Here is a 187,149-nt window from a genome sequence, read left to right as displayed (position 1 = left end):
CGGCATGCGCTGTCACCGGCCCCACCAAGAACCCACTAACCCGACACAAGATCCATATTTATGCCTCTGAGTCATAAGGGCGATCGGCGCATCGCCCGCCACCCGCGTGCTGGTCGCGTGCGGCTCGTCGTGGGTGGTGTGGTCTTGTCGCGCTGGTCGCGTGCGGCTCGTCGTGGGTGGTGTGGTCTTGTCGCGCGCTGGTCGCGTGCGGCTCGTCGTGGGTGGTGTGGTCTTGTCGCGCTGGTCGCGTGCGGCTCGTCGTGGGTGGTGTGGTCTTGTCGCGCGCTGGTCGCGTGCGGCTCGTCGTTGCGTGGTGGGGTCTTGTCGCGCTGGTCGCGTGCGGCTCGTCGTGCGTGGTGCGGCTCCGTCGCCCGCCGGTCGCCTGGGGTCCGTCGCTCGAGGCCCGTCGCCCCAGTGCGCGGCGGTGGTGCGGCACGGCACGCGGGCGCCGTAGCGCGACGCTTAGGTTTCCGAGGCGTGACGGGCGTGACGCGGCGGCTGTGCGGGGGCGTGAACGCCGCTCAGGTGGTCAGTGCTGCCGCTACGGTCCGGCGGTTGGCGAGCAGCCAGCCCTGCCAGCGGCGTACCCCGTCGACCGCGCCCGCGGCACGCAGCCGGCGCATGCCGGGCTCGTCGCGGTCGGCGCCGGCGTCGATGCCGCGCCAGGTGTCCTCGATTTGCTCGAGCATCACGTCCAGCAGTTCGGCGCGGGGGAGTGCCGCCGGGTCCGGTTCGACGGCCGTCGCGTCGTAGGCGTCGCAGAGGACGCGGCAGCGCCGGCCCAGCTCGGCCGGGTCGGCGCCCTCGCCCAACGCGGCCCAGTGCCAGGCGGCGAAGGCGACATCGGAGATCCGGCGGCCGGGTGCGGCCAGGTCCCAGTCGAGGAAGGCCACCGGCAGCGGCCCGGCGGGGGAGTCCCGGTACACCGTGTTCTTCGGCGAGAGGTCGCGGTGGCAGACCGTCTCCGCCTCGCCGGCCAGCGGAGTGCCCGCGCAGGCATCGTGCAGCCGCCGGATCAGCTCCGCCAACCGGATGAGGGCCGGATCGGCAAAGAACGCAGGATCCTCCCGGTCGCGCCAGGGGACCCGGCCGTCGAGGTGGCTGAGCACCTGCCGGCCGAGGGCGTCGATGCCCAGGTGGTCAGGCGCCAGGTCCGCGCCCACCTCGGCCAGGTGCCGCAGCAGCGCGGCCACGAAGTCCAGGTTGGCCGGAGGGGTACGCCGGACCGTGTCGCCGACCCGGACCACCTCGGCGATGAAGCCACCGGCCAGCCGCACCTCGGCGGCCGACGCGTCGTCGATCGGTGCGGGCACGGTCATCAGCCCGGCATGGACCGGCGCCGCCGCTCGGCACGCCACCACTGCTGGATCAGCACCAGGCTGGCGATCAGGCCGAGGCTGGCGGGGGCGGCGGCGTACCAGTTGACGTGGCCGGGCGAGCTGACCGCGGCGCCGATGGCGGCGTAGCCGAAGGCGGTCGGCGCGGAGGCGATCACGCTGCCGGCCAAGAAGGGCAGCACCCGGGCGCCGGTGGTGCCGTAGCCGTAGCTGATCAGCCCGAAACCGGCGATCGGCAGCAACCGGACGGTGATCACGCCGAGCACACTCTGCCGGGCGAACCAGCCGTCGAGGCGGGCCAGCCGTCCACGGACCCGCTCGGCGACGAACTCCCGGCCGAGCAGCCGGCCCACCGTGAAGCCGATCGCCGCCGCCACCAAGGCGGCACCGAGGGCGTACGCGGCGCCCTCGAGGGGGCCGAAGATCGCGCCGGAGGCCAGCGTGATGAAGGTCCGGGGGACCAGCGCGACCAGCAGCAGCGCGCCGCCGAGGATGGCGGCCACCGGGGCGAGGTCGCCCAGCCGGTCGGCCAGCTGCGGCAACCGCGAGGGGTCCGGGCGGGGGACCAGGAGCAGCAGCACCCCGCAGCCGACGATCAGCAGCACCAGCAGGGCGAACCGGGCGGCCGACGGCTGCCGGAGCAGCCGCCGGACGGCGGGGATCATGCCCGGGCGGCGGCCACCGCGGCGCGGCGCTCGCTGCGGAGCCGGTCGGACCAGGTGTCGTCCAGCGGCGGGAGCTGGTGCGCACCGGTGGCCCATCGCAGCAGCAGGTCGGCCAGCGCCGGGTTGCGGGCCAGCGCCGGCCCGTGCGAGTAGGTGCCGAGCAGCTTGCCGCGCCAGGCCCCCTCGGTCGCGCCGTCGTTGCCCACTCCCGCGCTGACCCGGGCCAGCGGAGACACCTCGGGGCCGAGGTGGGTACGGCCGCCGTGGTTCTCGAAGCCGGTCAGCGCGGGCAGGCCCAGCCGGGGGTCGATCTCGCCGGCCAGCTCGCCGACGGCCCGGCTCTCGCCCCGGTCGGAGCGCAGGTCGAGCAGCTCCAGGCCACGGCACTGCACGCCCTTGGCGAAGAAGGAGGTGCCGAGCAACTGGTAACCGGCGCAGACGCCGAAGACCACCGAACCCTGGGCGACCGCGCGGTGCAGGCCGCCGTCGGCGAGCAGCCGCTGCGCGCCGAGCGCCTGCGGGCCGTCCTCGCCGCCGCCGATCAGGTAGATGTCGGCGGTGGCGGGCAGCCGCTGGTCGGAGCGGACCTCCAGCACCTCGACCGGCATGCCGCGCTGCCGGGCCCGCCGGGCCAGGATCAGTGCGTTGCCCCGGTCGCCGTACGTGGAGAGCAGGTCGGGGTAGATCCAGACGATGCGCAGGCTCTCAGTTGACACGGTCCAACTCCGCTCGGATGTCCTGGAACGCGGTGTAGTTCGCGATGACCTCGAGCCGCCCCGGTGGCACCGCGCGGATCGCGTCGGTGAACGTGCGGACGTGCTGGAACGGCACGTCGTTGACGTCCAGCCGGACCGCCAGGTCGTACGCGCGGTCGCCGGTGATCAGCACCTGCCGGCCGCGCAGCGGGGCGAAGTCGACGTCGAAGAGCCAGGAGGTGTCCAGCCCGTCGGGGTCGCGGGCGTTGATGGAGAGCAGGGTCGGCGCCAGGTCGGCCATGTCGAAGGCCTCCAGCCAGCTCGCCGGGTTCTTCGCCAGCAGCAGCCGGATGTTGCGTCCGTCCTTGTCCACCTGGGCGTAGCGGCCGGCCACCGAGGTGACGCTGCCCAGCCGGGACACCGCGTCGACCGGGCGGACGCCGAACTCGGCGGCCACGGCCAGCGCGGTCGCCGCGTTGCCGAGGTTGACCTTGCCGGGTAGCTGGAGGGCGACCTTGTGCCAGGCGCCGGTGGGGTCGAGCACGCCGTCGTCCTCGACGACCCACTGCGGCTCCGGGCGGCGCAGCGGGCAGCCGGTGCACCACCACTGCTCGCCGGAGCGCTGGATGGTGGAGCCGCACTCGGGGCACACCCAGGAGTCGTCGTGCCAGCGCTGGCCGGCGCTGAACCAGGTCACGTGCGGCGGGTTGAGGCCGCGGGCCGGGTCGGCCGGCGGGGTGGCGGCCCAGACCACCATCGGGTCGTCGGCGTTGGCGACCACCCGTACATCGGTGTGCCGGACCAGCGCCGCGCGCCAGAGCTGCGCCATCATGGCGACCTCCTTGGCCCGGTCGAGCTGGTCGCGGGAGAGGTTCAGCAGCGCGACCACGTGCGGCTCGGTCGCCTCCAGCACCTGCGCGAGGTAGTGCTCGTCGACCTCCAGCACCGCGTACGGGGTGCTGCCGGCCTTGGCCAGCGCCGAGGTGTGCCCGGTGGGCATGTTGGCGCCGAAGGAGTTGGTGGCGACCCGCCCCAGGACGCCGACCGCGGCGGCGCTGAGCCGGGTGGTGGTCGTCTTGCCGTTGGTGCCGGAGACCAGCGCGATGGCCCGTCCGGCCGACAGGTGTGCCAGCAGGTCAGGGTCGATCTTGAGGCCGATCCACCCGCCGATCACCGAACCGTCGCCACGGCCGGCGGCCCGGGAGAGCGCCGCGGCGGTCCGTGACACGGAGCTGGCGACCTTGGCCCGTAGGGGCATTTTCGCGTCCGTCACCCGAGCGAGGTTACCGGACCGCCCACCCCGCCAGATCGCCGCCGACGGTGAACCGTTCGGCCGGGGTGGACGGGTGGCCGGTCGGATCCGGCTCCACCGGACGGAGTCGATCTATGTCGGAAAGCGGACCACGCCGTGGGGGCGGCGCGGCCCTCCACTCCGCTCCACCCCTTGTGACGTGCTCTTTTGCTCCGGCACCGGGCGCGCCACGCGGGTGATTCTGGTTGCAGGTGGAGGGAAGTGGAGTAGAGTGGGGCCCAATGGTGAGGCCGGGAGGGCCCACCGGCCCGGGGGGTCAGCGGCGCCGCGAACGCCGCTAAAGGGCGAGGGGGTATGGGCCGTGTTTCTCGGCACCCACACTCCGCGCCTGGACGACAAAGGCCGGTTGATCCTTCCGGCGAAGTTTCGGGATGAGCTGGCGGGGGGTGTCGTGGTCACCAAAGGGCAGGATCGCTGTCTCTACGTCTTCCCGACACCCGAGTTCCAACGAATCGCGGAGCAGTTGCGCGCGCAACCGATGACGCACAAGGCGGCCCGGGCCTACAGCCGGGTCTTCTTCGCCAGCGCGCACGACGAGGTGCCGGACAAGCAGGGCCGGGTGACCATCCCGGCCCACCTGCGGGAATACGCCGCTCTCGACCGGGACCTGGTGGTGATCGGAGCGAGCACGCGGGTGGAGATCTGGGACAAGGTCGCCTGGGAGACCTACCTCGCCGAGAGCGAAGACGACTTCGCCGACATCGAGGAGGGGGTGCTGCCCGGCGGTCTGTAGGGCGGAACGGCGCCCGACGTACTGCGAGATCTCCAGCCGCTTTCGAGTTCCTGGCATCCCTTCCCCGGTGCCAGGCGCACGATCCAGTCATCGGGCGGATGTCCGGCGGCGGGCGGGAGCGGATGGGGATCTGGCGGTACGACGGCGGCGCCGTACGCGACAGGCGCACGACACGAAAAGGACGTTCAACCAGTGGGGGTCAACATGGGGGAGCTACGCGGCACGCACGTGCCGGTGCTGCTTGAGCGGTGCCTCGAGCTGCTGGCCCCCGCGCTGGGTCGGGGCGGCCGGACGGTGTACGTCGACGCGACGCTCGGCCTGGCCGGGCACGCGGAGGCCGTGCTCGAGGCCCATCCGGAGACGGTCCTGATCGGGCTGGACCGGGACACCGAGGCGCTCGCCCACGCGCGCGCCCGGCTGGCCCGTTTCGCCGACCGGATCCACCTCGAGCACGCCGTCTACGACGAGCTGCCCGAGGTGCTCGACCGGCTGGGTTATCCGGGCATCGACGGGATCCTGTTCGACCTGGGGGTCTCGTCGCTGCAGCTGGACGCGCCCGACCGCGGGTTCGCGTACGCGCAGGACGCACCGTTGGACATGCGGATGGACCAGACCCGGGGGGTGACCGCCGAGGAGGTGGTCAACACCTATCCGCACCCGGACCTGGCCCGGGTGTTGCGGGTCTACGGCGAGGAGAAGTTCGCCGGCCGGATCGCCTCGGCGATCATCCGGGAGCGCGAGCGCGCCCGGATCACCTCGTCCGCGCGGCTGGCGGAGCTGGTTCGGGATTCCATTCCGGCACCAGCCAGACGAACGGGCGGACACCCGGCAAAGAGAACGTTTCAGGCTTTACGGATCGAGGTAAACAAGGAGCTGGCAGCGCTGGAGGCAGCGCTGCCAGCCGCACTCGACGCACTGACCGTGGGCGGCCGCATGGTGGTCCTGTCCTACCACTCGCTGGAGGACCGGCTCACCAAGGTGGCGCTCGCGGATCGGGTCCGCAGCAAGGGCCCGATCGACCTCCCGGTCGAACTGCCCGGTACCGGTCCGACGTTCCGGCTGCTCAGCCGGGGCGCGGAACTGCCCGGGGAGAAGGAGGTCGCCGCGAACCCGCGCGCCGCTTCGGTGCGGCTGCGGGCCGCGGAACGACTCGACCCGAACGCGGCAGAGCAGGGGCGGACCGACCGCGAACGGTCCCGCCGACGGGTGAAGGGGATGCACCAGCCGGGGACGGGGTCGTCCGGATCTGTGGAGGATCCGGAGGCGCCGGAGGGCGGCAGAGGGACGGACGCGAAGGGGGAGGGGACATGAACGTTGACAAGCGCGACCGCCGGGACAGCACCGGTGGCGGGCAGCGCGCACCGCGGTCGGGGGGCCGGACCGCGGCGGAGCGGGCCCCGCGCGTGGGGAACGGTACGCCACGCATCGATCGGGTGCAGCGGCAGGGGGAGACTCGCGCCCGGGGGGCGCGCGAGTTCCCGACCCAGGGCAGCGCCGCGCTGCAGCCGGTCGAGCGGGCCGGCGGCGCTGGCACCCGTGCGCCCCGGCTGCGGGTGGCTCCGCCGCCGCCGGTGTCGGTGCCCCGGGCGCCGTTCGCGGCGCTGATCGTGGTGCTGGTGGTCGGTGGGGTGCTGGGCATCCTGGCGGTCAACACCAAGATCAATGAGAATGCCTTCCGGCTGGAGAAGCTGCAGCAGCAGCAGGCCCGGCTGGACCAGCAGAAGCAGCAGCTGGACAAGCAGATCGCCAAGGCCGAGGCGCCGGGCAACCTGACCGCCGAGGCGCGCCGACTGGGCCTGGTCGACGCCGGGGAGCTGGCGTACATCCGGCTCCCGGACGGAAAGACCATCGGCGTGCCGCAGCCGGCCACCGGCCAGCCGTCGGTGACCAGCCAGCAGGGCGCGGGAGGCTGACCGTGCCACCGAGGTCGGACGAACCGCGCCGGGATCCCACGGGGTCCCGGCGCGGCTCGTCCCGGGACAGCGCAGCCGACCCGCGTGCGGGCCAGCCGGGATCGCGGCGCGGCTCCTCGCGGCAGACCGGAGCCGACCCGCGTGCGGGTGAGCCGGGAACGCGGCGCGGCTCCTCGCGCCAGGCCGGCGCCGGGCTCGACGCGCCTCCGGGCGATCCCGGTGTGGGCGGCATCTCCGGCGCCCGCGCGTACACCCCTCGGGGAAGGACCATCCGGGAGGAGCGGGACGCGGCGCCCCGCGGCGCCGAGCAGCGGCGTACCCCGCGCAGCACCCGTTCCGGCGACCCGTTCCGGCCCGCGCTCCAGGTGCTCGACGGTGGCCGTGCCGGCGCCTCCCGGGCCGCCCGGCGGGACGCCCCGGCGGCCGGCCGTGGCGGCGTCGTCCGCACGGTCGCGCCGCGCGGCCCGGCCGGTGACGAGCCGCCGCCGCGCCGCCGGACCACGCCCCGCGCGCCGCGCCGGACGGACCGACCGGCGGCCCGCCGGCCGTCCCGGAAGCCGCCCCGGCCCCCGAAGCTGGCCGACCCGCGGCTGCGGCTGCGGCTGGGCACCGCGCTCACCCTGGCGCTCTTCGCCGCCATCGGCATCCGACTGGTCTTCCTCCAGGCGGTCGACACCCCGGCCTACGCTGGCGGCGGGGTCGCCGACCGGACCCGCACGGTGGAGCTGCCCGCGCCGCGCGGCGCGATCTACGACCGCACCGGCGCCCCGCTGGCCCACAGCGTCGAGGCGCGGTACGTCTTCGCCGACCCGACCATGATCGAGGACCGGGCCGCCACCGCGAAGGCGCTCTCCCCGCTGCTCGGCGTCCCGGTCTCCAAGCTCACCGACCTGATGGCGCCGCGCAAGTTGGAGAACGGCAACCAGTCCCGGTTCGAGTACCTGGCCCGGGGGGTGGAGATCCCCACCGCCAAGCAGGTGCTGGCGCTGGAGCTGCCCGGCATCGGGGTGCACCGTGACGAGCGTCGGGAGGTCCCCGGCGGCGACCTGGCCGCCAACCTGATCGGCTTCACCAGTGACGACATGGTCGGCCTGGAGGGCCTGGAGGCCCGCTACAACCAACAGCTCGCCGGTCAGGACGGCAAGCGGGTGTACGAGGCCGGCCTCGGCGACCTCGCCGCGCCGATCCCGGGCGGCTACAGCAAGACCACCCCGGCCAAGCCGGGCAGCTCCATGAAGCTCACCATCGACCGGGACCTGCAGTTCCACACCCAGCAGGTGCTGAGCACGGCGATGAAGCCGCACAAGGGCAGCACCGCCGCCGCGATCATTCTCGACGTGCCGACCGGTGAGGTGCTGACCCAGGCCAGCAACCCGACCTACGACGCCGCGAAGCCCATCCCGAGCGACCCGGTCGCCCGGGAGGACGTCGCGACCAGCTTCGTGGTCGACCCCGGCTCGGTGCACAAGGCGATCACCTACGGCGCCGCCCTGCAGGAGGGGGTGATCACCAAGGACACGGCGTTCCCGGTCGCGAACAGCATCAAGATGGGCGACACCTGGTTCTCCGACACCCACCCGGCCAACGGCCGGGAGATGAGCGTTTCCGGGATGCTCGCCTACTCCTCCAACGTCGGCACCATCACCATCGCCGACTGGCTCGGCCGGGACCGGCTGATCGACTACCAGAAGCGCTTCGGCCTCGGCCAGCCCACCGGCGAGGGGATGCCCGGTGAGGCCAGCGGACGGCTGCTGCCACCCGACGAGTGGAGCGGATCGTCGTACGGGTCGGTGCCGATCGGGCACAGCGTCGACGCCACCCCGCTGCAGATGGCCGCCGCGTACAACGCCATCGCCAACAACGGCACGTACGTCCAGCCGCATCTGGTCAAGGAGATGATCGGCCCGGACGGCCGGACCATCCCCGGCCCGGCCCCGGTCACCCGGTCGGTGCTCAGCCCGCAGAACGCGGCGGCGCTGCGCACCATGCTGGAGGCGGTCACCACGGTCAAGGACGCCACCGGCACGGCCGCGGCGATCCCCGGCTACCGGGTCGCCGGCAAGACCGGCACCGGTTGGCGCCTGGTCGACGGCGTGAAGCAGCGCGGCGAGGTGGCCTCCTTCATCGGCATGGCCCCGGCGGAGAAGCCGCGGTACGTGATCGCCGTGTTCGCGTACACCCCGGAGGGAGGTGGGGGCGGTGCCATCGCCGCGCCGGCGTTCCGCGACATCATGGAGTTCACGCTGCGTCACGATCGGGTACCGCCGTCCGCCGGTGGGTCGGCGCCCAAGTTCGTGGTCTATCCGCGCTGAGCAGGGCCGGCGGGACATCATCGGTGAGTGCCGACGAACCACCGGGGCGGCTGTGCGGCCGGAACCGGGCGACCGGGTAGGGTCTGACGCCGTGCCCGGCAATCCACGTCCACAGACCGTGACCGGAGTCCGGCTCGGTGATCTCGCCGCCCGGCTCGCCGTCGACCTTCCCGCGGACGCAGCCGAGGTGGTGGTCAGCGGAGCGACCCACGCCAGCCAGGAGGTCCGCCCCGGCGACCTGTACGCGGCGCTGCCCGGCGCCCGCCGGCACGGCGCGGAGTTCGCCGCCGGTGCCGCCGAGGCCGGCGCGGTGGCCCTGCTGACCGACCCGGCCGGCGCCGAGTTGGCGGCGGGGACCGGGCTGCCCACGCTGGTGGTGCCCGACCCCCGCGCGGTGCTCGGCGAGGTGGCCTCGGCCGTCTACGGTGACCCGACCGAGGGCCTCACGGTGATCGGGGTGACCGGCACCGCGGGCAAGACCTCCACGGCCTACCTGGTCGAGTCGGGGCTGCGCGCCGCCGGGCACACCACCGGCCTGATCGGCACCGTGGAGACCCGGCTCGGCGACCTGGTGATCGACAGCGTGCGGACCACCCCCGAGGCGACCGACCTGCACGCCATGCTGGCCACCGCCCGTGAGCGCGGGGTCACGGCCGTGGTCATGGAGGTGTCCAGCCACGCGCTGGCCATGGGCCGGGTGGGCGGGGTCCGGTTCGCGGTCGGCGGCTACACCAACTTCGGCTCCGACCACCTCGACTTCCACGCCGACAGCGCCGACTACTTCGCCGCGAAGGCGCAGCTCTTCGACGGCCGCTGCGCGGTCGAGGTGCTCAACCACGACGATCCGGCGCTCAAGCCGCTCTACAAGCCGGCCACCGTCAGCTACTCCGCCGCCGGCGACTCCAGCGCCACCTGGTGGGCCGACGGTGTCGACGGCGAGGGGTACGCGCAGCGGTTCACCGCGCACGGCCCGGACGGGCTGGTCCTGCCGGCCGGCGTCGCGCTGCCCGGACGGCACAACGTGGCCAACGCGCTGCTCGCGATCGCCATGCTCGTCGCGGTCGGGGTCGATCCGGCGACCGCTGCCTCCGGGGTGGCGGCCTGCGGCGGCGTGCCCGGGCGGTTGGAGCTGGTCGACACCGCCGGTCCGGTACGCGGCGTGGTCGACTACGCGCACAAGCCGGACGCGATCGTGGCCGCCCTGGCCGCGCTGCGTGAGCTGAGCGCCGGCCGCCTGATCTGCGTGATCGGCGCCGGCGGTGACCGGGACCGGGGCAAGCGGCCGGTGATGGGCGCCGCCGCGGCGGAGGGGGCCGACGTGGTACTGGTGACCGACGACAACCCGCGCACCGAGGACCCGGCGGAGATCCGCGCCGAGGTGCTCGCCGGCGCGTACCGGGCCGGCACGGCCGCCCGGATCGTCGAGGTGCCCGGCCGGCGGGCCGCGATCGACGAGGCGGTCCGGCTGGCCGGGCCGGGCGACGTGATCGCGCTGCTCGGCAAGGGGCACGAACGCGGCCAGGAGGTGGCCGGCGAGGTGCACCCGTTCGACGACCGCACCGAGCTGGCCGACGCGCTGCGGGCCCGCTTCGGGGACCTGGCGGGCCAGCGATGATCCCGCTGAGCCTGGTCGAGGTGGCCGCGGCCGCGGACGGCCGACTGGTGGCCGCCGACCCGGACGCCACCGTCACCGCGACGGTCGAGTTCGACTCGCGCAAGGTACGCCCCGGCGCGCTCTTCGTCGCCTTCCCGGGCGAGAAGGTCGACGGGCACGACTACGCGGCGACGGCCGTGGAGGCCGGCGCGGTGGCGGTGCTGGGCACCCGCGAGGTGCCCGGGGTGCCGATGGTGCTGGTCGCCGACGCGTTGACCGCGATGGGCCGGCTGGCCCGCGCCGTGGTGGACCGGCTGCCGGGGCTGACCGTGATCGGGCTGACCGGCTCGTCGGGCAAGACCACCACCAAGGACCTGATCGCGCAGCTCACCGCCCGACTCGGGACCACGGTGGCGCCGCCCGGCTCGTTCAACAACGAGCTGGGGCACCCGTACACCGCGTTGCAGGCCGGGCCGGACACCCGCTACCTGGTGATGGAGAAGGGCGCCCGCGGCGTGGGCCACGTCCGCTACCTGTGCGACGTGGTGCCGCCGCGGATCTCGGTCGTGCTCAACGTGGGCGTGGCGCACATCGGCGAGTTCGGCTCGAAGGAGACCATCGCGCTGGCCAAGGGCGAACTGGTCGAGGCGCTGCCGCCGGACGGGCTGGCGGTCCTCAACGCCGACGACCCGCTGGTAGACGCCATGGCCACCCGTACCACCGCCCGGGTGGTCCGCTACGGCGAGGCCGAGCCCGCCGACGTGCGGGCGGTCGACGTGCGCCTGGACGACCGGGACCGGGCCGCTTACACCCTGGTCACGCCGGAGGGCACCGCCCCGGTGCGGCTGGGGCTGACCGGGCGGCACCAGGTATCCAACACCCTGGCCGCCGCGGCGGTCGCCCGCGAGCTGGGCATGCCGCTGGCCGAGCTGGCCACGGCACTGAGCGAGCTGGGGTTGGTCTCCACGCGCCGGATGGACGTCTTCGACCGGCCCGACGGGGTGACCGTGATCGACGACTCGTACAACGCCAACCCGGCGTCGATGGCCGTCGCCCTGCGGGCGCTGGCCGGCCTCGGCCGGGACCGGCGTACGGTCGCGGTGCTGGGTTACATGGCCGAGCTGGGTCCCTTCGAGCGGGACGGGCACGAAGAGGTCGGCCGGCTCGCGGCCGAGCTGGGCGTGGACCGGCTGCTCGTGGTGGGCGAGCCGGCGGCGCCGATCCACGACGGCGCTACGTCAGTAGGTAACTGGGGAGGAGAGTCGGTGCTGCTCACCGATCAGGCGGCTGCCGTCGAGGTGCTGCGGGGCGAACTACGGCCGGGCGATGTCGTCCTGGTCAAGGGCTCCCGGTACCGGACCTGGGAGGTGGCCGACGCGCTGCGCGGCGCCGATGGCAGCGGTGGCGCCGGGAGCGCGGGGAGTGAGCTTGCGAGCCCCGCGGTCACGACCGAGGGTGGCGCGGCATGAGGGCCGTCATCGTCGCCATCGGGGTGGCCTTCCTCGTCTCGCTGCTCTGCACCCCGATCGCGATCAAGGTGTTCACCCGCCTGAAGGCCGGCCAGCCGATCCGGGCCGAGGGCCCGATCATGCACCAGGGCAAGAAGGGCACCCCCACCATGGGTGGGGTGGTCTTCATCCTGGCCACGGTCATCGCCTACGTGGCCGGGCACCTGGCACTGACCAGCCTGCCGGACGCGCAGATCGCCCAGGTCGAGCCGACCATCACCGCGCTGGTGCTGCTGGGCCTGATGGTGTTCTCCGGCGCGGTGGGCTTCATCGACGACTTCCTCAAGGTGCGCAAGCGCAACAGCGCCGGGCTCAACAAGCGCGGCAAGCTGTTCGGCCAGATCCTGGTCGGCGCGGTGTTCGGGGTGGTCGCGCTGTACTTCCCGAGCAGCATGACGGACGCCAGCGGCGCGGCCACCAACACCGAGACGGTGGGCAGCACCACGCTGAGCTTCATCCGGGACATCGACGCCCTGGAGGTCAGCAAGATCGGCGCGGTGATCATCTTCATCTTCGTGGTGATGGCCGCGACGAACGGGGTCAACCTCACCGACGGCCTGGACGGCCTGGCCACCGGCGCCTCGGTGATGGTCCTCGCCGCGTACGCGCTGATCGCCTTCTGGCAGTACCGGCACTGGTGCGCCGACCCGAGCTACGCCGACCACCAGTCGTACTGCTACACGGTGCGCGACCCGCTGGAGATCGCGTTGATCGCGGGAGCGGCGGCCGGTGCCTGCGTCGGCTTCCTCTGGTGGAACACCTCACCGGCGCGGATCTTCATGGGTGACACCGGGGCGCTGGGCCTGGGTGGCCTGATCGCCGGTATGGCGATGTCCACCCGCACCATCCTGCTGCTGCCGATCATCGGCGGGCTCTTCGTGATCATCACGATGTCCGTGGTCATCCAGATCATCTCGTTCCGCACCACCGGGAAACGGGTCTTCCGGATGTCGCCGCTGCAGCACCACTTCGAGCTCGCGGGCTGGAGTGAGGTCAACATCGTGGTCCGGTTCTGGATCATCGCCGGCATCGGGGTGGCCATCGCCTTGGGCCTGTTCTACAGCGAGTTCCTCGCCAACGTGACCTGACCGGCGCCAGCCGGCCGCCCACGGCCCCCGGTCCCGCCCTCGGCGGCGGCCCGGGGGCCGTGGCGTGTCCGCCCGACACGCCGGCTGAGCCGGTGGGCGGGGCCGGGGGCCGCACAGCGGTGATGATGTCCCGGTGGGGGAGGAAACAGGCACCGAGGACAGGACAGCAGACCGGCCACGGCGGTCACCGGCGGGTGGCCCGCGGGGCACCGTGCCGCGCGGGCCGGACGAACCGGGCGGGCCGCCACCGCGCGCCCCGGACCCGGCGGCGTCCCGCGAGCCGGACCCGGCCGCCGCGGCGACCCTGCGGGGGCTGGACGCCGCCGGCGGCCTGGCCGCGCTGCGCGGCCTGCTGGACCGGCCGCTGGCGTCCTACTACCTGCTGCTGTCCAGCGCCGGCCTGCTGCTGCTGATCGGGCTGACCATGGTCTACTCCGCGACCAGCATCAAGGACTACGCCGAGGACGGCGACGCTTCCGCGTCGGTGATCAAACAAGCGCTCTTCGCCGGGATCGGCATCGTGGCGTTCTGGGCCTGCCAGCGGCTGCCCGCCCGCACCTACCGGGCGCTGGGCCGGCCGCTGCTGATCACCGCGGTGGGGCTGCTGCTGGTGCTCAACCTGCTGCTCGCCTACGCCCGGCTGACCCACCAGGAGTCGGCCCGGATCGGGCCGATCGAGGCGAAGCTGCTCTGGCTGTTCATCGGCGGGATCCAGGTGCAGCCCTCCGAGCTGGCCAAGTTCGCGCTGGTGCTGTGGGGCGCCCACGTGATCGCCCGCAAGGGCGCCGCGCTGGGCTGGTGGCGGGAGCTGGCCACCCCGCTCTTTCCGGTGATCGGCCTGCTCTTCGTCCTGGTCGGCTACAACGACGTCGGCACCATGCTCTGCCTGCTCGCCCTGGTGGTCGGCCTGCTCTGGGCCGCCGGAGTGCGGATGCGGGTCTTCGGCGCGCTGTCGGTCGCCGGACTGATCGGGATCGGCCTGCTCGTCGCGGTGGCCTCGCTGGGCGCCGGCTCCGGTGAGAGCGGCGAGGAGAACTACCGCTTCGCCCGGCTGGTCTCGTTCATCAACCCGCCCGACCCGGAGAAGTGCAAGCTCGACGGCTGCCTCCAGCTCTACCAGGGCCGGCTGGCCATCGAGCACGGCGGCTGGTTCGGCGTCGGGCTGGGCAAGAGCAGCCTCAAGTGGGACTGGCTGCCCGAGGCGCACAACGACTTCATCTTCGCGATCATCGCCGAGGAGTTGGGCGTGATCGGCTGCGCGGTGGTGCTCACGCTGTTCGCGGTGCTCGCGTACACCGGGCTGCGCATCGCCCGGCGGGTCGACGACCCGTTCCGCCGGCTCGCCGCCGCCGCGGTGACCACCTGGCTGGTCAGCCAGGCCGTGATCAACATCGGCGGGGTCGTCGGGCTCCTCCCGATCACCGGGCTACCGCTGCCGTTCATCTCCGACGGCGGAAGTGCCCTGGTCGTGACGCTGGCGGCGATCGGGATGCTGGCATCCTTCGCCCGCGCCGAACCCGATGCGGCCAGAGCACTGCATGCCCGTCCGCCGGCCCGGTGGGTCCGACTACTCTGGGCCCCGTTGCCGCCGCTTCCCGGCCGGCGTCGCCGGCCGGCGACGCCGCCGCCGGCTGGCCGAGGGTCCGTGCCCCGGTCCCGCGAGTGGCGCCACGACGACCAGGCCGTTCCGCGCGGCGCCCGGCAGGGCCGGAGCCGCACCGGGACGGCGAGCGAGAGGAGACGCTGATGGGTCCGCTGCGTTCGGTGGTGCTCGCGGGAGGTGGCACCGGGGGACACGTCTACCCGCTGCTCGCCTTCGCCGACTGCCTGCGCCGACACGACCCGGGCGTCCGGATCACCTGCCTCGGCACACCCAAGGGCATGGAGAACGAGCTGATCCCGCCCCAGGGCTACGACCTGCGGCAGATCCCGGCGTACCAGCTGCCCCGGTCGGTCAACATGAACCTGGTCCGTACCCCGGGCCGGATGTGGACCGCGGCGCGCGCGGCGGGCAAGGTGATCGACGAGGTGCAGGCCGACGTGGTGGTCGGCTTCGGCGGGTACGTCTCGGTGCCGGCCTACCTGGCCGCCTGGCGCCGGGAGCTGCCCACCGTGATCCACGAGGTGAACGTGCCGCCGGGGGTCGCCAACCGGCTGGGCATGAAGTTCACCAAGAACGTCGCGGTCGGCTTCCCGCACCAGCCGAGCCAGGCCGAGTCGCTGCGCGACGCCACCGTGGTCGGTGTGCCGCTGCGCCGCAGCATCGCCGGTCTGGACCGGTTCGCGCTGCGCAACGCCGCCCGGGCCCACTTCGGGCTCCGCCCGGACCTGCCGGTGCTCTTCGTCGCCGGCGGCTCGTCGGGCGCCCGCTCGATCAACCTCGCCGTCTCCGGCGCGGCCAAGGAGCTGGCCCGCAACGGCGTACAGGTGCTGCACGTGATGGGCGCCCGCAACGAGCCGGTGCCGATCCCCACCGACCTGCCGGTGCCGTACGTGACGCTGCCGTACCTGTCGGAGATGGAGCTGGGCTACGCGGCCGCGGATCTGCTGCTGGGCCGGGGTGGGGCGATGACCTGCGCCGAGGTGGCCGCCATCGGGCTGCCCACCATCTACGTGCCGTACCCGCACAGCAACCAGGAGCAGAAGCGCAACGCGCTGCCCGTGGTGGAGGCCGGCGGTGGGCTGCTGGTCGACGACGCGGAGCTGACCCCGGGCTGGCTGGAGCGCACCGTGATCCCGCTGATCCGCGACCCGCACCGGTTGCACGCGATGGGTACCGCGGCCGCCGCGTACGGGCGGCGCGACGGCGACGAGGCGCTGCGCGCCTTCGTTCTGGAGGCGGTGGCCCGATGACCGCGCAGTTCACCCCGGCCGGCACGCTCACCGCCGAGGACCTGGGCACCATCCACCTGATCGGCGTCGGCGGGGTCGGCATGAGCGGCCTGGCCCGGCTCTTCCTCACCCGGGGCATCCCGACCTCCGGCAGCGAGCTGCGCGAGTGGCCGTCGTTGGCCGGGCTGCGGGCGCTGGGCGGGACGATCCACATGACCCACGAGGCGACCAACCTCGACGGCGTGGACACGGTCGTCTACTCCTCGGCCATCCCGCAGGACCACCTGGAGCTGGTCGAGGCCCGCCGGCGCGGCCTGCGGGTGCTGCACCGCTCCGAGGCCCTGGCGGCGGCGATGACCGGCCGCCGCGCGGTCGCGGTGGCCGGCACCCACGGCAAGACCACCACCACCTCGATGGTGACCATGGTGCTCCAGCAGGCCGGCGCGGACCCGTCATTCGTGATCGGCGGGGAGATCTCCGAGGTCGGCTCGGGCGCGCACCACGGCACCGGCGAGTACTTCGTGGTCGAGGCGGACGAGAGCGACCGCTCGTTCCTCATCTACCGCCCGTACGTCTCGATCATCACGAACGTCGAGGCGGACCACCTGAACACCTACGGCGACTACGCGACGCTGGAGGCGGCGTTCGTCGAGTTCGCCCGGCTCACCGACCCGGACGGGTTCATCATCACCTGCGCCGACGACCCGGGCGGCCGGCGGCTGGCCGAGACGCTGCGAGCCGAGGGACGCCGGGTGTACACCTACGGCGAGGCGGCGGACGCCGACCTGCGGCTGACCGAGATGTCCTCCTCGGCCCGGGGGGTGCGCTACCTGGCCGCCATCGACGGCCGGTCGCTGGGCGAGTTCCGGCTTCCGGTGCCGGGGCGGCACATGGGCCTCAACAGCGCCTCCGCGGTGCTGGCCGCGTACCTGCTGGAGCTGCCGATGGTGGCCGCGGAGACCGCGCTGGCGGTCTTCCCCGGCGTGCGACGGCGCTTCGAGCGCAAGGGCGTCGCGGACGGCGTGCTGGTCTACGACGAGTATGCCTACCACCCGACGTCGATGACCCTGGCGAACCAGACGCTGCGCGAGGTGGCCGGCGAGGGTCGGCTGATCGTCGTCTTCCAGCCCTACCGGCTCTACCGCACCCGCGACCTGCAGGCGGAGATCGCCGAGGCACTGGCCATCGCCGACGAGCTGGTGCTGCTGGAGGTCTTCGGGCCGGGCGAGCTGCGTCAGCCCGGCGAGGGCGCGGCGGCGCTGATCGAGGCGGTGCCGCTGCCGGCCGAGCACAAGGTCTTCGTCGACTCGTGGGAGGACGCGCCGGTCGAGGTGGCCCGCCGGGCCCGACCCGGCGACGTGGTGGTGACGATGGGCGCCCCGCCGATCTCGCTGATGGGTGACGAACTGCTCGCGGCCCTGGCGGCCCGCGCCGGCGGCACGGCTGACACGGCGGCCGTGGTCGGCTCTGCGGTGCCCGACGGCGCGACGGCCGGCGCGGAGAGCGTGGTCGGCTCCGCGGTGCCCGACGGCGCCACGGCCGGTGGTGACGGGGCGGCTCTCGGTGGCGCCGCCGCACCCGATGGTGCGGCGCCGACGGCCGGATGAGTCCCGGCCCGGCCCGGGGGCGGACCAGCGCCGCGGACGGCGGCGCCCCCCGGCGCGGCCTTGCCCGCCGCTGGCAGCTGGTCCGGGCGGGCAGCGACGCGGTGCCGCCGTCGACGCGCCGGTTCATGGCCCGTGCCCGGCAGCGCCGGATGCGCGCCGCGCTGCCCTGGGCGGTCGCCGCCGGGGTGCTGGCGCTGGCCGGGCTGGTGGCCTGGACCGTGCTGAGCACCGGCCTGTTCGGGGTCCGCGAGGTGCGGGTGGAGGGCGCCGAGCTGGTGACCGCGGTGCAGGTGCGGGACGCGGTCGGGGTGGCCGACGGCGTCCCGCTGGCCCGCGTGGACCTGGCCGCCGCCGCGCGGCGGATCGGCGCGCTGGCGCCGGTCGAGAAGGCCACGGTGTCGCGGGACTGGCCCGGGGCGTTGGTCGTCCGGGTGACCGAGCGGACGCCGGTGGCGGCGGTGCCGCAGGGTGCGGCGTTCGTCCTGGTCGACCGGGCCGGGGTGGCGTTCCAGACGGTGCCCCGGCAGCCCGCCGAGCTGCCGCTGGTGCGGGTGGGCCAGCCGGCGGCCGACGACCCGGGCACCCGGGCCGCGCTGGACGTGCTCGCCGCGCTCACTCCGCAACTGCGCGCGGCGCTGGTCGACGTCACGGTGGAGGGGCTGGCCCGGATCAGCCTGCGACTGAGCGGGGACCGGACGGTCGTCTGGGGTGACGCGACCCGGGGTAGGGACAAGGCCCGGGTGGCGACCGCGCTGCTCGACGAGGACACCGATCGGATCGACGTGAGCGCGCCGGACGTGGTGACCTTCCGCTGAACGGCGGCCAGGAACGGCTGATCGGCTGCCCGGAAGGTGACCCGTCGCGCTCCGGGCGGCGACACGCCGGTGGGGTCCTTGGCTCATCGGGCGGCGGCGCTTACGTTGCCCCGAAGAGGATCAGTGGTTGACATAACTGTAAGCCTCTAGTAGAGGGTGAGGGTTCAGCCCTGATCCTCGCTGGTGACAGCTGTCGTCGACCGCTGGTCTGGCCACGCCCTACCCGGTCGGCCGAAGCCAATCTCGAAGGGAAAGGACCGGAGATGACACCTCCGCACAACTACCTGGCGGTCATCAAGGTCGTCGGCATCGGGGGTGGCGGCGTCAACGCCGTCAACCGGATGATCGAGGTTGGGCTCAAGGGCGTCGAGTTCATCGCGATCAACACCGACGCGCAGGCGCTGTTGATGAGCGACGCCGACGTCAAGCTCGACGTCGGCCGCGAGCTGACCCGCGGCCTGGGCGCCGGCGCCAACCCCGACGTCGGCAAGAACGCCGCCGAGGACCACCGCGACGAGATCGAGGAGGTGCTCAAGGGCGCCGACATGGTCTTCGTGACCTGCGGCGAGGGCGGCGGCACCGGCACCGGCGGCGCGCCCGTGGTGGCGAACATCGCCCGCAAGCTCGGCGCGCTGACCATCGGCGTGGTGACCCGGCCGTTCTCCTTCGAGGGCAAGCGCCGCCAGGTGCAGGCCGAGTCCGGAATAGACGAACTGCGCAACCAGTGCGACACCCTGATCGTCATCCCGAACGACCGGCTGCTCGCGCTGGGCGACCGCAACATCAGCATGATGGACGCCTTCCGCACCGCCGACCAGGTGCTGCTCTCCGGTGTGCAGGGCATCACCGACCTGATCACCACCCCGGGTCTGATCAACCTGGACTTCGCCGACGTGAAGAGCGTGATGAGCGGCGCCGGCAGCGCGCTGATGGGCATCGGCAGCGCCCGCGGTGAGAACCGCGCGGTGGAGGCGGCCGAGGCGGCCATCTCCAGCCCGCTGCTGGAGCAGAGCATGGACGGCGCACGCGGCGTGCTGCTCTCCATCGCCGGCGGCTCCGACCTGGGCCTGTTCGAGATCAACGACGCGGCCCAGTTGGTCACCGACGCGGCCCACCCGGACGCGAACATCATCTTCGGTGCGGTCATCGACGACGCCCTCGGCGACGAGGTGCGGGTGACCGTGATCGCGGCGGGCTTCGACGGGGGTGCGCCGGCGTACAAGGCGGCCGAGCCGACGCGTAAGACCAACACGAACCAGCCGGCGCCGCAGAGCACCCCGGTTCCGCCGCCGGCCACGTCGCCGGCCCCGACCCAGTCGCCGCGCCGCGTGCTCTTCGACGACGTGGACGTGCCCGACTTCCTCAAGAACGGGTCCTGAGCACCGCCGATGACCGACAGCTCAGCCACGGTACGACCGGACCGCCGGGCCGAACTCGCCGCCGGCCTGGCCCGGGTCCGGGCCCGGATCGCCGACGCGTGTGCCGACGCCGGCCGGGACCGCGCCGAGGTCACCATGATCGCGGTGACCAAGACCTACCCGGCCGGCGACGTGTTGGCGCTGGCCGGGCTCGGGGTGACCGACATGGGGGAGAACCGCGACCAGGAGGCGGCCGGCAAGGCCGCCGAGGTGGCCGCGGCCGGGGTGCGTCCACGCTGGCACTTCATCGGCCAGTTGCAGCGCAACAAGGCCCGCTCGGTGGTCCGGTACGCCGACGTGGTGCACTCGGTGGACAGTGTCCGGCTGGCCCGGGCACTGGGCAACGCGGCGGCGGACCGGGACGAGCCGCTGGCGGCCCTGGTCCAGGTGAGCATCGACGCCGACCCGGCCCGGGGCGGCGCGCTGCCCGGCTCGGCCGACCCGGACGTCGGGTTGGACCCGGTGGCCGAGGCGGTGGCGGGCGCGCCGGGGCTGCGCCTGGCCGGCCTGATGGCGGTGGCGCCACTGGGCTGGCCGCCGGAGCGGGCCTTCGGTCGACTGGCCGAGCTGGCCGAGGGATTCCGCGCAGTCCATCCCGGAGCGACGGCTCTCTCGGCCGGAATGAGCGGCGACCTGGAAATCGCGATCAGATATGGCGCGACACATGTCCGCGTAGGTAGCGCGTTGCTCGGAATGCGTCCCACGCTGCGGTAGCCTGACCGCGAGAGAAGCAAATTACATCAGTGTTGTTTCAGGGACGGCGTCCTCGTGTTCGGGGGCGTGGCGCGGGACGCGAATCGCGCGCCAGGGGATTGCCGTTTCGGTCCGATGGGCACGTTGTCCACTCGCGACGAGCGACACGGCACGGGGGCGCGTGCCGCATGGCGGACGGAAGGGCGCGGGATGGGTGCACTGCGCAAGGCGGGGGTCTGGCTCGGTCTGGTCGAAGAGGACGACGAGCGGGCCTACGACGACGGTGGCTACGACAAGGGTGGCTACCGCGACTCGCGGTACCGGCAGAGCCGGTACTCCGAGGAGTTCGCTGACGAGGACGACGACGAGACCGAGGAGCCGCCGGCGCCACGGTCGCGGGTGGGCGAGCGGGGGCGGCTCTCCGAGCGGGCCACCGGCCGCGGCGCCGAGAGCGACCGGGGCGACGTGGAGCGGGCGGAGCGGGCCGAACGGTCCAGCGTGCGCTCGATCACGCGGTCCGGGTCCGGCGAGACCTCCGGCGCGCTGACCTACCACACCCGGGACAACCTCGCCCTGGCGCCGCAGGCGCCGCCGCGCGAGCGGGCGGTGGCTCCCGAGGAGGAGCAGCGCTACCAGATCACCACCCTGCACCCGACGACCTACCGCGAGGCGCGCACCATCGGTGAGCACTTCCGCGACGGGGTTCCGGTGATCATCAACCTCACCGAGATGGACGAGGCCGACGCCCGCCGTCTGGTGGACTTCGCTGCCGGGCTGGCGTTCGGGCTGCGCGGTACGATCGAGCGCGTGACCAATCGGGTGTTCCTGCTCTCACCGGCCAACGTCCAGGTCACCGCGGAGGACAAGGCCAAGATCGCTGAGGGCGGCTTTTTCAGTCTGAGTTGACCCCCGCCCGAGCCGAGGGACGTCGCCTGTCGTGTTGTCGATCCTGCTGCAAGTGCTGTACCTGATCCTGTATGTCTTCCTGCTCCTTCTTCTGTCCCGGTTTGTCCTGAGCGCCGTCCTGCAGTACGGGCGACGGTGGCAACCGGGGCGAGGGGCATCGGCGGGATTGGAATCCGTGTGGAGCGTCACTGATCCCCCTCTCAGCGCGTTGAGGCGTGTGATCCCTCCGCTGCGAATTGGTACCGTGAGCATCGACCTGGCCTCCCTTGTGCTCCTGGTTATCCTGTTCGTGCTGATGGAGTTCGTGTTAGAGCCGTCGATCATCAGGACCGCCTGATGACCGACTCGCTATCGCGGCCGCAACTGACCCGAGGAGTTTCGATGCCGCTGACCCCGGCCGACGTCCACAACGTCGCCTTCAAAAAGCCGCCGATCGGCAAGCGGGGGTATGACGAGGAGGAGGTCGACGCCTTCCTTGACGAGGTCGAGCGCGAGCTCGCCCGTCTCATCGAGGAGAACAACGAGCTGCGCGCCCAGGTGGAGCGCGGCGGCCGTGGCGGCGCCCCCGCGGGCCCCGGCGGCGACGCCCGACTCGCGGCGGAGCTCAACGACGTCAAGGCCCAGCTCGACCGGGTGCAGCGCGACAAGGCGGCGGCCGAGCAGGCCGCCCGCGCGATGCAGGCCGAGCTGGAGCAGGTCCGCACCACCGGTGGCCCGGCCGTCGGCGCCGGCGCCGACGGTGAGCAGCAGGCGCTGCGGGTGCTGATGATGGCCCAGCGCACCGCCGACGACCACGTGTCCGACGCCCGCCGCGAGGCCGACCAGCTGCTGTCCGAGGCCCGTAGCAAGGCTGAGGAGGTCACCCGCGAGGCGCGCGCGAAGGCTGACGCCCTGGAGCGGGACGCCCGCCAGCGGCACCAGGAGGCCATGGGCGGCCTGGACGCCAAGCGCACCGCGCTGCAGAAGCACATCGAGGAGCTCAAGCAGTTCGAGCGCGAGTACCGCACCCGGCTCAAGGCCTACCTCGAGAGCCAGCTGCGCGACCTCGACGGCCGCGGCCAGGGCCTGGAGGCGGAGATGACCCGCTCCGAGGCCGGTCGGGTCGCCGGCGGCAACGGGCTGGCCACGGCCGGTCTCGCCGGGTCCTACGGCGGCGGGCGCTCCGGCGCCCTCGAAGCCGGACGCTGAGCACCGGCCGGCGACCACTGTCCGCAAGACCGATGGTGACGGTCGCCGGCTCCGCCTGGACGGTACGACGCGGCGGGGGTGAGCCGTGATAGTCGCAAGTCTCCTGCTCATCCTCGTCGCGGTGGTCCTGCTGGTGCTCGGCCTGGCCGGTGGTTCCAGCCTGATGTTGATCGTCTCCATCGCGGCCAGCCTGCTGGCCGCCGTGGCGTTGGTGGTGGGCGCCCGCCAGGCGGCCGCCAACCGCGCCGCGGCGGAGCCCGGCCGCGCCGCGGCGGAGCCCGGCCGCACCGGGGCGCGCGGCCCCGGCGGCATCCGGACGGCCGGCCCGACCAGCCCCGGTGTCCCGTACGGGCCGCCGCTGGTCGAGCCGGAGGTTCCGGTCCAGCACGTGCCCACGACGGTCGGTACCGGCGGCACCGGGTGGCGGCAACCGCCCGAGCCGCCGGCCGACCCGGCAGGGCCCCTCCCCGACCCGCCGCCGTTCGCCGGTCCGACTCCGGACGCCGCCGTCGCGGCGGACGACGACGAGCCGGCCGCGCAGCCGATCACCCCCGCCGAGGCGGCCCGGGTGGCCCGTCTGCCCGACCCCGTGCAGGTGGTGGACGGCCGGCCCCGCTACCACCTCGCCAGCTGCCCGTACCTGCTGGTCCGGGCGCACGAGGCGCTGTCCGTCGCCGAGGCCGTCGAGCTCGGCTTCACCCCGTGCGCTCTCTGCGCGCCGGCCACCGCCCTGCTCGCCGACGCCCGGCCGATCTGAAACGCCGCCCGGTGCCCGCGCAGGACACGCTCACCGTGGCGGTACGCGTGAAGCCCGGCGCCTCCCGGGACCGGGTGGGTGGCCGTTTCGACGGGCCGCACGGCGCAGCCCTGGTGATCGCCGTACACGCCCCGGCGGTGGACGGTCGGGCGACCGAGGCCGCCCGGAGGGCCCTGGCCGGTGCGCTGGGAGTCCGCCCGTCGACGGTGACGTTGCGAGCTGGCGCGGCCAGCCGGGACAAGCTCTTCCTCGTCGAGCGGCCCGGCCCGGAGCTGCCCGGGGTGCTGCGCCGGCTGCGCGACGGATCCGGCGAGTGAGGAACGCCCGGGCCAGGCAGTCGTGACGCCCGGTCTGGATGTCGCGCTGCTGCTGGGAGCGGCCGTGCTGCTCGTGGCGGTCGGAGCGGTCCGACTCTCCACCCGACTCGGCGTGCCGAGCCTCCTGGTCTACCTGGCGCTGGGCGTGGGCATTGGCGAGGCCGGGCTGGGCATCCACTTCGACGACGTCGAGCTGACCCGTACCCTCGGCTTCTGCGCGCTCATCGTGATCATCGCGGAGGGCGGGTTGACCGCCCGGTGGAGCACACTGCGCCCGGTGCTGGGTCTGGCCGCCGCGCTCTCGACGGTCGGCGTGGTGGTCAGCATCGCGTTGGTCGGCGTCGCCGTGCACCTGCTGCTCGGGCTGGACTGGCGGCTGGCACTGCTCTACGGCGCCGTGTTGTCGTCCACCGACGCCGCGGCGGTCTTCGCGACGCTGCGGCGCATGCGCCTGCCGCCCCGGCTGGTGGCCACCCTGGAGGCCGAGTCGGGCATGAACGACGCCCCGGTGGTGCTGCTGGTGGTGCTGCTGTCGCACCAGGGCTGGTCCCATCCGTGGTGGTACGAGGCCGGGCTGGTCGGCTACGAGCTGGCCGTCGGCGCGGCGGTCGGCGCCGCCGCCGGGATCGCCGGCACGTGGGCGCTGCGTCGGGCCGCGCTGCCTTCGGCGGGGCTGTACCCGATCGCCGCGGTCGGGATCACCGTGCTGGCGTACGCCGGCGGCGCGGTGCTGCACGCGTCGGGTTTCCTCGCCGTCTACGTCGCCGGGGTCCTGCTCGGCAATGCCCGGCTGCCGCACCGGCAGCCCATCCTCGGCTTCGCCGACGGGCTGGCCTGGCTGGCCCAGATCGGCCTCTTCGTGCTGCTCGGGCTGCTGGCCTCGCCGGGCCGCCTGGACGCGGCGGTGCTGCCGGCGGTGGTCGCCGGGCTGGCCCTGGTGCTGCTGGCCCGGCCGCTGTCGGTGGCCGTGTCGGCGGTGCCGTTCCGGGTGGGCCTGCGGGAGCAGGCGTTCCTGTCCTGGGCGGGGCTGCGCGGGGCGGTGCCGATCGTGCTGGCGACCATTCCCCTCTCGGAGCGGGTGCCGGGCGCGGAGCGGCTCTTCGACGCGGTCTTCGTGCTGGTGGTGATCTTCACGCTGGTGCAGACCGGGACGCTGGGCCCGCTCGCCCGTCGGCTGCGGGTGACCGCACCCGCCGAGGCCGCCGAGATCCACGTGGAGACCGCTCCGCTGGAGCGGATGCGCGCCGATCTGCTCCAGTTGGCGGTGCCGCCGGGCTCCCGGCTGGCCGGGGTGCACGTCGACGAGTTGCGGCTGCCGCTGGGCGCCTCGGTGACCCTGGTGCTGCGCGACGGCGTGGGGTTCGTGCCGAGTCCGGGCACCCGGCTGAAGACCGGGGACAGCCTGTTGATCGTGGCCACCGGCGGGGTGCGGGACGCCGCCGAGCGCCGCCTGCGGGCGGTCAGCCGGCGTGGTCGGCTGGCCCGCTGGTTTGGTGAGTACGGCGATGAGTCCGACGGCTGATCTGCTAGCGTTCGTTTTGCCCCAGTTAGGCAGGGCTAGGGGTCGATTGACGGTGCGACGGTGCGGCACGTTGTCGGACGCCTGTACGTTCCGTATTCTTGCCAACCTCCGGAGTGCGCGGCCCATGTCGCCGTGCGCCCGTTTTCGTACGTGGGGGGCACCCAGGTCGGTGCCTCCTGTTCCAGGCGCCGCGGACCACCGCGGTTCCGCGGCCGAGGGAGCGACGATGGCGAAGCCAGCCGACACCAGGACCGCCGGCCGTAAGCCGGTGGCCAAGGCCACCCGCAGCGCGGCGGAGACCGAGAAGATCCGGGCGGCACTGGCGGCACGGCGGGACGAGCTGCGCGCCGAGTACGATCAGACGCTGAGCGAGATTACCGAGCTGCAGCGCGATCGGCTGACCGACTCGGCCGGGGACGACCAGGCCGACACCGGCACCAAGACGTTCGAGCGGGAGCAGGAGATCTCTCTCGCCAACAGCATCCTGGAACGGATCACGCAGGTCGAGCGCGCGTTGGAGCGGCTGGACGAGGGTGGTTACGGCTGGTGCGAGCGGTGCGGCAATCCGATCCCGGTCGAGCGCCTCGCCGCCTTCCCGTCGGCCACGCTCTGCGTGACGTGCAAGCAGCTGGAGGAGCGGCGCTGAGGTCCGCTCCCCGGCGGGCGAAGGGGCGGTGAGCGATCACCGCCGAGACTGTCGATGGGGAGCGCATGACCGCAGCACCGTCCGCCGGACCTGGCCGCACCGAGCCGGGTGACGGCAAGCCTCGGCGCAGGGCCGTCGCCATCCTCGCCGGTGTGGCCCTGGCCGCTCTGCTGGCCGACCTGGTCACCAAGCACCTCGCGCTGGCCGCGCTGACCGGCCGGGAGCCGGTGAAGCTGCTCGGCGGTGCGATCTACCTGAGCCTGACCCGCAACAGCGGGGCCGCCTGGAGCATCGGCGCGGACCACACGTGGGTCTTTCCGCTGATCACCATCGGCGTGGTCGGGTGGATCGTGTGGATGGCACTGCGCCTGCGCTCGCTGCCCTGGGCGGTCTGCCTCGGTCTGGTGCTGGGCGGCGCGCTCGGCAACCTCACCGACCGCATCTTCCGTGCGCCCAGTCCCTTCCACGGGCACGTGGTCGACATGATCAGCCTGTTCGACCCGTACGGCCAGGTCTGGCCGGTGTTCAACCTGGCCGACAGCTCGCTGGTCTGCGGCGTGCTGCTGGCCGTGGCGCTGGAGTTGACCGGCCGCCAGCGCGACGGGCGCCGGGTCGGGCGTGACGGCGACCCGGCCGACGCGTCCGCCACCCGCGACGCCGACCAGAAGGAGCGGGCATGACCTCCGCGTTCGCCGCCGGCGGCGACCACCGCTCGCTGCCCGTGCCCGACGGCCTCGACGGCATGCGGCTGGACCAGGCGGTGTCCCGGCTGTTCGGGCTCTCCCGCACCGCCGCCGCGGCCCTGGTCGACGCCGGGGACGCGCTGGTCGACGGCACCGCCCGGCCCAACTCCCACAAGGTCAAGGCCGGGTCCTGGCTGGAGGTCACGCTGCCCGCGCCGGTCGCCCCGCCGACCGTGGTGCCGCAGGCGGTTCCCGGTCTGCGGGTGGTCTACGCCGACGACGACATCGTGGTCGTGGACAAGCCGGTCGGGGTGGCCGCGCATCCCAGCCCCGGCTGGACCGGCCCGACCGTGATCGGCGGCCTGGCCGGCATCGGGCACCGCATCTCCACCAGCGGCGCCGCCGAGCGGCAGGGCGTGGTGCACCGGCTCGACGTGGGCACCACCGGCATCATGGTGGTGGCCAAGAGCGAGCAGGCGTACACCGCGCTGAAGCGGGCCTTCAAGTACCGCGAGGTGGACAAGGGCTACCACGCGGTGGTGCAGGGGCACCTGGACCCGCTGCGCGGCACGGTCGACGCGCCGATCGACCGGCACCCCACCCACGACTACCGCTGGGCCGTGGTGTCCGGGGGCAAGCCGAGCATCACCCACTACGACACCCTCGAGGCGTTCCCGGCGGCGAGCCTGGTCGACGTCCGGCTGGAGACCGGCCGGACCCACCAGATCCGGGTGCACTTCTCGACCCTGCGGCACCCCTGTGTGGGCGACCTCACCTACGGCGCCGATCCCACCCTCTCGGCCCGGCTCGGGCTGGCCAGGCAGTGGCTGCACGCCCGCGAGTTGAGCTTCCTGCACCCCCGAACGGGGGACGAGGTCCGGTTCGTCAGCGACTACCCTGACGACCTGGAACGCGCGCTGCAGATCCTGCGTGACTGAGCGGCGACCGCCCGACACCGATCCGACGAGGGGATCCCGCCCGTGCGCGCCGGCGACCTGCTGCGGCAGCTGGACCAACGGCTACTGCCGCCGCTGACCAGGGCCGTGACCCGGCTGGGGCACCGCTCGGCGCGGTCCGGGGTGCTCACCGGTGCCGCACTGTTCTCCACGGCGGCGGTGCTGCTCGCCTCGGTCTGGGCCACCACCGACCAGCCGGTCGGCGACCGGACCGTGGGCGAGGTGACCCGCGTCGGCGTCGTCGACGGCGACTCGGTGCCCGGTTACGTACGCTCGGCCGCGGCCGACCTGGCGGCGCTGCCCACCGCCGCCCCGGCCACCGGAGCCGGCACCTACGCGCTGGTCTCGCTGGACGCGTACCTGCCGCCACGGCAGGTGGCCGCGGTGCTGGGCGACGTGCCGGTCTCGGCCGTCTTCGGGCGGGTGCCGCTGCCCGGCCGGCAGACCGAGATCGTCCGGATCCCGGCGCTGCGCGTCCCGGACGACGTGGTCGCCGGGATGGCGGAGGTGGCCACCCGCAAGGACGCCGAGGCGACCGACTACCGGTCCCGCGCCGCCGCCGTGACCGGCGTCGACGCCGAGCAGCGGGAGCTGCGCCAGGTGTACGCCAGCGGCGCCGAGGTGGCGGCGGCCGAGGCGGCCGCGTACCGCACCGGCTGCGCCTGCGTGTACGCGGCGGTGGTCCGGGCCGCGCCGGAGGTGCTGCGTACCGTGGCCGCCCGGCCCGACGTGCGGGCGGTCGACCCCGCCCCCGAGGTGTACCGGCTGGAACGGACGGTCTTCACGCCCCCACTGCCCGAGCAGCGCGACGTGGTGCTGCCGCCGACGGATACCGGGCTGGGCGTCGAGCCGACCCCGCAGGGGCGGGCCGAGACGCCCCCCGCCCCGCAGAGGCCGACGCCGACGGTGGGCGAATCGTCGGAACCCGCACCGGTCGTAACGATTCCGTCACCCGATCCCTCGGCGCCGGAGCCCACCGAGGGCGCCACGCCGACCGCCGCGACCTCCCCGGACACCAGCGGCGCGCCGCCGGTGGCGCCGGCCCCGTCCTGATCCGCGCCGGGTGGTGTCGGTGCTCCGGTGTGGTCCGAATAGGGTTTCCTTCGTAGCCTGTCAGACGGAGATCGATGGCGCTGGGAGGGCGGGCCGTGGAGGGCAGTGAGACCGGCTGGGGTCGGCCGGCCGAACCAGCACCGCGGTGGCGGGCGTTGCTCGACCGTGCCCGGCTCGGCGGCCGGACGACGGAGCAGCCCGAGCCCGACCGGCAGGCCGAGGAGCCAGCCCCGGAGCCGCTGCCGCGGCGGGCCGCCCCGAACGGCTATTCCGGGCGGGCGTCCGCGACCGCGCGTCCCGCCGACCTGCCCTACGGCACGGATCCCGGCTACCGGGCCGAGGCGAGCTACCGGGTGGATCCGGCCTACCGGGCCGAGCCCACGTACCGGCCCGAGCCGAGCTACCAGGCCGAGCCGTCCTACCCGGTTGAACCGTCCTACCAGGCCGGCCAGACCTACCGGCCGGAGCCGACGTACCGCGCCGAGCCGGTGTACCGGTCCGAGCCGCCACCGCCGGTGCCGGCGCCGCGCCGCCCCGAGCCCGAGCCGGCACGCCGGGCCGAGCCGGTCGAGTCGCGGTACGCGCTGCTGGACAACGGCTACCGGCACGGTACGGCGCCGGTGGAGTCCCGTTACGCGCTGCTGGAGAACGGCTACCAGCCGGAGACCGGCTACCCGGCGCCGGTGGCCGTGCCGCCGCCCGCACCCCTGCCCGCGCCGCCGGTGGCCGCGGCCCCGGCGATGATCGAGCGGGGCTACCCGGCCCGGGTCGAGTGGCGGCCCCAGGCCGCCGACCAGGAGCTGGAGCGGGCCTCCGGAGTGCTCCGCCGCGACCTCGGCACGCCCCGGGTGCTCGCCTTCGCCAACCCCAAGGGCGGGGTGCACAAGACCACCGCCACGGTGCTCGCCGCGGCGACCGTGGGCAGCGTGCGCGGGCAGGGTGTGCTCGCCTGGGACGACAACGAGTTGCGCGGCACCCTCGGTCTGCGCGCCGGCAGTGCGCGGCACGCCCGCACCATCCGGCACCTGATCTCGGACCTGGCCCAGATCGAGATCCTCGAGGGGGCGACCCTGCTGGAACGGCTCGACGACTACCTGCGGCACGCCTCCGACGGCTCGTACGACGTGCTCGCCGGCGAGGAGAGCCCCCGCTTCGCCCAGCGGCTGGACCAGTTCACCGTCCGGCGGGTGCTGGAGCTGCTCCGGCGTACCCACGACGTGGTCTGCGTGGACACCGGCAACAACGTGGAGAGCGCCAACTGGCGCACCGTCATGCACGCCGCCGACCAGTTGGTGGTCACCACCGTGCCCCGCGAGGACGCGGCGTTCAGCGCGGACTGGATGCTCGACCTGCTGCACGAGGAGGGCATGGGCGAGCTGGCCGACAACGCGGTCACCCTGATTTCGTGCCCGACCCCGGGCCGCTCCGAGCTGCAGGCCGACCTGGAGCGGCACTTCGCCACCCGTACGCGGGCGGTGGCCGTGGTGCCGTACGACCCGGCGCTGGAGACCGGCTCGTCGATCGAGTACCACCAGCTCCAGCCGGAAACCCGGCAGGCCTGGCTGCGTGCGGCGGCGATGATGGTGGAGCCGTTCGCCCGGTGAGCTGGTCTGCCGCCACCGGCGCCCCGGCCCGCCAGCGCGCCTGAGAGGATCATCGGGTGAGCCCGGACACCCCCGACCCTGAACGGCCCGTCGACGAGCCCGACCGGCCGACGGACTCCCCGTCCTGGACGACCCACGGGAGCGCGCCGGAGTCGGGCGCCGATGAGCCCCGTCGGCCACTGCGCGCCGCGGCGGCCGGGGTGGGTGTCGTGCTCGCGCTGGCGCTGCTCGGGGCGCCGCTCGGTCTGCTCTGGGCCGCCCTCGCGCCGGACACCCCGGTGCTCAAGACCGCCGAGGGCGCCATCTACGCCCAGCCGCAGCCGGAGCAGCCCATCGCCGCCGACGGGTGGTTCAGCGTGCTCGGGCTTGCCTTCGGGGTGCTCGCCGCGCTGGTCCTGTGGTTCCTGCTGCGCCGGCTGCGCGGGCCGGTCGGGCTGGTCGCCGCGGTGCTGGGCGCGCTCGCCGCCGCGCCGGTGGCGTGGCAGGTGGGACGGCGGGTCGGCCTGGCCACCTTCGACCGGCTGCTGACCAGCGCCCCGGAGGGCCGGGCCTTCACCAAGCCGGCCGACCTGCGCGCGGGCGGGGTGGACTGGCTGCTCGGTGTGCTGCCGGTGCCGCACGGCAACCTGCTGCTGCCGGCGTTCGGCGCCGCGGTCACGTACACCCTGCTGGCCGGCTGGTCGCGCTGGCCGTCGCTGCGCCCCGAGCCGGAGCCCGACCCGGCCGCGTTCAGTTGGGCGTCGGTGGGGACGCCAGCTCCGCCAGCGGCACCGGAACCGCCCGCACCTGGCGCAGCAGAGCCGCCTCGCGGTTGAGCAGCCGCAGCTCGGCGCGCAGCCGCGCGGCGGTGTCGTCGATCGCCAGCAGCCGCTGCCGGTCGTCCACGGTCAGCGCCGCGGTCGCCGCGACCAGGTGCGAGAGCACCGTCGGATCCTCCGGCAGCTGCTCGGAGATCTCCTCCGGATCGGACCGGATCAGCCCCAGGTACTGCCGGAACACCGCGATCACCCGGGCGGCGAGCAGGTCGGAGACCTCGTCCGGGCCGGCCGGCTCGGGCAGCCACTCGACCTGCGCGGTCAGGTACGGCGTGCTCTGCTCGTCGACGTCGGCGATGCGGAACCGGCGCCGACCCACCGTCACGATGTCGTAGCCGCCGTCGGGCAGCTCGGTCACCTGGCGCAGCTCGGCGGTGCAGCCCACCTCGTGCAGCGTGACGTCGCCGCCGCCCGGGGTCGGCCGGGTGCCGGGCCCGGCCGGGGCGACCTCCCAGCCGGTCTGGATGGCCACCACCCCGAACTCGCGCGGGGCGTTCTCGGGCAGGTCGACCAGATGCCGGACCAGGGCTCGGTAGCGCTCCTCGAAGATGTGCAGCGGTAGCACCAACCCGGGAAAGAGCACCGTCGCGAGCGGAAACACCGGCAGCCGTGCGGTCACGTGATCGAGCCTAGCCCGATCCGAGCGCGCCGGCGTGGCCCGGCTCACCGTCTCGTCGTACGGGCAGCGCGGGTGGGCTCCGGGCCGGCCGCCTAGACTCGCAAGGGTGCTGAATCGGATCGACCTGCGCAATGGTCTCGGTGACCCGCGCCGCCTGCTGCCCCGTGCCCAGCTCGACGTGTCGGTGGCCGTCGAGCGGATCCGGCCGCTCGTGGAGGCGGTCCGGAAGCATGGTTACCCGGCCATCCGCGAGGCCAGTGAGCGCTTCGACGGCATCTCGCCGGAGGTGCTGCGGGTGCCGGTCGAGGCGATCGCCGAGGCCGAGGGGGTGCTCGACCCCGACGTGCGCGCCGCGCTGCTGGAGTCGATCGCCCGCGCCCGGCGGGTGCACGCCGACCAGCGGCGCACGGACCACACCACCCAGGTGGTGCCGGGCGGCACGGTGACCGAGCGCTGGCTGCCGGTCGACCGGGTCGGCCTGTACGTCCCCGGCGGGCTGGCCATGTACCCGTCGACCGTGGTGATGAACGTGGTCCCGGCCCAGGCCGCCGGGGTTCGCTCGCTGGTCGTGGTGAGCCCGCCGCAGAAGGACAACGGGGGCCTGCCCGACGCGCGGGTGCTCGCCGCCTGCGCGCTGCTCGGCGTCGACGAGGTGTACGCCGTGGGCGGTGCCCAGGCGGTGGCGATGCTGGCGTACGGCGCGGCGGTCGACCCCGAGGGCCGTGCGCACTGCGACCCGGTGGACCTGATCACCGGGCCGGGCAACATCTGGGTGACCGCCGCCAAGCGGCTGCTGCGCGGCGTGGTGGGCATCGACGCCGAGGCCGGCCCCACCGAGATCGCCATCCTGGCCGACGACACGGCCGACCCGGCGCACGTCGCCGCCGACCTGATCAGCCAGGCCGAGCACGACCCCCTCGCCGCGAGCGTGCTGGTCACCCCGTCGGTGGCCCTGGTCGAGGCGGTCGAGCGGGAGCTGGCCCGGCAGGTGCCGGCCACCAAGCACGCCGAGCGGGTCACCACCGCGCTGACCGGCGAGCAGAGCGGCGTGGTGCTCGTCGACGACCTCGAGGCCGGGTTGCGGGTGGTCGACGCGTACGCCGCCGAGCACCTGGAGATCCAGACGGTCGACGCGCGGGAGTGGGCGCTGCGGGTGCGCAACGCCGGGGCGATCTTCGTCGGCGCCTGGTCGCCGGTGTCGCTCGGCGACTACTGCGCCGGCTCCAACCACGTGCTGCCCACCGGCGGCTGCGCGCGGCACTCCTCGGGGCTGTCCGTGCAGTCGTTCCTGCGCGGGGTGCACCTCATCGAGTACACCGAGGACGCGCTGCGCGAGGTGGCCCCGCACGTGGTCACCCTGGCCACCGTCGAGGACCTGCCCGCGCACGGCCAGGCGGTCCGCGCCCGCTTCCCGGGAGGCCCGGCGTGACCACGCTGGACGACCTGCCGATCCGCGACGACCTGCGCGGGCTGTCGCCGTACGGGGCGCCGCAACTGGACGTGCCGGTGCGGCTGAACACCAACGAGAACTCCCACCCGGTGCCGGAGGCGGTGGCCGACGCGATCGGCAAGGCCCTGGCGGCCGAGCTGCGCGAGCTCAACCGCTACCCGGATCGGGACGCCGTGGCGCTCCGCGCCGACCTGGCCGGCTACCTCGGGCACGGGCTCACCGTCGAGCAGGTGTGGGCGGCCAACGGCTCCAACGAGGTCCAGCAGCAGTTGCTCCAGGCGTTCGGCGGCCCGGGTCGCAGCGCGCTCGGCTTCGTGCCGGCGTACTCGATGCACCCGCTGCTGGCACTGGGCACCGGCACCCGGTGGATCCCGGCCCGGCGCGGCGTCGACTTCGGGCTGACCGCCGACGAGGCGGTGGCCCAGGTCCGCCAGCACCGGCCCGACGTGGTCTTCCTCTGCTCGCCGAACAACCCCACCGGCACCGCGTTGGACCCGGCGGTGGTCGCCGCGGTGCTGGACGACGCGCCCGGCATGGTGGTGGTCGACGAGGCGTACGCCGAGTTCGCCCGCCCCGGCACGGTCAGTGCCCTGGCCGTGCTGCCCGGGCACCCGCGGCTGGTGGTGACCCGGACGATGAGCAAGGCGTTCGGCTTCGCCGGTGGTCGGCTGGGCTACCTGGCCGCCGATCCGGCGGTGGTGCAGGCGGTGCAACTGGTTCGGCTGCCGTACCATCTCTCCTCGCTGACCCAGGCCGCCGCCCGCGCGGCACTGGCCCACCGCGACGCCCTGCTCGGTACGGTGAGCGCCATCATGGCGCAGCGCGACCGGATCGTGGCGACGCTGCGCGAGCGCGGTCACCGGGTGGCCGACAGCGACGCCAACTTCGTGCTCTTCCGCGTCGACGGCGATCAGGCCGTGGCCTGGCGCTCGCTGCTGGAGCAGGGGGTGCTGGTCCGCGACGTGGGCCTGCCCGGCTGGCTGCGGGTCACCGCCGGCACCGCGACCGAGACCGACGCTTTTCTTGCTGCGATGGAGAGACTGTGATGAGTCGGACCGCCCGGGTGGAGCGGATCACCAAGGAGACCAAGGTCCTCGTCGAGATCGACCTCGACGGCACCGGCGCCGGCGAGATCAGCACCGGCGTGGGCTTCTACGACCACATGCTCAACCAGATCGCGCGGCACGGCGGCTACGACCTGACCGTGCGGACCGTCGGCGATCTGGAGATCGACGCGCACCACACGATGGAGGACACCGCCCTCGCCCTGGGCGCCGCCTTCGACCAGGCGCTGGGCGACAAGGCCGGCATCCGGCGGTACGGCTCGGCGACGGTGCCGATGGACGAGGTGCTGGTCCGGGCGGCGGTGGACCTGTCCGGCCGCCCGTACGTGGTGCACGACGAGCCGGCGCTGGCGCCGTACATCGGGCCGGTCTATCCGACCAGCATGACCCGGCACATCTGGGAGTCGTTCGGTCAGGCGGCCCGGATCACCCTGCACGTGGACGTGCTGCGGGCCGCCCGTCCGGGCGGGCACCCGGACGCGCACCACGTGGTGGAGGCGCAGTTCAAGGCGGTCTCCCGGGCGCTGCGCGAGGCCACCGCGATCGACCCGCGGGCGGCCGGCGCGATCCCGAGCACGAAGGGTGCGCTCTGATGAGCGCGAGGAGTGCAGCGGAGCGGAGCCCCGCAGCCGCGAATGGTTGGGGGCACTGATGGGGGCCGCGTTGCCGACACTGGTGCTGATCCTGGCCGGCGTGCTGGTGGGTGGGGCGTGGTCGCTGCACCGGCAGGGCGCGCCGAGGGGCGCGGTGCTGGTCACCGCCCTGCTCGCGGTGCTCGCCACCGTCGCCGGGGTGCTCTGGTTGATTCCGGGGCAGAACGCGTGAGCACGGGACGGGTGACGACATGAGCGACGTGGTGGTGCTCGACTACGGCTCGGGCAATCTGCGCTCGGCCGAGCGGGCGCTCGCGGCGGCCGGCGCGGACGTCCGGGTGACCGACGACCTGTCCGCCGCGGCGGACGCCGACGGTCTGGTGGTGCCGGGTGTGGGCGCGTTCGCCGCCTGCATGGCCGGCATCGAGGCGCTCGGCGCCGGCCCGGTGATCGCCGAGCGGGTCGCCGCGGGCCGGCCGGTGCTGGGCATCTGCGTGGGGATGCAGGTGCTCTTCGAGCACGGCGACGAGCACGGCGTGGTCACCAAGGGCCTTGGGCTGCTGCCCGGCGGGGTGACCCGGCTGCCCGCGACGCGGCTGCCGCACATGGGCTGGAACACGGTGCGCCCGGCGCCCGGTTCGGTGCTCTTCGCCGGCCTGCCGGCGCAGAGCCGGTTCTACTTCGTGCACTCCTACGGGGTCGTGGAGCCGGCCGCATTGGGCGCCACCGGTGCGCTGGTGACGACGGCGCACCACGAGGGGGACTTCGTGGCGGCCGTGGAGCGGGGCTCGCTGCACGCCGCGCAGTTCCACCCGGAGAAGTCCGCCGACACCGGCGCCGCGTTGCTGCGCAACTGGCTCGGCACGCTGCCCGACCGTGACTGAGCCCGGCCGGCACCCGGTGGCCGGCTCGGGGGGTCCGCGGTGAGCCGCGAGCGGGCACGCCGCCGGGCCGAACGCGAGGCGGAGCTGGCCCGCACCCGGGCGGCCCGGCAGCGTCAGGTCGCCCGCCGGCAGCGCCGCCGGGCGTTGGTGCGCCGGTTGACGCCCCGGCTGACCCGAGGCCGGTCGGGCCGGCTGGCCCGGCACACCCGCGGGGAGCGGGCCGGGATCGTGCTGCTCACCGTGGCGGCGCTGATCCTGATCTGGACGTTCGTGGACAATTTGGCGCTGCGGATCGCGCTTGTCGTGTTGTTGCTGCTCGTACTGCCGGCGATCGTGGTGATCGCCCTGGACCGTCGTACCTGATCGAGGAGAAGACCTTGAGCCTCACCCTGTTACCCGCCGTGGACGTCGCCGACGGCCGGGCCGTCCGGCTCGTGCAGGGCGCCGCCGGCAGCGAGAGCATCTACGGCGAGCCGCTGGACGCGGCGCTGGCCTGGCAGCGCGACGGCGCCGAGTGGATTCACCTGGTCGACCTGGACGCGGCCTTCGGCCGGGGCACCAACGCGCACCTGCTCGCCGAGGTGGTGCGGCAGCTCGACGTGAAGGTGGAGCTCTCCGGCGGGATCCGGGACGACGAGTCGCTGCGCGCCGCGCTGGGCACCGGCGCGGCCCGGGTGAACATCGGCACCGCCGCGCTGGAGGACCCGGTCTGGTGCGACCGGGTCGTGGGGGAGTACGGCGACCGGGTCGCGATCGGGCTGGACGTGCGCGGCCGTACCCTCTCCGCGCGTGGCTGGACCCGCGACGGCGGCGACCTGTACGAGGTGCTGGAGCGGCTGGACAAGGCGGGCGCCACCCGGTACGTGGTCACGGACATCACCAAGGACGGCACGATGCGCGGGCCGAACCTGGACCTGCTGCGTGAGGTGTGCGCGCGCACCGACGCGCCGGTGATCGCCTCCGGCGGGGTGTCCACGCTGGACGACCTGCGCGCGTTGGCGACGCTGGAGCCGATCGGGGTGGAGGGCGTGATCGCGGGCAAGGCGCTCTACGCGGGCGCGTTCACGGTGGCCGAGGCGCTGCGGGCGCTGGCCGAGGCGTGAGCGAGCAAAGCGGCGACGTGAGCGGGCCGGCCGTCGTCCGGCTCGGCTCGGGTGGCCCGTGGGAGCAGCTGTACGGCTACTCGCGGGTGGTCCGGGCCGGCGCGTTCGCCTGGACGGCGGGTTGCACGTCGACCGTGGACGGTCGGGTCGCGCACGTCGGCGACGCCGCGGCGCAGACCGCCCAGGCGTTGCGGATCGGGTTGGACGCGCTGGCCGAGGTGGGTGCGGAGCCAGGCGACGTGGTGCGCACCCGGATGTACGTGACCGACCGGGTGTACGCCGACGAGGTGGGCCGGGCGCACAACGCGGTGTTCGGCGCGGTCCGTCCGGCGGCGACGCTGGTGGTGGTGGCCGGTCTGCTGGACCCGGAGCACCTGGTCGAGGTGGAACTGGAGGCGTACCTGAGCGACGGCTGAGCCGGCTCGGGTGATTCCCGTCACGGCCGCACCACGGTCACATGAGTTGTGCGCAATTGAATTGCGGGCTACGGTTCAGCGGTGACCGATGACCTGGTGCTGCGCCGGCAGGTGTGCTTCGCGCTCTATGCCGCGTCGCGCGCCCTGACCGACGTCTACCGGCCGATCCTCGATGAGTTCGGGCTGACCTACCCGCAGTACCTGGTGCTGCTGGTGCTCTGGGAGCGCCCCGACGACGCCCCCACGGTCTCCGAGCTCGGCGCCGAGCTGCGGCTGGACTCCGGCACGCTCTCCCCGCTGCTCAAGCGGCTGGAGGGGGCGGGGCTGGTCGTCCGGCGCCGATCGGCGTCCGACGAGCGGCGGGTCGAGGTGGGCCTCACCGAGCAGGGCCGGGCCCTGCGGCAGCAGGTGGACGACGTGCCGCTGCGGATCGCCCGGGCCACCGGCCTCGGAGCGGCCGACCTGGTCGCGCTGCGCGACACGCTCACCCGGGTCACCGACACCATCCACCGACAGAAGGAGCAGTGACCGCCATGCAGGTGCTCTACACCGCGTCCGCCACGGCCAGCGGCGACGGCCGGGACGGCCGTGTGCAGACCTCCGACGACACCTTCGCGCTCGACCTCGCGGTGCCGAAGGAGATGGGCGGCGCCGGCGGCGGGGCCAACCCCGAGCAGCTCTTCGCGGCCGGCTACGCGGCCTGCTTCCACGGCGCGCTGCGGCTGGTGGCCCGCCGGGCCAAGGCCGACGTGACCGGCTCGGTCGTCGAGGCCGAGGTCGGCATCGGCCCGAACGGCAGCGGCGGCTTCGGCCTCACCGCGAAGCTGGTCGTCGACCTGCCCGCCGTGCCGCGGGAGACCGCCGAGCAGCTGGTCGAGCAGGCGCACCAGGTCTGCCCGTACTCCAACGCCACCCGCGGCAACATCGACGTGGCCCTGAGCGTCCGCGAGGCCCTGGCGGCGTGACGCCCGGACCCCCGACCGCGGACGAGAGGACGGACACCCATGACCCGCAACCGTGAGATCCACCTGGCCAGCCGCCCCCAGGGCTGGCCCACCGAGGAGAACTTCCGCCTCGTCGAGACCGACGTTCCCACGCCCGGCCCGGGCCAGATCGTGGTCCGCAACCAGTACATGTCGGTCGACCCGTACATGCGCGGGCGGATGAACGACGTCAAGTCGTACGTGCCGCCGTTCGCGCTCGACGCGCCGCTGGACGGCGGGGCGGTCGGTGAGGTGGTGGCGAGCGAGGCCGAGGGCGTCGCCGTCGGCGACACCGTGCTGCACGGCCTCGGCTGGCGCGAGTACGCGCTGCTCGACGCCAAGGCCGCCCGCCGGGTCGACCCGGCCCTGGCCCCGGTCAGCGCGTACCTCAGCGTGCTCGGCATGACCGGGCTGACCGCGTACGCCGGGCTGCTCGAGGTGGCCGCCATGAAGCCCGGCGAGACGGTCTTCGTCTCCGCCGCCGCCGGGGCGGTGGGCAGCCTGGTCGGCCAGATCGCCAAGCTCAAGGGCGCCGGGCACGTGGTCGGCAGCGCCGGATCGGCGGCGAAGGTGGAGCGGCTCAAGGCGCTCGGCTTCGACGCCGCGTTCGACTACCACGACGGGCCGGTCCGCGACTCGCTGAAGGCGGCCGCCCCGAACGGCGTCGACGTCTACTTCGACAACGTCGGCGGCGACCACCTCGAGGCCGCCATCTCGGCGATGAACCTGCACGGCCGGGCCGCCATCTGCGGCATGATCGCGCAGTACAACGACACCGAGCCGCCGGCCGCGCCGCGCAACCTCGCGCTGGTCATCGGAAAGCGGCTCACCCTGCGCGGCTTCCTGGTCGGTGACCACGGCAACCTGCGCGAGGCGTTCGTCTCCGACGTCGCCGGCTGGCTGCGCGAGGGCCGGCTCTCCTACGACGAGACGGTCGTCGACGGCATCGACAACGCCCCGGCGGCGTTCCTCGGTCTGCTGCGTGGCGAGAACCTGGGCAAGATGCTCGTCCGCGTGTAAGGAAGGGCACCTTGTTAACGCCTGCGGTATAGGAAGGGCCCCTTCCTAACACTGACGGCACGACTGCACGTGGTGGCCGGCCCCACAGGTCGGCCGCCGCGTCGCGCCGGAAGGATAGGCTCGCGGCATGACGGTGGCGGTACGGGTGATCCCCTGTCTCGACGTGGACGCCGGCCGGGTGGTCAAGGGGGTCAACTTCCTCGACCTGCGCGACGCGGGCGACCCGGTGGAGCTGGCCGCGGCGTACGACCGGGCCGGGGCGGACGAGCTGACCTTCCTGGACGTGACCGCCTCGTCCAGTGATCGGGGCACCATGCTCGACGTGGTGCGCCGCACCGCCGAGTCGGTGTTCATCCCGCTGACCGTGGGCGGCGGCGTCCGACAGGTCGCCGACGTGGACACCCTGCTCCGCGCCGGCGCGGACAAGGTCGGGGTGAACACCGCCGCGATCGCCCGTCCCGAGCTGATCGCCGAGATCGCCGACCGGTTCGGCCGGCAGGTGCTGGTGCTCTCCCTCGACGTACGCCGATCCCCGGACGGTGGTACGCCCAGCGGCTTCGAGGTCACCACGCACGGTGGCCGGCGCGGCACGGGGCTGGACGCGGTGCAGTGGGCCCGTCGGGGCGCCGAGCTGGGCGCGGGGGAGATCCTGCTCAACTCGATGGACGCCGACGGCACCAAGGCCGGCTTCGACCTGGAGCTGATCCGGGCGGTGCGGGCGGTGGTGGACGTTCCGGTGGTGGCCAGCGGGGGCGCCGGCGAGGTGGCGCACTTCCCGCCGGCGATCAACGCGGGCGCCGACGCCGTGCTCGCCGCCAGCGTCTTCCACTTCGGTGAGCTGACCGTCGCCGAGGTCAAGGACGCGTTGCGCCGCACCGGCCACCCGGTGCGCTGACCCTGAGGTCAGTGCGCGCCGCTGTGCCCCTCGGGTGAGCGCCGCGGTGTGGGGATGGAGCGGACCACGTACTCCTGGACGGCCGCCGCGTGGTCGGCCTCGTCCAGACTCCACTCGGCGCTGGCCGGCGCGTGCCGGCGGCTCAGTACGCCCTGCACGGTGTCCACAGTGGTCGCCAGGCCGGCGCTCGGGCGGGTGCGCCACAGCCGCTCACCCTCGGCGGTGATCCGGAACCAGCCGTCGACGACGCTGACCAGCCCGGCACCGACCAGCCGCCGGACCGCGGCCTCCACCTCGTGCCGCTGCGGGATCGCCTGGTTGAGGTGATCGGCGGTGGAGAGCACGTCGGCCAGACGCACGCCCTCCGGTCGACGACTGGCCGCGGCCCGCCGATGCCGTCCGGCGCCGCTCGCGATGACCAGCGACACGAAGATCCAGGCGTCGGTCCAGCGCCAACCGTTCTCCCCCATGCAGAGATGATGCCGTCGCGCGTCCCGGAAGGGAACACCCACCCGCCATCCCGGCCGCGCACACCACCGGGGCGTGGTGGACGGTGGACGGTCGGTGAGCGCTCAGCCCGCCGGGACGGGTGCGACCGGGCCCGGTGTGGCGGCCTCGGGCTCGTCCACCGCGAACATCGGGATGAACAGCTGCGCGAGCGGGCCGATGCCCAGCGCGTACGCCACGGTGCCGACGCCGACGGTGCCGCCGAGCAGCCACCCCAGCGCCAGCACGGTGACCTCGATGACCGTGCGGACCAGCCGGACCGACCAGCGCGGCCGGCGGGCCACGAAACCGGTCATCAGCCCGTCGCGCGGGCCGGGGCCCAGCCGGGCGCCGAGGTAGAGGCCGGTCGCCGCGCCGTTGGCGACGATCCCGGTGACCAGCAGTGCGATCCGTACGCCGAGCGGCCCGCCGGCCGGCAGCAGGGCCAGCGTCGCGTCCACCACGAGGCCGATCACCACCACGTTGCTGACCGTGCCGAGGCCGGGCCGCTGCCGCAGCGGTATCCAGAGCAGCAGGACGAGGGCGCCGACCGCGATGGTCACCGTGCCGAAGGAGAGCCCGGTGCGCTCGGACAACCCCTGGTGGAACACGTCCCACGGGTCGAGGCCCAGGTGGGAGCGGATCATCAGGGCCATGCTGACCCCGTACAGGGTGAGCCCGACGTAGAGCTGGGACAACCGTCGCACCGGCCGGTGCCGGAGATTGCCAATCACTGCCATGCGTGCCACTCTAGGAGCCAATCTGCGGCTCGAAAGAGCCAATATCGCGGGAGTGGCCATGTCGAGTCAGGTGCGGGGTGTCCAACTGGCCCGTCTCCTCGGCCAGTGGCATGCCCTGCCCGGTCGCCGGCGGAGCCCGGACTACGCCGCGCTGGCCGGTGCCGTACGCGGGCTGCTCGCCGACGGTCGGCTGCCGCTGGGCGTCCGTCTGCCGGCCGAGCGGGAGCTGGCCGAGGCGCTGCGGATCAGCCGGACCACGGTCACCGCCGCGTACCGGCAACTGCGCGAGACCGGGCACCTGGCCAGCCGTCGCGGCGCCGGCAGCTGGACCATGCTGCCCGGCAACCACCGGATGGCCAGCACGGGCCTCTGGATCCCGCAGGACGACCGGGACATGATCGACCTCGGCGTGGCCGCGTTGGCCGCTCCGCCGCAGCTTCTGGGCGCCGCGCGGGCCGCGGCCGAGGACCTGCCCCGCTACCTGGGCGGCGCCGGCTACCACCCGACGGGCATCGTCGAGTTGCGCGAGGCGGTCGCCGGCGCGTACACCGACCGGGGCCTGCCCACCTCCGCCGACCAGATCATGATCACCAGCGGCACCCAGCACGCCCTGGACCTGGTGCTGCGGCTCGCGCTCGCGCCCGGCGGCAGCGTGCTGGTCGAGTCGCCGACCTACCCCAACGCGATCGCCGCGCTCACCGCCCGGCGGGCCCGGATCGCCACCCACGGCCTGGCCACCGACGGCCCGGGCTGGGAGTCCGACCTGCTGCTCGGCAGCCTGCGGCAGACCCGGCCCAAGCTGGCGTACCTGATCCCGGACTTCCAGAACCCGACCGGTCACCTGATGTCCGCGCAGCTGCGCGAACGGGTGGTGGCCGCGGCGCACGCCGCCGGCACCGACCTGGTGGTCGACGAGTCCTTCGTGGACCTGGCGCTGGACGGCACCGAGGTGCCCCCGCCGACCGCCACCTTCGACCGGCACTCCCGGGTGGTCTCCATCGGCGGGATGAGCAAGCCCTACTGGGGTGGGCTGCGGATCGGCTGGGTGCGCGCCTCCGCCCCGCAGGTGCAGCGGCTGGCTGCCGTCCGGGTCGGCATGGACATGGCCAGCCCGGTGCTGGACCAGCTCCTCGCGGTGCGCCTGCTCGCCGACGGTCCGGCCATCGTCGCGGCGCGCCGGGCCCAGCTCACGGCCCAGCGCGACGCGCTGCTCGACGCGCTGGCGCACCGGCTGCCGGACTGGCGGGTCACCGTGCCGCACGGCGGGGTCACCCTCTGGGCCGAGCTGGACGGGCCAATCTCCAGCGCGCTGGCCCGGGCCGCCGAGGAGGTCGGCGTCCGACTGGCACCCGGTCCCCGGTTCGGGCTGGACGGCACCCTGGAGCGCTTCCTGCGGCTGCCCTTCACCCTGCCCGCCGCCGACCTGGTCGAGGCGGTCGGCCGGATCGCCGCGGTCCGCTACGACCTGGACCGCACCGGTGGGCAGCGCTGGCGGGAGCCCACCGTCATCGCCTGACCCCCGCCGTCCAGCGGTGTGCGGCCCCACGTACGCCGACCGCCCCGCAACGGACGCTCCCAGCCCTCGGCCTCGCCGGGCGTCGCATGCGGCCGCGCCGGGCCGCGCCGGGCCGCGCCGGGCCGCGCCGGGCCGCGCCGGGCCGCGCCCTCCTCTGCGCCGACTATGACTCTGGGTCATCTTTATGACCCTGAGTCATAGCGCTCGATCGGGTGACGCCCTGTCCGCCACGCCGAGCGGCGGGGATCCTGCCAGCGTCGATCGGGGGACGGCGGCGTCGGCGCCCTCAACGTCACCACGCTGACCGCCGCGCCGCCGCCGGTGGTCCCGCACCCGGGCGGGCGCGGGACCACCGGTGCTCGGGTCAGATCTCGGCGAGGGTGCCGGCGTACATCTTGTCGATCTCGCCGGCGAAGTTGCTCTCCACGCCACGCCGCTTGATCTTCAGCGACGGGGTGATCTCGCCGTCCTCGATGGTCAGGTCGCGCGGCAGGATGGTCACCTTCTTGATCGTCTCCCAGCGGTTGAGCTTGGCGTTGAGCTGGGCGACGTATTCCTCGACCATGGCCTGCGCCTCGGGTGACGCGACCACGGCGGTGTAGTCACGGCCCTCCAGCGGGCCGCCGGCGACCCACCCGCGGATCGCGTCCGGGTCGAGCGTGACCAGCATGGTGCAGTAGTTGCGGGCCTGCCCGATCACGATCGCCTGCGAGGTGTACGGGCAGAGCGCCTTGAACATCCCCTCGATGTGCGACGGCGCGATGTACTTGCCGCCCGAGGTCTTGACCAGGTCCTTCTTCCGGTCCGTGATCCGCAGGTAGCCGTCGTCGTCCAGGCTGCCGATGTCGCCGGTGCGGAAGAACCCGTCCTCGGTGAACGCCGCGGCGGTCTCCTCGGGCAGGTTGTGGTAGCCGCGCATCACCGGCCGGCCGCGGACCAGGATCTCGCCGTCGGTGTCGATCCGGCACTCCAGGTCACCCATCGCGCGACCGACCGTGCCGATGCGCAGCCCGTCGGGCGGGTTGACGAAGTTGCCGGCGCTGGTCTCGGTCAGGCCGTAGCCCTCGGAGATCGGCAGGTTGGCGGCGGCGAAGAAGGTGGCGATCTCCGGGCTGAGCGGCGCGGCGCCGGAGACCAGCACCCGCATCCGGCCGCCGAGGCGGGCCTGGAGCTTGCTGAACACCAGCTTCTCGGCCAACCCGTAGCGCAGCCTCAACCCGGCGGGGACCGGCTTGCCGGCCTGCTCCAGGGCGACCTTCTCCTTGCCGACCCGGACGCCCCAGGCGAAGATCTTCGCCTTGGCGCCGCCGGCGTCCTGCGCCGTGGTGACCGCCTTGTTGTAGACCTTCTCGAACACCCGGGGCGCGCCGCACATCAGCGTCGGCTTGATCACGGCGAGCAGCTCGACCAGCTTCTCCACCCGCCCGTCGACGTAGGTGGGCAGGCCGACGTGGGTCGCTCCGCAGAGCAGGGTCTTGCCGAACGAGTGCGACAGCGGCAGCCACAGGTACTGCAGGTCGTCGTTGCGCAGCAGCCCGACCTCCGCCTGCGCCACCGCCTCCCAGCACCAGCCGCCGTGCAACAGCTCGACGCCCTTGGGCCGACCGGTGGTGCCGGAGGTGTAGATCAGCGTGGCCAGGTGCTCGGGGCCGATGCCGGCCACGATCATGTCGATCAGGTCGGGCTCGGCGGCGAGCGCGCGGCGCCCCCGTTCCTCCAACTCGGCGAGGGTGAGCTGGGGGACCGCGGCGGTCGCGTCCGCCTCGCCGTCGAAAAGGATCACGTGGGTCAGCGCCGGCAGGTCGGCTCCGGCGATCTTGGCGGCCTGGGCCGGGTTCTCGGCGAACAGCACCCGGGAACCGGAGTCGGCGATGATGTAGGTCGCGTCCTCCGGCTCGGTGGTCGGGTAGACGGTGGTGGTCGCGCCGGCGGCGCACATGATGCCGAAGTCGGCGACGACCCAGTCGAGCCGGGTGTTGGCGAGGATCGCCACCGGGTCCTCCAGGCCCACGCCGAGGCCACGCAGGCCGGCGGCGACCGCCTTGGCACGGTGTCCGACCTGGTCCCAGGTCAACCAGACCGGCCCCGAGTCGTCGGGCGCCGGGTGGGCGAAGGCGTGCCGGTCGGGGGAGGCCGCCACGCGCTTGAGGAACATGTCCGGGATGGAACGGTACGGTACATCGAGAGCCATCGCTGTAGCCGCCTTCGGGGGTGGTGGCGTGACGGTCGTCACGTCAAGGTGGTTACCGAAGAGTATTGCCTGCCACCGGGCCTCGGCTAGTCCCGGTGATCGTCCGGCCGTCCCGTCCCACCAGCCGGTACGGCCGGATCAGGCGTACCGGGCGGCCACCAGCGACCAGTCGTAGGTCGCCCGGACCCAGTTGCGCCGGGCGGCCAGGGCCGGACGCAGCCGCTCGTCCCCGCTGTCCAGCAGCTCGGCCTCCGCCACGAGGTACGCCGCCAGCGCCCGGTTGAACCGCTCCGCCGCGGCCCGCAGCGCGTCCGCCTCGTCGGCGCCGGCCTCCCGGGCGATCACCGTTACCAGGTTGTGCCCGTCCGGGTCGGACCGGCTCTCCTTGCCGTAGGAGAAGAGGTCGTTGCACCAGCAGACCAGGTCCACGGTCAGCCGGTCCAGGGTGAGCAGTGCCGGGTGGGCGCGCCGACCCGCGCCGGGCAGTCCGTCCGACGCGAGGTCGGTCAGCGTGAGACTCGGATGCACCCCGCCGGTGTGCCGGCGCATCTGCACGTACTCCGCCACCTGCGGCACCCGGTGGTGCTCCCGGTTGGCCGCCTCCCAGAGCAGCGCCAGCAGGTACCGCTGGACCTGGCTGACGAACCGCAGCAGCAGCGCCGGGCGGTCGTGGGCCCGGGTGCGGGCGCACAGGTCGTGCAGCGCGTGACCGAGCGGCCCCGCCGCGATGGGCGGCGGGCCGTCCGGGTCGCCGTGCCGGTCCAGCACGTCGAGGAGGGCGCCGACGGTCGGGGCCAGCCGGGTCGGGGCGGCGCCGAGACCGTCCTCGTCGCAGGCGTCGTCCATCACGAAGAGCCAGGTGATGAAGTCGGTGAGCAGCCGCAGCCGGTCCACCGAACCGTCCGGACAGGCTCGGCCGGCCAGCCCGGCGGCGTCCGCCCGGAGCAGTCGCTGGCCGGTATCGATCAGGCCGAAGGACCGCGCCCACTCGACACTCTCGCCCGCGACCTGGTCCGTGCTGTCGTGGCGCCGGCCGGGAAAGGGCGGTTCCCGCAGCGCCGAGACCGCGAAGAGACGCATTGGTCTGCCCCCACTCGTGCCGCCGACCGCCGAGCGGCGCGGTGAAGCGTACGGGAGCAGGGATCGGTGTCAGTCACTGGGTCTGGGCCGTGTCACCGCGCGAGCGTGACCGTTTCCGCGCAGAGCGTCACATGCCCAGGCTGGCGCCGCGCAGCCGCTGCGCCGCCGCCGCCGGCCCGTCCAACTGGACCCGGGCCACCCGCTGCCGACCGGAGAGGAACAGCGTCAACTCGGCCGGGGAGCCCACCACCCGTAGCGGCTCGCCGCCGCGGCCGACCGAGATCTCGCCGTGCCCGGGGGCCTGCACGTAGAGGTCGGCGGGGAAGCGGCGCAGCGCCAGCCGGGCCAGGGGCGCGGCGCGCCGCCAGAGCGCCGCCTGCAGGCCGCCCGGCAGATCGCGCGGCTGCCAGCCGGAGCGGGCCCGCCGCACATCCTCGTGGTGGATGTAGAACTCCATGGTGTTGACCAGTTCGTCGGTCAACCGGTTGCTCACCGGGCTCCACACCGGCGGTCGGCGGACCTGCGCCACCAGATCGGGGTACGGGCGGGCGGCCAGGCGGAGGCGGACGCGCTCGGCGTACCCCCGCAGCACCGGCAGCACGATCCCTCCGGCGGCGTCCGGGCGGCGCTCCCGCACCACCAGGTGTGCGGCCAGGTCCCTGGTCGCCCACCCCTCGTTGATCGTCGGCGCGTCCGGCCCGAGGGCCAACAGGAGATCGGCCAGCGCCTCGCGCTCGGCTCGGGCGTACCGCGGCATGGCCCGATCGTAGGCCCGGCCGGCCGCCGCCGCGCGCCCGTGGACCCAGGTCGACGGCACCGCCCCGGCTACCGACCGGTAGGTGACGGTGGACATATCCGGTCGGGGTCGGCGCGGGTGGTCCTGACCGGTAAGGATGAGGGAGATAATTGCGGCTTACGGCGGGGGAGAGCGTGGCGAGCAGGACAAGTCGGGACGTGCTGGGTCGGGGGCTGGTCGTCCTCGGCCGGGCGATCCGGGAACAGCCACGGATCTTCGCGGTCGCGGTGGGCGGCAGTGTGCTGTTCGGCTCGATGGTCATCGTCAGCGCGTACGTGGTGGGCGGGGTCGTCGGCGAGGTGGTGGTCCCGGCCATCGCCCGTGGCGAGGTGGCCACCGGCACGCTGGCGCTGGCGGCGGTCGCGTTGTTCGGGATCAGCGTGCTGCGGGTGGTCGGCATCTTCGGCCGCCGGCTCGGCGCCGGCTACATGCAGTACCGCCTTCAGGCCGCCTACCGCCGCCGGGTCACCCGCCGCTACCTCGACCTGCCGCTGTCCTGGCACCACCGCAACTCCACCGGCACCCTGCTGTCCAATGCCAACTCCGACGTCGAGGCGGCCTGGTATCCGATCGCGCCGCTGCCCTTCGCGGTCGGCACCCTGGTGATGCTGGTCGGCGCGATCGTCTCGCTGTTCGCCACCGACTGGGCCCTCGCGCTGGTCGGCCTCGCGGTCTTTCCCGCGCTGTTCGCGCTCAACGTGGTCTACTCCCGACGGATGGCGCCGCGGCAGGCCCGGGCGCAGCGGTTGCGCGCCGAGGTCAGCGGGATCGCCCACGAGAGCTTCGACGGCGCCCTGGTGGTCAAGACGATGGGCCGCGAGGCCCAGGAAACCACCCGGTTCGCCGACCGCGCCGGTGAGCTGCGTGACGCCCTCATCGCGGTCGGCCGGCTGCGCGGTGTCTTCGACCCGCTGCTGGAGACGCTGCCCAGCCTCGGCACCCTGGCCGTGCTGGTGGTCGGGGCGTTCCGGCTGCGGCAGGGCGCCATCAGCGTCACCGAGCTGGTCAGCGTGGCCTTCCTCTTCACCGTGCTGGCCTTCCCGGTCCGCGCGATCGGCTGGGTGCTGGCCGAGCTGCCGCGCAGCGTCGCCGGCTGGGACCGGGTGCGCCGGGTGCTCGACGCCACCGGCGAGATGCCGTACGGGCGGCGGGTGCTCGACCCGGCCACGTCCGGCCCGGCCACGCTCACCTTCGACGACGTGCACTTCTCCTACCCGCCCGCGGAGGCGCACCAGCCCGGCGCGAAGGTGCTCGGCGAGGTCGGGTTCACCGTGCCGGCCGGACGGACGGTGGCCCTGGTCGGGCCGACCGGCGCCGGCAAGTCCACGATCGCCTCGCTGGCGGTGCGCCTGGTCGACCCGGACTCCGGCACGGTCAGCCTGGACGGGGTGGACGTGCGGGAGCTGACCGCCGCGTCGCTGGCCGGCACGGTCGCGCTGGTCGCCCAGGTGCCGTTCGTCTTCGACGACACGGTCCGGGCCAACATCAGCCTGGACCGGCCGGGCATCCAGGACGAGGACGTCTGGGCGGCGCTGCGGCTGGCCGAGGCGGACGGGTTCGTCGCCGCGCTGCCGGACGGGCTGGACACCATGGTCGGCGAGCGGGGCACCTCGCTCTCCGGCGGGCAGCGGCAGCGGCTCACCCTGGCCCGTGCGCTGGCCGGCCGGCCGCGCCTGCTGGTGCTCGACGACGCCACGAGCGCGGTGGACCCCCGGGTGGAGGCGGCCATCCTGGCCGGGCTGCGCTCGTCGGGCGCCGAGCCCGGGGTGCCGGCCGCGTCGATCCTGGTGGTGGCGTACCGCCGGGCCACCATCGCGCTGGCCGACGAGGTCATCTACGTCGAGCAGGGGCGGGTGATCGCCCGGGGCACCCACACCGAGCTGCTGGCCGCCGTGCCCGGTTACGTCGACCTGGTCACCGCCTACGAGCAGGCCGAGGTCGACCGCGAGCAGGAGCATCCGTACGACGAGGTCACACCGCTGCCCTCGGGCCTGGAAGTGGATGGGGTGGACCGGTGAGCGAGACGGCGATCACGAGCAGGCAGGATTCGGCGGAGTCGACCGAGACGACCTGGCAGACGCTGCGCCGGGGGCTGTCGCTCTCGCCCGAGCTGCGGGTCGGGCTGGCCGGCACGCTGGGCCTGGCGCTGATCTACATGGTCGGGCGGGTCGCCGTGCCGGTCGCCGTCCAGCAGGGCATCGACCACGGCATCCTGGGCGGCCTGAAGCTGGACGTGGTCTGGTCGGTGGTGGCGGTGACCGCCGCCATCCTCACCGTCACCACGCTCTGCGGCTACCTGATGATGCGGCGGCTGTTCACGGTCAGCGAGACGGCGCTGGCCAACGTGCGCACCCGGGCGTTCCGGCACGTGCACGACCTGTCCATGCTGCACCAGCAGTCCGAGCGACGCGGGTCGCTGGTCTCCCGGGTGACCAGCGACGTCGACCAGATCACCCAGTTCCTCCAGTGGGGCGGGGTGATCCTGCTGGTCAACCTCGGCCAGCTGGTGGTCACCACGATCGTCATGCTGGCGTACTCCTGGCAGTTGACCCTGGTGGTGCTCGCCGCCTTCCTGCCCGCGGTGTTCGTGATCCGGCAGCTGCAACGCCGCCTCGGCGGGGCGTACGCGACGGTGCGGCAGCGCACCGGCACCCTGCTCGGCGCGATCGGCGAGAGCGTGGTGGGCGCGCCGGTGATCCGGGCGTACGGCATCGCCGGGCGTACCGCGCGGCGCCTGGACGACGCCATCGACGGCCAGCGCCTCGCGCAGCAGCGGGCGATCCGGATCAGCATCGTCGGCAGCTCGGTGGGGGAGCTGGCCGCCGGGCTGGCGCTGGCCGGCGTGGTGGTGCTGGGGGTCACCCTGGGCGTGGACGGCACGCTGTCGATCGGCCAGCTGACCGCGTTCCTGTTCCTGGTCACGCTCTTCATCCAGCCGGTGCAGATCGCCACCGAGGTACTCAACGAGGCGCAGAACGCGATCGCCGGCTGGCGCCGGGTGCTGGACGTGCTGGACGTCGCCCCGGACGTCGCCGACCCGGGGGAGCAGGGGCGGGAGCTGCCGGGCGGGCCGCTGGACATCCGGTTCGCCGGGGTGCGCTTCGCCTATCCGGGCGGGCCGCCGGTGCTGCACGACATCGAGCTGGAGATCCCGGCGAAGAGCCGGGTGGCGGTGGTCGGCGAGACCGGCAGCGGCAAGACCACCTTCGCCAAGCTGCTGACCCGGCTGATGGACCCGTCGGCGGGCGCGGTGCTGCTCTCCGGGGTGCCGTTGGACGAGGTCCGGTTCGACTCGCTGCGCTCCCGGGTGGTGATGGTGCCGCAGGACGGGTTCCTGTTCGACGCCACCGTCGGGGAGAACGTCCGGTTCGCCCGGCCGGACCTGACCGACGCGCAGCTCACCGCGGCCTTCACCGAGCTGGGCCTGGCCGACTGGCTGGACGGGCTGCCCGCCGGACTGGACACTCCGGTCGGCGAGCGCGGCGAGGCGCTGAGCGTGGGGGAGCGGCAGCTGGTCGCGCTGGCCCGGGCGTACGTGGCCGACCCCGACCTGCTGGTGCTGGACGAGGCGACCAGCGCGGTCGATCCGGCCACCGAGGTGCGGCTGCAACGCACCCTGGACGCGGTGACCCGGGGCCGGACGACGCTGGCGATCGCGCACCGGCTCTCCACCGCGCAGGCCGCCGACGAGGTGATCGTGGTGGACCGGGGCCGGATCGTGCAGCGGGGCCCGCACGACGAGCTGGTCCGCGACGCCGACTCGGTCTACGGCCTGCTCTACGCCTCGTGGTTGGAGCAGACCCGGTAACCGGCTCGCGGTGGACGCCGCAGGCCAGGTGCTCTACGCTCCGGGTTAGGCAAGCCTAACCTCCGAAGGAGGTCGCGCCATGCGGCCCAGCCCCGCCGAGATCGTCCGTACCCTGCTCGCCGGCCGGCTGCCCGGTCTCGTCCACCTCGCGCACCGGCCCGGGCCGCACCACGCCCGGCACGTCACCGACCCGGAGGGGCGGGTCCTGCTGCTGGTGCCGGTGGTCAGCGACCTGGCCGCCGCGCTGCGGCCGGCGGCCGGAGCCACCGACGTCGCGGTGGTGCTCGACGTGCTCGACCTGCCGCCCGCGGCCGGCGCGCCCGGCCTGGGCCGGGCCTGGGTCTCCGGTTGGGCGGCCGAGCTGGTCGGCGACGAGGCCCGCCGCGCGGCGGTGGACTTCGCCGGGGTGGAGCCCACCGGTGACCTGCTCGACCTGGGCACCCGGTTCGGGCTGTTCCGCTTCGAGCCGGTCGAGGTCCGCTGGGAGCGGGCCGGCGTCGTACACCGGATCGACCCCGTGGAGTACGCCGAGGCCGAGCCGGATCCGGTGCACCCGATCGAGGCGCAGCTGCTGGCCGGGCTCACCGACCCCGGCACCGCACCGCTCACCGCCTACCTGCGCCGGCAGCTCGGGCTGACCGAGCAGGCCCCGGACGGCCCGCCCCGGGTGGTCCGCATCGACCGCTACGGGATGGTGGTCGCCCTCGGCCGCCCCGGCGCCCGACGTCGGGTCCGGTTGGCCTTTCCGCACCCGGTGGCCGATCCGGCGGAGCTGGCCCGGCTGCTGCCCCCGCTGCCCCGACTGGCGGGCGTCCACCCGCCGCGGTGACCCGGGCTACTCGGGCAGCGGCCCGGTGAGGTAGCGCTGCACGGTCGGCCCGATCATCGCGACCAGCAGCTCCGGGTCGGCGGAGGCGACCGGCTCCAGCCGGATCACGTACCGCATCAGCCCCAGGCCGCCCAGCTGGGTGGCCACCAGCGAGCCGCGCAGCGGCAGCTCGGCCCGGTCGACGTCGAGCTGGTCGAGCACCCGGCGCAACACCTGGGTGGTGAGGAACTCGCGCATCAGCCGGGCCGTCCACTCGTTGCTCACCGCCGAGCGCAGCAGCGCCACCCCGGCGGCGCCGGCCGGGGAGTCCCAGACGCCGAGGAAGGTCCGCACCAGCCGCTCGCCGATGCCGTCCAGCGGGCCGGCGAGCACCTTCGGGACCAGCTCACCCGGGTCGACCGGCGAGTTCATCGCGGCCAGGAAGAGCTGGTCCTTGCTGCCGAAGTAGTGGTGCACCAGGGCCGGGTCGACGCCCGCGGTGGCGGCGATGGCCCGGATCGAGGCGGAATCGAAGCCGCGTTCGGCGAACGCCGTCCGCGCCGCGTCGAGGATCGCCTCACGGGTGTCCGGATTGCCGGGTCGCCGGCCGGTCCGCCGCGTCATCGCCGCCCTTCGTTCGTCTGACCTGGCGTCGCCGCGGCTCCTCGCCCCGGCGACGCGCCGTGGGCGGTCAGCCGCTGCGCCGCCGCAGGGTGGCCGCGGCGAGCACCAGCGCCAGCACCACCGCGCCGGCGACCACCGCCACGTCCCGCCACATCGTGCCGGTCGGCTCGGCGTGCGCGCCGACCTCCTGCAACGCCTCGATGGCGTACGACAGGGGGAAGGCGTCGCTGACCGCCTGCAGCCAGCCGGCCATCTCGTCGCGGGCCACGAAGAGCCCGCAGAGCAGCAGTTGGGGGACGACCACGACCGGCAGGAACTGTACTGCCTGGAACTCGGTGCGGGCGAAGGCACTGCAGAAGAGCCCGAGGGCGACGCCGAGCACCGCGTCGAGCACCGCGATCCCGATCACCAGCCCTCGGTTGCCGGCGGTGTCCAGGTCGAAGATCCAGTACGCCACCCCGGCGGCGACCGCGGCCTGCACGGCGGCGGCCAGGCCGAACGCGATGCCGTAGCCGAAGAGCAGATCCAGCTTGCCCAGCGGGGTGGTGAGCAGGCGTTCCAGCGTGCCGGTGGTGCGTTCCCGCAGCATGGCGATGCTGGTCACCAGGAACATGATCACGAAGGGGAAGATGCCGAGCATCACCAGGGCGATCCGGTCGAAGGCCGACGGCTGCCCGGGTGGGATGGGCTGGTCGGCGTACATGAAGTAGACCAGGGTCAGCAGGGCCGCCGGCACCACCACCAGCAGCGCGATGGTGCGCCGGTCGTGCCGGAGCTGGCGCAGGATGCGGCCGGTGGTAGCCGCCAGGATCCGCGGGTTCATGCCCTGCCTCCGGTTCGCGACTGCGGGGCCGCGCCAGGCCCGTGCTCGCCGGCCCGGATCAGCCGGAGGAACGCCTCGTCGAGATCGTCCACGCCGGCCGACGCGCGGATCGCGGCCGGGCTGTCGTCAGCGATCAGCCCCCCCTCGCGGATCAGCAGCAACCGGTCGCAGCGGGCCGCCTCGTCCATCACGTGGCTGGACACCAGCAGGGTGGTGCCGGCCGCGGCCATCGCGTGGAACCGGGCCCACAGGTCCGCCCGCAGCACCGGGTCCTGACCGACGGTCGGCTCGTCGAGGACGACCAGCTCCGGGTCGCCGACCAGGGCGCAGGCCAGCGAGGCGCGGCTGCGCTGGCCGCCGGAGAGGGTGCCGACCAGTTGGGTCGCCGCGCCGGCCAGCCCCACGTCGGCGATCGCCCGGTCGGCCTCGGTGTGGCCCCGGCCGTACAGGGCGGCGAAGTAGCGGGCGTTCTCCCGGACCGTCAGGTCGGCGTAGACGCTCGGCGCCTGGGTGAGGTAGCCCACCCTGTGCCGCAGCGCCGGTGATCCGGCCGGGCGGCCCAGCACGGTCACCGAGCCGGCGGTGACCACCTGCACCCCGACCACCGCACGCATGAACGTCGTCTTGCCGCTGCCGCTGGGGCCGAGCAGCCCGGTGACCGCGCCGCGCGGGATGGCGCAGCTGATGCCGTGCAGCACCCGCCGTCCGCCCCGGTCCACGACGAGGTCGCGGACCGCTATCGCGTCGTCCATCCCGCACCTCCGAAGAACTCATCGTCTGTTGAACTCAACGGTAGATGAGATACCCGCCTCCGGGCAACGGTTGACTTCGAGCACACTCGAACTGGAAACCTGAACGGCGTGGACGTGGACGTCAGCACCAGGGAGAACACCCTCACCGTCGGTGAGGCGGCCGAGCGCGTCGGCCTGAGCACCTACACGCTGCGCTGGTACGAGCAGGAGGGGCTGGTCGCCCCGGTGGGACGGGACTCCGCCGGTCGCCGTCGGTACACCACCGGCGACGTGAACTGGCTGCTCCTGCTCACCCGGCTGCGCCGCACCGGGATGCCGGTGCGCGACATGCGCCGCTACGCCGAGCTGGCCCGGCAGGGCGACCGGACCCTCGGCGCGCGCCGGGCGCTGTTCGAGGCGCACCGCGCCCGCGTCCTGCGCCGGATGGCCGAGCTGGAGGAGGACCTCACCGTGCTCAACTACAAGATCGACATCTACCGCCGCGCAGAGGAGGAGACCCGATGATCCGTCGCCGGATGGGTGCCACCGGTCCGGAGGTCTCCGCGATCGGCCTCGGCTGCATGGGAATGAGCTTCGCCTACGGCGGTGGTGACGACGCCGAGTCAACCCGCACCCTGCATCGCGCCCTCGACCTGGGCGTCGACCACCTGGACACCGCCGACATGTACGGCCACGGCGCCAACGAGGAGCTGCTCGGCCCGGTGGTGCGTGCCCGCCGGGACGAGGTCTTCCTGGCCACCAAGTTCGGCAACCGCACCACCGGCGCGGGCTTCGGCGGCACCGGCACCCCCGGCGCGTACGTGGACAGCAGCGCCGCCTGGGCGCGCGAGGCGTGCGACGCCTCGCTGCGCCGGCTGGGCGTGGACACCATCGACCTGTACTACCTGCACCGTCGCAACCCCGACACTCCGATCGAGGAGACCGTCGGGGCGATGGCCGAGCTGGTCCAGGCCGGCAAGGTGCGGCTGATCGGCCTGTCCGAGGTGAGCCCGGCGACCCTGCGCGCCGCGCACGCGGTGCACCCGGTCACCGCGGTGCAGCTCGAATACTCGCTGTTCAGCCGGGACGTCGAGGGCGAGATGCTGGCCACCTGCCGGGAGCTGGGCGTCGCGCTGGTGGCGTACTCGCCGGTGGGTCGGGGGCTGCTCACCGGCGCGATCACCAGCCGGGATCAGCTGGCCGCCGACGACTGGCGCCGTGGGGCGCCGCGCTTCGCCGAGGCCAACCTGGACGCCAACCTGGCCCTCGTCGACGAGGTGCGGGCCGTCGCCGCCCAGCTGGGCGCCACCCCGGCGCAGATCGCGCTGGCCTGGCTGCTCGCCCAGGGCGAGGACATCCTGCCGATCCCGGGCACCAAACGGGTGCGCTGGCTGGAGGAGAACGCCGCCGCCGCCGACCTCGAGCTCGCCCCGGAGCAGCTCGCCCGGCTCGGTGCCGCCGTGCCGCCCGGCGCCGCCGCGGGAGAAAGGTACCCGGAGGCAGCAATGCGATTCGTCGGGCAGTAAACGTCCTACCGGACAGCGGGTCCGGCAACGGGCATTGCGCACCGATCGGGCGTACGGCACGATGGCGCGGTGGGTCACGCTCCGTTACCGGACAGCGGGTTTCTCGACGACTGGGCTGCCCGGTTGCGGCAGGCCGCCGATCGCCCGGTCGTCGGCATCCTGCTGCGCGGCAGCCATGCCCGCCGGGCCGCCACCGCGCACAGCGACGTCGACCTCGACGTGCTGGTCGGCGGTTCCCCGTACGCCACCCGGCGGGCGTACCTCGCCGAGTCCGCCGGCCGGCTCACCCACGTCTCGGTGGCCGCCCGGGACGTCCACTCCTGGGTGCACCGCCTCGGTGAGCCGGCCGACTGGGCGTTCGGGCTGCCGGTCAGCGCCCCGGCCCGGCTGCTCTGGGCGGACCCGCACTGGCGGTCCCGGATCGACCTGCCGGTGCTCTGCCAGCCCGCCGAGCAGCCCCGGCTGGAGGAACTGATCGCCACGCTGGGTAAGGCCGCCGCCGCCCGGGCCGGGGACGACCACCTCGGGGTCCGGCTCGCCGTGGCCGACCTGGCCCGGCTGTGCCCGTCGGTGCTGCGCCCGGCCAACCCGTCGGTGCGGGTGGTCTCCCGCCGGGCGGCCTTCGTGGCGGCCCTGGACCTGCCGGTCGCCCCGCCCGGCTACCGCGACGACATGCTGCTCTGCCTCGGGCTGCGCCCGGGCGCCACCGGGCAACTCTGGGCCGCGGCCGTCCGGCTGGTCGCCGGCACGCTGCCGCTGAGCCGCCCGTACGCCGAGGAGATCGCGGAGGCGGCCGGCGCGGACCTGGCCGCCGCCCTGGTCGACGGCCGGCTCGACCGGTACGTGGCCCAGTTGGCCCGGCCCGCCGGCCTCCCGCCGCGGCCTCGGCGGGAGGCGTCGCCGGTGCTCGCGCCCCGTGCGGGACAATGGGTCACTGTGCCCGTACCTGACGCGCCGGTGACCGGCGTCCCCAGCGATCCGAGCGGCCCCGCGGCGCCTGCGTCGGCCCGTCCGTCCCGGCTCGACCCGGCCATCGCGGCCCGGCTGCGGCGCGACCCCGACGGCCTGGTCGCCGCCGTGGTGCGCGCGCACGACTCCGGCGAGGTGCTGATGGTCGCCTGGATGGACGACGAGGCGCTGCACCGCACCCTCACCACCGGCCGGGCCACGTACTGGTCGCGCAGCCGGCGCGAGTACTGGGTCAAGGGCGCCACCTCCGGGCACCACCAGTACGTCCGCTCCGTCGCACTGGACTGCGACGGGGACGCGCTGCTGGTCAGCGTCGAGCAGGTGGGCGCCGCCTGCCACACCGGGCACCGGACGTGCTTCTTCACCGAGCTGCCGGTGACGGGCACGGAGGCCCTCTCATGACCGACGGCGCGGTGAGCCCGGACGCGGCCACCTTCACCGAGCTGGCCGCCTCCTGGCGGGTGGTGCCGGTCACCCGGCGGCTGCTGGCCGACGCGGAGACCCCGGTCGGGGTCTACCGCAAGTTGGCTGGCGGACCGGGCACGTTCCTGCTGGAGTCCGCCGAGCAGGGCGTCGGCTCGGCCGGGATGGCCTGGTCGCGGTACTCGTTCATCGGCGTGCGCAGCAGCGCCACCCTGGTCGAGCGGGACGGCGCCGCGGCGTGGCTCGGGCAGCCACCGGCCGGGGTCCCGACCGACGGCGACCCGGTGCGGGCGTTGCGGGAGACCGTCGCCGCGCTGGCCGGCCCGACCGGGCAGCCGGGCAGCGGGATGCCGCCGTTGACCGGGGGCATGGTCGGCTACCTCGGTTACGACCTGGTCCGCCGCTTCGAGCGGCTGCCGGAGCTGACCGAGGACGACCTGGGCGTACCGGAGCTCGGCATGATGCTCGCGACCGACCTGGTGGTGCTCGACCACTACGACGGCTCGGCGATCCTGGTCGCCAACGCCGTCCTGCCCCCGCTGGACACCCCGGACCGCGACGCGCAGGTCGCCGCCGCGTACCACCACGCGGTGGGGCGGCTGGACGCGATGACCACCGCGCTGTCCCGGCCGATCCCGCCGATGATCTCCACCGTCGAGCGTCCGCCGGCCGGTGAGGTGCTGTGCCGCACCCCCGACGGGGGCTACCCGAAGGCGGTCGAGGCGGCCAAGGAGGCGATCCGGGCCGGCGAGTGCTTCCAGATCGTGCTCTCCCAGCGCTTCGAGCGGTCCTCCCACGCCGACCCGCTGGACGTCTACCGGGTGCTGCGCACCAGCAACCCCAGCCCGTACATGTACCTGCTGCGCTTCGACGGGTTCGACATCGTCGGCTCGTCGCCGGAGGCGCACCTGAAGGTCTCCACCGGCGCGGACGGGCAGCGCCGGGCGCTGCTGCACCCGATCGCCGGCACCCGGCCGCGCGGCGGCACCCCGGCCGCCGACGCCGGGCTCGCCGCCGAGCTGCTCGCCGACCCGAAGGAGCGCGCCGAGCACGTGATGCTCGTCGACCTGGGCCGCAACGACCTGGGTCGGGTCTGCCGGCCGGGCACGGTGGAGGTGCCCGAGTTCGCGACCATCGAGCGGTACAGCCACGTGATGCACATCGTCTCGACGGTGACCGGCACGCTGCGCGACGACCGGACCGCGTTCGACGCCCTCGCGGCGACCTTCCCGGCCGGCACGCTCTCCGGCGCGCCGAAGGTGCGCGCCATGGAGATCATCGAGGAGTTGGAGCCGGTTCGCCGCTGCGTCTACGGCGGCACGGTCGGCTACTTCGGCTTCGGCGGGGACCTGGACATGGCGATCGCCATCCGGACCGCGCTGATCCGCGACGGCCGCGCGTACGTGCAGGCCGGGGCGGGGGTGGTCGCCGACTCGGACCCGGCCGCCGAGGACCAGGAGACCCGCAACAAGGCCGCTGCCGTGCTGGCCGCGATCGCCGCCGCCGAGACGCTGCGGCCAGCCCGATGAGCGGCGCGAGCGAGCCCGTCGAGCCGGTCACCCCGACGGACGCGCGGCCCGTGACCGGTCGGCGGGAGCTGACGTACGCCGTCCTGCTCTGCCTGGCCGGCGCCGGGCTGGCGCTGTGGGCCGCGACCCGGGGTTGGACGGTCGAACTGACCGCGCGTCCGGCTCCGCTGCCGCCGGTACGCGAGGCTCGTACCGGCGCCGCCCTGCTGCCGTGGCTGCCGGCGCTGGCCCTGGTCGCGCTGGCCGGCGGGGGTGCGGTGCTGGCCACGCGGGGCCGGCTGCGGCGGCTGCTCGGCGCGCTGCTCGCGGTGCTGGGCCTGGCCGTGGCGGCCGGGGGTGGCTACGGGCTGGTCGCCGGATTCGACGGCGCGGTGAGCCGGCAGTGGCCGGCGTTCTGCCTGCTCGGAGGGCTGCTGGCCGCGGCCGGTGGCGGGTGGACGGCGCTGCGCGGCGCCGGCTGGCCGGCGATGGGTGCCCGCTACGAGCGGCCGGCGCGAACCGCGACGCCGAGCGCGACGCCGGCCCGGCCGGCCGATCCGATGGCCGGGCGGCGCACCACCGAGGCGTGGGACGCGCTGGACCGGGGCGAGGACCCGACGGTCAGCTGACCGGCTGGCGTTCTCGCTGCTGCTGGCGGCGGGCGGCGGCCCGGGCGGCGGCCAGCTCGGCCACCAACCGGTCCAGTTCGGCCCGTCGGTCGGCGCGGGCGCGGTCGGCGCAGACCGCCTCCCAGGCGTTGCCGCGGGCGGTACGCATCCGCCCCTCGCCGACCACGGCGCGCTCCAGCGCGTGCACCACGTCGACGGCGAGCGACGCAACGGTCCGCGAGATGGTGGTCAGTCCGATGCTCGGTTGTGGCTCGGGAGTGCTCATGGTCACCTCGCGCGAGGAGTTGGCGACGGTTGGCGGGCGTGTCGTCGAGTCTGCCCGACGACGATGCTGGCCGGTTCACGTTTCGCCGCGGTGACCAGCCGGTCAACTGTCGCGTCGGGTCCCTGACCAGGGACAGAGCCGTTGGTCCTTGAGCTTGCTCACAGCATCGACCGGGGTCGTTCGAAGCGGGCCCGGGGGTCATCGCGGTGGCATGATCGGGGGAGCGGTCGGCCCTGGCCGTGCGGCGCGGCTCCAGCCGTGCGACGGTGGTCGATGCAGGAGGTGGCGCTGCGTGACATCCCCTTCACGGCAAGTCGGCCATTATGCCGCAGCCCTTTTGGTGAGCAGCGCCATACCCCCGGCACCCGGCGTCGGCCGGCAGCCCCTAGCATCGGCCCATGACACCCGGAGAGGGGAGTCCGTTGGTGACTGCTGAGCATGCGCACGCGGAGGGGGACGAGGCCGGTTCGGCGGCGTCCGCAAGCGTGCTCGACGAGATCCTGGCCGGCGTGCGTGAGGACGTCGCCCGGCGGCAGGAACAGGTTCCGCTGGAGCGGATCCGCGAGCTGGCCGCCGCGGCGCCACCGCCGCTGGACGCGTACGCGGCGCTGCGCAAGCCCGGCGTCGCCGTGATCGCCGAGGTGAAGCGCTCGTCGCCGTCCAAGGGCCGGTTGGCGGAGATCGCCGACCCGGCCGACCTGGCCGGGGACTACGCCGCCGGTGGCGCGCGGGCGATCAGCGTGCTGACCGAGGGGCGCTGGTTCGGCGGCTCGCTGGACGACCTGGCCGCCGTCCGGGCCGCGGTCACCGTGCCGGTGCTGCGCAAGGACTTCGTGGTCTCCAGCTACCAGGTGCACGAGGCGCGGGCACACGGCGCCGACCTGGTCCTGCTGATCGTCGCGGCCCTGGAGCAGAACGTCCTGATGGGTCTGCTGGAGCGGATCGAGTCGCTGGGCATGACCGCGCTGGTCGAGGTGCACGACGAGGAGGAGGCCGACCGGGCCCTGGAGGCCGGCGCGCAGGTGATCGGGGTCAACGCCCGTGACCTGCGTACCCTTCAGGTTGACCGGTCCGTCTTCGAGCGGATCGCGCCCGGCCTGCCGAGCAGCGTCGTCAAGATCGCCGAGTCCGGCGTGCGCGGGCCGCACGACCTGATCCGGTACGCCTCGGCCGGCGCGGACGCGGTCCTGGTCGGCGAGGGACTGGTCACCCAGAAGAGCCCCCGGGAAGCGGTCGCCGAGCTGGTCAACGCCGGCAACCACCCGGCCACGCCCCGGCCGGTGCGCTGACCAGCGCGCCGGTGTGACGTCCCACCGAGAGGATTCGCGATGAGCGCCGACGCGCTGGCCCCCACGGCCGGTTCGCAGCCCGACGCCGCCGGCCACTTCGGCCGCTTCGGCGGCCGGTTCGTCCCCGAGGCCCTGGTGGCCGCGCTGGACGAGCTGGACGGGGCGTGGCGCACCGCGATGGCCGACGAGTCCTTCCGGGCCGAGTTCGGCGCGCTGCTGCGCGACTACGCCGGCACCCCGTCGCTGCTCTACGAGGCCCGGCGGTTCTCCGCGAAGGTGGGCGGGCGAGTGCTGCTCAAGCGGGAGGACCTCAACCACACCGGCGCGCACAAGGTGCGCAACGTGCTCGGCCAGGCGCTGCTCACCAAGCGGATGGGCAAGACCCGGGTGATCGCGGAGACCGGGGCCGGCCAGCACGGTGTGGCCACCGCTACCGCCGCCGCCCTGTTCGACCTCGAGTGCGTGGTCTACATGGGCGAGGTGGACACCGAGCGGCAGGCGCTCAACGTGGCCCGGATGCGGATGCTCGGCGCCACCGTCGTGCCGGTCACCAACGGCTCGCGCACGCTCAAGGACGCGATGAACGAGGCGATGCGCGACTGGGTGGCCAACGTCGAGCAGACGCACTACCTGATCGGCACCGCCGCTGGGCCGCACCCGTTCCCGGCGATGGTCCGCGACTTCGTCCGCGGCATCGGCGACGAGGCCCGGCAGCAGTGCCTGGACCTCACCGGCGGGCTGCCGGACGCCGTCACCGCCTGCGTCGGCGGCGGCTCCAACGCGCTGGGCATCTTCCACGCCTTCGTCGGCGACCCCGACGTGCGGCTGTACGGCTTCGAGGCTGGCGGCGACGGGGTGGCCACCGGCCGGCACGCGGCCAGCATCACCGGGGGTTCCTCCGGCGTGCTGCACGGCACCCGCACCTACGTGCTCCAGGACGCCGACGGGCAGACGATGGAGTCGCACTCGATCTCCGCCGGGCTGGACTACCCGGGCGTCGGGCCCGAGCACGCCTGGCTGCACGACACCGGCCGGGCCACCTACCTCCCGGTCACCGACGACGAGGCGATGGCCGCGTTCGAGCTGCTCTGCCGCACCGAGGGGATCATCCCGGCGATCGAGAGCGCGCACGCGCTGGCCGGCACGGTTGCGCTGGCCCCGAAGCTCGCCGCGGAGCTGGGCCGGGAGCCCACCATCGTGGTCAACCTCTCCGGCCGGGGCGACAAGGACGTGCACACGGCCGGCGACTACTTCGGCATCCTCGACAAGGAGCAGTGAGATGAGCCGGATCGGGGTGGCGTTCGACAAGGCCCGGGCCGACGGGCGGGCGCTGCTGGTCGGCTGCATGCCGGCCGGGTTCCCGACCGTCGAGGGCAGCATCGCGGCGATGACCGCGATGGTCGAGGCCGGGGTCGACGTGATCGAGGTGGAGATCCCGTACTCCGACCCGGTGATGGACGGGCCGGTCATCCAGCGGGCCAGCGACATCGCGCTCGCCGGCGGCGTACGCACCGCGGACACGTTGCGCATCGTCGAGGCGGTCGCGGCCACCGGCGCCCCGGTGGTCACCATGACCTACTGGAACCCGGTCGAGCGCTATGGCGTGGACGCGTTCGCCCGTGACCTCGCCGCCGCCGGCGGCACCGGCCTGATCACCCCGGATCTCATCCCCGACGAGGCCGACGAGTGGCTGGCCGCCTCGGACGCGCACGGGCTGGACCGCACGTTCCTGGTCTCCCCGTCGTCCACCGACGCCCGGCTGGCCATGACGGTCGCCCACTGCCGCGGCTTCGTCTACGCCACCGCGGTCATGGGCGTCACCGGTGCCCGGGCGAGCACCTCCGAGGCCGCACCGACGCTGGTCTCCCGCGTGCGGGCGGTCACCGACCTGCCGGTCGGCGTCGGTCTGGGCGTCGGCACCGGCCCGCAGGCCGGCACGGTCGCCGGGTACGCCGACGGCGTGATCGTGGGTAGCGCCCTGGTCCGCTGCGTGCTCGACGCGCCCACCGAGGCCGACGGGCTGGCCGCGCTGCGCGCGCTCTCCGCCGAACTGGCCGAGGGCGTCCGCACCCCCACCCGCTGACCCGCGCTTCTTAAAGCCGGGATGCTGTGGTGCGGCAGGGCGCCCGCTTGGCGCCGGTGTCTCTCTCGACGGCTATGACTGTGTGTCATATGTATGCCACACAGTCATAGCCGTCGCGCGGAAGGTGCCCGCCGGGCCGGGCGGGGAGGGTGCCGCACGCTGCGGCTGCGTGCAGGCCGGCGTCGGTCACGGATGCAGTGAGCGGTCGATGTCCGTATCGCCACGTTGTTCCGGAGGCTGCGCCGTTGCTGGCGGTGCGTCGCGGTCGAACGGCGCGTGGCGCAGCACACCGCGATGGCCGGCCACCGCGTCGGCGACGGCGGCCCTGGTGAGCGGGGTGACCGCCGCGGGCAGGTCGGCGGGGGCGTGCCAGGAGAGCCGGCAGCCCGCCGACGGGTCGGCCGTCGGCCGGACGCCGCTGACGCGGGCTCGGAAGACGTGCACCAGCACGTCCGGCAGCGGCCCGGCGTGCCCGGCGGGAGCGACCGCACCGGCGCCCGCGAGCTGGTAGAGCCCGACCAGGTCGACCAGCTCGATCTCCCAGCCGGTCTCGGCGCGGATGTCGCGCAGCGCGGCCCGTACCGGGCTCTCCGTCGGGCGCAGCCGCCCGCCGGGCAGCGCGTAGCGCCGCTCGCCCCGACCCTGCCGGCACAGCAGCACCCGGCCGGCGTCGTCGGAGACGACCGCGGCGACCGCCCAGGTGAGCGCGCTCATGGACAAAGAGCCTACGGCGGCGCAAACCAGAAGTCACCGGGGTACGCGCACCGACGGCCCGGGGTGCCGCCGCGAGGGTGCGCAGCGGTAGCGTGTGCACCCGTGACCCTCGCCTCGCTGTCGCCCCAGGCGGCCCTGCCCAGTCCCAGCACCGCGGTCTGGCAGCTCGGGCCGGTGCCGATCCGGGCGTACGCGCTGTGCATCATCCTCGGCATCGTGCTGGCCTGCGTGGTGACCGAGCACCGGCTGCGCCGGCGCGGCGTGGCGCCCGGCGCGGTGCTCGACATCGCGGTCTGGGCGGTGCCCGCCGGCATCATCGGCGCCCGCGTCTACCACGTGATCACCTCGCCGGAGAAGTACTTCGGCGCCGGCGGTGACCCGGTCAAGGCGTTCGCCATCTGGGAGGGCGGTCTGGGCATCTGGGGCGCGGTCGCCGGCGGCGCGATCGGCGCCTGGATCGCCGCCCGCCAGTTGGGCATCCCGCTCGGTGTGGTCGCCGACGCGCTCGCTCCCGGGCTGCCGCTGGCCCAGGCGGTCGGCCGGTTCGGCAACTGGTTCAACAACGAGCTGTTCGGCGGCCGCACCACGCTGCCGTGGGGCCTGGAGATCCACCGGATGGACCCGGACAATCCGGGGCACGCGCTGCGCGACGACGCCGGCCAGCCCATCCTCGAACCGGGCCTCTACCACCCGACCTTCGCCTACGAGGCGCTGTGGAACGTGGGCGTCGCCGCCCTGGTCCTGCTGCTCGACCGCAAGCTGCGCCTCGGTCGGGGGCGGGCGTTCGCGCTGTACGTGATGGGCTACACCGCGGGCCGGTTCTGGATCGAGCTGATGCGTACCGACGAGGCGAACACCATCCTCGGCGTACGGCTCAACGTCTGGACCGCCGCGTTGGTGTTCCTCGGCGCGCTGATCTACTTCGTCCGGGTCCGCGGCCCCCGGGAGTACCTGATCCCGCTTGGCGCCGCCGCGACACCGGCCCCGACCACCAGCTCCGACCTGTCCCAGGTCGACCTCTCCGAGTCCGAGGCCGGGGCGCGGACCGCCGCCCCCGAGGGCTACCGCGTGGTCAGCGAGGAGCAGTACCGGGCGTACCGGGAGACCGGCGCGGTGCCACCCGAGCCGGCCGACGACGAGGCCGGGCCGGGCGGCGACGAGCCGCAGGCGGACGCGATGGCCGAGCGCACCGCTGCCGGCCCGTCCGCCGACCGGGTCGACGGCGACCCGGAGGGCGCCGACGACGGGCGCGACGACCGGGCCGGTGCCGGCGGCTCGCGCCCCGCCGACCGGGACAGCTGAGCGGGGGCGGCACCGATGCGTAGCGCGGTGGTGGTCGGCGCCGGGGTCGGTGGCCTCGCGGTGGCCGGCGCGCTGGCCCGCTCGGGCTGGCAGGTCACCCTGCTGGAACGGACGGAACGGGTCCGGCCGGAGCCGACCGCGGTGGTGCTCTGGCCCAACGGCGTCCGCGCGTTGCAGGCGCTGGGCCTCGGTGCGGGTCTCGCGGCGATAGCCACTCCGCTGCCCGACGGCGGGGTACGCCGCCCGGACGGGCACTGGCTGGTGCAGCCCCGTCCCGTTCCGGCCGACCGGATGCCCGTGGTCGTGCACCGCGAGGACCTGCACGACGCGCTGATCGCAGGGCTCGGTGATCGGGTCGAGTTGCGTACCGGGGTGACCGTTCGGCACGTCCGGGTCGAGCCGGGGCAGCGCCCGGCGGTGCACGACGGCCGGCACACCATCGAGGCCGACCTGGTGGTCGCCGCCGACGGCACGGACAGCGGCATCCGCCGTCAACTGGCACCGGAGTCCGGGGTGATCAGCTCCGGCTGCGCCGCCTGGCGGGCGGTCATCCCCTGGTACCGGGCCCCTCGGCTCCCCGCCGACCAGCCCGTCGCCGGCGAGGTGCTCGGCGCCGGATACCGCTTCGTGGCCGCGTCGTTGGGTGAGCGCGGCTCGTCGGGCGGCTCCAGCCGGGGCGGCATCTACTGGGTGGCCACCGCCGCCGGAGCGCCCCGCCCCGAGCCGCCGGAGACCCAGCTCGCCCTGCTGCGTCGCTGGTACGCCGGGTGGCCGGCGCCGATCGGCGCGCTGCTCGACGCCACCGACCCGACCGACCTGGTCCAGCAGGAGGTCCGCGAGCTGCGTCCGCTGCCCCGCGCGTACGGCTTCCCGGCCGGGCCGGGCGGCGTGGTGCTGCTCGGCGACGCGGCGCACGCCATGCCGCCGCACCTCGGTCAGGGCGCCTGCCTCGCCTTCGAGGACGCCGCCACGCTCGCCTCGCTGCTGCGCGAGGCGCGGCTGCCCGACGCCGTGCAGGCGTACGACCGGGTGCGCCGACCCCGCGCGGCCACGGTGGTACGGCAGACCCGGCGGATGTCCGCGGTGCTGCAGGCCCGGGGTCGCCTGGCGCTGCGGGCCCGGGACGCCGCACTCGGCACGATCAACTCTCGGCTGCTCTCCAGCGCCGCCGCCTCCGCCGCCCAGTGGCGCCCACCGGCCTGACGTCCCGCGACGGCGTGGCGGTCAGGGAATGAGGGCGGCGGGCTCGGCGATGCAGGCGGTCCCGATCCGGCGGAAGCCCACCCGCAGGTAGACCCGGGCGATGTCCTCGCTGCCGGCCGAGAGGAACACCAGGTCGGTGCCGGCGGCGCGCAGCTCGTGGGCGAGGGTCGCGGTGAGCGCGGCGCCCAGTCCGCGCCGCCGGGCGACCGGCAGGGTGGCCACGCCGGCGATCTCGGCGACGTCACCGACCCGCATGGCCATGCCGCTGGCCAGCGCGCCGTCGGTCGGCGTGCCGGCCAGCGCGGAGATGCGCCGGCCATCGGCGATGCGGTCCCGCTCCTCGTCCAGCGCGGCCTGGTCCAGCTCACCGACCGCGGCGTCGCGCTCGGCCGGCCCGGCGTCTCCGCGCGCCGTGCCGGCGGCGGCGAACGCCACGGCGGCGACGGCCCGGCGGGCGGCCACGTCCGCGGCGAAGTCGGGCGCGTCGGGGTCCAGCACCCGCACCGGTACGTCGCAGAGCGTCGCCGGGTCGGGCAGGGCGGCCGGGTCGAGCACCATCAGCGGCGCCTCCAGCACGGCCAGCCCCGCCGAGCGGGCCACCGCCAGCAGTTCAGGGCTGGTCTCGTGCACCCACTCGAAGGCCTCCGGCAGGCCCAGCTCGCGCTGCCGCTCCCGGGCGGCGGCGATGTCGGCCAGCGACGCGGGCGCGGTGGCGTCGAGTCGGGGCCGGGCGTAGAACGGCCAACCGGCGCCCTCGCGGACGAAGAGCACGAGACCGCCGTACTCCTCGGCGCGGGCCCCGTCCCGGGGCACCGAGTCGTAAAAGCGTTCCAACCGGGCGAAGACGTCCTTGTGCAGCGGATCCACCGCGCGAGACTACACGTCCCAGACTCTGGACGGTGTGATCAATCTTGAGTGGCCTTGCGCCCCGCGCCCTAACGTAGACTCAATAGACCCAACGGGCCGACGTCGTCCCCACCATGATCCAACCTGAGTGACGACAGGAGGCCCGGTGGCTCAGCCGTACCCGCACAAGTCACAGCCGTACCCGCACAGCCCGCAGCCGTCCCCGACGCCCGGCCCGCAGCCGCCCGCCCAGGGCCTCTACGACCCGGCGCAGGAGCACGACGCCTGCGGCGTGGCCTTCGTCGCGGACCTGCACGGCCGGCGTTCGCACTCGGTCGTCGCCAACGGGCTCGGCGCGCTCTGCCGGCTGGACCATCGCGGTGCCCGGGGCGCGGAGCCCAACACCGGCGACGGCGCGGGCATCATGATCCAGGTGCCGGACGCGTTCCTGCGCGCGGTGGCCGACGTGGCGCTGCCGCCGGCTGGCGAGTACGCCACCGGCCTGGTCTTCCTCCCCGACGACGACGCCGCCGAGGCCCGCGCCCGGCGGGTGGTCGAGAAGTACGCGCTGGTCGAGGGCGCCGAGGTGCTCGGCTGGCGGGACGTGCCCGTCGACCCGACCGGGCTCGGCGAGACCGCCCTGGCGGCGATGCCCCGGGTCCGGCAGCTCTTCCTCGCCGCGCACCGGTTGACCGACTCGCCGAACGGGCCGGCCGGGTCCGCGCTGCGCGGCATCGACCTGGACCGTGTGGCGTTCTGCCTGCGCAAGCAGGCCGAACGGGAGAGCGCCGAGCGGGGCGTGCCGGCGTACTTCCCGTCGCTGTCCAGCCGCACGATGGTCTACAAGGGCATGCTGACGCCTGACCAGTTGCCCGCGTACTACCCGGACCTGCGCGACGAGCGGGTGCAGAGCGCGATCGCGCTGGTGCACTCCCGGTTCTCCACCAACACGTTCCCGTCCTGGCCGCTGGCGCACCCGTACCGGTTCATCGCGCACAACGGCGAGATCAACACCATCCGGGGCAACCGCAACTGGATGCAGGCCCGCGAGGCGCTCCTGCGCTCGCCGCACCTGCCGGGCAACATCCGTCGGGTCTTCCCGGTCTGCACCCCGGGCGCGTCCGATTCGGCGAACTTCGACGAGGTGCTGGAACTGCTGCACCTGGCCGGGCGGAGCCTGCCGCACGCGGTGCTCATGATGATCCCGGAGGCCTGGGAGAACGACCCGGCCATGGCCGCCGACAAGCGGGCCTTCTACCGTTTCCACGCCAGCCTCATGGAGCCGTGGGACGGGCCGGCGTCGGTGGCCTTCACCGACGGCGAGATCGTCGGCGCGGTGCTGGACCGCAACGGGCTGCGCCCGGGGCGCTGGTGGCGCACCGACGACGGGCTCGTCGTGCTCGGCTCCGAGGCGGGCGTGCTCGACCTGGACCCGGCCCGGGTCATCGCCAAGGGGCGGCTCCAGCCGGGCAAGATGTTCCTCGTCGACACGGCCGCCGGGCGGATCGTGCACGACGAGGAGATCAAGTCCGAGCTGGCCGCCGAGCTGCCGTACGACGAGTGGCTGCACGCCGGGCTGATCCAGCTCGACGACCTGCCCGCTCGCGAACACACCGTCTACACCCACGACTCGGTGCGCCGCCGCCAGCAGACCTTCGGCTACACCGAGGAGGAGCTGAAGATCCTGCTCGCGCCGATGGCCCGGGTCGGCGCGGAGCCGATCGGGTCGATGGGCACGGACACCCCGATCGCGCCGCTGTCCACCCGGCCGCGGCTGCTCTACGACTACTTCCACCAGCTCTTCGCCCAGGTCACCAACCCGCCGCTGGACGCGATCCGGGAGGAGCTGGTGACCAGCCTGGCCTCGACGATCGGGCCGGAGGGCAACCTGCTCGCCCCGAACGCGGCGAGCTGCCGGCAGATCGTGCTGCCGTACCCGGTGATCGACAACGACGAGCTGGCGAAGATCCTCTCCATCGACGAGGACGGCGACCTGCCCGGCTTCAAGGCGGTCCGGGTCTCCGGCCTGTACCGGCTGCGCGAGGGCGCCGCCGGGATCAAGGCCCGGCTGACCGAGATCTGCCGGCACGTCTCCGAGGCGATCGAGGACGGCGTACGGATCCTGGTCCTCTCCGACCGGGACTCCAACGCCGACCTGGCGCCGATCCCGTCGCTGCTGCTCACCGCCGCCGTGCACCAGCACCTGGTCCGCGAGCAGACCCGTACCCAGGTGGCGTTGATCGTCGAGTCCGGCGACTGCCGCGAGGTGCACCACGCAGCGGTGCTGATCGGCTACGGCGCGGCCGCGGTCAACCCGTACCTGGCCTTCGAGTCGGTGGAGGACATGATCTCCACCGGCGCCCTGGTCGGCATCGAGCCCGCCGCCGCGGTGCGCAACTACGTCAAGGCGCTCGGCAAGGGCGTCCTGAAGATCATGTCCAAGATGGGCATCTCGACGGTGTCGTCGTACTGCGGTGCGCAGGTCTTCGAGGCCGTCGGCCTGGACACCCGCCTCGTCGAGCGCTACTTCCGGGGCACCCCGAGCCGGATCGGCGGCGTCGGGCTGGCCGGCATCCACGCCGAGGTGGCCGCCCGGCACGCGCTGGCCTGGCCGCCGGCCGGCGCTCCCACCTCGGACCGGCTGGAGGTCGGCGGCGAGTACCAGTGGCGCCGCGAGGGCGAGCTGCACCTGTTCAACCCGGAGACGGTCTTCCTGCTCCAGCACGCGACCCGCAGCCGGCAGTACGACGTCTTCCGGCAGTACACCGCCAAGGTCGACGAGCTGGCCGCGCGGGCCGGCTCGCTGCGCGGGCTGTTCACCCTGCGCACCGGCCTGCGTCCGGCGGTGCCGATCGAGGAGGTCGAGCCGGCCACCGGGATCGTCAAGCGGTTCGCCACCGGCGCCATGTCGTACGGGTCGATCTCGGCGGAGGCGCACGAGACCCTGGCGATCGCGATGAACCGTCTCGGCGGCAAGTCGAACACCGGTGAGGGCGGCGAGGACGTCGACCGGCTGCACGACCCGGCCCGCCGCTCCGCGGTCAAGCAGATCGCCAGCGGCCGGTTCGGCGTGACCAGCGAATACCTGGTCAACGCCGACGACCTCCAGATCAAGATGGCCCAGGGCGCCAAGCCCGGCGAGGGCGGTCAGCTGCCCGGCAACAAGGTCTGGCCGTGGATCGCCCGGACCCGGCACGCCACCCCGGGCGTCGGCCTGATCTCCCCGCCGCCGCACCACGACATCTACTCCATCGAGGACCTCGCCCAGCTCGTGCACGACCTGAAGTGCGTCAACCCGGCCGCCCGGGTGCACGTCAAGCTGGTCAGCGAGGTCGGAGTGGGCACCGTCGCGGCCGGGGTCGCCAAGCTCAAGGCGGACGTCATCCTGATCTCCGGCCACGACGGCGGCACCGGGGCGTCCCCGCTCAACTCGCTCAAGCACGCCGGCACCCCCTGGGAGCTGGGCCTGGCCGAGGCGCAGCAGACCCTGCTGCTCAACAAGCTGCGTGACCGGGTCACCGTGCAGGTCGACGGCCAGCTCAAGACCGGCCGGGACGTGCTGATCGCGGCCCTGCTCGGTGCCGAGGAGTTCGGCTTCGCCACGGCGCCGCTGATCGTCGCCGGCTGCGTGATGATGCGGGTCTGCCACCTGGACACCTGCCCGGTCGGCATCGCCACCCAGAACCCGGTGCTGCGGGAGCGGTTCACCGGCACCCCGGAGTTCGTGGAGAACTTCTTCCTCTTCCTCGCCGAGGAGGTCCGCGGGTACCTGGCCGAGCTGGGCTTCCGTTCCATCGAGGAGGCGATCGGGCAGAGTGAGCTGCTGGACGTTGCCCCGGCGGTGGCGCACTGGAAGGCGTCCGGCCTCGACCTGGCGCCCGTCCTGCACCTGCCGGAGCTGCCCGCCGGCGCCGCCCGCCGCGGCGTACGGGCCCAGGACCACGGGCTGGAGCACGCCCTCGACAACCAGCTCATCGCGCTCGCCGGGCCGGCCCTGACCGACGGCGCGCCGGTGCGGGTCGAGGTGGCCGTGCGCAACGAGCACCGCAGCGTCGGCGCCATGCTCGGCGGCGAGGTGACCCGCCGCTTCGGCGGCACCGGCCTGCCGGACGACACCATCGAGTTCGTGCTGCACGGCACCGCCGGGCAGTCCTTCGGCGCGTTCCTGCCGCGCGGGGTGACCCTGCGGCTGCACGGCGACGCCAACGACTACGTCGGCAAGGGCCTCTCCGGCGGACGGATCATCGTCCGCCCGGACGCCGCCGCGCCGTTCCTGGACGCCGACGCCGAGCCGGGCCAGCGGGCCGAGGACCAGATCATCGCGGGCAACACCATCCTGTACGGGGCCACCGGCGGCGAGGTCTTCCTGCGCGGCCGGGTGGGGGAGCGGTTCGCGGTGCGCAACTCCGGCGCGGTCGCGGTCGTCGAGGGCGTCGGCGACCACGGCTGCGAGTACATGACCGGCGGGACGGTGGTGGTGCTCGGCGCGACCGGCCGTAACTTCGCCGCCGGGATGTCCGGCGGCACCGCCTTCGTGCACCGGCTGGACCGGCAGCGGGTGAACGCCGAGCTGGTCGATCTGGCGCCGCTGGGCGAGACCGAGCAGGCGCTGCTGCACGAGCTGGTCCAACGGCACGTCGCCGAGACCGGGTCGGCGGTCGCCGAGGAGCTGCTCAAGCGCTGGCCGGAGGCGGTGACGGAGTTCACCGCCGTGGTGCCCCGCGACTACCGCCGGGTGCTGGAGATCATGCGGGCCGCCGAAGCCGCCGGCCGCGACGTCGACGATGCGGTGATGAGCGCACTGGCGCCAGCCGCGCCGGTGCCGCCCGCCCCGCGTGTGGCTGCCCAGGAGGTGGCTCGTGCCTGACCCGAACGGTTTCCTGCGCTACGACCGGCGGTTGCCGGCCCGCCGGCCGGTGCCGGTGCGGATCAGCGACTGGCGCGAGGTGTACCCGCCGGCCGGCGAGGAGCTCGTCCGCGAACAGGCGACGCGCTGCATGGACTGCGGCATCCCGTTCTGCCACGACGGCTGCCCGCTGGGCAACCGCATCCCGGACTGGAACGACCTGGTCCGCACCGGCAACTGGGGCGCGGCGGTGGAGTCGCTGCACGCCACCAACAACTTCCCCGAGTTCACCGGCCGGCTCTGCCCGGCGCCCTGCGAGGCGGCCTGCGTGCTGAGCATCGCCGGCGGGCAGCCGGTGACCATCAAGCAGGTCGAGGTGGAGATCGCCGACGCCGCGGCGGCGCGCGGGCTCACCCCCCGCCCGGTGCCGGCTCCGTCCGGGCGCTCGGTCGCCGTGGTCGGCTCCGGGCCGGCCGGCCTGGCCGCCGCCCAGCAGTTGGCCCGCGCCGGTCACGCGGTGACGGTGTACGAGCGCGACGACGCGATCGGCGGGCTGCTGCGCTACGGCATCCCCGACTTCAAGCTGGAGAAGCGGCACATCGACCTGCGGCTGGCCCAGCTCGCCGCCGAGGGGGTGCGCTTCCGCACCGGGGTGAACGTCGGGGTGGACGTCACCGCCGAGCAGTTGCGTGCCGAGCACGACGCGGTGCTGCTGGCCTGCGGCGCGTTGCAGGGCCGGGACACCCCGGACACGCCGGGGCGGGCGCTGCGGGGCGTACACCAGGCGATGGCGCACCTGGTCGCGGCGAATCGCGCGGTCGCCGCCGCGACCACCGACCAGCCCGGCGGCGCGACCACCGGCGCGGGCCGGGCGGCCCGAGCGGCGCTGCCGGACGGCACCCCGATCGACGCGGCCGGCAAGCACGTGGTGATCATCGGCGGTGGTGACACCGCCGCCGACTGCCTCGGCGTGGCACACCGGCAGGGCGCGGCCGGCGTCCACCAGCTCGACCTGTACCCGCAGCCCCCGCAGGAGCGCGACGAGGCTCGCGACCCGTGGCCGACCTGGCCGTGGATCCTGCGCAGCTACCCGGCGCACGAGGAGGGCGGCGAGCGGGTCTTCGCCGTGGCCGTGCAGGAGTTCGTCGACGACGGCACCGGGCAGGTGCGGGCGGTGCGGATCGCCGAGGTGACGGTGGAGAAGCGCGACGGCCGGCGGGTGGTCACCGTGCTGCCCGGCTCGGAGCGCGAGCTACCGGCGGACCTGGTGCTGCTGGCGATCGGCTTCGAGGGCACCGAGGAGCAGCCGTTGCTGGCCCAGTTCGGGGTGACCCGCAGCGCCCGGGGCGCGGTGGACGCCCGCGCCGACTGGCAGACCAATGCCGACGGGGTGTTCGTCGCCGGCGACATGCACCGGGGCGCCTCGCTGATCGTCTGGGCCATCGCCGAGGGTCGGGCCGCGGCCGCCGCCATCCACAGCTACCTCGGCGGTGCCGGCACGCTGCCGGCGCCGGTCGACCCGGCCGCGCAGCCGCTCGCCGCCCGCTGACCCGCCGAGCGGCGGCCGGGAGGCGTTGTTCGAGGGCGACCGGCCGGTGCGGTGCGAAACTGCCGCGCCGGTCGGTCGTTCGCCGAACGTCCCGCTCCGCGTCCGGTAGCGCCGACCTGGGGCGTGACCTGCGTCAACCCGGTCGGGTGGACCGGTGAGACCAGTCACGGAATATGGGCAAATCCGGCAGTCCTCGTGAGACTTGTGCGCTGCCGACGCACTCCACGATCGGCTCATCATTCGCCGATCGGACGGGGACATTCGCCGTGGCCATGGGTGCTACGTTCGCCGCGCTGCGCCACCGGAACTACCGGATCTGGGCAACCGCCGGGTTCGTCTCCGTCATCGGGACCTGGATGCAGGTCCTCGGGGTCAACTGGTACGTGCTGAAGGAGACCGGCTCCGCGACGTCCATGGGCGTCGCCGTGCTGCTCCAGGCGGTCCCCACGCTGCTGCTCAGCGTCTGGGGCGGCGCGCTGGCCGACCGGCTCCCCGCCCGACCGCTGCTGATCACCGCCCAGGCGGCCCACGCGGCGCTGGCCGCCGGGTTGGCGGCGGTCGCTCTGACCGGTGTCGGCGGCCTGCCGCTGATCTACGCGATCTCCCTGGTCACCGGCGCCGTCTCGGCCATCGAGGGCCCGGTGATGGGCCGCTGGGCCTCGACGCTGGTGGACCGGGAGACGCTCGGCAACGCGTTGGCGCTCGGCTCGCTGACCAACTCCGCCGGCCGCATCCTCGGCATGAGCGCCGGCGCCGTCGTGGTGGCCGCCGTCGGCCCCGCACTGCTCTTCGGCATCAACGCGGTGAGCTTCGTCGCCGTGGTGCTGGCGCTGTTCGCCGTACGGCCGGGGGACCTGCACGGTCACAGCGTGGCGGCGACGGACGATGGCCCGACCTCGACGAGCATCCGGGCCGGCTTCCACTACCTGCGTCGGCAGCCGACGCTGCTGCTCGCGCTCGCCCTGTCGTTCGTGCTCGGCAGCCTCGGCCGCAACTACCAGGTGACGATGGCGGCGATGAGCGACGGGCCGCTGCACGCCGGGGCGTCGGGCTACGGCCTCCTGTCGACCGTGTTCGCGGTCGGGACGGTGGTGGGTGCGCTCGTCGCGGCCCGCCGGCCTGAGCTGGGTTACCGGACCCTGATCGCCGCCGGCCTGCTGGCCAGCGGCCTGCAGGTCGTCGCGGGCCTCGCACCGGGCACCTGGAGCTTCGCCGCGGTGATCCTGCCGATCGCCGCCGCCGCCGTGGTCATCGACACCACCGTGGGGACCCGCGCCCAACTCGACACCGACGGTGCGATGCGCGGCCGGGTGCTCGCGGCGCTCGCGGTCACCGGCTCGGTCTCCGCCGCGGTCGGCGCGCCGCTGCTCGGCTGGCTCGCCGAGTACGCCGGGCCCCGGCAGACGCTGGTCCTGGCCGGCTCGCTAGCGGCCGTCGCCACCACCGTGGCGGCGGTGGCCTTCGACCGCCAGAGCGGTTGCCAGGGGAGGCGCACTGTCGCCCTGGCGCTTTCCGCGCCGTCGTTCCATCGTCCGGTGGGGCGGGTCGCCCGGACGGCGGCCCGCATCGTCCGGCCGGCCGGGACGGTGCTTGCCGATGCGGGGCCGGCCGGGGGCGTGCTTGCCGATGACCGGCCAGTGTCGCGGTCGGTGCCCTCGGTCCGGGTCCGGCCGAGCTGGCCGGCCCGAGGGTGTCCCGCCTGCGCGCCGCCGACCGTCCGCCACCGCCGCCGACCGGCCCAGCCGACGCGCGACGGTCGGCACGACGCCGGGTGCGTCCGGGCGACCTGACCGCCCCGCCCACGCCGGTGCGTTGAGACAGCGGTCACGCGGGGCGCCCGGGCGACGGGACGAACGGGTACGAAGATCATCGTTACGCTGCGGTCATGGACATCGAGGAGCGGCTACGGCGGACCCGCCGGTGGCTGTGGATCGTGCTGATCGGGCTCTTCCTCAGCGGGGTGACCGCGTTCCCGCTGGAGATCGAGGTGCGCTGGTTGCTGCGGGCGCTGGACCCGCTCGCCGGCACCCTGCCGGCGCTGGTCGACTGGATCGAACGGGTCCACACCGGTCTCGTCGCGGCCGGCGCGGACTACCCGTTCCTGCTGTACGGCACCGACTGGCTGGCCTTCGCACACCTGGTGCTCGCGGTGGCGTTCTGGGGGCCGCTGCGCGACCCGGTGCGCAACGTGTGGGTGGTGCAGGTCGGCATGATCGCCTGCGCCGGAATCGTGCCGCTGGCTCTGATCTGCGGGCCGATCCGGGACATCCCCTGGTTCTGGACGCTGATCGACCTCTCGTTCGCCGTCGGGGCCTTCCCGCCGCTCTGGTTCGCCTACCGCCACATCCGTGCCGTCGAGGCGAGCACGGCGCAGACGGCGGGTGCCCCGCCGACGCCGGTGGGCGGGGCGCCGACACCAGCGTCCTGAGCCGGCGGGCGGTGGCTGCCGGGAAGGTGGCGGCTGCGGGAAGGTGGAGGTCTGCTTCCCGGGGATTGGCCGTGCCGCCGGCGCTGGTCTGGCCCGGAGGGCCGTGGCCGGCCTGGACGGCTGAAGGCCCGCCGCCTGGCGGCGGCGGGCCTTCAACGGCTGCACGGTCCTAGTGCGTCAGCAGGCGGTGGGCCTCACGGATCTTGGTCCAGGACTTCGGCTCGGCCGGCGGTGCCGCCTTGCGGGCGGCCGCGGCCACGTCGGGCCGGCCGGCGGTGAAGAGCCAGGTGGTGAAGAGCTCGTCCAGCTCCAACCCGGAGATCCGCTCGGCCAGGGCCTGGAACTGTTCGATGGTGCCGTTGCCGTACCCGTGCTCGGCGGTCCAGGCCGGCAGGATCTCGAAGAACGCGTCGTCGCCGACGGCCAGCCGGAGCTGGTGCAGCGCCATCGCGCCCCGGTCGTAGACGGCGTCGTCGAAGACCCGGTCGGCGCCCGGGTCACCGGGCAGCACCTGCCAGAACTCCGAGTCGGCCGGGTAGCTGGCGTAGGTGAAGTCGAACACCTCCTGGGCGGTGCCCTCGCCCTGCTCCTCCGACCAGAGCCACTCGGCGTACGAGGCGAAGCCCTCGTTGAGCCAGATGTTGCGCCAGCCGGCGACCGAGACCGAGTCACCGAACCACTGGTGTGCGTTCTCGTGCACCACCACGTAGGTGTTGGCGCCGCGGCGCCAGAAGCCCGGGCCGTACACCGGTCGGGTCTGCGTCTCCAGCGCGAAGCCGATGCCGTCGACGGGCCCGGCCACGCCGCCCTGGGCCTCGAACGGGTAGGGGCCGAAGATCCCGCTCTCCCAGTCGACGATCTCCGCCGTCCGCTCGATGCTGGCCCGGGCCGCCGGACCCAGCGCGCCCAGGGAGGCGCTGTACGCGTTGACGACCGGCTGGCCGTTGGGCGCGGTGTCGGTGACGATGTCGTACTGGCCGATGGCCATGAAGGCCAGGTAGGTGGCGGTGGGGGAGGTGGTCCGCCAGCTCCACCGGGTGCGGTTGCCGGGCTCGGCCAGCGGCGCCCGGGGCTGCACACCGTTGCTGATCACCTCGACGCCGGTGGGCACCGAGACGGAGACGTCGAAGGTGGCTTTGTCCAGTGGGTGGTCGTTGCTGGGGAACCACCACCAGGCCGACTCGGGTTCGTTGACCGCCAGCGCGCCGTCGTCGGTGCGCGTCCAGCCGGTGTACCCGCCGACCAGGGTCTCCGACGGGATGCCGGCGTAGCGCACCACGATGGTGAGCTGCTGACCGCGGGTCACCGTGCGGGCCGGGGTGACCACCAGCTCGTGTACGCCTGCCGTGGCGGTGCCGGCCGTCCAGCCGTTGACCCGTACCGACTCGACGTCGAGCAGGAAGTCCAGGTTGAACCGGGACAGGTCCTGGGTGGCGGTGGCCAGGATGGTGGTGGTGCCGGTGAGCCGGTCGGTCGCCGGGTCGTAGCGCAGCCGGACGTCGTAGTGCGAGACGTCGTAGCCGCCGTTGCCGTAGTCGGGGAAGTAGCTGTCGCCGAGGCCGGGCGCGCCGGGTTGCGGCGCGAGCGTGACCGTCGGGCGGCCCCAGCCAGCCGGAGCGGCGTGGCCGGGTGCGCCGGACAGAACGGTTCCGGCGCTGGTGAGGGTCAGGGCGGCGATGGCCGCCGTGAGGACTCGTCGCACGAGGTGGACTCCCTCCATCGGGGTGTTCGCACCGTCAACCTAATCGACGTTTGTGAACATCGCTGGCCTGCCGCACGGTGTCGTCGCGCTATTCCTTTGATCTATATGTTTCGATAGCATTACCGACTAGTAACAAGTAGCCACACCCCTGGCCACGCGCGCGGTCGCAGGATCCCACCACCCCTGTCCTGTGGAGGTCCGTCATGCCCCACCGCCCGCTGGCCCGCGCCCTCGCCGCGCTGGTCGCCCTGCTCACCGCCACCCTCGGCGCGCTGCTCGTCCCCGGCACCGCGCAGGCAGCCACCGTCAACTACGTCGCGCTCGGCGACTCGTACTCCTCCGGTGTCGGCGCCGGCCCGTACGACTGGTCCGGCTGTCTGCGCAGCCAGAAGTCCTACGCCCCGCTCTGGGCCGCGGCGCATGGCGTGACCAGCTTCAGCTTCCCCGCCTGCGGCGGCGCGGTCACCGCCGACGTGATCAACGACCAGGTGAACGCGCTGAGCACCGGCACCACCATGGTCACCATCACCATCGGCGGCAACGACGCCGGCTTCGCCGACGTCATCACCAGTTGCCGGTTCGGCAGCACCTCGTCCTGCACCAACGCCGTCAACGGTGCCAAGGCCTTCGCCACTTCCACACTGCCCGGCCGCCTCGACGCCACCTACGCCGCCATCCGCGACCGGGCCCCGAACGCCCGGCTCATCGTCCTCGGCTACCCGCGACTGTTCGAGACGACCTCCTGCGGGTGGCTGGCGATGAGCACCTACAAGCGCACCATCCTCAACGAGGCCGCCGACGTGCTCGCCTCGGTCACCTCCGCCCGCGCCGCCGCGGCCGGCGCCACCTTCGCCGACACCCGACCCACCTTCGCCGGCCACGGCGTCTGCGCCGCCGACCCGTGGATCCGCGACGTCAGCGGCGTCATCGAGGCGTACCACCCAGACGCCGACGGCTACCGCTACGGCTACCTGCCCGCGCTGAACGCCGTCACCGGCTGACCTGACCCACGCGTCAGCGCCCGCACCCGTCGATCTCGCCGATCGACGGGTGCGGGCCGGCGGACCTACTCCTGACGGCGGCGCCAGATACGGGTCATGCCGAGGATCACCAGGCCGGCCGGTAGGGCCGCGACCATCAGTCCCCGCCACGACTCCAGCCAGAGCCGCAGTGCCAGCCGGCGATCGGGGGCCGCGGTGACCGCGTACTGCTGGCCTGTCGACTCCGGTTGGAGTCGACAGGCGAACGCGTGCGTGCCGGCGGTCGGGACGGTGAAGGTGGACGTCCGGCTCCACAGGGTGTCGTCCGTGGCCACCTCCGTCCAAGCGAGTGCGATCGCGGGCTCGTGGACCGGCACCGGCCGCGAATCCGGACCGGTCACCTGGCACAGGTCGCCCGCCGGGCCGCTGACCGGCCGGGTGGCCCAGATCGCGTAGAGGCCCGGGGTGAGGTCGACGGTGAACGCGTCGTAGTAGGTGCCGGGGACGCGCAGCCGTAGCGGCGTCGGCTCGGCGCGCGGCGAGACGGCACGTTGGACGGCCGGTACGGCGGTCAGCAGGCCGACGACGCCGACGAGGGTGAGCGCGCTGCCCAGCACCACTGCCAGCCGTCTCGCCATGGAGGCAGGGTAGGCGATCGGTGCTGTTCCGGGCCGGGCGTCGTCCGTTAGGGTCGGTGGCGGATCGGACGGCGCGGCTTGGGGGGAACCGGTGAGCAGGCTCGCGTCGGCGTACGGACAGGCGGTCGCCGCGCACCGGGCGGCCCGGGCGCACCTGGAAGTCGCCCGGCAGGCTCTCGGCGCGGCGCCGGCGCCCACCGCACCGGCCGACACCCCCGAGCTGGTGGCCCGGCTGGCCCGGCTCGGCGGCGCGCTCGCCACCCCGACGCCCGGCGCGACCGCGCTCACCGACGCGCCCACCGCGGTCCGGATCGGCGAGGCGTCCACTCCCGACGGTGGCTTTCCGGTGCTGGTACCCCTCGGCGGTGGCCACCACCTGGCGCTCGACGGCGACGCCCGCGATCCCCGGGTCGCCGCGCTGCTGCGGGCGCTGGTGCTGCGGCTGGTCGCCACCGCGCCGGCCGGGCAGGTCCGGGTCGCCGGCATCGACACCGCCGCGCTCGGCGCCACCTTCGGGCCGCTGCGTCCGCTGCTCGACGCCGGGGTGCTCGACCCGCCGGCGACCGGCGAGGCCGAGGTGTCCGCGCTGCTGGACGCCGCCGAGCGCCACGCCCGTGCCTCCCAGCACGCCGAGCCCGGGGCCCGGCACCTGCTGCTGATGGTCGTCACGGCCGCCCCGCCGCCGCGCGAGCTGGCCCGGCTCGCCGCGCTCACCCACGCCGGCCCGGCCGCCGCCGTCTGCGTGCTGCTGGCCGGGCACCCGTCCCGGCTGCCCGGAGAGATCCCGCCGCCACTCGGCGGCACCACCGCCGTGCGCCTGACCGAGCGGTACGCCCACGTGGGCGACCCGCCCGGCGCCCCGTTCAGCGCCGACGGCAGCGGCCTGGCCGCGCCGGTACTGCTCGACGGCGACCCGCCGCCCGCCTCGGTCCGCGCCCTCGCCGAACACCTCGGCGCCGCCACCCGCCGCACCGACACCATGAACTTCGCCGAGCTGCTGCCCGAGCGGCGCTGGGCCGAGTCGGCCGGCAACGGCCTGCGTACCGTGATCGGCCGGGCCGGGCGTGCCGAGGTGACGGTCGCCTTCGACACCGCGATGACGGTCGCCTTCGACGACGCCACCCCGCACTGGCTGGTGGGCGGGCGTACCGGCGCCGGCAAGACGGTCTTCCTGCTCGACGTCCTCTACGGTCTCGCGGCCCGCTACTCCCCGGCCGAGCTCCAGCTCTACCTGCTCGACTTCAAGGAGGGCGTGAGCTTCACCGAGTTCGTGCCCACCGGACGGGACCCGTCCTGGCTGCCGCACGCCCGCGCAGTCGGCATCGAGTCCGACCGGGAGTATGGCCTCGCCGTGCTGCGCGAGCTGCGGCGCGAGGTGCAGCGCCGAGCCGCCGGGCTCAAGCGGCACGGCGTCACCAAGCTCGCCGACCTGCCCCGGGACGCCCCGCTGCCCCGGATCGTGGCGGTGATCGACGAGTTCCACGTGCTGCTCGCCGGCAACGACGCGTTGGCCCGCGAGTCGGTCGACCTGCTGGAGGAACTGGCCCGCAAGGGCCGCTCGTACGGCGTGCACCTGGTGCTGGCCAGTCAGAGCATGACCGGCATCGAGGCGCTCTACGGTCGGGCCGAGGCGATCTTCGGGCAGTTCGCGCTGCGGGTGGCGCTGCCCGGTGGCGGCGGCGTGCTCGACCCGCTCAACACCTCCGCCGCGGCCCTGCCGGTCGGGTCGGCCGTGGTCAACACCGCCGCCGGGGCGGTCGGCGCGGACACCGTGGTCCGCTTCCCGGACGCGCACGCCGCCGCCGCCGACCTGGCCCGACTGCGCCACGAGCTGTGGCAGGCCCGCCCGGCGGGTGCACGCCCACCGGCGGTCTTCCGGGGGTACGAGACGGCGCGGATCGAGGACGACCCCACCTTCGCCGGGATACTTCCCGGTGGCCGACGTCCGCTGGCACTGGTCGGTCGGAACGTCGACGTGCACGGCAGCACCGCGCTGTTCCTGATGGACTCCACCCCCGGCCGGCACCTGGCCGTGGTGGGCACCGCACCGGCCGGCGCCGACGTGCTGCGCGCCGCGACGCTGAGCCTGGCCCGCCAACACGCCGCCGGTGACGCCCGGTTCCTGGTGGCCTCGCTGGTCACCGCCGCCGACCCGGTCGCCGAGGAGACCACCGCCGCGCTGCACGCGGGCGGACACCCGGTGGACCTGCTGGACCTGTCCGGGCTGCGCGACCGGATCCTCGCGCTGGCTGACGCATCCGACCCGGCCCTGCCCCCGGCGGGGCCGGGCGCGAGCCCCACACCGGATGTCGCGTCCGATCCCGCTGCCGGCTCTGTGCCGGCCGCTGCGTCCGTGCCCGCCGCCGAGGCCGGCGTGGTCGGTGCCGGGCGCACCTATCTGGTGGTGTTCGGGATGGACGCTGCCGCGCCGGTGCTCGGCGCGGTCGACCCGGTCACCTTCCGCTCCGGGCTGGACGACCTGCGCACCCTGCTGCGTCAGGGCCCCGGGCGCGGAGTGCACCTGCTGGGCTGGTGGCGTGGGCTGCGCCGACTCGCCGACGACCTCGGCGGCACGCAGAACCGCGACGACGTGGCCTGCCTGGTCGCGCTGAACGTGCCCGGCTCCGAACTGGCGCTGCACCTCGGCGTGCACGACCTCGCCTACACGCCCCGGCCCGACCGGGCGCTGCTGGTGGACCGGCACGACCAGCGCACCCGGCTGATCGTGCCGTTCGCCCGCGACGGGCACGAGCCGGACGGGGAGCGGTGACGGTGTCCTTCGAGGAGTACGCGGCACTGGCCCGGCAACTCGCCGAGCAGCGGCGCACCGGCGAGCGGAGCGCCGCGGCCGAGTCCGAACGTCGCCGGGACCTGCACGCCGCCGCCGACTACCTGCACCACCGGCTGACCGCCCAGGGGCACCGCCTCGACCAGCTCGGCCAGGCGATCGGCACCGACCTGTCTAGGCCGACCGCCCCGGCGGATTCCTCTGCGCCGGCCGGTTTCGCTGCGTCGGCCGGTTCCGCTGCGCCTACCGGTTGGTCGGCGTCGACCGGTCCATCGGCGCCGACAGGCCCATCGACCGTCGCCCCGGGCGCACCGACGGGCCATTCGACCGCCGCCCCGGGCACACCGTTCGCGCCGCAGGGGAACGGCTTCGGCAGTGGCGGGGCCGCCCCGCACACCGGTGCCGATTTGGGGGAGGGCGGATCCGCCGGCGCAGCCGGCGCGGCGCAGCCGGGGCGGTCGGGGGTCGGGGCGTACCCCGAGTTGCCGGTGGGACAGTCGCAGCTGGCGCTGCCGACGGCGAGCGCCGCGGTGCCGGCGCCGCGCGTGCCGGAGGTCGACCCGGCGGTGGAGGTGGAGCTGGCGCGGCGCTACGCCGACGAGGCGGATCGGCACGGGCAGCAGGCCGAGCTGCTGGCCCAGCGCCCGGCGCTACTGCCGACGTGGTCACCGCTGGCCCGGGCGGTCGCCGTCTACGCCGCCTGCGGGGCGGCCGCGGCGGTGCTCATGCTGGCCCTGGTGCTCGCCTCCGGCGTCGGCATCGTCGACGGCTTCACCCTCGGCGCGTGGATGTGCGCCGGGCTGCCCGCGCTGGCGTTCTTCGGCGGTTACCTGGTGCTCGGCCGATGGGGGAGGCCCGCCATGGTCGCCGGCACCCCGCCCCGTTACCTGCCCCTCGGGTTCCTGATCTGCTTCCTGCTGGTTCCCCTGGCCTACTGCGGCTACCTGCTGCTGTTCCGCGCGCTGCGCTGACGGTGGGGGTGTCCGTGTCTGCTGATCTGGCGTCCGGCTTGCGGTTCGCTGCGCAGCCGGTCGTCAGCGTGTTCGTGCCGAGCACTCCGGCCAGCCCGCCAGACTTCGCGGTCGGCGGCGCCGCGCCGACCGAGGTGCAGACGTACACCCTCGAGCGGGACGATCCGTACGCCTGCGTCACCGAATACGACCTGGTCTTCGACGAACTGCCATCCGGCCTGCACAGCTACCTGGCCCGGTGCCTGCGGGTGGCGTGTGCCGCGGGCGACACCGTGGTCTGGCTCGGCTCGAGGGTTCGTTCCACTTCGACGACATCCTCACCGAGGCGATCGCGCCCCAGGTGTACGGCGTGTGCGTACCCGGCAGTGCGCCCGTCGTGGCCCCGGATCTGGAGACCCTCAGAACGCCGGCCTGGCGATCGGTCGTCACGTCACACCGAAGCCGGCTCTAGAGCGCTGCCCGAGCCGCCTGTCCCTTGCGGATCTTGGAAGAAAACCGCCCCTCCAGGGGCGGAAATCCTCCAAGATGCATTGCGAACGGGGTCACGAGTGAGCCAGCGGGCGGTCGCGGACGGTGCGGAGATCTCGTACGCTCCCTTGTGGTCTCCGCCGTTGCGGCGGTGGAGGCGGTGGCCGACCACGGGGAGGATGCGCGTGAGCGCAGCACAGATCATCGCGAGGTTGGCTGCTGCGTCGCAGAAGCTGGACGAGGCGAGGGCCAAGACGGCAGCGGCGGCGCAGGACGCGGCCGAGGCGCGGGCGCTGGTCGCCGGGGCACTGGAGGGCGTGGCCGCCGGCCCGCTGATCGGTATGATCGACGCCTACCGGCAGGCGCTCACCCAGGCGTCGCAGGGTGGCGAGCCGGCCAAGCAGCACGTCCAGGAGACGATCGCCAAGGTTCGAGCGCTGGGCAACTGAGCACCGTTGGTGGCAGCATGACCCACCCTGCAGCCGCGCGAACGGAATTCTGAAGCGCCTGCTCACGGATCAGGCGGGTTCGACGATCACCACGGGGATCTCGCGCTCGGTGTCCTTCTGGTAGCGGGCGTACGTCGGCAAGACTCCCGTCACCACCGGCCACAGCCGGTCCCGCTCCTCGGCCGTCGCGGTCCGCGCCCGCCCGGCGAAACGCACCGCTCCGACCTGCACCTCCACCTCTGGGTCGTCGCGCAGGTTCAGGTATCAGGCCGGGTGCTTGGCCGCGCCTCCGTTGGACGCCACCAGCAGGTAGCTCTCGCCGTCGCGGCCGTAGATCAGCGCGGTGCGCCGCAGCGCGCCCGACCGGCGGCCCCGGGTGGTGAGCAGTAGCGCCGGGTAGCCGTGGAAAGTGCCGCCGTCGGCGCCGTCACTGGCCACATACCGCCGCACGTGGCTGGCGACCCAACCGACCGGGCTGTCCTGGATGGTCTCGTGCTGCTCCTGACCGGTCACGGCATCGCCTCCTCGTCGGAGCCTAGCGGCGGGGTCCGAACTGCCGGAAGACGGCATCGGCAGGCAGGCCGCGGGCTACGTTGAGGTCGGCCGCCAGTCTTGTCGGGGAGGAGTCGTCGTGTCCAGCAACGCGTACGAGGCCGGGCGCATCGGCCTGCTTCTCATTGACACGGTCAACGAGATTTTCGCTGAGAACGGCAAGGCATACCCGATCTTCAAGGACGAGTTCGACCGGATCGGCACGTTCGCCAACCTCAAGCGGCTTCTCGCCGGAGTGCGGGATCAGGGAATTCCGGTCTTCTTCTCTCCCATGGCCTACACCGAGAGCGACTACACCACCTGGAGGCATCTGTCCGGCATCCACCGCGAGATGTACGACAACCGCCTTTTCGAGGCCGGAAGTTGGGGTGCGGACTTCCATCCGGAGCTGTCACCCCGGCCGAACGAGGTGGTCATCGAACCACACAAGAACATCGACGTCATGGCCAACACCGACCTGGACGTCCAGCTACGGCAGCACAATGTCGAGTATCTGGCGATCGGCGGCATGATCGGGACGATGTGCGTCGAGTCGACCGCGCGCAGCGCGATGGAGCGCGGTTACCACGTCACGACGTTAACCGACGCCACCGCCGCTCAGGGCGGCAGGGCGGCGTACGACGAAATGGTCGCGCGGTATCCGATGATCTCGCACGCGACGCTCTCCGTGGATGAATTCCTGACCGCGACTCGCGCGGCGAAAAGCCAGCTCTGACCGTGCGCGAGCCGGGCTGGCCGGCACGACACCGGATCAGCCGCGTGAGCGGGGCCGGCAGCACTTCTTGTACTTGCTGCCGGAGCCGCACCAGCATGCGTCGTTGCGGCCGGGTGGCCACGGCGTGGGCGCGGCCTCACTGAGAGCGTCGGCGTAGTCGTCCAGGGTGTCCGGGTCGGTGGGGTCGCCACCCTCCTGCTCGGCGAAGGTCGCCAGTCCGGCGACGGAGCCGGCGACCACACCCAGGTCGGTGGCGCCCTGCTCGGCGGCCGTCACCAGCGCCTGCTCGACCTGGGCGCGGTGCTCGTCCCAGCCGGGCGGGTAGGTGTCGCCGAGCGCGGGCCAGCGCACCAGCAGGGCGTCGTACTCCGGTCGTGGCCAGAAGAGCAGCGTCGCGGGGCTGTCCGCCAGCGAGTTGAGCACGCGCCCGGCCGCGGCGTCCAGCCGGTCGGCGAGGTGGTCGTAGTGGTCGTGTGGCAGGCCCATCTCCTCGCGCAGCTCGTGCCGGCGCTGCGCCAGGCCGTAGACCATGGCCGCCGCCTCGTCCTGTGCGTCCTCGGACCCGTGCTGCTTCCGCTCCAGGATGGCGTCGAGGGCCCCGGTGATCCACTCCAGCGCCGTCTCGGCGCGGCCGGCGTGCGCCAGCTCGTCGACGAGGTGCGTGGCATCCGGGTCGCTTTCCAGCCGCGGGCGCAGCGCGGTCAGCTCGGCCAGCCCCTCCTCGTCACGGCCAAGCCGGAGCAGCAGGCCACCACGCATGGACCGGGCGCGCACGTCGTGCTGCGGTTGCTCGGCGATCGCGCGGGTGGCCAGCGCGAGCGCGTCGGCCAGGTCACCGGCCTGTTCCAGGATCCTGGCGGCGAGCAGCAGGGCGTGGCCGGTGTCGTCCGGGTCGGCGATGCGTCCCTCGTCGACGGCGCGGACCACGTCGGCGGCCAGCGACGCCGGATCCGGAGAGCCCGTCGCCAGTTCTTCGATCTCGGCGAGGCGGGCGGCGGTCAGCAGGTCGGTCGACGGCATGGGCGCATCCTGGGAACAGCAGAGGTGGGAATTGGCCAGCGTACTCCGGGCTGGGCTTCGAAAGGGCCGCGGGCGCGCGGGTCGCGCAGCCGCCCGGCAGCGGCGAACCGGCTGCCGGGCGGGGGACGGATCAGCCCTTCAGCTCGGCGGCCAGGGTGGCGCGCAGGGGCGTGGTCGGGCGGCCGATCAGCGTGGCGAGGGTGCCGGGGGTGTCGGCGAGCCATCCGTCGGCGATGCGGGCGTCGAAGCCGGCGAACATCGTGGCGACCGGCTCGGGCAGGCCGGCGGCGAGCAGCACCTCGGTGTGCCGCTCGTTGGGGAGATCCTGGTAGGTGACCGGCGTACCGGAGATCTCGGTGAGGATCGCGGCCAGCTCGGGCATGCTCCAGGCGGTGTCGCCGGACAGCTCGTACACCGTGTTGTCGTGGTTGTCGCCGGTGAGGACGGCGGCCGCCGCGGCGGCGTAGTCGGCGCGGGCGGCGGAGGCGACGCGCCCGTCGCCGGCGCTACCGATCAGCGTCCCGGTCGCGACGGCCTGCTGGGCGGACGGTACGTAGTTCTCGTGGTACCAGCCGTTGCGCAGAAGGCTGAACGGCAGGCCGCTGCCGCGCAGGTACTCCTCGGTCGCTCTGTGGTCGGGCCCCAGCGAGATCGGAGTGGCGTCCGCGTGCAGGATGCTGGTGTACGCCAGCAGCTCGGCGCCAGCCTGCCGGGCGGCGTCGACAGCAGCCTGGTGCTGAGGCACCCGGCGGCCGATCTCGTTGCCGGAGATCAGCAGCACCTTGCGCGCGCCCTCGAACGCGGCGCGCAGCGTCTCAGGCCGGTCGTAGTCGGCCTCGCGGACCTGCACGCCCCGGGCCGCCAGGTCGGCCGCCTTCTCCGGAGCACGCACGGCCGCCACCACCTGGTCGGCGGGGACGGTCCGGAGCAGTTCCTCGATGGTGAGCCGGCCGAGCTGGCCGGTGGCGCCGGTGACGACGTACATGGTGGTTCCTCCCGATGGATGCCGCTATCACTTCAACCGTTAAGTGAAACGTAGGTCGGGTTACTTCAAGCTGCAAGTCATCTGTCGGTTGGATCACTTCACGCGTCAAGTTATGCTCCCAGCATGGACGACGCGCGGGAGCCACGTTGGCTGGACGACGAAGAGCGGGAGACCTGGTTCGCGCTGGGCAGTCTGCTGCTGCGCCTGCCCGGGGCGCTGGACGCGCAACTGCGGCGCGACGCCGGGATCGGCTACTTCGAGTACCAGGTGTTGGCCCGGCTGTCGATGGTCCCGGAGCGCACGCTGCGGATGAGTGCGCTGGCCGTGGTCGCCGAGGGTTCGCTGTCCCGGCTGTCGCAGGTCGTCACCCGGCTGGAAGGGCGCGGCTGGGTCCGCCGCACCCCGGACCCGACCGACGGCCGCTACACCCTGGCCACCCTCACCGATGAGGGCTGGGACAAGGTCGTCAGCAGCGCGCCGGAGCACGTGGAGACGGTCCGCCGGCTGGTCTACGACCCGCTGACCAGGGCCCAGGTTCGGCAATTGGGCGAAATCGGCCGCCGGGTCGGGCGTGCCATCGACGCGGACGAGCCGGGCTCCGACCGCCGACCCGACCGATCCGCCACCTGACGAACGAAACGGGGCAGGCAGCGTGAGCTGCCTGCCCCGTTCCGGTCCGGGCGCCGGTCGGTCACCGGGTCGACGGAATGGTGGCGAACTCGCCGGCTAGCTCCGACTCCAGGACCGTCGCGGCGGACGGCCGGCGACCGGCCGCCGCCCGCCGGGCGGACGGGACGGCCAGGGCCGCGATCGCGGCGGCCAGGGCGATGACCGTGAGGACGAGAAAGCCCTCCGTGAAGCCGGCCTCCCGGGGCAGGCCACTGGCCTGGGGGTGGGCGGTGATCACGCCGCTGACCACGGCTGCGCCGATCGCGCCGCCGATGGTACGGATGTTGGCGTTCATGCCGGTCGCCACGCCGGTCTGGCTGGCCGGCACGCTGCCCACGATGAGGTTGGCCATCGAGGCGAACGCCAGCCCGATGGCGAGGCCGACCAGGCCACCGGCGATGACGATCTCCCAGCGGGTGTCGTGCGCGACGGTCAGCAGGGCGGCGGCGACCACGTTGATGCCGGCGCCGGTGGCGAGCTGGGCCTTTGCCGGGAAGCGCGACTCCAGCCGGCCGGCGAGGATGCCGGCCACGAACATGGCGACCACCATCGGCAGCATGAGCAGTCCGGCCTGGGTGATGCTCGCGCCGAAGCCGTACCCCGCGGCCGTCGGGATCTGCATGAACTGGGGAAGGAACGCGAACAGCGAGAACATCGACCCGCCGTAGAGCAGGGCGACCAGGTTCGTGGTCCAGACCCCGGGCAGGCGCATCATTCGCATGTCGATCAGCGGGTTGGCGGAGCGCAGCTCGGCGACGAGCCAGCCGACGAGCAGCACCGCGGCGAGCGCCAGCAGGCCGAGGACGCGGCCGGAGGTCCAGCCCCAGACCGTGCCCTGGCTGATCGGCAGCAGCAGCGCCACCAGCCAGCCGGAGAGCAGCAGGGTGGCTCGCCAGTCGATGCGTCCGGGGTTGCGCACCGGCGACTCGGGCACGAACAGGTACGCGGCCACGGCGGTCAGCCCCACGACGACCATCGGGATCCAGAACAGCCACCGGTAGTCCAGCGCGCTGACGATCGGGCCGGCGAGCACGATGCCCAGGCCGCCGCCGACGGCGACGATGGCCGAGATGGCGCCCACGGCCGAGGTCACCCGGGCCGCGGGGAACTCGTCACGGATGATGCCGAACGACAGCGGGAAGACCGCGCCGCCGATGCCCTGCACGACGCGCGCCACGATGAGCATGCCGATGTTCGGCGCGACGGCGGCCAGCAGGCAGCCGAGGGCGAGCGCGGCGAGGGAGACGACCAGCATCCGCTCCTTGCCGACCATGTCGCCGACCCGGCCGAGGATCGGTGTGAAGATCGACGCGGAGAGCAGGTAGGCGGTCAGCACCCAGGTCACGGTGTTCTGAGAGGTGTGCAGGTCGTGCTGGATGGTCGGCAGCACCGGGTTGATCAGCGACTGGAGCATCGCGAAGAACCCGGCGCCCGCCGCCAGCACGGTGAAGGTGAGCCGACGCGAGCCGCGTCGGGAGGTCACTGCCACGAGAGAAGACTCCAAGGATCGGTACGGGAACAGGGGGCGACGGTCGGAGGTCGCCGAGCGGTGGGAAGCGGCCGGAGGTTCGGGTACGCTATCCGGAGGCAGGGCTCCGGACAGTTCCGGAGGAGTGCCTCCACTAAGTTAGCGGAGGGGTGCCTCCGGATGCAACCAAGGTGAGGTGACGTACGCCATGACCAGCGCGGGGCACGCACCCGAGGTCTTCGCCCGGCGGCCCAAACGGGCCGACGCCCGGCGTAACTACGACGCGCTGATCGCGGCCGCCCGGGAGTCGTTCGCCGAGAACGGCGCGTCGGCCTCGCTGGAGGAGGTGGCCCGCCGCGCCGGCGTGGGCATCGGCACGCTCTACCGCAACTTCTCCAACCGACGGGAGCTGTTCGAGGCGGTCTACGTCGAGGAGGTCCGGGCGCTGAGCCGGTCCGCCGCCGACCTGGCCGAGCTGCCCCCGTGGGACGCGTTCGTCGCCTGGCTGCACCACTTCGTCGCATACGTCGCCACCAAGCGGGCGTTGGCCGAGGAGTTGCTGCGCGACTCGGAGGTCTTCCGTAGCTGCCGCACCGAGATCTACACGGCAGGGGAGCCGCTGCTGCAGCGTGCCCAGACGGCCGGGGCGGTCCGCGCGGACGTCAGCTTCGACGACGTGGTCCGGCTGCTCAGTGGCCTCACCATGGCCCAGTTCATCGACTCGGAACAGCGCGACCGGGTGCTCGGCGTGGCCCTGGACGGCCTGCGTCCCGCAGCCGGGGCGCGCTGACCGCTCCGCTGCCCCCGCGGATGACCGCTCGGCCGCCGTGCCGCCGCGGATGATCGCTCGGCCGCGCTGACCGCTCCGCCGCCAGTGGTCGCTCGGCCGGGCTGAGCGGCGGGCCGCGCGCCTCAGCGGTCGACCAGCAGCAGCCAGTCGTCGTCGAGCCGCTCGACCGTGGTGCCCACCGGCCAGGCGTGCGCGGCGGCGGCCGCCGCCCGGGCCTGGTCGACCTGCGGCGGCTGGGTCAGCCGCGCGCCGTCGAAGCTCGCCGCCCCGTGGAACCGGGCCCGGCCGAAGTTGGCCGGCCCCTCGAAGCGCGCCTGCTCGAACCACGCCTCCCCGCCGAACACCGTCCAGCGGAACTGGGTCAGGTCGGCGAACCGGGCAGCGCGGAAGCCGGCGTACCCGGTGAACTCGGTGCGTTCCATGGACAGGCCGCCGAGGAAGGTGGCCTCGCCGAAGGTGGTGGTGTCGCCGAAGCGGGTGGCGTCGAAGCTGGCCGGCTGGTGGAAGGTCGCCCGGTGGAACGACGTCCGGCCGTCGAAGACCGCCCGCCGGCAGAGCAGTTCGCCGCCGATCTCCGCGCGGTCGAAGCTGACCCGGCCGGTGAACGTCGCGCCGTCGAGGACGATCTCCGCGTCGCCGGTGAGGTCGTCGAGGACCGCGTCGGCGAAGGACGCCCCGAGGGCCAGCCGGCCCCGCGCCGTGGCGCCCGCGAAGCTGGTGACGCCGGTGAACACCGCCCCGGTGAAGTCCGCGTCGACCAGGGTGCAGCCGGCGGCGTCGAAGTCGACCAGCAGCGCGCCGGTCAGGTCCAGCCGGGCCTGCGGCCAGTGCGTCGGATCGTCCGCGCGCAGGTGGAGGGTGAGCACCCGCTGCGCGGTGCGCCGGACCTCCGTCTCGCGCGGGTCGTCGACCGGCGCCGGCATCCGCAGGTACGCGCAGAGCACCGCGACGATCGTCGGCCGCTGCGCCGGGTTGTCCTGGCCCAGCCGCTCGAGGGCGTGCACGCCGCCCAGCCGGACCGCCGCGCCATCGTTGCCGAGCAGCTCGACGGCCCGGGTGTAGAGCTCGGTCAGGCGCCGCTCGGCGGCGTCGTGCTCGGCCGCCCCGGCCTGGCGTTCCTGGTGCCGCTGGGCCGCCTCGGTCACCGACTCGGCGTGTGCCTGCACGCGGTCGCGGTGGGCCTGGTCCCGGGTGGCGACCGCCTCCTGGTGTCGCTGCGCCCGCTCGGTGATCCACTGCCGCCGCGCGGCGAGCAGCAGCGCCAGCCCGCCGCCGGTGCCGGCCACCACGGTCAGGCCGGTGCGGATGGCGTCGACGCGTAGCGTCGCCCGGGTGTCCGGCTGGGTGGCCCGGTCGGCCTCGGTGAGCAGCAGGTCCAGCACCAGCCAGCCGAGCGCCGCGGCGAGCAGCAGGCCGAGAAGGACCAGCCACCACGGCATCACCCGCAGGCGCTCGTCGGTGGGTTCGTCGGCAGGCACGGCCACCAGCATGCCATCCACCGCGCCGGGCGCCGGCCCATCGAGCGTCCGCTGTGGAGTGAGGTCCGATATGCGGAATTACGCCGGGGGCGGAACAACGGGTTACCGGCGCGTAACAAGTCATTGACGTTTCTAAATTGTTGCGGGCATCATCGTCGCACGGTCGACCGGACACCCCCACCCACCAGCCCGGTTCGCCGGGTGCCTCCCCCCGGAGGTGCAGCCATGCTGCTCCGAAAGACCGTCCTCGTCCTCGTCCTCACCACCGCCGCCGCCCTGCTCGCCCCCGCCACGACGGCGAGCGCGGCACCCGAGCGCGCCACCCCGACAGCGGTCGTCACCGCTGCGGCCGCCAACCCGGTCATCGTCGTCGGGGGGCTCAGCGGGGTCGCCGTCGCGTACGAGCCGATCGCCGCCCGCCTGCGGGGGGACGGCTACCGGGTCTTCATCTACCAGCTGCCCGGGCTGGGCCTCGGTGACATCCCCGCCTCCGCCCGCGCCCTCGCCGGCTACGTCGAGCGGGTCCGCGCCAGCACCGGCGCGGCCACCGTGGACGTGGTCGCCCACTCCGAGGGCGGCCTGGTGTCCCGCTACTACCTCAAGCGGCTCGGCGGCACCGGCGCGGTCGGCCGGTACGTCAGCCTCGGCTCACCGCAGTACGGCACGTACGTGGCGAACATCGTGGCGTTCCTGGGGGTGGGCACCTGCGCCGGCATCGTCGCCTGTCAGCAGATGACGATCGGTTCGGCGTTCCTCGCCGACCTCAACGCCGGCGACGACACCCCCGGCGCGGTGCGCTACACCACGGTGCGGACGCTGCAGGACGAGCTGGTCCGGCCGACCGGGAACGCCGTGCTCAGCGACGGGGCCACCAACGTGCTGATCCAGGCGTACTGCCCGCTGCGGGTGGTCGGGCACCTCGGCCTGGTGCTGGACGGCACCGCGTACACCATCGTCCGAGGCGCCCTGGTCGACGGCCCGGTCCGGCCGAACTGCCTCGCGCTCTGACCCGGGCCACCGGCGCGGCCCGTGCGCGCTGGTCCGGTCGCCCCGCCGGCCGGCGCCCACCGCCGGGCCGGGTGTCCTCGGCGACACCCGGCCCCCGCGGTGCTCAGGCCGCCTTGGCCAGGGCCTCGTACTCGTCGTCGGTGAGCCGCACCTCGGCCGCCGCGACGTTCTCCTCCAGGTGCGCCACCGAGGACGTACCGGGAATGGGCAGCATCACCGGCGACCGGCGCAACAGCCAGGCCAGCGCGAGCTGCGCGGGCGTCGCTTCGTGCCCGGCGGCGATCGTGTCCAGCGGACCGCCCGGTCGGGCCAGCTCGCCGGTGGCGATCGGGAACCAGGGGATGAACGCCAGGCCGTTGCGCTCGCAGTACTCCAGCACGTCCTCCGCGCTGCGGTTGGCCAGGTTGTAGAGGTTCTGCACCGAGGCGATCGTGGCGATCTCGCGGGCCTCCTCGATCTGGGCGACGGTCACCTCCGAGAGCCCGATGTGCCGGATCTTGCCCTCCTGCCGCAGCAGCGCCAGCTCGCCGAGCTGGTCGGCGAGCGGCACCTGCGGGTCGATCCGGTGCAGCTGGTAGAGCGGGATGCTGTCCAGGCCGAGGTGGCGCAGGCTCAGCTCGCACTGCTGGCGCAGGTACTCGGGGCGGCCCACCGGGCGCCAGTCGCCCGGGCCGGAGCGGGTGAACCCGCCCTTGGTCGCGATGACCAGGTCGTCGGCGTACGGGTGCAGGGCCTCGCGGATCAGCAGCTCCGAGACGAACGGGCCGTACGAGTCGGCGGTGTCGATGAACGTCACCCCCAGCTCGACCGCGCGGCGCAGCACCCGGACCGCCTCGGCCGGGTCCTTCGGGTCGCCCCACACGCCGGGCCCGGTGAGCTGCATAGCGCCGTACCCGAGCCGATCGACGGTGAGGTCCCCGCCGATCCGGTAGCTGCCGGAGGCCTTCGCGGGCTGCTTGCTGACGTCGGAAGTCATGCGGATCCCCAATCGTGTCGTCGTGGCGGTGGAGCGCGTCCGCCACCTCCCGGTGATGGTCCCCCCGCGCCGGGCGGTCGTACCGCCGAACTGCCGAGTGTGGGCGGCGACACGGCGCCTGCCCGACCGGGCCCGATTCGGGTCGCTGTTCTGCTGGCGCGCGTTGTGTCCGCTCTGCTACGCATGATCCCAGTCGGTGTGGCCGGCCCCGGGGAGGCGCGATGTGGCGACGGTTCAGGTCCGACCCGGTGGACCGGCTGCGGGAGCGGCTCGAACGCTTCTGCGCCACCGACGACCGTCGGCTGGTGTTCGACTCGGACGCGATCCGCGACGGCGCGGCGGTGATCGACCTGCTCGCCGCCAACGACCCGGCGGGGCCGCTGTCCGAGCGGGTCGCCGAGGGTGTCTTCCATCTCGCCTGCCTGCACTGGTACCGCTACCAACTGCTGCCGCCCGGTGCGGACGCCGACGAGCTCCACCAGGCCGTCCAGCTCACCGAGTTCCTGCTGCGCTACGCCCCGCAGCGGGTGCCGCCGTCGATGCTGACGATGCTGCACACGCACCGGCCGCCGCCGGGCGGCAGCACCCGCATCCCCGGTGCCCGGACCCCCGCCGGCCCGACCCCCGCCGGCCGGCGTACCCCCGGGTCGGACCACGACGCGGCGGGTGAGCGGTACGTCGAGGCGGTCATGCTGATGGCCGCCGCGGAGACCGACCGCGACTACCGGGTGGCCGACCGCGCCGAGGCGCTGTTGCGGCAGGCGCTGGCCGACACCCCGCCCGGCTCCCCGGAGCGGCCGCACTACCTGTCCGCCCTCGGCCGGGTGCACCGCGACCAGTACCTGCACCTACGTCGGCCCGGCGCCCTGCGGCCCGCGATCGAGGCGCACCGGGAGAGCCTGGAGTCCACCCCGCCCGGCGACCCGGAGCGCCCGGTGCGGCTGTTCCATCTCGGCAACGCGCTGGGCGACCGGTACGAGCTGGACGGCGACCCGGCGGCGCTGGACGAGTCGATCACGCTGCTGCGCGAGGCGTCCCGGGCCGCCGGCGTCAGCGCCTCCGTCCGCGCCATGGCGCAGACCAACCTGGGCCAGCGGCTGCGCGAGCGGTGGCGGTTGCGCGGCCGGCCAGCCGACCTCGACGAGGCGGTCGGGGCGCTGGGCGCGGCCCGCTCCGGCGGCGACCCGCGCATGGCCGCGCTGCACGGCACGATGCTCTCCGAACGGTTCCTGCGCGACCGCGCGCCGGCCGACCGGGACGCCGGGATCGAGGCGTACCGCTCGGCGCTGGCCGGGTTCGGCGGGCTCGACCCGGAGCTGGCCGGCGTCGCACGGGTCGGGCTGGCCGCCCTGCTCGGCGACCGGCACGAGGCCAGCGCGGACCCCGCAGACCTGAACGCGACGATCGAGGCGTACCGCGTGGCGGTCGCCGCCGGCCCGCAAGACGACGACGAGCTGCGGCGGCTTCTCGCCACGACGTTGATCAGCCGGTACGAGCGGCTGCGGCGCGCCGACGACCTCACCGAGGCGGTCGGGCTGCTGCGGGCGGGGCTCGCCGCCGCCCAGCCGACCGGACGGGCGCGCTGGCTCGCCGACCTCGGCTACGCGCTCGGGCAGGGGCATCGGGAGGTGGGCGGCGTACGCGCGCTGCGGGAGGCCCGCGAGGTGCTCGTCGAGGCGGAGCGGTCGCTGCCCGGTGACGACCCGCTGCGCGCGCACGTGTCGAACAACCTGGGCAACACCCTGCGCGAGCTGGCCGACCAGGCGGGGGAGCCGGCCCTGCTGGAGCCGGCCGCCGTGGCGCTGCGGGCCGCGGTGGCCGCCGCCGCACCGGACGCGCCGCAGCGGCACGCGTACCGTTCCAACCTGGGCCTGGTGTTGCAGGGCCTGTTCGCCGCGACCCAGGACCTGGCCACCCTGACCGAGGCCATCGAGGTGCTCCGGCAGGTGGCCGAGGGCACCCCGTCCGGACACCCGGACCGGTTGCTCGGGCTGACCAACTACGGGTCCGCGTTGAACCGCCGGGTCGAGCTGGCCGTCGACGGTGCGCTGCCCGCCGGCGGCGCACCCGCCGACGAGGTCGCGGCCGGCGTCGCCCACGACGCCGAGACCGCGGTGGCCGCCCTGCGCGAGGCCGCCGAGCTGGCCGAGCGGGAGGCCGACGAGACCGCGTACGCGCAGGCCGTCGGGACCCTCGCCGTCGCACACCTGCTCACCCATCGGCTGCGGGGTGACCGGGCGCCGCTCGACGAGGCGATCCGGCTGTTCCGTGAGCTGGGCGAGCGGTTGCCGGCGGCCAGCGCCGAGCGGCACCGGATCAGCACCAATCTCGGCAACGCGCTGCTGCTGCGCTTCCGGGCCGACCCCGACAGCACGGACGCCGTGGAGATGCTGACCGCCTACCGGGCGGCGGTCGACGCGCTCGCCCCCGAGCACCCCGCCCGCACCATGTGCCTGAGCAACCTCGCCACCGCCCTGGAGGCGGTGGCGGCACCGGATCGGGACGCGTCGGCCGCCGACGTACCCGCCGAGTTGGCCGAGGCGACGCAGGCCCTGCGCGCGGCGGCCGCGGTGGAGTCCGCTCCGTCGCTGCTGCGGGCGGTGGCGGCCCGCCGGTACGCCGGCCACGCCGCCGCCGCGGGCGACCTGCCGGCCGCGCTCGACGGGTACGCCACCGCGATCGAGCTGATCGACCTGGTGGCCTGGCACGGCATGGACCCGGGCGACCAGGGCCGCCTGCTCGGGCGGTTCCCCGGCCTGGCCAGTGACGCTGCGGCGGTCGCGATCGCCCTCGACCGGCCGCGACGCGCGGTCGAGCTGCTCGAGTACGGCCGCGGCGTGCTGCTCACCCGGGCACACGACGCCGGTGCCGACCTGGCCGCCCTGCGTGCCCGGGCGCCGGAGCTGGCGACCCGGCTCGCCGACCTCCAGGCCGCCCTCGACGGCTTCACCGCTCCACCCCTCGACGCCGGCACCGCTCCACCCCTCGACGCCGGCACCGCATCGCCCCTCGACGCCGGCACCGCACCGCCCTCGGCCGGCGCGGAGCGGCGGTACGACCTCGCGGCGCGTCGCCGTGAGCTCCTGGCCGAGATCCGGGCACTGCGCGGCCTCGCCGACTTCCTCCGCCCGCCGCCGTTCGACGACCTCGCCCGGGCCGCCGCCGGTGGCCCGGTGGTGCTGGTGAACGTGGCCGCCCGGCGCTGCGACGCGCTGGTCGTGGCCGACGGTGAGGTGACCGTGGTGCCGCTGCCCGGCCTGACCCTGGCCGAGCTGGTGACCCGCGTGGCCGCCTTCCTGAGCGCGATCGAGGTGCTCACCGGCACGGCGGAGGGCTCGGGGAGGCAGGCGCAGCGGCGCCGGTCCGCGGCCCGGTCCGTGCTGCGGCAGACCCTGGACTGGCTGTGGCGGGTGATCGCCGCGCCGGTGCTCGACACCATCGGCCCGACCCGGCCCGCCAGCGCGTCCGGCCCGGACGGCTCGTCCCCGGAAGCGGCCGGGCCCCGGCTGTGGTGGTGCCCGACCGGGCTGCTCACGCTGCTACCGCTGCACGCGGCCGGCCCGCTCGCCGGAGGCGACGGGGTGCTGGACCGGGTGGTGCCCTCGTACACGGCCTCGCTGCGGGCACTCGCGCACGCCCGGCGGGGGGTCCCGGCGCGGCCGGAGCCCGTCGGGTCGGCGCTGGTCGTCGGCATGCCGCACACGCCCGGCCTGGCCGACCTGCCCGGAGTCGTCCGGGAGGAGGAGATCGTGCGCCGGCACCTGCCGCGCGTCCGCTCACTCACCGGTCCGGCGGCCACCCCGGCGGCCGTGCTCGCCGCGCTGCCCCACCAGCCGGTCGCCCACCTGTCCTGTCACGGCACGCAGGACCTGGCCGCCCCGGCCTGGGGACGGCTCGCGCTGGCCGGCGGGCCACTGCACGTGCGGGACCTGTGGCGACCCGCCGGCACCCCGGCCGCGCTGGCCGTGCTCTCCGCGTGCGAGACGGTACGGGGCGGGGCGGCCCTGCCCGACGAGGCGCTCACCCTCGGCACCGCGTTCCAGCTCGCCGGGTTCCGGCACGTCATCGGGGCGCTCTGGTCCATCTCGGACAGTCTCACCGTCGAGCTCTGCGCCGACCTCTACGCCGGCCTCTCGGTGCCCGGCGGGATCGAGCCGGACCGGGCGGCGGCGGCCCTGCACCGGGCGGTCCGCCGGCTCCGCGAGAACCTGCCCACGCTGCCCGACGCCTGGGCCGGGTACGCCCACCTCGGCCCCTGATCCACCCACCGGGCCCGGCGGCCCTGGTCAGCCGGCGGCGGGGGCGTACGAGGTCACCCCGACCGTCTGCCGGTCAGGCCGACCAGCGGTCAGCCGGCGGCGGGGGCGTACCAGGTCACCCCGACGGCGGCGACCAGCAACGCGGTGCAGAGCAGCACCAGCCCCACGCCGGTACGCAGTGCCCGGACCGCGGCGAGGGCCTCCTGGTGGTCGCCGAGCGGGGCCGGCGCGACGGCGGCCACCGGGGTCACCGACAGCGGGCCGTGGGCCGCGCGCAGCAGCGTCAGCGCGCCACCCACCCCGGCGCCCAGCGCGGCGAGCAGCAGCACCCCGACCAGCGGCCCCCAGCCGGGCGCCAGGGTGGTGACGTCGGAGCGGCCCCGGATCAGGCTGAAGCCGACCAGCGCGACCAGCAGCCCACCGAGGCCGTTGCGCCAGGCCAGCGCGGCGGCGCGGATCCGCTGCAACTCGCCGCGCAGCAGCCCGGCCAGGTGCTGCGCCCGGCGCAGGTCGGCCACCGTGGCGGGTGGACCGGGCTGGAGCCGGATCACGCCTCGACCTCCAGCCGCAGCGTCCAGTAGGCACCGCAGCCGAGCAGCCCCTCCGGGCGGGACGGATGCTCCGCCTCGCACTCGCAGAGCACCGTGTGGTGGCCCGGCTCCCCGGCCGGAGCCGCGGGTTGCTCCGCCCGCCGGTACAGCTCGTCCACCAATGTGCTGGTCGTCGGATGGTGGCAGCGCGGGCACAGTCCGCTGAGCAGCACCGCCGACCCGAACTCCTGCGCCGTGAAGCCCGCCGCGGCCCGCTCGGCGTACGCCTCGTCGGTGACCTCCGCGTATGGCAGCGGACCCGCCACCGGACCGTTCCCGCCCACCCGAGACCTCCCGCCGCCGTACCGGACCGTCCACGGTAGCCGGCGACGGCGCCGGGGTCAGCCGACGTGTCGGATCACCACCAGGGCCTGGTCGTCCTCGGAGCCGGCGAGCCCGGCCATCACCGCGTCGGCGATCGCACCCACCGGCTCGTCGCGCACCGACTCGATCACCTCGTGCAGCGCGGCCACCCCCGCGTCGTACGGCTGGTTGCGCCGCTCCACCAGCCCGTCGGTGTACGCGATCAGCAGGTCACCCGGGCAGAACGGCGCCGTGGCGACGGTCATCGGCTCGCGCACCATGCCCAACGGCAGCGAGTGCGTGGTGTGCACCGGCTCGGGCGGTCGACCCGGACGGACCAGCACCGGATGCGGATGCCCGGCCCGGGCCACGTCGACCCGCTCGGCGGCTGGGTCGACGGTCATCGCCAGGCAGGTGCCGAGGAAGGCCGTGCCGAGCAGGTCGGTGAGCCGGGGAAAGACCTCGCCCAGCGGCACGCCCAGCCGGATCAGGGTGTTCACCATCGTGCGGAGCTGCGCCATGTCGGCCGCCGCCTCCACCCGGTGCCCGACCACGTCACCGACCACCACGGCGAGCCGGTCACCGTCCAGCAGGACCAGGTCGTGCCAGTCGCCGCCCAGGTGCAGGCCGCTCATGGCCGGCGCGTACCGGGTGGCCACCGCCAGCGACGCCGGGACGCTGCGCGCCGACGTGCGCAGCCGCCCCGCCAGGCGGGTGACCAGGTTGTGCTCGGCGGCGGCCAGCCGGGTCCGCTCCAGCGTCTGCTCGCACAGGTCGGCGATGGTGTCCAGCAGGGCCAGGTCGCCGTCGCGCAGCGCTCGTTCCCGTCGCCACCCGAAGCCCAGCGCGGCGATCGGTTGGCGCTGGGCGTCCAGCAGCGGCAGCGCGACCGTGGTCACCAGGCCGTGCGCGCCGACCGGGTCGGGTAGGCCGGGGAACCGTCGGGCGAACTCGGCCCGGTCGTGGATCACGATCCGCTCGCCGGTGCGTAGCGCCCGGGCGATCGGCCGGGGGTCGTCGATGGTCAGGTCCTCGAAGGTGGCGGCCAGGGACGAGGGGACGTCGGCGTGCCAGAGTCGGACCCGCCGTCCCTCCTCGCGGATGGCCAGGCCCGGCAGCACCGCGCCGAGCGCGACCGGCGCGGCGGTCAGGATGACGCCGATCGCCTCCCTGGTCGACCGGGTCACGCTCAGCCGCGCGGCGAAGTCCGCCATCGCCTGCGCCGAGTCGCCCAGTTCGGCGCGTTGCAGGGCCTGGCTGCACAACCCGGCCACGGTCTCCAGCAGGTTGACCAGACCCTCGTCGTCGCCCACCGGCCGGTCCCAGCGCACCTCCAGTGCGCCCAGCGCCCCGCCGTCGCCGTGCCGCAGCGGCACGCTGAGCCCCGTCGTCGTGCCATCCGTCCCGGTCACCGGCACCGCCACGTTGTCGCGCATCGCCCGGCTCAGCGGTTCGTCCGCGTCGGGGCCTGCCGCGCCCGGCTTGGCGTGGGTCAGGTCCGGGACGCCGGCCAGCGGATCGACCAGGGCGACGCGGACGCTGGCACCGTCGACGACCGCCGGGGCGGTCCGCACCACCGCGTCGACGACCGCCGCGCGGCCCCGCGCGGTGCTCAACGCGCCGGCCAGCCGGGACAGCGCCTCCGCCTGGCGCAGCGCCCGCTGCCGGTCGCTGACGTCGCGGGCGACCGTCGCCACGAACGCGGTGGTGTCCCCGCTGTCGCTGGTGGTCACCGGGAAGGTCTGATGGTCCACATCGAACGGCGGGCCCCCGTGCAGCGGCACCAGCCGGCTCTCCGCCCGGTGGTGTCCGATCCGCAGCGCGGCCGGGATCAACTCCTGCCGCCACACGTCGGGCACCTCCGGCGCGGCGACGTCGACCAGCCGCAGCTCCGCCACGTCGGCGTCGTCGTCCAGGCCGATCAGCGTCCGCCCGGCCGGGTTGAGGTAGACCGCCCGACCGTCCGGGGTGGCCACCGCGATGAGGTCACCGGAGCGTTCCACCAGCGCCTGGAACAGCCGCAGCTCCGCCTGGGTGGCCCGTTCGGCGGTCAGGTCGGTGGCGTACGCCAGCCAGCGCAACGGCTCGCGCTCCAGCGCGACCACCCCGATCAGCACGGGCACCCGGTGCCCGTCGCGGTGCCGGTACTCCTTGGCGTACGCGCGGGCCCGCCCCGCCGTGGCCAGCTCCGTCAGCGCCCGCTCGTCGGCGACCTCCCAGCCCGGCGGGGTGAGCTCCCGCCAGTCCAGCCGCCCCTCGGCCACGTCGCAGGCGGTGTACCCGAGCATGGTCAGGAAGGCGTCGTTGGCCTCGGTGACGCGGTTCTCCTCGCCACCGAAGACGGCCAGCACGTCGGTCGCCGCCAGCCGCTCGTAGCGGGCCCGCTGCTCGCCCAGCGCGTCCAGCAGCCGGCTACGTTCGCTGACGTCGACGACGGTGCAGCCGAGCCCGACCAGCTCGCCGGTGCTGGCGATGCGGATGGGGAAGTGGCTCAGCACCAGGTGCTGCCGCCGGTCCGGCGCCTCGACCTCCAGCTCCACCCCGACGATCGGGCCGCGGTCGAGCGCCTGGCGCATCAGCTCCTCGATCCGGCCGGCGTGCGCCCCCAGCACCTCGGTGGGACGCCGCCCGAGGTGGGCCTCGGCGGGCAGCCGGTCCAGCGCCGCCAACGCCGGGTTGACCTGCAGGTAGCGCAGCTCGGTGTCGACCAGGCCGAAGCCGACCGGGGAGGCGGCCAGCAGCGCCTCGCTGATCGCCGCGCTGCGCCGGGCGGTCGACTCGGCGGTCACCCGGTCGTGCGTGTCGTAGATGGTGCCGATCCACTCGGTGATGTCGCCGGTGCCGTCCCGCAGGCCGGCGGCGCGCAGCGCCACGTGCCGGTAGCCGTGGCTCGGGGCGTGCCAGAGCCGGGCCTCCACCTCGAACAGCGCGGCGTCGGCGGTCCGGACGGCCCGCCAGGCGGCCACCACCCGCCGGCGGTCGCCCGGGTGCAGCGCCGCCGACCAGCCGCTGCGCGCGTAGCGCGGCCACCGCTGCCCGGTGTACGCCTCCCAGGACCGCTGCGGTGCGTCGATCAACCCGTTCGCGTCGCCGGTCCACACCACTGCGGTGGACGCCTCGACGAGGGTGCGGAACCGCCGGTCGGCCCGCCGCCGGTCGGCCGGTGCGGGCTCGGGTCGATCGCCGGCCCCGCCCTCGGTGGTGCCGGTGACCGTGGTGAACACCCCGCCAGGGCGGCCAGATTCGTCCATGACCGGGCCGTGCGAGAGGTCGACGTGGCGCTCCCGCCCGGAGCCGTCGGGGTCGAGCGGCAGCCGCTGGTCGGCGGAGGAGCGGACAGCGGCTCCGGCCAGCACTCCGTCGAGCACCGGGCCGAGGACGTCCCACACCTGCGGCCACGCCTGCGCGCCCGGGCGGCCCAGCGCGTCCGGGTCGGCCTTCCCGAGGATCGGCCGACCGGCGTCGTTGTAGATCAGCACCCGCTGCGGGCCCCACCACAGCAGCACGGGTGAGGGGGAGTGCAGGCAGAGGCTCACGGCGGTGCGCAGACTCTGCGGCCAGGAGTGCGGCGGACCCAGGGGCGTGCCCGACCAGTCGTGCCCGGCGACGCGGGCACCCATCTGACCACCGGCGGCGAACACCGCCCGCCACCGGGAGCCGTCCGCCGGTGCGGCGGCGGACGGGGAGTCGGTCACCCTGGGACCTCCGCTCGGCGCCGCAGACTCGTGCCCATCAGTCGGACCGTACCAGCGCCGGACACCGTCGACCTCGGTCGATCTTGCGGTCCCCGTGCCACGCGGCGTGAGGGAGCGGCGCGGGGGCCCGGCCGGCCCAGTTGCCCGGAGCGTCCGTTGCGGCCGCGCCGGGCGTGCGACGCTGGGCCGGTGCCGCCGACACCGGCCCGGACGTCCGGGCCGGCGCGTCCCGGCCGGACGGCGGAGGGATCACCCATGGCGGGAGTGCCGCAGGTCGACTTCGCGCTCGACACGTACGAGTGCATCGTCCTCTACCCCGGCGCGGCCGCGCGGGCCCTGCCCGCCGAGACCGTGCAGCGGCTCCAGGCGGAGCACGCCGAGCACATCCAGGCGTTGCAGCGTCGCGGCATCATCCTGGTCTCCGGCTCGGTGGACGGGCCGGCCCGCAATCCCGACCCGCCGATCGGCTTCGGCCTGGCCCGCACCGGCTCCGTGGAGGACGTACGCAGCGTGCTGGAGGCCGACCCGGCGGTGCAGGCCGGGCTCTACCGGGTGGACGTGCTGACCTTCCTCTGCCCGGCCGGTTCGCTGGAGTTCCCGCTGGTCAAGACGCAGAGCTGAGCGCGGCCCATCGGCTGCTGTCGTCATGGTGACGGTGCCCGCCCGGCCGCCGGTGCTACGGTCGCGCCCAGCGAGGACCGCCGTCGGGGCGCACCCGGCGCCACCGGCCGGCCCCGGTCGAGGAGTCGCCATGACCTCCGCCGCCCTTCCCGACGTCCCGTCGGCCACCAGCCCGGACATCTCCGTCGCCACCGCCCGGCTGCGTGTCCTGCTCGGCGACCGGCTCTGGCAGCCCGACGACCCGGACTTCACCGCCGCCACCCGGCTCTGGAACGCCGCCGTGGACACCGCTCCCGCGCTCGTCGCGCACTGCCTGGACGCCGAGGAGGTGGCCGGCGCGGTCCGCATCGCCACCGCCTGCCACCTGCCGCTGTCGGTCCGCTCCGGCGGGCACGACTGGGCCGGCCGGGCGCTGCGCGACGGCGGCCTGGTGCTCGACCTGACCGGCCTGCGGGCCGTACGGGTGGACCCGGACGCGGCCACCGTCACCGTGGCCGGTGGCGCGAGCGCCGCCGACGTGCTGGCCGCCACCGCCGCGTACGGCCTGGTGGTGCCCACCGGCGTGGTCCGCGACGTCGGCATGGCCGGGCTCACCCTCGCCGGCGGGTACGGCCCGCTCTGCGGCCGGTTCGGGCTGGCCCTGGACAACCTGCTCGGCGCCGAGGTGGTGCTCGCCAACGGCCGCCGGGTCACCGCCGACGCGGACCACGACGCCGAGCTGTACTGGGCGTTGCGTGGCGGCGGCGGCAACCTGGGTGTGGTCACCGAGCTGCGCTACCGGGCGCACCGGCTGCCGGCGGTGCTGGCCGGGATGATCATGTTCGCGCTGGCCGAGGCGCCCGCCGTGCTGCGCGGCTACCGTGCGCTGCTCACCGAGGCCCCGGACGAGCTGACCGTGATGGCCGGCTTCCTGCCCGGCCCGGCCGGCGAGCCGGTGGTCTTCGTCTGCCCGTTCTACAGCGGCCCGGACCTGGACGCCGGGCTGCCGTGGATGCGGCGCCTCCGCGGGCTCGGCACCCCACTGGTCGACCAGGTGGGCCCCCTGCCGTACGCGGATGCGCTGCGGATGTTCGACGGCGGAATGGCCGACGGCAACCACTACCTGCTCCGCACCCGCTGGCTGCCGGAACTCACCGACGGCGCGCTGGACGCACTGGTCGCCGCCGCCCGGGAGATCAGCTCGCCGTTCTCCGCACTGGCCCTGCACCACTTCCACGGTACGGCCAGCCGGGTTCGGCCCGGCGACACCGCGTTCGCGCTGCGCGCCGACCACCTGCTCGCCGAGGTGATCGCGGTCTGGGCGCCCACCGGGTCGCCCGGGGCGCACCGGCAGTGGGCCGAGCGGACCTCGGCGGCCCTGGCCCCGCACGCCCTGCCCGGCGGTTACCCCAACCTGCTCGCCCCCGAGGAGACCGAGCGGGTCCGGCTGGCCTACGGCGCCAACTGGGAGCGGCTGCGCCGGGCCAAGCACCGCTACGACCCGCGCCACGTGCTCTCCGCCGTGCCCACCCTGCCGCCGTCGACGCACCCCGGCTGACCGGTCGAACGGGAGCACCCGCCGGGTCGGCGGCCGTGGAGGCGTACGATTCCCGGCGCGCGGTCGCCGTTGCCCGCTGCCACAACGTTCCGGTGCGGTTCCGCCCGCCGGCCACGCGCGTACCGCGCGTCGTTGGACAATTGTTCCGCTGTCCGCAAGGGGTCGGCCCGCAGTCCGACCTGAAGGAGAGATTAGCCTGATGGGCGTGACACGCCGTGTGAAGATCGTCTGCACTCTTGGTCCCGCGACCTCCTCTCCGGAGCGCATCCGGGGTCTCGTCGAGGCCGGCATGAACGTGGCGCGACTCAACTTCAGCCACGGCAGCCACGCCGACCACGAGGCGGTCTACCGGCTGGTCCGGGAGGCGTCCGAGGCCGCCGGCCGTCCGGTGGCGGTCCTGGCCGACCTGCAGGGGCCCAAGATCCGCCTCGGCAAGTTCGCCGACGGCCCGCACGAGTGGCGCACCGGCGACTCGGTGGTGATCACCGGCGACGACATCCTGGGCACCAAGGACCGGGTCTCCTGCACCTATCGCAAGCTGCCGCAGGAGGTCAAGCCCGGTGACCGGCTGCTGATCGACGACGGCCGCGTCGCCGTCGAGGTCAGCGACGTCACCGGCAACGACATCCGCGTCCTGGTCACCGAGGGCGGCCCGGTCTCCAACAACAAGGGCATCTCGCTGCCAAACGTCGCGGTGAGCGTGCCGGCGATGTCGGACAAGGACGCCGAGGACCTCCGCTTCGCCCTCGGGCTCGGGGTCGACCTGGTGGCGCTCTCCTTCGTCCGCTCCGCCGACGACATCAAGCTCGTGCACGGCATCATGGCCGAGGAGGGCGTGCACCGCCCGGTGCTGGCCAAGGTCGAGAAGCCGGAGGCGGTGGACCACCTCGAGGCCATCGTGCTGGCCTTCGACGGCGTGATGGTGGCCCGTGGCGACCTGGGCGTGGAATTGCCGCTGGACCAGGTCCCGCTGGTGCAGAAGCGGGCCGTGCAGCTGTGCCGGGAGAACGCCAAGCCAGTCATCGTGGCCACCCAGATGCTCGACTCGATGATCGAGAATTCCCGCCCCACCCGCGCCGAGGCCTCCGACGTGGCCAACGCGGTGCTCGACGGCGCGGACGCGGTCATGCTCTCCGGCGAGACCAGCGTCGGCAAGTACCCGGTGCTGACCGTCAGCACCATGGCCAAGATCGTGACGACCACCGAGGGCGGCTCGATCGGTGTGCCGCGGCTGCAGCACGACCCGCGTACCCACGGTGGCGCGCTCACCGTCGCCGCCTCCTCGATCGCCCGAGCCATCGGCGCCAAGGCGCTGGTCGCCTTCTCGCAGACCGGTGACACCGTGCGGCGGCTGTCCCGGCTGCACTGCGACCTGCCGCTGCTGGCGTTCACCCCGGTCCCCGAGGTGCGCAGCCAGCTCGCCCTCTCCTGGGGCGTGGAGACCTTCCTGATGCCGTTCGTCGAGCACACCGACGACATGTTCCGCCAGGTCGACCAGGCGCTGCTCGGGCTCAACCGGGCCAACCCGGGCGACTACGTGGTGATCGTGGCGGGCAGCCCGCCCGGCACCCCCGGCTCGACCAACACCCTGCGCGTGCACCAGCTCGGTTCGCTGGTCGACGCGGCGTCGGCGCGGGCGCTGCAGTGAGCGACGGTCGAGTCGCGGTCGGCCAGGCCGCGGTGGACCAGCTGCTGGAGGTGCTCGACCTCGAGTCGACCGGTGAGATGTCCTTCCGGGGGATGAGCCCCCCGGTCGGTCCGCAGCGGGTGTACGGCGGCCAGGTCGCCGGCCAGGCCCTGGTCGCCGCCGGCCGCACGGTCGACCCGGAGCGGTTCGTGCACTCGCTGCACGGCTACTTCGTCCGCCCCGGCGACCCGCACGAGCCGATCGAGTACCAGGTCGAGAACGTCCGTGACGGTCGCTCCTTCTCGGTGCGCCGCTCGGTCGCCCTGCAGCACGACAAGCCGATCTTCTTCATGTCGGCGTCGTTCCAGCGCGCCGAGGAGGGGCTGGACCACCAGGCACCGGCCCCGCTGGACGTGCCCGGGCCGGAGGACGTCCCGACGATGACCGACCGGCTCTCCCGCTATCCGGAGCGGCTCGGCATCTGGGGTCAGATCCCGCGCCCGATCGACGTGCGCTACGTCGGCGAGCCGGGCTGGGTGCGCCCCGGTGACCGGCCCGCCGACCCGCACCAGCGGGTCTGGATGCGCATCGACGGCAAGCTGCCGGACGACCCGCTGCTGCACGCCTGCGCGCTCACCTACGCCTCGGACCTGACCCTGCTGGACTCGGTGCTCTCGGTGCACGGCGAGGTCTGGGGGCCCGGCGGGGTGGTCGGCGCCAGCCTCGACCACGCGCTGTGGTTCCACCGGCCGTTCCGCGCCGACGAGTGGTTCCTCTACGACTGCTGGAGCCCGTCCGCCTCCGGTGCCCGCGGGCTGGCCACCGGTCGGATGTTCACCACCGACGGCCAGCAGATCGCCAGCGCCGTGCAGGAAGGCCTGCTGCGTCGCGTCGGCGCCTGAACCCGTCGGTTCGTCCCCGCCCGGCACGCACCTGAGCGCACGGTGCGTACCGGGCGGGAACGACCGTCCAGCGGGTGGCGAGCGCGTCAGGGCTGATGGATGGCCTCGCCGGCGATCTCGATCTGCACGCTCTTTCCCACCAGAACCCCGCCACTTTCGAGCGCGACATTCCAGAGCAGCCCGTAGTCCTCACGGTTGATTTCCGCGGTCGCGCTGAATCCGAAGATGTTCTGGCCGTACGGATCGCGGCGGGCGCCACCGAAATTCACCTGGAGGTCGACCGCCCGGGTGATTCCTCTCACCGTCAGCTCACCGCTGAGGGTGAAACGTCCAGACGCCGCGCCGGAAGGCGGCGTGAGATTGTGACTTCGGCCTCGTCCACCCGGCCGGTGATTCCGCAACCGGGCCCAGTAGAAAATCGGGTCCTCGTTGCCCTGCCAACTGATACCCGTGCTTCGATATTCGAGGGTGGGATAGCGCTCCACGTCGAGGAAGTCGGCACTCTTGAGGTGCGTGTCCCGGTCGGCGCTTCCGGTGGTGATGCTCGCGGCCTGGATGGTCGCGGTCACCGAGGAGAGCAGCGGGTCCTCCGCCACGCGGATTTCCGCGGTCGCCTCGGCGAATTCGCCGCGTACCGGGCTCACCATCATGTGTCGAGACAGGAAACCGACCCGCTTGTGCGCCTGATCGAGACGATAGGTGCCAGCGACCGGGATGGTCATGCCATCCCAGGTGCGTGTTGCGATATCGGTCATCGTGTCGCCCTCCCCCCGGCGCAGGACCCGGGTGTTTATCAATGTGCTGATGGAGCCCGCGTAAAAGCGTCACGCAGTTGTGCTTCGCGCCCAGCATAGGGACGTCGCGGATCGGCTTTCCGGGGCGCACCGACCGGTGGATCATGATGCATGTCACCCGCCCTCGAATGCCCGGCGCGATCGGCACGAGCAGCGCGGGTTCCGGTCGATCCGTGGCCGAGCCGGCCGAGGGTCGCCCGTCCGGGCGGCCGACCAGAGGGCTAGCCTTGCCGGCATGCGCCTTTCCGCCCGGGTCGACTACGCCCTTCGCGCGGCCGCCGAGCTGGCCGCGACGGCCAGCGGTCCCGGGCGGGGCCGACCGGTCACGGCCGATCAGATCGCCCGGGCGCAGGAGATCCCGCCGAAGTTCCTGGAGAGCATCCTGCTCCAGCTGCGCCGCGGCGGCGTCGTGCACGCCCAGCGCGGCCCGGAGGGCGGCTACTGGCTGGCCCGGCCGGCCGACGAGATCTCCCTCGCCGAGGTGATCCGGGTGATCGACGGGCCGCTCGCGAACGTGCGTGGGCAGCGGCCGGAGCAGCTCGGCTACCACGGCGCGGCCCGCGCCCTGCAGGAGGTCTGGATCGCCCTGCGGGCCAGTGAGCGGGAGATCCTGGAGCAGGTCACGGTGGCCGACGTGGCCGCCGGCACCCTGCCCGGGCGCGTCACCGAGCTGGCGGCCGACCCGCGCGCCTGGATCTGAGCACCGGCGTCCCACCCACCGACAGGGACTTGACCCGGACCTCCGCGTGCCGCATTGTCGACCAAGTCGATAGGACATGCCGTAAAGTCGGGGGGCGCTCGTGCGCAAGCTGCTGGTCCTCGCTCTCGTCGGCCTCGCCGCGCAGCTCGTCGACGGCTCGCTCGGCATGGCGTACGGGCTGACGTCGTCCACCCTGCTGCTGGTCGCCGGGGTCGCCCCGGCCACCGCGTCGGCCTCGGTGCACCTGGCGGAGATCGGCACCACGCTCGCCGCCGGCGTGGCGCACTGGCGCTTCGGCAACGTCGACTGGCGGGTGGTGGCCCGGATCGCCGTGCCCGGCGCCATCGGCGCCTTCGCCGGCGCCACTGTGCTGAGCGCCATCTCCACCGCATCGGCCGCGCCCTGGATGGCCGGCATCCTGTTCACCCTCGGCGCGTACCTGCTGGTGCGCTTCTCCCGTCCGCTGCGCGCCAACCCGGGCGCGGGCCGGTTGCGGGGCAGGTTCCTCAGCCCGCTCGGCCTGGTCGCCGGCTTCGTCGACGCCACCGGCGGCGGAGGCTGGGGCCCGGTCGCCACCCCGGCGCTGCTCGTCTCCGGCCGGCTGGAGCCGCGCAAGGTCATCGGCTCGGTGGACACCGCCGAGTTCATGGTGGCCGGCGCGGCCAGCGTCGGCTTCCTGATCGGGCTGGGCACCGAGGGTTTCCTGCTGCCCACCGTCGCCGCGCTGCTCATCGGCGGCCTGATCGCCGCCCCGCTGGCCGCCTGGCTGGTGCGGATCGTGCCGGCCCAGTTGCTGGGCGCGGCCATCGGCGGCGTGATCGTGCTGACCAACGCCCGCACCCTCATCCGCGCCGCCGAACTGGACGGTCCCGCCCGCCCGACGCTCTACCTCCTGCTGGTGGTCGGCTGGCTGGCCGCGCTGGTGCTCGCCGTGCGCGCGCTGCGCCGCACCCGCCGGGCCCGCGCCGCCGCCGCCGCGCCGATTGCCGCGCCGTCGCCGACCGTCGTCGAGCCGCCGGCTGCTCCGGTCCCGACCTCGGCCGCACCGCGCCCGGCCGCCGACACCGCGCGGGTCGGCCTGACCGCCGCCGGTACGCCGGCCGTCCGCTGACCCGTCGGCTGAGTGCCGGCGGGCACACCCGGCGGGGGTGGGGTGCGGGCCGACGCTCTCGGGTGCCAGACTTCGAGGCCCGGGCGACCCGCGAGCACGTGCGGATCGGTCCCGACCGCCATAGGCCATGAGCCGGGAGGGAACGCATCATGGGTGACCAGCCCGAGCCGGAGCCGCGCGCCGTGACCGCGGCGATCGACCCTGCCGTTCCACCGAGCGGCCCCGGCTGCGTCGAGTGCGAATCCTCCGACGGGTGGTGGTTCCACCTGCGCCGCTGCGCGGCCTGCGGCCACGTCGGCTGCTGCGACTCCTCGCCGAGCCAGCACGCGACCGCTCACGCAGCCGCGACGGGTCACGCCGTCATTCAGAGCTTCGAACCCGGCGAGTCGTGGTTCTGGGACTACTCCAACGACCAGTTCTACGACGAGGGGCCGGAGCTGGCCAAGCCGCACTCGCACCCTCTCGACCAGCCCGCCCCCGGCCCCCGGGGCCGGGTACCGGAGGACTGGCAGACCCGGCTGCACTGACGCGACCGGCCGGCCCGGTCGACACCTCCGGCGGCCGTGCCCGGCAACGAGGGTCGGGGGTCACCGTGGTCACGCGACGGCGACGTGGGGATCTTCAACATCGCCACGTCGCCTGAGTTCCGTGGCCGTGGATCCGCCCGCCTGCTCACCGAGCAGATCATGCGCGGTGTGTTCGCGGCCGGGGCACGATGGCGCTGATGCTGTGACACCCTGAAGCGGTGGGCGACGACCGCATCGACCGGACCCGCGAACCGTCGCCGCCCTGGCCCCGGCTGCGGGTGGCGGAGTGGGCCGACACCAGGGACACACTGCACATGTGGACCCAGATCGTCGGGAAGATCCGGATGGCGCACACGCCGACGATCAACCACTGGTGGCACGTCACGCTCCACCTCAGTGCCCGCGGGTTGACCACGTCGGCGGTGCCGTATCGGGACGGGGCGTTCGACATCGAGTTCGACTTCCTCGACCATCGGCTGTACCTGCGCACCAGCGACGGCCGGTCCCGGAGCGTGGCGCTGGAGCCCAAGCCGGTCGCGGCGTTCTACCGGGAGACCATGGACGCGCTGGCCGGGCTGGGCGTACAGACGCGGATCCATGCCGTCCCCAACGAGGTCGAGCCAGCCATCCCGTTCGCCGAGGACCAGGTGCACACGTCGTACGACGGGGCGGCGGCGCAGTTGTTCTGGCGGCAGCTGCTGCAGGCCGAGCGGGTCATCGGGCGGTTCCGGTCCGAGTTCGTCGGCAAGACCAGTCCGGTGCACTTCTTCTGGGGCGCGATGGACCTGGCGTACACCCGGTTCTCCGGCCGGGCCGCTCCGCCGCACCCGGGTGGCGCGCCGAACTGCCCGTCGTGGGTGATGCGCGAGGGCTACTCGCACGAGCTGGCCAGCTGCGGCTTCTGGCCGGGCGGCGGTGCGGAGGGCGCCTTCTACGCGTACGCGTACCCGGAGCCGCCCGGATACGCCGAACGGCGCGTCCGCCCGGACGCCGCCTCCTACGACGTCGGCAGCGGTGAGTTCCTGCTCCCGTACGAGGCGGTGGCCGGCTCGCCGGACCCGGACGCGGTCCTCGCCGAGTTTCTCCGGTCCACCTATGAGGCCGCCGCCGACCTCGGAGGCTGGGACCGGCGAGCTCTCGAGGCCGGCCCGCGCGGCGGCTAGTGCCTCGATCGATCAGCGGCGCCGGGTTGCCCTGCGCGGTCAGCCGGCCAGCAGCTTGTCGGCGGCGTCGGCGAGCAGGGTCCACGCCTCGTCCACGTGCCGCGCGGAGGTCTGCGGTGAGCCGACCGCGAGCCGCAGCACGTACCGGCCGTCCACCCGGGTGTGCGTCAGGTGCACCCGGCCGGACGCGTTGACCCGGGCCAGCAGCTCCGCGTTGGCCTCGTCGTCGGCGCGCAGCCGGAAGCAGACCAGCGAGAACGGGTGCGCCGCGGCCAGTTCGAACCGGTCGTCGGCACGGACCCGGTCGGCGAACCGGGCCGCCAGGGCCACCCCGGAGCGGATGTGCGCCCGCAGCCCCTCGACGCCGTACCAGCGCAGCACGAACCAGAGCTTCAGCGCCCGGAACCGCCGGCCCAGCGGCACCTGCCAGTCCCGGTAGTCCAGCACCGCGCCGGACTCGCTCGCCGCGTTGCGCAGGAACTCCGGCAGAACGGTCAGCGCCTCGATCAGCTCGCCCCGGTCGGCCACCCAGAACGCGTCGCAGTCGAAGCCGGTGAGCAGCCACTTGTGCGGGTCGAAGCAGTAGGAGTCGGCGTACTCCAGGCCCGCGTGCGACCAGCGCAGCTCCGGGCAGACGGCGGCGGCGCCCGCGTACGCGGCGTCGACGTGCAACCAGATCCCGTACTCGGCGCAGATCGCCCCGATCTCCGGCAGCGGATCCACCGCGGTGGTGGAGGTGGTGCCGATGGTGGCCACCACGATCGCGGGCACGTCCCCGCCCGCCCGGTCCGCCTCGATCGCGGAGCGCAACGCCGCCGGGCGCAGCGCCTGGGTCTGCGGGTCCACCTCGACCGGGCGGATCCCGTCCGTGCCCAGCCCGGCGATCCGCACCGCCTTCTCGATCGAGGAGTGCCCGTGCACCGAGGTGTACGCGCGGTAGCGCCGGTCGACGCCCACGTCGCGCCAGCGTCCCCCGCTGGCCCGGTGCAGCGCGGCGAGGGTGGCCACCAGGGTCGCCGAGGACGCGGAGTCCTGGATGACCCCACCGCCGGTGCCGGTCGAACGGAACCGCCGCGGCAGGTCCAGCAGCTGCGCCAGCCAGTCCATCAGCACCGTCTCCAGCTCGGTGCAGGCCGGGCTGGTGGCCCAGAGCATGCCCTGCACGCCGAGGCCGGAGCTGACCAGGTCGCCCAGGACGCTCGGACCGGAGGTGTTGGCCGGGAAGTAGCCGAAGAAGCCCGGGTGCTGCCAGTGGGTCAGCCCGGGCACGACGATCGCGTCCAGGTCGGCCAGGACCGCGTCGACCGGCTCACCTGCGGTGGGCGGCCCGGCCGGCAGGGCGGCGGCCACCGTGCCCGGCGGGTCGGCCGTCGTGACCGGCCGCTGCTCCAGCGTGGCCCAGTAGTCGGCGATCCAGTCGACGACGGCGTGGCCGGCGCGGCGGAATTCGTCGGGGTCCATGTGCGGTGCGCTCACCCGGATCAGTTGATCAGGCGGCGGACGGCGAGGCAAGACCCCGAGGGCGGTCTCCGGTGGACCCGTCCGGGGTGGCAGGCACCGGGCCGTAGCCGCGGAAACGCACAGCTCCGGCCCGGTGCGCCACACCGCGACATTCCCGACCCGTCCCGACCGGGAATGTCGTACCACCACCGGCACCAACATTAGGCACCCTCAGGGTCGCGGGGGTGACGCCGACGTGAAGATCGTGTTTCAGGCCTCCCGGCGCAGGCCGCCCGCCACCGTCTCGGCGATCAGCTCGTACGAGCGCACCCGGTCCTCGACGTCGTAGACCAGCGTGGTCAGCATCAGCTCGTCCGCGCCGGTGCGCTCCAGCAGGTCGGTCAACTGCCGGCGTACCGTCTCGGGCGAGCCCATCGCCTGACCGTCGCGGCGCTGCTCGACGAACTCCCGCTCGATCTCGGTGTACGGGTACGCCGCCGCCTCCTCGGGCGTCGCCAGGGGCTCCGGCTTGCCGGAGCGCAGTCGCAGGAACGACAGCGCGCTCGGCCCGGCCAGCCACTGCGCCCGCTCGTCGGTCTCGGCGCAGACGGCGTTGACCGCCACCATCGCGTACGGCTTGTCCAGCCACTGCGAGGGCCGGAAGTGCTGCCGGTACAGCGCCAGCGCCGGCAGGGTGTTGGCCGAGCTGAAGTGGTGCGCGAAGGAGAACGGCAGACCGAGCAGGCCGGCCAGTTGCGCGCTGAAGCCGCTGGAGCCGAGCAGCCAGATCGCCGGCTGCTCACCCCGGCCCGGGGTGGCGATGATCGGCCCCGGCCGCTCACCGCTGAAGTAGTTCATCAGGTCGGCCAGCTCGCGCGGGAAGCCCTCGGCCGAGAGCCCCTCCATCGTCCGGCGCAGCGCCAGCGCGGTCACCTGGTCGGTGCCCGGCGCCCGGCCGATGCCCAGGTCGATCCGGCCCGGGTGCAGCGCCTCCAGGGTGCCGAACTGTTCGGCCACCACCAGCGGCGCGTGGTTGGGCAGCATCACCCCACCCGAGCCCAGCCGGATCGTCGAGGTGGCCGCGGCCAGGTGGGCGAGCAGCACCGCGGGGGCGGAGCTGGCGATCGCCGGCATGTTGTGGTGCTCGGCCACCCAGAACCGGTGGTAGCCCAGCTCCTCGGTGCGGCGGGCCAGCTCGGTGGTGGCCCGCAGCGCCGCGCCAGCGGTGGTGCCCGCAGCGACCGGGGCAAGATCAAGGACAGACAGCGGTACGGAGATCACACCCAGCGGCAACTCCACCGCCTGCGCATTCATTCCGAAGGAAGGGCCCCCTGTTAACGCCTCCGGTTGTACAGGGGGCCCTTGCTAACACCTGGCCGCCGGTGGCTCAGCCCATGCCGCGGGCCTGCTCGAAGATCAGGCTGGTCTGGGTGTGCTGCACCGCCGGGTCCACCGCCAGGTGGTCCAGCACGAAGTCGCGCAGCGCGTCGCCGGATGCGGCCCGCACGTGCAGCACGTAGTCCTCCGCGCCCGCCACGTGGAACACCGACACCACCCCGGGCAGCCGCACCGACCGGGCCCGGAACGCGTCCACCGCCGCCCGCTCGTGCGCGGTCAGCCGCACCGACACGAGCGCCTGCAACGGCAGGCCGATGGCCGCCGGGTCCACCTCGGCGTGGAAGCCGCGGATCGCGCCGGACTCGCGCAGCACCCGGGTGCGGGTCAGACACGTCGACGGTGCCACCCCGACCCGCTCGGCGAGGGCGTTGTTGGGCAGCCGGCCGTCCGCGGCCAACTCGGTCAGGATCGCGCGGTCCACGTCGTCAAGGGCGGTGGACGGCCGCACATCGTTCGGCGAAGGGGGCATGACGCCATCCTCACCCGAATCCTTCAGCGGATCCAGTGCAAGCGGCAGAATTTCGTTCGAAGCTATTGCCCAATGTCGCCCTGATGTTCGACGCTTCCGCCATGACGACGGTGGACACCCGGGCCGTACACGCCGGCCGCGACGACCTGCGAGCGCTCGGCGTGCACGTACCGCCGATCGACCTGTCCACCACCAACCCGCTGCCCTCGGTCGACGCCGGCGGTGACGCCTACCAGCTGCTCGCCACCGGCGGCACCCTCCCGGCCGGCGACAGCGCCGTCTACCAGCGGCTCTGGAACCCGACCGTGGCCCGCTTCGAGACCGCCCTCGCCGACCTGGAGGGCACCGCGCAGGCCGTCGCCTTCGCCAGCGGCATGGCCGCGCTCACCGCCACGCTGCTCGCCGCCGGCCGGGACGGCCGCCGGCACGTGGTCGCCGTCCGGCCGCTCTACGGCGGCACCGACCACGTGCTCGCCACCGGGCTGCTCGGCACCACCGTCACCTGGGCCCGCCCCGACGAGGTCGCCGCCGCCCTGCGCCCCGACACCGCGCTGGTCATCGTCGAGACGCCCGCCAACCCCACCCTCGACCTGGTGGACATCGCCGCCCTCGCCGACGCCGCCGGGGACGTACCGCTGCTGGTCGACAACACCGTCGCCACCCCCGTACTCCAGCAACCGGCCCGGCACGGCGCCGCGCTCGTCCTGCACAGCGCCACCAAGAGCATCGGCGGGCACGGCGACGTGCTCGCCGGCGTGGTCGCCTGCGACGCCGACTGGGCCGCCCGGCTGCGCCAGGTCCGCGCGGTCACCGGCGCGATCCTGCACCCGCTCGGCGGCTACCTGCTGCACCGCGGCCTGCAGACCCTGCCGGTGCGGGTACGCGCCCAGCAGGCCACCGCCGAGAAGCTCGCCGGCTGGCTCACCGACCACCCCGCCGTGCACCGCGTCCACCACCCCTCGGTGCACGACCCGGCCGCGCTGGTCGGCCGGCAGATGGCCGGCCCCGGCAGCCTGCTCGCCATCGAGGTGCACGGCGGCGCGTCCGCGGCCGCCGCGGTCGCCGGCGCCTGCGAGCTGATCACCCACGCGGTGTCGCTCGGCGGCGTGGACACCCTGATCCAGCACCCCGCCTCGCTCACCCACCGTCCGGTCGAGGGCGAGGCGAAACCGGCCGGAGGGCTGCTGCGCCTCTCGGTCGGGCTGGAGGACCCGGAGGACCTGCGCGCCGACCTCGCCCGCGCGCTCGCCGTCCTCGGCTGACGGTCCGCCCGACCGGACGGAAGACGCGAATGCCGTCGTGGACGGTCAGGACTTCGGACCGACGTGCCGGTCGAGCGCGGCGACCGCCTCCCGTCGGGCGACGGACAGCGAGTTGCGCCGGTTCATCCGCCAGGCGATGTCGAGCAGATCGAGCGCCCACTGGCAGAGCCGCATGATGTCGCTCGACTCGTTGACGAACATGTAGCGCGGGTAGACGTACTCCTTGCCGCGGACGGTGACCCGGTTGGCGAACCGGCAGCCATCGGAGTGGAACAGGCCACGCAGGAAGTCGCCGGGGTGGCACCGGACAATGTCCTGCTGCCAGTCGGCGAGCACGATCGAGCGCTCATGCTTCTTGCCGGGGCCATGCTGAAGTAGCAGGCAGGGCCAGTGCTTGCCGTAGCTCTGCACGCTGACGCAGCCCGGCTGCTGGACGCGCTGCACCTTCGTGGCTAGCACCCCGCGCATGGCGGCGTCGCACGCCTCGATCAGCCCGGGCCAGGTGCTGGCGCAGGCGATGCGGAGCACCGGCACCCGTGTCGAGGTGACCAGGTGCCCGTCGCCCAGATACAGACCGAGCAGGTAGGCGTACGCCGATGGATCTGTCGGATTGTCGACGTCCTTGCGGCAACGGAAACAGCGCAGAGCCGTGACCTGGACGAGCGGTTCGGGGCGGTCCCGACACCAGTGCCAGACGGTGCGGTAGGACAGCCCCACGCGTCGGGCGACGTCGGCGATGCTGGCCCCGGACAGGTGGAGCCGCCGAGCGCGAGCGCGGATATCTGGGGGATGCACGGCGCCATCATCGAACGCCCGTACGACAATTTTGGTGTCCCCGGTGGGATTCGAACCCACACTGTCGGAGGTTTGAGCTCCGTTTCTCTACCGGTTGGAATACGGGGACGCCCGGGCCGAATGCTCTGGCGGCCTCCCATAGGTTACCCACTACGCTAAGGACGGCGACACCCGGCTGGGCGGGTGTCGGGTAATGACTGGTGGGGGTAGGGCTGGTGGCCGAGACGCCGACGGATGCCGAGCGCAGGCGGGTGCTGATCGCCGAGGACGAGGCGCTCATCCGGCTGGACCTCGCCGAGATGCTGGTGGAAGAGGGCTACGAGGTGGTGGGGGAGGCCGGCGACGGCGAGACCGCCGTCCGGCTCGCCGAGGAGCTGAAGCCCGACCTGGTCATCCTCGACATCAAGATGCCGATCATGGACGGGCTGGCCGCCGCCGAGCGGATCGCGGGCGCCCGGATCGCCCCGGTGATCATCCTGACCGCGTTCAGCCAGCGCGACCTGGTGGAGCGGGCCCGGGCGGCCGGCGCGATGGCGTACCTGGTGAAGCCGTTCCAGAAGAGCGACCTGGTCCCGGCCGTCGAGATCGCGCTCTCCCGCTACTCGGAGATCGCCGCCCTGGAGGCGGAGGTCGCCGGGCTGACCGACCGCCTGGAGATCCGCAAGACGGTGGAGCGGGCCAAGGGCGCGCTGATGACCACGTACGGCATGACCGAGCCGCAGGCGTTCAAGTGGATCCAGCGCACGGCGATGGACCACCGGTTGACCATGAAGGAGGTCGCCGAGCGGATCCTCGCGGAGACCGCTGGCGGCGAGGTGGCGCAGCCGACCGGCTGAGCGTGAGCGGGGTTCCATGGATGCGATGCCGTCGATAGCATCGCGGGATGGCCCTCCGGCGCGCTGTCGCGGTGCTCGGCATAGTCGCCGTACTGACGAGCGGCTGTTCCTGGCTGCCCGACCGGGACGACCCTTCGCCGCAGCCACTCCGCCCGGTCTGGACGGAGGTGGCGCTGCCGACGCCGCCCGGCCCGGCTGGTCGTCTCATGGTGCGGGACGCGGCGGTCTGCGCCGACCGGTGGTACGTGGTCGGCGCGGTGGGTGACGCCACGGGCGTGGTCACCCGGCCGGCGGCGTGGACCAGCCTGGACGGCACCTCGTGGACGGCGATGGCGCTCACGCCGATCAGCTACTACGGGCGCCAGAACGTGCTCTACTCGGTGGCCTGCCGCTCCGGTCGGATCGCGGTGCTCGGCGCCAAGCGCGGTGGCGCACACGCCAATCCCCGCACGAGCAGCTGGCAGCACCTGCCGGACGGGACGCTGACCGAGGTGCGGGCGCCGTACGACCTGTACGGCGGGTCGCAGGCGGTGGACGTGGCCCGGATGGTGTCGGGTGCCCGCGGTTGGTTGATCACCGGCAACCGCACCAGCGGTGCGGCGGTCTGGCGGTCACCGGACGCCGCCCGGTTCCAGATCGTCGAGGGCGCCCCGCAGCTCGCCTCGGACGGTGCCGGCGAGACGTGGAACTTCGACGCCGTCGAGACGGAGTCCGGCTGGCTGGCGGTGGGCGGTGTCATCCCGCCGGGGCGGGTGGACCGCGACCCGCTGGCGTGGCGGTCCGACGACGGGGTGACCTGGCAGCGGGTGCCCGTGCCGGGTGGCCCGGAGTACGACGAGTTGCAGCGGGTGGTGCTGCTGCAGGGCCGCCCGGTGGCGGTCGGGCTGCGCGGTCGGGCGTTCGGTGCCTGGCGGGCCGACGGCGGTTCCGCGGGGCAGTGGCGGGCGGCGGGGGGCTTCGGCCGGGGCCAGACCGAGGGGATCCCGGGTGTTCGGGGGCTCACGGTCGCCGGGGACGGGTTGTTCGCCGCGACGACCGACGGGTCCGGCCACGCGCTGTGGCGCTCCACCGATGCGGGGGAGAGTTGGCGGCCGGTGGCGGCACCGGTGCCGGCGCCGAGCGGTGCGGAGCGGGCGGCGACGATCGTCGGCACGCCCGACCAGCTGCTCGTCCTGATCGATGACGCTCGTGCGGGCCGGGTCTTCCGCGCCGATGCCAATGTGCCCTGAGTTGTCGGTGTGACGGACGAGGGATCATCGAGGCTTCTGTTCGTAACGGTTTGGCAAGCCTGGCCCTCAGGCCTTCCGAAGCCGTTTACCGCTCAAGTACGCTCCGCCATCACGAGCCGTAACGCGGTGTGCCGATTCTCACCGGGCGGTGGCAGTGGACGGCTTCTCTTGGCCGGCCACCCGGTGCCGGCACACTTGCGATCTGGAGGAGGTCAGGAAGCCGTGAGGCGTAATTTCGTACGGGCGCTGGGCGCTGTGGGGCTGGCGGCGAGCCTGTTCGCCGCCGCCGGTTGCCAGGATTCGGGCAGTGGCGGCAACGAGGCCGGCGGTAACGGTAAGTGCGGTGGCAAGGTCGCCATCTTCGGCGCCTTCACCGGCCCGAACGCCGGTCTGGTGACGCCGTCGCTGAACGGCGCGAAGCTGGCCTTCGAGCAGTTCAGCGCCAAGAACCCCGACTGCAAGGTCGAGCTGAAGGAGTACGACACCACCGGCGACGCGACGCAGGCCACGCCTGTGGCGAACCAGCTCGCCCAGGACCAGTCCGTCGTGGCGGTCATCGGTGGTCACTTCTCGGCGGAGTCCAAGGCGACCATGCCGATCTACGAGGGTGCCGGCCTGGTGATGGTGAGCCCCTCGGCCACCGCCACCGAGCTGACCGCGACCGGCAACAAGGCGTTCCACCGGGTCGTCGGCAACGACGGCACCCAGGGAGCGGCGGCCGTCGCCTACATGAAGAACCTGCTCAAGCCGACCAAGGTCTTCGCGATCGACGACGGCACGCCGTACGGCTCGGGCATCATCGCCGAGGTCAAGAAGGGCCTCGGCCCGGTGGTGGTCAACAGCGACAAGGTGCAGACCGACCAGACGAACTTCGACGCCACCATCTCGAAGATCAAGTCGTCCGGCGCGGACGCGATCGCCTACGCCGGTTACACCAACGAGGCGGCGCCGCTGCTCAAGCAGGCGCGTGCCGCGGGCATCACGGCCAAGTTCGTCGGCTTCGACGGCCTCTACGACCCGAACTTCCCGGCGGGTGCGGGTGCGGGCGCTGAGGGCGCGATCGTGACCTGCCCGTGTCTGCCGGCCACCGAGGCGGGTGGCACCTTCTCCGCCGACTACGAGAAGAAGTTCGGCGCGGCGCCGGGCTCCTACGGTGCCGAGGGCTTCGACGGGGCGAACGTGCTGCTCGACGGCTTCAAGGCCGGCAAGAGCACGCGCAAGGACATGATGGACTGGGTGAACTCCTACGACAAGCAGGGTGTCTCCAAGTACATCAAGTTCGACGAGACCGGTGACGTGGACAAGTCCAAGGTCGTCATCTGGGCGTACGAGGTCAAGGGCGGCCAGATCGTGCCTCAGCAGGAGATCAAGCTCAGCTGAACTGGAATCCGCGGTGCGGCCGGGAGCCAACTGGCTCCCGGCCGCACTCGGTAAATGAGGAGATTTCGTGAACTTCGATGAACTCTTCGGGCATCTGGGTCAGCACACCGTCGACGGTTTGGCGAAGGGTTCCATCTACGCCCTCGTCGCGCTCGGCTACACGCTGGTCTACGGGGTACTGAAGCTGATCAACTTCGCCCACTCCGAGGTGTTCATGGTGGGCACCTTCACCGTCCTCGGTGTGTGGAGCCTGTTGGGCGCCACGGACAATCCGGCGCTGGGCACCGTGGTGCTGCTCCTGGTGGCCGGCCTGCTGGGCGCGGCAGTCGCGTCCGGTCTGACCGCGGTCGCTGTGGAGCGGATCGCGTATCGCCGGCTACGCCGGCTCAACGCTCCTCCGCTGATCTTCCTGATCACCGCAATCGGCCTGTCGCTGGTGATGTCCGAGGCGTTCGGACTCTGGCAGGGCCGCCTCGTCGTCGGCGCTCCGAACGTGTTCCAGCGGGAGGTGCTGTTCTCCGTCGGTGGCACCGAGGTGACGAACATCCAGCTCCTGACCGTCTTCGCCGCGGTGTTGATGATGGTCGGGCTCGACGTGTTCATCAATCGCACCCGGTACGGCCGGGGCGTGCGGGCGGTCGCGCAGAACCCGGACACGGCGGCGCTGATGGGTGTCAACAAGGACCGGGTGATCGCGCTCATCTTCCTGCTCGGTGGCCTGCTCGCCGGCGCCGCGGCGCTGCTGTGGGTGGTCCGCTACGGCAACACCCGGTTCAACGTCGGCTTCATCCTGGGCCTGAAGGCGTTCACCGCCGCCGTACTCGGCGGCATCGGCAACCTGCGCGGAGCCCTGCTCGGTGGCCTCCTGCTCGGCGTCGTCGAGGTCTATGCGGCGACGCTCACCCAGTCCAACTGGGAGGACGTCGCGGCGTTCATCGTGCTGGTGATCGTCCTGCTGTTCCGCCCGACCGGCCTGCTCGGCGAGTCTCTGGGGAGGGCACGCGCATGACCACGATGACCAAGAGCCCGACCGGCGGGCTGCGGAGGCTCACCGGCGACATCGGTAACCGCTTCCGGGCGCTGCCGAAATGGCAGCGCGGGCTCACCTTCGCCGCGTTCGTGGCGTTTCTCTACTACCTGCCGCTGCTCGGCATTCCAGGCCTGACCTGGCTGCGCACCGACTACGCGGCCAACGGCAACAACTGGGCCGGCGTGCTCTTCGTCTGCGCGGTCTACGTCCTCATCGCCATCGGCCTCAACGTGGTGATCGGCCTGGCCGGTCTGCTGGACCTCGGCTATGTCGGCTTCTTCGCCGTCGGCGCGTACAGCGTGGGTCTGTTCGGCTCGACCCAGTCGCCGGTGGTCAAGGGGCTGCAGGAGCGCTTCGACCTGCCGCAGGGCTGGGCGGTGACCTGGGCGATCTGCATCCCGCTCGCGATCGCCCTGGCGATGATCTCCGGTGTGCTGCTGGGCTGGCCGACCCTGCGTCTGCGCGGCGACTACCTGGCGATCGTCACCCTGGGCTTCGGCGAGATCATCCGGATCGTGTTCCGCAACGTCACGTGGTCCGGCGGGCCGCAGGGCATCGCCGCGATCCCGGGCCCGGAAGGGCCCGCGTCGGGGGACAACCGCATCTTCGGTCTGATCGACGCCAAACCCTGGTACTGGCTGGCGTTGACCGTCGTCCTTCTCCTGGTGTTCCTGGTGCGGCGGCTGGAGAACAGCCGGGTCGGCCGGGCGTGGCTGGCGGTCCGTGAGGACGAGGACGCGGCTGCGGTGATGGGCGTTTACCCCTTCAAGTTCAAGCTCTGGGCGTTCGCCATCGGCGCCGCGCTCGGTGGGATCTCCGGTGCGCTCTTCGCCAGCCGGCAGGGCTTCATCGAGCCCAACCAGTTCAACGCGCAGCTGTCCATCCTGTTCGTCGCGATGGTGGTGGTCGGCGGCGCCGGCAACATGGCCGGCGTGGCGTTGGGTGCCTTCCTGCTGGCGTACCTGCCGGAGCGTTTCCGGGACTTCGCCGAGTGGCGGTTCCTGGTCTTCGGCATGGCGCTCGTGCTGGTGATGCTGCTGCGTCCGCAGGGGCTCATCCCGAGCCGGCGACGTGAGCGTGAACTCAAGGACCGTGCCGAGGAGGTGCCGGCCAATGCCTGACACGAATCCGGACCTGACGCCTGAGGACCAGGCGAACCTGGACGAGGTCCGGGCGAGCGGTCCGATCCCACGACAGCGGGAGGTGCTGCTCGACGTCGACCAGGTGACCCTGCGCTTCGGCGGTGTGGTGGCCCTCAACGACGTCAGCTTCAGCCTCTACCGCGGCGAGATCCTCGGTCTGATCGGGCCGAACGGTGCCGGTAAGACCACGTGCTTCAACGTGATGACGGGCGTCTACCGCCCGACCTCCGGTGCGGTGCGCTTCGCCGGCGAGAAGGTGACCGGCCGTAAGCCGCACCAGATCAACCGGATGGGCATCGCCCGGACGTTCCAGAACATCCGTCTCTTCCCGGAGATGACGGCGCTGGAGAACGTCATGGTCGGCACCGACTCCCAGCACCACACGAGTGTGGTGGGCGCGCTGTTCCGGCTCTACCGCAAGCGCCCCAAGCCCGAGGAGTTGCCCACGGTTGACTCGACCAACGGCCTGGTGCGCTCCTGGCAGCAGGTGCGCCGCAGCTGCGCGAAGGTGTTCGGCATCTCGCGGCACACGTTGGAGGAGCGGGCCGGCGAGCGTAAGGCGCTCGAGCTGCTGAAGTTCGTCGGCATCGTGGGACGGGCCAACGAGCTGGCCCGCAACCTGCCGTACGGCGACCAGCGTCGGCTGGAGATCGCCCGGGCGTTGGCCACCGAACCGCAGCTGCTCTGCCTGGACGAGCCGGCGGCGGGCTTCAACCCGGCCGAGAAGGAGGAGCTGCTCCAGCTCATCCGCCGCATCCGCGACCTGGGCTACACGGTCCTGCTCATCGAGCACGACATGCGCCTGGTCATGGGCGTCACCGACCGGATCGTGGTGCTCGAATTCGGCAAGAAGATCGCGGAGGGTTCACCGGCGGAGGTCCGGGACAACCCGAAGGTGATCGCGGCGTACCTGGGGGAGCCCGCAGATGCTGCTTGAGATCGAGAACCTGACCCTGGCGTACGGGCGGATCGAGGCCCTGCACGCCGTCAGTCTGCACGTCGAAGAGGGCGAGGTGGTGGCGCTCATCGGTGCCAACGGCGCCGGCAAGACCACCACCATGCGCGGCATCTCGGGCCTGCTTCCGGCTTCGTCCGGGACGATCCGGTTCAACGGTGAGGACATCACCGGCCTGCGCGCCGACCTTCGGGTGGTGCGCGGCATCTGCCAGTCGCCCGAGGGCCGGGGCATCTTCCCCGGCATGACGGTGCTGGAGAACCTGGACATGGGCGCGTACACCCGACGGGACTCCGCTGGCATCGCCGCCGACCTGGACCGGGTCCTGACCCTCTTCCCGCGGCTGGCCGAGCGGCGCAAGCAGGCCGGCGGCACGCTGTCCGGCGGTGAGCAGCAGATGCTCGCGGTCGGGCGGGCGTTGATGAGCAGGCCGAAGCTGCTGTTGCTCGACGAGCCGTCGATGGGCCTGGCCCCGATGGTGATCCAGCAGATCTTCGACATCATCACCGAGATCAACCAACAGGGCACCACGGTCCTGCTGGTCGAGCAGAACGCTCAGCAGGCGCTGTCGCGGGCCCACCGGGGTTACGTGCTGGAGACCGGCCGGATCGTCAAGGAGGGCTCCGGCCAGGACCTCCTCATCGACCCGGCGGTGAAGGAGGCGTACCTCGGCGTCGCCTGAACGGGTGGTGCCACGACCGTCCCGGCGGTCGTGGCACCCGCCCGGCGGCACCGTCGCGCCGTGACACCCGGCGGCTGACCACGCCGATTACCCGGTCGGCGGGCAGGTAGCCCCACATGCGCGAGTCGAGGCTGTCCTGCCGGTTGTCGCCGACCAACACGAGCGCACCCGCCGGCACGATCGTGCCGGCGACGAGGACCGAGTCGGCGCCGAGGTCCGGCGTGACGTCGCCGGGTCCGGCCACCACCCGTTTGACCAGGTACGCGTCCGGTCGCTCGGGAACACCTGCCGCGTCGTGGAAGCAGGGGCCGGGTCGTCGGACCAGCACCACGGTGCCGACCGCCGCGACTGCCGGAGCTGGCCGACGGACCAGCACACGGTCGCCGGGAAGCAGGGTCGGGCTCATCGACGGCCCCTCGACGGTGACGGCCAACCAGCGGGCCCTGCTGCGCCACACCGCCAGCACCGCGGCGCCGGCCAGGGTCATCGTTCCGATCACCCACCACATCGGTGTCCCTCCTCAGCCATGCTCACCGGTCGGACCGGCGACGAGGTCGGCGTGGCTGTCGCGGTATCCCGCAGCCTGCAGCCGGAAGAGCCGGGCGTACGCGCCGCCGGTGGCCAGCAGGCCGTGGTGGTCCCCGTCCTCCACGATCTGTCCCCCGCTGAGGACGACGACGCGGTCGGCAAGCCGCAGGGCGCTGAGCCGGTGCGAGATGAGCACCGCCGTCCGGCCCCGTCCGAGGGTGCGGATCCGGTCATGGATGTCGTGTTCCGCCTGCGCGTCCAGCCCCGCACTGGGCTCGTCGAGGACGAGCAGGTCGCGGTGGCCCCGCAGCAGGGCCCGTGCCAGCGCGAGCCGCTGCCACTGGCCACCGGAGAGCAGCACCCCGGTGCCGGGGTCCGCCCGGTCGCTCTCGTCGACGAACAGGCGGGTCAGCGGAGTTTCGTAGCCGAGCGGAAGGGCGTCCAGGGTGTCGTGGATGCCGGCCTGCCGCGCCGCCGCGACCAGCTCGTCCCGATGGTCCAGCACCGCGGTGTCACCGACGCCGATGTTCTCCGCCGCGGTCAGGTCGTAGCACATGAAGTCCTGGAAGAGGGCGGTGATGCGACGGCGCAGTCCGACGACGTCCAGGTCGCGCAGGTCGACGCCATCCCAGTACACCGCACCCCGGTCGGGGTCGTAGAAGCGGACGAGCAGCTTCACCAGCGTGCTCTTGCCGGCTCCGTTGAGACCGACCAGCCCGACCGTCTCGCCCGCCCGGAGGGTCAGGTTCACTCCGCGCAGGATCCACGGTTGGTCCGGCGCGTACCGGAACCAGACGTCACGGAACTCGATGCCGGTGCGGAGTGGGGTGGTGGGTCGAGCCGGAGCGGCGGTCGCCGGGTCGGGGCCGACCGTCGTCACCTCCTGATAGTGGGCGAACATCAGCGCGCCGTGGTGAGCGGCGGCGAGCCGGCTGATCGTCGCGCCGGCCGCACCCTGCACGGCGGCCACTGCGGCGATGAACACCGCCACGTCACCGATGCTGAGCTGGCCGGTACGCGCCGCCAGCACGGCCCAGACCAGACCGGCGCCGGCGGCCAGCGCACTCATCCCGGCGAGGAGGAGCTGAGCGACCAGTTGACGGATCTCCACCCGTCGGTGCGCGGTGTTGATCGCGCGTAGCTCGGCCAGCATCCGTCGATGGAACAGACCAGCCAGGCCGAACAGCCGCACCTCCTTGGCCGCGTCGAGGCCGGTGAGCAGGTCGGCGTAGAACTGCTGGCGGCGTGCGGCCGGGCTCACCTGCCACAGCATCCGGGCGCGCCGCTGGGACAGGGACAGCTCGGTGCGGGCGATCGGCACCGTGGACAGGGCGACGAGCACCACCATCCAGGGATTGAGCCCGGCGAGCACCAGGGCGAAGCCGACGACGGTGATGGTGCTGCGGGCGATCTCCAGGACGGCATCGGCCACCAGTACCGGACCGCCCCGGCTGGCCTCCTCGGCGAGCCGGAGCCGGTCGCGGAAGGTGGGGTTCTCCAACTCGCGCAGGCCGATCAGTCGGTTCGCGGCGGTGTAGAGGCGACTCTGCGCCACCACCGTCACGGCCCGCTCCCAGTTGGCGTCCAGGTAGCGGGAGAGGTGCGGCAGAACGGCCACGCCCACACCGGCGGCGGCGAGGCCCAGGGCCAGGGCGACGAAGGTGCCTCGCGACGGTCCGGCGGGCAGGGCCAGGTGGTCCAGGACCAGCTTGGTCAGTACGCCGAGCGCCAGCGGGGCGACCCCGCCGGCCACCGCGAGCAGTATCTGACCGGCCGCCACACCGGGAGCGGCCTGTACGGCGAGGCGGAGCGCGGCCAGGGCGGGGCGGAGCATCCCTGGACGCTCCGGTCCCGCGGTCCTCACGCTGCGGTCAGCCGGGGCAGCCGGTCGAGGCCGACCCCGCTGTCCCGGACACTGCCGTCGTCGTCGAGCAGACACCACGCCGGAAAGGCCTCGATGCGGAACGCCGAGGTGATCGGGCCCTGATCGGTCTCGACCACCACCCTGGACACCGGCGTCAGGTCACGGACGAACGCGTCGACCTGCGGGCCGTCCCCGTTGACGACCGCGAGGATGCGCGGTCGGCCGCCCGGGGTGGCGGCCGCCTGCCGGACGAAGGTCGGTAGCTGCTCCACGCACGCGCCGCAGCCGGTGGAGAAGAACCCGATCAGTGCGGGCGGTTCGGCCGTACTGTCGACCGCTGATCCGTCCAGGTCGAGCGCCCGGAACGGATCGGGCCGCTCACCCACGCCCGGCACCGACCCGGCGAAGTCCGGGCCGTCGGAGTGGGCGGACGGCGGGGGCAGCTCCCGCAGCCGTCGGATCACCGCGAAGGTCAGCAGCAGGTTGACGATGGCGATCACGCCGACCAGCAGGAGACCGGCCACGACGTAGGTCATTGCGATCCTCATTCCGGTGGTTTGGGCCGTGCCCGGCTGGGCTGGCGTTGGGGAGAAGGAGAGCCGTCAGGTCGTCCAACCGGGACACGGTGATCCCGATCAGGACTCCGGCTACGACGGACAGGGCGGCGGGCACCACCGGCGCGACCGGCGGGCGCGATGCGAGGCCGACTGCTCCGACCGCCGCCAGCAGGGTGAGCGAGACGTCTCGGACCAGGTGACGGCGACCGACCAGGTCGCCGGTGCCGAAACAGTGGCACCGTGCCGGTCGGCCGCTGATGAGCACGGAGGCGGTGCCCGCGGTGAAACCGGCCAGCAGCGCCGTGGTGGCGAGCAGGGCCGGCAGTGCGTACCGGGGAGTGGCCAGCGCGCCGGCGAGCAGCAACTCCGCCACCGGCACCGCCACCGCGACGAGACCCCGAAGTCGTACCGGCAGGAGCGGGTAGCCCTCCAGCGAATGGCGGAACTGTCGATACTCGCGGCGACTGCGGAGCTTGCCCGCCGCCGCCAGGAGAAGGACGCTGGCCAGTACCGCCCGGATCCCGAGGATCAGCAGACTCATCGCGGTCACTCCCGGCTCGTTGGTCTGGTCCGTGGCCGGGCCGGACGGCGTCCGGCCCGGCCACGGGTGTTCAGCAGGAGCCAGAAACCCGGCACGGATAGCACGATCCGCTGTACAGGCAGCAGTTCTGGCTGTACTTGAGGCCACCGGAGCAGTAGCAGAACTTGTACTGCAACGGCCCGCAGGGCTCGGCTCTTGCGGTGATCCGCGGAACCAACAGGTTCAGCATCCGGTCACCCATGGCGCTGACGAGTCCCCTCATGGTCATCTCCTCCCTCCTGTGCGTGCCCGAGCCGCTTCGCTGTGGCCGCGGGCAACGGTCGGGTCGTCGGACGGGGCTCAGCAGCCCTCGCTGACCGCCCGGCACGGGTAGCAGGACCCGCTGTACGTGCAGCAGTTCTTCGCGTAGCGGATCCCGTTGCGGCAGTAGCAGAACTTGCTGATCAACGGACCGCACGGCTCGGCCTTCGCGGTGGCCTTCGGCGCGAACGCGGCGAGCAGCCGGTCGCCGAGGGTGTTGACGGCTCTCTTCATCGAGCCTCCTCTCTGGTGGTGTGTGTCGATCCTTGCGGGCCCTTCTGGAAGGGCACTGGACCGTCACTGGATGACTACGATGAGCATCAATGCGACTCTGCGCCGATCGGGGGACGGATGAGCGAGCTCGAGGTCCGACATGCCGTTGACGAGGTATCTCTGCAGTTGCTCGGGCCGGTGCGCCTGAGCCGTGGTGGGCGGGATCTCGCCGCAGGTCCGCCCCAGCGTCGGGCGGTGCTCGCCCTGCTCGCCCTGGCGGGTGGTCAGCCGGTCGGGCGGACGGAGATCTGCGCCGCGCTCTGGCCCGTCCGGGCGCCGGCCGCCGCCTGGAATGTCGTCCAGACCCACATCAAGAACCTTCGGCAGGTGCTGGAGCCAGGGCGCCGGCGGCGGGCGCGCAGTGTGCTGCTGCCGAGCGTCGGGTCGGGCTACGCGCTGCGGTTGGTGCCGTCGGCGGTCGACGCGTTGCGGTTCCGGGTGCTGGTCGGTCGCGCCCGGCGCGCCCGTCGGGTCGACGACCGCGGCGAGCTGCGCAGGGCCGCCGGCGAGGCCCTGCGGCTGTGGCGTCCGCCGTTGCCGGACGTGCCGGGGCTGGGGGAGCACGTCTCGGTGACCACGCTGGTCAGCGAGCAGCGGCTGGTCCTCGGCTGGTACGCCGACGTCATGATCCGGGACGGCAGGGGCGAGGAGGTGCTGACCGCGGTCGAGGAGGACGCCCGCCGGCATCCCCTCGACGAGCAGGCGCAGGCGCGACTGCTGCGGCTCTACGCGGCGCTGGGGCGGCGTGCCGACGGCGTGCAGACGTACCATGTCGTGCGCACGCGGCTGCGCGACGAGCTGGCGATCGGGCCCGGCGTGGAGCTGTCGGCCCTGTACCGGGAACTCATCCGGCACGAGGGTGGGCGCGTGCGCGGGCCGTCGTCCGGCGGGCCGCCTGTCGCGCCGTCGCCGCCGCCCGCCTCGCCGTCCCAGCTACCGGCCCGCCCGGCCCACTTCGTCGGCCGCGCCGAGGAGCTGCGGCGGCTGGACCGGGCGACGTGGCGCCAGAGCGCCGGGCCGGTGCTGCTCGTCATCCAGGGGCCGGCCGGCGTGGGCAAGAGCGCGTTGGCGCTGCAGTGGGCGCACCGGGTGGCCGGCCGGTTCACCGATGGGCAGCTCTACGCCAACGTCGCCGCCTCGGCCGGGCCGGCGGAGGTACTGCGGAACTTCCTCGACGCGTTGCGGTGTCCGACCGTCGGCGGGCGCGCGGGCCTCGACGCCCTCGCCGCGACGTACCGCTCGGCGCTCGCCAGCCGCCGGCTGGTCATCGTGCTCGACGATGTGCGTGGGCCGGGCGAGGTGCGGCCGTTGCTGCCGGGCAGCGGCCCCAGTGTCGTCGTGGTGACCACCCGTGAGCCGCTCGGCGAACTGCTGGTGGAGTGCCGCAGCACGCAGGTGCGGCTCGGGCCGTTGCCGCCGGCCGAGGCGCTCGACTTCGTGCGACGGCTCGGGCTCCCCCAGCCCGGGTCGGCCGGGCGGGGAGGGCCGGGCCGCGCGGTGTCGACCGGCTCAGGAGCGTCGGCCGGCGCGGCGGACGGGTCCGGCGGCGCCCGTGCCGCGGCGACCGAGGGGGCCGGCGGTGGTGCCGCCATCGCGTACGCCTCGCGGATGCGAGGTCTGCTGAGCCAGCATCCGGAGCCGGCCGCCGCGCTGGTCGCCATCGCTGTCGCGGGTGGGCTCGCACCCGGTCGGGCGGCCCGACTTGTCGCTGGCCTGCTCGACCGGAAGCGTGGGTAGGTCGAGGGGTGTGGGTGGGCCCGGAGCGCGCGCGCCGCGGTCCTCGCCGCCGTGCGGGCGTTCCGGCTCCGGCGGCTGCACGGACGTGGCGTCGGAGGAGCTGTCAGGGGTACGGACTAGAGTCGCTGCCGTGACAGCTACGACCCCGCGCCTGCTCCTCGTCGACGGACACTCCATGGCATACCGGGCGTTCTTCGCCCTGCCGGTGGAAAACTTCTCCACCACGACGGGGCAGCCGACCAACGCGGTCTACGGCTTCACCTCGATGTTGATCAACGTCCTGCGCGACGAGCAGCCCACGCACATCGTCGTCGCCTTCGACGTCTCCCGACACTCCTTCCGCACCGACCGGTACGCCGAGTACAAGGCCGGCCGCAGCGAGACCCCGACCGACTTCAAGGGCCAGGTCAGCCTGGTCAAGGAGGTTCTGGCCGCCCTGCGCATCCCGGTGGTGGAGAAGGAGGGCTACGAGGCCGACGACGTCATCGCCACCCTGGCCTGCCAGGCCCGCGACCAGGGCATGTCGGTGCTGATCAGCACCGGCGACCGGGACGCGTTCCAGCTGGTCGGCGACCAGGTCACCGTGCTCTACCCGCGCAAGGGCGTCTCCGACCTGGCCCGGATGGACCCGGCCGCGATCGAGGCGAAGTACGGGGTCGGCCCGGAGCGGTACCGCGACCTGGCCGCCCTCGTCGGCGAGACCAGCGACAACCTGCCCGGCATCCCGGGCGTCGGCCCGAAGACCGCGGCCAAGTGGATCAACACGTACGGCGGGGTGGAGGGCGTGATCGCCCGCGCCGACGAGATCAAGGGCAAGGCCGGCGACAGCCTGCGCGAGCGACTCGCCGACGTGATCCGCAACTACGAGATCAACTGCCTGGTCTCCGACCTGGAGCTGCCGCTGCGCCCGGAGGACACCCGCTGGACCGGCTGGGACCGGGAGGCGGTGCACCAGGTCTTCGACACGCTGGAGTTCCGCATCCTGCGCGACCGGCTCTACCAGTACCTGGAGTCGGTGGAGCCGGAGGCCGAGTCCGGTTTCGACCTCACCGGCGCGGTCCTCACCGAGCCCGGGGCGCTGACCGGCTGGCTGGCCACCCACGCCCCGGTCGGCACGCCGGTCGGCCTGGCGGTCAAGCTCGACACCGGCCCCAACCGCCGGCACACCGCCTCGGTCACCGGTCTGGCGCTGGCCACCGCCGGCGGCGCGGCCGCCTGGGTCGACCCGGCCCGGCTCGACCCGGCCGACGACGCCGCGCTGGCCGGTTGGCTGGCCGACGAACTGCGGCCCAAGGTGCTGCACGACAGCAAGCCCGCCGTGCTGGCCTGCGCCGCGCACGGGTGGGAGCTGGCCGGCATCGTCCGCGACACCCAGATCGCCGCCTACCTGGCCCGCCCCGACCAGCGCTCGTACGACCTGACCGACCTGGCGCTGCGCTACCTGCACCGCGAGCTGCGGGTCGACGTGCCGGAGACCGGCCAGCTCACCCTCGACGGTCTCGGCGACGAGGGGGTGGTCGAGCAGAACCTCATGCTGCAGGCCCGGGCCACCCTCGACCTGGCCGACGCGATCGACGCCGAGTTGTCCCGCGACGGTGAGCAGTCCTCCCGGCTGATGGCTGGGGTGGAGCTGCCGCTGATGCGGGTGCTCGCCGCGATGGAGAGCACCGGCATCGCCGCCGACACGCAGTACCTGTCCGAGCTGGAGGCGCACTTCGCCGCCGAGGTGAAGGCCGCCGCGCAGGGCGCGTACGAGGCGGTCGGGCGGGAGTTCAACCTCGGCTCGCCCAAGCAGCTGCAGGAGATCCTCTTCACCGAGCTGGGCCTGCCGAAGACCAAGAAGATCAAGACCGGCTACACCACCGACGCGGACGCGCTGCAGTGGCTCCACGCGCAGAACCCGCACCCGGTGCTGGCCCACCTGCTGCGCCACCGCGACGTCGCCAAGCTCAAGTCGACGGTGGACGGGCTGCTCAAGTCGGTCTCCGACGACGGTCGGATCCACACCACGTTCAACCAGACGGTCGCGGCCACCGGTCGGCTCTCCTCCACCGAGCCCAACCTGCAGAACATCCCGATCCGCACCGAGGAGGGGCGGCGCATCCGCCGTGCCTTCGTCGTCGGCGAGGGCTACGAGTGCCTGCTCACCGCCGACTACAGCCAGATCGAGATGCGGATCATGGCGCACCTCTCGTCGGACGACGCGCTCATCGAGGCGTTCAACTCCGGCGCCGACTTCCACGCCGCCACCGCCTCGTCGGTCTTCGGGGTGCCGGTCACCGAGGTCACCCCGGACCAGCGCCGCAAGATCAAGGCGATGAACTACGGCCTGGCGTACGGGCTGAGCGCGTTCGGCCTGTCCCAGCAGCTCTCCATCAGCACCGAGGAGGCGCGGGGGCTGATGGAGAACTACTTCGCCGGCTTCGGCGGGGTGCGCGACTACCTGCACCAGGTGGTGGCCCGGGCGCGGCAGGACGGCTACACGTCCACCATCCTGGGCCGCCGGCGCTACCTGCCGGACCTGGCGAGCGACAACCGGCAGCGTCGGGACATCGCCGAGCGGATGGCGCTCAACGCCCCGATCCAGGGCTCGGCCGCCGACATCATCAAGGTGGCCATGCTGCACGTCGACACCGCGCTGCGCGAGGCTCAGCTGGGCTCCCGGATGCTGCTGCAGGTGCACGACGAGCTGGTCTTCGATGTGGCGCCGGGTGAGCGCGAGGCGCTGGAGGCGCTGGTGCGGCGGGAGATGGGCGCCGCGTACCCGCTGTCGGTGCCGCTTGAGGTGTCGGTCGGCGAGGGGCGGGACTGGAACAGCGCCGATCACTGATTGGCGGTTGCGGTGGTGGGGTTCCGGGGCAGCCCGACCCGCTCCGGGCGGTCAGGCTTGATCCCTGCGCGGGTCGGGCTGCCCCGGAACCCCGACGTGGTCGCCCTGGTCGGCGGCGGTTCGGTGGTGGTCATCATTGGTGGTCGGTGTACGCCGTGGGGGCCGGTGTCCGCCGTCGGGTCGGTGTCCGGCTGGTCCGGTGGTTCCGCCGGGGTGGGTGGCAGCGGCCTCGCGGCCGTGGAGAAGCCGTTCCCGGGTCCGCGCGTCCGGCGAGGAACGCCGGTCAGCGGCCGGGGCCGCGGCGCTCCTTGGGCGGGGTGCCGTGCCGGTCGAGGGCGCGCCGCGACGGGCCGCCGGGAGGCGGCAGCGGACCCTTCAGGGGGTCGTGGCCCCAGTTCATCAGCGAATACCGCCACTTGGTGTCGCGCACGTCGCCGGAGGGGCGTTGGGCCATGTGCCGGTGGACGTAGCCGACGACCTTGCGCATGTGCTTGTAGTCCTCCTCGGACAGGTCGCCGCGCTTGCGGCGCAGCAGGTCGATGATCCTCCGGCCGGACTCGTGCCCGACCGACTCGCCGCCACCCGACTGGCCGCCCTTGTGCCAGCCGACCCGCTTCGACTCGTCGGTCTCCAGCCAGGAGGAGATCTCACCGGGCTTCATGTTCACCGCCTCGGTGAACTCCCGGTACGTGTCCCGGCCGTCGTCATCCCTGCTCACGACGCAACGCCTCCGGTCGGTGGGCCACGTCGCGGCCCGAGTCGTCGTTGCGGATCCGGTACTGCGGCTCGTCCTCCGTGGCATTCACGGCGTGCCCGCGTACGTGCGTCCGGTCGATCAACTTCTCCTTGATCACGCCGTAGGCCCGGCCGCTGTGACTGGCCCAGGAGACGTGGTCACCCTCGCGGAATTCGCTCTGCTCGGCCATAGGCCCTGGCTACCCGTGCTCCACCGGGGAAAACGGGTCCAGCGGTTCGCCGGGCTACGGGGTGATCTCGGCGATCGGCAGTTTGATCTCGAACGGCTCGGCCAGCTCGATCACGTCGGCGCTGTCGGTGACCAACTCGTACTGCCGCTCACCGCCGGGCCCCACGCGGTCGCCGATCCGGTACGCGTAGACGTGCACCGGATCCTGCTCGATGCGCCAGTAGTGCGGGATGCCGGCGGCGGCGTACTCGCCGGGCTTGGCGAACCTGTCGACCCGACGCGTGCCCGGCGAGACGATCTCCACGGCGAGCACCACGTCCGCCGGCCGCAGCAGCGACCGGTCGGAGGGCACGTCGGCGCGGCGTAGCAGGACATCCGGCTGTCGACTGGCGTTGCGATCGAGCGCGACCCCCACCGCTTGGGCGACACGCAGGTCAGCCGGTGCGTGGGAGTGCAACCACAGACCCAGCAGCAATGAAATGTCCTGATGGCCCAGGGTGGGGGAGGGTGTCACCTGGATGACTCCGTCGACGAGTTCGACGCGGGGGGCGTCGTCCGGCAGGGTGAGCAGGTCCTCCACCGTGTAGTCGGCACGCTGCTGCCGCATCGGGTCCGGACACCAGGGGCCAGGTGGTGTCGGAATCGGCTCGGCGCTCACCCGGACAGCGTAACGCCGGTCACGCCGGTGCAGGTCGCACCGCGGGTGCGACCTGCTCAGGCGGGCTTGTCGGTGACGAAGATGGCGGTGCCGGGGAACAGCTTCCCGCGCAGCGGGCTCCACTGCCCCCAGACCCCCTCGTGTCCCGCCGGCCACTCCGGCTCCACGAGGTCCAGCAGCCGGAACCCGGCGCCGACGAGCTCGCGGATCCGGTCGCCGAGGGTGCGGTGCTGCTCGACGTAGGTGGCCACGCCGGACGAGTCCTGCTCGACGTAGGGCGAGCGGTCGAAGTAGGAGTGCACGGCGGTCAGGCCGCCCTCGCCCGGGTCGTCCAGGAAGATCCACCGCATCGGGTGGGTCACCGAGAAGACCCACCGGCCGCCGGGACGCAGCACCCGGTGCACCTCGGCGAGCAGGGCCGCCGAGTCGTCCACGAACGGGATCGCGCCGAACGCCGTGCAGGCCAGGTCGAACGACTCGTCGGCGAACGGCAGGGCCAGCGCGTCGGCCTGCACCAGCGGTACGCGTACCCCGGTGCGGTCGGCGGCCTGGGCGGCGTGGCGCAGCATGCCGGCGGACAGGTCGAAGGCGACCGGCCGGGCGCCCTGCGTGGCCAGCCAGCGGGCGGCGGCCGCGGCGCCGCAGCCCACCTCCAGCACCCGCCGTCCGGGCAGGTCGCCGAGGAGCCGGGCGTCGGCCTCGCGCAGGCCCTCCGGGCACCAGACGAAGTCCACGTCGCCCAGGAAGGCGCCGTGCTCGGCCTGGTAGTCGTCGGCGTCGGTGTCCCACCAGCCACGGTTTGCCCGCCGGGCCTCGGCGTCACCCACCCGGCGCCGGGTCACCCGGCTGTCGTCATCCACGCGCTCACGCTAGGCCCCGCCGGTCGCCGCCGACGCCGTGGGCCGACCGACCCGCCGTGCGGCGGCGGGATCCGGCGGGGGAGGGGGTCACCCGGTCGGGCGATCACCCGGTCGGTGGTAACTCTGGGGCCGCTGTGACGCAGGAGACAGCAGGGGCGCTTTCCGGGCGATTGTTCGGCTTTCGCAGGTCATCGCACGTCGAGCAGACGGGAGGGCTTGCACGCTGTGGTAATGCGCACGGTAGGCTAGACGATGCGCTCGCGGATCGTGTGCCTCGGCAGGGAGCAGGTGCGCGGTCGACGGAGCCACATCATGATCTCACTGGCGATTGTTTGGTGTGCCCGGCGACGGATCCGCTGGCGCGAACAGGTCACCGCGACACCAGCCTGCAGTGACAACCCATCCGACCGGAGCAACCGCCCACATGACGAGCAGCATCGAGGCCCCCTCGAGCGCCACCCGGGTCACCCACGACGATCTCGGTTCCGAGGAGGCTTTCCTCGCCGCGATCGACGAGACCATCAAGTACTTCAACGACGGCGACATTGTCGAAGGCACCGTCGTCAAGGTCGATCGGGACGAGGTCCTGCTCGACATCGGCTACAAGACCGAGGGTGTCATCCCCTCTCGGGAGTTGTCGATCAAGCACGACGTGGACCCCGCCGAAGTTGTGACGGTTGGCGACCACATCGAGGCCCTGGTCCTCCAGAAGGAGGACAAGGAGGGTCGTCTGATCCTCTCCAAGAAGCGGGCGCAGTACGAGCGGGCCTGGGGCACGATCGAGAAGATCAAGGACGAGGACGGCGTCGTCCGCGGTTCGGTCATCGAGGTGGTCAAGGGCGGCCTCATCCTCGACATCGGGCTCCGCGGCTTCCTGCCCGCCTCCCTGGTCGAGATGCGTCGCGTGCGCGACCTGCAGCCGTACGTCGGGCGGGAGCTCGAGGCCAAGATCATCGAGCTGGACAAGAACCGCAACAACGTGGTCCTGTCCCGCCGGGCCTGGCTCGAGCAGACGCAGTCCGAGGTACGCACCGAGTTCCTCAACAAGCTCCAGAAGGGCCAGGTCCGCAAGGGCGTCGTCTCTTCGATCGTCAACTTCGGCGCGTTCGTGGACCTCGGCGGCGTCGACGGTCTGGTGCACGTCTCCGAGCTGTCCTGGAAGCACATCGACCACCCGTCCGAGGTCGTCGAGGTGGGCCAGGAGGTCGAGGTCGAGGTCCTGGACGTCGACCTGGACCGCGAGCGCGTCTCCCTGTCGCTGAAGGCGACCCAGGAGGACCCGTGGCGGCAGTTCGCCCGCACCCACGCGATCCAGCAGATCGTGCCGGGTAAGGTCACCAAGCTGGTGCCGTTCGGCGCCTTCGTCCGGGTGGACGACGGCATCGAGGGCCTGGTCCACATCTCCGAGCTGGCCGAGCGCCACGTGGAGATCCCGGAGCAGGTCGTCCAGGTCGGCTCCGAGGTCATGGTCAAGGTCATCGACATCGACCTCGAGCGTCGCCGGATCTCGCTGTCGCTCAAGCAGGCCAACGAGGGCTTCGTCGAGGGCGAGGAGCACTTCGACCCGACCCTCTACGGCATGGCCGCGACGTACGACGCCGAGGGCAACTACATCTACCCGGAGGGCTTCGACCCGGAGACGGGCGAGTGGCTCGAGGGGTACGACAAGCAGCGCGAGACCTGGGAGAACCAGTACGCCGAGGCCCGTCAGCGTTGGGAGGCCCACACCAAGCAGGTGCAGACCTCTCGCGCCGCCGACGCCGAGGCCGCTGCCAACCCGACCCCGGTCGTCCCGGCCGGTGGCGGCACCACCTCCTCGACCAGCCCGGCCCCGAGCCGGCAGGCCGAGGAGCCGGCCGGCACCCTGGCCACCGACGAGGCGCTCGCCGCTCTGCGGGAGAAGCTCGCCGGCGGTAAGTGACCCGCTGAACGACGAAGGGCCCCGTCCCCGCGATCTTCGGATCGTCGGGGGCGGGGCCTTCGCCGTGCCCGCCCGTCTCGGTGGACCGGGTGGCGCGCGGCGGTTTGCTGGTGGGGTGCGGGATCCGGTTGACTGGGCCGGTGCTGAGGGTGGGGTTGACCGGCGGGATCGGGTCGGGCAAGAGCGCGGTCGCCGCGCGGCTGGTCGAGCGCGGTGCGGTACTGATCGACGCCGACCGGATCGCCCGGGAGGTCGTGGCGCCGGGCACCGAGGGGCTGGCCGAGATCGTCGCCGCGTTCTCCGACCGGGTGCTGACCGCCGACGGCGCGCTGGACCGGGCCGCGCTGGGCGCGGTGGTGTTCAGTGACGAGTCGGCCCGCCGCCGGCTGGAGAAGATCACGCACCCCCGGGTCCGGGCCCGCACCGCCGAGCTGGTCGCCGCCGCGGCCCCGGACGCGATCGTGGTCAACGACGTACCGCTGCTGGTGGAGGTGGGTCTCGCGCCCACGTACCACCTGGTGGTCGTGGTGCAGACGGCGGTGAGCACCCGACTGGAGCGACTGGCCCGCGACCGGGGGATGGACCGCGCGGAGGCCGAGCGGCGGATCGCCGCGCAGGCCGACGACGACCTCCGCCGCACGGCCGCCGACGTGGTCCTCACCAACGACGGGAGCCGCGCGGAGCTGCATGCCGCCGTGGACACGCTGTGGGGTGGGCGGCTGCTGCCCTATGAGCGCAACCTGCGGCAGCGGCGGGTGGTCGAGCCGGGCCGGTCCGACCGGGCCGAGGCCGACCCGGACTGGCCGCAGCAGTACGCCCGGCTGGCCGCCCGGATCCGGCACGCGGTCGCCCCGGCGGACCTGCGGATCGACCACATCGGCTCGACGGCGGTGCCCGGTCTCGTCGCCGAGGACGTCATCGACGTGCAGCTGTCGGTGCCCACCCTCGCCGAAGCCGACGGTCCGCTGGCCGAGCGGCTGGCGAACGCCGGCTTCCCGCGGGTGCCCGGGCAGTGGTGGGACGACCCGCGCCCGGCGGGCGGCGACCGGTGGGAGAAGCGTCTGCACGGCAGCGCCGACCCCGGCCGCCCGGTGCGCCTGCACGTACGCGAGGCCGACTCGCCGGGCTGGCGTTCCGCGCTGCTGATGCGCGACCACCTGCGCGCGGACCCGGGCCAGCGGGCCGCGTACCTGGTGCTCAAGCGGGAGCTGGTCGCCGCGGCGCCGGACGTCGCCGGCTCCGGGACGGCGCGGGACCCGTGGTTCGACGAGGAATACCTGCGGGCCGAGCAGTGGGCCGCGCAGACCGGCTGGCGGCCCTGACCCCTTCCGGGCGGCGCCCCTCGGGGCTCACGGCCGACGGCTCACCCGCTCGTGGACCGGAACCGCGCGGGTGCCAATCGGGGCGGGGGATCAGGACGACGGAGCGCGACCGGTTCCCGCGGGTCGCGGGGCCGCGCCGGGTCGTGCGGCGGTGGCCGGGCGGGGTGCCGCGGCCAGCCGGGGCACCGTGGCGGGGATGAGCTCCAGCTGTGCCCACGCGCCGGCTCCGGTGCGCAGCTCCAGCCGTCGCAGTACCCCGCTCCGGTCGATCCAGTAGCGCACCGGCGTCCGGCCCGCGCTCAGTTCGACCACGTCCACGGTCCGGCCGGCGGTGACGTCCTCGCGTATCCGCATGGCCGAGCCCCGCTGCCCGGACGGGCCGGCGGCGGCCACCGCAGCCTCGATCAGCAGGCTCAGGTCGTCGGCGCCGGGTCGGGAGGACCGCCAGCCCGACGCCGGGGGTGGTAGCGGCGGCCGGTCCGGCGTCTCCGCCGTGCCGCCGCCTCCGGCGTCCGCCGGCACGTCGGCCCGGAGCCAGCCGGTCCGGTCCCGGCGCAGCAGGGTCCGGCGATCCGGTACGCCCAGGTCGGCGACCGCCAGGTACGCGGTGCGGGCCGTCCAACTCAGCCAGCCGGCGCCGCGCAGGTTGGTGTCGACGCCGACCGGCGCGGACAGGGTCAGCATGGCGCCGCCCTCGGCCCGCAGCCGGTCGGGGAGCCGGTCGAGCCGGTCCTGCTCGGTGCCGGACAGCTGGCGGGGCAGCCCCGGCCGGCCACCCAGCGCGTCCACCGGGCGTAGCGTCGGCCGGTCCGCCCGGTTCAGGGTCACGGTCACCGGGCCGACGCCGGGCAGCCGGGTCACCAGCTTGTGCAGCCGGGCGTCCCGGTCGATCCAGTACCGGGTCTGCTCGTCCGGGTCGCCGGCCGCCGCCGGGCCGGTGGCGTTTCCGCTGCTCGGCCCGCCGGCCGTGCCCGAACCGCCGGCGGGCGTGTCGGCACCGCCGGTCGGCGCGGTCGCCGCGCCGTCGGGCGCGGGGCCGGGTAGCGGCGCCCGGAGGACGTCCACCGGGCCGCCGGCGAGGGTTTCCCGGGTGACCCACCGCGCGCCGGCGTCCCGCAGCGCGGCGACCGGCTCCGGACGGTCGGCCGCGAGCCCGAGCAGCAGGCGCAGGACCGGGGCGAGCCCCCGGTCGGGTGGCAGGTCGTGCAGCCGCCAGCGGTCCGGCGGCGGCACCAGCGGCGGTACGGCGGCCGTGGGGACCGCCGCCGGGTCGGGTCGCACCACCAGCACCCGGCCGTTGCTCTGCAGCAGGCCCCGCTCGCTGCCCGCTCCCGGCCCACCCACGTCGAGGTAGAGCAGCGGTCGGGACCAGTCCACCCAGCCGACGAGTTCGGTACGGGCGGCGCCGTCGCCGACCGTGACGCGCACCCCGGTGCGCAGGTCGCGCAGGTTGGTGACCCGCATCGCGGCCAGCCGTTCGCCCTCCGCGACGGTCAGCTCGCGCGTCGGCTCGGGCGGGTCGGGCGCCCAGCTCAGCAGCCCGACCACCAGGGCCGCCGCGGAGGTGACCGCGGCCAGGCCGAGCAGCAGCAGCACCGTGTGCCGGCGGCCGACGGGCGCCGGCCGGCCGCGGGCGTCGCCGGGCGCGTCGGCCCGGCCGGAGGCGCGGGCCGGCCAGCCGGGTCGCGCCGGTCCACCGGACGATGCCGGCGGCCCTGGGCTGCGGTGCCGCCCGGTCGGCGCCGCGCTGCCGTCGACGCGCGCGGCTCCGTCGGTCGACCCCGCGCCGTCGGTCGATCCCGTGCCGTCGGTCGATCCCGTGCCGGCGGTCGACCCCGTGCCGGCGGCGGGCGCGGTGCGGTCGGTCGGCGCTGTGCGATTGGTCTCGGCGCTGCTGGTCTCGACGCTGTCGTGCGGCCGGGACGTGCCCCCGGGCTCGGTGTCGGGTGCCGGATTCGGAGAGGTGTCCACGGGTGGTGAACGGGTGGAGTGGCACCGGGGTGACGAGCAGGGGCGCTCGCGGCGGCCGGTCTGCGCCTGAAGCGCGACCACACGGGTGCGCACGCCGGACGAGCCGGGTGCTGCGACCGCTGTGCCGGGGGCGGGCCGGCCGTGATGACGGCCCGGCCACCTGCCCGGTCGGCCGCCGCGAGCGGCCTACGCGCAGAGCCTAGCCCGGTGACATGTGCCACACAATGGGAATATTGAAGCTGATCACGTACCCGTCGTGACGGCCGATCCTGTCGGACCTCCGGCGTACCGTTGATGTCATGGCGCTCGACATTCCCCGGCTGGACGGCCGCTTCCAGGTCGTCAGTGAGTTCCAGCCGGCCGGTGACCAGCCGGCCGCTATCGACGATCTGGAGCGTCGGGTTCGGCGCGGCGACCGCAACACGGTGCTGCTCGGCGCGACCGGCACCGGCAAGAGCGCCACCACCGCGTGGCTGATCGAGCGGTTGCAGCGACCGACCCTGGTGCTCGCCCCCAACAAGACGCTCTGCGCGCAGCTGGCCAAGGAGTTCAGCGAGCTGCTGCCGCACAACGCCGTCGAATACTTCGTCTCGTACTACGACTACTACCAGCCCGAGGCGTACATCCCGCAGACCGACACCTACATCGAGAAGGACTCCTCGATCAACGAGGAGGTCGAGCGGCTGCGGCACTCCGCGACGATGTCGCTGCTCACCCGCCGCGACGTGATCGTGGTGGCGACGGTGTCGGCGATCTACGGCCTGGGCACCCCGGAGGAGTACCTCGACCGGGCGGTCCGGGTCGCGGTGGGTCAGGAGCTCGACCGCGACCAGCTGCTGCGCCGCCTGGTCGACATTCAGTACACCCGCAACGACATGGCCTTCAACCGGGGCACCTTCCGCGTCCGCGGCGACACGCTGGAGATCATCCCGGCGTACGAGGAGCTGGCCGTCCGCATCGAGATGTTCGGCGACGAGGTGGAGAAGCTCTACTACCTCAACCCGCTCACCGGCGATGTGGTCAAGGAGGTCGACCAGCTGGTCATCTTCCCGGCCACCCACTACGCGGCCGGCCCCGAGCGGATGGAGCGGGCGATCCGCGACATCGAGGTCGAGCTGGCGGAGCGGCTGGCCGAGCTGGAGCGGCAGGGCAAGCTGCTGGAGGCCCAGCGGCTGCGGATGCGCACCACCTACGACATCGAGATGATGCGGCAGGTCGGCTTCTGCTCCGGCATCGAGAACTACTCAATGCACATGGACGGGCGGCTGCCGGGCAGCCCGCCGCACTGTCTGCTCGACTACTTCCCGGACGACTTCCTCACCGTGGTCGACGAGTCGCACGTGACCATCCCGCAGATCGGCGGCATGTACGAGGGCGACGCCTCCCGCAAGCGGATGCTGATCGACCACGGCTTCCGGCTGCCCAGCGCCGCCGACAACCGGCCGCTGCGCTTCGACGAGTTCCTGGAGCGGGTCGGCCAGATGGTCTACCTCTCGGCCACCCCCGGCCCCTGGGAGCTGGAGCAGGCGCAGGGTGAGTTCGTCGAGCAGGTGATCCGCCCCACCGGCTTGATCGACCCGGAGGTCGTGATCAAGCCGACCAAGGGGCAGATCGACGACCTGATGCACGAGATCAAGCTGCGTACCGAGCGCGACGAGCGGGTGCTGGTCACCACGCTGACCAAGAAGATGGCCGAGGATCTCTCCGACTACCTGCTGGAGAACGGCATCCGGGTGCGCTACCTGCACTCGGAGGTGGACACGCTGCGCCGGGTGGAGCTGCTGCGCGAGCTGCGCAAGGGCGACTACGACGTGCTGGTCGGCATCAACCTGCTCCGCGAGGGCCTCGACCTGCCCGAGGTGTCCCTCGTCGCGATCCTGGACGCCGACAAGGAGGGCTTCCTGCGCAGTGGCCGGTCGCTGATCCAGACCATCGGTCGGGCCGCGCGTAACGTCTCCGGCCAGGTGCACATGTACGCCGACAAGATCACCCCGTCGATGGCGGCCGCGATCGACGAGACCGACCGGCGTCGGGCCAAGCAGATCGCGCACAACGAGGCCAACGGGATCAGCCCGGAGCCGCTGCGTAAGAAGATCCACGACATCCTGGACGACATCTACCGCGAGGCCGAGGACACGGAGAACTCCCGGGTCGGCGGTGCGGTACGCCAGCTGTCCCGGGGCAAGGCACCGGTCAAGGAGACCCGCAGCCGCAGCCGGGCCGCCGCGACAACCACCTCACGAGAGGGGATGGCCCGGGCCGACCTGGCTCAGCTCATCCAGGAGCTCAACGACCAGATGCTGGCCGCCGCCCGCGAGCTGCAGTTCGAGCTGGCGGCGCGGATCCGCGACGAGGTCGCCGACCTGAAGAAGGAACTGCGCGGAATGGATGCCGCCGGCGTGAAGTAACGGCCCCACCGGGGAAAAACACCAGGTGCCGGCGGGTTCGCCCGCCGCCCGTCCCCCGCAGCTGGTTGCAGTGTGCGAGCGTGCTATTGCACTGGGTGACCGTGCTGCGTAGTCTCCCTCGGTGGGGAGGCTGGCATGCCAACGAGTCCTGTCATCCGCCGCGCGCGGCTCGGCGCCGAGCTGCGCCAGCTGCGCCGGCGCGAGGCGCTGACCCTGGAGCAGGTGTGTGACCGGCTGGGCTGGGCCTCGACGTCGAAGCTGTCCCGCATCGAGCTGGGTCAGAGCCGACCGGACCTCGCCGACGTGCTGGACCTGCTGGACATCTACCAGGTGCCGCCGCCGACCCGCGACGCGCTGATCGTCATCGCACGGGACGCGGCCACCAGCCGTGGCTGGTGGAAGGCCCTGGGCGAGATGGGTGAGCGGCAGCGCACCTACGCCGAATTGGAGGCGGGCGCGGCGAGCATCGTCGAGTACCAACCTGCCGTCGTGCCGGGGCTGCTCCAGACGCCCGCGTACGCCCGGGCCCGGGTGGCCGCCGCCGCCGTGCTCGCCCCGGAGGTCGACGTGGACGCCGAGGTGCGTGCCCGGGCGCTGCGCCAGGAGGTGCTGCGCCGGGTCGACCCGCCCCGCTACACGGCACTGCTCGCGGAGGCGGCCTGCGACCCCGGCGACGTGTCGGCCGCGATGTGGCGCGAGCAGCTGCGGCACCTGGTCACCCTGAGCGGGCTGGCGAACGTGACGCTGCGGCTACTGCCGCGCGGCGCGGCCGGGGCACCGCACCCGCTCACCCCGTACTCCTGCTACGCCTTTCCGGACCCCGCCGATCCGCGCACGGTGATGCTGGAGGCGTTGACCACCGACGTCCGGCTGGCCACGACGGTCGACGTCGACCGGTACCAGCGGCTGACCGAGGCGCTGCTGGCCGCGGCGCTGTCACCGGAGGAGACGGTCACGGCCCTGGCCCGACGCGCCGGCGAGTGACCGGCGCCGGCCCCGCTGGGTGGCCGGTGGCGACGTACGAGGGGCGGCAGGGCCGGTGCCGCGCGGCCACCGGGCCCGGCGCCCCCGAGCCCGTCGGGACCGGCGGCCGGCGCGTGCGGTGGGCACGATAGCGGCGGGGTACGACAGCCGCGCTCAGGCCGCCACGTCGAGGAAGTGCTCGACCCGGGGCGGTCCCGCGAAGTGCGGCCCGATCAGCGCACGCCACTGCTGGAATCGCTCGGTGGCCCGGAAGTTCTCCTCGTGCGCCTCGACCGAGTCCCATTCCACCAGCAGCACGAACCGCGACGGGGACTCGACGCCCCGGGTCATCCGTACCGACCGGCAGCCGGGCGTGCCGGCGAGCACCGGGTGGCCCTCGGCGTACGCGGCGGCGAACGCGTCCTCGTGTCCGGGCAGTACGTCGATCAGCGCGACCTCAAGCACCATGCCGGAAGCCTCCCACGGCCGGTCTGTCCCTCGGTGTCCTGGGGGTCTGTTCGGGTGCGCGCGGCGGCTCTAGGGTGGGTGCCCGGGAGGGACTGTGATCATCGACTGGCTCACCGGCACCGCGTTCCGCGTGGCCGGCAGCGGCACCACGTGGGCGGAGGTGCTGGGGTTCCTCACCGGCGTCGTCAACGTCTGGCTGGTGGCGCGGCAGCGGATCGCGAACTGGCCGGTGGGCATCGCCAACGTGCTGCTGCTGATGCTGCTGTTCTGGACCGCCGGCCTGTACGCCGACGCCGGGCTCCAGGTCGTCTACGTCGCGTTGGGCTGCTACGGCTGGTGGCACTGGCTGTTCGGCGGCGAGCGGCGGACCCGGCTCACGGTCAGCCGGACCGGGCGGCGGGAGTGGTTGGCGCTGGCCGTCGTCGGGGTGCTGCTCACCGGCGCGCTCTGGGCCCTGCTGGACCGGGCCACCGACTCCACCGTGCCGCTGCCGGACGCGCTGACCACGACGCTGTCCCTGCTGGCCACCTACGGGCAGACCCGCAAGCGGGTGGAGAGCTGGTGGCTCTGGATCGCCGCCGACCTGATCTACATCCCGCTGTACGCGTACAAGGGACTGCACCTGACCGCCGCCCTGTACCTGGTGTTCCTCGCCCTCTGCGTGCTCGGGCTGCGCGCCTGGCGGGCCGACCTGCGCCGGGCCGCCCGGCCGGCCCCGGTCGCGCCCGGCCCGGCCCCGGTCGCCACGTGACCGCCCGGACGCCCGGCCTTCCGCCGACGGTCCCGCGGGCGTCGGAGCCGGAGTTCCGGCACGGGATGGTGGTGGGGAAGTTCTACCCGCCGCACGCCGGCCACCACGCGTTGATCGCGGCCGCCGCCGCCCGCTGCGCCACGGTCACCGTGGTCGTGGCGCCCTCGCGCCGGGAGTCCATCCCGCTCGCGGCGCGGTTGGACTGGCTGCGGGGGTGCACGCGGACACCCCGTGGGTCCGGTTCGTCGGCCGGTACGACGACCACCTCGTGGACTACGCCGACCCGGCGGTCTGGGACGCGCACTGCGCGGTGTTCCGGGAGGCGGTGGGACCCGGGCCGGTGGACGCGGTCTTCTCCTCGGAGGCGTACGGGGCGGAGTTGGCCCGCCGCTTCGACGCCGTACCGGTGTCGGTGGATCCGGACCGGCGCACCGTGCCCGTCTCGGGCACCGCCGTGCGCGCGGACCCGGCGGGGCACTGGCCCTTCCTGAGCCCACCGGTCCGCGCGTGGTTCGTCCGTCAGGTGGTCGTGGTCGGCGCCGAGTCGACCGGCACCACCACGATGGCCGCCGCGCTCGCGGCGCACTACCGCACCTCCTGGGTGCCGGAGTACGGCCGGGAGTTGACCGCCCGCAAGCTCGACCGGCTACGCGAACGCTCACCCGGAGCGACCGTGTTCGACGTCACCTGGGACCGGGACGACTTCCGCGCGGTGGTCCGCGAGCAGCAGGCCGCCGAGGACGCGGCGGCCCGGTCGTCCGGTCCGCTGCTGTTCTGCGACACCGACGCGCGTGCCACTGCCGTGTGGGAGGAGCGCTACCTCGGCAGCGCTTCGCCGGAGGTACGGGCTGCCGCCCGCCGGCCGGCGCTGTACCTGCTGACCGATCACCGCGACGTGCCGTTCACCGACGACGGGCTGCGCGACGGTGAGCACCTGCGGGCCTGGATGACCGGGCGGTTCCGCGACGAGCTGGTCGGGTGCGGGGTGCCGGTGGTGGAGCTGACCGGCCCGCACGAGCAGCGGCTGGCCCGCGCGGTGGGAGCCTGCGACGCGCTGCTCGCCGCGGGCTGGGCGCTGGCCGAGCCGCTGCTGGCGCCCGACACGCTAGCCTCCTAGGACGGCGTACGGGCTGTGGCACGGACCGTATTCCCGGTCGGCGGGGTGGGCGGTGCCACCGGCTGCCCGGCGTGCGATCACGGGGCGTGGTGGGGGAGAATGGCGACCGAGGAGGGGAGTATTCCCCCGCGACGGAGTCGTCAGCACGGTCGACCGCCGGTTCCCCGGTGGCGCGACCCGGCCCCGTTGGTCGCCGTCCCGCGTGCGTGCGGGCGGCGGCGGAAGAGACCTCCGACAGTCACCAGAGTGAGCGTCACCGGCACGCCGAGCCCCGTTGGGGCGTACGGTGTGCCGGACGCCGCGTGTCTGCCGGAGGAATGAACGTTGGACGTGTCCGGATTGGTGTGGGCGGGGACCCTTGTCGCACTGACTGCGGTCCTGCTCGTCGACCTGCTGATCATCGGTCGGCGCCCGCACGAGCCGAGTGTGCGCGAGTCGAGCCTGTGGGTCGCCTTCTACGTCGGTCTGGCGCTGGTCTTCGGCGCCGGCGTCTGGTTGGCGTCCGGGGCGAGCGCGGCCGGGCAGTTCTACACCGGCTGGCTCACCGAGTACAGCCTCTCGGTGGACAACCTCTTCGTCTTCGTGATCATCATGGCCCGCTTCGGCGTGCCCCGGCAGTACCAGCAGAAGGTGCTGCTCGTCGGAATAGTGCTGGCCCTGGTGATGCGCGGCGGGTTCATCGCCGCCGGCGCGGCGTTGATCTCGCAGTTCTCCTGGGTCTTCTACATCTTCGGCGCGTTCCTGATCTACACGGCGGTCAACCTGGCCCGGCAGGGTGAGCCGGACGAGGACGAGTTCTCCGAGAACCTGCTGATCCGGTGGAGTCGCCGGGCGCTGCCGATCTCGAAGGGCTACGACGACGCGAAGCTGACCACCCACGAGAACGGTCGGCGACTGTTCACCCCGATGCTGATCGTGATGATCGCGATCGGCACCACCGACCTGATCTTCGCGCTGGACTCGATCCCGGCGATCTTCGGCATCACCCAGGAGCCGTACCTGGTCTTCACCGCGAACGTGTTCGCGCTGATGGGCCTGCGCCAGCTCTACTTCCTGCTCGGCGGGCTGCTGGACCGGCTCATCTACCTCAGCTACGGCCTGGCCGTGGTGCTCGGCTTCATCGGGGTCAAGCTGGTGCTGGAGGCGCTGGCCGACAACAACCTGCCGTTCATCAACGGCGGGGAGCACGTCGGCTGGGCCCCGCACATCCCGATCTGGCTCTCCCTGCTGGTCATCCTCGGCACCCTGGCCATCGCCACCGCGGCCAGCCTGATCAAGTCCGCGCGGGACCGCCGGCAACTGCTGGCCGAGGCCCGGCGCTGATCCGTCGCCGGCCGGGTGCGCGAGCGCGCCCGGCCGGTCAGACCCGGTGCGCGCCGACCAGGGTCGCGGTGCGGTCGGCCGGCATCTGCTCCTCGATCACCCGTCGACGGCGGTAGCAGGCGTGCAGCATCCGGCGGTCGTCGCCGCCGCGCGGCACGGCGGTGACGATGCCGATGTGGTGGATCCCGCGGCCCGGTCGGGCGAAGAAGTACAGGTCGCCGGGGCGCTCCTCGCCCAGCGCCAGCGGGGTGGTCGCCCGGGCCTGGTCGTCGGCGTCGCGGGGCAGCAGCACCCCGAACCGCCGCCAGGCCAGGTGTACCAGACCGGAGCAGTCGATGCCGTACGCGGAGACGCCACCCCACACGTAGACGACGTGCAGCAGCCGGTGCGCCACCGCGAGGATCTCCTCCGCGGAGGGTGGCGCGGACGGCACCGGGACCAGGTCGCGCTCGGGCAGCCAGAGCGGCGCGGCGTGGCCGGGGGCGTGTACGGGCCGCCAGCCGTCGCGGGCCGGACCGGCCGGGACGAACCGGGTGCCGAGGATCACCCCGGGCACCAGCACCGGGCCGTCCGACGCGGCCCGCAGCCCGGTGACCGTGGCGTCCACCACCAGCGGGGGGTCGGCGACGCTCGGCCCCGCGGGGGCGAGCTGGTTGGTCGGCAGCCAGCCGGGGTAACCGCGCGGGTCCAGCTTCGCGGCCGGCTGTTCGACGGCCACCACCCGGGCCCAGCCGTCCGGGCGCAGCTCGGTCACGACCACCCGCTCGCCCAGCAGCAGCTGGCTCAGCACGCAGTCGCCGACCTGCTGGTCGGTGTCCATCCCGGAGATCCAGGCCGGGATGTCCGTCCGCGGGGCGAGGGCGGGCCGGTCGACCGGCCGCACCGCCTCGGGTGAGGTCCAGAGCGTCGCCACCGCGACGCGGACGACGGCCTCGCGGCCCGGTTGCAGCTCCACGTCCACCCCCAGCTCGTACCGTGCGTCCCCGCGACCCTATGAAAAATTCCAACGGTCATCAACCGCGCGGCTGCACCTTAGCTTCAGCGAGGCCGGTGATGCCCAGGCCGGGCGCGTCCGGGAGGACCACGGTGGGGCCGTCGTAGCGGATCCCGCCGCGCACCGGCGACCAGGCCAGCCACCAGGCCGCGTCCAGGTCGGCGACCGCGGTGGTGCCGTACGCCGCGACCAGGCTCGCCGCCGCCCCGATGCCGACCTGGCTCTCCATCATCGACCCCACCACCGTGCCGAGGCCGTGCGCGGTGGCGAGGTCCAGCAGGGTACGCGCCGGGTGCAGGCCGCCGCACTTGGCGAGCTTCACGTTGACCAGGTCGGCGGCCCGTCGGCGGATCACCTCCACCAGGTCCCGCACGCCGAAGACCGCCTCGTCGGCCAGGATCGGCACCGAGACCCGGTCGCTGACCCAGGCCAACCCGTCCAGGTCCCAGCGGGCCACCGGCTGCTCGACCAGCTCCACGTCCAGGCCGGCGTCCTCGATGCCGCGGATCACCTGGACCGCCTCTCGGGGCGTCCAGCCCTGGTTGGCGTCCAGCCGGATCCGCACCCCGGCGCCGACGGCGGCACGGACCGCGCGGACCCGGTCCAGGTCGCCGGCCGCGTCGGTGCCGACCTTCAACTTGAGTACGCCGAAGCCGTCGGCCTGCCGCTGCCGGGCGGCGGCGGCGAGGTCCACCGCCTCACCGGCGGCCAGCGTCACGTCCGTGGGCACCCGCAGCGTCGTGCCACCCAGCAGCCGCACCAGCGGTACGCCGAGCCGCCGCGCGGCCAGGTCGTGCAGCGCGGTGTCGACCGCGGCCTTGGCCGCCTCGTTGCCCACCACCGCGCGCTGCACCTCGGCGCAGCGGGCCACCAGGTCGTCCGGGTCCCGGCCCGTGAGCAGCGGACCGAGCAGTTCCCGTACGCACGCCTCGGACCCGCCGACCGACGCGCCGGTCACCTGCCACACCTGCGGCGCCTCGCCGAAGCCGGAGCGGCCGTCGCTGTCGATCAGCTCCACGACCAGGGTGTCCACCGTGGTGGTACGGCGCAGCGCGGTCACGAACGGGGTGTGCAGGGGGGCGGAAACCCGGTGGGTGCGTACCGCCGAGATCGTCATGTGGGGCACCCTATACGCAGGCGCGCGGGTGGAGGGGAGACCGGATGGCCGGGCGGGACTGGGACATGGTGGGCGCACCGAACGCGCGTGACCTGGGTGGCCTGATCGGGGCCGACGGCCGGCGCGTCCGGACCGGACGGCTGATCCGGACGCCTGCGTTGGGCCGGCTCGCCGACGAGGACCTGCCGGTGCTGGCCAAGCTCGGGCCGGCCTGCGTGGTGGACCTGCGGGACCACACCGAGATCGCGGTCGCCCCGCCGGACCGGCTGGTCGGCGAGCCCCGGCTGGTGCACCTGCCGGTGCACGACCCGGAGCACCCGGTCTTCACCTACGTCTCGGCGGTGCTGCTCGGTCACGACCTGAACGCGTACGCGCGGCTGGCCCGGGAGGGCACGGCGGCGGCGATGGCCGCGATCTACCGGTGGTTCGTCACCGGTGAGTCGGCGCGCGCCGGCTTCGCCGAGGCGGTCCGGTTGGCCGCCCGGGCGGAGAACCTGCCGCTGGTCTACCACTGCTCCGCCGGCAAGGACCGCACCGGCTGGCTGACCGTCATCCTGCTGACCGCGCTCGGCGTGGACGAGGCGGCGATCCGCGCCGAGTACCTGCGCAACAACCCGCTGACGGAGAGCCTGCGCGCGGTGATCGTGGAGGCGATGCGGCGGCGGCAACCCGAGTTGGACGTCGAGGCGGTGCTGCCCGTGCTCGAGGTGCGTCCGGAGTACCTCGACGCGGCGTACGACGAGGTGCGCCGGGTGCACGGCTCGTTCGGGGTGTACCTGCGCAACGGGCTCGGGCTGGACGACGAGGTCATCGCGGCGCTGCGGGCGCACCTGCTGGAGTGACCGGCGCCCCGGCCGGCGCGTCGGCGCGGGCGGCCCGGCCGGTGACGATCAGCGCCTGACCGGCCGCGTAGGTGACCATCACCAGCACCGACGCTCCGGGCGGCTGCGCCACGCCGGCCACCTGAGCGGCGATCAGCAGGTCGGAGCCGAGGAAGAGGGCGGCGCCCAGCCCGACCCGCCAACCCTGGGTGGCGGCGGTGGCCGCCATCGCGGCCAGCGCGACCGCGTAGCCGGCCACCGGCACGGCCAGCCCGGCGTCGGTGAGTCCCGCCCACATCCAGCGCAGCGCGACGACGGTCAGCAGCGCGTACCCCAGCGGGAGCGCGAGCAGCGGCGGGCGGCGCAGCGCGGTCGCGGCGCCGTGCCGGGTGAAGGCCGCGAGGTAGCAGAGGTGGCCGGCGAGGAAGCAGACCATGCCGGCGAGAAACCAGCCGGTGCCGAAGGCCAGCAGCGCCACGTCGCCGCCGGTGGCGCAGGCCAGTGCGGCGAGCACCAGCCGGTCCGGCCGGGCGGCGCGTTCGGCGGTGGCCCGCCACAGGTACGCGGCCAGCAGCGGCATCAGCAGCGGCTTGGTGAGCAGCACGGCCAGGCCCACGCCGGTGGCGTTGGCCAGCAGGTTCGCCGCCGTCACGGCGACGAAGGCGACGAGCAGGGTACGACTGCGGGGCATCTGCGGCTCCGGAGGTGGGGTGCGAGCAGCCTAGCCGCGCGGGGGTCAGAGGTCGTGGCGGGCAGCCCAGACCTGCGCCGAGACGTTGGCGATGAGGCGACAGGCGTCGTCCTCGATCTCCTCGCCGCTGGGGCCGCCGTCGGCCAGGTCGGTGGTGGTGCAGACCACGATCAGGTACGGGGGCGCGTCGTCGGGGAAGACCACCCCGGCGCCGTGTCGGACGCCGCGTACCCAACCGTTCTTGTGCGCGATCCGGGTGCCCTCGGGCAGGCCGGCGGCGAGGTCCTCGCGGTGCTCCTGGGCGAGCAGCACGTCCAGCATGGCCGCACAGCCGGCCGGGGAGGCGAGCCGGCCGGGCGTGGACGCGCCGGTGGCCAGCGCGCCGAGCATCGCGGCCAGGTCCGCGGCGGTGACGAGGTTGGTGATGCCGGCCTCGCGGGCGGCGAAGTCCTCGATGCCGCGGCCGGTGACGCTGTGCCGGGCCCCGGCCAGCGTCCACGCCTCGGCCACCGCCGGCAGCCCCACGTGGCCGATGACCAGGTTGGTGGCCAGGTTGCTGGAGCGGGTGATCATCCGGTCGGCGAGCCAACGCAGCGGCGCGGTGCCGCCGACCCGGTCCCAGACCGCGTCGTCGTTGTCGTAGTGCTGCGCGCAGGCGAAGCGGGGCGCGCCGGGCTTCGCGGAGTCGAAGTCGTTGACCACCGGCACCGGGGTGTCCAGGTCCAGCGTGCCGGCCTCGGCCGCGCGGTGCAGCGCGGCGAGTACGGCCACCTTCATCGTGCTGGCCGCGTAGTGGGTGGCATCCGGGTGGCGGGTCCAGGTCGGCGGCGCGTCGAGGCGGCCCACGTACGCCGAGAGGGTGCCGGGCACCCGGTCCAGGTGGGTGTCGAGATCATCCCAGGTCATGCCGGTGACCGTAGCCGATCATGGTTCGGCCGACGGCGCTGGTGGGCGTACCCCCGTCGGAAAGACGGCGGGCGCGCCGGCCGCGAGCGGCCGACGCGCCCGGTGTCGGGGCGGCCGGGGTCAGCCGGCGTGCTTGCGACGGGCGGCGGCCCGGCCGCGCTGCTGCTGGTCGAGCACCACCTTGCGGATGCGCACCGCGGTCGGGGTGACCTCGACGCACTCGTCCTCGCGGCAGAACTCCAGCGCCTGCTCGAGAGACAGCTTGCGCGGCGGGATCAGCTTCTCGGTCTCGTCGGAGGTCGACGCCCGCATGTTGGTGAGCTTCTTCTCCTTGGTGATGTTGACGTCCATGTCGTCGGAGCGGGAGTTCTCCCCGACGATCATGCCCTCGTACACCTCGGTGGTCGGCTCGACGAAGAGCTGGCCGCGCTCCTGCAGGTTGATCATCGCGAAGGCGGTGACCGCGCCGGCGCGGTCGGCGACCAGCGAACCGTTGTTGCGGGTACGCAGCTCGCCGAACCACGGCTCGTAGGACTCGAAGACGTGGTGCAGGATGCCGGTGCCCCGGGTGTCGGTGAGGAACTCGGTGCGGAAGCCGATCAGGCCGCGGGCCGGGACCAGCCACTCCATCCGGATCCAGCCGGTGCCGTGGTTGACCAGCTGCTCCATCCGGCCCTTGCGGGTCGCGAGGAGCTGGGTGATCGCGCCCAGATACTCCTCCGGGGCGTCGATGGTCAGCCGCTCGACCGGCTCGCAGGTCTTGCCGTCGATTTCCTTGGTGACGACCTGCGGCTTGCCGACGGTCAGCTCGTAGCTCTCCCGGCGCATCTGCTCGACCAGGATGGCCAGTGCCAGCTCACCGCGGCCCTGCACCTCCCAGGCGTCCGGACGCTCGGTGGGCAGCACCCGCAGCGACACGTTGCCGACCAGTTCCTTGTCGAGACGGTCCTTGACCATCCGGGCGGTCACCTTGGAGCCCTTGACCCGGCCGACCAGTGGCGAGGTGTTGGTGCCGATGGTCATCGAGATGGCGGGCTCGTCCACGGTGATCAGCGGCAGCGCCACCGGGTTCTCCGCGTCCGCGAGGGTCTCGCCGATCATGATCTCGGAGATGCCGGCGACGGCGATGATGTCGCCCGGACCGGCCGACTCGGCCGGCTTGCGCTCCAGGCCCTCGGTCATCAGCATCTCGGAGATGCGGACCCGCTGGGTGCTGCCGTCGGTGCGGCACCAGGCCACCGTCTGGCCCTTGGTGATCGTGCCCTGACGCACCCGGCACAGCGCCAGCCGGCCGAGGAACGGCGAGGCGTCGAGGTTGGTGACGTGCGCCTGCAGCGGCGCGCCGTCCTCGTACGCGGGCGCCGGGATGGTGTCCAGCAGGGTGCGGAACAGCGGCTCCAGGGAGGTGCTGTCGTCCGGCACCGAGCCGTCGGCGGGCTGGGTCAGCGAGGCGATGCCGTCGCGGGCGCAGGCGTAGACGATCGGGAAGTCGATCTGCTCCTCGTCGGCGTCCAGGTCGAGGAAGAGCTCGTAGGTGTCGTCCACGACCTCCTTGATCCGGGCGTCGGGACGGTCCACCTTGTTGATCACCAGGATGATCGGCATCCGGGCCCGCAGCGCCTTGCGCAGCACGAAGCGGGTCTGCGGCAGCGGACCCTCGCTGGCGTCGACCAGCAGCACCACGCCGTCGACCATGGTCAGGCCGCGCTCGACCTCGCCGCCGAAGTCGGCGTGGCCGGGGGTGTCGATGATGTTGATGGTGACCGGGTCGGAGCCGTCCGCCGGCAGGTAGCGCACGCCGGTGTTCTTGGCCAGGATCGTGATGCCCTTCTCCCGCTCCAGGTCCCCCGAGTCCATGACCCGCTCGGTCGTCTCACCCCGGGCGCCGTACGCGCCGGCCTGCCGCAACATGGCGTCGACCAGCGTGGTCTTGCCGTGGTCGACGTGAGCGATGATGGCGACGTTGCGGAGGTCGGTGCGAAGCTGCATACCCTCTATCCTTCCGCCTGCGCTCGCGCAGGCCGCGTCGGGGTCACCCCCAGGTGCCCCTGATCTATGGTGAAACTGCTGTCCGGGTCGTTCGCCCGGCTGGCATGCTGGCTCCCGTGTCCCGGGGGCCTGAGTGCACGACCTGCTGACCGTGGTGCAGGGTCTGCCCACCCTGTGGATCTACCTGGTCGCCGCGCTGATCGTGGCGGGCGAGACCGCGGTGATCTTCGGTTTGCTCGTGCCGGGCGAGGCTACCCTGCTGCTCGTCGGTTTCCTCACCTACAACGGTACCTTGCGGCTCGCGCCGGCGTTGCTCGCGATGATCGTCGCGGCGGTCCTCGGCGACGGCCTGGCGTTCCGTGCCGGCCGGCGCTACGGCCCGCGGCTGCGCGCCGGGCTGGGCAACCGGGTGGGGGCGCAGCGGTGGGCGCGGGCCGACGCCATGCTGGCCCGGCTGGGTGGTCGCGGGGTGTTCGCGGCCCGCTGGGTGGCCTTCGCCCGCACCCTGGTGCCCCGGTTGGCCGGGGCGGCGGGGATGCCGTACCGCCGGTTCGCGCCGTGGAACCTGGCCGGGGTGGTGACCTGGGTGAGCGGCTCGATCCTGCTCGGTCACCTGGCCGGCGAGTCGTACGACACAGTTTCCCGGCTGCTCGGCCGGGCCACCGGCGCGGTTCTGGTGCTGCTGGCCGGTCTGGTGGCGGTGGTGCTGGTGGGCCGTTGGCTGGGCCGCAACCCGGACCCGGCCCGGGCCCTGCTGTCCCGCGCCGGCGCGCTGCCCCCGGTGCGCTGGCTCAGTGCCCGCTACGGGGTGCTGTTCTTTCTGATCGCCATGCACATCGGGCCGGCCTGGACGCTGCTGCTCAACCTGGCCGCCGGGCTGCTGCTGCTCTTCGCTGCCGGGTTCGCCATCGCCGGGCTGCTCACCGTGGTGGTCCGCAACAGCGGGCTGGCCGCGCTGGACGGGGCGATCGCGGACTGGTTCGCCGAGCGGCGTACCCCGGACGCGGTGGACGCCACGCTGGCCGTGGTGTCCCTGCTGCGCGGGTGGGTGCTGATCGTGTTGGTGGCGCTGGTGGCCGCGGTGCTGGCGTGGCGGAACCGGCCGTGGCGGGCCGACCTGCTCAGTGTGGTCGGCACGGCGGGCGCGTTCGTCCCACTGGTGGTGCTGGCCGTGGTGGCGGAGCTGACCGGGTCACCGGGGACGGGTCCGGATGGCGGGGAGGGTGTGCTCTTTCCGACCCAGAACGCGGTGGTCGCGGCGAGCTTCTGCACCCTGGCCTGGCTGCTGTCCCGGGGTGCGCGCTGGCCGGTGGCGGTGGCCGCCTGGACGGCCGCCGCCGCGGGCGTGCTCGGGGTCGGCGGCGCCCGGCTCTACCTGGGGCTCGACACGGCCAGCGGGACGGCCGCGGCGGTGCTGCTCGGGGTGCTCTGGACGGCGGTCTTCATGGTCGCCTGGGCCACCAGGGACCGCGCGGTGGGGGAGCGGGACCAGCCGGTGGGCCCCTCCACGACGCCTCGGCGGGGGCCTCGCCGACCGGTCGAACCTTGTTAGGGTGCGGCGACGATCACACGGGGGAGGAACGGAATGCATCGACGGACCGGTCGGCTGGGCGCCACGGTGCTCGCCGGGCTGCTGCTGGCGGGCACGCTGGTCGGCTGTGCCGAGGAGGGTGCACGCCCCCAGGGCGAAGCCGCGCCGGTCGCGGTCACCGACGCGCCGACGGACGCGCCGGTCGACGGGACGACGGCGGAGCCGACCGCCTCGGCGAGCGCGGTGGCGGCGCTGGGCGCCGCGCCGAGCCGCAGCGCGTCCCCGACGGCGAAGCCCTCGAAGACGCCGACCCGCAAGCCCACCACGGCGCCCCGGCCCCGCGCGGTGCCCAAGCCGCCCGCCGAGACCCAGGTTCCGCCTGCCCCGCCCAAGCCGGCACCGACCTCCTGCAAGCCCAGCTACAAGGGCACCCAGGCCAGCCGCGCGCAGGTGAAGTCGGCGCTGGGCGACGCGGCGGCCCGCACGTACTGGCCGACCTCGGCGCCGGACATCAAGATCCCGCTCGACCTGCTCAAGGCCACCGCGTGGCAGGAGAGCGGCTGGCAGTCCAACATCTACGCCTGCGACGGCGGTGTCGGCCTGATGCAGGTGATGCCCGGCACGGCGACCTGGATGAACCAGCGGTTCGACCAGAACTACGACATCGACGACTACCAGGACAACGCGTACCTGGGCGCCAACTACCTGGCCTGGCTGACCAAGTACATCGGCGACATGTACTTCGAGTCCGACTTCCGGCTCGACGCCGACCTGTGCACCGCCGAGCTGAACTCCTGCCTGCTCAACGCGGTGATCTCGGCGTACAACTACGGCCACGGCGCGGTGGCGCAGGAGGGGAAGCCACTGGCCATCCCCAACCCGTCCTACGTGCGCAACGTGCGGGCGCTGATGACCGAGTGCGTCTGCCTGGCGTACTGAGCGCCGACTGACCGGTCCCGGCCGGGGTCGGGGCCGACCGGCCCCGACCCCCGCCGCCGTTCAGTCCCGGCTGCCGACCGGCTCGCCCGCCACCGGCTCGCCCGCCTCGGGGACGTCCGCGACCGGGCGGTCGCCGATGCGGCCGGGCCACCAGAAACGCTCACCCAGCACGAACGCCAGCGCGGGTACGAGGACCGTACGCACCAGCAGGGTGTCCAGCAGGACGCCGATGCACACGATGATCCCGATCTGGGTCAGCGTGATCAGGGGGAGCACACCGAGGACGGCGAAGACCGCGGCGAGCAGCACCCCGGCGCTGGTGATCACCCCACCGGTCACCCGCAGCGCGGAGAGCATCCCGTCGCGGGTCCCGGCGCTGCGGGCGTCCTCGCGGGCCCGGGTGACCAGGAAGATGTTGTAGTCGACGCCGAGAGCGACGAGGAACACGAAGGCGAGCAGCAGCACGCCGCTGTCCAGCGCCGGAAAGCCCAGCACGTGGTCGAAGAGCAGCCACGCGGCGCCGAGGCTGCCGAAGAACGACGCGATGACGGTGAGCACCAGCAGCACCGGCGCGACCAGGCCGCGCAGCAGCAGCACCAGGACCGCGCCGACCAGGAGCAGGATGATCGGCAGGATGAGCCGCAGGTCCCGGTCGTTGGCGTCCTCGCTGTCGTAGGTGGCCACCACGGTGCCGCCGATCAGCGCGCCCCGGAACGCCTCGGCGCCGGCCAGCGCGGGCGGCGCGGAGTCGGGGACCGCGGCGACCGCGTCCCGCAGCGCCTCGATCGTCCGGTCCGACGCGGCGGTGCCGGGCTCGGCGTCGAGGACCACGTCGACCTGGGCGAGGGCCGGGCCGGCGTCGCCGGGCCGGGCGGAGGCGACCCCGGGGACGGCGGCGGCGGTGTCGGTGACGGCCTTCAGCGCCGTCGGGGTGGTGAGGACGGCGACCGGCTGGGTGGTGCCGGCCGGGAACGCGCGGGCGAGGGTCTGTGCCCCGGTGACCGCCTCCGGCCTGGCGCGGAACTGCTCGGTCTCGGACAGGCCGGTGCGGATGCCGAGCCCGCCCAGGGCGAGACCGGCGAGCAGCAGGGTGGCGAGCACCGCGACGGGCACCGGACGGCGCTCGACGGCGGCGCCGAGCCGGCCCCAGAGCCGCCCCTCGCGTACCGGGCCGCCGACCCTTGGGACGAACGGCCAGAACAGGCCCCGCCCGAAGATCACCAGAGCGGCCGGGAGGACGAACAGCGCCGAGAACATGGCGAGGACCACACCGGTGGCGCAGGCCACGGCGAGCGCGCGGTTGGTCTCCTGCTCGCTGAGCAGCAGGGTGAGCACGCCCAGCACCACGGTGCCGCCGCTGGCCAGGATCGGCTCGGCGGTGCGGCGCAGCGCCGAGCGCATGGCGGCGAAGCGGTCCTGGTCGCGGCGTAGCTCCTCGCGGTAGCGCGCGATGAGCAGCAGAGCGTAGTCGGTCGCGGCGCCGAAGACCAGGACGCTGGCGATGCCGGTGACCGCGCCCTCCTGGAGGTTGATCCCGACCGCGGGCACGATCGTGTCGACGGCGCGCAGGGTGAGCTGCTCGGTCGCCGCGACCACGACCAGCGGCACGATCCACAGGAACGGGCTGCGGTAGGTGATCAGCAGCAGCAGCGCCACGACCGCGGCCGTGACGGCCAGCAGCGTGACGTCCGCGCCCTCGAAGACCGAGGAGAGGTCGGCGGTGAAGGCGGGCGCACCGGTCACCTCGACGGTGAGCTGCTCCGGGAGGTTCTCCAGCGTGGTCCGCAGCTGCCGGACCGTCCCGGTGATCTCCTCCTGGCCACCGGGGGTGCTCAGCGGTACGGCCACCAGCGCCACCGTGCCGTCCGGGGAGACCTGTGCCGGGCTGACCTGTCCACCGACCGCGAAGCGGCCCAGCTCACCGGAGCGGGCGGCGACGGCGGCCCGGTCGGCCTCGCCCAGCGGGGCGCCGTCGGCGCGGCTGACGACCACGATCGCCGGCTGGACCTCGCTGTCGGGGAGCTGGTCCTGGAGGCGTTCGACCTGGGTCGACTGCCACTGCACCGACAAGCCGGTGGCGGAGACCGGGGCCGGGTTGTCGGGCTTGGGCAACCCGAAGACGGCCACGCCGACGACGATCGCGGCGACCACGGTGAGCACTCCTGGAAGGCGCGACCGTGGTCGCCGACCATCTCGAAGGCCCCGGCGCCGCCGACGACGCCCGCGAGGCGGCCCTCGCCCTCCTGAACAGCGCGGCCAGTCACTCCTGAGGTGGGTTGCACACGCCGCGGCGCTCCACAACTGCGGGCGGGTTGGTCAGCAGCCGAGCCGAGGCCGACGGCGTCCGCCGTGCACCATGTGGCGGGCGGCCAGGGCGAGCCGCTGATCCTCAACCTGCGCGGCAGCGGCGGCACTTGACGCTGCTGCTGCTCAGTGGTCCAGACCCGGGCTACGCCAGCTCGTCACGGGCAGGGCGCCCCCGCGCAGACGTCGACGATGTTGCCGGTGAGCAGGAACGTCGCCTTCTGCTCCTGCGCCGTGGGCTGAGCACGCGGGAACTCGTGCGGGTCGTCGCCGTACTCCGCTCCGGCAGGTGGGAGGTTCGTCGGCGGCGGCGCGGAGGCGGCACCGCTGTTCCAGATCACGATCGCCGAGCCGGTGTACGGGTACGCGGGGATCGGCGCGATGCCCCAGTACGGCTCGACATCGAGCGACCAGCCGTCGGCGAGCGCCGGGGTGTGCAGGCGGGCACCGATGGTGCGCGCCTCGACCTCGGCCGCGGCCGGGGAGACCTGGTGGTCGCCGAAGGCCACGTGCATCAGCACCTGGTGCGCCGGGGTGCCCGGCAGCGGCTTGTCGGTCATGTGCTGGGCGTACCCGTTGGCCTCGGACCGGTCCCACAGCATCTGGAGCAGCGCGAAGATCAGCTGCTGGTCGACCTTGTCCGGGTAGGACTGGTCCATGATCGTCTGGAACGGGGCGAAGTCGAGGCTGCGCTGCAGCAGTGTCGAGTAGTTCATCGCCGGCACGCCGAGCACCGACCGGGTCCAGTCCTGAGCGATGGCGGTAAGGGCGCCACCGTTGATGCCGCCCTGGCTGTTGCCGTCGTAGTGCAGTCCGCCCGGCCCGTCGATCAGTGGCTGCCCGTCGGCGCCCTGGAACGCCGGGTCGGCGGCGAAACCGTCCGGGTGGATCATCGCCCGGCCCAGGAAGAGGAAGTTCAGGAAGCTCTGCTGCAGCCGGTCCGCCACTGCGGGGAAGGCGCTGAGGTCGGTGAAGGCGCCGGCCACGTACGGGACGTCGGCGTTCGCCATGCCGATCCAGCTGGTGGCGCAGAAGGTGAAGTTGTGGGTGGCCGACATGGTCTTGACGTTTCCGGCGTTGATCTCGGTCGGTCGGCCGAGCAGGCCGTGACCGTAGAGCGAGAGGTGCGCCGGATCGGCGACGGAGGCGCTGCGCGGGATGTTGCAGACGAAGTCGGCCTGCAGCGTCGCCCCGGACGGCGTGGGCAGGGCGTCCGGCGTGTGCGCCTTCCCGTCGCCGTCGGCCGGCCCGTAGTGCAGGCGCGACCCGGGTCCGCCGTTGCCGGTCAGATAGGAAGGTACGGCGATGGTGCCGCTCACCTGCCGGGCGATCCGCGGATCCTGCTGCGACGGGTAATTCACGACCTGGGTGACGGCGAACGATGGCGCGGTCGCGCCGAGGGTGGCGAACGCGCCGTCGCGGATCGCCAGCATCCGTCCGGTCAATCCCTGCCGGCTCGCCACCGTGAAGTCCCAGGCGAGGTAGAGGTCGTGCCGCTTGACTCCGGCGGTGGTCAGGTTGGCGAGGATCCGCTTGATCTGGGGGGTGCGGGGGTCCCTGGGGTTGGCGCCGGCACCGTTGACGTACGCCTGGAACGTGGCCGGTGCCGGGATCAGCGCCCGGTTCCGGTCCCGCAGGCCGCGCAGCCCCACGACATACCGGGTGCCCTCGGCCAGCGCGACGGCCGGCCGGATGATCAGAAGCTGGCGGTCGGGCTGGCCGGCGGCGTGCGCGTCCAGCTCCGCCCAGTACGGGGTGCGCTGGCCGGTGGCCGTGTTGAGCAGCACGATCGGTGCGTCCGGTGCCAGCGAGCGGCCGATGTCGGTGACCGGCGCGATGCCGGTGGCTGCGGCGTCGAGGCCGGGCACGTGCACCAGGATCGGCGTGCCGGGGCTGTACCCGTCCTGCCGGTTCCATTCGGTCGGGTCGATCGGGACGCCGCGGATGGTGGCCGGCATCGAGGCGGCCGCGAACTGCACCCGCCGTCCGGTGGGGCTGACCGGGTCGGGCACGGTGAAGTAGTCGTTCGGGAACGGCAGCAGGCACGCCGTCGGGTCGATCGGATCGCAGGCACCGTGCGCGGCCAGCTGCGGCGGCACCGCGGGCGGCGCCGCGGCGGCGGCCGTGCCGAGCAGCACGGCACCTGCGGTCACCAGCACGGACACGGCGAAAGGCAGCCGCCTGGAGGTGGTCACAGGCATCTCCTCGATGGTGGACGGAGGCGCGGAGCCGAGGTCGTGAGACGAGGCCTGCGCTAGGGCGCGATGTTCTTCCTACGCTCGTGAATGATCCTCGCCAATAGTCCGACCAGCTCGATCAGCGGTGTGGCGGCGGGTGTCGCCGCCACACCGCGATCAACGCGCCGGAGTCAGTTCAGGCTGCCGGTCCGAGCTGGACCGGGCGGGCTCGGCGCACTGCCGAGCCCGCCCGGTCGCGCAGCCTTCCCGCACTGCTGCTCGAGGAAAGGTCAGGCTCTCGCCCCTGCGCCGACGGTGGCCTGTGCGGCCGAGGTCGCCTTCGATGCCCGGCGTCCGGGCATCCACCAGTTGGCCTTGCCGCACAGTTCCATCACCGCGGGGACGAGGACCATCCGGATGACGGTGGCGTCGATGAGCACGGCGACGGCCATGCCCAGACCGCCCTGCTTGACCGCGATGTCGGGGCCGAGCAGGGAGGTCGTGAAGACGGCAACCATGATGGCGGCCGCGGCCGTGATGACCTTGGCGGTCCGCGCGAGCCCGTGGGTGACCGCCGTCCGGGAGTCGCCGGTCCGCTCGTACTCCTCCCGGACCCGTGAGGTCAGGAATACCTGGTAGTCCATGGACAGGCCGAACAGGACCGGGAACATCATCATCGGGACCCAGGTCGTGACCGGCATGGTGGTGGGGAAACCGAGGGCTTGGCCGAGCCATCCCCACTGTACGACCGCCACCACCACACCGTAGGCGGCGCCGATCGACAGCAGATTCATCACGGCGGCCTGCAGGGCGATCGTGACCGACCGGACCAACGCGATCAGCAGCACCATGGACATCGCGACGACGACCACGATCATCAGGGGCAGGCGCGCGCCGGACTCCTCGGCGACATCGATCGTGCCGGCGTTCGGTCCGCCGACGAGGACCCGTTCGCCGCCGGGTGTCCGGGGCAGCACCTCGTCGCGGAGTTCGTGCACCAGGTTCGCGGTCGCCTCGTCCTGGTATCCGGTCGTGGGGAAGGCGGTGAAGGTGACGGCCTGCCCGTCCGCACTGACCCGGGGTGGCGTGGCGTAGGCGATGCCCTCGGTCTTGCTGACCGCTTCGACGACGGGACGCAGATCGGCGTCCTTGGAGTCGACCTTGGCGGCGAGGATCAGGGGTGCTCCATAACCCGGACCGAAGCCCTCGGAGAGGATCTCGTACGAGACGTAGCTGCTCCTGTCGCGGGGCTGAACGCTGGCGTCGGGCTGGCTCAGCCGCATCGACAGCGTGGGGACGGCCAGCACCAGCAGGCTCGCGCCGGCGAGGAGTGCGGCGACCAGCGGCCTGCGCTGCACCACGCCGGCCCAACGCTCGGCGAACGTACGGCGCACCTGAAACCGCGCGCCGACCTCCTGGTTCTGGCCGGACGCGCGACGAGGTAGGCGCAGCGAGTTGATCCGGTATCCGATGAAGCCCAGGAACGCGGGCAGCAGCGTCACCGCGGCGATCATCGTCACCAGCACGATCACCGACGTGGCCACGGCCACCCCGGTCATCAGCCGCTGTCCCATGACGAGCAGGCCCATCAACGCGATCACGACGGTCGTGCCGGCGAACAGCACCGCACGGCCGGCGGTACTGATGGCGTTGACCGTGGCGCTCTCGGGTTCATCGCCGTCCTGAAGGCCGTCCTTGTAGCGGGTCACGATGAACAGTGCGTAGTCGATGCCGACGCCGAGTCCGATCATCGCGCCGAAGACCAGCGTGAAATCCGGCGCAGGGACCAGGTGGCCGATCACCTTCATCAGCGCGAGGCCGCCCACGATTGCCAGCAGAGCGGTCACGATCGGCAAGCCCATTGCCACCAGCGACCCGAAGGCGATGAACAGGATCACTGCCGCGGCCAGGACGCCCACGCTCTCGGCCGGACCCTGCGGAGGTGTCTCCGCCTTTTCCGCCATGTACCCGCCCAGCCCAAGCGTGACGCTGCCGCCGGAGGCGTCCTTGACCATGTCCACCAAGGGCTTCACCTCGCTCTTCTCCACCTCCTTGTCGCTCAGCGGGATGGTCATACGGGCGATACGACGGTCCTCCGTCACCAGGTTCCTGTCCTGATACGGCGACATCACCGGTCCGGTGACAGGTGAGCCGGCGAGTTCCGCGATGATCTTCTCGATTTTCTGCCGGGCAGCCGGATCATCGATCCCCTTGTCCGCCTTGATCGCCAGGGTGAGCCTGTCCCCCTGCTCCTCGGGGAAGTGCTTCTCCATCAGCTTCTGCGCCTGGGCCGACCCCGAGTCTCCTCCGGAGAAGTCGTTGTCGGGGGCGGCGCCGTACCCGAAGCCGACCAACGCCACGGCGATCACGCCGACGATCCAGGTCAAGACGACCAGGCGACGGCGCCGGTAACAGAACCGGGCCAATCCCGCCAGAGCTCCATCCGTACGGGGAGCCTCGGTTGTCATCATCTTCTCCTCAGGTGGTTGAGTTCATTTCGGGGCGAAAACGCGCGTCAGCAGAGGTGCCTTGTCCCGTGGCGCGTTTCGCAGCGGGACGAGAACCGCCGACTCGGCGAGCTCTTCCAGCACGGTGTCGATGACGTCCAGATCGGCAGGGGAGAGGGACGGGGCTCGACGGGCCAGCCGGTGCAGTTCGGCGTCGATGACGGCCCGGGCGTGCCGGCGAACCAGGACGAGGAGGTCCGACTGGAGATCGTCCGTGCACCCGGCCGACTGACGAGCGGCGCGGGCCAGATCAGTGGCCATGGCCCGCGCCTTCGCCGTGCGAGCCGCCGAACGGCGTCGTGACACCGTCGTAGCGGAGCCGCAGCATCATGCCCTGATCCGCGTGGGGGAGGTTGTGGCAATGGTTCATCCAGATCCCGGGATTCGTGGCCCGGAATGCGACCTCCCAGGTTTCACCCGGCCGGACATCGAAGGTGTCCACCCACAGCGGGCTGCCCGTCGACGGTGTCCCGTCCCTGGACAGGATCAGCACGGGATGGCCGTGCAAATGCCAGGGATGCGTTTCCAGGCTCCGGTTGACGACGGTGAACCGGACGATGTCCCCTTGGACGACAAGCTGATCGGGGATCGAGGGGTGAGCCCGGCCGTTGACGGTCTGCGCGTACGCCGGTCGGCCGTCCACCAGGGCCAGTCCGCGGTCGAGGACCATGGTGAAATGCCGGTCGGCGTTGCGGATGTCGAAGGGCGCGCCGGCCGGAACTCCGTACCCCAGCAGGTCGAGCTCCGGCAGGGCCGACGTGTCCTCGACGCGCGCTTGACCGGGGACTTCGCCATGCGGGCGCAGGCGCAGGCCGCCGTCACGATCGTCGTCGACAACGAGCGCCACAGGCGTGTCCGGCATCCGGAACACCAGGTCGTATCGCCCGCCCGCGGGCAGGCGCAGCCCGACGTCGCGGACCTCGCCGGGCTGGTTGAGGTCCCGGCCGTCGACGGCCGCCACCCGGAACGGGGTTCCGGCGAGGACGATCCGGTGCGGATCCGAGTCGGTGTTGATCAATCGCAGCCGCACGGGTGTGCCGGGCGGCGCCGGGTGTTCGGTTCGGCCGTCTCCGCCCGCGATCACGACGGTGCCGTTGAAGGTGTGCACGGGCAGGGCCAGGTCCAGCTGGTCCGCAGCGGCGTGCCCGTCGGCTCGTGGTTCGTCGTGCGGGGTCACGACGAGGGTCCCGTACAGCCCCTTGTGCACGCCGATGTGGGACGCGTGATGGGTGTGGTACCAGTAGGTGCCCACCTGGTCGGCGCGAAACCGGTAGACGAATTCCTCACCGGGTCCCACGGCCGGCTGGGTCAGACCCGGCACGCCGTCCTCGCCGCACGGTACGTCGTAGCCGTGCCAGTGCAGGGTCACGCCGTCCTCGATGTCGACGTTGCGCAGCCGCACCTCGATCAGGTCACCCTGACTCGCGGTGATCGCCGGACCCGGGACCTCGCCGTTGTAGGTCCACGCGTCGATCTCGCGTCCCGACGCCAGCCGTACGGTGGCCTTCTTCGCAGTGAGCATCTGCCGCCGCACAGTGCCGCCCGGTGCGGGTGAGCCGGAGCCACGTAGGTCGGCCACCGACACCGCCGATCGGGACGAGCGTCCGGCACCGCCTCCCACGGTCACCGACTCGGTGGGGAGGAATGACAGTCCGGTGCCGGCGCCGGCCGCGGTCACCGCGGCCGCGCCGCCGGTCCAGCCGAGGAACCGGCGGCGCGAGATCAAGCGTCCCCCCAGCGCCAGCGCGACGCCGGCACCAGCGCTCTCCTCGGCGGCCGGCGCGACCACTCGCATGGTCAGCAACGCACCGGCGCAGACCAGCGAGATCGTGAGCAAGGCCGTGCTCACGGTCAGCGGGTACCCGACCAGGAAGGTCACCACAAGACCAGCCAACGCCGCGTAAGCCGCAGTGAACATCGAGACCACGACGCCTACCGACCCACCGTCGCCTCGCCCCCGCCTCGCCGCGAGCAGCTGCGGTCCGCCGAGCAGCACGGCGGTGGCCCCGGCAGCCGCCAGCATCGGCAGCCCCAGGAGCACCTTCTCCTGTACGAACCACCAGCCCCGGCCCGCCAGCATCGCCACGGTGACCACCCGGACAAGCGTCACGAGCACCGCCGCGACGAGGACGGCGAGCGCCAGCCGGATGCGCCGCAGCGCCACCGTGACGCCGGCCGCGAACCACGTCGCGACGCCCAGCAGCGCGACGACGTGATCCAGGACGATCAACAGCCTCGTGCTCATGGCGCCTGTCGCACGGGTGCCGCCGGCACGGACAGCTGCCTGGTCTGGCGGATGACTGCCCCGGCCACTGCCACGATGGCGAGACCGTTGACCGCGTGCAGGCCGAAGACGAGCCCGCCGGCGGTGCCGTCGAGCGCCGTGGCGATCCCATTGATCACGAACTGGACGATCGCGAGCCCGGCGACCAGACCGCTCATCCCGATGAGCCGCCCGGGCATCCGGGCAATCGCGGCGACGACGGTCACCAGGACCGCGATCAGCACAATTCCACCGCCAAGTGCGCGGTGCGGCTGGAAGGACTCCTCGTTGGGTGCCGTGTCGAACGCACCGCTGGCAGCCAGGAAGAACTGCGTGACGATGGCCAGCATCTGCAGGGCCGCCAGGCCGGCGAAGAATTTACGCATGGCGCGCTCCTCGAAGCGGGTGGGGGTGATCGCTCATGGCGGCGATCATCGCGTCGGCGAGGCTGCCGTGACCTCTGACGGCGGATGGCAGCGCCTACGCAATTGGGCGTAGACGACCTCGTTTCTCACTACGCCCGTCGGCGTAGCAGGTCGCGCGTCTGCGCGCAGCCTGGTCCGTTGCTGAGAACCGTAGGATCACCGCATGGATCAGCGTGCCGTGTCTTTCCCCCTGCGGGTGGTGGCGCAGGACCTGGCGCTCGCGCTCTTCGTCACCGTCATGCAGGTGCAGGGCACGGTCGCCAAGGTTGCCGTCGACGGGGCACCACGCCCGCTCAGCGACTTCGGAAACCTCGGCTTCGCGCTGCTCGCGCTGAGCGGACTGGTCGTGGCCGTCCGCCGCCGGTGGCCGGTTCCGGTGTTCGTCACCACCGCGCTCGCCAGCTTGGTGTACTTCAGCCTCGACTTCCCGGACGGGCCGGGCTGGCTCGGGCTCTTCGTCGCCCTGTACACCCTCACCGCGTACGGTGACGGGCGCCGGTCAGTGGTGATCGCCGGTGTGGGGATCACGGTGCTCGCCGTCGGGTGGCTGATCGCGGCGGCCGACATCGAGCCACGCGCCGCCATCGGCTGGGTCTTCTTCCGGATCGGTGCGTCGGTCATGAGCGCAGCCCTCGGCGAGTCCGTCCGGTCTCGACGGGTCATCGCCGCAGAAGCCCAGGAGCGCGCTGAGCTGGCCGAACGAACTCGCGAGGAGGAGGCGCGCGCGCGGGTCGACGCCGAACGGCTCCGGATCGCCCGCGAGGTCCACGACACCGTTGCGCACGCCATCGCGATCATCAACGTCCAGTCCGGGGTCACCGCGCACGTGCTCGACAAGAGGCCGGAAGTGGCACGCGAGGCGCTGCAAGCCATCGAGCAGACCAGCTCTCGGGCGCTGCGAGAGATGCGAGCCATCCTCGGAGTGCTTCGTGACGACAACGACGGGCGCGTGCCGTACCCCGGGCTCGAGCAGATCGACGAACTCACCGCCAAGGCACGCGATGCCGGACTCGACATCAACCTCGAGCAGACCTCGCCCGCGACGCCGTTGCCCAGCGCGGTGGGGAGTGCTGCCTACCGGATCCTGCAGGAGTCGATCACCAACGTGATCCGCCACGTCGGCCCGACCCGGGTGACGGTGGCCGTGAAGCCGGGGATCGACGCCTTGGAGATCCGCGTGACCGACGAGGGCCGCCGTGCCGTCGCAGGAGATCACCCCGCGGGCCGGCGCCTACCTGTTCAGCATCCGACCGGCACCGGCAGCTCGGCCAGGCCCGGCCGCGGGATCCTCGGAATGCGCGAGCGCTGTCAACTGCTGGGCGGAGAGCTCGACGCCAAGCCGACTCCCGGCGGCGGGTTCGAAATCACGGCCCGGCTGCCTCTCGCGCCGACCGGGTCGCGCCTGTGAACGCACCGGCCGCGTCACCGTCGAGCAACCCTCCGATCAGGGTGCTGCTCGCCGACGACGAGGGCCTCGTGCGATCCGGGTTCAAGATGCTGCTCGACGTCGAGGACGACATCACGGTGGTGGGAGAAGCCACCAACGGCGCCGAAGCCGTCGAGCGGGCCCGCGCCAACCGCCCCGACGTCGTCCTCATGGACATCCGCATGCCAAAGCTGGACGGGATTCAAGCCACCACCCAGATCACCGAGACGCGCGGGTTGGAACAGGTCCGGGTACTCATCCTCACCACCTACGACACCGACGCCCACGTGTTCGAGGCATTGCAGGCCGGCGCCAGCGGCTTCCTGCTCAAGGACGCCGGACCTGCCGAACTCCTGCACGCCATCCGGGTGGTCGCCGCCGGGGAAGCCCTGCTCGCGCCGCGGATCACCCGGCGTCTCATCGGCCAGTTCACCGCACGACGAACAGCCACCCAGGCCGCGGAGGACCGGCTCGCGGTGCTGACCCAGCGCGAGCGCGAGGTACTGGCCCTCGTGGGACAGGGCCTGAGCAACAGCGAGATCGGCACCGAGTTGTTTCTCAGCCCGGCCACCGCCCGCACTCACGTCAGCCACGCGATGGCGAAACTGGGTGCGCGCGACCGCGCACAACTCGTTGTCATCGCTTACCAGACAGGACTGGTCAGCCCCGGCAAGGCATGAATGCGTAGCGCGCTTGTCATGATCGGGCTCGGGGTCCCCTGGGCGCCGGAATCGTCGAAGACAGTTGCGACCTTGCGCACTGGCTGACGCTAGGCGGTGGGACGCAGCCAAGCCGTTTCGGGGGCCCGCTCAGCAGGAGCGGGCCCCCCGGAGCCTGACCCGACTCGAACGGTGCTGCCATCCCTGGCTTCAGTGACGTGCGGTACCGGCGCCGCACGTTGGGCTGGCCCCCTCGCCGCAGTCGACGAGTGGCTGTAACCGACGTCGACACAAGCCCCAGCTGGTCGTAGCGGTGGAATACCGCCGCGACCCGGTCAGGCGATGGTAGGCACCGCCGCCATGACCTCTACCTCGATCACCGCCCCGGGCAGGAAGAGTCGGTTGACCTCGACAGTCGTGCTGGCCGGCGGGGTGCTGGTCGGGTGGGCCGGGAACAGCCGACGGCGTACTGCCCCGTAGGCGGGCAGGTCGCCCATGTCGGTCATGAAGGTGCGGATGTGCAGGACGTCGGCGAGGGTCGCGCCGTGGGCAGCGAGGATCCCGGCGATGAGCTCGAAGACCCGCTCGGCCTGGGCGGCGGCGTCACCGGGTGCGACCACCTCGCCGTGGTCGTCAACGGCGACCTGTCCGGCGAGCATGAGCAGAGCGCCACCGTCGAGGTCCAGTCGGGCGACGTGGGCGAACCGGTCGCCGAACGGCGCGGCCACGGTCTGCGGGTTATCCAGGGTCTGCTTCATCGATTCTCCATGTTGATCAGGGTTGCCAGGTCCGCCCGCTGGTCGGTGGCGTCGCGCAGAAGGTGGGTCGCAGCAGTCAGCACCCGGGTGGTCGGTGCCGCCCTGCCGGCGAGGTCGGCGTCCTTGCCGGCAAGGGAGATGGCGAACGAGGCGCCGCTCCTGGTCGCCCGGGCGAGGACACCGCCAAGTGCACCAGCACTGAGGAGATCGAGCGCCACCGCCCGATCGACGCCGACCGCCTCGGCGACGGCCAGGGTGTCGTGCAGCGCGCCGAACGCGGTGACCAGCGCGGTGTTGGCCACTAGCTTGAGCGACGATCCGGCGCCAACCGGGCCGCACCGGCGGATCGCGCCGAGCGATTTCAGCACCGGCTCGGCCCGGTCCACGACGGCGGGTGGTCCACCGGCGAAGATCGTCAGCGCGCCGGCGTCGACCGCGTCCACACTGCCACCGACCGGGGCGTCGAGGAGGGCGACCGATTCGGGTAGCCGGGCGGCAACGCCGCGTACCTGGTCCGGCCCGATCGTCGACATCTGCACCATGATCGCGCCTGGCCGCAGCGCGGCCACCGGGGCGTCGGGGTCATCTTTTCCGAAAAGGGCGGCCTCGACCGCCGCGGAGTCGGCAAGCATGATGATCACCAGGTCGGCCGCGGCCACGGCCTGGGCCGGCGTGGCGGCGATCTCGGCGCCCGCCCCGGCCAGCGCGGCGGCGCGGGCGGGGGTGCGGTTCCAGACCGTGACCCGGTAACCGGTGGCCAGCAGCCGACGGGCGATGGCTGCACCCATGTGTCCGGTGCCGAGCACCGCGATCTCTGTCATGGCCGCTACGCTAGGGCGTCGGAATAGATGCGACCAACGAATGTTCGGCATGGATGCGATGCGTGGCTAGCATGGCTGGGTGGAGACTCAGCTTCTTGAGGTGTTCCGGACGGTAGCGCGTTACCGCTCGATCACGGCCGCCGCCCGCCAACTGCGCTTCACCCAGTCGGCGGTCTCGCGGCAGATCGCGGCGCTCGAAGCGGAGGTCGGCACACGGGTCTTCGACCGGCTACCGCGCGGCGTGGCCCTCACCGAAGAGGGACGCGCCCTGCTGCCGCACGCGGAGGCGGTGCTCGACCGGCTCACCGCAGCCCAGCGTGACCTCGACGAACTACGCGGTCTTGGCAGTGGCCGGCTGCGGGTCGGCGCGTTCCCGACCGCCGTCGCCGCGCTGGTGCCCCGAGCCCTGGCATCGTTCCGCGCCACGTATCCGGGGGTGGCGCTGTCCCTGGTCGAGGGAATGACCCCCACCCTGCTCGACCGCCTGGTCAGCGGGGACGCCGACGTCGCGGTGGTGAGTTCATCGCCGACCGGCCCGATCGACTCCGACCGCTTCGACCTGCACCACCTGCTCGACGAGCGACTGCTGGTCGCGGTCGCCCGCGAACACCGGCTGGCTGCTCGGGGCACGGTGCGGCTGGCCGACCTCGCCGACGAGCCGTTCGTCGTCGGCTCAGCGACGGCCGAGGAGACGCTGCTGCGGGCCAGCCTGCCCACCGGCTTCCGCCCGAAAATCGACATCGTGGCGGCGGAGTGGATCGGCAAGCTCGGCTGCGTCGCGGCCGGACTCGGCGTCGCGCTCGTCCCCGCCCTGGCCGTACGGGGCACGCCGGCCGACATCGTGCTGCTACGCCTGCACCGCAACGACGAATCCGTCCGTCAGATCTTCGCCGCCACCATCGCCGGCCGGACTCGACCTCCGGCGGTCACCCAGTTCCTCGCCCATCTCGACGAGGCGGCCGGCGGGCCCGACGAACGTCGCTGACAGTCGCCCCGTCCGGAAGGATGGCGTCCCGTACGCGGCGACGTCCTCAGGTCAGCCGGCGGCCGCCGAGCCCCTAATGCCGCCGGTGTTCAGGTGCAAACGATCCAAGGGCGGCCGCCCACCAACCTTAAACCCACGATCCAACACCAGGGCCACCGAGTGGAGCGCGGCATTAATCGCCTCAAACGCCATCGCGCTGTAGCCACCCGCTTCGACAAACTCGCCGTCCGCTATGAGGCCACCATCCGCCCCACTGTCAAGGAGTGGCTGTAACCGACTTCGACACAAGCCCCAGTGCGGCCGGGCGCATCGCCGGCACGTCGCTGACGCTGCGCCGCGACGTGTTCGCAGTAGGGCGAGCACTGCGAGCCGGTCAGGCGTCAGCCATCGGTGCCAGGGCGAACAGGGGCGGCACCGGATCGGCTGCCCGGATCACGGCCACGACCTGGGTCAGTTGCGGGTAGTCGCCGCCGTCCGCCCTGATGAGGGCGTCCGCATCGGCGTGGTTGCCGAGGTAACACTCGGCGATGGCCCGCAGGAGAAACGCGACGCTGCACAGGTCCGGCGGGTCAACACCGGGCCGAACGTCGAGAAGCAGCGGCCGTGCCTGCTCCTTTGCCAAGTATCTTGACAATCGAGATTATCCGTGGCTGCTCTATGCTGCAAGCGAGCACCGACGACGGGAAGAAGCGGCGGAATCGTGGCGAGTCACGGCATGTACCGGCGCCGCGACACGCGGCGCGACCACCTGGTCGCGGAGATCACCAACCACCTGCGGCGCTACTCGGTGGACGCCCAGCAGGTGGGCCACGCCTTCGCCAACCTGCACGGGCTCAACCCCACCGACCTGCGCGCGCTGATCGCGGTCATGGACGCCGAGCTGCTCGGCGACCCGATCACCCCCGGCCGCCTCGGCGAGCAGCTCAACCTCTCCTCCGGCTCGGTCACCGCGCTCATCGACCGGCTGGAACGCGCCGGGCACATCCGCCGCGACCGGGACACCGCCGACCGCCGCAAGGTCCTGCTGCACTACGCCGACCAGGGCGCCGCCCTGGCAATGGAGTTCTTCCGACCGCTCGGTGCCCGTACCGACTCGGTGATGGCCGAGTTCAGCGACGACGAGCTGGAGGTGGTGCACCGGTTCATGGCGGCGATGAGCACCTCGGTGCGCCAGCACCGCGACGCGGTGCGCGCCGCCCGGCCGGAGTCGCCCCGCGCCACGCCGGGCTGACCGTGCTGCCTCGGCTCGCCACCCGCCTCGCCGGCGCCGCGCTGCGGCTGCCCCCGGTCAGGCCGGGCCGCGTCCGGGTGACCCGGGACATCCCGCTGCGGGTGCGCGACGGGGTGGTGCTGCGCACCGACCACTACGCCCCGGCCCGATCCGACGCGCCCACCGTGCTGATCCGCACCCCGTACGGGCGGGGCGGGCCGCTACGGCTGCTCGGCCGGCTGCTGGCCGCGCGAGGCCAGCACGCGGTGATCCAGTCGTGCCGCGGCACCGGTGGCTCCGGCGGGACGTTCGCCCCGCTGGTGCACGAGCGCGACGACGGCGCGGACACCCTGGACTGGCTGCGCCGCCAGCCGTGGTGGTCCGGCGCGTTCGGCACGTTCGGTGTCAGCTACCAGGGCTTCGCCCAGTGGGCCCTCGCTGCCGACGCCGCCGACGAGCTGCGGGCGATGGTCGCCGTGGTCACCGCCTCGGCCACCCGGGACTCGACGTACGCCGGTGAGTCCTTCGCCCTGGACACCGTGCTGACCTGGGCGGAGCTGCTGCACGGGCAGACCGAGCCGTGGCTGGCCCGGCAGCGCGAACTCAAGCGTGGCCAGCCCCGGCTGGCCGCCGCGCTGGCCCACCTGCCGCTGGCCGAGGCGGACCGGGTCGCCACCGGCGTGCCCGTGCCGTTCTTCCAGGAATGGCTGCGCCACCACACCCCGGACGCCGAGTACTGGCGTACCCGGATCTTCGCCGACCGGGTGGCGCGGGTGCGGGCACCGGTGGCGATGGTGACCGGCTGGCACGACATCTTCCTGCCCGCCCAGCTCGACGACCACGCGAACCTGCGCGCCGCCGGCGCCCGGCCGCGCCTGGTCATCGGCCCGTGGACGCACGGCAGCCCGGGGCTGTTCGTGGCGGCCCTGCGCGAGGGGCTGGGCTGGCTGGACGAGCACCTGGGCGGGCGGCCGGCGCCGCCGCGCGCCCCGGTCCGACTGCACGTGGGCGGTCCGGGCGGCGGCTGGCGGGACCTGCCGGACTGGCCGCCGCCGGCGGTCGAGACCGCCTGGCACCTGCACGCCGGTGGGGAGCTGGCGGCGCGGCCGCCGACGTCCGCGCCACCGGACGAGATCCGGTACGACCCCGCCGACCCGACCCCGTCGCTGGGTGGGCCGCTGCTGGTCGCCCAGCGAGCCGGTCGGGTGGACAACTGGCCGGTCGAGGCGCGGCCGGACGTGCTCACCTACACCAGTGCGCCGCTGCGCCGGCCGGTAGAGGTCATCGGCCCGGTGCGCGCCGAGATCCACGTACGCAGCGAGCTGGCGCACCTGGACGTCTTCGTTCGACTGTGCGACGTGGACACCCGGGGCCGCTCCTGGAACGTGTGCGACGGACTGGTCCGGGTCGCGCCCGGCCGGTTCCCGGTCGACGCGTCCGGGGTGCTGCGGGTGCCGGTGCCGCTCTGGCCGACCGCGTACCGGTTCGCGGCCGGACACCGCCTGCGTGTGCAGGTCGCCGGCGGCGCCCATCCGCGCTGGGCGCGCAACCCCGGCACCGGAGCGCCGCTCGGCGCGGCTGTCACGCTGCGTGCCGGTCGGCGGCAGATCATGCACGATCCCGCGCACCCCTCCGCGCTGCTGCTGCCCATCATCCACTCTGGTTCACAGCAACCTCCAAGGTGAACAGACCCGTCCTGAGCTGGGCATTCATCCCTGAGCCGGGCTATCGTTGAGCCAACGCCCAGCGCCGTGCACCAGTAGGCCGGGCTCGCCCAAACCCCCACCTCGCGTACGCGGTGTGACGTCGTGCCCGGTCCCCATGCCATCGGAAAGGGGGACCCATGACCCGGGCCCCGGCGAACCTGTTGGCCGTCCGAAGCCTGCTCCTCACCCATCTCAACGTCGACCCGGACACCACCCGCTCCGACGACCTGGAGCCCGCGGAGGTGGGCATCGTCGGCGACGCCGCACACCGCGGCGGCTACCACTGCGGATCCGATCGGGTGGTCACCAACGACTACTCGGTGGTGGAGTCGCCCCGCGACCGGGCCGGGTTGACTCTCGACGCCGCAGCCCTCGACGTGGGCGGGTTCGAGGTGCGCTCCGGGGGTCGCACCCACACCCTGCCCAGCTTCTCACTCTGGTGCGTCGGGCAGTGCGCGGCGAACGCGACCGACACCCGCGACCTCCGGGAGATCATCTACAGCCCCGACGGCAGCACCGTGAAGCGGTGGGACCGGCTCGGCAGGCGCAGCAGCGGCGACGACTCGCACCGCTGGCACACCCACTTCAGCTTCTTCCGCGACGCGATCAAGGCCGGCCGCGACCAGCGGCCCCTGTTCCGTCGCTACCTCAGCTCCATCGGACTACTGGAGGACGACATGAGCGAACAGGCCGAAACCCAGATCAACAGCATCTTCGCCGGATTCTTCCGCGGCGGCACGAGCATGGGGCGCAGCGTCGACCCCGACGGTTCCGGAAGCGCGGTGGCCAGCAACAGTCTCGTGGCCAAGCTGGACTACACGATGCTGCGGCTCGACGCGCTCGGCGCCCAGTTGACGGCACTGGCCAATCGTGACTTCACCGACGAGGCCGCGATCGTTGCCGGGGTCCTCGCGTCGCTGACCCCCGAGAAGATCGCGGCCGCGCTGCCGCCGTCGTTGGCCAAGCAGGTTGCCGATGAGATAGCCCGACGTATGGCGCAGTGACGCAGGCGCCGGCGGCGAACCCACCGCCCGGGGTGATCCGATCGAGGTCCGCAACGGTAGTTCCGCAATAGGTGTTGCGTAACTATCGTTGCGGATGGCAGCCTGAGCGAATGGGAAGCCCGGACGTACGCCAGGTCACCGACTCGCGAGTGCTGGCCGCGATGGCCCACCCGCTGCGTCGCCGGTTGATGGACGTGCTCAAGGTGCACGGGCCGTCGAGCGTCGGCCTGCTCGCCGAGCGGACCGACCAGGCGCCCGCCAACGTCAGTCACCACCTCAAGGTCCTCGCCGCCGCGGAGCTGGTCACCGAGGCGCCCGAGCTGGCCCGCGACCGGCGCGAACGCTGGTGGCGGCTGGTCAGCCGGGGGCTGAGCTGGTCCAACGCCGACTTCGACGCCGACCCCGCCGCCCGTGCGGTGGCCGACGCCGCCACCTCGCTCAACCTGGACCGCCACGTCGCGCTGGCCCGGGCCTGGCACGCCGCCGACGAGTCGGCACAGGCCGCCTGGGTCGACAGTCCCTTCTCCACCGACCGCTGGCTGCACCTCACGCCGGACGAGCTGGCCGAGCTCAGCCGCGAGATTATCGACCTGCTGGCCCGCTGGGCCGACCGGCAGATCCCCGACGACGACGGCGACCGCCAGCCGGTCTTCGTGTTCGTCCACGGCGTTCCGGCTCGGCCGTGAGCACGGCCACCCGCGTCACCCCGGCCCCGTCGGCCGGCGGGTTGCTGCGGCACCGGGACTTCCGGCTGCTCTGGACCGGTCAGGCGGTCAGCAGCGTCGGCAGCAACGTCTCCACCGTCGCGCTGCCCCTGGTGGCGGTCGCCGTACTCGACGCCGGCGCGTTCCAGGTGGCGGTGCTCACCGCCGCCGCCTGGCTGCCCTGGCTGCTCATCGGCCTGCCGGTCGGCGCGTGGGTGGACCGGCTGCCGCGCCGGCCCGTGATGCTCGCCTGCGACCTGGTCAGCGCGCTGCTCTTCCTCAGCGTGCCGCTGGCCGCGGTGCTGAACCGGCTCACCGTCGGGCATCTGCTCCTGGTAGCGCTCGGCGCGGGCGCCGCGCGGGTCTTCTTCGAGACCGCCGACCAGGTCTACCTGCCGGTGCTGCTGCGCCCGGAGCAACTGCCGGAGGGCAACGCGAAACTGCACGCAACCCAGACCATGAGCTACGTCGTCGGGCCGGGCATCGCCGGCCTGATCGCCCAACTGGCCGGGGCGGTCGCCGCGCTGCTGCTGGACGCGCTCACCTTCCTGGTCTCCGCGGCGTGCCTGCTGCGGATCCGCACCGTCGAGCCGCGCCGGCGGCGGGCGGACCGGTCGAGGTCCCTGCGCCGCGACATCGCCGAGGGGCTGCGCTTCGTCGCCCGCGACCCGTACCTGCGGGTGCTCACGGTCTTCGGAGCGGCCAGCAACATCGGACTGACCGGTTACCAGGCCGTCCTGGTGGTCTTCCTGGTCCGCGACCTGCGGCTCGCCCCGGGCCTGGTCGGCGTCCTGGTCGCGGTGATGAGCGCCGGCGGGATCGTCGGCGCGCTGTCGGCCACCACCCTCGCCCGACGCTTCGGAACCGCACGGGCCATGCTGCTCGGGGCGGCCTTCACCGGCCCGCCCGCGCTGTTGATCCCGCTGGCCGCGCCCGGCGCCGGGTTGCTCTGGCCGGCGCTCGGCGGGGTGCTGATCGGGCTGGGCGTGGCGATCGGCAACGTGGTCAAGGGCAGCTTCCGGCAGACGTACACGCCGCACCACCTGCTGGGCCGGGTGACCGTGAGCATGCACATGCTCAACTTCGGCACCATCCCACTGGCGGCCGTGCTGGCCGGTGCCCTGGGCGCACGCTACGGCGCCAGGACGGCGATCTGGGTGATGACCGCCTGGCTGGCGCTGACCCCGCTGATCCTGCTGGTCGGGCCCGTCCGGCGGCGGCGGGACCTGCCCGCCGCCCCGGCGGCCTCCTGACTGTGCTGCGGCGGCGGCCGGCGACCGGCCGCCACCACCGGCACGGAGCTACATCGGGCGGACGTTGTCCGCCTGCGGACCCTTCTGCCCCTGGGTCACCTCGAACTCGACCTTCTGGCCCTCGTTGAGCTCCCGGTAGCCGCTCGACGCGATGGCGGAGTAGTGGACGAACACGTCCGGCCCTCCACCGTCCTGCTCGATGAAGCCGAAGCCCTTTTCCGAGTTGAACCACTTAACCGTGCCGGTTGCCATGCATATCTCCTTGTTCAAAGCGGCTGATCGTCGGTCTCCCGACCGATGATCGCCCGTACCTCCCCGACAGTAACGGTCAAAACCCGGATCCGCCGGCCGAAGTGCCGCACGTTCTTTGGTGAACTCTCCGTACCGGCATCGCGAAAGCCGCCCTGGGCCATCTCCACTGCGGCATGCTTGCGGCGATGAGGGGTGCCGCAGCCGCCGCGCTGTCCGAGCTGGAGCGCGAAATCGACGCGCCGGGCGGCGGGCTGGACCGGCTCCAGTTGGTGCCCACCCCGTTCGTGCCGGAGGTGCGTCTGCACCTCGCCGAGGACGCGATCGTCTGGTGGGCCCGGATGGAGGCGTACGCCGGGCACGCCCTGCCACCGCCCTACTGGGCCTCCGCCTGGGCCGGAGGGCAGGCACTCGCCCGGCACCTGCTCGACCATCCCGAACTGGTGGCCGGCCGGCGGGTGCTCGACCTGGCCACCGGCTCGGGGCTGGTGGCCATCGCCGCCGCACTGGCCGGCGCCGAGCGGGTGGTCGCCAACGACATCGACCCCTGGGCCGTCGCGGCCGTCACGGTGAACGCCCGGGCCAACCGGGTCGCCGTCACGGCCACCGGCAGCGACCTGCTGGACACCGGCCCGACCGAGGTGGACCTGCTGCTCGCCGGTGACGTCTTCTACAGCCGCGCGATGGCCGACCGGGTGCTGCCCTTCCTGCGACGGGTGGTGGCCGCGGGCGCCCAGGTGCTGGTCGGCGACCCGGGCCGCGAGCACCTGCCCGCAGAGGGGCTCACCGTACTGGCCAGCTATCCGGTGCCGACCACCGAACCGTCGGTGGACTCGCCGGTGCGCCGGGTGCAGGTGCTGAGGCCGGCCTGACACCGGCCCCTCTCAGGGACGACCCCGAGCCGGATACCAGGGGTCGGTGGGGGATGCGACCCGATGTCCGTGGTGCACCGGCGGCCATAGCGTACGGAGCATGACGGATTGGCTGACCCAGGTCGGAGAACTGCCCACCCTGCTGCTGATGGGGGCGCTCGGGGTGGTCATGCTCTTCGACGCCGTCCCGCTGCTGGGCGTCCTGATCCCCGGCGACGTGGCGATCCTGGCCGCGGTCGGGGTGGGCCGCCCGGCCACCGGGCTGGCGACCTTCACCGCGGTGCTGGTCGGCTGCCTGGCCGGCTGGTCGCTGAGCTTTCTGATCGGTCGCCGGTACTCCGATCGGCTGCGGCGTAGTCGGGTCGGCGGCTGGATCGGTGAGGCGCGGTGGACGGCGGCGGAGGGGATCCTGCGCCGCGGTGGCGGCCGCATGGTGGTGGTCGCGCCGTTCCTGCCGGTGTTCAACGCCCTGCTGCCGCTGGCCGCCGGCGGGCTGCGGATGTCGTACCGGCGGTTCCTGGGCTGCGCCGCGCTCGGCGCGACCGCCTGGGCCGGTCTCTACCTCGCGCTGGGCACCGCCTCCCGGTCACTGGCCGGGCTGCTGCCGGGGGAGTCCAGCCCGATGCTGTTCACCATGGCGGTGGGGCTGGTGCTGGCCGCCGCCGTGCTGGTGGGGACGCGGCGGCGGCTGCGTGCGGTGACCGGCTGAGCGGGGGCTCTGGGCGTGTCGGGCCCGGCGTGGTTGCGGTTGGGGGCGGGGGCCTGCTGTGCCCGGCTCCGGGCGGTCAGGCTTGATCCCATCCGCCGGGCACGGCAGGCCCCCGCCCCGTCGTGCTGGCGGCTCGTTCGTTGGTGCCGGACCCGCCTGCGCTTAATTGATCTTTTGGGTGGATGTCGGTTCTCGCGTTACCAGCCGCGGGCTCGCCACTGAGGCAGGGCTGGACGTTCGGCGCCGATGGTGCTGTCCGCGCCGTGCCCCGGGTAGAACCAGGTCTCGTCCGGTAGCCGGTCGAAGAGCTTGTGCTCCACGTCGTCGATGAGCGCCGCGAAGCGCTCCGGGTCCTTGTCGGTGTTGCCGACGCCGCCGGGGAAGAGGCTGTCTCCGGTGAACAGGTGCGGAGTGCCGGTCGGGTCGCGGTAGAGCAGCGCGATCGAGCCCGGGGTGTGTCCCTTGATGTGGATGACCTCCAGCGCGCAGTCGCCGACCGGCACGGTGTCGCCGTCGGCCAGCCGCTCCGCCTCGATCGGCAGCCCGGCCGCGTCGTCGGCGTGCACCAGCGCCCGGGCGCCGGTCTTGGCCACCACCTCCTCCAGCGCCACCCAGTGGTCCATGTGCTGATGGGTGGTCACCACGGCGGTGAGCCCGCCGTCGCCGATCAGGTCGAGCAGCCGCGGCGCCTCGTTCGCCGCGTCGATCAGCACCTGCTCGCCGGTGGCCGTGCAGCGCAGCAGGTACGCGTTGTTGTCCATCGGACCCACCGACAGCTTGCTGATGGTGAGCCGGTCGAGCTCCCGCACCGCCGGTGCGCCGCCGGGGGTGACGTCTCCGCTGTAGGTCATCAGGTCTTCTACATCCATTCCGGTGGGTTCGGCAGGGGACCGTCGGGGGTGACGGCGAGCCCGTCGCCGCCGTCCCGGCCGATCAGCCAGGCGGCGAGGTCGGGGGCGGGACCGGCGATGGTCGGCGCGTCGGCCCGCCCGCCGATCACCAGCTCGTGCCGGCTGCCGTCGAAGCGCAGCACCATCGACGGCGGCGCCGGCCGGTCGGCGAGGTCGGCGGCGACCTCGTGCAGCAGCCGGTGGGCGAACGCCTCCGACCAGTCGGCCGTCCGGTAGGCGGCGGCCAGGTCGAGATGGTGCACCTCGATCTCGCGTAACCGGCTCCAGACCAGCAGCGCGGCGACCTTCGGGCCGCGCGGCGTCTGCACCGTCGCCGTCCAGGACTGCGGGCTCATCGCGGCCGCCGCCTCGGTGAGCCGGTCCGCCGAGCGGCGCAGGTCGTCCAGGTGGGTGGCGGGTGGCCGGGCGGCGCCGGCCTCGATGTCCGCGGCCCGGGCCGCCGACGAGGCGTACATCGGCAGCGGCTCGCCGGTGCGGGCGGCGGTGAGGAGGTTGACGAAGCCGTCGGCGTTGCGCGCCAGGTGCGCCAGCACGTGGCCGCGCGTCCAGCCCGGCAGCAGCGACGCGGCGGCGAGGTCCGCGCCGTCGAGGGCGGCAGCGGTACGCAGCAGCCGACTCGTCGCGTCGTCGACCTCGCCCATCAGCAGCAACGGATCCGTGGTCACGCACCGACCCTAGCGGTCCATCGGCACCTCGTCGTCGGGGAAATCGCTTTCGGCGCGCCGCCGTGCGCCCTACCGTCGGCGGCAGATGCGGCACCGGGACGTCGGACGGAGGTGGTGATCATGCCGGACGTGGCACGCGTGTTCCGCCATCACCAGCTTCGACACCGATGAGGATGCCATGACGATCGATCTGACCGCGCTCGGCTGGGACGCCGAGCGGGCGGCGTACGCCCGGCGCCGCCGCGACCACCGACCGGGCCGGGTGGCCCGGGTCGACCGGGGGGTCTGCACCGTGCTCGCCGCGGACGGCCCGGTCCGGGCCAGCCTGGGCGGGGCGGTGCTGGCCGCCGCCGCCCGCGACCTCTCCGCGCTGCCCTGCGCGGGGGACTGGGTGCTGCTGGCGACCTGGCCCGACCGCCACGTCACCGTGGAGTCCGTGCTGCCCCGGCGGGCCGCGCTGATCCGCCGTACCGCGGGTAAGGACGCCAGCGGGCAGGTCCTGGCCGCCAACCTGGACGCCGCCGCCGTGGTCGAGCCCGTGCACCCGTCGCCGGACGTCGGGCGGATCGAGCGGCTGCTCTCCCTGGCCCACGAGTCCGGGGCCCGGCCGCTGGTGGTGCTGACCAAGGCCGACCTCGCCGCCGACCCCCGCGCGATCGCCCGGCAGCTCGCCTCCGTCGCGCCCGGGGTGCCGGTGCTGCCGGTCAGCGCCGAGCGCGGTGTCGGGCTCGACCCGCTGCGCGCCGAGGTGGCGCCGGGCCGCACGCTGGGCCTCCTCGGGCCCTCCGGCGCGGGCAAGTCGAGCCTGGTCAACGCACTCGCCGGGGCGGTGGTGATGCCGACCCAGGCGATCCGGCGGGTCGACGGCAAGGGCCGGCACACCACCACCTGGCGGGCGCTGGTGCCGATCCCCGGTGGCGGCGCGGTGATCGACACGCCCGGGGTACGGGCGGTCGGCCTGCTGGACGGCGCGACCGGGCTGGATCGGGCCTTCGCGGACATCGCGGGGCTGGCCGAGGGCTGCCGGTACGCCGACTGCGGGCACGACGGTGAGCCCGCCTGCGCGGTCCGCGAGGCGCTGGACAGCGGGGAACTGCCCACGCGGCGCTGGGAGAGCTGGCGCCGGTTGCAGGGAGAGGTGGCGCACGAGAGCCGGCGGCGGGAGGCGCGGCTGGCCGCCGAACGGCGCGGAGGGTGGCGTTCGGCCCGACGTCGCGCGGCCCGTCCGCCGGCGCCCGGGGGCTACTGACCCGGCCGGCCAACCGGTCTGAGCTGGGGGAATGTGCGGGCGAGGGAAACTGTCGTACCTCGGGGCTAGAGTTGCCGAGGCGCCTTTCTCGCGCCCGCACAACCGCTCAGACCCACCGCAGAGCGGACAGATCCTCCTCATCTTCTGCACCCGGGAGTACACGCACCGTGGCCGACCGACTGATCATCCGTGGCGCGCGCGAGCACAACCTGCGTGACGTCAGTCTCGACCTGCCCCGGGACGCTCTCATCGTGTTCACCGGGCTGTCCGGGTCGGGCAAGTCGAGCCTGGCCTTCGACACGATCTTCGCCGAGGGGCAGCGCCGCTACGTCGAGTCGCTCTCCTCGTACGCCCGGCAGTTCCTCGGCCAGATGGACAAGCCCGACGTCGACTTCATCGAAGGGCTCAGCCCGGCCGTCTCCATCGACCAGAAGTCGACCTCGCGCAACCCGCGCTCGACGGTCGGCACCATCACCGAGGTCTACGACTACCTGCGGCTGCTCTTCGCCCGCATCGGCGAGCCGCACTGCCCGGTCTGTGGCGAGCGGATCTCCAAGCAGAGCCCCCAGCAGATCGTCGACCGGGTCCTCGCCATGGCCGAGGGCACGAAGTTCATGGTGCTCGCCCCGGTCATCCGCGGCCGCAAGGGCGAGTACGTCGACCTCTTCGCCGAGCTGCAGGCCAAGGGCTACGCCCGCGCCCGGGTCGACGGCGTGGTGCACCCGCTGACCGAGCCGCCCAAGCTCAAGAAGCAGGAGAAGCACACCATCGAGGTGGTGATCGACCGGCTCACCGTCAAGCCGAGCGCCAAGCAGCGGCTGACCGACTCGGTCGAGGCGGCGCTCGGTCTCTCCAGCGGCCTGGTCCTGCTCGACTTCGTCGACCTGCCGGAGGACGATCCGGACCGCGAGCGGCGCTACTCCGAGCACCTGGCCTGCCCGAACGACCACCCCCTCGCGATCGAGGATCTCGAGCCGCGGGTCTTCTCCTTCAACGCGCCGTACGGCGCCTGCCCGGAGTGCACCGGCCTGGGCACGAAGAAGGAGGTCGACCCCGAACTGCTGGTGCCCGACCCCGAGCGCACCCTGCGCGAGGGCGCCATCCAGCCCTGGGCCACCGGGCACAACCTGGAATACTTCCTGCGCCTGCTGGAGGCGCTGGGTGAGGCGCAGCACTTCGACGTCGACACGCCGTGGCGGGCCCTGCCCTCGCGGGCGCAGAAGACGATCCTGCACGGCTCCGACGACCAGGTGCACGTGCGCTACCGCAACAAGTACGGCCGCGAGCGCTCCTACTACACCGGCTTCGAGGGTGTGGTGCAGTGGATCGAGCGCCGGCACTCCGACACCGAGTCCGAGTGGTCGCGCGACAAGTACGAGGGCTACATGCGCGACGTGCCCTGCGCGGCCTGTGGCGGGGCCCGGCTCAAGCCGGAGGTGCTCGCGGTCACCCTGGCCGGCAAGAGTATCGCCGAGGTCTGCAACCTGTCGGTGGGTGAGTGCGCTGAGCTGCTGGCCGGCATCGAGCTGACCGACCGGCAGAAGCTGATCGCCGAGCGGGTGCTCAAGGAGATCAACGCCCGGCTGCGGTTCCTGCTCGACGTCGGCCTGGACTACCTCTCCCTGGACCGGCCGGCCGGCACCCTCTCCGGCGGCGAGGCGCAGCGCATCCGGCTGGCCACCCAGATCGGGTCCGGTCTGGTGGGCGTGCTCTACGTGCTCGACGAGCCGTCGATCGGCCTGCACCAGCGCGACAACCACCGGCTGATCGAGACGCTGATCCGGCTGCGCGGGCTGGGCAACACGCTGATCGTGGTGGAGCACGACGAGGACACCATCCGCACCGCCGACTGGATCGTCGACATCGGGCCGGGCGCCGGCGAGCACGGCGGCAAGATCGTGCACAGCGGTTCGGTGCCGGCGCTGCTGGAGAACCCGGAGTCGGTGACCGGGGCGTACCTATCCGGGCGCCGGTCCATCCCCACGCCGGTCAAGCGTCGTCCGCAGGACCCCGACCGGGAGCTGGTGGTGCACGGGGCGCGGGAGCACAACCTGCGCAACCTGACCGTCTCGTTCCCGCTCGGCCAGCTGATCGCGGTCACCGGGGTCAGCGGCTCGGGCAAGTCGACGCTGGTCAACGACATCCTGTACGCCGTCCTGGCCAACCAGATCAACGGCGCCCGGCTGGTGCCGGGCCGGCACACCCGCGTCGGCGGCCTGGAGCACGTGGACAAGGTCGTCGGCGTGGACCAGTCGCCGATCGGCCGCACGCCGCGCTCCAACCCGGCCACCTACACCGGTGTCTGGGACCACGTCCGCAAGCTCTTCGCCGAGACCACCGAGGCCAAGGTGCGCGGGTACGGCCCGGGCCGGTTCTCGTTCAACGTCAAGGGCGGGCGCTGCGAGGCGTGCTCCGGCGACGGCACCATCAAGATCGAGATGAACTTCCTGCCCGACGTGTACGTCCCCTGCGAGGTCTGCAAGGGCGCCCGGTACAACCGGGAGACCCTCGAGGTGCACTACAAGGGCAAGACCGTCTCGGACGTGCTGGAGATGCCGATCGAGGAGGCGGCCGAGTTCTTCTCGGCCATCCCGGCCATCCACCGGCACCTCAAGACCCTGGTCGACGTCGGCCTGGGCTACGTCCGGCTCGGCCAGCCGGCGCCGACCCTCTCCGGCGGTGAGGCGCAGCGGGTCAAGCTCGCCTCCGAGCTGCAGAAGCGCTCCACCGGGCGGACGGTCTACGTGCTCGACGAGCCGACCACCGGCCTGCACTTCGAGGACATCCGCAAACTGCTGATGGTGCTCGAGGGCCTGGTCGACAAGGGCAACACGGTGATCACCATCGAGCACAACCTCGACGTGATCAAGACGGCCGACTGGCTGATCGACATGGGCCCGGAGGGCGGCCACCGGGGCGGCACCGTGCTCGCCACCGGCACCCCAGAGGAGGTCGCCGAGGTCGCCGAGAGCCACACCGGCCAGTTCCTGCGCCAGGTGCTCAAGCTCGACGGCGAGGCCAAGGGCGCGGCGGCGGCCACCGGGCGGGCCGCCCGGGCCAACGGCACCACCAAGGCGCGGGCTTCGCGCAAGGTGCCGGCCGGCGCACGCTGACGTCGAAGCCGAACAGGGGCGGTGTCCGACCGGACGCCGCCCCTGACCGTTCTCGGCGTGGACTTTTCGCGGCGGGCCGTCGCGGTTCGGGTGGTTCGGGGCGCGGGTCAGGTCGGGAGCACCGTCCCCGTTCGGGCGGTGCGGGCCCGGTCGCGAGGGCGGGTCCATTTCCGGGGTCGGGGCGGTGCCCGGGTGAACCATCCGGCACAGTTGCGCGTGTTGAGGAATGTGGCCGGGGGGATCGCGACCGGTGCAGCGGCCGAGAGAGAGGCGAGGCATGAGTGACGATCAGGTGCTGACCGAGCCCGGGACGCAGACCCGTCGCGCCCTGCTCACCGGGGTCGGCGCGGTCGGCGCGGCCGTCGTACTGGCCGCCTGCGGCAGCGACGACACCGGCGCTGGTGACGGCGGCGCCCCCACCAGCGGCGGCCCGGCGGTGCCCAGCTCCGGTGACGCCGGCGGCGGCGACCGGCAGGGCGCTCAGTCGCTCGCCACCACCACCGACATCCCGGTCGGCGGCGGCGCGGTCTTCGCCGCTCAGGGTGTGGTCATCACCCAGCCGAGCGCGGGGCAGTTCAAGGGCTTCGACCCGATCTGCACCCACCAGAACTGCCCGGTGTCGAACGTCGACGGCGGCACCATCAACTGCACCTGCCACGGCAGCAAGTTCTCGATCGAGGACGGCTCGGTGAAGGCCGGCCCCGCCACCCGGCCCCTTCCGGCCAAGAACATCAAGGTGACCGGCGACCAGATCTCGCTCGCCTGACGGCGCGGGGGCCGGCTCGCCGGATCACCCGGCGGCCGCCCGCCCCGCCGTCCGCGCTCGCGGGTCCTGCCGTCGCGCCGGGCCCGGTGATCGACTCGGTTTCCTGAAATTCGGGGTGTCTGGCGCCACGTGACACCCCGACATCCGGGAGGTCGAGTCGATCTAGCGTCTGCGGTGCCCTGTCGGTGGCCCGGACTAGGCTTGCTGCCGTGGCTGACCCCTCGACCTACCGTCCCGCGCCCGGCACCATCCCGGAATCACCGGGGGTCTACCGCTTCCGTGACGGCACCGGCCGGGTGATCTACGTCGGCAAGGCGAAGAACCTGCGCAGCCGGCTCAACTCGTACTTCGGCGACATCTGGAACCTGCACGAACGCACGCGGCAGATGGTCACCACCGCCGAGTCGGTGGACTGGATCACGGTCGGCACCGAGGTCGAGGCGCTCCAGCAGGAGTTCACCTGGATCAAGCAGTACGACCCGCGGTTCAACGTCCGCTATCGCGACGACAAGTCCTACCCCTACCTGGCCGTCACGCTCGACGAGGAGTACCCGCGGCTGCAGGTGATGCGCGGCGCCAAGCGCAAGGGGGTGCGCTACTTCGGGCCGTACTCGCACGCCTGGGCGATTCGGGAGACCCTCGATCTGCTGCTGCGGGTGTTCCCGGCGCGGACCTGCTCCGCCGGCGTGTTCAAGCGGGCCGGCCAGGTCGGCCGCCCCTGCCTGCTCGGCTACATCGGCAAGTGCTCGGCGCCCTGCGTCGGCAGCGTCTCCGCCGACGAGCACCGGGCCATCGTCGACGGCTTCTGCGACTTCATGGCCGGCCGCACCGACACCATGGTTCGCAAGATCGAACGCGAGATGACCGAGGCCAGCGAGCAGTTGGAGTTCGAGCGGGCCGCCCGGTTGCGCGACGACGTGGCCGCCCTGCGCCGGGCCATGGAGAAGCAGACCGTGGTGCTGGGCGACGGCACCGACGCCGACGTGGTGGCGTTCGCCGACGACCCGCTCGAGGCGGCCGTGCAGGTCTTCCACGTCCGCGACGGCCGGGTCCGCGGCCAGCGTGGCTGGGTGGTGGAGAAGACCGAGGAGCTGACCACCGGCGACCTGGTGCACCACTTCTGCACACAGGTCTACGGCGGCGAGCACGGCGAGGCCGACGTGCCCCGCGAGCTGCTGGTGCCCGAGCTGCCCGCCGACGCGGACGCGCTGGCCGACTGGCTCTCCGCCCACCGTGGCAGTCGGGTGTCGCTGCGGGTGCCGCAGCGGGGCGACAAGCGTTCGCTGATGGAGACGGTGGAGCGCAACGCCAAGGACGCGCTGGCCCGGCACAAGCTCAAGCGGTCCGGTGACCTGACCACCCGGGGCAAGGCGCTCGACGAGATCAGCGAGGCGCTGGGCATGCGCACCTCGCCGCTGCGCATCGAGTGCTTCGACATCTCGCAGATCCAGGGCACCGACGTGGTGGCCAGCATGGTGGTCTTCGAGGACGGGCTGCCCCGCAAGAGCGAGTACCGCCGGTTCATCGTGCGCGGCGCTACCGACGACCTCTCCGCCATGTCCGAGGTGCTGCGCCGGCGCTTTGCCCGCTACCTCGACGCCCGGGCCGAGACGGGCGAGGTGGGCGTGGAGTCGGCCGACGACCCGGAGGCTCCGGTGGACGCCGACGAGCCGCGGATCGGCACCCTGGTCGACCCGACGACCGGGCGACCGCGCAAGTTCGCGTACCCACCGCAGCTGGTGGTGGTCGACGGCGGCGCGCCGCAGGTGGCGGCGGCCGCCCAGGCCCTCGCCGACCTGGGCATCGACGACGTGGCGCTCTGCGGGCTGGCCAAGCGGCTGGAGGAGGTGTGGCTGCCCGACGACGAGTTCCCGGTCATCCTGCCGCGCACCTCGGAGGGGCTCTACCTGCTGCAACGCGTCCGCGACGAGGCGCACCGCTTCGCCATCACCTTCCACCGCCAACGCCGGTCCAAGCGGATGACGGAGTCGGCGCTGGACACCGTGCCCGGGCTCGGGGAGGTGCGGCGCAAGGCGCTGCTGCGGCACTTCGGCTCGCTGAAGCGGCTCTCCGCGGCGACCATCGAGGAGATCACCGAGGTGCCCGGGGTTGGTCGGCGCACCGCCGAGGCGATCCTGGCCGCCCTCGACAAGGGCGCGAAGACCACCGAGGACGCCGAGGCGACACCGGGTTCGTGATCCCGCCGGCGGCGTCGGACGCCGCCACGCCCCCGGCGCCGGGGGTCGAAGGTAGGGAAAGCGCAGAGATCGTTCGATCGACTCGTCTGTGCCGACTTGGTCACGATGTCCGGATCGCCGCACCGCCCCGCGCGGAGGTCTGTCCGGAGGTGGGCCCCGTGGCCGGGGCCACCCGGCGGGTGGAATCGGGGGTGGGCCGGGGTCGTTGTACCTGGCAGACCACCGTGGCTCTCCGGCCCGGTGCACCGGCAGCCGCCGGGAACACCCGGCCGCCCAGCACGGTTACACCCACGGACACCCGAGCAGGCCAGCGCCGCCGGGCAGTTCCCCCGAACTCCCCTTTCGCATGTGGTGCGCCGCCCCCGTGTGCGTGCCGCATGTACCCCCGAATGCAGAGGAGCACGCTGACATGCGTACCGATCTGATCCGTAGGACCGCTGTGACCGCCGCTGGTCTCGCGTTCGCCGGTGGCGCCATCGCCGCCCCGATCACCCTCGCCTACGCGGCGTCGGACGCCAAGCCGGCCACCCAGTCGCAGGCCGACCGTAAGCCCGCCAGTGAGCGGCACAGCAGTGAGCGTCAGCTCGGTGTGCGCTACGAGGCGCAGCCGAACTTCTACTACTGCGG

At 73.3% G+C, this 187,149-nt stretch carries 168 protein-coding genes, 1 tRNA gene and 4 pseudogenes; 109 read left to right on the top strand and 64 right to left on the bottom strand.

Annotated features, from left to right (window positions below):
- Positions 1 to 521 precede the first annotated feature (521 nt).
- The 4 genes from ACFOW4_RS20465 to ACFOW4_RS20450 are packed head-to-tail and all read right to left on the bottom strand — an operon-like array spanning position 522 to position 3,955.
- Positions 522 to 1,358: an aminoglycoside phosphotransferase family protein gene (locus tag ACFOW4_RS20465; RefSeq protein WP_377530050.1), complete on the bottom strand. Its 837-nt coding sequence runs from the start codon at positions 1,356 to 1,358 to the stop codon at positions 522 to 524.
- Positions 1,319 to 2,002 carry a TVP38/TMEM64 family protein gene (locus ACFOW4_RS20460; RefSeq protein ID WP_377530049.1) on the bottom strand — a complete coding sequence of 228 codons (684 nt, stop codon included), beginning with the start codon at positions 2,000 to 2,002 and terminating at the stop codon, positions 1,319 to 1,321. The genes ACFOW4_RS20465 and ACFOW4_RS20460 overlap by 40 nt, the downstream gene beginning before the upstream one ends.
- On the bottom strand, positions 1,999 to 2,718 hold the full coding sequence (locus ACFOW4_RS20455; protein WP_377530046.1) for a type 1 glutamine amidotransferase: 720 nt from the start codon (positions 2,716 to 2,718) through the stop codon (positions 1,999 to 2,001). The genes ACFOW4_RS20460 and ACFOW4_RS20455 overlap by 4 nt, the downstream gene beginning before the upstream one ends.
- A complete protein-coding gene (locus ACFOW4_RS20450) occupies positions 2,708 to 3,955 on the bottom strand; it encodes a MurT ligase domain-containing protein (RefSeq protein ID WP_377530073.1) in 1,248 nt (415 codons plus the stop codon). The genes ACFOW4_RS20455 and ACFOW4_RS20450 overlap by 11 nt, the downstream gene beginning before the upstream one ends.
- 355 nt (positions 3,956 to 4,310) lie before the next feature.
- On the opposite strand from ACFOW4_RS20450, the gene mraZ reads away from it, so the two are divergent.
- The 25 genes from mraZ to ACFOW4_RS20325 all read left to right on the top strand — a co-directional run bounded on the left by mraZ (position 4,311) and on the right by ACFOW4_RS20325 (position 30,969).
- On the top strand, positions 4,311 to 4,742 hold the full coding sequence (mraZ, locus tag ACFOW4_RS20445) for a division/cell wall cluster transcriptional repressor MraZ (protein WP_252418470.1): 432 nt from the start codon (positions 4,311 to 4,313) through the stop codon (positions 4,740 to 4,742).
- Between the two features lie 204 nt (positions 4,743 to 4,946).
- Positions 4,947 to 6,053, top strand: coding sequence for a 16S rRNA (cytosine(1402)-N(4))-methyltransferase RsmH (rsmH, locus tag ACFOW4_RS20440; RefSeq protein WP_377530045.1), 1,107 nt, complete (start codon positions 4,947 to 4,949; stop codon positions 6,051 to 6,053).
- Positions 6,050 to 6,655: a hypothetical protein gene (locus tag ACFOW4_RS20435; RefSeq protein WP_377530043.1), complete on the top strand. Its 606-nt coding sequence runs from the start codon at positions 6,050 to 6,052 to the stop codon at positions 6,653 to 6,655. The genes rsmH and ACFOW4_RS20435 overlap by 4 nt, the downstream gene beginning before the upstream one ends.
- Before the next feature lie 221 nt (positions 6,656 to 6,876).
- Positions 6,877 to 8,967, top strand: a complete 2,091-nt coding sequence (locus tag ACFOW4_RS20430; protein ID WP_377530042.1) for a peptidoglycan D,D-transpeptidase FtsI family protein — start codon at positions 6,877 to 6,879, stop codon at positions 8,965 to 8,967.
- Positions 8,968 to 9,019: 52 nt separating this feature from the next.
- Entirely contained in the window at positions 9,020 to 10,582 is a 1,563-nt protein-coding gene (locus ACFOW4_RS20425; protein ID WP_377530040.1) for a UDP-N-acetylmuramoyl-L-alanyl-D-glutamate--2,6-diaminopimelate ligase, read from the top strand.
- Positions 10,579 to 12,030: a UDP-N-acetylmuramoyl-tripeptide--D-alanyl-D-alanine ligase gene (gene murF, locus ACFOW4_RS20420; protein ID WP_377530038.1), complete on the top strand. Its 1,452-nt coding sequence runs from the start codon at positions 10,579 to 10,581 to the stop codon at positions 12,028 to 12,030. Before ACFOW4_RS20425 ends, murF begins: the two co-directional genes overlap by 4 nt.
- Positions 12,027 to 13,157 (top strand): phospho-N-acetylmuramoyl-pentapeptide-transferase, encoded by a 1,131-nt coding sequence (mraY, locus tag ACFOW4_RS20415; protein WP_377530035.1) that lies wholly within the window; start codon positions 12,027 to 12,029, stop codon positions 13,155 to 13,157. Before murF ends, mraY begins: the two co-directional genes overlap by 4 nt.
- Before the next feature lie 331 nt (positions 13,158 to 13,488).
- Positions 13,489 to 14,904, top strand: coding sequence for an FtsW/RodA/SpoVE family cell cycle protein (locus ACFOW4_RS20410; protein WP_377530070.1), 1,416 nt, complete (start codon positions 13,489 to 13,491; stop codon positions 14,902 to 14,904).
- Positions 14,904 to 16,010 (top strand): undecaprenyldiphospho-muramoylpentapeptide beta-N-acetylglucosaminyltransferase, encoded by a 1,107-nt coding sequence (murG, locus tag ACFOW4_RS20405; protein WP_377530034.1) that lies wholly within the window; start codon positions 14,904 to 14,906, stop codon positions 16,008 to 16,010. Before ACFOW4_RS20410 ends, murG begins: the two co-directional genes overlap by 1 nt.
- The gene (gene murC / locus ACFOW4_RS20400; protein WP_377530032.1) at positions 16,007 to 17,596 is read left to right on the top strand and encodes a UDP-N-acetylmuramate--L-alanine ligase; all 1,590 of its coding nucleotides are present in this window, start codon (positions 16,007 to 16,009) and stop codon (positions 17,594 to 17,596) included. Before murG ends, murC begins: the two co-directional genes overlap by 4 nt.
- The gene (locus ACFOW4_RS20395) at positions 17,593 to 18,411 is read left to right on the top strand and encodes a cell division protein FtsQ/DivIB (RefSeq protein ID WP_377530030.1); all 819 of its coding nucleotides are present in this window, start codon (positions 17,593 to 17,595) and stop codon (positions 18,409 to 18,411) included. The genes murC and ACFOW4_RS20395 overlap by 4 nt, the downstream gene beginning before the upstream one ends.
- A 263-nt stretch (positions 18,412 to 18,674) precedes the next feature.
- Complete coding sequence (gene ftsZ / locus ACFOW4_RS20390; RefSeq protein ID WP_377530027.1) at positions 18,675 to 19,790, top strand: cell division protein FtsZ; 1,116 nt, start codon at positions 18,675 to 18,677, stop codon at positions 19,788 to 19,790.
- A 9-nt stretch (positions 19,791 to 19,799) separates the two neighbouring features.
- The gene (locus ACFOW4_RS20385; RefSeq protein ID WP_377530025.1) at positions 19,800 to 20,543 is read left to right on the top strand and encodes a YggS family pyridoxal phosphate-dependent enzyme; all 744 of its coding nucleotides are present in this window, start codon (positions 19,800 to 19,802) and stop codon (positions 20,541 to 20,543) included.
- Between the two features lie 189 nt (positions 20,544 to 20,732).
- Positions 20,733 to 21,428, top strand: coding sequence for a cell division protein SepF (locus tag ACFOW4_RS20380; RefSeq protein ID WP_377530022.1), 696 nt, complete (start codon positions 20,733 to 20,735; stop codon positions 21,426 to 21,428).
- A 31-nt stretch (positions 21,429 to 21,459) separates the two neighbouring features.
- Positions 21,460 to 21,765, top strand: a complete 306-nt coding sequence (locus tag ACFOW4_RS20375) for a YggT family protein (protein ID WP_281573071.1) — start codon at positions 21,460 to 21,462, stop codon at positions 21,763 to 21,765.
- Between the two features lie 44 nt (positions 21,766 to 21,809).
- Positions 21,810 to 22,616: a DivIVA domain-containing protein gene (locus tag ACFOW4_RS20370; protein WP_377530019.1), complete on the top strand. Its 807-nt coding sequence runs from the start codon at positions 21,810 to 21,812 to the stop codon at positions 22,614 to 22,616.
- Between the two features lie 85 nt (positions 22,617 to 22,701).
- Positions 22,702 to 23,373 carry a hypothetical protein gene (locus ACFOW4_RS20365; RefSeq protein ID WP_377530016.1) on the top strand — a complete coding sequence of 224 codons (672 nt, stop codon included), beginning with the start codon at positions 22,702 to 22,704 and terminating at the stop codon, positions 23,371 to 23,373.
- An 11-nt stretch (positions 23,374 to 23,384) separates the two neighbouring features.
- Positions 23,385 to 23,690 carry a DUF167 domain-containing protein gene (locus tag ACFOW4_RS20360; RefSeq protein ID WP_377530014.1) on the top strand — a complete coding sequence of 102 codons (306 nt, stop codon included), beginning with the start codon at positions 23,385 to 23,387 and terminating at the stop codon, positions 23,688 to 23,690.
- A 22-nt stretch (positions 23,691 to 23,712) separates the two neighbouring features.
- Entirely contained in the window at positions 23,713 to 25,212 is a 1,500-nt protein-coding gene (locus ACFOW4_RS20355; protein ID WP_377530012.1) for a potassium/proton antiporter, read from the top strand.
- 226 nt (positions 25,213 to 25,438) lie between these two features.
- Complete coding sequence (locus ACFOW4_RS20350; protein WP_007463005.1) at positions 25,439 to 25,858, top strand: TraR/DksA C4-type zinc finger protein; 420 nt, start codon at positions 25,439 to 25,441, stop codon at positions 25,856 to 25,858.
- A gap of 65 nt (positions 25,859 to 25,923) precedes the next feature.
- Positions 25,924 to 26,538 carry a signal peptidase II gene (gene lspA, locus ACFOW4_RS20345; protein ID WP_377530010.1) on the top strand — a complete coding sequence of 205 codons (615 nt, stop codon included), beginning with the start codon at positions 25,924 to 25,926 and terminating at the stop codon, positions 26,536 to 26,538.
- Positions 26,535 to 27,479: an RluA family pseudouridine synthase gene (locus tag ACFOW4_RS20340; protein ID WP_377530008.1), complete on the top strand. Its 945-nt coding sequence runs from the start codon at positions 26,535 to 26,537 to the stop codon at positions 27,477 to 27,479. The genes lspA and ACFOW4_RS20340 overlap by 4 nt, the downstream gene beginning before the upstream one ends.
- 42 nt (positions 27,480 to 27,521) lie before the next feature.
- A complete protein-coding gene (locus tag ACFOW4_RS20335; protein ID WP_377530007.1) occupies positions 27,522 to 28,550 on the top strand; it encodes a hypothetical protein in 1,029 nt (342 codons plus the stop codon).
- Positions 28,551 to 28,624: 74 nt separating this feature from the next.
- Positions 28,625 to 30,154 (top strand): AAA family ATPase, encoded by a 1,530-nt coding sequence (locus ACFOW4_RS20330; RefSeq protein ID WP_377530005.1) that lies wholly within the window; start codon positions 28,625 to 28,627, stop codon positions 30,152 to 30,154.
- A gap of 56 nt (positions 30,155 to 30,210) precedes the next feature.
- Positions 30,211 to 30,969, top strand: coding sequence for a DUF2567 domain-containing protein (locus ACFOW4_RS20325; protein WP_377530003.1), 759 nt, complete (start codon positions 30,211 to 30,213; stop codon positions 30,967 to 30,969).
- Here the strand turns inward: ACFOW4_RS20325 and ACFOW4_RS20320 are convergent.
- Complete coding sequence (locus tag ACFOW4_RS20320; protein ID WP_377530002.1) at positions 30,884 to 31,588, bottom strand: LON peptidase substrate-binding domain-containing protein; 705 nt, start codon at positions 31,586 to 31,588, stop codon at positions 30,884 to 30,886. The two genes, ACFOW4_RS20325 and ACFOW4_RS20320, sit on opposite strands and share 86 nt — an antisense overlap.
- Positions 31,589 to 31,694: 106 nt before the next feature.
- Here ACFOW4_RS20320 and hisD point away from each other — a divergent pair, with 106 nt between their 5' ends.
- The 12 genes from hisD (at position 31,695) to hisF (ending at position 39,996) form a co-directional block, all read left to right on the top strand.
- Positions 31,695 to 33,017: a histidinol dehydrogenase gene (gene hisD, locus ACFOW4_RS20315; protein ID WP_377530000.1), complete on the top strand. Its 1,323-nt coding sequence runs from the start codon at positions 31,695 to 31,697 to the stop codon at positions 33,015 to 33,017.
- A complete protein-coding gene (locus ACFOW4_RS20310) occupies positions 33,014 to 34,084 on the top strand; it encodes a histidinol-phosphate transaminase (protein ID WP_377529997.1) in 1,071 nt (356 codons plus the stop codon). The genes hisD and ACFOW4_RS20310 overlap by 4 nt, the downstream gene beginning before the upstream one ends.
- Positions 34,084 to 34,695, top strand: coding sequence for an imidazoleglycerol-phosphate dehydratase HisB (hisB, locus tag ACFOW4_RS20305; protein ID WP_377529996.1), 612 nt, complete (start codon positions 34,084 to 34,086; stop codon positions 34,693 to 34,695). Before ACFOW4_RS20310 ends, hisB begins: the two co-directional genes overlap by 1 nt.
- On the top strand, positions 34,685 to 34,927 hold the full coding sequence (locus ACFOW4_RS20300; RefSeq protein ID WP_377530076.1) for a hypothetical protein: 243 nt from the start codon (positions 34,685 to 34,687) through the stop codon (positions 34,925 to 34,927). The genes hisB and ACFOW4_RS20300 overlap by 11 nt, the downstream gene beginning before the upstream one ends.
- A 19-nt stretch (positions 34,928 to 34,946) precedes the next feature.
- On the top strand, positions 34,947 to 35,579 hold the full coding sequence (gene hisH, locus ACFOW4_RS20295) for an imidazole glycerol phosphate synthase subunit HisH (RefSeq protein WP_377529993.1): 633 nt from the start codon (positions 34,947 to 34,949) through the stop codon (positions 35,577 to 35,579).
- 39 nt (positions 35,580 to 35,618) lie between these two features.
- Positions 35,619 to 35,942, top strand: coding sequence for a hypothetical protein (locus ACFOW4_RS20290; protein ID WP_377529992.1), 324 nt, complete (start codon positions 35,619 to 35,621; stop codon positions 35,940 to 35,942).
- Positions 35,943 to 35,956: 14 nt separating this feature from the next.
- The gene (priA, locus tag ACFOW4_RS20285) at positions 35,957 to 36,682 is read left to right on the top strand and encodes a bifunctional 1-(5-phosphoribosyl)-5-((5-phosphoribosylamino)methylideneamino)imidazole-4-carboxamide isomerase/phosphoribosylanthranilate isomerase PriA (RefSeq protein ID WP_377529990.1); all 726 of its coding nucleotides are present in this window, start codon (positions 35,957 to 35,959) and stop codon (positions 36,680 to 36,682) included.
- Entirely contained in the window at positions 36,679 to 37,098 is a 420-nt protein-coding gene (locus tag ACFOW4_RS20280; protein WP_377529989.1) for a RidA family protein, read from the top strand. Before priA ends, ACFOW4_RS20280 begins: the two co-directional genes overlap by 4 nt.
- Before the next feature lie 81 nt (positions 37,099 to 37,179).
- The gene (locus ACFOW4_RS20275; protein ID WP_377529987.1) at positions 37,180 to 37,626 is read left to right on the top strand and encodes a MarR family winged helix-turn-helix transcriptional regulator; all 447 of its coding nucleotides are present in this window, start codon (positions 37,180 to 37,182) and stop codon (positions 37,624 to 37,626) included.
- 5 nt (positions 37,627 to 37,631) lie between these two features.
- A complete protein-coding gene (locus ACFOW4_RS20270; protein WP_377530069.1) occupies positions 37,632 to 38,063 on the top strand; it encodes an organic hydroperoxide resistance protein in 432 nt (143 codons plus the stop codon).
- 39 nt (positions 38,064 to 38,102) lie between these two features.
- Positions 38,103 to 39,101 (top strand): NADP-dependent oxidoreductase, encoded by a 999-nt coding sequence (locus tag ACFOW4_RS20265; RefSeq protein ID WP_377529985.1) that lies wholly within the window; start codon positions 38,103 to 38,105, stop codon positions 39,099 to 39,101.
- 127 nt (positions 39,102 to 39,228) lie between these two features.
- Positions 39,229 to 39,996, top strand: coding sequence for an imidazole glycerol phosphate synthase subunit HisF (gene hisF / locus ACFOW4_RS20260; protein ID WP_377529984.1), 768 nt, complete (start codon positions 39,229 to 39,231; stop codon positions 39,994 to 39,996).
- An 8-nt stretch (positions 39,997 to 40,004) separates the two neighbouring features.
- On the opposite strand, the gene ACFOW4_RS20255 is transcribed toward hisF, so the two are convergent.
- Positions 40,005 to 40,466, bottom strand: coding sequence for a hypothetical protein (locus tag ACFOW4_RS20255; protein WP_377529982.1), 462 nt, complete (start codon positions 40,464 to 40,466; stop codon positions 40,005 to 40,007).
- Between the two features lie 102 nt (positions 40,467 to 40,568).
- Positions 40,569 to 41,222, bottom strand: a complete 654-nt coding sequence (locus ACFOW4_RS20250) for a YitT family protein (RefSeq protein WP_377529980.1) — start codon at positions 41,220 to 41,222, stop codon at positions 40,569 to 40,571.
- Between the two features lie 58 nt (positions 41,223 to 41,280).
- Here ACFOW4_RS20250 and ACFOW4_RS20245 point away from each other — a divergent pair, with 58 nt between their 5' ends.
- Positions 41,281 to 42,738, top strand: a complete 1,458-nt coding sequence (locus tag ACFOW4_RS20245) for a PLP-dependent aminotransferase family protein (protein ID WP_377529978.1) — start codon at positions 41,281 to 41,283, stop codon at positions 42,736 to 42,738.
- A 364-nt stretch (positions 42,739 to 43,102) separates the two neighbouring features.
- Here ACFOW4_RS20245 and ACFOW4_RS20240 read toward each other — a convergent pair whose 3' ends face one another.
- The 3 genes from ACFOW4_RS20240 to ACFOW4_RS20230 all read right to left on the bottom strand — a co-directional run bounded on the left by ACFOW4_RS20240 (position 43,103) and on the right by ACFOW4_RS20230 (position 46,766).
- Positions 43,103 to 44,929: an AMP-dependent synthetase/ligase gene (locus tag ACFOW4_RS20240; protein ID WP_377529977.1), complete on the bottom strand. Its 1,827-nt coding sequence runs from the start codon at positions 44,927 to 44,929 to the stop codon at positions 43,103 to 43,105.
- Positions 44,930 to 45,067: 138 nt separating this feature from the next.
- Positions 45,068 to 46,009, bottom strand: coding sequence for a terpene synthase (locus ACFOW4_RS20235; protein ID WP_377529974.1), 942 nt, complete (start codon positions 46,007 to 46,009; stop codon positions 45,068 to 45,070).
- 127 nt (positions 46,010 to 46,136) lie between these two features.
- Entirely contained in the window at positions 46,137 to 46,766 is a 630-nt protein-coding gene (locus tag ACFOW4_RS20230; protein ID WP_377529971.1) for a TIGR03085 family metal-binding protein, read from the bottom strand.
- Positions 46,767 to 46,939: 173 nt separating this feature from the next.
- On the opposite strand from ACFOW4_RS20230, the gene ACFOW4_RS20225 reads away from it, so the two are divergent.
- The 3 genes from ACFOW4_RS20225 to ACFOW4_RS20215 all read left to right on the top strand — a co-directional run bounded on the left by ACFOW4_RS20225 (position 46,940) and on the right by ACFOW4_RS20215 (position 51,442).
- A complete protein-coding gene (locus ACFOW4_RS20225) occupies positions 46,940 to 48,823 on the top strand; it encodes an ABC transporter ATP-binding protein (RefSeq protein ID WP_377529969.1) in 1,884 nt (627 codons plus the stop codon).
- Positions 48,820 to 50,613 carry an ABC transporter ATP-binding protein gene (locus ACFOW4_RS20220; RefSeq protein WP_377529967.1) on the top strand — a complete coding sequence of 598 codons (1,794 nt, stop codon included), beginning with the start codon at positions 48,820 to 48,822 and terminating at the stop codon, positions 50,611 to 50,613. Before ACFOW4_RS20225 ends, ACFOW4_RS20220 begins: the two co-directional genes overlap by 4 nt.
- A gap of 79 nt (positions 50,614 to 50,692) precedes the next feature.
- The gene (locus ACFOW4_RS20215) at positions 50,693 to 51,442 is read left to right on the top strand and encodes a DUF2470 domain-containing protein (RefSeq protein ID WP_377529965.1); all 750 of its coding nucleotides are present in this window, start codon (positions 50,693 to 50,695) and stop codon (positions 51,440 to 51,442) included.
- Positions 51,443 to 51,448: 6 nt separating this feature from the next.
- Here ACFOW4_RS20215 and ACFOW4_RS20210 read toward each other — a convergent pair whose 3' ends face one another.
- From ACFOW4_RS20210 to ACFOW4_RS20200, 3 genes are all read right to left on the bottom strand, one after another.
- Positions 51,449 to 52,045: a TetR family transcriptional regulator gene (locus tag ACFOW4_RS20210; RefSeq protein WP_377529963.1), complete on the bottom strand. Its 597-nt coding sequence runs from the start codon at positions 52,043 to 52,045 to the stop codon at positions 51,449 to 51,451.
- Positions 52,046 to 52,112: 67 nt separating this feature from the next.
- Positions 52,113 to 52,868 carry an ABC transporter permease gene (locus ACFOW4_RS20205; protein WP_377529961.1) on the bottom strand — a complete coding sequence of 252 codons (756 nt, stop codon included), beginning with the start codon at positions 52,866 to 52,868 and terminating at the stop codon, positions 52,113 to 52,115.
- The gene (locus tag ACFOW4_RS20200; protein WP_377529958.1) at positions 52,865 to 53,620 is read right to left on the bottom strand and encodes an ABC transporter ATP-binding protein; all 756 of its coding nucleotides are present in this window, start codon (positions 53,618 to 53,620) and stop codon (positions 52,865 to 52,867) included. Before ACFOW4_RS20200 ends, ACFOW4_RS20205 begins: the two co-directional genes overlap by 4 nt.
- A gap of 108 nt (positions 53,621 to 53,728) precedes the next feature.
- On the opposite strand from ACFOW4_RS20200, the gene ACFOW4_RS20195 reads away from it, so the two are divergent.
- The 6 genes and pseudogenes from ACFOW4_RS20195 (at position 53,729) to ACFOW4_RS20170 (ending at position 58,654) form a co-directional block, all read left to right on the top strand.
- The gene (locus ACFOW4_RS20195) at positions 53,729 to 54,124 is read left to right on the top strand and encodes a MerR family transcriptional regulator (protein ID WP_377529956.1); all 396 of its coding nucleotides are present in this window, start codon (positions 53,729 to 53,731) and stop codon (positions 54,122 to 54,124) included.
- A complete protein-coding gene (locus ACFOW4_RS20190) occupies positions 54,121 to 55,125 on the top strand; it encodes an aldo/keto reductase (protein WP_377529954.1) in 1,005 nt (334 codons plus the stop codon). The genes ACFOW4_RS20195 and ACFOW4_RS20190 overlap by 4 nt, the downstream gene beginning before the upstream one ends.
- 69 nt (positions 55,126 to 55,194) lie before the next feature.
- Positions 55,195 to 55,881 (top strand): annotated as a pseudogene (locus ACFOW4_RS20185) (phosphoribosyl-AMP cyclohydrolase); the annotation flags it as partial.
- A 180-nt stretch (positions 55,882 to 56,061) separates the two neighbouring features.
- Positions 56,062 to 56,496 (top strand): phosphoribosyl-AMP cyclohydrolase, encoded by a 435-nt coding sequence (gene hisI / locus ACFOW4_RS20180; protein WP_377530068.1) that lies wholly within the window; start codon positions 56,062 to 56,064, stop codon positions 56,494 to 56,496.
- Entirely contained in the window at positions 56,493 to 58,046 is a 1,554-nt protein-coding gene (locus ACFOW4_RS20175) for an anthranilate synthase component I (protein WP_377529951.1), read from the top strand. Before hisI ends, ACFOW4_RS20175 begins: the two co-directional genes overlap by 4 nt.
- Positions 58,043 to 58,654 (top strand): Trp biosynthesis-associated membrane protein, encoded by a 612-nt coding sequence (locus tag ACFOW4_RS20170; RefSeq protein ID WP_377529949.1) that lies wholly within the window; start codon positions 58,043 to 58,045, stop codon positions 58,652 to 58,654. Before ACFOW4_RS20175 ends, ACFOW4_RS20170 begins: the two co-directional genes overlap by 4 nt.
- Here the strand turns inward: ACFOW4_RS20170 and ACFOW4_RS20165 are convergent.
- On the bottom strand, positions 58,647 to 58,919 hold the full coding sequence (locus ACFOW4_RS20165) for a hypothetical protein (protein ID WP_377529948.1): 273 nt from the start codon (positions 58,917 to 58,919) through the stop codon (positions 58,647 to 58,649). The two genes, ACFOW4_RS20170 and ACFOW4_RS20165, sit on opposite strands and share 8 nt — an antisense overlap.
- Before the next feature lie 485 nt (positions 58,920 to 59,404).
- Here ACFOW4_RS20165 and trpC point away from each other — a divergent pair, with 485 nt between their 5' ends.
- The 3 genes from trpC to trpA are packed head-to-tail and all read left to right on the top strand — an operon-like array spanning position 59,405 to position 62,291.
- On the top strand, positions 59,405 to 60,208 hold the full coding sequence (trpC, locus tag ACFOW4_RS20160) for an indole-3-glycerol phosphate synthase TrpC (RefSeq protein ID WP_377530066.1): 804 nt from the start codon (positions 59,405 to 59,407) through the stop codon (positions 60,206 to 60,208).
- Positions 60,209 to 60,247: 39 nt separating this feature from the next.
- Complete coding sequence (gene trpB / locus ACFOW4_RS20155; protein WP_377529945.1) at positions 60,248 to 61,486, top strand: tryptophan synthase subunit beta; 1,239 nt, start codon at positions 60,248 to 60,250, stop codon at positions 61,484 to 61,486.
- 1 nt (position 61,487) lies between these two features.
- Positions 61,488 to 62,291, top strand: a complete 804-nt coding sequence (gene trpA, locus ACFOW4_RS20150) for a tryptophan synthase subunit alpha (RefSeq protein WP_377529943.1) — start codon at positions 61,488 to 61,490, stop codon at positions 62,289 to 62,291.
- Between the two features lie 186 nt (positions 62,292 to 62,477).
- Here trpA and ACFOW4_RS20145 read toward each other — a convergent pair whose 3' ends face one another.
- The gene (locus ACFOW4_RS20145) at positions 62,478 to 63,005 is read right to left on the bottom strand and encodes an NUDIX hydrolase (RefSeq protein WP_377529941.1); all 528 of its coding nucleotides are present in this window, start codon (positions 63,003 to 63,005) and stop codon (positions 62,478 to 62,480) included.
- A 102-nt stretch (positions 63,006 to 63,107) separates the two neighbouring features.
- On the opposite strand from ACFOW4_RS20145, the gene lgt reads away from it, so the two are divergent.
- Positions 63,108 to 64,307, top strand: coding sequence for a prolipoprotein diacylglyceryl transferase (lgt, locus tag ACFOW4_RS20140; protein WP_377529939.1), 1,200 nt, complete (start codon positions 63,108 to 63,110; stop codon positions 64,305 to 64,307).
- A gap of 15 nt (positions 64,308 to 64,322) precedes the next feature.
- The gene (locus ACFOW4_RS20135) at positions 64,323 to 65,510 is read left to right on the top strand and encodes an FAD-dependent monooxygenase (protein WP_377529936.1); all 1,188 of its coding nucleotides are present in this window, start codon (positions 64,323 to 64,325) and stop codon (positions 65,508 to 65,510) included.
- Between the two features lie 21 nt (positions 65,511 to 65,531).
- Here the strand turns inward: ACFOW4_RS20135 and ACFOW4_RS20130 are convergent, their stop codons facing one another.
- A complete protein-coding gene (locus tag ACFOW4_RS20130; RefSeq protein ID WP_377530064.1) occupies positions 65,532 to 66,368 on the bottom strand; it encodes a GNAT family N-acetyltransferase in 837 nt (278 codons plus the stop codon).
- A gap of 154 nt (positions 66,369 to 66,522) precedes the next feature.
- On the opposite strand from ACFOW4_RS20130, the gene gltB reads away from it, so the two are divergent.
- The 4 genes from gltB (at position 66,523) to ACFOW4_RS20110 (ending at position 75,179) form a co-directional block, all read left to right on the top strand.
- Positions 66,523 to 71,223, top strand: coding sequence for a glutamate synthase large subunit (gltB, locus tag ACFOW4_RS20125; RefSeq protein ID WP_377529933.1), 4,701 nt, complete (start codon positions 66,523 to 66,525; stop codon positions 71,221 to 71,223).
- Complete coding sequence (locus ACFOW4_RS20120) at positions 71,216 to 72,751, top strand: glutamate synthase subunit beta (RefSeq protein ID WP_377529931.1); 1,536 nt, start codon at positions 71,216 to 71,218, stop codon at positions 72,749 to 72,751. The genes gltB and ACFOW4_RS20120 overlap by 8 nt, the downstream gene beginning before the upstream one ends.
- Positions 72,752 to 73,023: 272 nt before the next feature.
- Positions 73,024 to 74,541 (top strand): MFS transporter, encoded by a 1,518-nt coding sequence (locus tag ACFOW4_RS20115; protein WP_377530062.1) that lies wholly within the window; start codon positions 73,024 to 73,026, stop codon positions 74,539 to 74,541.
- Positions 74,542 to 74,636: 95 nt separating this feature from the next.
- Positions 74,637 to 75,179 carry a hypothetical protein gene (locus ACFOW4_RS20110; RefSeq protein ID WP_377529929.1) on the top strand — a complete coding sequence of 181 codons (543 nt, stop codon included), beginning with the start codon at positions 74,637 to 74,639 and terminating at the stop codon, positions 75,177 to 75,179.
- 169 nt (positions 75,180 to 75,348) lie between these two features.
- Here the strand turns inward: ACFOW4_RS20110 and ACFOW4_RS20105 are convergent, their stop codons facing one another.
- A complete protein-coding gene (locus ACFOW4_RS20105; protein WP_377529926.1) occupies positions 75,349 to 76,881 on the bottom strand; it encodes a M1 family metallopeptidase in 1,533 nt (510 codons plus the stop codon).
- Between the two features lie 203 nt (positions 76,882 to 77,084).
- Between ACFOW4_RS20105 and ACFOW4_RS20100 the strand changes: the two genes are divergently transcribed.
- On the top strand, positions 77,085 to 77,882 hold the full coding sequence (locus ACFOW4_RS20100) for an SGNH/GDSL hydrolase family protein (RefSeq protein ID WP_377529924.1): 798 nt from the start codon (positions 77,085 to 77,087) through the stop codon (positions 77,880 to 77,882).
- Between the two features lie 65 nt (positions 77,883 to 77,947).
- Here ACFOW4_RS20100 and ACFOW4_RS20095 read toward each other — a convergent pair whose 3' ends face one another.
- Positions 77,948 to 78,499 (bottom strand): hypothetical protein, encoded by a 552-nt coding sequence (locus ACFOW4_RS20095; RefSeq protein WP_377529922.1) that lies wholly within the window; start codon positions 78,497 to 78,499, stop codon positions 77,948 to 77,950.
- Positions 78,500 to 78,590: 91 nt separating this feature from the next.
- On the opposite strand from ACFOW4_RS20095, the gene ACFOW4_RS20090 reads away from it, so the two are divergent.
- The 3 genes from ACFOW4_RS20090 (at position 78,591) to ACFOW4_RS20080 (ending at position 83,175) form a co-directional block, all read left to right on the top strand.
- Positions 78,591 to 81,269, top strand: coding sequence for an FtsK/SpoIIIE domain-containing protein (locus ACFOW4_RS20090; protein WP_377529920.1), 2,679 nt, complete (start codon positions 78,591 to 78,593; stop codon positions 81,267 to 81,269).
- Between the two features lie 2 nt (positions 81,270 to 81,271).
- Entirely contained in the window at positions 81,272 to 82,258 is a 987-nt protein-coding gene (locus tag ACFOW4_RS20085; RefSeq protein ID WP_377529917.1) for a hypothetical protein, read from the top strand.
- 653 nt (positions 82,259 to 82,911) lie between these two features.
- Positions 82,912 to 83,175 carry a DUF6244 family protein gene (locus ACFOW4_RS20080; protein ID WP_377529914.1) on the top strand — a complete coding sequence of 88 codons (264 nt, stop codon included), beginning with the start codon at positions 82,912 to 82,914 and terminating at the stop codon, positions 83,173 to 83,175.
- Positions 83,176 to 83,244: 69 nt separating this feature from the next.
- Here ACFOW4_RS20080 and ACFOW4_RS20075 read toward each other — a convergent pair.
- A pseudogene (locus ACFOW4_RS20075) lies at positions 83,245 to 83,688 on the bottom strand (nitroreductase family deazaflavin-dependent oxidoreductase).
- A gap of 118 nt (positions 83,689 to 83,806) precedes the next feature.
- Between ACFOW4_RS20075 and ACFOW4_RS20070 the strand changes: the two are divergent.
- The gene (locus ACFOW4_RS20070) at positions 83,807 to 84,442 is read left to right on the top strand and encodes a cysteine hydrolase family protein (protein ID WP_377529912.1); all 636 of its coding nucleotides are present in this window, start codon (positions 83,807 to 83,809) and stop codon (positions 84,440 to 84,442) included.
- 36 nt (positions 84,443 to 84,478) lie between these two features.
- On the opposite strand, the gene ACFOW4_RS20065 is transcribed toward ACFOW4_RS20070, so the two are convergent.
- On the bottom strand, positions 84,479 to 85,462 hold the full coding sequence (locus tag ACFOW4_RS20065; protein WP_377529909.1) for an SEC-C metal-binding domain-containing protein: 984 nt from the start codon (positions 85,460 to 85,462) through the stop codon (positions 84,479 to 84,481).
- Between the two features lie 130 nt (positions 85,463 to 85,592).
- Complete coding sequence (locus ACFOW4_RS20060; protein ID WP_377529908.1) at positions 85,593 to 86,447, bottom strand: SDR family oxidoreductase; 855 nt, start codon at positions 86,445 to 86,447, stop codon at positions 85,593 to 85,595.
- 123 nt (positions 86,448 to 86,570) lie between these two features.
- Here ACFOW4_RS20060 and ACFOW4_RS20055 point away from each other — a divergent pair, with 123 nt between their 5' ends.
- Complete coding sequence (locus ACFOW4_RS20055; protein WP_377529906.1) at positions 86,571 to 87,077, top strand: MarR family winged helix-turn-helix transcriptional regulator; 507 nt, start codon at positions 86,571 to 86,573, stop codon at positions 87,075 to 87,077.
- Between the two features lie 61 nt (positions 87,078 to 87,138).
- On the opposite strand, the gene ACFOW4_RS20050 is transcribed toward ACFOW4_RS20055, so the two are convergent.
- The gene (locus tag ACFOW4_RS20050) at positions 87,139 to 88,605 is read right to left on the bottom strand and encodes an MFS transporter (protein ID WP_377529903.1); all 1,467 of its coding nucleotides are present in this window, start codon (positions 88,603 to 88,605) and stop codon (positions 87,139 to 87,141) included.
- A gap of 175 nt (positions 88,606 to 88,780) precedes the next feature.
- Here ACFOW4_RS20050 and ACFOW4_RS20045 point away from each other — a divergent pair, with 175 nt between their 5' ends.
- Complete coding sequence (locus ACFOW4_RS20045) at positions 88,781 to 89,374, top strand: TetR/AcrR family transcriptional regulator (RefSeq protein WP_377529900.1); 594 nt, start codon at positions 88,781 to 88,783, stop codon at positions 89,372 to 89,374.
- 122 nt (positions 89,375 to 89,496) lie between these two features.
- On the opposite strand, the gene ACFOW4_RS20040 is transcribed toward ACFOW4_RS20045, so the two are convergent.
- Positions 89,497 to 90,852 carry a pentapeptide repeat-containing protein gene (locus tag ACFOW4_RS20040; protein ID WP_377529897.1) on the bottom strand — a complete coding sequence of 452 codons (1,356 nt, stop codon included), beginning with the start codon at positions 90,850 to 90,852 and terminating at the stop codon, positions 89,497 to 89,499.
- Between the two features lie 225 nt (positions 90,853 to 91,077).
- Between ACFOW4_RS20040 and ACFOW4_RS20035 the strand changes: the two genes are divergently transcribed.
- Positions 91,078 to 91,860 carry a lipase family alpha/beta hydrolase gene (locus ACFOW4_RS20035; RefSeq protein ID WP_377529894.1) on the top strand — a complete coding sequence of 261 codons (783 nt, stop codon included), beginning with the start codon at positions 91,078 to 91,080 and terminating at the stop codon, positions 91,858 to 91,860.
- Positions 91,861 to 91,963: 103 nt separating this feature from the next.
- Here the strand turns inward: ACFOW4_RS20035 and ACFOW4_RS20030 are convergent, their stop codons facing one another.
- Positions 91,964 to 92,836: an aldo/keto reductase gene (locus ACFOW4_RS20030; protein ID WP_377529892.1), complete on the bottom strand. Its 873-nt coding sequence runs from the start codon at positions 92,834 to 92,836 to the stop codon at positions 91,964 to 91,966.
- Between the two features lie 221 nt (positions 92,837 to 93,057).
- Between ACFOW4_RS20030 and ACFOW4_RS20025 the strand changes: the two genes are divergently transcribed.
- Positions 93,058 to 97,095 carry a CHAT domain-containing protein gene (locus ACFOW4_RS20025; protein WP_377529890.1) on the top strand — a complete coding sequence of 1,346 codons (4,038 nt, stop codon included), beginning with the start codon at positions 93,058 to 93,060 and terminating at the stop codon, positions 97,093 to 97,095.
- 89 nt (positions 97,096 to 97,184) lie between these two features.
- Here ACFOW4_RS20025 and ACFOW4_RS20020 read toward each other — a convergent pair whose 3' ends face one another.
- Genes ACFOW4_RS20020 through ACFOW4_RS20010 form a run of 3 tightly spaced genes read right to left on the bottom strand, consistent with a single transcriptional unit; the run spans position 97,185 to position 101,683 of the window.
- Entirely contained in the window at positions 97,185 to 97,646 is a 462-nt protein-coding gene (locus ACFOW4_RS20020; protein ID WP_377529889.1) for a hypothetical protein, read from the bottom strand.
- Positions 97,643 to 97,969 (bottom strand): hypothetical protein, encoded by a 327-nt coding sequence (locus ACFOW4_RS20015; protein WP_377529886.1) that lies wholly within the window; start codon positions 97,967 to 97,969, stop codon positions 97,643 to 97,645. Before ACFOW4_RS20015 ends, ACFOW4_RS20020 begins: the two co-directional genes overlap by 4 nt.
- Positions 97,970 to 98,026: 57 nt before the next feature.
- Positions 98,027 to 101,683, bottom strand: coding sequence for a SpoIIE family protein phosphatase (locus tag ACFOW4_RS20010; protein WP_377529885.1), 3,657 nt, complete (start codon positions 101,681 to 101,683; stop codon positions 98,027 to 98,029).
- Positions 101,684 to 101,938: 255 nt separating this feature from the next.
- On the opposite strand from ACFOW4_RS20010, the gene ACFOW4_RS20005 reads away from it, so the two are divergent.
- The 4 genes from ACFOW4_RS20005 to ACFOW4_RS19990 all read left to right on the top strand — a co-directional run bounded on the left by ACFOW4_RS20005 (position 101,939) and on the right by ACFOW4_RS19990 (position 106,370).
- The gene (locus ACFOW4_RS20005) at positions 101,939 to 102,304 is read left to right on the top strand and encodes a YciI family protein (RefSeq protein ID WP_377529882.1); all 366 of its coding nucleotides are present in this window, start codon (positions 101,939 to 101,941) and stop codon (positions 102,302 to 102,304) included.
- 130 nt (positions 102,305 to 102,434) lie between these two features.
- Positions 102,435 to 103,841, top strand: a complete 1,407-nt coding sequence (locus ACFOW4_RS20000; protein WP_377529880.1) for an FAD-binding oxidoreductase — start codon at positions 102,435 to 102,437, stop codon at positions 103,839 to 103,841.
- A gap of 199 nt (positions 103,842 to 104,040) precedes the next feature.
- The gene (gene pyk, locus ACFOW4_RS19995; RefSeq protein WP_377529879.1) at positions 104,041 to 105,489 is read left to right on the top strand and encodes a pyruvate kinase; all 1,449 of its coding nucleotides are present in this window, start codon (positions 104,041 to 104,043) and stop codon (positions 105,487 to 105,489) included.
- The gene (locus ACFOW4_RS19990; RefSeq protein ID WP_377529877.1) at positions 105,486 to 106,370 is read left to right on the top strand and encodes an acyl-CoA thioesterase; all 885 of its coding nucleotides are present in this window, start codon (positions 105,486 to 105,488) and stop codon (positions 106,368 to 106,370) included. Before pyk ends, ACFOW4_RS19990 begins: the two co-directional genes overlap by 4 nt.
- Before the next feature lie 86 nt (positions 106,371 to 106,456).
- On the opposite strand, the gene ACFOW4_RS19985 is transcribed toward ACFOW4_RS19990, so the two are convergent.
- Positions 106,457 to 107,125 carry a YceI family protein gene (locus ACFOW4_RS19985; protein ID WP_377529874.1) on the bottom strand — a complete coding sequence of 223 codons (669 nt, stop codon included), beginning with the start codon at positions 107,123 to 107,125 and terminating at the stop codon, positions 106,457 to 106,459.
- Positions 107,126 to 107,399: 274 nt separating this feature from the next.
- Here ACFOW4_RS19985 and ACFOW4_RS19980 point away from each other — a divergent pair, with 274 nt between their 5' ends.
- The 4 genes from ACFOW4_RS19980 to ACFOW4_RS19965 all read left to right on the top strand — a co-directional run bounded on the left by ACFOW4_RS19980 (position 107,400) and on the right by ACFOW4_RS19965 (position 110,665).
- The gene (locus ACFOW4_RS19980) at positions 107,400 to 107,864 is read left to right on the top strand and encodes an RrF2 family transcriptional regulator (RefSeq protein ID WP_377529872.1); all 465 of its coding nucleotides are present in this window, start codon (positions 107,400 to 107,402) and stop codon (positions 107,862 to 107,864) included.
- Between the two features lie 100 nt (positions 107,865 to 107,964).
- Positions 107,965 to 108,975, top strand: coding sequence for a sulfite exporter TauE/SafE family protein (locus ACFOW4_RS19975; RefSeq protein WP_377529869.1), 1,011 nt, complete (start codon positions 107,965 to 107,967; stop codon positions 108,973 to 108,975).
- Between the two features lie 149 nt (positions 108,976 to 109,124).
- Positions 109,125 to 109,502: a UBP-type zinc finger domain-containing protein gene (locus ACFOW4_RS19970; protein ID WP_377529867.1), complete on the top strand. Its 378-nt coding sequence runs from the start codon at positions 109,125 to 109,127 to the stop codon at positions 109,500 to 109,502.
- Between the two features lie 218 nt (positions 109,503 to 109,720).
- Entirely contained in the window at positions 109,721 to 110,665 is a 945-nt protein-coding gene (locus tag ACFOW4_RS19965; protein WP_377529865.1) for a DUF5996 family protein, read from the top strand.
- Positions 110,666 to 110,704: 39 nt separating this feature from the next.
- Here the strand turns inward: ACFOW4_RS19965 and ACFOW4_RS19960 are convergent, their stop codons facing one another.
- From ACFOW4_RS19960 to ACFOW4_RS19950, 3 genes are all read right to left on the bottom strand, one after another.
- The gene (locus tag ACFOW4_RS19960) at positions 110,705 to 112,141 is read right to left on the bottom strand and encodes a pyridoxal-dependent decarboxylase (protein ID WP_377529862.1); all 1,437 of its coding nucleotides are present in this window, start codon (positions 112,139 to 112,141) and stop codon (positions 110,705 to 110,707) included.
- A gap of 234 nt (positions 112,142 to 112,375) precedes the next feature.
- Positions 112,376 to 113,398, bottom strand: a complete 1,023-nt coding sequence (locus tag ACFOW4_RS19955; protein ID WP_377530061.1) for an LLM class flavin-dependent oxidoreductase — start codon at positions 113,396 to 113,398, stop codon at positions 112,376 to 112,378.
- A gap of 94 nt (positions 113,399 to 113,492) precedes the next feature.
- Positions 113,493 to 113,972 carry an Lrp/AsnC family transcriptional regulator gene (locus ACFOW4_RS19950; RefSeq protein WP_377529861.1) on the bottom strand — a complete coding sequence of 160 codons (480 nt, stop codon included), beginning with the start codon at positions 113,970 to 113,972 and terminating at the stop codon, positions 113,493 to 113,495.
- A gap of 83 nt (positions 113,973 to 114,055) precedes the next feature.
- Between ACFOW4_RS19950 and ACFOW4_RS19945 the strand changes: the two genes are divergently transcribed.
- Positions 114,056 to 115,234: a trans-sulfuration enzyme family protein gene (locus ACFOW4_RS19945; RefSeq protein WP_377529859.1), complete on the top strand. Its 1,179-nt coding sequence runs from the start codon at positions 114,056 to 114,058 to the stop codon at positions 115,232 to 115,234.
- A gap of 45 nt (positions 115,235 to 115,279) precedes the next feature.
- On the opposite strand, the gene ACFOW4_RS19940 is transcribed toward ACFOW4_RS19945, so the two are convergent.
- A complete protein-coding gene (locus tag ACFOW4_RS19940; protein ID WP_377529857.1) occupies positions 115,280 to 116,029 on the bottom strand; it encodes a helix-turn-helix domain-containing protein in 750 nt (249 codons plus the stop codon).
- A 32-nt stretch (positions 116,030 to 116,061) separates the two neighbouring features.
- Positions 116,062 to 116,138: transfer RNA gene (locus tag ACFOW4_RS19935), tRNA-Leu, on the bottom strand.
- A 106-nt stretch (positions 116,139 to 116,244) separates the two neighbouring features.
- Between ACFOW4_RS19935 and ACFOW4_RS19930 the strand changes: the two genes are divergently transcribed.
- From ACFOW4_RS19930 to ACFOW4_RS19900, 7 genes are all read left to right on the top strand, one after another.
- Positions 116,245 to 116,865, top strand: coding sequence for an ANTAR domain-containing response regulator (locus tag ACFOW4_RS19930; protein WP_377530058.1), 621 nt, complete (start codon positions 116,245 to 116,247; stop codon positions 116,863 to 116,865).
- 47 nt (positions 116,866 to 116,912) lie between these two features.
- Positions 116,913 to 118,094 carry a hypothetical protein gene (locus ACFOW4_RS19925; protein ID WP_377529854.1) on the top strand — a complete coding sequence of 394 codons (1,182 nt, stop codon included), beginning with the start codon at positions 116,913 to 116,915 and terminating at the stop codon, positions 118,092 to 118,094.
- 222 nt (positions 118,095 to 118,316) lie between these two features.
- Positions 118,317 to 119,474: a branched-chain amino acid ABC transporter substrate-binding protein gene (locus tag ACFOW4_RS19920; protein WP_377529852.1), complete on the top strand. Its 1,158-nt coding sequence runs from the start codon at positions 118,317 to 118,319 to the stop codon at positions 119,472 to 119,474.
- A gap of 67 nt (positions 119,475 to 119,541) precedes the next feature.
- Positions 119,542 to 120,483 carry a branched-chain amino acid ABC transporter permease gene (locus ACFOW4_RS19915; RefSeq protein WP_377529850.1) on the top strand — a complete coding sequence of 314 codons (942 nt, stop codon included), beginning with the start codon at positions 119,542 to 119,544 and terminating at the stop codon, positions 120,481 to 120,483.
- A gap of 5 nt (positions 120,484 to 120,488) precedes the next feature.
- Entirely contained in the window at positions 120,489 to 121,625 is a 1,137-nt protein-coding gene (locus ACFOW4_RS19910; protein WP_377530057.1) for a branched-chain amino acid ABC transporter permease, read from the top strand.
- Entirely contained in the window at positions 121,618 to 122,583 is a 966-nt protein-coding gene (locus tag ACFOW4_RS19905; RefSeq protein WP_377529848.1) for an ABC transporter ATP-binding protein, read from the top strand. Before ACFOW4_RS19910 ends, ACFOW4_RS19905 begins: the two co-directional genes overlap by 8 nt.
- On the top strand, positions 122,573 to 123,283 hold the full coding sequence (locus tag ACFOW4_RS19900; protein WP_377529846.1) for an ABC transporter ATP-binding protein: 711 nt from the start codon (positions 122,573 to 122,575) through the stop codon (positions 123,281 to 123,283). Before ACFOW4_RS19905 ends, ACFOW4_RS19900 begins: the two co-directional genes overlap by 11 nt.
- Here ACFOW4_RS19900 and ACFOW4_RS19895 read toward each other — a convergent pair.
- The 6 genes and pseudogenes from ACFOW4_RS19895 to ACFOW4_RS19870 all read right to left on the bottom strand — a co-directional run bounded on the left by ACFOW4_RS19895 (position 123,240) and on the right by ACFOW4_RS19870 (position 127,307).
- Complete coding sequence (locus ACFOW4_RS19895; RefSeq protein WP_377529844.1) at positions 123,240 to 123,791, bottom strand: S26 family signal peptidase; 552 nt, start codon at positions 123,789 to 123,791, stop codon at positions 123,240 to 123,242. The two genes, ACFOW4_RS19900 and ACFOW4_RS19895, sit on opposite strands and share 44 nt — an antisense overlap.
- 12 nt (positions 123,792 to 123,803) lie before the next feature.
- A complete protein-coding gene (locus tag ACFOW4_RS19890; RefSeq protein WP_377529843.1) occupies positions 123,804 to 125,645 on the bottom strand; it encodes an ABC transporter ATP-binding protein in 1,842 nt (613 codons plus the stop codon).
- A 26-nt stretch (positions 125,646 to 125,671) separates the two neighbouring features.
- On the bottom strand, positions 125,672 to 126,211 hold the full coding sequence (locus ACFOW4_RS19885) for a TlpA disulfide reductase family protein (RefSeq protein WP_377530074.1): 540 nt from the start codon (positions 126,209 to 126,211) through the stop codon (positions 125,672 to 125,674).
- Positions 126,212 to 126,392: 181 nt separating this feature from the next.
- Positions 126,393 to 126,773: pseudogene (locus ACFOW4_RS19880) on the bottom strand (MauE/DoxX family redox-associated membrane protein); the annotation flags it as partial.
- Positions 126,774 to 126,843: 70 nt separating this feature from the next.
- A complete protein-coding gene (locus ACFOW4_RS19875; protein WP_377529841.1) occupies positions 126,844 to 127,035 on the bottom strand; it encodes a hypothetical protein in 192 nt (63 codons plus the stop codon).
- Positions 127,036 to 127,112: 77 nt separating this feature from the next.
- Complete coding sequence (locus tag ACFOW4_RS19870) at positions 127,113 to 127,307, bottom strand: hypothetical protein (protein ID WP_377529840.1); 195 nt, start codon at positions 127,305 to 127,307, stop codon at positions 127,113 to 127,115.
- 117 nt (positions 127,308 to 127,424) lie between these two features.
- Here ACFOW4_RS19870 and ACFOW4_RS19865 point away from each other — a divergent pair, with 117 nt between their 5' ends.
- Positions 127,425 to 129,083, top strand: coding sequence for a BTAD domain-containing putative transcriptional regulator (locus tag ACFOW4_RS19865; protein WP_377529837.1), 1,659 nt, complete (start codon positions 127,425 to 127,427; stop codon positions 129,081 to 129,083).
- Between the two features lie 130 nt (positions 129,084 to 129,213).
- The gene (gene polA, locus ACFOW4_RS19860; RefSeq protein WP_377529836.1) at positions 129,214 to 131,913 is read left to right on the top strand and encodes a DNA polymerase I; all 2,700 of its coding nucleotides are present in this window, start codon (positions 129,214 to 129,216) and stop codon (positions 131,911 to 131,913) included.
- A gap of 283 nt (positions 131,914 to 132,196) precedes the next feature.
- Here polA and ACFOW4_RS19855 read toward each other — a convergent pair whose 3' ends face one another.
- From ACFOW4_RS19855 to ACFOW4_RS19840, 4 genes are read right to left on the bottom strand one after another with little or no spacing between them, the layout of a single operon-like run.
- Entirely contained in the window at positions 132,197 to 132,631 is a 435-nt protein-coding gene (locus ACFOW4_RS19855) for a DUF3140 domain-containing protein (protein WP_377529834.1), read from the bottom strand.
- Positions 132,618 to 132,839, bottom strand: coding sequence for a DUF2945 domain-containing protein (locus ACFOW4_RS19850; RefSeq protein WP_377529833.1), 222 nt, complete (start codon positions 132,837 to 132,839; stop codon positions 132,618 to 132,620). Before ACFOW4_RS19850 ends, ACFOW4_RS19855 begins: the two co-directional genes overlap by 14 nt.
- 54 nt (positions 132,840 to 132,893) lie before the next feature.
- Complete coding sequence (locus ACFOW4_RS19845; protein WP_377529831.1) at positions 132,894 to 133,496, bottom strand: Uma2 family endonuclease; 603 nt, start codon at positions 133,494 to 133,496, stop codon at positions 132,894 to 132,896.
- Positions 133,497 to 133,552: 56 nt separating this feature from the next.
- Positions 133,553 to 134,356 (bottom strand): class I SAM-dependent methyltransferase, encoded by an 804-nt coding sequence (locus ACFOW4_RS19840; RefSeq protein ID WP_377529830.1) that lies wholly within the window; start codon positions 134,354 to 134,356, stop codon positions 133,553 to 133,555.
- A 424-nt stretch (positions 134,357 to 134,780) separates the two neighbouring features.
- Here ACFOW4_RS19840 and rpsA point away from each other — a divergent pair, with 424 nt between their 5' ends.
- Both rpsA and coaE read left to right on the top strand, forming a co-directional pair.
- Positions 134,781 to 136,277, top strand: a complete 1,497-nt coding sequence (rpsA, locus tag ACFOW4_RS19835; protein WP_377529828.1) for a 30S ribosomal protein S1 — start codon at positions 134,781 to 134,783, stop codon at positions 136,275 to 136,277.
- A gap of 140 nt (positions 136,278 to 136,417) precedes the next feature.
- Positions 136,418 to 137,599 (top strand): dephospho-CoA kinase, encoded by a 1,182-nt coding sequence (gene coaE, locus ACFOW4_RS19830; RefSeq protein WP_377529826.1) that lies wholly within the window; start codon positions 136,418 to 136,420, stop codon positions 137,597 to 137,599.
- Positions 137,600 to 137,689: 90 nt separating this feature from the next.
- Here the strand turns inward: coaE and ACFOW4_RS19825 are convergent, their stop codons facing one another.
- The gene (locus ACFOW4_RS19825; RefSeq protein ID WP_377529824.1) at positions 137,690 to 139,570 is read right to left on the bottom strand and encodes a hypothetical protein; all 1,881 of its coding nucleotides are present in this window, start codon (positions 139,568 to 139,570) and stop codon (positions 137,690 to 137,692) included.
- 299 nt (positions 139,571 to 139,869) lie between these two features.
- Here ACFOW4_RS19825 and uvrB point away from each other — a divergent pair, with 299 nt between their 5' ends.
- On the top strand, positions 139,870 to 141,978 hold the full coding sequence (uvrB, locus tag ACFOW4_RS19820) for an excinuclease ABC subunit UvrB (protein WP_377529823.1): 2,109 nt from the start codon (positions 139,870 to 139,872) through the stop codon (positions 141,976 to 141,978).
- A gap of 135 nt (positions 141,979 to 142,113) precedes the next feature.
- Positions 142,114 to 142,962 (top strand): helix-turn-helix domain-containing protein, encoded by an 849-nt coding sequence (locus ACFOW4_RS19815; protein ID WP_377529821.1) that lies wholly within the window; start codon positions 142,114 to 142,116, stop codon positions 142,960 to 142,962.
- A 153-nt stretch (positions 142,963 to 143,115) separates the two neighbouring features.
- Here the strand turns inward: ACFOW4_RS19815 and ACFOW4_RS19810 are convergent, their stop codons facing one another.
- Positions 143,116 to 143,409 (bottom strand): antibiotic biosynthesis monooxygenase family protein, encoded by a 294-nt coding sequence (locus ACFOW4_RS19810; protein WP_377529820.1) that lies wholly within the window; start codon positions 143,407 to 143,409, stop codon positions 143,116 to 143,118.
- Between the two features lie 94 nt (positions 143,410 to 143,503).
- On the opposite strand from ACFOW4_RS19810, the gene pnuC reads away from it, so the two are divergent.
- Complete coding sequence (gene pnuC / locus ACFOW4_RS19805) at positions 143,504 to 144,160, top strand: nicotinamide riboside transporter PnuC (RefSeq protein WP_377529818.1); 657 nt, start codon at positions 143,504 to 143,506, stop codon at positions 144,158 to 144,160.
- Positions 144,161 to 144,242: 82 nt separating this feature from the next.
- On the opposite strand, the gene ACFOW4_RS19800 is transcribed toward pnuC, so the two are convergent.
- Complete coding sequence (locus ACFOW4_RS19800; protein ID WP_377529817.1) at positions 144,243 to 144,380, bottom strand: hypothetical protein; 138 nt, start codon at positions 144,378 to 144,380, stop codon at positions 144,243 to 144,245.
- Between ACFOW4_RS19800 and ACFOW4_RS19795 the strand changes: the two genes are divergently transcribed.
- Entirely contained in the window at positions 144,375 to 145,277 is a 903-nt protein-coding gene (locus ACFOW4_RS19795) for an AAA family ATPase (protein WP_377529815.1), read from the top strand. The genes ACFOW4_RS19800 and ACFOW4_RS19795 overlap by 6 nt on opposite strands.
- 324 nt (positions 145,278 to 145,601) lie before the next feature.
- Complete coding sequence (locus ACFOW4_RS19790) at positions 145,602 to 146,600, top strand: TerC family protein (protein ID WP_377529813.1); 999 nt, start codon at positions 145,602 to 145,604, stop codon at positions 146,598 to 146,600.
- A gap of 37 nt (positions 146,601 to 146,637) precedes the next feature.
- On the opposite strand, the gene ACFOW4_RS19785 is transcribed toward ACFOW4_RS19790, so the two are convergent.
- Both ACFOW4_RS19785 and ACFOW4_RS19780 read right to left on the bottom strand, forming a co-directional pair.
- Entirely contained in the window at positions 146,638 to 147,561 is a 924-nt protein-coding gene (locus ACFOW4_RS19785; RefSeq protein WP_377529811.1) for an NlpC/P60 family protein, read from the bottom strand.
- Positions 147,562 to 147,613: 52 nt separating this feature from the next.
- On the bottom strand, positions 147,614 to 148,711 hold the full coding sequence (locus ACFOW4_RS19780; RefSeq protein WP_377529809.1) for a mandelate racemase/muconate lactonizing enzyme family protein: 1,098 nt from the start codon (positions 148,709 to 148,711) through the stop codon (positions 147,614 to 147,616).
- Between the two features lie 44 nt (positions 148,712 to 148,755).
- Here ACFOW4_RS19780 and ACFOW4_RS19775 point away from each other — a divergent pair, with 44 nt between their 5' ends.
- On the top strand, positions 148,756 to 149,553 hold the full coding sequence (locus ACFOW4_RS19775; protein ID WP_377529806.1) for a tyrosine-protein phosphatase: 798 nt from the start codon (positions 148,756 to 148,758) through the stop codon (positions 149,551 to 149,553).
- Here ACFOW4_RS19775 and ACFOW4_RS19770 read toward each other — a convergent pair.
- The 3 genes from ACFOW4_RS19770 to typA all read right to left on the bottom strand — a co-directional run bounded on the left by ACFOW4_RS19770 (position 149,519) and on the right by typA (position 153,118).
- The gene (locus ACFOW4_RS19770; protein ID WP_377529805.1) at positions 149,519 to 150,223 is read right to left on the bottom strand and encodes a lysoplasmalogenase; all 705 of its coding nucleotides are present in this window, start codon (positions 150,221 to 150,223) and stop codon (positions 149,519 to 149,521) included. The two genes, ACFOW4_RS19775 and ACFOW4_RS19770, sit on opposite strands and share 35 nt — an antisense overlap.
- Before the next feature lie 45 nt (positions 150,224 to 150,268).
- Entirely contained in the window at positions 150,269 to 151,129 is an 861-nt protein-coding gene (locus ACFOW4_RS19765; RefSeq protein ID WP_377529802.1) for a serine hydrolase, read from the bottom strand.
- A 120-nt stretch (positions 151,130 to 151,249) separates the two neighbouring features.
- The gene (gene typA / locus ACFOW4_RS19760) at positions 151,250 to 153,118 is read right to left on the bottom strand and encodes a translational GTPase TypA (RefSeq protein WP_377529800.1); all 1,869 of its coding nucleotides are present in this window, start codon (positions 153,116 to 153,118) and stop codon (positions 151,250 to 151,252) included.
- Positions 153,119 to 153,251: 133 nt separating this feature from the next.
- Here typA and ACFOW4_RS19755 point away from each other — a divergent pair, with 133 nt between their 5' ends.
- Both ACFOW4_RS19755 and ACFOW4_RS19750 read left to right on the top strand, forming a co-directional pair.
- Positions 153,252 to 154,670, top strand: coding sequence for a DedA family protein (locus ACFOW4_RS19755; RefSeq protein WP_377529797.1), 1,419 nt, complete (start codon positions 153,252 to 153,254; stop codon positions 154,668 to 154,670).
- Between the two features lie 33 nt (positions 154,671 to 154,703).
- Positions 154,704 to 155,588 (top strand): transglycosylase SLT domain-containing protein, encoded by an 885-nt coding sequence (locus ACFOW4_RS19750; RefSeq protein WP_377529795.1) that lies wholly within the window; start codon positions 154,704 to 154,706, stop codon positions 155,586 to 155,588.
- Positions 155,589 to 155,648: 60 nt separating this feature from the next.
- On the opposite strand, the gene ACFOW4_RS19745 is transcribed toward ACFOW4_RS19750, so the two are convergent.
- The 5 genes from ACFOW4_RS19745 to ACFOW4_RS19725 all read right to left on the bottom strand — a co-directional run bounded on the left by ACFOW4_RS19745 (position 155,649) and on the right by ACFOW4_RS19725 (position 164,365).
- Positions 155,649 to 157,748, bottom strand: a complete 2,100-nt coding sequence (locus tag ACFOW4_RS19745; RefSeq protein WP_377529793.1) for an MMPL family transporter — start codon at positions 157,746 to 157,748, stop codon at positions 155,649 to 155,651.
- Positions 157,749 to 158,050: 302 nt separating this feature from the next.
- Complete coding sequence (locus tag ACFOW4_RS19740; protein ID WP_377529792.1) at positions 158,051 to 160,093, bottom strand: hypothetical protein; 2,043 nt, start codon at positions 160,091 to 160,093, stop codon at positions 158,051 to 158,053.
- A gap of 266 nt (positions 160,094 to 160,359) precedes the next feature.
- Positions 160,360 to 162,456: an MMPL family transporter gene (locus ACFOW4_RS19735; RefSeq protein ID WP_377529789.1), complete on the bottom strand. Its 2,097-nt coding sequence runs from the start codon at positions 162,454 to 162,456 to the stop codon at positions 160,360 to 160,362.
- 105 nt (positions 162,457 to 162,561) lie between these two features.
- Complete coding sequence (locus tag ACFOW4_RS19730; protein WP_377529788.1) at positions 162,562 to 162,837, bottom strand: hypothetical protein; 276 nt, start codon at positions 162,835 to 162,837, stop codon at positions 162,562 to 162,564.
- Complete coding sequence (locus ACFOW4_RS19725; protein WP_377529785.1) at positions 162,827 to 164,365, bottom strand: multicopper oxidase family protein; 1,539 nt, start codon at positions 164,363 to 164,365, stop codon at positions 162,827 to 162,829. Before ACFOW4_RS19725 ends, ACFOW4_RS19730 begins: the two co-directional genes overlap by 11 nt.
- A gap of 298 nt (positions 164,366 to 164,663) precedes the next feature.
- Between ACFOW4_RS19725 and ACFOW4_RS19720 the strand changes: the two genes are divergently transcribed.
- Positions 164,664 to 164,792: a hypothetical protein gene (locus ACFOW4_RS19720; protein ID WP_377529784.1), complete on the top strand. Its 129-nt coding sequence runs from the start codon at positions 164,664 to 164,666 to the stop codon at positions 164,790 to 164,792.
- Between the two features lie 25 nt (positions 164,793 to 164,817).
- On the opposite strand, the gene ACFOW4_RS19715 is transcribed toward ACFOW4_RS19720, so the two are convergent.
- The gene (locus tag ACFOW4_RS19715) at positions 164,818 to 165,225 is read right to left on the bottom strand and encodes a DUF6220 domain-containing protein (RefSeq protein WP_377529781.1); all 408 of its coding nucleotides are present in this window, start codon (positions 165,223 to 165,225) and stop codon (positions 164,818 to 164,820) included.
- 202 nt (positions 165,226 to 165,427) lie between these two features.
- On the opposite strand from ACFOW4_RS19715, the gene ACFOW4_RS19710 reads away from it, so the two are divergent.
- Positions 165,428 to 166,672 (top strand): sensor histidine kinase, encoded by a 1,245-nt coding sequence (locus ACFOW4_RS19710; RefSeq protein ID WP_377529780.1) that lies wholly within the window; start codon positions 165,428 to 165,430, stop codon positions 166,670 to 166,672.
- Positions 166,673 to 166,707: 35 nt separating this feature from the next.
- Positions 166,708 to 167,370 (top strand): response regulator, encoded by a 663-nt coding sequence (locus ACFOW4_RS19705; protein ID WP_377530054.1) that lies wholly within the window; start codon positions 166,708 to 166,710, stop codon positions 167,368 to 167,370.
- A gap of 314 nt (positions 167,371 to 167,684) precedes the next feature.
- Here the strand turns inward: ACFOW4_RS19705 and ACFOW4_RS19700 are convergent, their stop codons facing one another.
- Together ACFOW4_RS19700 and ACFOW4_RS19695 are read right to left on the bottom strand one after the other, a co-directional pair.
- The gene (locus ACFOW4_RS19700) at positions 167,685 to 168,107 is read right to left on the bottom strand and encodes a RidA family protein (RefSeq protein ID WP_377529777.1); all 423 of its coding nucleotides are present in this window, start codon (positions 168,105 to 168,107) and stop codon (positions 167,685 to 167,687) included.
- Entirely contained in the window at positions 168,104 to 168,928 is an 825-nt protein-coding gene (locus ACFOW4_RS19695) for an NAD(P)-dependent oxidoreductase (protein ID WP_377529776.1), read from the bottom strand. Before ACFOW4_RS19695 ends, ACFOW4_RS19700 begins: the two co-directional genes overlap by 4 nt.
- Positions 168,929 to 169,007: 79 nt before the next feature.
- On the opposite strand from ACFOW4_RS19695, the gene ACFOW4_RS19690 reads away from it, so the two are divergent.
- Positions 169,008 to 169,913, top strand: a complete 906-nt coding sequence (locus tag ACFOW4_RS19690; protein WP_377529774.1) for a LysR family transcriptional regulator — start codon at positions 169,008 to 169,010, stop codon at positions 169,911 to 169,913.
- 373 nt (positions 169,914 to 170,286) lie between these two features.
- Here the strand turns inward: ACFOW4_RS19690 and ACFOW4_RS19685 are convergent, their stop codons facing one another.
- Positions 170,287 to 170,535 carry a hypothetical protein gene (locus tag ACFOW4_RS19685; protein ID WP_377529773.1) on the bottom strand — a complete coding sequence of 83 codons (249 nt, stop codon included), beginning with the start codon at positions 170,533 to 170,535 and terminating at the stop codon, positions 170,287 to 170,289.
- Between the two features lie 93 nt (positions 170,536 to 170,628).
- Between ACFOW4_RS19685 and ACFOW4_RS19680 the strand changes: the two genes are divergently transcribed.
- The 5 genes from ACFOW4_RS19680 to ACFOW4_RS19660 all read left to right on the top strand — a co-directional run bounded on the left by ACFOW4_RS19680 (position 170,629) and on the right by ACFOW4_RS19660 (position 175,790).
- On the top strand, positions 170,629 to 171,144 hold the full coding sequence (locus ACFOW4_RS19680) for a MarR family winged helix-turn-helix transcriptional regulator (RefSeq protein ID WP_377530052.1): 516 nt from the start codon (positions 170,629 to 170,631) through the stop codon (positions 171,142 to 171,144).
- Positions 171,145 to 171,146: 2 nt separating this feature from the next.
- Positions 171,147 to 172,808: a CocE/NonD family hydrolase gene (locus ACFOW4_RS19675; RefSeq protein WP_377529771.1), complete on the top strand. Its 1,662-nt coding sequence runs from the start codon at positions 171,147 to 171,149 to the stop codon at positions 172,806 to 172,808.
- Between the two features lie 158 nt (positions 172,809 to 172,966).
- On the top strand, positions 172,967 to 173,833 hold the full coding sequence (locus ACFOW4_RS19670; protein ID WP_377529770.1) for a hypothetical protein: 867 nt from the start codon (positions 172,967 to 172,969) through the stop codon (positions 173,831 to 173,833).
- A 110-nt stretch (positions 173,834 to 173,943) separates the two neighbouring features.
- Positions 173,944 to 174,519, top strand: coding sequence for an ArsR/SmtB family transcription factor (locus ACFOW4_RS19665; protein WP_377529768.1), 576 nt, complete (start codon positions 173,944 to 173,946; stop codon positions 174,517 to 174,519).
- Entirely contained in the window at positions 174,516 to 175,790 is a 1,275-nt protein-coding gene (locus tag ACFOW4_RS19660; protein WP_377529766.1) for an MFS transporter, read from the top strand. The genes ACFOW4_RS19665 and ACFOW4_RS19660 overlap by 4 nt, the downstream gene beginning before the upstream one ends.
- Positions 175,791 to 175,838: 48 nt before the next feature.
- Here the strand turns inward: ACFOW4_RS19660 and ACFOW4_RS19655 are convergent, their stop codons facing one another.
- Positions 175,839 to 176,042 (bottom strand): cold-shock protein, encoded by a 204-nt coding sequence (locus ACFOW4_RS19655; RefSeq protein WP_007462771.1) that lies wholly within the window; start codon positions 176,040 to 176,042, stop codon positions 175,839 to 175,841.
- Between the two features lie 14 nt (positions 176,043 to 176,056).
- On the bottom strand, positions 176,057 to 176,209 hold the full coding sequence (locus tag ACFOW4_RS19650) for a hypothetical protein (RefSeq protein ID WP_377529763.1): 153 nt from the start codon (positions 176,207 to 176,209) through the stop codon (positions 176,057 to 176,059).
- An 18-nt stretch (positions 176,210 to 176,227) separates the two neighbouring features.
- On the opposite strand from ACFOW4_RS19650, the gene ACFOW4_RS19645 reads away from it, so the two are divergent.
- Entirely contained in the window at positions 176,228 to 176,911 is a 684-nt protein-coding gene (locus ACFOW4_RS19645; protein ID WP_377529761.1) for a class I SAM-dependent methyltransferase, read from the top strand.
- A 100-nt stretch (positions 176,912 to 177,011) separates the two neighbouring features.
- The gene (locus ACFOW4_RS19640; RefSeq protein WP_377529759.1) at positions 177,012 to 177,620 is read left to right on the top strand and encodes a DedA family protein; all 609 of its coding nucleotides are present in this window, start codon (positions 177,012 to 177,014) and stop codon (positions 177,618 to 177,620) included.
- 197 nt (positions 177,621 to 177,817) lie between these two features.
- Here ACFOW4_RS19640 and ACFOW4_RS19635 read toward each other — a convergent pair whose 3' ends face one another.
- On the bottom strand, positions 177,818 to 178,471 hold the full coding sequence (locus ACFOW4_RS19635; RefSeq protein WP_377529757.1) for an MBL fold metallo-hydrolase: 654 nt from the start codon (positions 178,469 to 178,471) through the stop codon (positions 177,818 to 177,820).
- 8 nt (positions 178,472 to 178,479) lie between these two features.
- Positions 178,480 to 179,196: a maleylpyruvate isomerase family mycothiol-dependent enzyme gene (locus ACFOW4_RS19630; protein ID WP_377529754.1), complete on the bottom strand. Its 717-nt coding sequence runs from the start codon at positions 179,194 to 179,196 to the stop codon at positions 178,480 to 178,482.
- 178 nt (positions 179,197 to 179,374) lie between these two features.
- On the opposite strand from ACFOW4_RS19630, the gene rsgA reads away from it, so the two are divergent.
- The 5 genes and pseudogenes from rsgA to ACFOW4_RS19605 all read left to right on the top strand — a co-directional run.
- Positions 179,375 to 180,445 carry a ribosome small subunit-dependent GTPase A gene (gene rsgA, locus ACFOW4_RS19625; RefSeq protein WP_377529752.1) on the top strand — a complete coding sequence of 357 codons (1,071 nt, stop codon included), beginning with the start codon at positions 179,375 to 179,377 and terminating at the stop codon, positions 180,443 to 180,445.
- A 167-nt stretch (positions 180,446 to 180,612) separates the two neighbouring features.
- Complete coding sequence (gene uvrA / locus ACFOW4_RS19620; protein WP_377529750.1) at positions 180,613 to 183,558, top strand: excinuclease ABC subunit UvrA; 2,946 nt, start codon at positions 180,613 to 180,615, stop codon at positions 183,556 to 183,558.
- A 277-nt stretch (positions 183,559 to 183,835) separates the two neighbouring features.
- On the top strand, positions 183,836 to 184,324 hold the full coding sequence (locus ACFOW4_RS19615) for a Rieske (2Fe-2S) protein (RefSeq protein ID WP_377529748.1): 489 nt from the start codon (positions 183,836 to 183,838) through the stop codon (positions 184,322 to 184,324).
- A 209-nt stretch (positions 184,325 to 184,533) separates the two neighbouring features.
- Positions 184,534 to 186,522 (top strand): excinuclease ABC subunit UvrC, encoded by a 1,989-nt coding sequence (gene uvrC, locus ACFOW4_RS19610; protein ID WP_377529745.1) that lies wholly within the window; start codon positions 184,534 to 184,536, stop codon positions 186,520 to 186,522.
- A 409-nt stretch (positions 186,523 to 186,931) separates the two neighbouring features.
- A pseudogene (locus ACFOW4_RS19605) lies at positions 186,932 to 187,149 on the top strand (phytochelatin synthase); the annotation flags it as partial.

This window comes from Micromonospora sp. GCM10011542 (assembly GCF_042650685.1).
GTDB lineage: Bacteria > Actinomycetota > Actinomycetes > Mycobacteriales > Micromonosporaceae > Micromonospora.
This window is presented reverse-complemented; position numbering and strand designations above follow the sequence as displayed.

What these genes read in the sequence shown, in the direction of transcription:
- ACFOW4_RS20460 (WP_377530049.1), bottom strand. Translation starts at nt 2,002, where the DNA reads ATGATCCCCGCCGTCCGGCGGCTGCTCCGGCAGCCGTCGGCCGCCCGG.
- ACFOW4_RS20450 (WP_377530073.1), bottom strand. Translation starts at nt 3,955, where the DNA reads ATGCCCCTACGGGCCAAGGTCGCCAGCTCCGTGTCACGGACCGCCGCG.
- rsmH (WP_377530045.1), top strand. Translation starts at nt 4,947, where the DNA reads ATGGGGGAGCTACGCGGCACGCACGTGCCGGTGCTGCTTGAGCGGTGC.
- ACFOW4_RS20435 (WP_377530043.1), top strand. Translation starts at nt 6,050, where the DNA reads ATGAACGTTGACAAGCGCGACCGCCGGGACAGCACCGGTGGCGGGCAG.
- murF (WP_377530038.1), top strand. Translation starts at nt 10,579, where the DNA reads ATGATCCCGCTGAGCCTGGTCGAGGTGGCCGCGGCCGCGGACGGCCGA.
- mraY (WP_377530035.1), top strand. Translation starts at nt 12,027, where the DNA reads ATGAGGGCCGTCATCGTCGCCATCGGGGTGGCCTTCCTCGTCTCGCTG.
- murG (WP_377530034.1), top strand. Translation starts at nt 14,904, where the DNA reads ATGGGTCCGCTGCGTTCGGTGGTGCTCGCGGGAGGTGGCACCGGGGGA.
- murC (WP_377530032.1), top strand. Translation starts at nt 16,007, where the DNA reads ATGACCGCGCAGTTCACCCCGGCCGGCACGCTCACCGCCGAGGACCTG.
- ACFOW4_RS20395 (WP_377530030.1), top strand. Translation starts at nt 17,593, where the DNA reads ATGAGTCCCGGCCCGGCCCGGGGGCGGACCAGCGCCGCGGACGGCGGC.
- ftsZ (WP_377530027.1), top strand. Translation starts at nt 18,675, where the DNA reads ATGACACCTCCGCACAACTACCTGGCGGTCATCAAGGTCGTCGGCATC.
- ACFOW4_RS20385 (WP_377530025.1), top strand. Translation starts at nt 19,800, where the DNA reads ATGACCGACAGCTCAGCCACGGTACGACCGGACCGCCGGGCCGAACTC.
- ACFOW4_RS20380 (WP_377530022.1), top strand. Translation starts at nt 20,733, where the DNA reads ATGGGTGCACTGCGCAAGGCGGGGGTCTGGCTCGGTCTGGTCGAAGAG.
- ACFOW4_RS20370 (WP_377530019.1), top strand. Translation starts at nt 21,810, where the DNA reads ATGCCGCTGACCCCGGCCGACGTCCACAACGTCGCCTTCAAAAAGCCG.
- ACFOW4_RS20350 (WP_007463005.1), top strand. Translation starts at nt 25,439, where the DNA reads ATGGCGAAGCCAGCCGACACCAGGACCGCCGGCCGTAAGCCGGTGGCC.
- lspA (WP_377530010.1), top strand. Translation starts at nt 25,924, where the DNA reads ATGACCGCAGCACCGTCCGCCGGACCTGGCCGCACCGAGCCGGGTGAC.
- ACFOW4_RS20340 (WP_377530008.1), top strand. Translation starts at nt 26,535, where the DNA reads ATGACCTCCGCGTTCGCCGCCGGCGGCGACCACCGCTCGCTGCCCGTG.
- ACFOW4_RS20330 (WP_377530005.1), top strand. Translation starts at nt 28,625, where the DNA reads ATGGCGCTGGGAGGGCGGGCCGTGGAGGGCAGTGAGACCGGCTGGGGT.
- hisB (WP_377529996.1), top strand. Translation starts at nt 34,084, where the DNA reads ATGAGTCGGACCGCCCGGGTGGAGCGGATCACCAAGGAGACCAAGGTC.
- hisH (WP_377529993.1), top strand. Translation starts at nt 34,947, where the DNA reads ATGAGCGACGTGGTGGTGCTCGACTACGGCTCGGGCAATCTGCGCTCG.
- ACFOW4_RS20270 (WP_377530069.1), top strand. Translation starts at nt 37,632, where the DNA reads ATGCAGGTGCTCTACACCGCGTCCGCCACGGCCAGCGGCGACGGCCGG.
- ACFOW4_RS20265 (WP_377529985.1), top strand. Translation starts at nt 38,103, where the DNA reads ATGACCCGCAACCGTGAGATCCACCTGGCCAGCCGCCCCCAGGGCTGG.
- hisF (WP_377529984.1), top strand. Translation starts at nt 39,229, where the DNA reads ATGACGGTGGCGGTACGGGTGATCCCCTGTCTCGACGTGGACGCCGGC.
- ACFOW4_RS20255 (WP_377529982.1), bottom strand. Translation starts at nt 40,466, where the DNA reads ATGGGGGAGAACGGTTGGCGCTGGACCGACGCCTGGATCTTCGTGTCG.
- ACFOW4_RS20250 (WP_377529980.1), bottom strand. Translation starts at nt 41,222, where the DNA reads ATGGCAGTGATTGGCAATCTCCGGCACCGGCCGGTGCGACGGTTGTCC.
- ACFOW4_RS20245 (WP_377529978.1), top strand. Translation starts at nt 41,281, where the DNA reads ATGTCGAGTCAGGTGCGGGGTGTCCAACTGGCCCGTCTCCTCGGCCAG.
- ACFOW4_RS20240 (WP_377529977.1), bottom strand. Translation starts at nt 44,929, where the DNA reads ATGGCTCTCGATGTACCGTACCGTTCCATCCCGGACATGTTCCTCAAG.
- ACFOW4_RS20235 (WP_377529974.1), bottom strand. Translation starts at nt 46,009, where the DNA reads ATGCGTCTCTTCGCGGTCTCGGCGCTGCGGGAACCGCCCTTTCCCGGC.
- ACFOW4_RS20230 (WP_377529971.1), bottom strand. Translation starts at nt 46,766, where the DNA reads ATGCCGCGGTACGCCCGAGCCGAGCGCGAGGCGCTGGCCGATCTCCTG.
- ACFOW4_RS20215 (WP_377529965.1), top strand. Translation starts at nt 50,693, where the DNA reads ATGCGGCCCAGCCCCGCCGAGATCGTCCGTACCCTGCTCGCCGGCCGG.
- ACFOW4_RS20210 (WP_377529963.1), bottom strand. Translation starts at nt 52,045, where the DNA reads ATGACGCGGCGGACCGGCCGGCGACCCGGCAATCCGGACACCCGTGAG.
- ACFOW4_RS20205 (WP_377529961.1), bottom strand. Translation starts at nt 52,868, where the DNA reads ATGAACCCGCGGATCCTGGCGGCTACCACCGGCCGCATCCTGCGCCAG.
- ACFOW4_RS20200 (WP_377529958.1), bottom strand. Translation starts at nt 53,620, where the DNA reads ATGGACGACGCGATAGCGGTCCGCGACCTCGTCGTGGACCGGGGCGGA.
- ACFOW4_RS20190 (WP_377529954.1), top strand. Translation starts at nt 54,121, where the DNA reads ATGATCCGTCGCCGGATGGGTGCCACCGGTCCGGAGGTCTCCGCGATC.
- ACFOW4_RS20175 (WP_377529951.1), top strand. Translation starts at nt 56,493, where the DNA reads ATGACCGACGGCGCGGTGAGCCCGGACGCGGCCACCTTCACCGAGCTG.
- ACFOW4_RS20170 (WP_377529949.1), top strand. Translation starts at nt 58,043, where the DNA reads ATGAGCGGCGCGAGCGAGCCCGTCGAGCCGGTCACCCCGACGGACGCG.
- ACFOW4_RS20165 (WP_377529948.1), bottom strand. Translation starts at nt 58,919, where the DNA reads ATGAGCACTCCCGAGCCACAACCGAGCATCGGACTGACCACCATCTCG.
- trpB (WP_377529945.1), top strand. Translation starts at nt 60,248, where the DNA reads ATGAGCGCCGACGCGCTGGCCCCCACGGCCGGTTCGCAGCCCGACGCC.
- trpA (WP_377529943.1), top strand. Translation starts at nt 61,488, where the DNA reads ATGAGCCGGATCGGGGTGGCGTTCGACAAGGCCCGGGCCGACGGGCGG.
- ACFOW4_RS20145 (WP_377529941.1), bottom strand. Translation starts at nt 63,005, where the DNA reads ATGAGCGCGCTCACCTGGGCGGTCGCCGCGGTCGTCTCCGACGACGCC.
- ACFOW4_RS20135 (WP_377529936.1), top strand. Translation starts at nt 64,323, where the DNA reads ATGCGTAGCGCGGTGGTGGTCGGCGCCGGGGTCGGTGGCCTCGCGGTG.
- ACFOW4_RS20115 (WP_377530062.1), top strand. Translation starts at nt 73,024, where the DNA reads ATGGGTGCTACGTTCGCCGCGCTGCGCCACCGGAACTACCGGATCTGG.
- ACFOW4_RS20110 (WP_377529929.1), top strand. Translation starts at nt 74,637, where the DNA reads ATGGACATCGAGGAGCGGCTACGGCGGACCCGCCGGTGGCTGTGGATC.
- ACFOW4_RS20100 (WP_377529924.1), top strand. Translation starts at nt 77,085, where the DNA reads ATGCCCCACCGCCCGCTGGCCCGCGCCCTCGCCGCGCTGGTCGCCCTG.
- ACFOW4_RS20095 (WP_377529922.1), bottom strand. Translation starts at nt 78,499, where the DNA reads ATGGCGAGACGGCTGGCAGTGGTGCTGGGCAGCGCGCTCACCCTCGTC.
- ACFOW4_RS20065 (WP_377529909.1), bottom strand. Translation starts at nt 85,462, where the DNA reads ATGCCGTCGACCGACCTGCTGACCGCCGCCCGCCTCGCCGAGATCGAA.
- ACFOW4_RS20060 (WP_377529908.1), bottom strand. Translation starts at nt 86,447, where the DNA reads ATGTACGTCGTCACCGGCGCCACCGGCCAGCTCGGCCGGCTCACCATC.
- ACFOW4_RS20055 (WP_377529906.1), top strand. Translation starts at nt 86,571, where the DNA reads ATGGACGACGCGCGGGAGCCACGTTGGCTGGACGACGAAGAGCGGGAG.
- ACFOW4_RS20035 (WP_377529894.1), top strand. Translation starts at nt 91,078, where the DNA reads ATGCTGCTCCGAAAGACCGTCCTCGTCCTCGTCCTCACCACCGCCGCC.
- ACFOW4_RS20030 (WP_377529892.1), bottom strand. Translation starts at nt 92,836, where the DNA reads ATGACTTCCGACGTCAGCAAGCAGCCCGCGAAGGCCTCCGGCAGCTAC.
- ACFOW4_RS20025 (WP_377529890.1), top strand. Translation starts at nt 93,058, where the DNA reads ATGTGGCGACGGTTCAGGTCCGACCCGGTGGACCGGCTGCGGGAGCGG.
- ACFOW4_RS20005 (WP_377529882.1), top strand. Translation starts at nt 101,939, where the DNA reads ATGGCGGGAGTGCCGCAGGTCGACTTCGCGCTCGACACGTACGAGTGC.
- ACFOW4_RS20000 (WP_377529880.1), top strand. Translation starts at nt 102,435, where the DNA reads ATGACCTCCGCCGCCCTTCCCGACGTCCCGTCGGCCACCAGCCCGGAC.
- pyk (WP_377529879.1), top strand. Translation starts at nt 104,041, where the DNA reads ATGGGCGTGACACGCCGTGTGAAGATCGTCTGCACTCTTGGTCCCGCG.
- ACFOW4_RS19985 (WP_377529874.1), bottom strand. Translation starts at nt 107,125, where the DNA reads ATGACCGATATCGCAACACGCACCTGGGATGGCATGACCATCCCGGTC.
- ACFOW4_RS19980 (WP_377529872.1), top strand. Translation starts at nt 107,400, where the DNA reads ATGCGCCTTTCCGCCCGGGTCGACTACGCCCTTCGCGCGGCCGCCGAG.
- ACFOW4_RS19970 (WP_377529867.1), top strand. Translation starts at nt 109,125, where the DNA reads ATGGGTGACCAGCCCGAGCCGGAGCCGCGCGCCGTGACCGCGGCGATC.
- ACFOW4_RS19950 (WP_377529861.1), bottom strand. Translation starts at nt 113,972, where the DNA reads ATGCCCCCTTCGCCGAACGATGTGCGGCCGTCCACCGCCCTTGACGAC.
- ACFOW4_RS19945 (WP_377529859.1), top strand. Translation starts at nt 114,056, where the DNA reads ATGTTCGACGCTTCCGCCATGACGACGGTGGACACCCGGGCCGTACAC.
- ACFOW4_RS19925 (WP_377529854.1), top strand. Translation starts at nt 116,913, where the DNA reads ATGGCCCTCCGGCGCGCTGTCGCGGTGCTCGGCATAGTCGCCGTACTG.
- ACFOW4_RS19910 (WP_377530057.1), top strand. Translation starts at nt 120,489, where the DNA reads ATGACCAAGAGCCCGACCGGCGGGCTGCGGAGGCTCACCGGCGACATC.
- ACFOW4_RS19905 (WP_377529848.1), top strand. Translation starts at nt 121,618, where the DNA reads ATGCCTGACACGAATCCGGACCTGACGCCTGAGGACCAGGCGAACCTG.
- ACFOW4_RS19900 (WP_377529846.1), top strand. Translation starts at nt 122,573, where the DNA reads ATGCTGCTTGAGATCGAGAACCTGACCCTGGCGTACGGGCGGATCGAG.
- ACFOW4_RS19895 (WP_377529844.1), bottom strand. Translation starts at nt 123,791, where the DNA reads ATGTGGTGGGTGATCGGAACGATGACCCTGGCCGGCGCCGCGGTGCTG.
- ACFOW4_RS19890 (WP_377529843.1), bottom strand. Translation starts at nt 125,645, where the DNA reads ATGCTCCGCCCCGCCCTGGCCGCGCTCCGCCTCGCCGTACAGGCCGCT.
- ACFOW4_RS19885 (WP_377530074.1), bottom strand. Translation starts at nt 126,211, where the DNA reads ATGACCTACGTCGTGGCCGGTCTCCTGCTGGTCGGCGTGATCGCCATC.
- ACFOW4_RS19875 (WP_377529841.1), bottom strand. Translation starts at nt 127,035, where the DNA reads ATGAGGGGACTCGTCAGCGCCATGGGTGACCGGATGCTGAACCTGTTG.
- ACFOW4_RS19870 (WP_377529840.1), bottom strand. Translation starts at nt 127,307, where the DNA reads ATGAAGAGAGCCGTCAACACCCTCGGCGACCGGCTGCTCGCCGCGTTC.
- ACFOW4_RS19865 (WP_377529837.1), top strand. Translation starts at nt 127,425, where the DNA reads ATGAGCGAGCTCGAGGTCCGACATGCCGTTGACGAGGTATCTCTGCAG.
- ACFOW4_RS19850 (WP_377529833.1), bottom strand. Translation starts at nt 132,839, where the DNA reads ATGGCCGAGCAGAGCGAATTCCGCGAGGGTGACCACGTCTCCTGGGCC.
- rpsA (WP_377529828.1), top strand. Translation starts at nt 134,781, where the DNA reads ATGACGAGCAGCATCGAGGCCCCCTCGAGCGCCACCCGGGTCACCCAC.
- uvrB (WP_377529823.1), top strand. Translation starts at nt 139,870, where the DNA reads ATGGCGCTCGACATTCCCCGGCTGGACGGCCGCTTCCAGGTCGTCAGT.
- ACFOW4_RS19815 (WP_377529821.1), top strand. Translation starts at nt 142,114, where the DNA reads ATGCCAACGAGTCCTGTCATCCGCCGCGCGCGGCTCGGCGCCGAGCTG.
- ACFOW4_RS19810 (WP_377529820.1), bottom strand. Translation starts at nt 143,409, where the DNA reads ATGGTGCTTGAGGTCGCGCTGATCGACGTACTGCCCGGACACGAGGAC.
- ACFOW4_RS19780 (WP_377529809.1), bottom strand. Translation starts at nt 148,711, where the DNA reads ATGACGATCTCGGCGGTACGCACCCACCGGGTTTCCGCCCCCCTGCAC.
- ACFOW4_RS19775 (WP_377529806.1), top strand. Translation starts at nt 148,756, where the DNA reads ATGGCCGGGCGGGACTGGGACATGGTGGGCGCACCGAACGCGCGTGAC.
- ACFOW4_RS19770 (WP_377529805.1), bottom strand. Translation starts at nt 150,223, where the DNA reads ATGCCCCGCAGTCGTACCCTGCTCGTCGCCTTCGTCGCCGTGACGGCG.
- ACFOW4_RS19765 (WP_377529802.1), bottom strand. Translation starts at nt 151,129, where the DNA reads ATGACCTGGGATGATCTCGACACCCACCTGGACCGGGTGCCCGGCACC.
- typA (WP_377529800.1), bottom strand. Translation starts at nt 153,118, where the DNA reads ATGCAGCTTCGCACCGACCTCCGCAACGTCGCCATCATCGCTCACGTC.
- ACFOW4_RS19750 (WP_377529795.1), top strand. Translation starts at nt 154,704, where the DNA reads ATGCATCGACGGACCGGTCGGCTGGGCGCCACGGTGCTCGCCGGGCTG.
- ACFOW4_RS19740 (WP_377529792.1), bottom strand. Translation starts at nt 160,093, where the DNA reads ATGCCTGTGACCACCTCCAGGCGGCTGCCTTTCGCCGTGTCCGTGCTG.
- ACFOW4_RS19730 (WP_377529788.1), bottom strand. Translation starts at nt 162,837, where the DNA reads ATGGCCACTGATCTGGCCCGCGCCGCTCGTCAGTCGGCCGGGTGCACG.
- ACFOW4_RS19715 (WP_377529781.1), bottom strand. Translation starts at nt 165,225, where the DNA reads ATGCGTAAATTCTTCGCCGGCCTGGCGGCCCTGCAGATGCTGGCCATC.
- ACFOW4_RS19710 (WP_377529780.1), top strand. Translation starts at nt 165,428, where the DNA reads ATGGATCAGCGTGCCGTGTCTTTCCCCCTGCGGGTGGTGGCGCAGGAC.
- ACFOW4_RS19700 (WP_377529777.1), bottom strand. Translation starts at nt 168,107, where the DNA reads ATGAAGCAGACCCTGGATAACCCGCAGACCGTGGCCGCGCCGTTCGGC.
- ACFOW4_RS19695 (WP_377529776.1), bottom strand. Translation starts at nt 168,928, where the DNA reads ATGACAGAGATCGCGGTGCTCGGCACCGGACACATGGGTGCAGCCATC.
- ACFOW4_RS19680 (WP_377530052.1), top strand. Translation starts at nt 170,629, where the DNA reads ATGTACCGGCGCCGCGACACGCGGCGCGACCACCTGGTCGCGGAGATC.
- ACFOW4_RS19670 (WP_377529770.1), top strand. Translation starts at nt 172,967, where the DNA reads ATGACCCGGGCCCCGGCGAACCTGTTGGCCGTCCGAAGCCTGCTCCTC.
- ACFOW4_RS19665 (WP_377529768.1), top strand. Translation starts at nt 173,944, where the DNA reads ATGGGAAGCCCGGACGTACGCCAGGTCACCGACTCGCGAGTGCTGGCC.
- ACFOW4_RS19655 (WP_007462771.1), bottom strand. Translation starts at nt 176,042, where the DNA reads ATGGCAACCGGCACGGTTAAGTGGTTCAACTCGGAAAAGGGCTTCGGC.
- ACFOW4_RS19645 (WP_377529761.1), top strand. Translation starts at nt 176,228, where the DNA reads ATGAGGGGTGCCGCAGCCGCCGCGCTGTCCGAGCTGGAGCGCGAAATC.
- ACFOW4_RS19640 (WP_377529759.1), top strand. Translation starts at nt 177,012, where the DNA reads ATGACGGATTGGCTGACCCAGGTCGGAGAACTGCCCACCCTGCTGCTG.
- ACFOW4_RS19635 (WP_377529757.1), bottom strand. Translation starts at nt 178,471, where the DNA reads ATGACCTACAGCGGAGACGTCACCCCCGGCGGCGCACCGGCGGTGCGG.
- rsgA (WP_377529752.1), top strand. Translation starts at nt 179,375, where the DNA reads ATGACGATCGATCTGACCGCGCTCGGCTGGGACGCCGAGCGGGCGGCG.
- ACFOW4_RS19615 (WP_377529748.1), top strand. Translation starts at nt 183,836, where the DNA reads ATGAGTGACGATCAGGTGCTGACCGAGCCCGGGACGCAGACCCGTCGC.